At 60.5% G+C, this 226,324-nt stretch carries 228 protein-coding genes and 17 pseudogenes (2 of these 245 running past the window's edge); 88 read left to right on the forward strand and 157 right to left on the reverse strand.

Going from position 1 to position 226,324, the window contains the following annotated elements; translation table 11 throughout:
- The 5 genes from N4R57_14130 to N4R57_14150 form a co-directional block, all read right to left on the reverse strand.
- Positions 1-284: the start of a M3 family metallopeptidase gene (locus N4R57_14130; GenBank protein UYV36161.1), read on the reverse strand. Its footprint begins 1,732 nt before the window's first position; 284 of the gene's 2,016 nt are visible here — the first part of the coding sequence; it begins with the start codon at positions 282-284; its stop codon lies beyond the left edge, outside the window.
- Positions 285-628: 344 nt separating this feature from the next.
- The gene (moeB, locus tag N4R57_14135) at positions 629-1,678 is read right to left on the reverse strand and encodes a molybdopterin-synthase adenylyltransferase MoeB (protein ID UYV36162.1); all 1,050 of its coding nucleotides are present in this window, start codon (positions 1,676-1,678) and stop codon (positions 629-631) included.
- Positions 1,679-1,683: 5 nt separating this feature from the next.
- The gene (gene dut / locus N4R57_14140; protein ID UYV36163.1) at positions 1,684-2,139 is read right to left on the reverse strand and encodes a dUTP diphosphatase; all 456 of its coding nucleotides are present in this window, start codon (positions 2,137-2,139) and stop codon (positions 1,684-1,686) included.
- A gap of 28 nt (positions 2,140-2,167) precedes the next feature.
- A complete protein-coding gene (gene coaBC / locus N4R57_14145; GenBank protein UYV36164.1) occupies positions 2,168-3,373 on the reverse strand; it encodes a bifunctional phosphopantothenoylcysteine decarboxylase/phosphopantothenate--cysteine ligase CoaBC in 1,206 nt (401 codons plus the stop codon).
- A 61-nt stretch (positions 3,374-3,434) separates the two neighbouring features.
- Complete coding sequence (locus N4R57_14150) at positions 3,435-4,232, reverse strand: ChaN family lipoprotein (GenBank protein UYV36165.1); 798 nt, start codon at positions 4,230-4,232, stop codon at positions 3,435-3,437.
- A gap of 54 nt (positions 4,233-4,286) precedes the next feature.
- Here N4R57_14150 and cobU point away from each other — a divergent pair, with 54 nt between their 5' ends.
- The 4 genes and pseudogenes from cobU to N4R57_14170 all read left to right on the forward strand — a co-directional run bounded on the left by cobU (position 4,287) and on the right by N4R57_14170 (position 8,037).
- The gene (cobU, locus tag N4R57_14155) at positions 4,287-4,808 is read left to right on the forward strand and encodes a bifunctional adenosylcobinamide kinase/adenosylcobinamide-phosphate guanylyltransferase (protein ID UYV36166.1); all 522 of its coding nucleotides are present in this window, start codon (positions 4,287-4,289) and stop codon (positions 4,806-4,808) included.
- Positions 4,805-5,377 carry a histidine phosphatase family protein gene (locus tag N4R57_14160; GenBank protein ID UYV36167.1) on the forward strand — a complete coding sequence of 191 codons (573 nt, stop codon included), beginning with the start codon at positions 4,805-4,807 and terminating at the stop codon, positions 5,375-5,377. Before cobU ends, N4R57_14160 begins: the two co-directional genes overlap by 4 nt.
- 59 nt (positions 5,378-5,436) lie before the next feature.
- Positions 5,437-6,303 carry a glutathione S-transferase gene (locus N4R57_14165; protein UYV36168.1) on the forward strand — a complete coding sequence of 289 codons (867 nt, stop codon included), beginning with the start codon at positions 5,437-5,439 and terminating at the stop codon, positions 6,301-6,303.
- Between the two features lie 220 nt (positions 6,304-6,523).
- Positions 6,524-8,037 (forward strand): annotated as a pseudogene (locus N4R57_14170) (YifB family Mg chelatase-like AAA ATPase).
- On the opposite strand, the gene N4R57_14175 reads toward N4R57_14170, so the two are convergent.
- The 4 genes and pseudogenes from N4R57_14175 to rsmI all read right to left on the reverse strand — a co-directional run bounded on the left by N4R57_14175 (position 8,003) and on the right by rsmI (position 11,216).
- On the reverse strand, positions 8,003-8,914 hold the full coding sequence (locus N4R57_14175; protein UYV36169.1) for an alpha/beta hydrolase: 912 nt from the start codon (positions 8,912-8,914) through the stop codon (positions 8,003-8,005). The pseudogene N4R57_14170 and the gene N4R57_14175 overlap by 35 nt on opposite strands.
- Positions 8,911-9,846 (reverse strand): glutathione synthase, encoded by a 936-nt coding sequence (gene gshB, locus N4R57_14180; GenBank protein UYV39585.1) that lies wholly within the window; start codon positions 9,844-9,846, stop codon positions 8,911-8,913. The genes N4R57_14175 and gshB overlap by 4 nt, the downstream gene beginning before the upstream one ends.
- Before the next feature lie 94 nt (positions 9,847-9,940).
- Positions 9,941-10,369 (reverse strand): YraN family protein, encoded by a 429-nt coding sequence (locus N4R57_14185; GenBank protein UYV36170.1) that lies wholly within the window; start codon positions 10,367-10,369, stop codon positions 9,941-9,943.
- Positions 10,366-11,216: pseudogene (gene rsmI / locus N4R57_14190) on the reverse strand (16S rRNA (cytidine(1402)-2'-O)-methyltransferase). The gene N4R57_14185 and the pseudogene rsmI overlap by 4 nt, the downstream one beginning before the upstream one ends.
- Positions 11,217-11,359: 143 nt before the next feature.
- Here rsmI and N4R57_14195 point away from each other — a divergent pair.
- Together N4R57_14195 and N4R57_14200 are read left to right on the forward strand one after the other, a co-directional pair.
- Positions 11,360-12,553: a penicillin-binding protein activator gene (locus tag N4R57_14195; protein ID UYV36171.1), complete on the forward strand. Its 1,194-nt coding sequence runs from the start codon at positions 11,360-11,362 to the stop codon at positions 12,551-12,553.
- A gap of 104 nt (positions 12,554-12,657) precedes the next feature.
- A pseudogene (locus N4R57_14200) lies at positions 12,658-15,386 on the forward strand ([protein-PII] uridylyltransferase).
- 55 nt (positions 15,387-15,441) lie between these two features.
- On the opposite strand, the gene N4R57_14205 reads toward N4R57_14200, so the two are convergent.
- On the reverse strand, positions 15,442-15,999 hold the full coding sequence (locus N4R57_14205; protein UYV36172.1) for a hypothetical protein: 558 nt from the start codon (positions 15,997-15,999) through the stop codon (positions 15,442-15,444).
- A gap of 78 nt (positions 16,000-16,077) precedes the next feature.
- Between N4R57_14205 and N4R57_14210 the strand changes: the two genes are divergently transcribed.
- Positions 16,078-16,653 (forward strand): Crp/Fnr family transcriptional regulator, encoded by a 576-nt coding sequence (locus N4R57_14210; GenBank protein ID UYV36173.1) that lies wholly within the window; start codon positions 16,078-16,080, stop codon positions 16,651-16,653.
- A gap of 152 nt (positions 16,654-16,805) precedes the next feature.
- On the opposite strand, the gene N4R57_14215 is transcribed toward N4R57_14210, so the two are convergent.
- Positions 16,806-17,696, reverse strand: coding sequence for an AraC family transcriptional regulator (locus N4R57_14215; protein UYV36174.1), 891 nt, complete (start codon positions 17,694-17,696; stop codon positions 16,806-16,808).
- Between the two features lie 161 nt (positions 17,697-17,857).
- On the opposite strand from N4R57_14215, the gene N4R57_14220 reads away from it, so the two are divergent.
- Positions 17,858-18,811, forward strand: a complete 954-nt coding sequence (locus N4R57_14220; GenBank protein ID UYV36175.1) for an SDR family oxidoreductase — start codon at positions 17,858-17,860, stop codon at positions 18,809-18,811.
- A 395-nt stretch (positions 18,812-19,206) separates the two neighbouring features.
- On the opposite strand, the gene N4R57_14225 is transcribed toward N4R57_14220, so the two are convergent.
- The gene (locus tag N4R57_14225) at positions 19,207-19,389 is read right to left on the reverse strand and encodes a hypothetical protein (protein ID UYV36176.1); all 183 of its coding nucleotides are present in this window, start codon (positions 19,387-19,389) and stop codon (positions 19,207-19,209) included.
- Positions 19,390-19,440: 51 nt separating this feature from the next.
- Entirely contained in the window at positions 19,441-19,656 is a 216-nt protein-coding gene (locus N4R57_14230) for a tautomerase family protein (protein UYV36177.1), read from the reverse strand.
- Between the two features lie 149 nt (positions 19,657-19,805).
- On the opposite strand from N4R57_14230, the gene N4R57_14235 reads away from it, so the two are divergent.
- Positions 19,806-20,525, forward strand: coding sequence for a helix-turn-helix transcriptional regulator (locus N4R57_14235; GenBank protein ID UYV36178.1), 720 nt, complete (start codon positions 19,806-19,808; stop codon positions 20,523-20,525).
- A gap of 235 nt (positions 20,526-20,760) precedes the next feature.
- Entirely contained in the window at positions 20,761-22,302 is a 1,542-nt protein-coding gene (gene murJ, locus N4R57_14240; GenBank protein UYV36179.1) for a murein biosynthesis integral membrane protein MurJ, read from the forward strand.
- A gap of 344 nt (positions 22,303-22,646) precedes the next feature.
- Here murJ and N4R57_14245 read toward each other — a convergent pair whose 3' ends face one another.
- Positions 22,647-23,333 (reverse strand): rhomboid family intramembrane serine protease, encoded by a 687-nt coding sequence (locus tag N4R57_14245; protein UYV36180.1) that lies wholly within the window; start codon positions 23,331-23,333, stop codon positions 22,647-22,649.
- A gap of 128 nt (positions 23,334-23,461) precedes the next feature.
- Here N4R57_14245 and trpS point away from each other — a divergent pair, with 128 nt between their 5' ends.
- From trpS to N4R57_14310, 13 genes and pseudogenes are all read left to right on the forward strand, one after another.
- A complete protein-coding gene (gene trpS / locus N4R57_14250) occupies positions 23,462-24,421 on the forward strand; it encodes a tryptophan--tRNA ligase (GenBank protein UYV36181.1) in 960 nt (319 codons plus the stop codon).
- Positions 24,422-24,685: 264 nt separating this feature from the next.
- The gene (locus N4R57_14255; protein ID UYV36182.1) at positions 24,686-25,555 is read left to right on the forward strand and encodes a branched-chain amino acid aminotransferase; all 870 of its coding nucleotides are present in this window, start codon (positions 24,686-24,688) and stop codon (positions 25,553-25,555) included.
- Between the two features lie 78 nt (positions 25,556-25,633).
- On the forward strand, positions 25,634-26,089 hold the full coding sequence (locus N4R57_14260) for a universal stress protein (protein ID UYV36183.1): 456 nt from the start codon (positions 25,634-25,636) through the stop codon (positions 26,087-26,089).
- 113 nt (positions 26,090-26,202) lie between these two features.
- Positions 26,203-26,766: a NifU family protein gene (locus N4R57_14265; protein UYV36184.1), complete on the forward strand. Its 564-nt coding sequence runs from the start codon at positions 26,203-26,205 to the stop codon at positions 26,764-26,766.
- Entirely contained in the window at positions 26,756-27,442 is a 687-nt protein-coding gene (gene tsaB, locus N4R57_14270; GenBank protein ID UYV36185.1) for a tRNA (adenosine(37)-N6)-threonylcarbamoyltransferase complex dimerization subunit type 1 TsaB, read from the forward strand. Before N4R57_14265 ends, tsaB begins: the two co-directional genes overlap by 11 nt.
- Complete coding sequence (locus N4R57_14275; GenBank protein UYV36186.1) at positions 27,432-27,848, forward strand: GNAT family N-acetyltransferase; 417 nt, start codon at positions 27,432-27,434, stop codon at positions 27,846-27,848. Before tsaB ends, N4R57_14275 begins: the two co-directional genes overlap by 11 nt.
- A 128-nt stretch (positions 27,849-27,976) precedes the next feature.
- The gene (locus N4R57_14280; protein UYV36187.1) at positions 27,977-28,966 is read left to right on the forward strand and encodes a BMP family ABC transporter substrate-binding protein; all 990 of its coding nucleotides are present in this window, start codon (positions 27,977-27,979) and stop codon (positions 28,964-28,966) included.
- A gap of 8 nt (positions 28,967-28,974) precedes the next feature.
- Positions 28,975-30,567, forward strand: coding sequence for an ABC transporter ATP-binding protein (locus tag N4R57_14285; protein ID UYV36188.1), 1,593 nt, complete (start codon positions 28,975-28,977; stop codon positions 30,565-30,567).
- Positions 30,567-31,664: an ABC transporter permease gene (locus N4R57_14290; GenBank protein ID UYV36189.1), complete on the forward strand. Its 1,098-nt coding sequence runs from the start codon at positions 30,567-30,569 to the stop codon at positions 31,662-31,664. The genes N4R57_14285 and N4R57_14290 overlap by 1 nt, the downstream gene beginning before the upstream one ends.
- Positions 31,664-32,458 (forward strand): ABC transporter permease, encoded by a 795-nt coding sequence (locus tag N4R57_14295; protein UYV36190.1) that lies wholly within the window; start codon positions 31,664-31,666, stop codon positions 32,456-32,458. The genes N4R57_14290 and N4R57_14295 overlap by 1 nt, the downstream gene beginning before the upstream one ends.
- Positions 32,341-32,721: pseudogene (locus tag N4R57_14300) on the forward strand (ABC transporter permease). Before N4R57_14295 ends, N4R57_14300 begins: the two are co-directional and overlap by 118 nt.
- A gap of 105 nt (positions 32,722-32,826) precedes the next feature.
- On the forward strand, positions 32,827-33,750 hold the full coding sequence (locus tag N4R57_14305) for a sulfite exporter TauE/SafE family protein (protein UYV36191.1): 924 nt from the start codon (positions 32,827-32,829) through the stop codon (positions 33,748-33,750).
- A complete protein-coding gene (locus tag N4R57_14310) occupies positions 33,750-34,517 on the forward strand; it encodes a TIGR02186 family protein (protein UYV36192.1) in 768 nt (255 codons plus the stop codon). Before N4R57_14305 ends, N4R57_14310 begins: the two co-directional genes overlap by 1 nt.
- 2 nt (positions 34,518-34,519) lie before the next feature.
- Here N4R57_14310 and N4R57_14315 read toward each other — a convergent pair.
- The 5 genes and pseudogenes from N4R57_14315 to N4R57_14335 all read right to left on the reverse strand — a co-directional run bounded on the left by N4R57_14315 (position 34,520) and on the right by N4R57_14335 (position 40,223).
- Positions 34,520-36,045 (reverse strand): annotated as a pseudogene (locus tag N4R57_14315) (AAA family ATPase).
- A gap of 284 nt (positions 36,046-36,329) precedes the next feature.
- A complete protein-coding gene (locus tag N4R57_14320) occupies positions 36,330-37,022 on the reverse strand; it encodes a LuxR family transcriptional regulator (protein ID UYV39586.1) in 693 nt (230 codons plus the stop codon).
- Positions 36,994-37,203: a hypothetical protein gene (locus tag N4R57_14325; protein ID UYV36193.1), complete on the reverse strand. Its 210-nt coding sequence runs from the start codon at positions 37,201-37,203 to the stop codon at positions 36,994-36,996. Before N4R57_14325 ends, N4R57_14320 begins: the two co-directional genes overlap by 29 nt.
- Before the next feature lie 206 nt (positions 37,204-37,409).
- Positions 37,410-38,702 (reverse strand): crotonyl-CoA carboxylase/reductase, encoded by a 1,293-nt coding sequence (gene ccrA, locus N4R57_14330; GenBank protein ID UYV36194.1) that lies wholly within the window; start codon positions 38,700-38,702, stop codon positions 37,410-37,412.
- Positions 38,703-38,843: 141 nt separating this feature from the next.
- Positions 38,844-40,223, reverse strand: a complete 1,380-nt coding sequence (locus tag N4R57_14335; protein ID UYV36195.1) for a 1-acyl-sn-glycerol-3-phosphate acyltransferase — start codon at positions 40,221-40,223, stop codon at positions 38,844-38,846.
- Between the two features lie 159 nt (positions 40,224-40,382).
- Here N4R57_14335 and N4R57_14340 point away from each other — a divergent pair, with 159 nt between their 5' ends.
- The gene (locus N4R57_14340) at positions 40,383-42,362 is read left to right on the forward strand and encodes a protein meaA (protein UYV36196.1); all 1,980 of its coding nucleotides are present in this window, start codon (positions 40,383-40,385) and stop codon (positions 42,360-42,362) included.
- Between the two features lie 70 nt (positions 42,363-42,432).
- Complete coding sequence (gene deoD / locus N4R57_14345; protein UYV36197.1) at positions 42,433-43,137, forward strand: purine-nucleoside phosphorylase; 705 nt, start codon at positions 42,433-42,435, stop codon at positions 43,135-43,137.
- Here the strand turns inward: deoD and N4R57_14350 are convergent.
- Positions 43,117-43,992, reverse strand: coding sequence for a LysR family transcriptional regulator (locus N4R57_14350; GenBank protein ID UYV36198.1), 876 nt, complete (start codon positions 43,990-43,992; stop codon positions 43,117-43,119). The genes deoD and N4R57_14350 overlap by 21 nt on opposite strands.
- Positions 43,993-44,091: 99 nt before the next feature.
- Between N4R57_14350 and N4R57_14355 the strand changes: the two genes are divergently transcribed.
- Positions 44,092-45,417, forward strand: coding sequence for an aminotransferase class I/II-fold pyridoxal phosphate-dependent enzyme (locus tag N4R57_14355; protein UYV36199.1), 1,326 nt, complete (start codon positions 44,092-44,094; stop codon positions 45,415-45,417).
- A gap of 135 nt (positions 45,418-45,552) precedes the next feature.
- On the opposite strand, the gene N4R57_14360 is transcribed toward N4R57_14355, so the two are convergent.
- The 14 genes and pseudogenes from N4R57_14360 to N4R57_14425 all read right to left on the reverse strand — a co-directional run bounded on the left by N4R57_14360 (position 45,553) and on the right by N4R57_14425 (position 59,162).
- Complete coding sequence (locus N4R57_14360; GenBank protein UYV36200.1) at positions 45,553-46,395, reverse strand: DUF1989 domain-containing protein; 843 nt, start codon at positions 46,393-46,395, stop codon at positions 45,553-45,555.
- Positions 46,396-46,754: 359 nt separating this feature from the next.
- Positions 46,755-47,933, reverse strand: coding sequence for a type III PLP-dependent enzyme (locus N4R57_14365; GenBank protein ID UYV39587.1), 1,179 nt, complete (start codon positions 47,931-47,933; stop codon positions 46,755-46,757).
- Between the two features lie 513 nt (positions 47,934-48,446).
- Positions 48,447-50,093 (reverse strand): FAD-binding dehydrogenase, encoded by a 1,647-nt coding sequence (locus tag N4R57_14370; GenBank protein ID UYV36201.1) that lies wholly within the window; start codon positions 50,091-50,093, stop codon positions 48,447-48,449.
- 559 nt (positions 50,094-50,652) lie between these two features.
- Positions 50,653-51,354 carry a cell envelope integrity protein CreD gene (locus tag N4R57_14375; protein UYV36202.1) on the reverse strand — a complete coding sequence of 234 codons (702 nt, stop codon included), beginning with the start codon at positions 51,352-51,354 and terminating at the stop codon, positions 50,653-50,655.
- Positions 51,351-52,079, reverse strand: a complete 729-nt coding sequence (locus N4R57_14380; protein UYV36203.1) for a cell envelope integrity protein CreD — start codon at positions 52,077-52,079, stop codon at positions 51,351-51,353. Before N4R57_14380 ends, N4R57_14375 begins: the two co-directional genes overlap by 4 nt.
- Positions 52,080-52,221: 142 nt before the next feature.
- Positions 52,222-52,509 carry a hypothetical protein gene (locus N4R57_14385; protein ID UYV36204.1) on the reverse strand — a complete coding sequence of 96 codons (288 nt, stop codon included), beginning with the start codon at positions 52,507-52,509 and terminating at the stop codon, positions 52,222-52,224.
- The gene (locus N4R57_14390) at positions 52,509-53,291 is read right to left on the reverse strand and encodes a succinate dehydrogenase iron-sulfur subunit (GenBank protein UYV36205.1); all 783 of its coding nucleotides are present in this window, start codon (positions 53,289-53,291) and stop codon (positions 52,509-52,511) included. Before N4R57_14390 ends, N4R57_14385 begins: the two co-directional genes overlap by 1 nt.
- 16 nt (positions 53,292-53,307) lie before the next feature.
- Entirely contained in the window at positions 53,308-53,628 is a 321-nt protein-coding gene (locus N4R57_14395) for a succinate dehydrogenase (protein UYV36206.1), read from the reverse strand.
- Positions 53,628-55,432, reverse strand: a pseudogene (gene sdhA / locus N4R57_14400) (succinate dehydrogenase flavoprotein subunit). Before sdhA ends, N4R57_14395 begins: the two are co-directional and overlap by 1 nt.
- Before the next feature lie 12 nt (positions 55,433-55,444).
- Positions 55,445-55,816, reverse strand: coding sequence for a succinate dehydrogenase, hydrophobic membrane anchor protein (sdhD, locus tag N4R57_14405; protein ID UYV36207.1), 372 nt, complete (start codon positions 55,814-55,816; stop codon positions 55,445-55,447).
- A gap of 11 nt (positions 55,817-55,827) precedes the next feature.
- Entirely contained in the window at positions 55,828-56,211 is a 384-nt protein-coding gene (sdhC, locus tag N4R57_14410) for a succinate dehydrogenase, cytochrome b556 subunit (protein UYV36208.1), read from the reverse strand.
- Between the two features lie 443 nt (positions 56,212-56,654).
- Positions 56,655-57,698, reverse strand: a complete 1,044-nt coding sequence (locus tag N4R57_14415; GenBank protein UYV36209.1) for a MaoC family dehydratase — start codon at positions 57,696-57,698, stop codon at positions 56,655-56,657.
- A gap of 29 nt (positions 57,699-57,727) precedes the next feature.
- Positions 57,728-58,273 (reverse strand): NnrU family protein, encoded by a 546-nt coding sequence (locus N4R57_14420; GenBank protein ID UYV36210.1) that lies wholly within the window; start codon positions 58,271-58,273, stop codon positions 57,728-57,730.
- Between the two features lie 49 nt (positions 58,274-58,322).
- Positions 58,323-59,162, reverse strand: a complete 840-nt coding sequence (locus tag N4R57_14425) for a CoA ester lyase (GenBank protein ID UYV36211.1) — start codon at positions 59,160-59,162, stop codon at positions 58,323-58,325.
- 357 nt (positions 59,163-59,519) lie between these two features.
- Here N4R57_14425 and N4R57_14430 point away from each other — a divergent pair, with 357 nt between their 5' ends.
- A complete protein-coding gene (locus N4R57_14430; protein ID UYV36212.1) occupies positions 59,520-59,843 on the forward strand; it encodes a hypothetical protein in 324 nt (107 codons plus the stop codon).
- Positions 59,844-60,302: 459 nt separating this feature from the next.
- On the opposite strand, the gene N4R57_14435 is transcribed toward N4R57_14430, so the two are convergent.
- Positions 60,303-61,058 (reverse strand): sulfite exporter TauE/SafE family protein, encoded by a 756-nt coding sequence (locus N4R57_14435; GenBank protein UYV36213.1) that lies wholly within the window; start codon positions 61,056-61,058, stop codon positions 60,303-60,305.
- Positions 61,059-61,219: 161 nt separating this feature from the next.
- On the opposite strand from N4R57_14435, the gene mdh reads away from it, so the two are divergent.
- From mdh to N4R57_14490, 11 genes are all read left to right on the forward strand, one after another.
- A complete protein-coding gene (mdh, locus tag N4R57_14440) occupies positions 61,220-62,182 on the forward strand; it encodes a malate dehydrogenase (GenBank protein UYV36214.1) in 963 nt (320 codons plus the stop codon).
- Between the two features lie 245 nt (positions 62,183-62,427).
- Positions 62,428-64,008 (forward strand): hypothetical protein, encoded by a 1,581-nt coding sequence (locus tag N4R57_14445; protein UYV36215.1) that lies wholly within the window; start codon positions 62,428-62,430, stop codon positions 64,006-64,008.
- 276 nt (positions 64,009-64,284) lie between these two features.
- On the forward strand, positions 64,285-65,478 hold the full coding sequence (sucC, locus tag N4R57_14450) for an ADP-forming succinate--CoA ligase subunit beta (protein UYV36216.1): 1,194 nt from the start codon (positions 64,285-64,287) through the stop codon (positions 65,476-65,478).
- A 5-nt stretch (positions 65,479-65,483) separates the two neighbouring features.
- Positions 65,484-65,810 (forward strand): hypothetical protein, encoded by a 327-nt coding sequence (locus N4R57_14455; protein UYV36217.1) that lies wholly within the window; start codon positions 65,484-65,486, stop codon positions 65,808-65,810.
- 12 nt (positions 65,811-65,822) lie between these two features.
- The gene (gene sucD / locus N4R57_14460; GenBank protein ID UYV36218.1) at positions 65,823-66,704 is read left to right on the forward strand and encodes a succinate--CoA ligase subunit alpha; all 882 of its coding nucleotides are present in this window, start codon (positions 65,823-65,825) and stop codon (positions 66,702-66,704) included.
- A 26-nt stretch (positions 66,705-66,730) separates the two neighbouring features.
- Positions 66,731-67,189, forward strand: coding sequence for a DUF805 domain-containing protein (locus N4R57_14465; GenBank protein UYV36219.1), 459 nt, complete (start codon positions 66,731-66,733; stop codon positions 67,187-67,189).
- A gap of 33 nt (positions 67,190-67,222) precedes the next feature.
- Positions 67,223-70,183 carry a 2-oxoglutarate dehydrogenase E1 component gene (locus N4R57_14470; GenBank protein UYV36220.1) on the forward strand — a complete coding sequence of 987 codons (2,961 nt, stop codon included), beginning with the start codon at positions 67,223-67,225 and terminating at the stop codon, positions 70,181-70,183.
- A 12-nt stretch (positions 70,184-70,195) separates the two neighbouring features.
- On the forward strand, positions 70,196-71,719 hold the full coding sequence (gene odhB / locus N4R57_14475) for a 2-oxoglutarate dehydrogenase complex dihydrolipoyllysine-residue succinyltransferase (GenBank protein ID UYV36221.1): 1,524 nt from the start codon (positions 70,196-70,198) through the stop codon (positions 71,717-71,719).
- Positions 71,720-71,825: 106 nt separating this feature from the next.
- Positions 71,826-72,845, forward strand: coding sequence for a glycosyltransferase family 2 protein (locus N4R57_14480; protein UYV36222.1), 1,020 nt, complete (start codon positions 71,826-71,828; stop codon positions 72,843-72,845).
- 3 nt (positions 72,846-72,848) lie between these two features.
- The gene (lpdA, locus tag N4R57_14485; protein ID UYV36223.1) at positions 72,849-74,237 is read left to right on the forward strand and encodes a dihydrolipoyl dehydrogenase; all 1,389 of its coding nucleotides are present in this window, start codon (positions 72,849-72,851) and stop codon (positions 74,235-74,237) included.
- Positions 74,238-74,249: 12 nt separating this feature from the next.
- Positions 74,250-74,861: a hypothetical protein gene (locus N4R57_14490; GenBank protein UYV36224.1), complete on the forward strand. Its 612-nt coding sequence runs from the start codon at positions 74,250-74,252 to the stop codon at positions 74,859-74,861.
- A gap of 135 nt (positions 74,862-74,996) precedes the next feature.
- Here the strand turns inward: N4R57_14490 and N4R57_14495 are convergent, their stop codons facing one another.
- The 4 genes and pseudogenes from N4R57_14495 to N4R57_14510 all read right to left on the reverse strand — a co-directional run bounded on the left by N4R57_14495 (position 74,997) and on the right by N4R57_14510 (position 77,899).
- Complete coding sequence (locus N4R57_14495; GenBank protein UYV36225.1) at positions 74,997-75,599, reverse strand: pyridoxamine 5'-phosphate oxidase family protein; 603 nt, start codon at positions 75,597-75,599, stop codon at positions 74,997-74,999.
- The gene (locus tag N4R57_14500; protein UYV36226.1) at positions 75,586-76,323 is read right to left on the reverse strand and encodes a 1-acyl-sn-glycerol-3-phosphate acyltransferase; all 738 of its coding nucleotides are present in this window, start codon (positions 76,321-76,323) and stop codon (positions 75,586-75,588) included. The genes N4R57_14495 and N4R57_14500 overlap by 14 nt, the downstream gene beginning before the upstream one ends.
- Positions 76,323-77,190, reverse strand: a pseudogene (locus N4R57_14505) (cell division protein FtsX). The gene N4R57_14500 and the pseudogene N4R57_14505 overlap by 1 nt, the downstream one beginning before the upstream one ends.
- Positions 77,191-77,222: 32 nt before the next feature.
- Positions 77,223-77,899, reverse strand: a pseudogene (locus N4R57_14510) (ATP-binding cassette domain-containing protein).
- 169 nt (positions 77,900-78,068) lie between these two features.
- Between N4R57_14510 and N4R57_14515 the strand changes: the two are divergent.
- On the forward strand, positions 78,069-79,076 hold the full coding sequence (locus tag N4R57_14515) for a zinc-ribbon domain-containing protein (protein ID UYV36227.1): 1,008 nt from the start codon (positions 78,069-78,071) through the stop codon (positions 79,074-79,076).
- A gap of 148 nt (positions 79,077-79,224) precedes the next feature.
- On the opposite strand, the pseudogene N4R57_14520 reads toward N4R57_14515, so the two are convergent.
- The 5 genes and pseudogenes from N4R57_14520 to argH all read right to left on the reverse strand — a co-directional run bounded on the left by N4R57_14520 (position 79,225) and on the right by argH (position 85,147).
- Positions 79,225-81,937, reverse strand: a pseudogene (locus tag N4R57_14520) (TIGR02302 family protein).
- Positions 81,938-81,983: 46 nt separating this feature from the next.
- Entirely contained in the window at positions 81,984-83,249 is a 1,266-nt protein-coding gene (lysA, locus tag N4R57_14525; protein ID UYV36228.1) for a diaminopimelate decarboxylase, read from the reverse strand.
- 82 nt (positions 83,250-83,331) lie between these two features.
- Positions 83,332-83,514, reverse strand: coding sequence for a hypothetical protein (locus tag N4R57_14530; GenBank protein ID UYV36229.1), 183 nt, complete (start codon positions 83,512-83,514; stop codon positions 83,332-83,334).
- On the reverse strand, positions 83,514-83,759 hold the full coding sequence (locus N4R57_14535; protein UYV36230.1) for a hypothetical protein: 246 nt from the start codon (positions 83,757-83,759) through the stop codon (positions 83,514-83,516). The genes N4R57_14530 and N4R57_14535 overlap by 1 nt, the downstream gene beginning before the upstream one ends.
- The gene (gene argH / locus N4R57_14540) at positions 83,756-85,147 is read right to left on the reverse strand and encodes an argininosuccinate lyase (protein UYV36231.1); all 1,392 of its coding nucleotides are present in this window, start codon (positions 85,145-85,147) and stop codon (positions 83,756-83,758) included. The genes N4R57_14535 and argH overlap by 4 nt, the downstream gene beginning before the upstream one ends.
- A gap of 41 nt (positions 85,148-85,188) precedes the next feature.
- Here argH and N4R57_14545 point away from each other — a divergent pair, with 41 nt between their 5' ends.
- The 5 genes from N4R57_14545 (at position 85,189) to N4R57_14565 (ending at position 88,150) form a co-directional block, all read left to right on the forward strand.
- Positions 85,189-85,785: a TlpA family protein disulfide reductase gene (locus N4R57_14545; protein UYV36232.1), complete on the forward strand. Its 597-nt coding sequence runs from the start codon at positions 85,189-85,191 to the stop codon at positions 85,783-85,785.
- A 23-nt stretch (positions 85,786-85,808) separates the two neighbouring features.
- The gene (locus N4R57_14550; protein UYV36233.1) at positions 85,809-86,219 is read left to right on the forward strand and encodes a hypothetical protein; all 411 of its coding nucleotides are present in this window, start codon (positions 85,809-85,811) and stop codon (positions 86,217-86,219) included.
- Between the two features lie 31 nt (positions 86,220-86,250).
- The gene (locus N4R57_14555) at positions 86,251-86,688 is read left to right on the forward strand and encodes a GNAT family N-acetyltransferase (protein ID UYV36234.1); all 438 of its coding nucleotides are present in this window, start codon (positions 86,251-86,253) and stop codon (positions 86,686-86,688) included.
- 99 nt (positions 86,689-86,787) lie between these two features.
- Positions 86,788-87,219, forward strand: coding sequence for a hypothetical protein (locus N4R57_14560; GenBank protein ID UYV36235.1), 432 nt, complete (start codon positions 86,788-86,790; stop codon positions 87,217-87,219).
- The gene (locus N4R57_14565; protein UYV36236.1) at positions 87,212-88,150 is read left to right on the forward strand and encodes a sterol desaturase family protein; all 939 of its coding nucleotides are present in this window, start codon (positions 87,212-87,214) and stop codon (positions 88,148-88,150) included. Before N4R57_14560 ends, N4R57_14565 begins: the two co-directional genes overlap by 8 nt.
- A gap of 22 nt (positions 88,151-88,172) precedes the next feature.
- Here the strand turns inward: N4R57_14565 and N4R57_14570 are convergent, their stop codons facing one another.
- Positions 88,173-89,732: a trimethylamine methyltransferase family protein gene (locus N4R57_14570; protein ID UYV36237.1), complete on the reverse strand. Its 1,560-nt coding sequence runs from the start codon at positions 89,730-89,732 to the stop codon at positions 88,173-88,175.
- A gap of 231 nt (positions 89,733-89,963) precedes the next feature.
- On the opposite strand from N4R57_14570, the gene N4R57_14575 reads away from it, so the two are divergent.
- The 3 genes from N4R57_14575 to N4R57_14585 all read left to right on the forward strand — a co-directional run bounded on the left by N4R57_14575 (position 89,964) and on the right by N4R57_14585 (position 92,447).
- Positions 89,964-90,620 (forward strand): TetR/AcrR family transcriptional regulator, encoded by a 657-nt coding sequence (locus N4R57_14575; GenBank protein ID UYV36238.1) that lies wholly within the window; start codon positions 89,964-89,966, stop codon positions 90,618-90,620.
- A gap of 90 nt (positions 90,621-90,710) precedes the next feature.
- Entirely contained in the window at positions 90,711-91,802 is a 1,092-nt protein-coding gene (locus tag N4R57_14580) for a Xaa-Pro peptidase family protein (protein ID UYV36239.1), read from the forward strand.
- A 162-nt stretch (positions 91,803-91,964) separates the two neighbouring features.
- Entirely contained in the window at positions 91,965-92,447 is a 483-nt protein-coding gene (locus N4R57_14585; protein ID UYV36240.1) for a GAF domain-containing protein, read from the forward strand.
- 139 nt (positions 92,448-92,586) lie between these two features.
- Here the strand turns inward: N4R57_14585 and N4R57_14590 are convergent, their stop codons facing one another.
- The 13 genes from N4R57_14590 to N4R57_14650 form a co-directional block, all read right to left on the reverse strand.
- Entirely contained in the window at positions 92,587-93,486 is a 900-nt protein-coding gene (locus N4R57_14590) for a branched-chain amino acid ABC transporter permease (GenBank protein ID UYV36241.1), read from the reverse strand.
- 130 nt (positions 93,487-93,616) lie between these two features.
- Complete coding sequence (locus N4R57_14595; protein UYV36242.1) at positions 93,617-94,483, reverse strand: branched-chain amino acid ABC transporter permease; 867 nt, start codon at positions 94,481-94,483, stop codon at positions 93,617-93,619.
- Positions 94,483-95,667, reverse strand: a complete 1,185-nt coding sequence (locus tag N4R57_14600; protein ID UYV36243.1) for an ABC transporter substrate-binding protein — start codon at positions 95,665-95,667, stop codon at positions 94,483-94,485. Before N4R57_14600 ends, N4R57_14595 begins: the two co-directional genes overlap by 1 nt.
- A gap of 14 nt (positions 95,668-95,681) precedes the next feature.
- A complete protein-coding gene (locus tag N4R57_14605; protein ID UYV36244.1) occupies positions 95,682-96,392 on the reverse strand; it encodes an ABC transporter ATP-binding protein in 711 nt (236 codons plus the stop codon).
- Positions 96,389-97,159 (reverse strand): ABC transporter ATP-binding protein, encoded by a 771-nt coding sequence (locus N4R57_14610; GenBank protein ID UYV36245.1) that lies wholly within the window; start codon positions 97,157-97,159, stop codon positions 96,389-96,391. The genes N4R57_14605 and N4R57_14610 overlap by 4 nt, the downstream gene beginning before the upstream one ends.
- 267 nt (positions 97,160-97,426) lie before the next feature.
- Positions 97,427-98,650 carry an amidohydrolase family protein gene (locus N4R57_14615; GenBank protein ID UYV36246.1) on the reverse strand — a complete coding sequence of 408 codons (1,224 nt, stop codon included), beginning with the start codon at positions 98,648-98,650 and terminating at the stop codon, positions 97,427-97,429.
- A gap of 30 nt (positions 98,651-98,680) precedes the next feature.
- Positions 98,681-99,337: a TetR/AcrR family transcriptional regulator gene (locus N4R57_14620; protein ID UYV36247.1), complete on the reverse strand. Its 657-nt coding sequence runs from the start codon at positions 99,335-99,337 to the stop codon at positions 98,681-98,683.
- Between the two features lie 163 nt (positions 99,338-99,500).
- On the reverse strand, positions 99,501-100,379 hold the full coding sequence (locus tag N4R57_14625) for an ABC transporter permease (GenBank protein ID UYV36248.1): 879 nt from the start codon (positions 100,377-100,379) through the stop codon (positions 99,501-99,503).
- A gap of 172 nt (positions 100,380-100,551) precedes the next feature.
- Positions 100,552-101,601 (reverse strand): extracellular solute-binding protein, encoded by a 1,050-nt coding sequence (locus tag N4R57_14630; GenBank protein ID UYV36249.1) that lies wholly within the window; start codon positions 101,599-101,601, stop codon positions 100,552-100,554.
- Positions 101,598-102,731 (reverse strand): ABC transporter ATP-binding protein, encoded by a 1,134-nt coding sequence (locus N4R57_14635; protein UYV36250.1) that lies wholly within the window; start codon positions 102,729-102,731, stop codon positions 101,598-101,600. The genes N4R57_14630 and N4R57_14635 overlap by 4 nt, the downstream gene beginning before the upstream one ends.
- Positions 102,731-103,555 (reverse strand): ABC transporter permease, encoded by an 825-nt coding sequence (locus tag N4R57_14640; GenBank protein UYV36251.1) that lies wholly within the window; start codon positions 103,553-103,555, stop codon positions 102,731-102,733. Before N4R57_14640 ends, N4R57_14635 begins: the two co-directional genes overlap by 1 nt.
- The gene (locus tag N4R57_14645; protein UYV36252.1) at positions 103,552-104,799 is read right to left on the reverse strand and encodes an amidohydrolase family protein; all 1,248 of its coding nucleotides are present in this window, start codon (positions 104,797-104,799) and stop codon (positions 103,552-103,554) included. Before N4R57_14645 ends, N4R57_14640 begins: the two co-directional genes overlap by 4 nt.
- Before the next feature lie 66 nt (positions 104,800-104,865).
- Positions 104,866-106,137, reverse strand: a complete 1,272-nt coding sequence (locus N4R57_14650) for an amidohydrolase family protein (GenBank protein ID UYV36253.1) — start codon at positions 106,135-106,137, stop codon at positions 104,866-104,868.
- A 375-nt stretch (positions 106,138-106,512) separates the two neighbouring features.
- Between N4R57_14650 and N4R57_14655 the strand changes: the two genes are divergently transcribed.
- Both N4R57_14655 and N4R57_14660 read left to right on the forward strand, forming a co-directional pair.
- Positions 106,513-107,544 (forward strand): GTP-binding protein, encoded by a 1,032-nt coding sequence (locus N4R57_14655; GenBank protein ID UYV36254.1) that lies wholly within the window; start codon positions 106,513-106,515, stop codon positions 107,542-107,544.
- A gap of 109 nt (positions 107,545-107,653) precedes the next feature.
- The gene (locus N4R57_14660; GenBank protein UYV36255.1) at positions 107,654-108,871 is read left to right on the forward strand and encodes a Xaa-Pro peptidase family protein; all 1,218 of its coding nucleotides are present in this window, start codon (positions 107,654-107,656) and stop codon (positions 108,869-108,871) included.
- A gap of 164 nt (positions 108,872-109,035) precedes the next feature.
- On the opposite strand, the gene N4R57_14665 is transcribed toward N4R57_14660, so the two are convergent.
- Both N4R57_14665 and N4R57_14670 read right to left on the reverse strand, forming a co-directional pair.
- Entirely contained in the window at positions 109,036-109,740 is a 705-nt protein-coding gene (locus N4R57_14665) for an HAD family hydrolase (protein UYV39588.1), read from the reverse strand.
- A gap of 46 nt (positions 109,741-109,786) precedes the next feature.
- Entirely contained in the window at positions 109,787-110,071 is a 285-nt protein-coding gene (locus N4R57_14670) for a DUF3572 domain-containing protein (protein ID UYV36256.1), read from the reverse strand.
- Between the two features lie 86 nt (positions 110,072-110,157).
- Between N4R57_14670 and N4R57_14675 the strand changes: the two genes are divergently transcribed.
- Positions 110,158-111,561 carry a diguanylate cyclase gene (locus tag N4R57_14675; GenBank protein ID UYV36257.1) on the forward strand — a complete coding sequence of 468 codons (1,404 nt, stop codon included), beginning with the start codon at positions 110,158-110,160 and terminating at the stop codon, positions 111,559-111,561.
- 166 nt (positions 111,562-111,727) lie between these two features.
- Here N4R57_14675 and N4R57_14680 read toward each other — a convergent pair whose 3' ends face one another.
- The 4 genes from N4R57_14680 to N4R57_14695 all read right to left on the reverse strand — a co-directional run bounded on the left by N4R57_14680 (position 111,728) and on the right by N4R57_14695 (position 113,870).
- Complete coding sequence (locus N4R57_14680) at positions 111,728-112,240, reverse strand: periplasmic heavy metal sensor (GenBank protein UYV36258.1); 513 nt, start codon at positions 112,238-112,240, stop codon at positions 111,728-111,730.
- Entirely contained in the window at positions 112,237-112,638 is a 402-nt protein-coding gene (locus N4R57_14685) for a hypothetical protein (GenBank protein UYV36259.1), read from the reverse strand. Before N4R57_14685 ends, N4R57_14680 begins: the two co-directional genes overlap by 4 nt.
- A complete protein-coding gene (locus N4R57_14690) occupies positions 112,631-113,221 on the reverse strand; it encodes an RNA polymerase sigma factor (protein UYV36260.1) in 591 nt (196 codons plus the stop codon). The genes N4R57_14685 and N4R57_14690 overlap by 8 nt, the downstream gene beginning before the upstream one ends.
- Before the next feature lie 106 nt (positions 113,222-113,327).
- Positions 113,328-113,870, reverse strand: a complete 543-nt coding sequence (locus N4R57_14695; protein UYV36261.1) for an EF-hand domain-containing protein — start codon at positions 113,868-113,870, stop codon at positions 113,328-113,330.
- A 229-nt stretch (positions 113,871-114,099) separates the two neighbouring features.
- On the opposite strand from N4R57_14695, the gene N4R57_14700 reads away from it, so the two are divergent.
- Together N4R57_14700 and N4R57_14705 are read left to right on the forward strand one after the other, a co-directional pair.
- Entirely contained in the window at positions 114,100-114,540 is a 441-nt protein-coding gene (locus tag N4R57_14700) for a DUF983 domain-containing protein (GenBank protein UYV36262.1), read from the forward strand.
- Positions 114,541-114,554: 14 nt separating this feature from the next.
- Positions 114,555-115,304: an NUDIX hydrolase gene (locus N4R57_14705; protein ID UYV36263.1), complete on the forward strand. Its 750-nt coding sequence runs from the start codon at positions 114,555-114,557 to the stop codon at positions 115,302-115,304.
- 43 nt (positions 115,305-115,347) lie between these two features.
- Here the strand turns inward: N4R57_14705 and N4R57_14710 are convergent, their stop codons facing one another.
- Genes N4R57_14710 through N4R57_14720 form a run of 3 tightly spaced genes read right to left on the reverse strand, consistent with a single transcriptional unit; the run spans position 115,348 to position 117,359 of the window.
- A complete protein-coding gene (locus tag N4R57_14710; protein UYV36264.1) occupies positions 115,348-116,247 on the reverse strand; it encodes a DMT family transporter in 900 nt (299 codons plus the stop codon).
- Positions 116,248-116,266: 19 nt separating this feature from the next.
- Complete coding sequence (locus N4R57_14715; GenBank protein ID UYV36265.1) at positions 116,267-117,163, reverse strand: fatty acid desaturase; 897 nt, start codon at positions 117,161-117,163, stop codon at positions 116,267-116,269.
- Positions 117,156-117,359 carry a DUF2061 domain-containing protein gene (locus tag N4R57_14720; GenBank protein ID UYV36266.1) on the reverse strand — a complete coding sequence of 68 codons (204 nt, stop codon included), beginning with the start codon at positions 117,357-117,359 and terminating at the stop codon, positions 117,156-117,158. Before N4R57_14720 ends, N4R57_14715 begins: the two co-directional genes overlap by 8 nt.
- Before the next feature lie 111 nt (positions 117,360-117,470).
- Here N4R57_14720 and N4R57_14725 point away from each other — a divergent pair, with 111 nt between their 5' ends.
- Positions 117,471-118,334 carry a helix-turn-helix domain-containing protein gene (locus N4R57_14725; protein UYV36267.1) on the forward strand — a complete coding sequence of 288 codons (864 nt, stop codon included), beginning with the start codon at positions 117,471-117,473 and terminating at the stop codon, positions 118,332-118,334.
- Between the two features lie 27 nt (positions 118,335-118,361).
- Here N4R57_14725 and N4R57_14730 read toward each other — a convergent pair whose 3' ends face one another.
- From N4R57_14730 to N4R57_14785, 12 genes are all read right to left on the reverse strand, one after another.
- On the reverse strand, positions 118,362-119,117 hold the full coding sequence (locus N4R57_14730) for an SDR family oxidoreductase (GenBank protein ID UYV36268.1): 756 nt from the start codon (positions 119,115-119,117) through the stop codon (positions 118,362-118,364).
- Positions 119,114-120,589 carry a carnitine 3-dehydrogenase gene (locus tag N4R57_14735; protein UYV36269.1) on the reverse strand — a complete coding sequence of 492 codons (1,476 nt, stop codon included), beginning with the start codon at positions 120,587-120,589 and terminating at the stop codon, positions 119,114-119,116. Before N4R57_14735 ends, N4R57_14730 begins: the two co-directional genes overlap by 4 nt.
- Entirely contained in the window at positions 120,586-121,155 is a 570-nt protein-coding gene (locus tag N4R57_14740; protein ID UYV36270.1) for a lipocalin family protein, read from the reverse strand. The genes N4R57_14735 and N4R57_14740 overlap by 4 nt, the downstream gene beginning before the upstream one ends.
- On the reverse strand, positions 121,152-121,547 hold the full coding sequence (locus N4R57_14745) for a hypothetical protein (GenBank protein ID UYV36271.1): 396 nt from the start codon (positions 121,545-121,547) through the stop codon (positions 121,152-121,154). Before N4R57_14745 ends, N4R57_14740 begins: the two co-directional genes overlap by 4 nt.
- 19 nt (positions 121,548-121,566) lie before the next feature.
- Positions 121,567-122,481: a 3-keto-5-aminohexanoate cleavage protein gene (locus N4R57_14750; protein UYV36272.1), complete on the reverse strand. Its 915-nt coding sequence runs from the start codon at positions 122,479-122,481 to the stop codon at positions 121,567-121,569.
- A 114-nt stretch (positions 122,482-122,595) separates the two neighbouring features.
- Positions 122,596-123,417, reverse strand: a complete 822-nt coding sequence (locus N4R57_14755) for a lysophospholipid acyltransferase family protein (GenBank protein ID UYV39589.1) — start codon at positions 123,415-123,417, stop codon at positions 122,596-122,598.
- Between the two features lie 149 nt (positions 123,418-123,566).
- On the reverse strand, positions 123,567-123,845 hold the full coding sequence (locus N4R57_14760) for an HPr family phosphocarrier protein (GenBank protein ID UYV36273.1): 279 nt from the start codon (positions 123,843-123,845) through the stop codon (positions 123,567-123,569).
- Between the two features lie 5 nt (positions 123,846-123,850).
- Complete coding sequence (locus N4R57_14765) at positions 123,851-124,246, reverse strand: PTS fructose transporter subunit IIA (GenBank protein ID UYV36274.1); 396 nt, start codon at positions 124,244-124,246, stop codon at positions 123,851-123,853.
- Positions 124,247-124,285: 39 nt separating this feature from the next.
- Positions 124,286-125,185 (reverse strand): RNase adapter RapZ, encoded by a 900-nt coding sequence (gene rapZ / locus N4R57_14770; GenBank protein UYV36275.1) that lies wholly within the window; start codon positions 125,183-125,185, stop codon positions 124,286-124,288.
- 22 nt (positions 125,186-125,207) lie between these two features.
- The gene (locus N4R57_14775; protein ID UYV39590.1) at positions 125,208-125,591 is read right to left on the reverse strand and encodes an HPr kinase/phosphatase C-terminal domain-containing protein; all 384 of its coding nucleotides are present in this window, start codon (positions 125,589-125,591) and stop codon (positions 125,208-125,210) included.
- Positions 125,491-127,365 carry a sensor histidine kinase gene (locus tag N4R57_14780; GenBank protein UYV36276.1) on the reverse strand — a complete coding sequence of 625 codons (1,875 nt, stop codon included), beginning with the start codon at positions 127,363-127,365 and terminating at the stop codon, positions 125,491-125,493. The genes N4R57_14775 and N4R57_14780 overlap by 101 nt, the downstream gene beginning before the upstream one ends.
- Positions 127,366-127,421: 56 nt before the next feature.
- Positions 127,422-128,123 (reverse strand): response regulator transcription factor, encoded by a 702-nt coding sequence (locus N4R57_14785; protein UYV36277.1) that lies wholly within the window; start codon positions 128,121-128,123, stop codon positions 127,422-127,424.
- A gap of 370 nt (positions 128,124-128,493) precedes the next feature.
- On the opposite strand from N4R57_14785, the gene N4R57_14790 reads away from it, so the two are divergent.
- Together N4R57_14790 and N4R57_14795 are read left to right on the forward strand one after the other, a co-directional pair.
- The gene (locus N4R57_14790; protein ID UYV36278.1) at positions 128,494-130,092 is read left to right on the forward strand and encodes a phosphoenolpyruvate carboxykinase; all 1,599 of its coding nucleotides are present in this window, start codon (positions 128,494-128,496) and stop codon (positions 130,090-130,092) included.
- A gap of 500 nt (positions 130,093-130,592) precedes the next feature.
- The gene (locus N4R57_14795; protein ID UYV36279.1) at positions 130,593-131,591 is read left to right on the forward strand and encodes a hypothetical protein; all 999 of its coding nucleotides are present in this window, start codon (positions 130,593-130,595) and stop codon (positions 131,589-131,591) included.
- A 136-nt stretch (positions 131,592-131,727) separates the two neighbouring features.
- Here N4R57_14795 and N4R57_14800 read toward each other — a convergent pair whose 3' ends face one another.
- Positions 131,728-132,774, reverse strand: coding sequence for an aldo/keto reductase (locus N4R57_14800; GenBank protein UYV36280.1), 1,047 nt, complete (start codon positions 132,772-132,774; stop codon positions 131,728-131,730).
- Positions 132,775-132,951: 177 nt separating this feature from the next.
- Between N4R57_14800 and N4R57_14805 the strand changes: the two genes are divergently transcribed.
- The 4 genes from N4R57_14805 (at position 132,952) to N4R57_14820 (ending at position 136,740) form a co-directional block, all read left to right on the forward strand.
- Positions 132,952-134,184: an MFS transporter gene (locus tag N4R57_14805; protein ID UYV36281.1), complete on the forward strand. Its 1,233-nt coding sequence runs from the start codon at positions 132,952-132,954 to the stop codon at positions 134,182-134,184.
- An 84-nt stretch (positions 134,185-134,268) separates the two neighbouring features.
- Entirely contained in the window at positions 134,269-135,981 is a 1,713-nt protein-coding gene (gene metG, locus N4R57_14810) for a methionine--tRNA ligase (GenBank protein ID UYV36282.1), read from the forward strand.
- A 27-nt stretch (positions 135,982-136,008) separates the two neighbouring features.
- Positions 136,009-136,401: a 5-carboxymethyl-2-hydroxymuconate Delta-isomerase gene (locus tag N4R57_14815; protein ID UYV36283.1), complete on the forward strand. Its 393-nt coding sequence runs from the start codon at positions 136,009-136,011 to the stop codon at positions 136,399-136,401.
- Positions 136,402-136,425: 24 nt separating this feature from the next.
- Positions 136,426-136,740, forward strand: coding sequence for a cupin domain-containing protein (locus tag N4R57_14820; GenBank protein ID UYV36284.1), 315 nt, complete (start codon positions 136,426-136,428; stop codon positions 136,738-136,740).
- A 207-nt stretch (positions 136,741-136,947) separates the two neighbouring features.
- On the opposite strand, the gene N4R57_14825 is transcribed toward N4R57_14820, so the two are convergent.
- Positions 136,948-137,739 (reverse strand): inositol monophosphatase, encoded by a 792-nt coding sequence (locus N4R57_14825; GenBank protein ID UYV36285.1) that lies wholly within the window; start codon positions 137,737-137,739, stop codon positions 136,948-136,950.
- 278 nt (positions 137,740-138,017) lie between these two features.
- Between N4R57_14825 and N4R57_14830 the strand changes: the two genes are divergently transcribed.
- Entirely contained in the window at positions 138,018-138,731 is a 714-nt protein-coding gene (locus N4R57_14830; protein UYV36286.1) for a hypothetical protein, read from the forward strand.
- Between the two features lie 21 nt (positions 138,732-138,752).
- On the opposite strand, the gene N4R57_14835 is transcribed toward N4R57_14830, so the two are convergent.
- Positions 138,753-139,664 carry a LysR family transcriptional regulator gene (locus N4R57_14835; protein ID UYV36287.1) on the reverse strand — a complete coding sequence of 304 codons (912 nt, stop codon included), beginning with the start codon at positions 139,662-139,664 and terminating at the stop codon, positions 138,753-138,755.
- Positions 139,665-139,805: 141 nt separating this feature from the next.
- On the opposite strand from N4R57_14835, the gene metF reads away from it, so the two are divergent.
- Positions 139,806-140,669, forward strand: a complete 864-nt coding sequence (gene metF, locus N4R57_14840) for a methylenetetrahydrofolate reductase [NAD(P)H] (GenBank protein ID UYV36288.1) — start codon at positions 139,806-139,808, stop codon at positions 140,667-140,669.
- Between the two features lie 73 nt (positions 140,670-140,742).
- Complete coding sequence (locus N4R57_14845; GenBank protein UYV36289.1) at positions 140,743-141,234, forward strand: PaaI family thioesterase; 492 nt, start codon at positions 140,743-140,745, stop codon at positions 141,232-141,234.
- A gap of 305 nt (positions 141,235-141,539) precedes the next feature.
- Here N4R57_14845 and N4R57_14850 read toward each other — a convergent pair whose 3' ends face one another.
- The 6 genes from N4R57_14850 to N4R57_14875 form a co-directional block, all read right to left on the reverse strand.
- The gene (locus N4R57_14850) at positions 141,540-142,739 is read right to left on the reverse strand and encodes a beta-lactamase family protein (protein ID UYV36290.1); all 1,200 of its coding nucleotides are present in this window, start codon (positions 142,737-142,739) and stop codon (positions 141,540-141,542) included.
- Positions 142,736-143,461, reverse strand: a complete 726-nt coding sequence (locus N4R57_14855) for an ABC transporter ATP-binding protein (GenBank protein ID UYV36291.1) — start codon at positions 143,459-143,461, stop codon at positions 142,736-142,738. Before N4R57_14855 ends, N4R57_14850 begins: the two co-directional genes overlap by 4 nt.
- Entirely contained in the window at positions 143,461-144,219 is a 759-nt protein-coding gene (locus N4R57_14860) for an ABC transporter ATP-binding protein (GenBank protein UYV36292.1), read from the reverse strand. Before N4R57_14860 ends, N4R57_14855 begins: the two co-directional genes overlap by 1 nt.
- Positions 144,216-145,508 (reverse strand): branched-chain amino acid ABC transporter permease, encoded by a 1,293-nt coding sequence (locus N4R57_14865; GenBank protein ID UYV36293.1) that lies wholly within the window; start codon positions 145,506-145,508, stop codon positions 144,216-144,218. The genes N4R57_14860 and N4R57_14865 overlap by 4 nt, the downstream gene beginning before the upstream one ends.
- A complete protein-coding gene (locus N4R57_14870) occupies positions 145,505-146,461 on the reverse strand; it encodes a branched-chain amino acid ABC transporter permease (GenBank protein UYV36294.1) in 957 nt (318 codons plus the stop codon). The genes N4R57_14865 and N4R57_14870 overlap by 4 nt, the downstream gene beginning before the upstream one ends.
- A 103-nt stretch (positions 146,462-146,564) precedes the next feature.
- The gene (locus N4R57_14875) at positions 146,565-147,806 is read right to left on the reverse strand and encodes a branched-chain amino acid ABC transporter substrate-binding protein (protein UYV36295.1); all 1,242 of its coding nucleotides are present in this window, start codon (positions 147,804-147,806) and stop codon (positions 146,565-146,567) included.
- A gap of 642 nt (positions 147,807-148,448) precedes the next feature.
- Here N4R57_14875 and N4R57_14880 point away from each other — a divergent pair.
- From N4R57_14880 to N4R57_14900, 5 genes are all read left to right on the forward strand, one after another.
- On the forward strand, positions 148,449-148,949 hold the full coding sequence (locus N4R57_14880; GenBank protein UYV36296.1) for a YbjN domain-containing protein: 501 nt from the start codon (positions 148,449-148,451) through the stop codon (positions 148,947-148,949).
- A gap of 37 nt (positions 148,950-148,986) precedes the next feature.
- Entirely contained in the window at positions 148,987-149,814 is an 828-nt protein-coding gene (proC, locus tag N4R57_14885; protein ID UYV36297.1) for a pyrroline-5-carboxylate reductase, read from the forward strand.
- Complete coding sequence (locus tag N4R57_14890; GenBank protein UYV36298.1) at positions 149,807-150,148, forward strand: tRNA-binding protein; 342 nt, start codon at positions 149,807-149,809, stop codon at positions 150,146-150,148. Before proC ends, N4R57_14890 begins: the two co-directional genes overlap by 8 nt.
- On the forward strand, positions 150,145-151,095 hold the full coding sequence (locus N4R57_14895) for a D-glycerate dehydrogenase (GenBank protein UYV36299.1): 951 nt from the start codon (positions 150,145-150,147) through the stop codon (positions 151,093-151,095). The genes N4R57_14890 and N4R57_14895 overlap by 4 nt, the downstream gene beginning before the upstream one ends.
- Positions 151,096-151,162: 67 nt before the next feature.
- A complete protein-coding gene (locus N4R57_14900; GenBank protein ID UYV36300.1) occupies positions 151,163-152,284 on the forward strand; it encodes a beta-ketoacyl-ACP synthase III in 1,122 nt (373 codons plus the stop codon).
- A 93-nt stretch (positions 152,285-152,377) separates the two neighbouring features.
- On the opposite strand, the gene N4R57_14905 is transcribed toward N4R57_14900, so the two are convergent.
- From N4R57_14905 to N4R57_14915, 3 genes are all read right to left on the reverse strand, one after another.
- Positions 152,378-153,148 (reverse strand): fumarylacetoacetate hydrolase family protein, encoded by a 771-nt coding sequence (locus tag N4R57_14905; GenBank protein ID UYV36301.1) that lies wholly within the window; start codon positions 153,146-153,148, stop codon positions 152,378-152,380.
- An 11-nt stretch (positions 153,149-153,159) separates the two neighbouring features.
- Positions 153,160-154,320, reverse strand: coding sequence for a benzoate/H(+) symporter BenE family transporter (locus N4R57_14910; GenBank protein UYV36302.1), 1,161 nt, complete (start codon positions 154,318-154,320; stop codon positions 153,160-153,162).
- Between the two features lie 100 nt (positions 154,321-154,420).
- Positions 154,421-155,017: a thymidine kinase gene (locus N4R57_14915; GenBank protein UYV36303.1), complete on the reverse strand. Its 597-nt coding sequence runs from the start codon at positions 155,015-155,017 to the stop codon at positions 154,421-154,423.
- 306 nt (positions 155,018-155,323) lie between these two features.
- Between N4R57_14915 and N4R57_14920 the strand changes: the two genes are divergently transcribed.
- The 3 genes from N4R57_14920 to N4R57_14930 are packed head-to-tail and all read left to right on the forward strand — an operon-like array spanning position 155,324 to position 156,668.
- Positions 155,324-155,782 (forward strand): hypothetical protein, encoded by a 459-nt coding sequence (locus N4R57_14920; GenBank protein UYV36304.1) that lies wholly within the window; start codon positions 155,324-155,326, stop codon positions 155,780-155,782.
- 32 nt (positions 155,783-155,814) lie between these two features.
- Positions 155,815-156,243, forward strand: coding sequence for a hypothetical protein (locus N4R57_14925; protein UYV36305.1), 429 nt, complete (start codon positions 155,815-155,817; stop codon positions 156,241-156,243).
- Positions 156,244-156,275: 32 nt separating this feature from the next.
- On the forward strand, positions 156,276-156,668 hold the full coding sequence (locus tag N4R57_14930) for a LuxR C-terminal-related transcriptional regulator (GenBank protein ID UYV36306.1): 393 nt from the start codon (positions 156,276-156,278) through the stop codon (positions 156,666-156,668).
- Between the two features lie 404 nt (positions 156,669-157,072).
- Here N4R57_14930 and N4R57_14935 read toward each other — a convergent pair whose 3' ends face one another.
- The 12 genes and pseudogenes from N4R57_14935 to ruvC all read right to left on the reverse strand — a co-directional run bounded on the left by N4R57_14935 (position 157,073) and on the right by ruvC (position 167,894).
- A complete protein-coding gene (locus N4R57_14935; GenBank protein ID UYV36307.1) occupies positions 157,073-158,029 on the reverse strand; it encodes a LysR family transcriptional regulator in 957 nt (318 codons plus the stop codon).
- Positions 158,026-158,703: a DUF1028 domain-containing protein gene (locus N4R57_14940; GenBank protein UYV36308.1), complete on the reverse strand. Its 678-nt coding sequence runs from the start codon at positions 158,701-158,703 to the stop codon at positions 158,026-158,028. The genes N4R57_14935 and N4R57_14940 overlap by 4 nt, the downstream gene beginning before the upstream one ends.
- A gap of 306 nt (positions 158,704-159,009) precedes the next feature.
- The gene (locus N4R57_14945; protein ID UYV36309.1) at positions 159,010-159,426 is read right to left on the reverse strand and encodes a RidA family protein; all 417 of its coding nucleotides are present in this window, start codon (positions 159,424-159,426) and stop codon (positions 159,010-159,012) included.
- Between the two features lie 40 nt (positions 159,427-159,466).
- Positions 159,467-160,642 (reverse strand): LysR substrate-binding domain-containing protein, encoded by a 1,176-nt coding sequence (locus N4R57_14950; protein ID UYV36310.1) that lies wholly within the window; start codon positions 160,640-160,642, stop codon positions 159,467-159,469.
- 5 nt (positions 160,643-160,647) lie between these two features.
- Complete coding sequence (locus tag N4R57_14955; protein ID UYV39591.1) at positions 160,648-161,784, reverse strand: Rieske 2Fe-2S domain-containing protein; 1,137 nt, start codon at positions 161,782-161,784, stop codon at positions 160,648-160,650.
- A 17-nt stretch (positions 161,785-161,801) separates the two neighbouring features.
- Positions 161,802-163,060: pseudogene (locus N4R57_14960) on the reverse strand (NAD(P)/FAD-dependent oxidoreductase).
- A gap of 90 nt (positions 163,061-163,150) precedes the next feature.
- Positions 163,151-163,681: an RNA 2',3'-cyclic phosphodiesterase gene (gene thpR, locus N4R57_14965; protein ID UYV36311.1), complete on the reverse strand. Its 531-nt coding sequence runs from the start codon at positions 163,679-163,681 to the stop codon at positions 163,151-163,153.
- A gap of 199 nt (positions 163,682-163,880) precedes the next feature.
- On the reverse strand, positions 163,881-164,519 hold the full coding sequence (locus tag N4R57_14970) for a hypothetical protein (protein UYV36312.1): 639 nt from the start codon (positions 164,517-164,519) through the stop codon (positions 163,881-163,883).
- A gap of 32 nt (positions 164,520-164,551) precedes the next feature.
- Positions 164,552-165,409 (reverse strand): hypothetical protein, encoded by an 858-nt coding sequence (locus N4R57_14975; GenBank protein ID UYV36313.1) that lies wholly within the window; start codon positions 165,407-165,409, stop codon positions 164,552-164,554.
- 263 nt (positions 165,410-165,672) lie between these two features.
- Positions 165,673-166,716 (reverse strand): Holliday junction branch migration DNA helicase RuvB, encoded by a 1,044-nt coding sequence (gene ruvB / locus N4R57_14980; protein ID UYV36314.1) that lies wholly within the window; start codon positions 166,714-166,716, stop codon positions 165,673-165,675.
- A 3-nt stretch (positions 166,717-166,719) separates the two neighbouring features.
- Positions 166,720-167,391, reverse strand: coding sequence for a Holliday junction branch migration protein RuvA (gene ruvA / locus N4R57_14985; GenBank protein ID UYV36315.1), 672 nt, complete (start codon positions 167,389-167,391; stop codon positions 166,720-166,722).
- A complete protein-coding gene (gene ruvC / locus N4R57_14990; GenBank protein UYV36316.1) occupies positions 167,388-167,894 on the reverse strand; it encodes a crossover junction endodeoxyribonuclease RuvC in 507 nt (168 codons plus the stop codon). The genes ruvA and ruvC overlap by 4 nt, the downstream gene beginning before the upstream one ends.
- 321 nt (positions 167,895-168,215) lie before the next feature.
- Between ruvC and N4R57_14995 the strand changes: the two genes are divergently transcribed.
- Positions 168,216-168,422: a DUF1127 domain-containing protein gene (locus N4R57_14995; protein ID UYV36317.1), complete on the forward strand. Its 207-nt coding sequence runs from the start codon at positions 168,216-168,218 to the stop codon at positions 168,420-168,422.
- Between the two features lie 101 nt (positions 168,423-168,523).
- Here N4R57_14995 and N4R57_15000 read toward each other — a convergent pair whose 3' ends face one another.
- From N4R57_15000 to N4R57_15010, 3 genes are all read right to left on the reverse strand, one after another.
- Entirely contained in the window at positions 168,524-168,868 is a 345-nt protein-coding gene (locus N4R57_15000; GenBank protein ID UYV36318.1) for a hypothetical protein, read from the reverse strand.
- Between the two features lie 108 nt (positions 168,869-168,976).
- Positions 168,977-169,843, reverse strand: a complete 867-nt coding sequence (locus N4R57_15005; protein ID UYV36319.1) for a 50S ribosomal protein L11 methyltransferase — start codon at positions 169,841-169,843, stop codon at positions 168,977-168,979.
- A gap of 66 nt (positions 169,844-169,909) precedes the next feature.
- On the reverse strand, positions 169,910-171,145 hold the full coding sequence (locus N4R57_15010; GenBank protein ID UYV36320.1) for an MFS transporter: 1,236 nt from the start codon (positions 171,143-171,145) through the stop codon (positions 169,910-169,912).
- A 112-nt stretch (positions 171,146-171,257) separates the two neighbouring features.
- Here N4R57_15010 and N4R57_15015 point away from each other — a divergent pair, with 112 nt between their 5' ends.
- Entirely contained in the window at positions 171,258-172,319 is a 1,062-nt protein-coding gene (locus tag N4R57_15015) for a YeeE/YedE family protein (GenBank protein UYV36321.1), read from the forward strand.
- Positions 172,320-172,322: 3 nt separating this feature from the next.
- On the opposite strand, the gene N4R57_15020 is transcribed toward N4R57_15015, so the two are convergent.
- A complete protein-coding gene (locus N4R57_15020) occupies positions 172,323-174,512 on the reverse strand; it encodes a primosomal protein N' (GenBank protein UYV36322.1) in 2,190 nt (729 codons plus the stop codon).
- Between the two features lie 88 nt (positions 174,513-174,600).
- On the opposite strand from N4R57_15020, the gene fsa reads away from it, so the two are divergent.
- Genes fsa through N4R57_15040 form a run of 4 tightly spaced genes read left to right on the forward strand, consistent with a single transcriptional unit; the run spans position 174,601 to position 177,641 of the window.
- Positions 174,601-175,254, forward strand: coding sequence for a fructose-6-phosphate aldolase (gene fsa / locus N4R57_15025; protein UYV36323.1), 654 nt, complete (start codon positions 174,601-174,603; stop codon positions 175,252-175,254).
- Between the two features lie 39 nt (positions 175,255-175,293).
- Positions 175,294-176,001, forward strand: a complete 708-nt coding sequence (locus N4R57_15030; protein ID UYV36324.1) for a DUF484 family protein — start codon at positions 175,294-175,296, stop codon at positions 175,999-176,001.
- The gene (locus N4R57_15035) at positions 175,998-176,921 is read left to right on the forward strand and encodes a tyrosine recombinase XerC (GenBank protein ID UYV36325.1); all 924 of its coding nucleotides are present in this window, start codon (positions 175,998-176,000) and stop codon (positions 176,919-176,921) included. The genes N4R57_15030 and N4R57_15035 overlap by 4 nt, the downstream gene beginning before the upstream one ends.
- A 15-nt stretch (positions 176,922-176,936) precedes the next feature.
- Entirely contained in the window at positions 176,937-177,641 is a 705-nt protein-coding gene (locus tag N4R57_15040) for a CDP-alcohol phosphatidyltransferase family protein (GenBank protein UYV36326.1), read from the forward strand.
- Between the two features lie 123 nt (positions 177,642-177,764).
- On the opposite strand, the gene N4R57_15045 is transcribed toward N4R57_15040, so the two are convergent.
- The 3 genes from N4R57_15045 to ileS all read right to left on the reverse strand — a co-directional run bounded on the left by N4R57_15045 (position 177,765) and on the right by ileS (position 182,059).
- Positions 177,765-178,169 carry a methylated-DNA--[protein]-cysteine S-methyltransferase gene (locus N4R57_15045; GenBank protein ID UYV39592.1) on the reverse strand — a complete coding sequence of 135 codons (405 nt, stop codon included), beginning with the start codon at positions 178,167-178,169 and terminating at the stop codon, positions 177,765-177,767.
- Positions 178,170-178,636: 467 nt separating this feature from the next.
- Entirely contained in the window at positions 178,637-179,002 is a 366-nt protein-coding gene (locus N4R57_15050) for a bleomycin resistance protein (GenBank protein UYV36327.1), read from the reverse strand.
- 90 nt (positions 179,003-179,092) lie between these two features.
- A complete protein-coding gene (ileS, locus tag N4R57_15055) occupies positions 179,093-182,059 on the reverse strand; it encodes an isoleucine--tRNA ligase (GenBank protein UYV36328.1) in 2,967 nt (988 codons plus the stop codon).
- A gap of 255 nt (positions 182,060-182,314) precedes the next feature.
- Here ileS and N4R57_15060 point away from each other — a divergent pair.
- Positions 182,315-182,721: pseudogene (locus N4R57_15060) on the forward strand (group III truncated hemoglobin).
- On the opposite strand, the gene N4R57_15065 reads toward N4R57_15060, so the two are convergent.
- From N4R57_15065 to N4R57_15090, 6 genes are all read right to left on the reverse strand, one after another.
- The gene (locus N4R57_15065; protein ID UYV36329.1) at positions 182,718-183,959 is read right to left on the reverse strand and encodes a hypothetical protein; all 1,242 of its coding nucleotides are present in this window, start codon (positions 183,957-183,959) and stop codon (positions 182,718-182,720) included. The pseudogene N4R57_15060 and the gene N4R57_15065 sit on opposite strands and share 4 nt — an antisense overlap.
- A 100-nt stretch (positions 183,960-184,059) precedes the next feature.
- Positions 184,060-184,539: a DUF2269 domain-containing protein gene (locus tag N4R57_15070; protein ID UYV36330.1), complete on the reverse strand. Its 480-nt coding sequence runs from the start codon at positions 184,537-184,539 to the stop codon at positions 184,060-184,062.
- On the reverse strand, positions 184,539-185,837 hold the full coding sequence (locus N4R57_15075) for an SDR family oxidoreductase (protein ID UYV36331.1): 1,299 nt from the start codon (positions 185,835-185,837) through the stop codon (positions 184,539-184,541). Before N4R57_15075 ends, N4R57_15070 begins: the two co-directional genes overlap by 1 nt.
- A complete protein-coding gene (locus N4R57_15080) occupies positions 185,834-186,823 on the reverse strand; it encodes a YcjF family protein (protein ID UYV36332.1) in 990 nt (329 codons plus the stop codon). The genes N4R57_15075 and N4R57_15080 overlap by 4 nt, the downstream gene beginning before the upstream one ends.
- Complete coding sequence (locus tag N4R57_15085; GenBank protein UYV36333.1) at positions 186,820-187,257, reverse strand: GNAT family N-acetyltransferase; 438 nt, start codon at positions 187,255-187,257, stop codon at positions 186,820-186,822. The genes N4R57_15080 and N4R57_15085 overlap by 4 nt, the downstream gene beginning before the upstream one ends.
- Positions 187,257-188,672, reverse strand: a complete 1,416-nt coding sequence (locus N4R57_15090) for a YcjX family protein (protein UYV36334.1) — start codon at positions 188,670-188,672, stop codon at positions 187,257-187,259. The genes N4R57_15085 and N4R57_15090 overlap by 1 nt, the downstream gene beginning before the upstream one ends.
- Before the next feature lie 100 nt (positions 188,673-188,772).
- Between N4R57_15090 and truA the strand changes: the two genes are divergently transcribed.
- Entirely contained in the window at positions 188,773-189,546 is a 774-nt protein-coding gene (gene truA, locus N4R57_15095; protein UYV36335.1) for a tRNA pseudouridine(38-40) synthase TruA, read from the forward strand.
- Between the two features lie 281 nt (positions 189,547-189,827).
- On the opposite strand, the pseudogene N4R57_15100 reads toward truA, so the two are convergent.
- Positions 189,828-190,327, reverse strand: a pseudogene (locus N4R57_15100) (Lrp/AsnC family transcriptional regulator).
- A 200-nt stretch (positions 190,328-190,527) separates the two neighbouring features.
- On the opposite strand from N4R57_15100, the gene trxB reads away from it, so the two are divergent.
- The 3 genes from trxB to N4R57_15115 all read left to right on the forward strand — a co-directional run bounded on the left by trxB (position 190,528) and on the right by N4R57_15115 (position 194,041).
- Positions 190,528-191,469 (forward strand): thioredoxin-disulfide reductase, encoded by a 942-nt coding sequence (gene trxB / locus N4R57_15105; GenBank protein UYV36336.1) that lies wholly within the window; start codon positions 190,528-190,530, stop codon positions 191,467-191,469.
- Positions 191,470-191,475: 6 nt separating this feature from the next.
- Positions 191,476-191,808, forward strand: a complete 333-nt coding sequence (locus N4R57_15110; protein UYV36337.1) for a ribonuclease E inhibitor RraB — start codon at positions 191,476-191,478, stop codon at positions 191,806-191,808.
- 157 nt (positions 191,809-191,965) lie between these two features.
- Positions 191,966-194,041, forward strand: a complete 2,076-nt coding sequence (locus N4R57_15115; protein UYV36338.1) for a bifunctional sulfate adenylyltransferase/adenylylsulfate kinase — start codon at positions 191,966-191,968, stop codon at positions 194,039-194,041.
- A gap of 139 nt (positions 194,042-194,180) precedes the next feature.
- On the opposite strand, the gene N4R57_15120 is transcribed toward N4R57_15115, so the two are convergent.
- Together N4R57_15120 and N4R57_15125 are read right to left on the reverse strand one after the other, a co-directional pair.
- Positions 194,181-194,408: a DUF1150 domain-containing protein gene (locus tag N4R57_15120; GenBank protein ID UYV36339.1), complete on the reverse strand. Its 228-nt coding sequence runs from the start codon at positions 194,406-194,408 to the stop codon at positions 194,181-194,183.
- Positions 194,409-194,411: 3 nt separating this feature from the next.
- A complete protein-coding gene (locus N4R57_15125) occupies positions 194,412-194,825 on the reverse strand; it encodes an Hsp20 family protein (GenBank protein ID UYV36340.1) in 414 nt (137 codons plus the stop codon).
- A gap of 169 nt (positions 194,826-194,994) precedes the next feature.
- On the opposite strand from N4R57_15125, the gene N4R57_15130 reads away from it, so the two are divergent.
- A complete protein-coding gene (locus N4R57_15130; GenBank protein UYV36341.1) occupies positions 194,995-195,219 on the forward strand; it encodes a DUF465 domain-containing protein in 225 nt (74 codons plus the stop codon).
- Positions 195,220-195,273: 54 nt separating this feature from the next.
- Here N4R57_15130 and N4R57_15135 read toward each other — a convergent pair whose 3' ends face one another.
- The gene (locus tag N4R57_15135) at positions 195,274-196,359 is read right to left on the reverse strand and encodes a DUF4375 domain-containing protein (protein UYV36342.1); all 1,086 of its coding nucleotides are present in this window, start codon (positions 196,357-196,359) and stop codon (positions 195,274-195,276) included.
- A 78-nt stretch (positions 196,360-196,437) separates the two neighbouring features.
- Between N4R57_15135 and purE the strand changes: the two genes are divergently transcribed.
- Together purE and N4R57_15145 are read left to right on the forward strand one after the other, a co-directional pair.
- Positions 196,438-196,926, forward strand: coding sequence for a 5-(carboxyamino)imidazole ribonucleotide mutase (gene purE / locus N4R57_15140; protein ID UYV36343.1), 489 nt, complete (start codon positions 196,438-196,440; stop codon positions 196,924-196,926).
- Positions 196,919-197,989: a 5-(carboxyamino)imidazole ribonucleotide synthase gene (locus N4R57_15145; protein ID UYV36344.1), complete on the forward strand. Its 1,071-nt coding sequence runs from the start codon at positions 196,919-196,921 to the stop codon at positions 197,987-197,989. The genes purE and N4R57_15145 overlap by 8 nt, the downstream gene beginning before the upstream one ends.
- 294 nt (positions 197,990-198,283) lie before the next feature.
- Here the strand turns inward: N4R57_15145 and N4R57_15150 are convergent, their stop codons facing one another.
- From N4R57_15150 to N4R57_15195, 10 genes and pseudogenes are all read right to left on the reverse strand, one after another.
- Complete coding sequence (locus tag N4R57_15150) at positions 198,284-199,033, reverse strand: amino acid ABC transporter ATP-binding protein (protein UYV39593.1); 750 nt, start codon at positions 199,031-199,033, stop codon at positions 198,284-198,286.
- 55 nt (positions 199,034-199,088) lie between these two features.
- Positions 199,089-199,748: pseudogene (locus N4R57_15155) on the reverse strand (amino acid ABC transporter permease).
- A gap of 1,429 nt (positions 199,749-201,177) precedes the next feature.
- Positions 201,178-202,881 (reverse strand): ABC transporter permease subunit, encoded by a 1,704-nt coding sequence (locus N4R57_15160; protein ID UYV36345.1) that lies wholly within the window; start codon positions 202,879-202,881, stop codon positions 201,178-201,180.
- 124 nt (positions 202,882-203,005) lie between these two features.
- Entirely contained in the window at positions 203,006-204,025 is a 1,020-nt protein-coding gene (locus tag N4R57_15165) for an amino acid ABC transporter substrate-binding protein (protein ID UYV36346.1), read from the reverse strand.
- 228 nt (positions 204,026-204,253) lie between these two features.
- Positions 204,254-204,967 carry an ATPase gene (locus N4R57_15170; protein ID UYV36347.1) on the reverse strand — a complete coding sequence of 238 codons (714 nt, stop codon included), beginning with the start codon at positions 204,965-204,967 and terminating at the stop codon, positions 204,254-204,256.
- Complete coding sequence (locus N4R57_15175) at positions 204,964-205,650, reverse strand: HAD-IA family hydrolase (protein UYV36348.1); 687 nt, start codon at positions 205,648-205,650, stop codon at positions 204,964-204,966. Before N4R57_15175 ends, N4R57_15170 begins: the two co-directional genes overlap by 4 nt.
- Positions 205,647-206,695, reverse strand: a pseudogene (locus tag N4R57_15180) (RluA family pseudouridine synthase). Before N4R57_15180 ends, N4R57_15175 begins: the two are co-directional and overlap by 4 nt.
- Positions 206,692-207,072, reverse strand: a complete 381-nt coding sequence (crcB, locus tag N4R57_15185) for a fluoride efflux transporter CrcB (protein UYV36349.1) — start codon at positions 207,070-207,072, stop codon at positions 206,692-206,694. The pseudogene N4R57_15180 and the gene crcB overlap by 4 nt, the downstream one beginning before the upstream one ends.
- 184 nt (positions 207,073-207,256) lie before the next feature.
- Entirely contained in the window at positions 207,257-208,570 is a 1,314-nt protein-coding gene (locus N4R57_15190; protein UYV36350.1) for a replication-associated recombination protein A, read from the reverse strand.
- Positions 208,571-208,674: 104 nt separating this feature from the next.
- Positions 208,675-210,063 (reverse strand): trypsin-like peptidase domain-containing protein, encoded by a 1,389-nt coding sequence (locus N4R57_15195; GenBank protein ID UYV36351.1) that lies wholly within the window; start codon positions 210,061-210,063, stop codon positions 208,675-208,677.
- Positions 210,064-210,196: 133 nt separating this feature from the next.
- On the opposite strand from N4R57_15195, the gene N4R57_15200 reads away from it, so the two are divergent.
- Together N4R57_15200 and N4R57_15205 are read left to right on the forward strand one after the other, a co-directional pair.
- A complete protein-coding gene (locus tag N4R57_15200; GenBank protein ID UYV36352.1) occupies positions 210,197-210,400 on the forward strand; it encodes a hypothetical protein in 204 nt (67 codons plus the stop codon).
- Between the two features lie 12 nt (positions 210,401-210,412).
- Positions 210,413-210,868: a host attachment family protein gene (locus N4R57_15205; protein UYV36353.1), complete on the forward strand. Its 456-nt coding sequence runs from the start codon at positions 210,413-210,415 to the stop codon at positions 210,866-210,868.
- Between the two features lie 104 nt (positions 210,869-210,972).
- Here N4R57_15205 and N4R57_15210 read toward each other — a convergent pair whose 3' ends face one another.
- The 11 genes and pseudogenes from N4R57_15210 to N4R57_15260 all read right to left on the reverse strand — a co-directional run bounded on the left by N4R57_15210 (position 210,973) and on the right by N4R57_15260 (position 218,076).
- Positions 210,973-211,344 (reverse strand): DUF1304 domain-containing protein, encoded by a 372-nt coding sequence (locus N4R57_15210; protein ID UYV36354.1) that lies wholly within the window; start codon positions 211,342-211,344, stop codon positions 210,973-210,975.
- 121 nt (positions 211,345-211,465) lie between these two features.
- Complete coding sequence (rplQ, locus tag N4R57_15215) at positions 211,466-211,894, reverse strand: 50S ribosomal protein L17 (GenBank protein ID UYV36355.1); 429 nt, start codon at positions 211,892-211,894, stop codon at positions 211,466-211,468.
- Positions 211,895-212,062: 168 nt separating this feature from the next.
- On the reverse strand, positions 212,063-213,079 hold the full coding sequence (locus N4R57_15220; protein ID UYV36356.1) for a DNA-directed RNA polymerase subunit alpha: 1,017 nt from the start codon (positions 213,077-213,079) through the stop codon (positions 212,063-212,065).
- Positions 213,080-213,193: 114 nt separating this feature from the next.
- Positions 213,194-213,583, reverse strand: a complete 390-nt coding sequence (gene rpsK / locus N4R57_15225; protein ID UYV36357.1) for a 30S ribosomal protein S11 — start codon at positions 213,581-213,583, stop codon at positions 213,194-213,196.
- 15 nt (positions 213,584-213,598) lie between these two features.
- A pseudogene (gene rpsM, locus N4R57_15230) lies at positions 213,599-213,966 on the reverse strand (30S ribosomal protein S13).
- A gap of 282 nt (positions 213,967-214,248) precedes the next feature.
- On the reverse strand, positions 214,249-214,386 hold the full coding sequence (locus N4R57_15235) for a hypothetical protein (GenBank protein UYV36358.1): 138 nt from the start codon (positions 214,384-214,386) through the stop codon (positions 214,249-214,251).
- Positions 214,387-214,395: 9 nt separating this feature from the next.
- Positions 214,396-214,773, reverse strand: coding sequence for a hypothetical protein (locus N4R57_15240; protein UYV36359.1), 378 nt, complete (start codon positions 214,771-214,773; stop codon positions 214,396-214,398).
- Complete coding sequence (locus N4R57_15245) at positions 214,770-215,354, reverse strand: adenylate kinase (protein UYV36360.1); 585 nt, start codon at positions 215,352-215,354, stop codon at positions 214,770-214,772. The genes N4R57_15240 and N4R57_15245 overlap by 4 nt, the downstream gene beginning before the upstream one ends.
- The gene (gene secY, locus N4R57_15250) at positions 215,351-216,712 is read right to left on the reverse strand and encodes a preprotein translocase subunit SecY (GenBank protein UYV36361.1); all 1,362 of its coding nucleotides are present in this window, start codon (positions 216,710-216,712) and stop codon (positions 215,351-215,353) included. The genes N4R57_15245 and secY overlap by 4 nt, the downstream gene beginning before the upstream one ends.
- A 108-nt stretch (positions 216,713-216,820) precedes the next feature.
- On the reverse strand, positions 216,821-217,294 hold the full coding sequence (rplO, locus tag N4R57_15255) for a 50S ribosomal protein L15 (protein UYV36362.1): 474 nt from the start codon (positions 217,292-217,294) through the stop codon (positions 216,821-216,823).
- Between the two features lie 143 nt (positions 217,295-217,437).
- On the reverse strand, positions 217,438-218,076 hold the full coding sequence (locus N4R57_15260; GenBank protein ID UYV36363.1) for a MarC family protein: 639 nt from the start codon (positions 218,074-218,076) through the stop codon (positions 217,438-217,440).
- A 360-nt stretch (positions 218,077-218,436) separates the two neighbouring features.
- On the opposite strand from N4R57_15260, the gene N4R57_15265 reads away from it, so the two are divergent.
- Entirely contained in the window at positions 218,437-218,928 is a 492-nt protein-coding gene (locus N4R57_15265) for a hypothetical protein (GenBank protein ID UYV36364.1), read from the forward strand.
- A gap of 73 nt (positions 218,929-219,001) precedes the next feature.
- Here the strand turns inward: N4R57_15265 and rpmD are convergent, their stop codons facing one another.
- The 12 genes and pseudogenes from rpmD to N4R57_15325 form a co-directional block, all read right to left on the reverse strand.
- Positions 219,002-219,190, reverse strand: coding sequence for a 50S ribosomal protein L30 (gene rpmD, locus N4R57_15270; protein ID UYV36365.1), 189 nt, complete (start codon positions 219,188-219,190; stop codon positions 219,002-219,004).
- A 12-nt stretch (positions 219,191-219,202) separates the two neighbouring features.
- A pseudogene (gene rpsE, locus N4R57_15275) lies at positions 219,203-219,777 on the reverse strand (30S ribosomal protein S5).
- Between the two features lie 186 nt (positions 219,778-219,963).
- Positions 219,964-220,323: a 50S ribosomal protein L18 gene (gene rplR / locus N4R57_15280; protein UYV36366.1), complete on the reverse strand. Its 360-nt coding sequence runs from the start codon at positions 220,321-220,323 to the stop codon at positions 219,964-219,966.
- A gap of 11 nt (positions 220,324-220,334) precedes the next feature.
- Positions 220,335-220,868 (reverse strand): 50S ribosomal protein L6, encoded by a 534-nt coding sequence (gene rplF / locus N4R57_15285; GenBank protein ID UYV36367.1) that lies wholly within the window; start codon positions 220,866-220,868, stop codon positions 220,335-220,337.
- Positions 220,869-220,879: 11 nt separating this feature from the next.
- Positions 220,880-221,272 carry a 30S ribosomal protein S8 gene (gene rpsH / locus N4R57_15290; GenBank protein ID UYV36368.1) on the reverse strand — a complete coding sequence of 131 codons (393 nt, stop codon included), beginning with the start codon at positions 221,270-221,272 and terminating at the stop codon, positions 220,880-220,882.
- Between the two features lie 12 nt (positions 221,273-221,284).
- The gene (rpsN, locus tag N4R57_15295; GenBank protein UYV36369.1) at positions 221,285-221,590 is read right to left on the reverse strand and encodes a 30S ribosomal protein S14; all 306 of its coding nucleotides are present in this window, start codon (positions 221,588-221,590) and stop codon (positions 221,285-221,287) included.
- A 20-nt stretch (positions 221,591-221,610) separates the two neighbouring features.
- Complete coding sequence (gene rplE / locus N4R57_15300; protein UYV36370.1) at positions 221,611-222,174, reverse strand: 50S ribosomal protein L5; 564 nt, start codon at positions 222,172-222,174, stop codon at positions 221,611-221,613.
- Positions 222,167-222,478, reverse strand: coding sequence for a 50S ribosomal protein L24 (gene rplX / locus N4R57_15305; GenBank protein UYV36371.1), 312 nt, complete (start codon positions 222,476-222,478; stop codon positions 222,167-222,169). The genes rplE and rplX overlap by 8 nt, the downstream gene beginning before the upstream one ends.
- Position 222,479: 1 nt before the next feature.
- A complete protein-coding gene (gene rplN, locus N4R57_15310; protein ID UYV36372.1) occupies positions 222,480-222,848 on the reverse strand; it encodes a 50S ribosomal protein L14 in 369 nt (122 codons plus the stop codon).
- Positions 222,849-222,927: 79 nt separating this feature from the next.
- Positions 222,928-223,158 (reverse strand): 30S ribosomal protein S17, encoded by a 231-nt coding sequence (gene rpsQ / locus N4R57_15315; protein UYV36373.1) that lies wholly within the window; start codon positions 223,156-223,158, stop codon positions 222,928-222,930.
- Between the two features lie 13 nt (positions 223,159-223,171).
- Entirely contained in the window at positions 223,172-223,381 is a 210-nt protein-coding gene (gene rpmC / locus N4R57_15320; protein UYV36374.1) for a 50S ribosomal protein L29, read from the reverse strand.
- 143 nt (positions 223,382-223,524) lie between these two features.
- Positions 223,525-223,740 carry a ubiquinone biosynthesis methyltransferase UbiE gene (locus N4R57_15325; GenBank protein UYV36375.1) on the reverse strand — a complete coding sequence of 72 codons (216 nt, stop codon included), beginning with the start codon at positions 223,738-223,740 and terminating at the stop codon, positions 223,525-223,527.
- A gap of 73 nt (positions 223,741-223,813) precedes the next feature.
- Between N4R57_15325 and N4R57_15330 the strand changes: the two are divergent.
- A pseudogene (locus N4R57_15330) lies at positions 223,814-224,432 on the forward strand (2OG-Fe(II) oxygenase family protein).
- Positions 224,433-224,731: 299 nt separating this feature from the next.
- Here the strand turns inward: N4R57_15330 and rplP are convergent.
- The 4 genes in view from rplP to rpsS are tightly spaced (at most 13 nt apart) and all read right to left on the reverse strand, a layout consistent with a single transcriptional unit that may run on beyond the window.
- Complete coding sequence (rplP, locus tag N4R57_15335) at positions 224,732-225,145, reverse strand: 50S ribosomal protein L16 (protein UYV36376.1); 414 nt, start codon at positions 225,143-225,145, stop codon at positions 224,732-224,734.
- 13 nt (positions 225,146-225,158) lie between these two features.
- Positions 225,159-225,866 (reverse strand): 30S ribosomal protein S3, encoded by a 708-nt coding sequence (gene rpsC / locus N4R57_15340; protein ID UYV36377.1) that lies wholly within the window; start codon positions 225,864-225,866, stop codon positions 225,159-225,161.
- Complete coding sequence (gene rplV, locus N4R57_15345) at positions 225,866-226,246, reverse strand: 50S ribosomal protein L22 (GenBank protein ID UYV36378.1); 381 nt, start codon at positions 226,244-226,246, stop codon at positions 225,866-225,868. The genes rpsC and rplV overlap by 1 nt, the downstream gene beginning before the upstream one ends.
- A gap of 3 nt (positions 226,247-226,249) precedes the next feature.
- Positions 226,250-226,324: the final stretch of a 30S ribosomal protein S19 gene (rpsS, locus tag N4R57_15350; protein UYV36379.1), read on the reverse strand. Its footprint extends 204 nt past the window's final position; 75 of the gene's 279 nt are visible here — the last part of the coding sequence; its start codon lies beyond the right edge, outside the window — the gene reads right to left on this strand; it ends in the stop codon at positions 226,250-226,252.

Genomic DNA, 226,324 nt, shown 5'->3' on the forward strand with positions numbered 1-226,324 from the left:
GGCGAAAAGTCGCGCTGCAACGCCTCGCGCTCCGGGTTGCTGTCCGCCCCGGCCACGGTGAAAAACACTGACAGAACCTTGTCGAGCGCCTCGCCCGCCGCCTCCAACGCGCCAATCACATTTTCAAACCCCGGCTCCGATGTATCCGCTGCAATCGCCGCGATCTCGGCCTCATGCGCCGCCAATGCCTCTTTCAAAGCGGGCGCAAAATCGTCATCCGAAATCGCATCAAACGGGGCCAGCCCGAATTGCGTGGTCCATTCCTGCAAAAGGGGGTTCGTCATCGCTCATCTCCTCGGTTGCGCAAAGGCGCGCTTCTTTCGCGTCACGTTAAGTCTGAGCGCAGCCAGTTGCAATTCGATCCGCGCGTTTGTTCGCATGTCTTCATCTGACCCCAAATATCCCCGCCGGAGGCTCCCGTCCCAACCAAACGCTCCTCGGCCCATGGTGCAATCACGCAACAACGCACGCTCCATTAACCAAATTCGGCGCCCCCGGACCCATCCCCCCGGCAGCCGGGAGTCAGCCGGATGTCAGCCGGGAGTCACCCCCCCAAAAGCCACCGCAGAGCGTGATTAACAAACCTTGCCAAATCGTGAACATCGCGGCGAAAACCTTAACAGAAAGGTTAACGCGCCGCGCCGCAAACCGGGCAATCCGCGCGCCGTTTCACGCCGATCTTGCGGCTTTCCCCCCACAACCCGTCATAGATCAGCAACTCCCCGCGCAACACATGCCCGGCCCCGCTGATCACTTTGATCGCCTCCAGCGCCATCATCGTGCCGACCACGCCGGGCAGCGGTCCAACCACCCCCGCCTCGGCACAAGAGGGCGCCAATTCCGCCGCTGGCGCCTTGGGGAACACACATTGATAACAGGGCGCGTCCCGGGCCGGATCAAACACCGACAATTGCCCCTCCCATTGGGTAATTGCCCCCGAAATCAACGGCTTGCCCGTGGCGACTGCGGCGCGATTGACCAAATACCGCGTGTCAGAATTGTCCGTCCCGTCAAGGATCACATCATATTCGGCAAACAGCGCCTCGGCGATCTCCGTACTCAGCCGCCGCCCATAGGGGCGCACATCGACAAACGGGTTCACCCCCTTCATCGCCGCCATCGCCGATTGCACCTTGGGCAGGCCGATCGCGCCTTCGGAATGGATCACCTGCCTTTGCAGGTTGCTCGCATCAACCGTGTCGTCATCAATCACCCCGATCCTGCCCACGCCCGCTGCCGCCAGATACAGCAACACGGGCGAGCCTAAACCGCCGGCCCCGACCACCAACACCTTGCTTTCCTTAAGCTTTTTTTGCCCCGGCCCGCCCAGCTCCCGCAGCACGATATGACGCGCATAGCGCGGCAATTCGCCCGGCGCAAACGCCCCTGCCGTCACCGCAACCGGCACCTCGTCCTGTGGCACCACCGCCCGCGCCTTCAACCACGACAACCCCTTGGCATAGCTCAAAACCACCACGGCAAGCGCGCCCACAATGCCCCAAAGCACCGCGCTCTCCCCCGTCGCCATCCGCAGCCCATGCCCCTCCGGCAACAGCAGATGCAGCCCGAAAACCGCCGCCCACAACAGGGCAATCAGCACCCAGATCACAGCGCCCGACAGTCCGAACAACCGCCCCACGCCCCAGATCATCGCCGCAATGCCAAAAACCAGCAGCACCCGCGCTACCCCCGCCCGGTCGAGCCGAAGCCACCAGCGCCCCGCGCCGTCTCGCTCAACGCGTCAACCACCGCAAACGCCGCCTGCACCACCGGCGCGACCACCAATTGCGCCACCCGCTCGCCATGGCCAACCACAAAGGTCTCCGCCCCGGTATTCAACAGGATCACCCCAAGCTCACCGCGATAATCGCTGTCAATCGTCCCCGGCGCATTCACCAGCGTAATCCCGTGTTTCAACGCCAAACCCGAACGCGGCCTGACCTGCACTTCAAACCCTTGCGGAATCTCCATCCGCACCCCCGTCGAAATCAGCGCCCGCGCCCCCGGCGCAATGCGAACCTCTTGGCGATCCACAAAATTCGCCCGCACATCCGCCCCCGCAGATCCGCGCGTTTCATAAGACGGCAGCAACACCTCCCGGTCCGCCCCCGCAACCCAACTCAGCTTGATTTCAACCACGCCCCGCCCTTCATCTTGCTGAAAATACTCATTCCAACGCCGCCGCAATCGCCGCCGCCAGCCGCCGCGCGACCATATCCTTGCCCATCCGCGGCCACGCATCGACGCCACTTTCCGAGATCACATGCACCGCGTTTTCCGCGCCCCCCATGATCCCCGTCTCCGGCGACACATCATTCGCCACGATCCAGTCACACCCCTTGCGCGCCCGCTTCTTTGTGGCGTTGTCAATCACGTCATCGGTCTCCGCCGCAAAGCCTACAACCAGCCCCGGCCGCCCTTCGCCCATCCGGCTTACCGTTTTCAAAATGTCCGGGTTCTCGGCAAACTCCAGCACCGGCAACGCGCCATCCTGTTTCTTGATCTTCGAACCCGACGCGCTCTTCACCCGCCAATCCGCCACCGCCGCCGCGAACACCGCTGCCGCCACGGGCAAGGCCCCCTCGACCGCCGCCAACATCTCTGCCGCGCTTTGAACCTCAATGATCTCAACACCTTGCGGGCGCGCGGCCTCCGCCGGGCCGGTGACAAAAACCACCTCCGCCCCAAGCGCCGCCAAGGCGGTCGCAATCGCCGTGCCCTGCGCGCCAGAGGACCGGTTGGCGATATAGCGCACCGGATCAATCGGCTCATGGGTTGGCCCGCTCGTCACCAACACCCGCTTGCCCTTCAACGGCCCATCCGCCAGAACCCCGGCAATCGCCTCGACAATCTCCATCGGCTCGCTCATCCGGCCGGGGCCGAACTCGCCACAGGCCATGTTGCCCTCATTCGGGCCGACAAACCGCAGGCCATCGCCCTGCAATACCGCGATATTGCGCTGCGTGGCGGCATGCTCATACATCCGCACATTCATCGCCGGAGCCACCAAAACCGGCGTATCCGTTGCCATCAGCAACGTCGTGGCCAAATCATCCGCATGCCCGCCCGCCATCTTGGCCAGCAAATCCGCCGTCGCCGGGGCCACCACCACCAAATCCGCCACACGAGAGAGCTGGATATGCCCCATCTCGGCCTCGTCGGTCAGATCAAACAGATCGGTAAAGGCCTTCTCCCCGGCCAAGGCTGCAACGCTCAAAGGGGTCACAAACTCCTGCGCCGCCCGCGTCAAAACCGGCGTCACCGCCGCGCCGCGCTCGCGCAGGCGCCGGATCAGATCAAGACATTTGAACGCGGCAATCCCGCCCCCGATTATCAACAGGACACGCTTGCCCGCCAACCCCATGCTCTGCATTCCGGCTCTCCCCATGCGACTTGCGCCAAACTAAGCGGCAATCGCCACAATCACAATGGCTTCAACCTTTCTGAAACGCCGCGCAAGGGTCGTCGCGCTCTGCCTCGGGAAACCGCTCGCTCGCATCAAAACGCGCCGCATCGCCGCTGCCCTCCTCCAACAGCCCCAGCGCAAAAACCGTCACCTCCGGCGCGACTTTTTCAACCAGCCGGGGCACACCCCAGTCGCGCCGCGCATGGCCATTGCCGGTGATCACCACAACCGGCCCGCCGGTCTCGTGCAAGGCCTGCACCACGGCCCGCGCCAATGTGGCATCCCGCAGGCGCTGCAACGCGACCATCACAGGCAGCATCTCTGGCGGCATCGCCTCGCAATGGGCCAGATGCTGCTCTTGCTCGCGTGCGGCCTGCTCTGCCTCTGCCAGAGCGGTGTTCAAACCATAGGCCTCGGCCTCTGGTCCGAAGCTCTCCGCGATCCCCGCTTTCATTGCCGCCCGCGCCTCGCGCCTCGGCACCGCCGCGCCGTAAAACTTCGCCTCTCCCGAGGCTAGGAAAATCGGGTAATACATCGCAAAACCGGGCCAACCCGTGTCTTTCCAGCCCAGCGCCGCCTCCAACTTGCCAGCCTCCGACCGCAGCGAAGGCTTCGCCCTCTCGGCCTGTGATCTGGTCAGCATCTCGAACACCACCGCCTTCGGGGCAAGCGCCGCAACCAACTCTGCCTGACGCGCATGAATCGCTGCGTTATCATGGACTTCGCCCAAGATCACAACCTCTGCACCCGCCATGCCTTCGGGCAAATCCTGCGCCATTGCCGCGCCCGCGATCACGACCCAGATCATCACTATTAAGCGTCGCATGCTTTTCTCGCCTCCCGGCCTCTGCTACCCAGATGCGAAACTAGGGGCTGGATCATGGCAACACAATGCACACTCGTCCTCGGCGGTATCGCAAGCGGTAAATCGGCCCATGCCGAAACCCTGATGCACGCCACCGGCTTGCCGATGCTCTACCTCGCAACGGCCCAAGGTTTCGACAGCGAAATGCAGGCCAAAATCGCCCGCCACCAAGCCACCCGCGGCACCAATTGGCGCACCATCGAAGAACCGCTCGCCGCCGCTCAAATCCTGCGCGATGCGCCCGCCGACCACGCGCTGCTGTTTGATTGCGCCACCATGTGGCTGAGCAATCATATGCTGGCCGATCATGATCTTGAGGTCGAACAAGCCGCGCTCACCGACGCGGTTGCCGCCTGCCCGGCCCATCTTGTCATTGTCTCGAACGAGGTCGGGCTGTCCGGCGTGCCTGAAAACGCCCTCGCCCGGCGGTTTGCCAATGCCCAAGGGCGGCTGAACCAAGCGCTCGCGTCGCTGGCAAACCGCGTGATCCTCGTCACGGCGGGCCTGCCGCAAACGCTCAAAGGACGCACAGCATGAGACGCGTTTTCTGGGTCCGCCACGGGCCAACCCATGCCAAAACCATGGTCGGCTGGTCCGACCTGCCCGCCGATCTGTCTGACGTGGCACAAATTGCGCGGGTGTCAGGGTTTTTGCCGCGCGACGCGCCGGTGATTTCCTCGGATCTGTCGCGCGCGTCGGCCACCGCCGATGCCATTGCCGGACCGCGGCCGCGCCTGCCCCATGACTGCGGCTTTCGCGAAATGCACTTTGGCGAATGGGAGCTGAAACGCTTTAACGAGATCGAAGACCAAGCCCACGCCCGCGCCTTCTGGGAAAACCCCGGTGACATTCGCCCCCCCGGCGGCGAAAGCTGGCACGAGGTGAGCGCCCGCGTCGATAACGCCGTCGCCCGTCTGCTCGCCGTTGAACCGGCCCAAGACGTTGTGATCGTTGCGCATTTCGGGGTGATCCTGACCCAGCTGCAACAGGCGCTACAGCTTGACGCTTACGAGGCATTCTCGCACAAGATCGACAACCTTTCGGTCACTGAACTGCACTACGCAGATGGCGGCTGGTCCGCCGCACGCTTTAATCACCACCCGTGATTAGAGCCCCCGCAAATATTCATTTGGTGAATATTGCGCGCACCGCATAACCTCGTCTCATGAGTTATGATCTTTTCATCGGTGATCGCACCTTTTCCAGTTGGTCCATGCGTGGCTGGCTCATGCTGGAACAATTCAACCTGCCGTTTCGCACCCATATGGTCGGGCTTTATGATGGCACAATGGCCCAAGATCTCGCGGCGCTGGCACCGGCCCGCCTTGTGCCGGTATTGCGCGATGCCCAAGGGATCGTGATCGGCGACAGCCTCGCCATGGGCGAAACCTTGGCCGAGCGCCACCCCGAGGCCGGTCTCTGGCCTGCCGACCCTGCGGCGCGGGCTTTGGCACGCTGGATGGTGGCGGAATTGCACTCCGGCTTCTCCGGATTGCGCGGAGAGTGCCCGATGCAACTCTTGCACCAATATCAAGGGTTTGCCCCCTCCGATGCGGTCAAGACCGATTTGGAGAGACTGCAAACGCTCTGGTCACTGGCACGCGACCGCCACGGGGCGTCGGGGGGTTGGCTCTTTGGCGACTATTGCCTTGCAGATGCGTTCTATGCGCCGGTGGCGGCCCGGATCGCGGGCTATGACCTGCCGGTGGATGCGCCTGCCCAAGCCTATGTCGCCACCACGCTGGCCGACCCGGCGTTTCGCCGCTGGCGCTCATTGGGCCTCACCAAATCTTACGACCCGGTGCCATATGCCTTGCCGCTCACCACCCGCGACTGGCCCGGCCCGGTCCCGATCAGCGCCCATGCGGTCGCCACTGGCCTCTCGGTAAACGCCGATTGCCCCTATTCCGGCAAACCGGTGCGCGATTTTCTATCGCTTGATGGCCGCATCTTTGGGTTTTGCAATCCAACCTGTCGCGACAAAACGGTGAATGATCCGGGCGCGTGGCCCGCCTTTATGGCGTTGCTCTGATCTACAGGTGTTGCGCCGCGCGTTGCGCGTCGCCGGGGGGGCCTCGCTTCGCTCGGCCCTCGCATGTGGCCAGAGGGGTGATAAAAGCTCCGATGCTTTGCTTGGGGCGGATCGTGGAATGGGTATTTTTACCATTTAAGAAACGCGGGCGGGCGCGTTAACCTTTCTTCAACCATCTGAGGTCACTCTTAACCATGATTAACGATGGTTGGGAAATCACATGGTCGCTCGCGCCTATACAGTCGCCTTTGAAGGGGTCGAGGCCCGCGCCGTCGAAGTGCAATGCGCCGTCACCCCCGGACTGCCCGGCTTCTCAATTGTTGGTCTGCCCGACAAAGCGGTGAGCGAGGCGCGTGACCGGGTGCGCACTGCACTTTCCTCGCTGTCGATCGCGCTGCCGTCAAAGCGGATCACGGTCAATCTATCCCCTGCCGACCTGCCCAAAGAGGGCAGCCATTATGATTTACCCATCGCACTGGCGCTGCTCGCCGCGTTGGAAATCATTCCGGGCGACGCCGTGGAATCCATCACAGCGCTTAGGGAGTTATCGCTTGATGGCTCGCTTGTGCCCGTGCTTGGCGCGCTACCCGCCGCCATGTCAGCCGCTGAACAAAGCCGCACGCTTGTCTGCCCTGCCGCATCCGGCGCCGAGGCGGCTTGGGTCGGCGCGGCGCAAGTGCTGGCGCCCGCGTCACTGGCCGATGTGGTGCGCCATTTCACCGGACAATCCCCCCTTGCCCCGGCCGTTCCGGGCGAAGTTTCGCTCAGCCAGCACGCGCGCGATTTACGCGACGTGAAAGGCCAGGAACGCGCCAAACGCGCGCTAGAAATCGCCGCAGCAGGGCGCCACCACATGATCATGGTCGGCACGCCCGGGTCGGGAAAATCCATGCTCGCGGCGCGCATTCCCTCAATTTTACCGCCGCTCACCCCGGTCGAGGCGCTGGAAACCTCGATGATCCACTCGCTCTCCGGCTTGCTTGACGAGGGTGGCATTTCCCGCGCCCGCCCCTTTCGCGAGCCGCATCACACCGCCTCCATGGCCGCGATCGTCGGCGGAGGACGCAACGCAAAGCCCGGAGAAATCAGCCTCGCCCATAATGGCGTGCTGTTCATGGATGAATTTCCCGAATTCCCGCGCCCGGTTCTGGAAACCCTGCGCCAGCCGATCGAAACCGGAGAAGTGGTCATCTCCCGCGCCAATGCCCATGTCCGCTACCCCTGTAAGTTCATGCTGGTCGCGGCTGCAAACCCTTGTAAATGCGGCTATCTTCCCGACCCCGCCCGCGCCTGCGCCCGCGTTCCACAATGCGGTGAAGACTACCTCGGGCGGATCTCCGGCCCCCTGATGGACCGCTTTGATCTTCGCATCGAGGTACCGCCGGTGGCCTATACCGACCTTGACCTCCCCCCGCAGGCGAAGGGTCTGGCGACGTGGCCGCGCGCGTGGCGGCAGCGCGTCAGCTGCAAGAGGCGCGCTTTGCCAACACACCAGAGGCGCGGCTCAATTCCGACGCAGAAGGCGAACTGCTCGAAGAGATCGCCGCCCCGGACACCCAAGGCCGCGAGTTGCTTGTCAAAGTGGCCGAGCGGATGGGCCTTTCCGCGCGCGGCTATCACCGGGTGCTGCGCGTGGCGCGTACCATCGCTGATCTTGAGCGCTCCGCCGATGTGCGTTACCCGCATGTGGCCGAAGCGGTCAGCTTTCGCCTGATGACGATGAAAGAGAGCTGATCCACCCGGCCAAATCGTCAAGCGTCGCATTCGCCTCTGGCATCACCGGCTGAAACAGCGGCCAAACATGCGGCAGGTTGTGCGCCACGCTCTCGCGTACCTTGACGCCTTGCGCGCGCAACCGCTCGGCCATGCGCCGCGTGTCATCCAAAAGAATTTCGCTGTCCCCGACACAAAGCCAAACCGGACACGCCCCGGTGAACTCCGCCCAAAGCGGCGAGGCACGCGGATCGGTCGGATCCCCCCCGGCCATATACATCTCTTCCATATCGCGCGCGCGCCCGACGGGCAGCACAGCGTCGGCCCGAGCGTTCTCGGCAAAGGACGTACCGGAAAATGTCATATCGGTAAGCGGTGAAAATGCAAATATGCCAGCGGGTTGTGGCAATTCCAGACGGCAAATCTCGCCCAAAAGCGCCAGCGCCAATCCGCCACCCGCGCTATCCCCACCGATCACGATCCGCTCCGACGCGCCCGTCGCACAGAGCGCCTCATAAACCGCCAGCGCATCCTCGACCGCGGCTGGAAACGGGGCCTCGGGCGCCTTGCGATAATCCGGCAACCAAGCAACCCGCTTGGTCAGCTTTGACAGGCGCGCCAACATCGCCTTATGCGTCGCGGGCGACCCCATGACATAGCCGCCGCCGTGAAAATAAAGCAGCACCTGAGCATCCCCCGCACCCGGCCCCGTCACGCGCAAGCCGCCAACTCCGCCGAGCGTGGCCGCCTCATAACGCGCCCCCCGTGGCCCGTGAAAAAACAACCGCGCACTGCGCTCAAACCCGGCACGAAGATCGGCCGGATCATCCGCCCGCATCAATCGGCGCTTCTCCACCAACCGCAAGAACAGGTTGATCACCTGTGCCCGCAAGCTCATGCGCGTTTGGCCTCAATCACGGTCCAGATTTTCTCGGCAATGTTAACGTCGTCAAACCGCTCCAGCTCCTGAATGCCCGTCGGGGAGGTCACGTTAATTTCGGTCAGATAGTCACCAATCACGTCAATACCGACAAACACCTGACCCTTTTCGCGCAACAGCGGGCCAATCGCGGCGCAAATCTCCATGTCGCGTTCGCTCAACCCGATTTTTTCTGGCCGCCCGCCGACATGCATGTTCGACCGGGTCTCACCCGCCGCCGGCACCCGGTTGATCGCGCCAACCGGCTCACCATTCACCAAAATGACCCGCTTGTCGCCGTTGGAGACATCGGGCAAAAATTTCTGCGCAATCAACGGTTCACGGGAAAATCCGGTGAACAACTCATGCAACGACGACAGGTTGCGATCCGCCTCGGTCAACCGAAACACCCCGGCCCCGCCATTACCGTAAAGCGGTTTCAGAATGATATCGCCATGCTCGGCCTTAAAGGCGCGGATCGTGTCAAGATCACGGGCAATGGTTGTGGGCGGCGTCAGATCGGGAAAATCCAGAACCAAGAGCTTTTCCGGGTAATTACGTACCCAGAACGGGTCATTCACAACCAATGTATCGGGGTGAACCCGATCCAGCAAATGGGTCGTGGTTATATAAAACATATCAAACGGCGGATCTTGCCGAAGCCAAACCACGTCAAACTCGGAAAGATCAACGTCCTGCAATTCCCCCAGACTATAATGATCCCCCTTAACCCGGCGCACCTCCAACGGCCAACCGCGCGCCATCACCCGACCTTCGCGAAACGAAAGCTGCTCGGGCGTGTAATAAAACAACTCATGCCCGCGCGCCTGCGCCTCTTCGGCCAGCCGAAAACTGCTGTCGGCATTGATATCAATTGGCCCGATCGGGTCCATCTGGAATGCGATTTTCAATCGCTTGGCAGGGGCTGGTGTGGTGCTCATCGCGCGGCAATCCTCTGGAATTTGGCTGCCACTTACATGGCCCAAGCCCGCAGATTGTGCAATGTCAGAACCCGCCGAAGGCATTCTCCAGTATCCGGATCGCGCCAGTGCCATCAACCAACGCCGCATCAAACCGCATCTCGGTCAGCTGTCCCAAAGGCATAGAGCCAAGAAACTCTTCCGCCGCGCCGCAAATGCGCTCAATCTGGCGTGCACTCAAACTCTCTGCGGCGCGATCAAATGTCTTGCTCTGTTTGACTTCGACAAAAACCAACGCGTCACCAGTCCGCATTACAAGGTCGATTTCGCCGCGCTGACCGCGCCAACGTCGCCCCACCTCGCTAAATCCACGGCGCAAGTAGTCGCTTGCGACCTGCTCCTCCGCCGCGATCCCGGCACAATAGGCCCGCTTGCCGCGTCGCCTGCGCGACGCTGACATCGCAGCAGACACCGGCGAACCCCAAAACTCTTCAACTGCCACATGCGCCGTCATCCGTCGCCCTTCCTAGATTTCGACAATTCAAGCGCCCGTTGATACACATCGCGCCGCTTCAAGCCGGTTTTTGCCGCCACCTGATCCGCCGCATCCCGCACCGACACAGACCCAAGCAACCCCTCCAACTCCGAATCTAAATCAATTTCCCTAATATTTCCCGAATCCCCCAGCCGATCAGAAAAACAATCTCCCCCTTCAACCGTCTCTCGGTGGTCAAAGCGGCCAATTCCTCCAGACTCCCGGTCAGAATTTCCTCGAATTTTTTGGTCAATTCCCGACAAATCGCTGCCGGGCGCGCGCCGCCCAAGACCGCAACCGCATCCGCGACACAGGCGGCGATCCGATGGGGCGATTCGTAAAAAATCAGCGTTCCGGGCACCTCAGAGAGCGCCGCCAGCGCGGATTTTCGCTTGCCCGAGCTATTCGGAAGGAACCCGGCAAAAAAGAACCGGTCAGTCGGAAGCCCCGCCAGCGTCAACGCTGTGATCGCCGCCGACGCCCCCGGAGCCGAGGTGACTTTCACGTCTTCCTCGCGGGCGGCCCGCACCAGATCATAGCCCGGATCAGACACCATTGGCGTCCCCGCTTCGGACGCATAGACCACCGATTTGCCCTCGGCCAAAGACGCCAAAAGCCTTGTGCGCACCTTATCCCCGCTATGATCGTGGTAGGACACCAGCGGTCGCGCCCCCAACGGCACGCCGTGGATTTCCAGCAACCGGCGCATGCTGCGCGTGTCCTCGGCGGCAATCACATCCGCCGTCGTCAAAATATCCAACGCCCGCAAGGTGATGTCGCGCGCAGCACCAATCGGTGTTGCAACAAGGTAGAGTCCGGGGCTCAAATCCCCCCTTCGGGCGTATGTGACTTGCCGCTGTCGTAATTCACCCTAGACCCCGCATGTTGGACGTTTATTATTCCCGGCAACCTTCCGTCCCGGCCCCTCACCGGTACGGGCGAAAACCACGAGGGAGCGAGAGGTCGTCCATGTTTGCCGTTTTAACCAAAATCCGCAAGTCCGCCACCCGTCTGTTGGCGGCGGGCGCAATACTCGGATTGGCCGCCTGTCAGCCGATCTCGCTTGGCGGTGGTGGCCTTGCCTCTGGCGGTGGTCCCAACATTGATCCTTCAGCCCCCGTGCCCGTGGCGCTGCTTTTGCCTCGTGGGTCCAGCAGCCAAAGCGATGAATTCCTCGCCCAAAGCCTCGAAAACGCAGCCCGCTTGGCCATCGCCGACCTGAGCGGCGTTCAGATCGACCTGCGCGTCTATGCCACCGCAGGCAGCGCCGCTCAGGCGCAATCCGCCGCGTCTCAGGCGGTGGCCGATGGCGCGAAAATCATCCTTGGCCCGGTGTTTGGCGAAGCCGCCAACGCCGCCGGAGTCGCCGCCGCACCCAAAGGCATCAATGTCCTGTCGTTCTCCAACAACACGACCATCGCGGGCGGCAACGTGTATGTGCTTGGGCCGACCTTTGACAACACTGCCAGCCGCCTCGCCGGCTATGCCGCGCGTCAGGGCAAAGGGCGCATCCTCGTCGTGCATTCCCAGAACGTCGCGGGACAGCTTGGCAGCCAAGCCATTCAGCGCGCGATCTCGCGCAGTGGCGCAACACTGGCCGGCACCGTCGGTTATGAATTCTCCCAACAAGGCGTTGTCGCCGCCGTGCCCAAGATCAAATCCGCTGCCGCCTCGGGCAGCGCCAATGCGATCTTCCTGACGGCCAACACCGCAGGCGCCCTGCCCTTGTTCGCGCAAATGCTGCCCGAAGCCGGTCTTAGCACCGCGACCACGCAATACATCGGCCTGACCCGCTGGGACATCCCGGCGCAAACGCTTGATCTCCCCGGTGTTCAGGGCGGCTGGTTCGCCATGCCTGACCCCGGCAAAACCAACGCCTTCCGGTCGCGCTTCAACGCCGCCTACGGCACTGCGCCGCACCCGATTGCGGGCCTTGCCTATGACGGCATCGCGGCGATTGGCGCGCTGGTCAAATCCGGCAAATCCAACGCGCTCACCGGCGCGGCCCTGACACAGGGCGCAGGCTTCCAAGGGGCAACTGGCATTTTCCGCCTGCGCTCGGACGGCACAAATGAACGCGGGCTTGCCGTCGCCCAGATTCGCGACAGGAAGGTCGTCGTCATTGACCCAGCACCAAGCGGATTCGGCGGCGCCGGATTCTAATCCGGCCACCCCGACTTCCCAGCTTCTACCCGGACTTGCCCCCCAAGTCCGACCTGATTTGCGACCCGGACGAGATCTTCGACCGGGCCGCCATCAGTGCGGCCATCATCGACGCATGCGCCGCGGCCAAGGAGCAACCCGAAGACGACACCGCCCTGCGGGCGACCGTGGTCGATATCCTCTCTCCCGCGCGCGACGCCGGGATGGAGCGGATCGCCGCCGCCTTCACCGATGCGCCCTTCAAATCCCGCCCGACCATCCACGCCTATGCATGGCTGACCGATTGCCTCGTCGCCTGCACCTTCCACGTTGCCTCGACCGCCATGAACCCGCTGGCCAAAGCCACCCCGGCAGAGCGGCTCTCGCTCCTTGCGGTCGGCGGCTATGGCCGTGGTGACATGGCGCCCGGATCAGATGTCGACCTGCTCTTTCTGACACCCGACAAAAGCGGCTCCAAGCTCGGCGCCAAAGCCAACAGCAAAACGAACCCATGGGCCGAAAGCGTGATCGAATCCATGCTCTATATGCTGTGGGATCTGCACCTCAAGGTCGGCCACTCCAGCCGCACGGTCAAAGACTGCCTGCGCCTTGGGCGCGAGGATTACACCATCCGCACCGCTCTGCTGGAACAGCGCCATCTCGTCGGCAATGCCAAGCTTGCGACCGAACTGCGCAACACCCTGCGCAACACCTCTTCATCGGCTCAGAGCGCGACTTCACCGAAGCCAAGCTCGCCGAGCGTGACGCCCGCCACCTCAAACAGGGCGAGCGCTACGTCGTCGAACCCAATGTCAAAGAAGGCAAAGGCGGCTTGCGCGACCTGCAATCGCTCTACTGGATCGCCAAATATATCCATGACGTGCGTGACGTGCGCGACCTCGTGAAACTGAAATTCTTCACCACCGAAGAAATGAGCCAGTTTGAGAAAGCCGAAAGCTTCCTCTGGGCGGCGCGCTGCCACCTGCACATCGCCTCGGGGCGGCCCAACGAACAGCTCACCTTTGATATGCAGGTCCAAGTCGCCGAACGTATGGGCTATACCGACAAGGGCGGTCGCCGCGCGGTTGAACACTTCATGCAGGACTATTTCCGCCACGCCACCCGCGTCGGCGACCTGACCCGCATCTTCCTGACCAAACTTGAAGCGACCCACACCAAGGGCGAACCGCTGCTCGAGCGTCTGTTCAAACGCCGCCGCAAGCTGAAAGCCGGCTTTATGGTTGTGCATGGCCGTCTTGCGATCCAGAATCAAAAGACGTTCCTAGAGGATCCGCTCAACCTCTTGCGCCTGTTCGAAGAAGGCCTGCGCACCGGCATGTTGATCCACCCCGACGCCATGCGTCTGGTGACGGCCAATCTTGACAAGATCGACGACAAGATGCGCGCCAACAAGGAAGCCAACCGTATCTTCCTTGATCTTCTGCTCAAACATGGCAACCCGGAACGCGCCCTGCGCCGGATGAACGAACTCGGCGTGCTGGCCGCCTTCATCCCCGAATTCGCGCCGGTCGTGGCGATGATGCAATTCAACATGTATCACGCCTATACGGTTGACGAACACACCATCCAAGTGATCTCGCAATTCGAGAAAATCGAAGACGGCGCCTTGAAGGAAGAGCTGCCCGTTTCGTCCGAAATCATCAACAACGGCCTCAATCGCAAGGTGCTGATGGTCGCCATGCTCTGCCATGACATCGGCAAGGGGCGCGCCGTCGATCACTCCGTGCTTGGCGCGCAAATCTCGCGCAGCGTCGCCCCCCGGCTGGGGCTGTCCAAGGCCGATTGCGATACCGTCGAATGGCTGGTGCGCTATCACCTGCTGATGTCCGACATGGCGCAGAAACGCGACATCGCCGACCCGCGCACCGTGCGCGACTTTGCCAAGGCGGTCGGCTCGGTCAAACGGCTCGACCTGCTGTTGCTGCTGACCGTCTGCGATATTCGCGGCGTTGGCCCGACCACGTGGAACAACTGGAAAGCGGTGCTCTTGCGCGCGCTCTATCGCCAGACCCGTGTCGCGCTGGAAGACGGGATGGAGGCGCTCTCTCGCGAGGTGCGCGGCGCGGAGGCCAAAAAACTGCTGCGCGCCGCCCTGCCCGATTGGGACGCCGCCGATCTCAAACTCGAAACCGGACGGCACTATGCGCCCTATTGGCAGGGCATGCATGTCACCGCCCATGTGGTTTTTGCCAAACTGTTGCGCGGGCTTGGCAATGATGAAATCCGCATCGACCTGCACCCCGATGACGACCGCGACGCCACCCGCGCCTGTTTTGCCATGCCCGACCATCCCGGCATCTTCAGCCGCATGTGCGGCGCGCTCGCTCTGGTCGGGGCCAATATCGTTGACGCCCGCACTTTTACCTCCAAAGACGGCTTTGCAACCGCCGCCTTCTGGATCCAAGACGCCGATGGCCACCCCTACGAGGTGAACAAACTCAAACGCCTCGAAGCGATGATCCAAAAAACGCTCAGCGGTGAGGTCGTCACCGGCGACGCCATCAAAAGCCGCGAAAAGCTCAAGAAACGCGAACGCGCCTTTCGCGTGCCAACAACGATCGCCTTTGATAACGACGGGTCCGAGATTTACACCATCATCGAAGTCGACACCCGCGACCGCCCCGGCTTGCTCTATGATCTGACCCGCACCTTGGCCAACGCCAACGTCTACATCGCCTCTGCGGTGATCGCGACCTACGGCGAACAAGTGGTCGACAGCTTCTATGTCAAAGACGCTTTCGGGCTGAAATTCCACTCCGAAGCCAAACAGCGCTCGCTCGAGAAAAAGCTACGCGAGGCAATTGAAAAGGGTGTCGAACGAGCCCAAGGCTAAGGCGGGGTCGCGGCATTCAGGCCTTGCGACGCGGTAATGCGGGACAGGTTTGCCGTTACCTTGCCATCAACGAATGTCGGCTTTTACAGTGCCGCGCCCAGCTAAATCCGACGAGAAGAACCAGCACCACAGCCAAGGTTGTTGCAATAGACTTAAGAATTGTTGCTGTGCTGACGGCAACTACCAGAGGAACAGAAACCTCTGGCCAGCTCTGGATCATGGCCAGAATTCCAAGGTTTTCGGCATAGTCAAACAAAGCGCTTCCAACCGAAAGGATAACGCCAGCGTGGATCAGCCGTCTGTTTGGCACGCGTTGCCCAAACCACAGAAGCGTCGAAATCAGGGTGAGCGCGAGCAGTGCCGGATAGGCTGTGTCCAAAGCGATCTGTCGACCAATATAATACGCGCGGCCGTCCGCTCCCAAGGAGCCGAGAAGCGTGGCGGCCTCTATCGGTCCATAGCCGAACGGTCGCATGTCAAAGGGAACCTGCCCCGAAACCGCTTGGATATGGGCGAGCGTGACAGTTGTCATCAGCCAATAGAGAGAGGCAGCAATCAACCCCGAACCAACCGCAATAACTCCAGCATGTTTTGACAGACTTCTTTTCATCATTTTATAAACTCCTTGATCTGTGCCACACATGCCCTCCAACGCATTCACCTGCATTATCATTTGATAAGGGACGCCAAGATGGATCTCCGGACGTTTCTGATGCAGTCCCCTGACCTGTCGGACTGGGCCAACACCGACGCATTCGCATCTGCTTGGAAGCAAATTCGTTTGAACAAGGGCGCACAGCTGACGCAGCAGGAACACTCCCAAACAGATGAGTTCATTCTTTTGCAAGGGTGTTTGGCGAGCAGTATTTGTGACCAAGACGGCAAAGAAGTTTGCGTCGGGTTTTATGTGGGGCCATGCGTCATCACGCCCAACATAGCCAGAACGCGCAACGGGCTGTCGCTCGTATCTATCGTGGCGTTGACCGACACGCGGCTGGCACGCATCGAAAGTGATGAGCTTTCAGACAGGATGATCGCCTCTGAACCCGTTCGAAATTGGGCCAATGGTATCCTGCGGGACGCTTTAAGCCGGAAGGTGGATCGAGAGTGGTGCCTCGCGGCACTTGGTGGGGCTGAACGGCTCGCTTGGTTTCGCAAAGAATTCCCAGGTTACGAAGACATTTTTCCCCATACGCTGATTGCGTCCTTTTTGGGCGTCACTCCTGTCACAATGAGCCGCTTGCGAACCTCCGACAAAAATCTATAGGAAGCTGTGCTTCGGACAAGTCGCAGCATCTGTGCCTCCGGGCTCATAGCGGTTTTTCGCTGCGGTTGCGGATGTTGTTTGGTAAGATTTGCCACGCCGAGGGCAGCTTTGCGGGACGTAGCTGCCGTTTGATTTGCCTTCTTATAGGTCCGCTATGCCCTCCCCGTCGCAAGTTGTTGATCGTTGCTCCATTGCCGGGGTGACTGGCCGTACATCCTTTTGAACTCGCGGCTGAATTGAGATGCGCTTTGATATCCCACATCCCATGCCGCCTCGGACACGGTCTTTCCTTCCGCGATCTTCATGGCGGCGTTGTTCAGCCGCATGGATTTCACGAACTGGATCGGGGACATCGTCGTGGCTTCTTTGAAACGCCGATGGAAGACAGCGCGGCTCATGCCGACATGGTCGGCCATGTCGTCGATGGTGACCTGCTCGTTCAGATGGTTCGCGAGATAGTCGATCGTGCGCGCAATTTCGTTGCCGACTCCAAAGGACCGTTTTGCTGCGGCCCCGGCCTCGCCCTTGAGCACCGCGTAATACAACTCGCGCAGTCGCCCTGCTCCTAACACTTCCAGATCGACAGGAGCGTCGAGCAACTGCAAAAGTCGCAACAAAGCCTGCGTGAACCCCGCGTCCCAATACGCCAATGCCAAAGCAGACGGCGCTACGCCCAGAGACTGTTTGGTGCCACCGGCAGCCGTTTCGATATCCAGCGTGAGCGCGCGCATCATGCGTGGCTCCAAAGTGATCACAACACCAATGAGAGGGTTCTCTTCGGACGCTTGCGGCGTGCCCGCCTCGACCGGCAGGGTCATCGGGCAAAGCAGGTATTTGTCGCTGCCATAGACATGGTGGTTGCCATCCAGCACAGCTTCCTTTGTGCCACCGAGAATGGCCACCACCGTGGGCTCATAGACGGCAGGCACGCAGGGCATGGCCTCGGTTACCCGGAAAAGCTGGACGCCCTTCAACGCGGTATCGACAAGGCCTGCTTCGGGCAGATGGCGTTCAATCAGGGCTTTGATCAGGTCTTTGCTCATGTATCCAAGCTGGCAGAGAAATTTCCTGATTGCAATACGGTTGAGACGATTGGGCAAGTAATCGAGATGATATCGCCTGTTTCTGTATCCTGCGGGGGGCTATCTGTGCTTTCAAACAATGACATCCCAAACCGCCAGCCTGCGCTGGCAGGAGACAGAAAATGGCGGATACAACATTTGGACCCAAAGGCTGGACACCCGAACGCCTCGGCGACCTTTCGGGCAAAACCTACATCATCACTGGCGCCAACGCCGGTGCTGGCTTTCAGGCCGCACGGACGCTTCTGAAGAAGAACGCCAAGGTGGTGATGCTGAACCGCTCGCCCGAGAAATCCGAGGCAGCGATCGCGGACCTGAAACAGGAATTCGGCACAAAAGCCGACGTGAGCTATATCCGCATGGACCTATCCGTTCTGAACAGCGTGCGCGAGGCTGCCGTAGACGTTCTGAAGACGGTGCCCCGCATCGACGCGCTGATCAACAACGCCGCCATCGCGCAGGTACCGACGCGCAAGCTGACCGTCGACGGGTTCGAGAGCCAGCTTGGCACCAACCACTACGGTCATTTCCTGCTCAATGGTCTGCTCTTTGACCGCATCGCACAAAGCAAGGGCCGAATCGTGGTCGTGGCCAGCCTCGGCTACAACATGGGTCTCAAGACCATCAAGTTCGATGATATGAATTGGGATGAGGGCTACGGCGCAAACACCGCCTATTCGCAAAGCAAGCTGGCGCAGATGATGTTTGCCTACGAATTGCAGGACCGGCTGGCTGCTGCAGGGCGCAAAGATGTAGAGATCTATGTCTGTCATCCGGGTTCTTCGGCAACCTCGCTGATCACAACAAGTGGCAGCCGCACGATGCGTTTCATCTGGTGGCTGATGACCAAGACGCCAATGGTTCAGACGGCAGAACAGGGCTCGTACCCTGAGGTCATGTGCGCGACCGAAGAGGCTTTGACCGAGCAACGCGCCCTTTACGGCCCAACCGGTCGAATGGAAGCGGTCGGCCCTGTTGGCAAGGGCACGCTGAACGCTCATGCTCACGACAAAGCCGTCATGGCTCGGCTTTGGAATGAGTCAGAAACGGCCGTCGGGTTTGAGTGGCACCTCTGACCAGTTGAAAGAGGTCAGCTGCACGGCGCACCTGTTCGGGGAATGGACGTTGGTGCGCAGTGCAGCATCAGGTAGGTCTGGGCTCAAAGCCGCCGTTCGCTGCGGTCCCTTCAACTGTCTGCAATGGGCCGTTCGTGAACATCGACATCAAGAACGGAAAGCAGACCTTCGCCGCGATTCGAGCAGTGGTCCGCTTTGCGGACCTAGCGCGCTTTCGCAGTGCTTTCATCAATGGCAGCTTTCAGAATTCAGCGATAACGCGTAGAGTAAAATAGTTGCCCCAAAAACCGTAGAGATGTCCGTTGCGGACGCCTTTCGGCCTCTGGGGCTCAGGCCCTGTATACGTCCTAAGTTGTTCAAACCTCGGGAACTGGTGCACTGACCAAATGTCCTAACTAAGCCCTAATTGTTTCAGGAAACCAAATCCGTAAGGAGAAGGTCTTTTTCTTGGGCAAAATGGCCTTCGCCAATTTGTGTGCCTGTTCGGAACGCATCTTTCGACCAAAAAGCATATAGTAAGCCGTATCTATCGACCCATTCGGGTGGCGCTTGATGTCTGGAGTTTCATAATGTTGCATGGTTGTGGTCCTTCGATTTCCATTCATCTTTTCCGGGCGTGGGTTTTGTTCTCAACCCGCGGCCATTGCTTTGATGTCGTCAGAGCTCGGAGTATTTCCACCGATGCCCCAATGTCCGCTGCGGACTTCTTTGACGCGCACCCAAGTGACCGAGCGCATGGCTTCGCCTTCGATGTCGACCATCGCGTTGGTCACCTTTTGGATCATCTGGGCCTTTTGCTCTTCGTCGAAGACCCCTTCGATTACCTCGATATCTACTAGTGGCATGATCTATTCCTTTGCAGTTTGTTTCTCTGGCACGAGGTTCACACTCAAAGCGCAAGCCGTTCCAGTTCTGCAAATGTAGTAAACCCACTACACTTTCTGCAGTGGACGATATAACGCCCTAGTGCTTAATTCGGGTTGGAGGTGCCGCAATGTCAGGTTCAACTTATCCACGTTTTTGCCCCGTCGCGATGGCCGCCAGTATTTTGGAACCGCGATGGACCATGCTTTTACTTTGCGAAATGTGGTCTGGATCAACGCGTTTCAATGAAATTCAGCGTGGCGTTCCCGGGATGTCTCCGGGGCTGCTGTCCAAACGTCTTAAAGAAATGGAAGTGAAAGGCCTTGTCTCGCGAGCAGGTAACAGGCGTGGTAGCCATACTGAATACTTGACCACCCCGCTTGCAGACGAACTTGAACCTTTAATCAGGGGACTCGGCGAATGGGCGCATCGCAACATTGACTGTGAAGTCTCACTTCAGGATCTTAATGCGCGCCTACTGATGTGGAAGATCAGGAGCAAAATCGACCTTCTTGAAATGCCGAAGCGCAAAAGCATCATCCAGTTCATTCTTCAAAATCCAACGGAAGAAACGGCTAACTACTGGTTGGTGGCGAAACCGGGAGAGGAGACCGATCTTTGTTACACCGATCCCAAATTCGAGGTGGACCTGTTCGTCGTCGCCGAACTCCGGGCTCTGACTTCTGCATGGATGGGACACACGTCCTTCGCGGTGGAAATCGAGCAAGGTCACATCACTCTAACGGGGGACGATCTTATGGCGAGAACTCTCACGGAATGGCTTGTTCGCAGCAGCTTCTCAAAAGTAATCAAAGCCGACTTTCCCCATAAGATCAGGGGCGTCGTTTAAGTTTTCTTCGCATTCCCATACCCGAAAATCTTATAACCGCGACTTTCGCGGAGCTGCAGAAAATCTGCAACTTGGGCTCCTAGCTGCCCTTCGCTGCACGCCGCATGCGCGGAACGCTTTGGCCGCCAACCCCTCTCCCGAAATCCCACATTCCGCCGCCAATCGCGCCGCCCCCTCTTCCCCCGCCCTTGTCCGCCGCGCTAAGAAGAGCGCAAACCAAAGGCAGAGCATACCCATGAAACCCATCCGCCTCGTTGCCGGCTTCCTTACTGTCGGGGTCTGGACGCTGTTAAGCCGCGTGCTCGGGCTTGTCCGCGAGATCCTTCTGCTCGGCCTCATCGGTCCCGGCCCGGTGATGGATGCCTTCGTGGCCGCCTTCCGCCTGCCCAACATGTTTCGCCGGTTCTTTGCCGAAGGGGCGTTCAACGCGGCCTTCGTGCCGATGTTTTCCAAACGCTACGAAGCAGGCGAAGACGCCCAAGGGTTCGCGCAAGAGGCCTTCAACGGGCTGGCGCTCGCCGTGCTGGCGCTCACGGCTTTGGCGATGATCTTCATGCCTGCGTTCGTCTGGGCCACCGCCGAAGGGTACACCCAAGACGCGCGGTTTGACCTCACGGTTGGTTACGGGCGGGTGGTGTTCCCCTACATCGTGTTCATGTCGCTCTCGGCGTTGTTTTCCGGCGTGCTCAACGCCACCGGACGGTTCGCGGCGGCCGCCGCCGCGCCGGTGCTTTTGAACATCTTTGTGGTCACGGCCATGCTTGCTGCGCACGCCTTGGGACAGGAAGTCATAATCTGGCTGATCTGGACCGTGCCGATCGCCGGGATCGCCCAGCTTGCTTTGGTCTGGTCCGCCGCCGCGCGCGCCGGGGTGCGCATCCGTCCGGGACGCCCGCGTTGGACGCCCGACATGAAGCACCTGTTGGTCGTCGCCCTGCCTGCGGCGCTCAGCTCGGGGGTGATGCAGATCAACCTGCTGGTCGGTCAGCAAGTTGCCTCGCAAACCGAAAGCGCGGTCAGCTGGCTGTTTGCCGCCGACCGGCTCTATCAATTGCCGCTGGGCGTGGTCGGGATTGCGGTCGGCATCGTGCTGTTGCCCGACCTGTCGCGCCGTTTGCGAGATGGCGACGGCCCCGGCTCTCGCGAGGCGTTCTCGCGCGCGGGTGAGATTTCTCTGGCCCTGACAATCCCCAGCGCCGTGGCGTTGGTGGTGGTGCCGATGCCGCTGGTCTCGGTGCTGTTTGAACGCGGCGCACAAACCTCGGATGACAGCGCGGCAATTGCTCTGGCCTGCGCGGTCTACGGGCTGGGCCTGCCGGCCTTCGTGCTGCAAAAAGTGCTGCAACCGCTCTATTTCGCACGCGAAGACACCCGCACGCCGTTCCGCTTTGCCGTCTGGGCGATGGTCATCAACGCCGCGGTCGCGGTCGGACTGCATACCTACATCGGCTGGATCGCACCGGCCTTTGCCACGACGCTTGCGGGCTGGGCGATGGTTTGGATGCTGGCACGCGGCGCGCGGCCCATGGGCGACATGGCGCGGTTCGACAAACGCTTCAAACGCCGCACCTGGCGGATCATCCTCGCCTCGGCGGTGATGGGCGCGGTGCTCTGGGGCACGAACCTTCTGTTGGGCCCGCTCATCACGGCGGCGGGCTGGCGCTATCTCGCTCTGTTGCTTTTGGTCGGCGCGGGCGTGCTGAGCTATGCGCTCGCCGGACAAATGCTCGGCGCCTTCCACGTGCGAGAATTGCGCTCGGCCTTGCGTAGGGGATGAGGGGATTGCGCCGCCTTCGGCGTCAGCAGGTTTAAAAGGGTTGCGCCACCTTCGGCGTCAGCAGTTTCAAAAAGGATTGCGCCGCCTTCGGCGTCGCGGGGGGCCTCGCTTCGCTCGGCAATTGCGCAAGCGGCAGCGGTGGTGTGACCTCTCCCATCACAGCGCGTGCGGCCACGGATGGGATTTGGGTATTTTCACCAATAAAAAAACATCAGCGCACGCTCGATTAACTTAATGTCGCATTAAGAATTACTGCGTCAGGGGACAGCCGGATGTCAGCCGGGAGTCAGCCGGATGTCACCCCCTCTTTCGGGCCGTGCCAAAAGCGTTAACGCGACCGGAGGCTAGCGGTTTCTCAGCCGTTGCAAAACCCGGCTCCAACCGCCGGGACTCACCACAAAAGACAGCAAAAAACCGCAGACAAAGCCGCCCAGATCAGCCAGCCAATCGCTGCGCGCCCCGAACAGGATGCCGAACAAAAGCTGTATTCCCATCAGGAACCCGATCAGCACAAAGGCCCGCCATTGGTTTTCGCCGCTTTCCCCAAGCCGCAGCCAAAGCACGTAAGAAAACGCACCGATTAGCCCGTAAACACCTGGAAACGCGCCATATAAATAGCCAGGCTCATTCAACAAAAGCCCCCAGATCGCGGCACCGCCCATGCCCGACCCAAGAAACACCAGCGCCACCGCCCAGCCGGCAAAAACCTCGCCCACGAATTTGCCCAAGGCCAGCAACATGACCCCCGCCACGATCATATGCGTCAGGCTCGCATGCACGAACAGAAAGCTGACGAAACGCAGCAAATGTTCGCTCGGCCACAGGTTGCGCGCGCGCATCTGGTCGAAAATTCCACCACTGAAGCCGTAATCTTGCACCGCGCCCAAACGCCAGCCGATCGCTTCAGGCCCGCCAACAACCCCTTGAGCGCCAAGGGTAAACGCCAATTCAATCCCCAGCATGACGAGGAAAAACACCACCACAACCGGGCTGACCGGGTTGACGGCTCTCACTTTAGGATCACTGCTCATGTTGCCTCTCCTTGACGGGGCTTTCCCCCATGGGTAAGCCAGCCGCAGCAATAAATCCAGACGGAGTATCCGATGACCGAGATGGCCTTTACCCCCGTGTTTTCTCAGGGATTCAGCCATCAGGCGGATTGACCCTTGGCAATTACCTTGGCGCGCTGAAACGTTTTGCCGATGCGCAAGACAAGGGGATCGAGACGATCTATTGCATGGTCGACCTGCACGCCATCACCGTCTGGCAGGATCCCGCGGCGCTGCGTCGCCAAACGCGCGAGCTGGCGGCCGGCTTCATCGCCTCGGGCGTTGATCCGGAAAAATCCATTCTTTTCAACCAATCCCAAGTTGCGGAACACACACAGCTTGCTTGGATTTTCAACTGCGTTGCGCGCATGGGCTGGATGCAGCGCATGACACAATGGAAAGACAAGGCCGGTAAAAACCAGCAGAACGCCTCGCTCGGATTGCTGGCCTATCCGTCGTTGATGGCCGCTGACATCCTGATTTATCACGCCACCCATGTGCCGGTGGGCGAGGATCAGAAACAGCACCTCGAGCTGACGCGCGACATCGCGACCAAGTTCAACCACGACTATGGCGTTGATTTCTTTCCCATTACGGAACCGGTGATCGAAGGCGCGGCAACCCGCGTGATGTCGCTGCGTGACGGGTCAAAGAAAATGTCGAAATCCGATCCTTCGGATGCCAGCCGGATCAACATGACCGACGATTCCGACACGATCGCCAAGAAAATCCGCAAGGCCAAAACCGACCCCGAAGCTCTCCCCTCCGAAGCCAAAGGGCTCGAGGACCGCCCGGAAGCGCGAAACCTTGTTAACATTTATGCGGCACTGTCCGACCAAAGCGTTGATCAGGTGTTGCAGGAGATGGGCGGCAAGCAATTCTCGGAATTCAAACCCCTTCTGGCCGATCTTGCCGTTGATAAAATGGCACCGATTTCGGGCGAAATGTCGCGTTTGATGGGCGATGTCGACGAAATTGACCGCATCCTGAGCCGAGGCGCAGAACGCGCCCGCGAGATCGCCGCGCCAATTCTGAAGCGCACATATGAGATTGTCGGCATGGTTCGTTAAGCTTTGATTAACTTCTAGGGGGCGCTTGTTAACCGCTTAGCAAGCTTTGCACAGCGGCACGGTGAAACCGGCAAAGGGCGCCAATTGCCCTCTGCCCCTCCCCGACCGTTGTCCCCCTGAACGTGCCTGCCCGCATTGCCACAGCAATCGCCTGCCCTCACCTGTCAAATCGCCCTTTACGCCCCCGCCTGCCGGCCCTACTTTCGCGCCCAGAACACGCCGGACCGCGCCGGATTGAACGCGCCGGCCTGAAGGAGACACCGCATGGCAATTGGCAGCAAAATCCGCACCTATTTCAACGGCACTTGGCACGACGGGAACCCTGCGGTCATGCGCGCCGCCGATCATGGCGCATGGCTTGGCACAACCGTATTTGACGGCGCGCGCTTCTTTGATGGGCTGACCCCTGATCTTGATGCCCACTGCGCCCGGATCAACCGCTCGGCAGAGGCGCTGTTGCTCACGCCCACCGTCACAACCCAAGACATGATCGACATGGTGCATGATGGCCTGAGCCAATTCGACAAGAGCGAAGCCGTCTACATCCGCCCGATGTATTGGGGCATCGACGGCGATATGACCACAAGCGCGATTGCGCCGGACCCCGATGAAACCGGCTTTGCCATCAGCCTTGAAACCGTGCCGATGGCCCCGCCCGAGGCCTCTACCACGCTCACCCGCACGCGTTTTCGCCGTCCCGTCCTCGAAGACGCGGTGGTCGATGCCAAGGCAGGGTGCCTTTACCCCAATAATGCGCGGATGCTGCGCGAGGCCAAATCCAAGGGCTTTGGCAATGCTCTGGTGGCCGACGCGATGGGAAATGTCGCTGAAACCGCCACCGCGAATGTCTTTATGGTCAAAGACGGAGAGGTCTTTACCCCGATTGCCAACGGCACCTTCCTGTCGGGTATCACCCGCGCCCGCCATATCGCGAACCTTGCCGCTGACGGGGTGCAAGTCCATGAAACCGTTTTGAAATTCGATGACTTCCATGATGCCGATGAGGTCTTCCTGTCGGGCAATATGTCCAAGGTGACGCCGGTCACGGCGTTTGACGACACCCAATATCAGGTCGGCCCCGTAACCCGCCGGGTCCGCGAAATGTATTGGGATTGGGCTGCGTCAAATCGCTAGTCGGCATCCGGCAACTCACCTGTTGCCAGCGCCCGCCGCCTGCCCCATCATCACGCTACCAAGCTGAGGAGAGCTTAGATGCGCAAATTTCTGGTCGTGCTGGATGACAGCCGCGAATGCCTGAACGCTATGCGCTTTGCGACCATGCGCGCCGAGAATACCGGCGGCGGTGTCGAGGTGCTTGCCGTGATTCCGCCCGAAGAGTTCAACCACTGGATCGGCGTCGGTGATATCATGCGCGAAGAAGCCCGCGAGCGGATCGAGGCCCATTTCGAAGTCTTTGCAAAGTGGATGCGCGACCGCCACGGCATCGAGCCCGAACTGGTGATCCGCGAGGGCGAACCGATTGCCGAGATCCTTGAGCAGGTCAAAGAAGACCCGGATATCGGCGTTCTGGTTCTTGGCGCTGGCACTGACAAAAAAGGCCCCGGCCCGCTTGTGACCCAACTCACACGCAGCTCTGGCGTGTTGCCTGTTCCGATCACAATCGTACCGGGCGACTTGTCCAAGGACAGGCTCGAGGCCATCACCTGAGCGGTGTGCGCCCTCTCACATCCTCGTTCTCGACACAGATTAGAACACTTCTAAACATTGACATTCGCCCCGCCCGGACGCATATCTGAGCGTAGAGATAAGGAATGCGAACAATGTTCATTCAAACAGAATCCACGCCGAACCCGGCCACCCTGAAATTCCTGCCCGGTCAATCCGTGATGGGCAGCGGAACGGCTGATTTCCCTGCGCCTGTAGGCGCTGACACGTCGCCGCTGGCGGCGCGCGTCTTCGCCGTTGATGGCGTCAAGGGCGTGTTCCTTGGCAATGACTTCGTCACCGTGACCAAAGAAGAAGCGGTTGAGTGGGACCATGTGAAGCCCGCCATTCTGGGCGCGATCATGGAACATTTCCAATCCGGTCAGCCGGTCATGGCCGCAGGCATGGAAAGACCCGCCGACACCAGCCAAGAAGACGGCCCCGATGGCGAGATCATCACCCAAATCAAGACGTTGCTTGATACCCGCGTGCGCCCTGCTGTGGCGCAGGATGGTGGCGACATCACCTTCCACGGCTTTGACGAAGGCGTTGTCTATTTGCATATGCAAGGGGCTTGCGCCGGTTGCCCTTCTTCGACCCTGACTCTCAAGATGGGGATCGAGAACCTGCTGCGGCACTACATTCCCGAGGTGACCGAGGTGCGGCCAGTTGCCGTCTGACCATCCTATCGTTCTGGGCTTTGACACATCGGCCGCGCATTGCGCGGTCGCTTTGCTTCAAGGCCCCGAAACCCTCGCCCACCGGACCGAGGACATGACCCGCGGACAGGCAGAGCGCCTTATGCCGCTGCTGGAAGAAACCCTGCGCGACGCCGGTCTGGCGTGGCGGGACCTTGCGGCCATCGGGGTCGGCATCGGCCCCGGCAACTTTACCGGCATCCGCATTTCCGTCAGCGCCGCGCGTGGGCTGAGTCTCGGCCTCGGCATCCCCGCCATCGGCGTCAGCGGGCTCGAGGCGCTTACCCACGGGTACAGCAACGTCATCGCCTGTTGGCCCGCGCCCCGCGACAGCGCCTATGTGCAGGCCTTTGTTGCGGGCGGCGACCCAAGCCCCCGCCTCGTGCGCTCAGCGGATGACTTGCCGATCTATCCCGCTGGCGCTCTGCCTTCCCTCGTCGGACCGGGCGCAGAAACTGTTATGGCGTTGCGCCCCGAAAGCGTCACAGATCCGCTCTTTCCCTTGCCGGTTGCCATCGCGTCCATCGCGGCTGAGCGGCTCCAAGGCGTTGCAGCCAAAGACATCCCCGCCCCTGCCCCGCTCTACCTCAAACCGGCAGATGCGGCGCCGTCGTCCACGCCTCCGGTTGCGATGCTGTCCTCAAACCATGACGCCTGACGCCCTTGCCACTTTGCACGCTCGCGCTTTTGCGCGTCTGCGACCATGGTCAGCGCCCGAGTTCGCATCTCTGCTCACCTCGCCGCATGTGTTTCTTGTAACCCTGCCACATGCCTTCGCCCTTGGCCGCGCCGTCGCGGACGAGGCCGAACTTCTGACCATCGCCACCGACCCGGCGCATCAACGCTCCGGCATGGGAACCGCCTGCCTCAAAGCCTTTGAAACCGCCGCCGTTGATCGCGGCGCCGCGCAGTGTTTTCTCGAAGTCGATAGCGAGAATACCGCCGCGCTTGCCCTCTATCGGCGCTTTGGTTTCACTTCGACCGGTCGGCGTGCTGATTACTATAGCTTACCCAACGGAATGCGTGCGGATGCCATTCTAATGGCCAAGCCCTTGACCAGATGATCAAGTTTGCTGTTGACGCTGCCCTGCGACTCCGTCCTAAATCGAGCGTGATCAAACCCGATCTGCTAAATTGTGGGGCGAAGCGGGAGCAACCTGCCGCCTGAAACCTGACCAACTGGGAGAAACCAATGACCCTGATGCAAAAATTTCTGGGCGCTGCCGCGACTCTGGCCCTTTCCGCGGGTACCGCGCTGGCCGACCCCGCCTTGATCTTCGATCTCGGCGGCAAATTCGACAAATCCTTCAACGAAGCGGCCTTTGGCGGCGCAGAACGCTGGGCCAAAGAGACCGGCGGCAAGTTCCGCGAGATCGAGCTTCAGTCTGAAGCGCAGCGCGAACAGGCCCTCCGCCGTTTCGCCGAAGCTGGCAACAACCCGATCGTGATGACCGGTTTTGCCTTTGGCAACGTCCTTTCCGAAGTGGCGCCGGATTACCCAGACACCAAATTCGCCATCATCGACATGGTTGTCGATCTGCCCAACGTGCGCTCGGTTGTCTTTAACGAGCACGAAGGCTCCTACCTCGTTGGCATGATGGCCGCTCAAGCCTCCAAGACCGGCACCGTCGGCTTTATCGGCGGTATGGACATCCCGCTGATCCGCAAATTTGCCTGCGGCTACGTACAGGGCGTCAAAGCGGTCAACCCGGACGCGGTTGTGATCCAGAACATGACCGGCACCACCCCGGCCGCCTGGAACGACCCGGTCAAAGGCTCGGAGCTTACCAAAGCGCAAATCGGCCAGAAAGCTGACGTGGTTTATGCCGCAGCGGGCGGCACCGGCGTTGGCGTTCTGCAAACTGCCGCCGACGAAGGCATCCTTTCGGTCGGCGTTGACAGCAACCAGAACTACCTGCACCCCGGTAAGGTGCTGACATCCATGATGAAACGCGTGGACAACGCGGTTTACGACGCGATGAAAGCCGGTACCGATCTCAAAGTTGGCATCAACGTGATGGGCGTGGCCAATGGCGGCATCGACTATGCGCTTGATGAATACAACGAGCCGCTCATTACCGAAGAGATGAAAGCAGCCGTCGACGCCGCCAAAGCCAAGATCGCAAGCGGCGACCTGGTGGTGCATGACTACATGTCCGACAACACCTGCCCGGTCGAGTAACCTCGCAAATGCAGGCGGATGACACCAACGGGCGGCGGGAAACTGCCGCCCCGACTGACCAGCACCCAGCGCCCCACCCGGCGATTGAGCTGAAAGGCATTTCCAAAGCCTTTGGCCCGGTGCAAGCCAACAAAAACATCTCTATCCGGGTCATGCCCGGCACGATTCACGGAATCATCGGCGAAAACGGGGCCGGAAAATCCACCCTGATGTCGATCCTCTATGGCTTTTACAAAGCCGATTCTGGTGAAATTTTCATCAATGGCAAAAACACATCCATCCCCGATAGCCAGGCCGCGATTTCCGCTGGTATCGGCATGGTGTTCCAGCATTTCAAACTGGTGCGCAACTTTACCGTTCTCGAGAACATCATCCTTGGTGCCGAAGATGGCCGCCTTTTGCGCCCCTCATTGGCCAAGGCCCGCAAGTCCCTGATTGAGCTTGAAAAAGAATACGGCCTCAACGTCGATCCCGATGCGGTGATCGAAGACATCGGCGTTGGCAAGCAACAGCGCGTTGAAATTCTCAAAGCACTTTATCGTCAGGCCGAGATCCTCATTCTAGACGAACCAACCGGGGTTTTGACCCCAGCCGAAGCGGATCAGCTTTTCCGCATCCTCGCGCGGCTTAAAGAAGAAGGCAAAACCATCATTCTCATCACGCATAAGCTGCGTGAAATCATGGACATTACCGACACCGTCAGCGTGATGCGCCGTGGCGAAATGACCGCAACCGTCAAAACCGCCGAGACCAGCCCCGAGGAGCTCGCCGAGCTGATGGTCGGGCGCAAGGTGTTGTTACAGGTGGATAAAACCCCCGCAAAACCCGGCGCTCCGGTGCTTGAAATCGAACACCTCAATGTCTCTGACGAAAACGGCGTCGAGCGTCTTCAAGACGTCTCTCTCAATGTGCGTGCGGGTGAAATCCTTGGCATCGCTGGCGTTGCCGGCAACGGGCAGTCCGAATTGCTAGAAGTGCTCGGCGGGATGCGCCGCGGCACCGGCACCGTGCGCATGAATGGCGCTGAGATCGACCTGAGTGGCTTGAAATCAGACGGCAGGTCTCGTCGAGCAAGAGGAATCGCCCACGTCCCCGAAGACCGCCAGCGCGAAGGCCTGATCATGGAGTTCTCCGCTTGGGAAAACTCGGTTTTCGGCTATCATCACGATCCCGCCTATCAGGCCAACCCACTAATGATGAACAACTCCGCGCTCGTCGATGTCGCCCAAGACAAGATGAACCGTTTCGATGTGCGCCCTCCCAACCCGCGCCTTTCGGCCAAAAATTTCTCAGGCGGCAACCAACAGAAAATTGTCCTCGCCCGCGAAATCGAGCGTAACCCCGACCTGCTTCTCATCGGCCAACCCACGCGCGGTGTCGATATTGGCGCGATTGAATTCATTCACCAGCAAATCGTCGCCCTGCGCGACGCGGGCAAGGCGATCCTGCTTGTCTCTGTTGAGCTGGATGAAATCATGTCCCTCTCCGACCGGATCGCGGTGATGTTCGACGGGCGGATTATGGGTGAACGCCTTCCCCAGCATACGGATGAAAAAGAACTGGGCTTGCTCATGGCTGGCATCAACGAGGAGGCCGCCTGATGGAAAAAATGCCACGCTGGGCCGATGCCGTACTGGTGCCGTTGATTAGCTTACTGTTGGCGGCGATCCTATCAACCTTCGTGATCCTCGCGATCGGCGAAGACCCGATTGCAGCCTATAAGTTAATGATCGACGGCGCGTTGATGAGCAGCGCAGGTTGGGGCTACACGCTTTATTACGCGACAAACTTTATCTTCACAGGGCTTGCGGTCTCGGTCGCATTTCATGCCCGCCTATTCAACATCGGCGGCGAAGGACAGGCCATGCTGGGCGGATTGGGCGTCGCTCTTGTCTGCCTTTACATCCCTTGGCCGCATTGGAGTTTTGCACTTATCGGCTCAGCCGTTGGCGCGGCCGTTTTTGGTGCTCTCTGGGCGTTCATGCCCGGCTGGCTTCAGGCAAAACGCGGCAGCCACGTGGTCATCACCACCATCATGTTCAACTATATCGCCTTCTCGGTGTTGAACTATGTGCTGGTAAACTTGCTGCGGCCCATCGGCTCAATGGACCCCGCCACACCGAAATTCCCTCAAGCCACGCATCTGCCAACCTTTCGCGATATGTTCTCGACTTCGGAGACCATACTGTTTCGCGGCGCACCGGTGAATGTTTCATTTTTCCTTGCGGTTCTGGCCTGTATTCTGGTCTGGATACTGATCTGGCGCACGCGTCTGGGCTTTGAAATCCGTGCCTTTGGCCACTCCGACACCGGGGCCAATTATGCTGGCATCTCTGCGGTCAAGATCACCATCGTAACGATGCTGATCTCCGGCGCGCTGGCCGGCCTGATGGCTGTAAACACGACCCAAGGCGAGGCCGAGCGTCTGATCCTCAACTCAACCGAAGGCGCGGGCTTTATCGGCATCGCCGTGGCTCTTATGGGGCGCAACCATCCGCTGGGCGTGTTTATCGCGGCGATCCTCTTTGGCTTTCTTTATCAGGGCGGAGCCGAGCTTGCGCTTTGGACAAGCATTCCAATTCAGCTCATCATCGTGATACAGGCGCTTGTCATCCTCTTCACCGGAGCGCTCGACAATATGGTGCGCATGCCGCTCGAAAAGCTCTTCCTCGCGCTGCGCAAGAAGGAGGCCCGGTAATGGATTTCGCAACCCTCCTTCAGGTGCTCGACAGCACGATCCGCCTTGCAACGCCGCTGCTTCTGGCCTGTCTAGCCGGGCTCTACTCCGAGCGCGCCGGAGTGTTTGATATCGGCCTCGAAGGCAAAATGCTCATGGCTGCGTTTTTCTCTGCAGCGGTGGCGTATCACTATTCGGCAAACCCACTTTTCACTTATGAAACAACTGTCTGCGACCCAAGTGGTGGAAACTGCCAGACCTCGCTTGTTGGCTATCACTCCCCGCTCAGTCCCGTCTGGCTTGGGCTGATCGCTGGCATCCTATCCTCAATGTTGCTGTCTGCGATCCATGGGCTCGCATCAATTACATTTCGCGGAAATCAGCTCATCTCTGGAGTTGCGATCAACTTCCTCGCGTCCGGCATAACGGTTTTGATCGCGCAGGATTGGTTCAAGCAAGGCGGGCGCACACCGTCGCTGACCGAAGGCGCCCGATTTGAGCCGATTACCCTACCCCTCGCCGATAAACTCAACGATATTCCCGTGCTCGGCCCGATCTATTCCGAGCTAGTTTCGGGACACACGATCCTCGTTTACATCGCCTTTGCCGCTGTGCCTCTTACATGGTGGATCCTGTTCAGACCCGCTTTGGCCTGCGGCTTCGCGCCGTCGGTGAAAACCCCGAGTCGGTTGATACCGCCGGTGTTTCCGTCATCGGCCTTCGGTTCGCCGCCATTGCCATCGCTGGTATCCTCTGCGGAATCGCGGGTGCTTACCTCGCAACCGCCTTGCAGGCTGGTTTCGTTCGCGAAATGACGGCTGGGCGCGGATTTATCGCTCTCGCGGCGCTGATCTTTGCGAAATGGCGCCCTTGGTATGCGCTTTCGGCCACACTTCTGTTTGGTTTTCTCCAGGCGATCGCGGTTCGGTTCCAGAATATCGACCTTGGTGGCGTGGTGATTCCTGTCCAATTCATGGAAGCCCTGCCCTATATTCTCACCGTTGTGATTCTCGCGGGTTTTGTTGGCAAAGCGATCCCTCCACGCGCGGGTGGAGAGCCCTACGTGAAAGAGCGCTAGTCCCAGAAGGCTATTTCTGCCTGCTTGCAGCTGGTTTTCTGCACCAGCAACATTTTCTCCCGCTTCACGCTTGATTCCTCCCCTCGCGCGGCGCTACTTACAAACATGCAGATTTACCTCCCCATTGCCGAAGTCTCTGTGAACGCTTTTCTGCTGCTGGGACTTGGCGGGCTGGTTGGCGTTCTGTCTGGTATGTTTGGCGTTGGCGGCGGGTTTCTGATGACTCCGCTGCTTTTCTTTATCGGTATCCCCCCCGCCGTGGCTGTTGCCACCGAGGCGAATCAGATTGTCGCATCGTCATTTTCCGGCGTCCTTGCCCATCTCAGGCGAAAAACCGTCGATTTACGAATGGGTATGGTGTTGATGGTCGGCGGGCTTGCCGGGGCGGCTGTAGGGGTGTTGCTGTTCAACTACCTTCGCTCTCTTGGACAAGTCGATCTGCTGGTCAAACTATGCTACGTAGTGTTCCTTGGAATTATCGGCGGGTTGATGTTTTTCGAAAGCCTCAACGCCATCCGCCGCGCCAAGAAAGCCGGAACCGCTCCTGCAGCCAAACGGCGGCAGCGTGGTTGGGTCCACACCCTGCCTTTTAAAATGCGTTTTCGCACCTCTGGCCTCTATATCTCGGTCATTCCACCGCTCTTGGTCGGTGTCGCTGTTGGTATTCTGGCCGCGATTATGGGGGTTGGCGGTGGCTTCATCATGGTGCCCGCCATGATCTATATCCTCGGCATGCCAACCAAAGTTGTCGTTGGCACCTCGCTGCTTCAGATCATTTTCGTCACTGCATTCACCACCTTGCTACATGCAACGACCAATTACACAGTCGACATGGCGCTTGCCGTTCTGCTGCTGATTGGTGGGGTCATCGGGGCGCAGATTGGCACCCGCATCGGCGTAAAACTCAAGGCAGAGCAGCTTCGTATCTTGCTGGCTATGATGGTTCTTCTGGTCTGCGGCAAACTTGCGCTCGACCTTCTTTTGCAACCGGCCGAGCTTTATTCGCTCGGGAAATCCGGGGGCCATTGATGCAGCGGGTATTCGCCTCTCTTTTGCTGGTCCTCTTTGCCATTTCGCCGCTCAAGGCCGAAGAAGTGGTCTTAGGGTTGAGCCAGAATCGCGTGGCGATCACAGCAAACTTTGACGGCTCGGAAATCCTGATTTTTGGGGCAATCAAACGCGAAAAACCCGTACCTGCGGGTGACCCGATTGGCGTGATCATCACCGTCGAAGGACCGAGCCACCCCGTAACTGTCCGCCGCAAAGAGCATAAATACGGCATCTGGATCAACACCGACAAGGTCGAGATCGACAGTGCCCCCGCCTTCTACGCCGTGGCGACAAGTGGTCCCTTCAACGAAATCGTCAGCCACACTGAGGACCTGCGCCATCACCTATCAATCCCACGCGCCATCCGTTCGGTGGGCGCACCTGAAGGGGTGCTCGACGCTCCGGAGTTCAGCAAGGCCGTGATCCGTATCAGGCGAAAAAACAACCTCTACCAGCTGCTTGAAAACGCGGTCGACGTTCAATCGCAAACGCTGTTCAAAACCTCGATCGCCCTTCCATCGAACCTCACCGAAGGGGTGTATAAAACCCGCATCCTGTTGACCCGCGATGGCAATGTCATTTCGCAGTATGAAACACAAATCGACGTTCAGAAAGTCGGTCTGGAACGGTTTCTATTCAACCTGTCGCGTGAACAACCGCTGATCTATGGGCTCTTGTCTCTCGCGATTGCGATTATCGCGGGCTGGGGCGCGTCGGCTGTGTTTCAAGTGTTTCGCCGCAGCTAAGTTCAAGCGTCTTCCTGATCAAGCTCGAGCGGTGGTGGCGCCGCCACAAGGTCCTCTGTGGTCAGGGGATATTCTGGTTTTGACAGTCGGTTCCGCACGACCCAGAAAAGCCGCTCTTGCGCGCGTGTAATGGCCACATAGGCCAGCCGCTTCCAAAGCGGTTGTCCGGCTTCGACGCGCCCCATTCGAGCCGCGACAAACAGGTCCGGCGCAAAAACCTGCACGTTCTCCCATTGTGAGCCTTGCGCCTTGTGAATCGTCACCGCAGCCCCGTGCAGGAACGTCGCTCCCATGCCGGCGGCAAAGGGGATAAACGGCTCTTCTTCGTCTGGCTTCTCAATCTTAACGATGGAGGCCGCCGAGACTCTGGGGTCCGGCGCGCCCACAACGTGCAGCTTTGAAAATCCAGGCTTGCGCCCCGGTCCGAGATAAACGACCTGCGCCCCTTTGATCAGCCCTCGTGCCTCAAGATCAAGCCGACGCTTGCGGTGTTTGAGTGGCAGTTCGATCCCATCGCAGATCAACGGCTCACCCGACAAAAGCGCGTCCTCTGGCGCGCCATGAACACGCCGAAACGCATTGATCAGCCGGATGCGCGTCGCGTTGCGCCAAACAAGAACGGGGCTGCGTGCCATCAGGTCCACCTCAACCCGCTGCCCCCAAATCACGCGATCATCCTTTTTGGCTGTTTCTTCAACAAGCCCTTCGAAGTCTTGAAATCCGACCTCAGGATCAGAAAGCACATGGGCGAGATCGAGGATCGGGTTGCTCGCATCCTGCCGGTGTACCCGGCTAAGCTCAAGCTTGGCTGGTGCGTTCAAACGGTCGAATACCATCGTCCCGGACTGTTTGACCGGAGCCAACTGCGCCGGATCTCCAAACAACAAAAGAACGGGAAAAATCTCTTTTAGATCATCGAATTGCTTGTCATCAAGCATCGACGCCTCATCGACAAAACCGATGTCGAGCGGTTCATCTCGTCGCTTCCAACCCGTGATAAAATCTGATCCCCGCAACCCCGCGGCAGCCAAGGCGCCGGGATCGAGCGGTTCTGCTTGTAAAACGCCATCGCTCGTTCAAGCGCCACTTCGGTCAGGCCTTCGATCTCGGGCTTGTCCCCTTCGCCGGCAAGCCACGCGGCCATGCGCTCATATTCAGGGTCATACATCGGCGTATACAGGATGCGATGGATCGTGGTTGCCGGAACGCCCTGCATGCGCAAAACGCTCGCCGCTTTGTTGGTCGGGGCAAGGATCGCCATGGATCGACGCTCTTTGCGACGGCGGCTTTCATAATCGCCGCTAATGATCTCTACGCCGCTGTCTTCGAGGGCATCAAACAGTTTCGAAAGAAGCATGGTTTTGCCCGAACCTGCCTTGCCCATCACGGCCATGACCATCCCGCTTTGCTCTTTCGCAGGAACCATAGCGCCATCTTCCAGATCGACACCCTGCCCTCGCAGCGCCTCGGTTATCTGGTCAAACGCATCGGCTTGATCATGCGAAAAAGTGATGGGGGTGGACGACATGAAAAGACCCTATCCTCGCGGTGATCCAATCACAACGGGCGACCATCAGACACTGAGTTTTTCCTGCATTTGTGAGCCGAAACTATGCTCGAAGCAGCCTTGAGAAGCATTTGAGAAACCCGGTCGTTCCGCTTCCCCCTGAGCAGGGCCACCTCGTGGAAGCTCCACTATCCACCACTGGTCAGCTCCCGCTCATTCTCCGGGCATCCAAGGATGTCCGGTGCAGGTCCGATCCTTAATAGGAGTGTCTGGCGCCAGCCCTACAGCACCGCACGCCATATCATTTAGACAACGATAAGCCCGCGTGTCAGCGCCCGCGCCACTGCGTGTGTCGTATTCGACGCGCCAAGCTTTAGACGCGCGGATTCGATATAAACCCGAAGCGTATGTTCGGAAATCGACAGCGTGTCCGCGACTTGAGCGCGGCTGTATCCCATCGCCAGAAATGTCATCGCGTCGACTTCCCGCGGTGACAGGGTTTGTACCTGGGCCGGTGTCCGGTTCGGCTCAAAGTAAAGCGCCTTGTGATTGAAAAAGTGAGCGATCAGAATGAGCGAGCGGCAGTTCTTTTCAGTGAACTCGGCCCATGCCGCATCATCACAGCAATGCGAAACTGTAAACACCGCGAATTGGCCATTTGGCCCACGGATCGGAACAGAAAACCCCTGATTCCCGACGCCATAGGCAAGCGCATCTGCTAGAAAAGCCCGCGCCGCTTTGCTGCTCCAATCAAGGCGCTTCCAGTCAACGGGGTTAAACCGTTGATAACACCCCTGCACAACAGGATCGACGCGAAGGTATTCCTTTTCCAGATAGCGTTGCACCCATTCAGGCGAATAGGTTCCGCAGCCATATTGATCGCCTGCGCTACTGACCCAATGATAGATAAGGTGATCGACTTCAAAGTGATCTCTAACGCGCTCTGAAAACGACTGAAGCGCCTCCGGTTTAGTGGCGCGTTCCAAGCCTTCCAAGATTGCGTTCAAATTGCTTGCTTTCAGACTTCGCGTCAATGAGCTGGCCCTCCCCTGAGGACGCGATCTCGGCAGTGGCAACAAGCGCCGTTTCCTCCAACTGAATTGCCAAACTGGCAAGTCCATTGTTTTGAGCAAACGTTTTTAGATCCGCGAGAACGTCCAATATCCAGTCCTTTTTCATAACGAGTCTCGCTTTTAAAGAGTTAATGAAGGATTAACACAACCTTAGCAGTTTGAGGTTTTTTGGAAACTCACGCAATTATACTCCCCAAAAATAGCGAGGCGCTTAAATACAAGGCATTGTTTTTTTATGCCGGGTCCAGCAACGCGCAAACCCGCGAAACACTATTGTGAGTCGCGGGCTTCCATTGATGTTTTTAAATCCTGTTAGGATGCTTTTCCGGCTTCCAGGACTTCTTCAACCGTGCGTAGGCCGGTTTTTGGCGCTTGAACCAACACGGCCATATTGCCCGGCTTGTGTTCGTTCTTCATCATCTTGACATGCGCATCGGGGATTTCCGCCCAAGGGAAGACCTCGGACATGCAAGGATCAATTCGCCGCTCAACCATCAAGCGGTTGGCCGAAGCTGCTTGTTTGAGGTGGGCAAAGTGGCTGCCTTGAAGACGCTTTTGGTGCATCCACATATAGCGCACGTCAAAGGTACAGTTGAACCCGGATGTGCCGGCACAAATCACGACCATACCGCCCTTTTTACAAACCAGCGTAGACACCGGGAACGTCGCCTGACCGGGGTGTTCAAACACGATGTCGACATTGTTGCCCTTGCCGGTGATATCCCAGATCGCCTTGCCGAACTTGCGCGCCTCGGTGAACCATTGCTTGTATTCGTCCGAGTTCACCTCGGGAAGCGCACCCCAGCACTTGAAATCCTTGCGGTTGATCACGCCCTTGGCGCCAAGGTCCATCACAAATTCACGCTTGCTCTCATCCGAGATGACGCCAATTGCGTTGCCCCCTGCGGCGTTGATCAGCTGGATCGCAAACGACCCAAGACCACCCGACGCCCCCCAGACCAAAACATTCTGACCCGGCTTGAGTTCGTGTGGGTGATGGCCGAACAGCATCCGGTACGCGGTGGCCAGCGTCAGCGTATAACACGCGCTTTCTTCCCAGGTCAGATGCTTGGGGCGCGGCAAAAGTTGCTGCGCCTGCACACGGGTGAATTGCGCGAAGGATCCGTCATGGGTCTCATAACCCCAGATCCGCTGCGTCGGCGAAAACATCGGATCGCCGCCATTACATTCCTCGTCGTCGCCATCATCCTGGTTACAGTGGATGACAACCTCGTCGCCGACCTTCCAGGTTTTTACCTTGTCACCGACTTTCCAAACGATGCCCGACGCATCGGACCCGGCAATGTGATAAGGCTGTTTGTGGCTGTCAAAAGGCGAGATCGGAACGCCCAGACCAGCCCAGACACCGTTATAGTTAACGCCCGCAGCCATCACGAGAACCAGAACTTCGTGGCTGTCGATTTGCCATGTGTCAACGACTTCGACTTCAAACGACTTGTCCGGTTCGCCGTGGCGCTCGCGGCGGATCGCCCAAGCGTACATCTTGGGCGGCACAAAGCCGAGAGGCGGCAGTTCACCGATTTCGTACAGTTCTTTTTCAGGCGCGTCGTATGCCGCGATTCCGGTGTCGGTATCCAGTGCCATGATAAGCTCCCTAGTGGTCTTGCCGCGATGCAGAATCGCGGTGAATCACCAAGGAAATATTCTGAGCCGCGCAATAATGCAATGCCCGGAATGCATGTTTTGAAATTTTATAACCTTGCGACCGCAGAAAAATCGACCGAATTACGCCGCGCCTGCAAACAGATGGGCGATGGAGGCCGCGTAATACTGCATGATCGGGGCATCTTTGGGGGACACCGCAAACTTTCCGTCGTTGTCGACTGCAATGCGCCGACGGCGCAGGTTGCGAATTCCCACCTCAACCGCATAGCTTTGATCGCCGCGCGGGATGTGAACATGCGCATTGGGGAGTTTTGCCATAAGAGTATTAACAGCCTCTTCCAACTCCGCACGCGACAGCGGGGCGTCGGCCTGTAACAGCGCCGTGGCCACAAGCGGCACGGGGAGCACCGGCACTTCTTCTCCGATCCGTCGCATCAATTCTTCGGCCAAAGGCTGAACCATATCGTTGGTCGCGATGCTTTTCTGACCCGCCATGAACTCTTTGAGCGAGACCGGCGCGCCGAAGCTAACGGCGGCATAGCCAAAGCGGTGGTATTTTCCGCGCAGCCGCAACCAAAGCTGCTTCATTAGAAATTTCACGATCAGCGATATGCGTGCGCGGAAGCGCCGCTCGCCTGCTTGCCCCGCCGCGACAAGGATACGGTCCTCGAACACCCGGTCATAGTTGAGTGCGACAGGCACGAACACCACGTCGCGCGACGCGGTATCGAACCCCTCGACCACATATTTCAAAATACCCATGCGCGGCGCGCCCAATGCACCATCAAGCGAAAGCCCACCTTCGGGGAACACCGCTTGCATCACGCCACCATCCGTGGCCAGACGGACATAGCGCGCCAGCACCTTGCGATAGAGATCGCCGCGCGATTTGCGGCGGATAAAGTAAGCGCCCATCGCCTTGATCAACCGGCTAAGCGGCCAAACGCGCGCCCATTCGCCCACCGCATAGCTGAGCGCGCTACGTTTGGCGGCAAGATAGGTCACCAGCACATAATCCATGTTGGAGCGGTGGTTCATGACAAACACCACGGTGGCGTCCTCATCTACCGCGGCAAGGCGGCGTTCGGCATAATTGCCCAAGCGCACGCGGTAAAGCGCGGTGCTGATCAGCTTGGCCAGCCAAATCGCAAACCCGAAATAGAGCGTTGCGCTAAACGATGGCACGATCTCGCGCGCGTACCTCTGGGCCTGTTCAAAGGCCACGTTTTCGGGCACCCCTTCTTCGGCTGCATGCTGTGCGATCGCCTTGGAAACCTCGGGATCATAGATCAGCCGCTGGATCATATCGTGCCGCCGCGCCAGCTTGAACGGTTGGATCGGACGCTCAAGCTTCTCGTTGAGCCGCGCCACCACCCGCTCCATTCGGCGCCGAAAGAACCAGCGTACCGATGGCAGCATGACCTTTTCCAAGGCAGCATACCCGGCAAACAGCAGAATAAGGATCAGAAGCCAAAGCGGCATTTGCACAGTGGTGAACATATAGGCAGCGTGGCAGGGATATGCCCTTGCGTAAATAGCGCGTGGACAGAGCGCAAACAGGCCCATGCCGCAATGCAGCGAATTGACAGCGCCACAAAATTCCAAGTATCAACGCCCAAGCGCAACAATATTGCCCAAACTGATTCACGAGGCCCGCCCATGTCGCAGACGCAAAATGACCGCAAAGCCGACCGCCCTTGGCTTATCCGTACCTATGCCGGGCATTCCACGGCCAAAGCCTCTAACGCGCTTTACCGCTCCAACCTTGCCAAGGGGCAGACCGGCCTGTCGGTCGCTTTCGACCTGCCGACGCAGACAGGCTATGACAGCGATCATATCCTTGCCCGTGGCGAAGTCGGCAAGGTTGGCGTGCCGATCTGCCATTTGGGCGACATGCGCACGTTGTTTGACCAGATCCCGCTGGATCAGATGAACACCTCGATGACGATCAACGCCACCGCGCCTTGGCTCCTCGCTCTTTATGTGGCGGTGGCCGAAGAACAAGGCGCGGATATCACCAAGCTTCAGGGCACAGTACAAAACGATATCATTAAGGAATACCTAAGCCGGGGCACGTATGTCTGTCCGCCCAAGCCGTCGCTCAAGCTGATTGGGGATGTCGCCGAGTATTGCTATACCCATGTGCCCAAGTGGAACCCGATGAACGTCTGTTCCTATCACCTGCAGGAAGCGGGCGCGACGCCGGAACAGGAGCTGGCCTTTGCGCTGGCCACGGCGATTGCGGTTCTGGACGAGCTGAAGGGCAAGGTACCGGCAAGCGATTTCCCCGGTGTCGTGGCGCGGATTTCGTTCTTTGTGAATGCGGGCATCCGTTTCGTGACCGAGATGTGCAAGATGCGCGCCTTTGTTGATCTCTGGGACGAGATTTGCCTTGAGCGATATGGCGTCGAGGACCCAAAGCTGCGGCGGTTCCGTTACGGTGTGCAGGTCAATTCGCTCGGTCTGACCGAGCAGCAGCCGGAGAACAATGTTTACCGTATTCTGATCGAGATGCTGGCGGTGACTTTGTCCAAGAAAGCCCGCGCCCGCGCCGTGCAATTGCCCGCCTGGAACGAGGCGCTTGGCCTGCCGCGCCCGTGGGATCAGCAATGGTCGATGCGCATGCAACAGATCATGGCCTATGAGACCGATCTGCTTGAATACGAAGACCTTTTTGATGGCAACCCAGCGGTGGACGCCAAGGTTGAGGCGTTGAAAGACGGGGCGCGGCACGAGTTGGCCACGCTTGACGGGATGGGCGGGGCCGTGGCCTCGATCGAATATATGAAATCGCGGTTGGTGGATTCAAATGCCGAGCGTTTGAACCGCATCGAAGCGGGCGAAACCACCGTGGTCGGCGTGAACCGCTGGACCGAGGGCGAGCCCTCGCCGCTGATGACCGGCGATGGCGGGATCATGACCGTCGATCCGGCGATGGAGCAGGATCAGATTGACCGTCTCAACGAATGGCGCGAGGCGCGCGACGAACCTGCGGTGCAGGCAGCGTTGGCAGAATTGCGCGAGGCGGCGGCATTGGGGGCCAATGTGATGGGCCCGTCGATCAAGGCAGCCAAAGCGGGTGCGACAACCGGCGAGTGGGCCGCGCAGATGCGCGCTGTCTTCGGAGAATATCGAGGCCCGACAGGGGTTTCGCGGGGCGTTTCCAACAAGACCGAAGGCTTGGACGACATTCGCGAGGCCGTTGATGCGGTGTCGGATCGGCTGGGTCGACGACTTAAATTCGTGATCGGCAAGCCGGGGCTTGATGGCCATTCCAACGGCGCCGAGCAGATCGCCTTTCGGGCGCGTGACTGCGGGATGGACATTGAATACGAGGGAATCCGCCTGACTCCGGAAGAGATCGTCAATGCCGCGAAATCGCAGGATGCCCATGTGGTTGGCCTGTCTATTCTGAGCGGGTCGCACATGCCGCTGGTTGAGGATTTGATGGAACGGATGCGGGCCGAGGGGCTGGGCCATATTCCGGTTATCGTTGGCGGGATTATCCCGGATGACGACGCAAAGCGCCTTTTGGAACAAGGGGTTGCGCGGGTCTATACGCCCAAGGATTTCGAGCTGAACACGATCATGATGGATATCGTCACGCTGGCTGATCCCAAGGCGGCAGCCGCCGAATAAAAAGCCCAAGACAAGCGATTGCCCCTGCCCCGCGCCAGTGTATTCTGGCGCGAAGCAAGGGAGCGTGAGTATGACCATTCACATTGGGGCCAAGCCCGGAGAGATTGCCGAAACCGTTTTGATGCCGGGCGACCCTCTGCGCGCGAAATGGGCGGCCGAGACATTCCTGACGGACGTTAAATGCGTCAATGAAACAAGGGGGATGCTTGGGTTTACCGGGACGTGGAATGGCCACCGCGTCAGCATTCAGGGATCGGGCATGGGCATGCCGAGCCTGTCGATTTACGCCAATGAGCTGATCAAGGATTTCGGGGCGAAGACCCTGATCCGCATCGGCTCTTGTGGGGCGATGCAGGAGAGCGTGGGCATTCGCGATGTGATCGTGGCGATGACGGCGAGTTCGCTTTCGACCCCGTCGCGGGGGTTCTTCAAAGAGCTGAATTTTGCCCCTTGCGCCGATTTCGGATTGCTGCGCGGGGCAGTGGCGGCAGCCGAGGCCAGAGGGGTCACACCCCATGTCGGCGGGATCTATTCGGCGGATGTGTTTTATGACGAACGCCCTGATTTGAATGAACAAATGACGCGCCATGGGATTTTGGCCGTCGAGATGGAAGCAGCCGAGCTTTACACTGTTGCGGCGCGGTTCGGGGCGCGCGCGCTGGCGGTTTTGACCGTGTCGGACCATTTGCTGACCCATGAGGCATTGCCCGCCGAAGACCGCGAGCGCAGCTTTGGCGACATGGTTGAAATTGCGCTAACCGCTGCTTTCGCCTGAGAGCTGGGCACAAATCTTGTCGAGCGTTTCTGATCGCGGGCCGGGGCGGCGCTCTAGCGTGATGGCCTTGCCGGTTTCAAGCACGGGCGACAGAACCGCGACCAAGCGACCGGCGTCGAGGTGAGGTTGCACAAGGGGGCCATGCGCCATGAGCACCCCTGCCCCGTTGACCGCCTCCTGAACGGCGAGAGCATAGAGCGAAAACGCCGGCCCGGACAGGGAGAGACGGCGTTGCGGCGCGGCGTAAGCGAGCCAGTCTGACCAATCCTCGGCCCATGTGGCATCCCGCAGGCAGGCGTGATCTTCAAGGTCGGCGGGGGTGGTGATGGTGGCGGCGATTTGCGGGGCGCAAACCGGGAAAATGACATCCGGTTCAATGGCTTGCCCTTCATCATGACCCAAGAAGATCGACAGGTCAAACGGCTCGCGCATCAGGTTCGGCGGGGTTTCCAATGCGGTGATCGACAGGTCAAGATCTGGCATGGCGGTGCGCAGCGCGGGCAAGCGCGGAGAGAGCCAAAGCTGGGCAATTGCGGGCAAGGCGGCGATGTGCACCCGCTCTGGTCGGGCTGAGGCGCGCAGACCTTGCACGGCGCGTCCCATCTGGTCAAAGGCGCTCACCAGAGGGGCGAGGGTTTGTTTGCCAAGGCTTGTCAGGCTGAGCCCTTGGGCGTGACGCGCGAACAAAGCCGCCCCTGCCCAATCTTCGAGGGTTTTCACATGCTGGGCAACAGCACCGGGCGAAACGCCAAGCTCTTCTGCCGCTTTGGAAAAGCCGCCCAAACGCGCCGCCGCCTCGAAAGCGCGCAAGGCGTTGAGCGACGGGCCACGCGGGCGGGGTGGGTTAACGGCCATATCGAAGACTCAGTTTTTCTAGCCCTAATTTTCAGAAATACTGGTTTGCAAAGGGCAATTATTCAAGGTCTTTTCCGATTAACCAATGGAGTGACTGTCATGCAAAACCTTGTTCAACGCGGCTGGGTGCCAAAAACGACCGAAACGCTGGTTCAAACGGTCGCCGCCGATGTGTCAAACCAGACAAGTGACGCCATCGCCGCGCGGATCGAGGGCTTGGCAGTGGACAACAAGAGCATCCACGAAAAAGATTGCTTTAACCTTAATCCCGCGACCAACGTGATGAACCCACGCGCAGAAGCCTTGCTTTCCAGTGGGTTAGGCACGCGCCCCTCGCTGGGCTATCCCGGTGACAAATACGAAATGGGGCTGGAAGCGATTGAGGAAATCGAGGTGATCTGCGCCGAGCTTTGTGCCGAAGTATTTGACGCGAAATACGCCGAAATCCGGGTGCCATCCGGCGCGATTGCCAACCTTTATGGCTTTATGGCGCTGTGCAAGCCGGGCGACCAAATCATTGTTCCGCCTGGCAAAATTGGCGGACACGTGACGCATCACATGGCCGGGTGCGCCGGGCTTTATGGGTTGCAGATCCATGAGGCGCCGGTCGATGCCGATGGCTATTCGATTGACCTTGACGGGTTGGAGGCATTGGCGCGGCGGGTGAAGCCGGTGCTGATCACGGTTGGCGGTTCGCTCAACCTGTATGAGCATCCGGTGCGTAAGGTGCGTGAAATCGCAGATAAAACAGGGGCTTACGTGCTGTTTGACGCGGCGCATCAATGCGGGATGATCGCCGGGAAGGCGTGGTCGAACCCGCTGGCAGAGGGCGCGCATCTGATGACGATGAGCACCTACAAGAGCCTTGGCGGGCCGCCTTCGGGTTTGATCGTGACCAACGAGGCGGAGATCGCCAAGCGGCTGGATTCAATCGCTTTTCCGGGCATGACGGCGAATTTCGACGCGGCGAAATCGGCCGCTTTGGCGATGGCGATGCTGGATTGGAAGGACCACGGCGAAGCCTACGCGCGGGCGATGATCGACACGGCGCACGCCTTGGCCAAGGCGTTGAAAGACAACGGTATTGCGCTGTTCGAGGGGCGCGACGGGCCGACCCGAAGCCACCAGTTTGCGGTTCTGGCCGAGGGGTTTGGCGGCGGGCAAGCGGCGTCAAAGACCCTGCGAAAAGCCGGGTTTCTGGCCTGTGGCATCGGCCTTCCGATCAAGGAATTAGCGCATGATCTCAACGGGTTGCGAATTGGCACGCCAGAGCTTGTCCGGTGGGGGATGACGCCGTCTGACATGCCGGAATTGGGCGCGCGGATCGCGGCGGCTTTGAGGTCGAACAAGCCCGAAGAGCTGGCCGGGGAGACCGCAAAATATCGCGGGTTATTCAATCGTATACACTACGTTCACGGGGGTTAACCGGGGCAATCGGGGCGAAATCAAAACGTATGACTCCCGGCTGACATTCGGCTGACTTCCGGCTGCCGTTTAAGTGAACCGTTGGTTAACGCAAAATTGGTTAACGCAGCGTTTGGTAACCTTTTGAACCGCAGCCTAGCCTCCATGGCTACGGTCATAACCGTTGGGCGCGGGGGAGGTCCAGCCGGTGAGCGCCTCCGGGTCGGGGGCGAACACCTCGACCAGCAGCGGGAAGCAGGCGGCGGTATCGGACGAATGCTCGGCCGAGCAATCGCCGCCGGGACAGGCGGAGAGCGCGCCGAGCAGGTCAATCTCGGCAAAGAATTCGAGGTGGTCGCCGGGGCGCACCGGAGAAGCTTTCATAAAATATTGCCCGGTGTCGCGGGTGAAGCCGGTACACATGAAGACGTTGAGCACGTCATGCACATGCGGTTCGGCCTCGTGCAGACTCATGCCGGTTTCGGCGGCCAGAGCGCGGGTGAGGTTGGAGTGGCAGCAATGGTGATACTGCGTGCCGGCCAGAAGGTTGCCGGTGTAAGGGTCACAGCGCGTGCCGATCACGTCATGCACCGAGCCGCCGAAGGCGTCGATGCCATACCAGCCAAGCGTGTCGGTGGTGATGGTGGCCATGGGGCGCAGGGTTGGGAAGCTGCTCCACATCCGCTCGCCCGTGGTGAGGTGGGTGCCGTGAAGGGCGCGGGATTTGCCGGAGTAGAACCGCTCGCTGAGGTCATTGGCGTTCCAGAGGTTGAGGTCACCGACCTGTGGGCCATCGACCGAGGAGATGCGAAAGAAATGCCCGGCCGGGGCGCGGAAGGTTCTGGCATCGCGCGGAGGGACCAGCACCTCGGCCGTTTTGATCGCACCGGCGCGGGCGGCGGCGTAGAGCGCGAGATCGGGCTTGGGCAGCGTTTCATTGGGGTAGCAGATGACAGGTTTGACGGCGCGGCGTTGGGCGGCATCGGGTGGTGTTGGCATGGCGCGGCTCCTTGCGATTGGGCCAACAGTCCAACGAATTGCAGCCAAGCGCAACAGCAGGCATGCGCCGGCCATATGGCGGGCGCATGCCGGATCGTAGGCGATCCGGCGGGGAGCGCAATGGGTTGGCTGGGGAGGTCTGGACGGGAGAGGTGTGAACGGGGCATGCCCGACCTCGGGAGGGCCAGACAGACGAGCGCGACCGTTGTGATGCCGAATGCCATCGCCCCGAGCGCAGCGGTCGTCGTATGAATGCCCTCCCCGGGGGGAGGTCGGGCATGGCGCGGTCGCGCCGGGTGCTTCGCTTTTTCAGGGATGCACCCGGAGTCTTTCGCGCAATTACACCTCTCGTCAGATGCTCAGATCACCACCACATCCAGCGGCGGGAAGCCGTTGAAGCCGACGGAAGCATAGCTCGACGTGTAGGCGCCGCAATTGCGGATCAACACGCGGTCGCCGGAGCGCAGACCAAGGGGGAGATCGACCATCCGTTTCTCATAGAGCACATCGGCGCTGTCACAGGAGGGGCCAGCCATGATGCAGGGGCCGCGGCGTTCGGCGTCGCGCTCGGTCACGAATTGATAGCGGATCGCCTCGTCCATGGTTTCGGCGAGGCCCGAGAATTTGCCGATATCGAGGTAGACCCAGCGGTGCAATTCGTCCTCGGATTTGCGCGAGACCAGCAGCACCTCGGCGGCGATCATGCCCGCTTCGGCGACCAGCCCGCGGCCCGGTTCGGCCATGATGCGGGGCACGTCGCCGAAGCGTTCGTTGATGAGGGCGATGACGCGGGCGGCGTAGGGCGTGGGGGCTTCGATCGCCTCGCCGTAAAACGCCGGGAAGCCGCCGCCGATGTTGAGCAGCGAGAGGTCATGCCCCGCCGCGCGCGCCGCGTGCCAGAGGGCAGCGATTTGATCGAGGGTGGCGGCCCACATGCGCGCCTCGCGGGTTTGCGAGCCGACGTGGAAAGAGAAGCCCACCGGCGCGAGGCCCAATGCGCGGGCGCGGTCGAGCAGGGAAATCGCCTTGTCCCGGCCACAGCCGAATTTGCGCGAGAGCGGCCAGTCGGCCTCGGAGGCGTCAACGATCAGGCGGATATAAACCTCGGACCCCGGTGCGAATTCAGCTATCTTTTCAAGCTCTTGCTCGGCATCTGCCGCAAAGAGGCGAATGCCCGCGTGATAGGCGAATTCGATGTCGGAGGCGCGTTTGATGGTGTTGCCAAAAGAGATTTTCGACGGCTCGGCGCCTTGGCTGAGGCAGAGTTCAATCTCGGCGCGGCTGGCGGCGTCAAAGCCGGAGCCGAGGTTTACCAGCGTCTCGATGATCTCGCGCGCGGGGTTTGCCTTGACCGCGTAGTGGATGTGCGCCGGGCCGAGACCCGCCGCCAGAGCGGCGTATTGACGGGCCACCGCTTGGGTGTCGATCACCAGCGTCGGGCGATCAAAGCGGGCGGTTTGCAGGAAGGTTTCGACGCGCGAAACAGGCATAGCACGACGGGCGACCCCAAGGTCGGTTACGAAAGCGTTCATGGTCATCTCCAAAAGACAATGGCCTTGCATAGGCCGATCCGTTCAAAGGGAGACGTTACCGTCGCTGCGTAACCATAGGGGATGTGGCCCCTTGCGCCAGAGGCGCGTGCGTTGGCGTCTTGATCGCGCAATTGGGGCCAAACGCGATTCTGCGCAAGTGGTAAAATGCGCGGGCGGGTGGTTTTTTGCGTGCCCGGGTTTAACTCGCCTTATCTGTGCCCGGGCGGCGACAGTCATAGGGGGGCTTGCCCGTTGTTGTCACGGTTTGTGCGCCGCAGGCGACACACACATAGTGGCGTTCTGCGCCCTGCGCGCGCGGATCGCCACGGCGGCGGTCTTCGCGCCAGCGACAGTGGCGCGCGGCGGGATTGGCGTAGATCGCGATAAGAATGATGGCGATGACGACGCCAGCGAGGGCAAAAATCATGGCGTGATGAGGCGCGTATGGGCGCGAAATGTCAAGTTTCAGACGGGAGGGCGCATGGCCATGCCCCCGTCCCTTTCACATGATCGCAACCGTCAGGCGCTGCGCCCTGCCGCACGGCCCGAGAAGATACAGCCGCCGAGGAAGGTGCCTTCGAGCGCGTTGTAGCCGTGATAGCCGCCACCGCCGAAGCCCGAAACCTCGCCCGCGGCATAGAGCCCCTCGAACGGGGTGCCATCGGGGCGCAAGACGCGGGCGTCGATATCGGTGTGCAGCCCGCCCAGCGATTTGCGGGTCAGGATGTTGAGGCGCACGGCGATGAGCGGCCCCTTGGAGGGATCGAGGATGCGGTGTGGTTTGGCCACGCGCACGATCTTGTCCCCGAGGTAGTTGCGGGCCGAGCGGATCGCCATCACTTGCGCATCCTTGGAGAATTTATGCGCGATCTGGCTGTCGCGGGCCTCGATCTGGGCGCGGATGCGGGCCGGGTCGAGCGGCGCATCGGGGGTCAGCGCATTCATGCCTTTGATCAGCGTGTCGAGGTCATCAGAGATAACGAAATCCTCACCATGGCTTTTGAAGGCTTCGACCTCGGTCGTGGCGCCCTTCTTGAAGGTGCGCGCCTTGAGCACCTCCCAAAGCTTGCCAGACACGAAATCGGGGTTTTGTTCGGAACCGGAGAGGGCGAATTCCTTTTCGATGATCTTTTGCGTGAGGATGAACCAGCTGTGCTCGTGCCCCGTTTGCAGGATGCGTTTCAGGGTCGCCAACGTGTCAAAGCCCGGCAGGCAGGGCGCCTCCATCCGCTCGCCCAGAGCGTCGAACCACATGGAGGACGGGCCGGGCAGCACGCGGATGCCGTGGTTGGGCCAGATCGGATCCCAATTGGCGAGGCCTTCGGTATAGTGCCACATGCGGTCTTCGTTGATGGCCCCTGCCCCGGCGGCTTTGGCGGCTTCGGCCATTTGGCCGTCGACGTAATCAGGCACGCCGGCGACCATGCGTGCGGGCGCGGGGCCTAGCCGGTCGACCGGCCAGACTTTGCGCACCATGTCGTGGTTGCCGCCGATGCCGCCGCTGGCGACGATCACGTTCTCGGCGTGGTATTCAAAGGTGCCCGTCACCTCGCGGTTGGTCGAGGCCCCGCGCCGCGCGTGATCATGGGCGAGCATTTCGCCCTGCACGCCCGTGACGCGCCCGTTGGTGACAACGAAGCCGGTCACGCGGTGGCGGAAGGCAAAGCGCAGCGTGCCCGCCGCTTCGGCCGCGCGGGCGAGGTCGACAAAGGGCGCAACGATGCCTTCGCCCGCGCCCCATGTGATGTGAAAGCGCGGCACCGAATTGCCATGCCCATCAGCAAAGCCGCCGCCGCGTTCGGCCCAGCCCACAAGCGGGATCCAGCGCATGCCGATCGCGGCGAGATCATCGCGCATCGGCCCGGCGGCATAGTCGAGATAGGCCTCGGCCACTTGGCGAGGGTTATCATCCTCGGGACGATCAAAACCGGCGCTTCCCATCCAGTCGTTATGGGCCAGCGTGCGGCTGTCTTTGACGCCCATGCGGCGTTGCTCGGGCGTGTCGATCATGAAGAGGCCACCGAGGGACCAGAACGCCTGACCGCCGAGGCTTTGCTCGCCTTCCTGTTCGATCATCAGCACCTTGCGGCCCCGGTTGGTGGCGGCGTGGGCGGCGGCCAGCCCGGCAAGGCCGCCGCCTACGATGATGATGTCTGCGTCTGGCATGTTTGTCCCTCTTCCCCGTTTGAGACCGAGCGTAGGAGGTTTGGGGCGGGTCTGTCTATGTTGACGGTGGGTTAGTGGAAAGCCGGGCGGCGGCGGACCGGGGGGGGCGGTCTGGCGATGCATCCTCTCGGCAATGGGTGGCTTGCGGGTTTGATGCCGTGCATTGACGGCGCGCGCGGGGGCGACCCGACGGTATTATCGCATGTTTTAACTATGCCAAGTCCGAACACCTTCACCGTCGCGCCTGTCCTCAGCCAAATCGCCGCCGCGTTGGGGCGCGCCGGCGATGCACGGCGGCCTGCGGCCTTGTTCCCGTGCAAGGGCAGTAACGAAATGAGGCTTTCGGATGCGGCACCGGGCGCGAATAGCGGCCCTTTGGGCCGCCGCGCATCACTGCCGCGCTCCCACGCGGCGGCGATTGGCTGCTGTCATGTGCGCCATTCATCGTGGTCGGATTTGGCTGGCATAAATTGCCCCAATCAGTCGTTGCATCGCCACCGCGCGCGGCAGCCATGCGCGCTGGTCGGCGGCGGGGAGCTCACCCCCGCCGCCGGTTGGGTCAGCTTGCCGGACCGCTTGCCGTGGCCGGGGCCTGTGCGCGCGCCGGGCGGGTGAACCAGCGGCGGCGGGTGCGCCCCTCGCCATACCAATTGGCGTTGCGGGTGGCGAACATCGTGCCGGCGATGGCGCCAAAGGTCAGCACCGCCCCGGCCAGAAGCGCGTAATCAGCGCTGCGCAGGATCAGGTAGAGCACGCCGTAGAGCACGCCCTGCAACGCCGCGAGCAGCCATGTGCGCCGCCCCAAGCCCAGCGCGAGCGCCCCGAAGCCCGCGATCAGCGCCACCGTCGCGGCGGCAGAGATCAGATAGGCCAGCGCAAACCCCATCTGTTCGGCCAGTGCCAGCATCAGCAGGAAAAACGCCGATTGAGCCAGCCCGACAAGGATGTATTGCACCGGATGTGCGGGGCGCTTTGTCTGTCCTTCGATCAGGAAAATCGTAAGGAAGGTCAGGCCGATAAACAGCACGCCGTAATGCGCCGCGCGGTAGCTTTTTTGATAAAAATCATTGGGTTGATAGAGGCGCACGCCAAAGCTGGTATGGCGGCGGGCGTCGGCTTCGTGATCCTGACGGGCGATTTGGGCCACGGCGCGGGCAAGGTGGGGAATGGTCCATGAGGCGGTAAAACCGGCCTCGGACACCTCGCGCGTGTCGGGCAGGAAGGCGCCGATAAAGCTGGGATGCGGCCAGTCGCTTGTCATTGCAATCCGGCTTTCACGCCCTGCGGGGTGAGCGTGAGCGATTGCGCGCCGTTGATGGCGAGGCTGAGGTGATAGGTGCCATGCTTGCGTGGATCACCCGTCGCCGCTTCGATGCCTTGCATGTCACCTTGGGCGGCGCCGAGCGGTTCGAGCATCAGGGTCTTGCCCCCCGCTTTGAGCGTTGCCGCGCCGCGCAGGGCGCGGTTTGAGCTAACGTGGACGCGCAGGCGTGCTTGATCCCACAGCGCGATCTCTTCGCCGGTGAGGTGGTCGGCGAGTTGATCGACGGGAAAATCGAAGGCCAGCGCCAGATCGGCGCGGTAGACCGGCACGCGAAAAATGCCGCGGTGGCGCTCTTCTGTTTTGCTTGTGACGTCGGCGTCAAAGCGGTTGGGATAGAGGTAAACCGGCGCGCGGGCTTGCACGCGATCAACCTCGCGGATGACAAAGATCGGGTTGCCTTTGCCATCAAGCTTTTGCGCGCCGGTGGCCGGGTCGGTCAGCTCGTGTTTCTCGCGCACGGTGACGGTTTCCTGGACCGGCACGACCAGAACCGGGCCGCTAAGCTTTTGCCGCCCGCCCCACTCGTGACCGACGCTTTGCATTGTGGAGCGGTTATAGCCGGCGCGTTCGTTGATGATTTCCGAGACGAAAAAGGCGGGGATGAACATCAGAAGAGTTAAGAGCCCAACGATAAGGAAGCGGAGACCGGGGGAGTTACGCATATGCACTGTCCTTTTGCATTTTGAATTATGCAGACAGGATTAGCGGCGCGATTGCGCAAGGCTTTGAGGGGTGTTTCAGCAGATTTCGTGCAGGCGTGGCGGTGTAAGGGGTGGCGGTGCAGGCATGGTGGGGTCGCCGGGATCAGGCGTCGTCGGTGAGCCGTTTGATCAGATGGGCGCGGCGCTCTGCTTTGGTAAGGGTGCCCGCGCTATAGCCGTTGCCAAAGGCGGCTTGGGTCTCGGGAGAGGCATAGTCGCTTTCAAACACGCGCCCGAGCTGTTTAAGCATCTCGGCGACCTCCCACGAGAAGCCGCTTTCGCCCATGGCAACGCGATTGAGGTAATGCATCCGCGACGCGAGAGCGTGGCAGGTGGCGCGGAACTCTTCTTTGGATTTGAATTCCAGAGAGGGTTCCGCGGGGTCGCCCATCACACCACCCGATTGACCATCATCTGCTTGATCTCAGAGATCGCCTTGGCCGGGTTCAACCCTTTGGGGCAGGTCTTGGTGCAGTTCATGATGGTGTGGCAGCGATAGAGTTTGAACGGATCTTCCAGATCGTCCAAACGCTCGCCCGTGGCCTCATCGCGGCTGTCGATGATCCAGCGGTAGGCATGCAAGAGCGCCGCCGGGCCGAGGTATTTGTCCGAGTTCCACCAGTAGGACGGGCAGGACGTGGAGCAGGACGCGCACATCACGCATTCATAAAGACCATCGAGTTTCTTGCGGTCTTCAATCGACTGGCGCCATTCGCGTTGCGGGCGGTTGGTTTTGGTTTCGAGCCACGGCATGATGCTGGCGTGCTGGGCATAGAAATGCGTGAGGTCGGGGATCAGGTCCTTGACCACCGGCATATGCGGCAGCGGATAGATTTTGACCGTCTCGCCTTTGATCTCGTCCATGCCATAGATACAGGCCAGAGTGTTCAGCCCGTCGATGTTCATCGCGCAGGAACCACAGATCCCTTCGCGGCAGGAGCGGCGGAAGGTCAGCGTCGGGTCGACCTTGTCCTTGATATAGATGAGCCCGTCCAGAACCATCGGCCCGCAATCGTCGAGATCAACGAAGTAGGTGTCAACGCGTGGGTTCTGGCCGTCATCCGGGCTCCAGCGATAGATCTGGAACTTGCGCAGGTTGGTCGCGCCGGAGGGCTTGGGCCATGTCTTGCCCGTCACCATGCGGGAGTTCTTTGGAAGGGTCAGTTGAACCATGGGGTCGGTCCTCTGCTTAATTGAGGGCCAGCGAGATGCTGGCCTTTGTGATACATTGCAACGCTTCGGGGCGTTTGGCGATAGCGAGCGTCAGTTCGGTCACATCGGCGTGGGCGCCGGTGGCCGCGCTGCCTGCGATTTGCAGGATTTCCTGAGCGCTGGCGGCGTCGATGATACAGTCGGTGACCGGTGCTGCGTTCACGCCGGGGAATTTTTCGGCCACGACACCGTTCACGGCGGTTTTGGCGCGGCCACGCGCCATGTCATCGGCGGCCTGTTGGGCCACGTCGCATGCCGTGAGCGCCATAAGCGCGAGTGTTGCCAGAGCCAGACGCATCAGAATGTCCGCGCTTTGGGTGCGATTTTCTTCAGCGAAATACCGCCCTCTTTCTCGGTCGTGAGCGGGTCTTTAACCACGTCACGCTGGCTGAGGCTGACCTTGTTGCCGCTCACCCGTGCGATGGTGTGGACGCGCCAGTTTTCATCGTCACGCTTGGGGTAATCCTCGTGCGCGTGGGCGCCACGAGATTCCTTGCGTGCCTCGGCACCGACGATGGTGGCCAGCGCGTTGGGCATGAGGTTGGTCAGCTCAAGCGTTTCCATCAGATCGGAGTTCCAGACCAGCGAGGTGTCTGTGACTTGCAGGTCATCCAGCTTGGCCGCGACGACGCCCATCTTCTCGACCCCTTCTTTGAGGGATTTGTCGGTGCGGAACACGGCCGCGTCGGCCTGCATGGTTTTTTGCATCTCAAGGCGCAGTTCCGCCGTGGGCGTTGCGCCCTTGGCGTGGCGCAGCCCGTCAAAGCGGTCAAACGCGGCATCAACCGAAGCCTGATTCAGCGCCGGGTTGGCCGTGCTTGGGTCAACCACATCACCGGCGCGAATGGCGGCGGCGCGGCCAAAGACCACAAGGTCAATCAGCGAGTTGGACCCGAGGCGGTTGGCCCCGTGAACGCTGGCGCAGCCCGCCTCGCCCACGGCCATCAGGCCCGGCACAACGGCGTTGGGGTCTTTGGCAGTGGGGTTGAGGACTTCGCCCCAATAGTTGGTCGGGATACCGCCCATGTTGTAATGCACGGTGGGCAGAACCGGGATCGGCTCTTTCGTGACATCGACACCGGCGAAAATCTTGGCGCTTTCCGAGATGCCGGGAAGGCGTTCGGCCAACGCCTCGGACGGGAGGTGGGAGAGGTTGAGGTGGATGTGATCCCCGTCCTTGCCCACGCCGCGCCCTTCGCGGATTTCCATGGTCATCGAGCGCGACACGTAATCGCGCGGCGCGAGGTCTTTATACTGGGGCGCATAGCGCTCCATAAAGCGTTCGCCTTCGGAGTTGGTGAGATACCCCCCTCGCCGCGCGCGCCTTCGGTGATGAGACAGCCGGAGCCATAGATGCCGGTCGGGTGGAATTGCACGAACTCCATATCCTGAAGCGCGAGGCCGGCACGGGCGACCATGCCGCCGCCATCGCCGGTGCAGGTATGCGCCGAGGTGCAGGAGAAGAACGCCCGGCCATAACCGCCGGTGGCCAGCACGACCATCTTGGCGTTGAACACATGCATGGTGCCGTCGTCCAGCTTCCAGCAGACGACGCCTTGGCATTGGCCATCATCGGACATGATGAGGTCAATCGCGAAGTATTCGATATAGAACTCCGCGTTGTTTTTCAGGCTTTGACCGTAAAGCGTGTGCAGGATGGCGTGGCCGGTCCGGTCGGCGGCGGCGCAGGTGCGCTGCACCGCAGGGCCTTCGCCGAATTCGGTGGTGTGGCCGCCAAACGGGCGCTGATAGATCTTGCCCTCTTCGGTGCGCGAGAACGGCACGCCGTAGTGGTCGAGTTCATAGACCGCTTTGGGCGCTTCGCGGGCGAGGTATTCCATCGCATCCGTATCGCCGAGCCAGTCCGAGCCTTTGACCGTGTCATACATGTGCCACTGCCAGTGGTCCGGGCCCATGTTGGAGAGCGAGGCGGCGATGCCGCCCTGTGCCGCAACGGTGTGCGAGCGGGTCGGGAACACTTTGGTCACGCAGGCGGTGCGCAGCCCCTGTTCGGCCATACCCAAAGTCGCGCGCAAGCCAGCACCGCCAGCCCCGACAACAACCACGTCATAGTCATGTGTTTCGTATTCGTATTCGGCCATATCGAAAAATCCTCAGAGCGCCATCTTGGCAAGGGCGAAAAGCCCGGTGGCTGTGATGGTATAGGAAAGCCCGATCACCAGCATGATCAGCCCCTTGCGAAGCGATCCGTGCCAATAATCCTCGATCATCATCCGGGCACCGTTTTTGAAGTGCATCATGCTGACCAACAGCGTGAGCCCAGCAAGGATTGCCGGGAAGGGGCGGGCAAAGGTGGCCTGCACCGTTGCCTGATCCTGTCCGATGGCGCGGCCCAGAATGATGACCAGCGTCGGGATGAGAAAGGCCAGCGCAACGGCAGAGACCTGCATATGCCAGTGATGCTCGGTCCCGGTGTGCGAGGCGCCTTTGCCTTCGGCGCGTTTGCGGGCGGTAAGGTAACGCATGTGTTCTCTCCTTACACGATCAGAAGGGTGAGGATGGTCAGCACGACCGACCCGATGATGCAGGCCCAGCCGAGTTTTTCGGCGGTGCCGATTTCAAGCCCGTGACCGGCATCGTAATAAAGGTGCCGCAGCCCGGCGAGGTAGTGATACCACAGGCCAAGCACGCTGAGCGTGAGGACAAGATCGCCGAACCACGAGGTCAGCACCCCGTTGGCAAGGGCAAAAGAGCTTTCCGAGGTCGCCGCCGCCAGAAGCCACCAGACAACCAGCATAAACGACACCACAAGGGCGTTGCCGGTGATCCGGGTCAGGATCGAGCTCAGCATGGTGATCTGGAAGCGGTAAATCTGAAGGTGCGGGCTGAGCGGACGCTCTACTGGTTTTTCAGTGGCCATGGGAGTTCCCCCTGAATATCGTTGGCAGGCGCCCTTATAGGCGCAATCGCTGAAGCCTTTGATAACGGTTTCAAGCGCGGTGTCACGCATTCTTCGCACATGGATCGGGATTTTTCCGCGTATCGCGGCGTTATGTCCCCGGTTGTGATCACTGATATCGGTAGCGTGATCACAAAATCAGCCCCCTACCCCGCCAGATTGGTCTGTGGGTGGGTTTGGTGTTGCCGGTTTATGGGGCGCATCGAGTCGGGTCACGGGGTGGTTGCCGTTGAAATCCCTTGGAATTGAGTAAAACCGTTGGTTTATGTGATCACAAGTTGAAACATCGCCCCGCCATCCCTTTTGCAACGCTGCTTTTGTCGCCCGCCCCGTTTGCAATAACGGGCCGAGCGGGCGCCAAGGTTTCGGCTGATGGTTTCAACTGGCAAATACAACGCGCGAAACTAGAGCGGCATCAACGCCCAGTAGTCCAGATCAAGCAGCACGCCGGGCAGGTATTTGCCATCCTCGCCCTTCAACGCGCCGACCGAGCCATCCGAGGTTGCCACCAGCCGGAGCCGGATCGCACCGACGCCGGGGGCGGAAGTTTCGGCTTTGTCGAGCACTTCGGACCATGCCTTGACCGTGAGGCCAGAGAAACAGGGGTTTGCATGGGCGCCGCCGTTCAGGCCCACGATCATCTGTGCATTGGCGAGACCATTGAAGGACAGCGCCCGCGCCATCGAGATCACGTGGCCGCCATAGATCAGCCGCTGCCCGTCTGGGCGGAAGGTGGCGTCGAAATGCACCTTGGCCGTGTTTTGCCACAGGCGGGTGGCGATCATATGCTCGGCCTCTTCGATGGTGACGCCGTCGACGTGGTCGATCACCTCGCCGATGTCATAGTCGCCAAAGCGATGCGGCTCGCCCGAGAGGGTCGTGTTGTAGGCGGTAAAATCAAGCCCTGCAGGGATCGCAAGATCCTCTGCTGAGAGGGTCTTTTTCAGCTCGGGGATCACCGTTTCGGGCGCGGGTGCATCAAGGTCGGATTTGCGCACCATGACCCAGCGCACATAGTCCATCACCACTTCGTCGCGCTGGTTCAGCCCACGGGTGCGGACATAGACAACGCCGGATTTGCCGTTGGAATTCTGCTTCAGCCCAATGACTTCGGAAGTCGAGCGCAGGGTGTCGCCGGAATACACGGGCTTGAGCCAGCGGCCTTCGGCATAGCCGAGATTGGCCACAGCGTTGAGAGAAATGTCGGGCACGGTTTTGCCGAACACCACATGGAACGCGGCGAGATCGTCAATCGGGCTGCATGGCAGACCGCTGGCGCGGGCGAATTCATCGGATGAATACAGCGCGTGGCGCGCCGGGTAGAGCGCATGATAGAGCGCACGCTCGCCCCCCGAAACGGTGCGCGGAACGGCGTGTTCAATCACATCGCCAAGGGTGTAATCCTCAAAAAACCGGCCAGGATTGGTTTTGGCATTGGTTTTCGCCATGGGGTAAGTCTCCAGCAGTGTCAGTTGGGTCAGCCGAACGGGTTATAGCCGAGCCAGGAATGGATGAGAGCGATCACGCCAAACACGGCGACGGCGCCGACCGCTGCGCCGATTTCCTTGCCCATCGGTGCGGGCGGGGGCGGCGCGGGGCGCGGGTTGGCGCGGTTGAGCAAGATCACCTCGACCACCGCCCAAGCCAGAAGGCCACCGAACAGAACGAAGGATTCCACATCGCCATTCACCAGCAAATGCGCCACGGCCCAGAGTTTGAACGCGGTGAGTTGCGGGTTGCGCAGCCAACCCTTGGCGCGGGTTTTCATGCCGTCGGCGGCAAAGATATAGACCACGATCAGCATCAACAGGTTGTTGATCCCGGTCATCATCGGCGTGCGCCCCCAAAAGAACGCGCCATCGGCCATGCGGTAGCCGATGATCATCAAAACGATCGAGGCGACAATGGCCAGCGCCACCGGGCCTTTGCCTTTTTCGCCCATCGGTTCGCGGACACCGGGGGCAAGACGTTTGAAAAGATGCGCAGCACTCCAGAGGAGAACGCCGAGGATGAGAAGGATCATTGGGGGCTACCTTGTGATCTAGGGGCGAATGGTGGGGTGAAACCCCACCCTACATCGCGGCGATTGCGCTTGCCATGGCGAGGATTTTCTTGGCGGTTTCGACATGCAGGTTTTCGACGATCTTGCCATCGACCACGGCGACCCCCTGCCCTGTGCGCTCGACCTCGTCAAAGGCGTCGATCTGGCGGCGGGCGAGGTCGATTTCGGCCTCGGACGGGGAAAAGGCGGCGTTGGTTACCTCGACCTGGGCCGGGTGGATCAGGGTTTTGCCGTCAAAGCCCAGGTCGCGGCCCTGATCACATTCGAGCGCCAGCCCCTCGTCGTCCTTGAACTGGTTATAGACGCCATCGACCGCAACCACCCCATGGGCGCGCGCCGCCAGCAGCATCATCTGCAGCGAGGTCATCATCGGCAGCCGGTCGGCACGTGCGCGGCAGTTGAGTTCCTTGGCAAGGTCATTGGTGCCGGCGACAAAGCCCTGCACCTGCGGATGGGCGGCGATTTCCATCGCGTTCCAGATACCTTGGCAGGTTTCCATCATCGCCCAGATCGGCATATCGCCGACCAGCGCCGCGAGCGCGTCGATATCGGCGGCGCTATTGACCTTGGGCAAAAGCACGGCGTCGGCCTCCATCGCTGCCACGGCCTTGGCATCCTCGGCGCCCCATTCGGTATCGAGCGCGTTGATACGCACGATGCGGGCACGGTCGCCATAGCCGCCCTGTTTCAGGGCCGCGGCCAGCGTAGCGCGGGCGTCGACCTTGGCATCCGGGGTGACGGCGTCTTCGAGATCAAAGATGATCGCGTCCACGGCCAACCCACGGGCCTTGTCCAAGGCGCGCTCTTTTGAGCCGGGAATATAAAGAACGGAACGATAAGGGCGGGTCATGGCGAGTCTCTCCGGTGGTCTGCACGTGGTGTGCGGGGTAATATTCTTGCGCGGATGAAGCATTTTTTGCCGGTTTTGTTCAAGTCAAAAGCCGCTGCACCGCAGAATCTTTGCTTAATTCAGCGTATCGGACGCAGCGTTAACCTCGCTTTCATAGGGATTAGAGCAGGATTTGGTTGCGTCAAGGCCCAAGCATACCCCGACAAAGGGTCAAGGCATGGCGGGCAAAGCCCCGCCGGATCAGCCAGCAAGACGGAAGACATACAGCAGATCTTTGACGCGTAAAACTTCACGCCCGCCACAGGCCGGAAACCCGGCCCAGCGATGGCCGGGCCAGCACGACGAAAGGTTGATGCGATGAGATGCGTTACTGCGAAAGCCGCCCTGATGACCGGCGCAATGATGATCGTGGCCAGCGCCCTGCCCGCCAACGCCCAAAGCGCGCGCAACTGTGCGCCGCGCGACATGGTGGTCCGGCGGTTGGCCGAGAAATACAAGGAAACCCGCCAGTCGATGGGGCTTGGAGCGAATAACGCCGTGGTCGAGGTGTTCGCCTCTGCCGAAAGCGGCACATGGACGATCACGGTGACGATGCCCAATGGGGTGACGTGTCTGGTGGCCTCGGGGCAGGCGTTTGAGGCCTTGGCCGAAGCGCTGCCGGCAATGGGAAATGATGCTTGAGGGGTGGCTTTGCCGGTTTTAGCGGGCTGGTGAGAGTGTCGGTGGGAGGGAAGGCAGGCCCTGCGCGCAGGTTAGAGTGGGGGACAGGCAGGTTTGAGGCGCACCTTTGGTGCGACACACGCAGGTATAAGTGGGAGCCAGACTGGTTTTGAGGCGCACCTTCGGTGCGACACACGCAGGTATAAGTGGGGGCCAGACTGGTTTGAGGCGCACCTTCGGTGCGACACACGCAGGTATAAGTGGGGGCCAGACTGGTTTGAGGCGCACCTTCGGTGCGACACACGCAGGTATAAGTGGGGGCCAGCCCCCACACCCCCGGAGTATTTACAGCAAGATGAAGGGCTGGGCGGGGCGCTTTGAGATTGCGGTCTTGGCGGTGGTTTTTCGGGGGGCTTTCGGGTGGCACGTTTTGGGTGCTGTCGCGATGGTGGGTTTGGGCAGCGTTCACGAGCGAGGCGGTTAGGTGAGGCCGTCCCAGATGAGTTTGCTGCCGGTGATGGTGAGCAGCACGTAGGTCAGCGCGAAAAAGGCGCGCTCAGGGATTGCGTAATGCGCTTTGACGCCGAGCCAAGTGCCCAAGAGCGCGAAGGGGGCGAGCCAGAGGTCGATCAGGAGGGTTTCCAAAGTGAAGATGCCGAGCATGCCATAGGGCAAGGCTTTGAACACGTTGGTCGCCCAGAAGACAATCACGGTGGTGGCCTGAAATTCGGTCTTGGCGGGGCGTTTGGACAGCAGATAGACCGCCGCCGCAGGGCCGCCGGCGTGGGCGACAAAGCTGGTGAAGCCAGCAACCAGCCCGGCGAGCGCGCCGCCCCAGCGCGGCAGCGGGCGCGAGGCAATTGGCAAGCGCCCGGCGCGGGCCGCGATTTGCCACAGCACGAACAACACGGCGATGGCGCCGATCAGCAGACGCAAATGGTCGGGATCGGCGGCGCGATAAAACGCTGCGCCAAGCGCCACGCCGGGCAGCGCGCCGGACAGCAATATCCAAGCATCCCCCGTGTTCCACCGCTTCCAATAGGGTTTGAGCGTGGCGGCGTCGATCAGCATCAAAAGCGGCAGCATGATCCCGATCGCCTGCCCCGGTGCGATCACCAAAGCCAGAATCGCCGCCGAGGCAAAGGCCGCGCCAGAGCCGAAACCGCCCTTGGAAATGCCAGCAAAAACGACAGCGGGCGCCGCGATGGCCAAAAAGCTTGGATCTGGCGCAAACATGGGTTTGCCTTTTGTAAGTAACGGTTTCGTAAACGGTTTAGCGCTAATGCGGGGGCGCGCCTAGGGGGGAAGCGGCCCTGCTGCGCTGCGGCACTCTTGCGTGTGGCCGTCAGAAGCCTTAGGCCATGCGCGACAAAACAAACCAAGCGGAGACATTTCCCATGGCCAGACCTAAAATCGCGCTGATCGGCGCGGGTATGATTGGTGGCACCCTCGCCCATATGGCAGCGATGAAAGAACTGGGCGATATCGTCCTGTTCGACATTGCCGAAGGCATTCCCGAGGGCAAGGCTCTCGATATCGCGGAAAGCGGCCCGTCGGAAGGCTTTGACGCCGCGCTGAAAGGCACGCAGGATTACGCCGATATCGCGGGCGCAGACGTCTGCATCGTCACCGCCGGTGTGCCGCGCAAACCCGGCATGAGCCGCGATGACCTGCTTGGCATCAACCTTAAAGTCATGAAATCCGTCGGTGAGGGCATTGCCGCCCATGCGCCCGACGCTTTCGTCATCTGCATCACCAACCCGCTTGACGCGATGGTTTGGGCGCTGCGCGAATTTTCCGGTCTGCCGACCGAGAAGGTCTGTGGCATGGCCGGTGTGCTGGACAGCGCGCGCTATCGTCATTTCCTGTCGGAAGAGTTTGGCGTGTCGATGCGCGATGTCACCGCCTTTGTTCTGGGCGGGCATGGCGACACGATGGTGCCGCTGGCGCGTTATTCCACCGTTGGTGGCATCCCCCTGCCCGATCTGGTTGAGATGGGTTGGACCACGCAGGAGAAGATGGACAAGATCGAGCAGCGCACCCGTGATGGTGGCGCCGAGATCGTTGGCCTGCTGAAAACCGGGAGCGCCTATTACGCCCCCGCCACAAGCGCCATCGAAATGGCCGTGGCTTACCTCAAAGACCAGAAGCGCGTGCTGCCTTGCGCGGCCTATTGTGACAGCGAATACGGGCTGAACGGGCTGTATGTCGGCGTGCCGACCATCATCGGCGCGGGCGGTGTTGAGCGGGTCATCAACATCAAGCTCAACAAAGACGAGCAAGCGATGTTCGACAAATCGGTTGATGCGGTCAAAGGGCTTGTCAAAGCCTGTAAAGAGATCGACGGCACGCTGGCCTAAGCCAGTATTGCAGTGACATGAAAGGCACTGGTGCGCTTGCACCGGTGCCTTTTTTGTTGGGCGCTGGTTGAGGCCGGTGTTTGGCGCGCGATTAAGGGCAGCGGGTTTGAGACCTGTCCGGGTTTGACAGTGTAATTGGGCGGCACGGCCCGCCTTTGGGTTGCACCGCCCGCGCACAGCGGTCCATTGTTGAGGCGTTCGGGGCCAGCCCCCGCCGGATCGAGCGAAATGATGAGGTGTGCCAGATGATGTTGAAAACACTCAAACGGGCGGTGACGACGACGGCGCTTTGCACAGGGGTTTTAACGGGGATTGTAACGGGGCTGACGACCGGGCTTTTTGTCGGGTCTGGCGGCGCTGTGATGGCGCAAACTCAGACGCAGGCGCAGAGCGAGCTGGCGCTGCGCGGTTTGGAAGGGCAGATTGCCGCTCTGAAGGCGGCACCCGATACCAACCTGTTCGAGCTTGGTGCGCTGGAGGCATTGCGGGCGGTCGAAAAGTCGCTGCAAGCGCGGTATGAATACGGGCTAGGCGAAAGCATTTTGAACATTCCGCTGCTCCGGCTGAGCGCGGGCAGCGCGCGCAATCCGTTTGCGAAACCCGCCGGGCCGGACACGCTTTCGACGATTATGAAAACCTTCCTTGATGACATGGACGCGGTGCGCGCCACGCTTGAACGCGCAAAAGCGGATGGGGTGAAGCCCTTTACCCTCGTGCTTGACGACGTGTGGTTTGATGCCGACATGAACAGCCGCCGCGACCGTGGCGAAGGTGTGGTTGAAACGCTTGGGCCGATGCTTTTGGGCCGTCGCGCGGCGCGGGAATTGGCCAAATCCGGCGCGGGCCCGATGGAAGTGCGCTTTGACGACGCCGATCTCGCGTGGTTGGTGGCTTATAGCCATATGCTGTCGGGGGCGGGCAATGGCTTGCTTGCGTTTGATCCGTCGCCGGTGCTGGCCGATATGGCCGCAAAGCGCAAGATCCTCGACGCCGCGCCGCAACTGCCGGAGTATTACGATCAGGCCGAGGTGCAGGCCGATATCGCCACGCTCAAGGCCGAGCAGGCGCGCGTCAAGCAAGAGGCCGACGCGCTGCGCACCGAAATGAGGCCGCACAACAAGACGCTTCAGGAGCTGCGCAATGAGCGGCGCAAGCCCGAGAACCGCGACCTGCGTGCCGAGATCGACGCAAAGATCAAAGCCAAGACCGCCGCCATGGCCGACTATCGCACGCGCAGTCGCGAGCTTTCGCGCGCCCGCTCGTCGCTCAGACGCGAGTTGCGCGCCGCAGAGGGCAAGCTGACCAACACCGGCTCGAACCGGAATTCGGTGGCCGAGTTCCGCCCCGCCTTTGACGCGATCTATGTCACGCTCGCCGCGCTCAGACAGGAGCCGGACGCGGCGCGGATCAAGGCGATGATGACCCATTGGCGGGCTATGATTGCCGAAAACAAACGCTTTTGGGCGCTGGTTGCGCAAGAGACCGACAACGACCGCGAGTGGATTCCCAACGCCCAGCAGACTCAGGCGCTTGGGGTCGAGATTGACCCGCAAATGGCCGAGACATGGCAAGCCGTGCTGCAAGACGCCGAGGCGGTTCTGACCGGGCGCTTGCTTATCCCGCACCCGCTTTTGCCCAAGGGCTATGGGATCAGCCTTGCGCATTACGAGCAATTCCCGACGCGGCTTGATATTCTCGGCTTGATCCATGGGGTTGGGCTTTATGAGCACGCCGCCAAGGGGCCGCGGATTTCGGCGCAGAACTGGCAACGGTTCAACCGGATGACCAACGGGCGGGCCGGAATGTTCTCGCTTTTCTTTAACTAAGGCGGGCTTTTTTCGCGGGCAGCGGGCGGGGTTTATCCCCTGCCCGCCCACAGCCACAGGTGCTGGCGGATATGACGACAGGGTCTGTGGTGGGTGATTCTAGTTGAAATCGCAACGGCTGCGTGAATGCGCCGCATGTGATCACACGTTTTGAAGCTGTGATCACAAATAGTGAAAAATGACGCTAATTCCCGCGCGTTGCATGAAATCGCTTAGCTTTACATCAACCTTATGCAACTAGCTGGGGTTAAGTGTAGCAATCAAAGGGTATGCCCGATGAACATCCATGAATACCAGGCGAAGGCTTTGCTTCGCACCTATGGCGCGCCGGTCTCCGACGGTCGCGTTGTCACCCGTGCGGAAGACGCCAAAACCGCCGCAGGCGAGCTGGACGGTCCGCTCTGGGTTGTCAAAGCGCAAATTCATGCGGGCGGGCGCGGCAAAGGCAGCTTTAAAGAAGCAGACGCTGGCGAAAAAGGCGGTGTGCGCCTTGCCAAATCGGTTGAAGAAGCCGCCGAAGAAGCCAAGCGTATGCTGGGCCGCACCCTTGTCACCCATCAGACCGGACCGGTCGGCAAGCAAGTGAACCGCATCTATATCGAAGACGGTTCGGGCATCGAAACCGAGCTTTACCTCGCCCTGCTGGTCGATCGCCAGACCAGCCGCGTGTCGTTTGTCTGCTCGACCGAAGGCGGCATGGACATTGAAGAGGTTGCCGAGGCGACCCCCGAAAAGATCCTGTCGTTCAGCGTTGATCCCGCCACCGGCTATCAGGCATTCCACGGTCGCCGTATCGCCTTTTCGCTTGGCCTCAAGGGCGTGCAGATCAAGCAATGCGTCGCGCTGATGGGCAACCTCTATAAAGCCTTCCTTGAGAAGGACATGGAGATGCTGGAGATCAACCCGCTGATCGTGACCGACGAAGGCAACCTCAAGGTGCTGGACGCCAAGGTCAGCTTTGACGGCAACGCGATGTATCGCCACGCCGATGTGGCCGAGCTTCGCGATGTGACCGAAGAAGACCCCAAAGAGCTTGAGGCATCGAAATATGACCTCAACTATATCGCTCTGGACGGTGAAATCGGTTGTATGGTGAATGGCGCGGGTCTTGCCATGGCGACGATGGATATCATCAAGCTTTACGGTGCCGAGCCTGCCAACTTCCTCGATGTGGGCGGTGGCGCGACCAAGGAGAAGGTGACCGAAGCGTTCAAGATCATCACCTCGGACCCGCAGGTCAAAGGTATTCTGGTCAACATCTTCGGCGGCATCATGCGTTGTGATGTGATCGCCGAGGGCGTTGTCGCCGCCGTGAAAGAGGTCGGGCTCAAGGTTCCGCTGGTTGTGCGTCTGGAAGGCACCAACGTGGAAGAAGGCAAAGCGATCATCAACAATTCCGACGTTGATGTGATCGCGGCTGACGACCTCAAAGATGGCGCCGAGAAGATCGTGAAAGCGGTAAAAGGGTAACTGTTGTGTCTGTAAAGATTGATGACAATACCGTCCAGATTACAGAGTCCGATGTTCGAAATCGGTACATCCCTCTCCGCCACGTGATCCAGATGTTTCCACCTGATTGCCTTGGAGGCGACAACGGGTCGACCGACCCCGGCGCTTTGGTGACGATACATCTGGACGGCGTAAAGGAACCGGTTGTGACAGATCTTTACAAAACAAAGAAAACACCTCGCAAGACCGGAACAGTCCGGGAATTCTATGAACGCGGAAACGCGAAGGGTGGAAGCCATCTTTTCATTGAAAAGTTGGCTCCGCGTGAGTTTCGCATCACCGTTATAAGCTAAGGAGCACGCCAGATGGCAGTCCTAATCGACGAAAATACCAAGGTGATCTGTCAGGGCCTCACCGGCTCGCAGGGCACATTCCACACCGAGCAAGCCATCGCTTATGGCACCAAGATGGTCGGCGGCGTGACGCCGGGCAAAGGCGGGCAGACGCATCTTGAGCTGCCGGTCTTCAACTCGGTCCACGAGGCGAAACATGTGACCGAGGCGAATGCCTCTGTTATCTATGTGCCCCCGCCCTTCGCGGCGGACAGTATCCTTGAGGCGATCGACGCCGAGATGGAAGTGATCGTCTGCATCACCGAAGGCATCCCGGTTCTGGACATGATGAGGGTGCAGCGCGCGCTGGAAGGCTCCAAGAGCCGCCTGATCGGCCCGAACTGCCCCGGTGTCATCACGCCCGACGCCTGCAAGATCGGCATCATGCCCGGCCACATCCACCGTCGCGGCTCGTGCGGTGTTCTCAGCCGCTCTGGCACGCTGACCTATGAGGCGGTTAAGCAGACCACCGATCTGGGTCTGGGCCAGTCCACCGCCGTGGGCATCGGGGGCGATCCGATCAAAGGGACCGAGCATATCGACGTGCTGGAATGGTTCCTTGCGGATGATGAAACCCAGTCGATCATCATGATCGGTGAAATCGGTGGCTCGGCCGAAGAAGAAGCCGCGCAATTCCTTGCCGATGAGAAGAAAAAAGGCCGTTGGAAGCCGACGGCTGGCTTTATCGCCGGGCGCACCGCCCCTCCGGGCCGCCGGATGGGCCACGCGGGCGCGATTGTCGCCGGTGGCAAAGGTGGCGCCGAAGACAAGATCGAAGCCATGCGCTCCGCCGGGATCGTGGTGGCCGAAAGCCCTGCGGATCTGGGCAAATCGGTCATGGAAGCGATCGGGTAAACGTGCCTATCTAAGGGAGAGGAACCATGGATTTCCAAACCGCCATCAAAACCTGCCTGACCGAGAAATACGCCAATTTCTCGGGCCGGGCGAGCCGCTCGGAATACTGGTGGTTTCTGCTGGCGGTGGTGATTGGGGCCGTGGTTCTCTCTCTTCCGGGTATCTGGATACTCAGCACGGTTTATTCTCTTGCGCTTTTCCTGCCCGCTGCGGCGGCGGGCGCAAGGCGGCTTCAGGATACCGGCCGTCCGGGCTGGTATATCTTCATCCCCATGGGGCTGGGCATGATCGGACAGCTGTTTTTCAACGCGTCCGTCGACATCGGTCCTGACGGGATGCCGACCGAAATTCCAAGCATGACGACAAGCATGTTCATGGGGCTGTTTGGCCTCGTGCAACTTGTGCTCGTGGTCGTGTTCATCTGGTGGCTCACCCGCCCCTCCGAGCCACAAACCAACACCTATGGCCCCCCGCCTGCGGCCTAATACGCGGCGCGTTCATTTGGGAAGTAACCTACCATGACCGAGCAATCCTCTAATGACCAGTTCCACGCCTCTTCCTTTATGCAGGGGCATAACGCGGAATATCTGGAACAGATGTATGCGCGATACGCCAACGATCCGAATGCGGTTGACGAGTCGTGGCAGACGTTTTTTGCCCAGATGGGGGATGCCGAAACGGATGTGAAGGCCGAGGCCGCAGGGCCGTCATGGGCGCGCGCCGACTGGCCGCCGATGCCGAGCGACGAGCTGACCAGCGCGCTCACCGGGGAGTGGCCCGCCGCCCCCGACGAAGGCAAAGCCGCCGGTGACAAGATCAAGGCCAAGGCCGCCGAAAAGGGCATCAAGGTCAGCGACGAGGCGGTGAAACGCGCCGTTCTGGACAGTATCCGCGCGTTGATGATCATTCGCGCCTATCGCATTCGCGGCCATCTGGTGGCCGATCTTGACCCGCTGGGGATGCGCGCCAACACGCTCCACCCTGAGCTTGACCCCGCGTCCTATGGCTTTACCGAAGCCGATATGGACCGCCCGATTTTCATTGATCAGGTGCTTGGCCTTGATATCGCCAGCATGCGCCAGATCGTTGACATCGTGAAGCGCACTTATTGCGGCACTTTCGCGCTGCAATACATGCATATTTCCAACCCCGAGGAGGCCTCGTGGCTGAAAGAGCGTATCGAGGGGCTGGGCAAGGAAATCGCCTTTACCCGCGAGGGGCGCAAGGCGATCCTGAACAAGCTGGTCGAGGCCGAAGGCTTTGAGAAGTTCCTGCATGTGAAATACATGGGCACCAAGCGGTTCGGCCTTGATGGTGGCGAGGCGCTGATCCCGGCGATGGAGCAGATCATCAAGCGCGGCGGCAACCTCGGCGCCAAGGAAATCGTTATGGGCATGCCCCACCGCGGGCGTCTGTCGGTGCTGGCCAATGTGCTGGCCAAACCCTACCGCGCGATTTTCAACGAATTTCAGGGCGGTAGCTTTAAGCCCGAAGATGTCGATGGTTCGGGCGATGTGAAATACCACCTCGGCGCGTCGTCTGACCGTGAATTTGACGGCAACACCGTTCACCTGTCGCTGACCGCGAACCCCAGCCACCTTGAGGCGGTGAACCCGGTTGTGATTGGCAAGGTCCGCGCCAAGCAGGATCAGCTGAAAGACAGCGACCGCACCAAGGTGATCCCGGTGCTGCTGCACGGCGATGCGGCCTTTGCCGGTCAGGGTGTTGTGGCGGAATGCTTCGGTCTCTCGGGTCTCAAAGGGCACCGCACCGGCGGCACGATCCACATCATCGTCAACAACCAGATCGGCTTTACCACTGCGCCGCATTTCAGCCGCTCGTCGCCCTATCCGACCGATATTGCGCTGATGGTCGAAGCGCCGATCTTCCACGTGAACGGCGACGATCCCGAAGCGGTGGTGCATGCCGCCAAGGTTGCGACCGAGTTCCGCCAGAAGTTCCACAAGGACGTGGTGATCGACATCTTCTGCTATCGCCGGTTCGGCCATAACGAAGGCGACGAGCCGATGTTCACCAACCCGGTGATGTACAAGCGGATCAAGAAGCACAAGACCACGCTGTCGCTCTATACCGAGCGGCTGGTCAAGGACGGGCTGATCCCCGAGGGCGAGATCGAGGATATGAAAGCCGCGTTTCAGGCGCATCTGAATGATGAGTTCGAGGCCGGCAAGGATTACAAACCCAACAAGGCCGATTGGCTTGATGGCCGCTGGAGCCATCTCGACCGGCGCGATCAGGACGATTACGACCGTGGCGAAACCGCGATCAAGCCCGACACGATGGCCGAAGTCGGCCGCGCGCTGAGCACCGCGCCTGAGGGCTTCCCGCTGCACCGCACCGTGTCGCGGCTGTTGGATGCCAAGGCCGAGATGTTCGAGAGCGGCAAAGGCTTTGACTGGGCCACCGGCGAAGCCTTGGCCTTTGGCTCGCTGCTGTCCGAGGGATACCCCGTGCGCCTGTCGGGTCAGGATTCAACCCGCGGCACGTTCAGCCAACGCCACTCGGGCTTTATCGACCAAGAGACCGAGGAGCGCTATTATCCGCTGAACCATATCCGCGAGGGGCAGTCGCAATATGAGGTCATCGACTCGATGCTCAGCGAATATGCCGTGCTGGGCTTTGAATATGGCTTCTCGCTGGCGGAACCCAATGCGCTGACCCTTTGGGAAGCACAGTTCGGCGATTTCGCCAACGGCGCGCAGATCATGTTTGATCAGTTCATCTCCTCGGGCGAAAGCAAATGGCTGCGCATGTCGGGCCTTGTCTGCCTGCTGCCGCATGGCTTTGAGGGGCAAGGGCCAGAGCATTCCTCGGCCCGGTTGGAACGCTTCTTGCAGCAATGTGGCGGGGACAACTGGATCGTGGCCAATTGCACCACGCCGGCCAACTATTTCCACATCCTGCGCCGCCAGATCCACCGCTCGTTCCGCAAGCCGCTGATCCTGATGACGCCGAAATCGCTTTTGCGTCACAAGCTGGCGGTTTCGACCGCCGAGGATTTCACCACCGGGTCGAGCTTTCACCGGGTGCTTTGGGATGACGCGCAGCAGGGTCTGTCAGAGACCAAGCTCAAGGCCGACAAACAGGTCAAGCGCGTGGTGATGTGCTCGGGCAAGGTTTACTATGACCTGCTGGAAGAGCGCGACGCGCGCGGGATCGACGATATCTACCTGATGCGGATCGAGCAATTCTATCCCTTCCCGGCGCATTCTCTGCTGAACGAGCTTGAGCGGTTCAAAGGCGCCGAGATGATCTGGTGTCAGGAAGAACCCAAGAACCAGGGCGCGTGGAGCTTTATCGAGCCCAACATCGAATGGGTTCTGGGCCGCATCAAAGCCAAGCACACCCGCCCGACCTATATTGGCCGTCCGGCCAGCGCCTCGCCCGCGACAGGGCTGGCGGCGCAGCACAAGAAACAGCAACAGGCGCTCGTGAACGACGCGCTGACACTCAAGTAAGGAATAGACCCCATGGCAACCGAAGTTCGTGTCCCTACCTTGGGCGAAAGCGTAACCGAAGCCACCGTCGCCACCTGGTTCAAGAAACCCGGTGATGCGGTGGCCGTGGATGAAATGCTCTGTGAGCTGGAAACCGACAAGGTGACAGTCGAAGTCCCCTCGCCCGTGGCTGGCACATTGGGAGAGCTGGTCGCGGCAGAGGGCGACACCGTGGGTGTTGATGCCCTGCTCGCGATGATCTCTGAGGGCGGCGAAGCCAGCGCCGATGCGCCCGCCAAACCCGCCGAAAAAGCCGACGCCCCCGCCGCAAACAGCGGCAGCGGCAGCGGTGACAGCGTTGACGTGATGGTCCCCACCTTGGGCGAAAGTGTCACCGAAGCCACCGTGGCGACTTGGTTCAAGGCCGTTGGTGACAGTGTCGCGCAAGACGAAATGCTCTGTGAGCTTGAGACGGACAAGGTCTCTGTCGAAGTGCCCGCCCCGGCGGCTGGCGTTCTGGCCGAGATCACCGCGCCCGAAGGCACCACCGTTGACGCATCCGCCAAGCTCGCCGTGATCAGCGGCAGCGCCGATGGCACCGTCGCGCCCGCCCAGCGCCCCGCCGCAGCAGACAGCAGCAGCAGCGCCGACAGCAAAGACGTGGCCAACGCCCCCTCAGCCGAGAAGATGATGGCAGAGAAAGGCATTGATCCGTCTTCGGTCAAAGGCACAGGCCGCGACGGGCGCATCATGAAAGAAGACGTGATGAAAGCCGCAAGCGCCCCTGCCGCCGCCCCTGCATCGGCCCCTGCCCCCGCCGCCGCCGCACCGCGCGCGCCTGTGGCCGCCGATGACGCCGCCCGCGAGGAACGGGTCAAGATGACAAGGCTGAGGCAGACCATCGCCCGCCGCCTGAAAGAAGCGCAGAACACCGCCGCGATCCTGACCACCTATAACGAGGTCGACATGGGTCCGGTCATGGACCTGCGCAAAACCTATAAGGACGAGTTCGAAAAGAAACATGGCGTGCGCCTTGGTTTCATGTCGTTCTTTACCAAGGCCTGCGTGCATGCCCTGCGCGAAGTGCCCGAAGTCAACGCCGAGATTGACGGCACCGACATCGTTTACAAGAACTTCGTCCATATGGGCGTGGCTGCGGGCACACCGCAGGGTCTTGTCGTGCCGGTGATCCGCGATGTGGATCAGAAAAGCTTTGCCCAGATCGAGAAAGAGATCGGCGAAAAAGGCCGCCGCGCCCGTGATGGCAAGCTGTCGATGGCCGAGATGCAGGGCGGCACGTTCACGCTCTCCAATGGCGGTGTCTATGGCTCGCTGATGTCCTCGCCCATCCTGAACCCGCCGCAATCGGGTATCCTTGGCATGCACAAGATTCAGGACCGCCCGATGGTGGTAAACGGTGAAATCGTGATCCGTCCGATGATGTATCTCGCGCTCTCCTATGACCACCGGATCGTTGACGGCAAAGGCGCTGTGACCTTCCTTGTGCGCGTCAAGGAGGCGCTGGAAGATCCGCGTCGCTTGTTGATGGACCTGTAAGAGGCTATCATGCCCGCCCGTGCCAACGGGCGGGCGCTGCCCCTGACGCACGCGCCATGGGCAAAGACGCAATATCAGCGCGACTGCACAGAAGGCCCCCCGCCCGATGACCATGCCCCTCCCTCCCGTCGCTCTTGCCGCCGCGATGCGCAACGAGGGGCCGTATATTCTTGAATGGCTGGCCTATCATCAAGCGGTCGGATTTGGCTCGGTGCTGATCTGTTCCAACGATTGCACCGATGGCTCCGATGCCTTGCTCGACCGGCTGGGCGAGGCCGGAGAAATCAGCCATATCCACAACACCCCCGCCCCCGGCCAGTCGCCCCAAGACGCGGCGATGGAGCGCGTGTTTGCGGCCCTGCAAGAGAGCGAGGTCGAGTGGCTCTGCCATATCGACAGCGACGAATTCGTGCAGATCGCCCATGGCGCGGGGCATATCGACGACCTGATGCAGCACTGTGGCGGGGCCGATGTGATCGCCCTTGTCTGGCGGATGTTCGGCGACAACGGGCATGGGGTGCAAACCCTGCCGGTGCTGCCGAATTTCACCGCCTGCGAACCCGCGCCCGACCCCGAAACGACCAAGTTCAAATCGCTCTTTCGGTTTCGCAAATTCGGCCACGCCAATGATCACCGCCCCGTCGCCCCCAAGAGCGATGACATACGCGTGGTGAACGCCGCCGGAGTGCGCCTGCGCAACAACATCCGCGGCAACGACAAGCGCGCGCGCTATCATCCCACGGACCGCGCCATCGCCCCCGGTGCCGCCTGCATTAACCATTACGCCACCCGCGCGGCGGATGATTTTCTGATGAAAAACGACCGTGGCGACGGCCAAGGTGCGGCAGGGCGCAAATACCATCTGGGAAGCGCCTGGCACCGCCGCGCCAACCGCAACGAGGTGCAAGACCGCGCCATCCTGCGCCACTGGCCCGCGGTTGAGGCCGGATTGGCCCGCCTGCGCGCCCTGCCCGGCGTGGCCGAGGCCGAGCGCGCCAGCCTAAGCTGGCACCGCGCCCGCCACCGCGCCATTCTAACACCCGAGACACGTCGGCATTGGGGTCAGCCCGCCGATGCGCTAACCTCTGGGGCAAAGGCCCCGACACGAACCTTCAAGGAGAGCTAAGACATGGCAAGTTATGACGTGATCATCATCGGCGCAGGCCCCGGCGGCTATGTGTCCGCCATCCGCTGCGCGCAGTTGGGCCTTAAGACTGCAGTGGTCGAAGGCCGCGAGACGCTGGGCGGCACCTGTCTCAACATCGGCTGCATCCCGTCCAAGGCGATGCTGCATGCCACGCATATGCTGCATGAAGCCGAGCATAATTTCGCTGACATGGGCCTCAAAGGGAAGTCGCCCTCGGTCGATTGGAAACAGATGCTCGCCTATAAGGATGACGTGGTTGGCCAAAACACCGGTGGCATCGAATTCCTGTTCAAAAAGAACAAGATCGACTGGATCAAAGGCTGGGCCAGCATCCCCGAAGTGGGCAAGGTCAAGGTCGGCGACGACGTGCATGAGGCCAAGAACATCGTGGTCGCCTCCGGCTCTGAACCGGCCAGCATTCCGGGCGTTGAGATTGACGAGGACCGCATCGTCAGCTCGACCGGTGCGCTGACCCTGCCGAAAGTGCCCAAAAAGCTGGTCGTGATCGGCGCAGGCGTGATCGGGCTTGAGCTTGGCTCGGTTTATCAGCGGCTTGGCGCCGAGGTGACTGTTGTTGAATATATGGATGCGGTCTGTCCCGGTATGGACGCCGACGTACAGCGCACCTTCAAACGCATCCTTGAAAAACAGGGGCTGAACATCATCACAGGCGCTGCCGTGCAATCGGCCGAGGCGCTGAAATCCAAGGCCAAGGTCACCTATTCGCCCAAGAAGGGCGGCGATGACGTGACGATCGAGGCCGATTACGTTTTGGTCGCCACGGGCCGCAAACCCTATGCCGACGGGCTGGGGCTCGACGCGCTTGGCGTCGAGATGACGAAGCGCGGCCAGATCGCGACCGACGCGCAATGGGCCACCAACGTCAAAGGCATCTATGCCATCGGTGATGTGACCGAAGGCCCGATGCTGGCCCATAAGGCCGAAGACGAAGGCATGGCCGTCGCCGAAGTGCTGGCCGGCAAGCATGGCCACGTGAATTATGGCGTGATCCCCGGCGTGGTCTATACCACCCCTGAGGTCGCCACCGTCGGTCAGACCGAGGCCGAGGTGAAAGAGCAAGGCATCAAGCCGAAAGTCGGCAAGTTCATGTTCATGGGCAATGCGCGGGCCAAGGCGGTGCATCAGGGCGAAGGCTTTGTGAAGCTGATCGTGCATCCAGAAACCGACCGCATTCTTGGCGCGGCGATCATCGGCCCGGCGGCAGGCGACATGATCCATGAGCTGTGCGTGGCGATGGAATTCGGCGCAAGCGCGCAGGACGTGGCGCTGACCTGTCACGCGCATCCGACCTACTCCGAGGCCGTGCGCGAAGCCGCTTTGGCCTGTGGTGACGGGCCGATCCACAGCTAATGGGCTGGAGCCATGAGCCAAAGCCGCATTGATCCCTCTGCGTTAGAGCCCGACCCCGGGCTCTTTCGCGATGCCAATTTCAAACTGGCGGTGATTGCGCGGCTGATGGAGCGTGGCGGGTTGGAGTTCGGCCCCTACCCCGATTTTCTGCGCTGGCTCGAAGGGCCGCAATATGACTATGAAGCCCACGGCCATTTGCTGTCCGAAAAGGCGCGCGACTATTTCACCCGCTATCCGCTCAGCCCGCGCCAGCGCGGCCAGATCGAGGTGCTGGAGTTTGATGGCGGGCTTGATATCTATCCGTTCATCTTTCCGTTCTGGAGCGGCGAGTCGGATGATTTCGATATCCGCTCGCTGGTCGATCTGCAGCTTTTGCCGAACCTGCGCCGCTTTGGCGCGTTTTCAATGCTGCAAAGCGCCGACCTTGGCCCGGTAAAGGATCACCCGGCGCTGGAAGTGCTCACGCTCGGGCTGATCGGGCAAGAATGGGTGCGACTGTCGAGCCTGCTCACCCTGCCCCGGCTGACACATGTGACTGCGTTTCGACGTGATATCACAACCGCGCGCAACCGCCGTGTGCTTGCCACGCTCAAGTCGCGTGGCGTCACCGTACAACTCCACTGACGGGCTGCTTCTGTTGCAAAGGACGCGGAATTCGTCACGAATTCCGGCTGTTTTTTCGCCACGAAAAAAGCCAGGCGTGCCGCCCAAAAATCCTTCAAGGATTTTTATCCGAATTCTTTGAAAGAATTCGGCGCCCTACCAGAGCGTTCTTTGTGCCCGCTCGGGGAAAGCCTCGTCAAACGCTGCGCCGTCGATCTCGCCCTTCGTCGCATCCTCAAGCAATTCACCCAGGCTTGGCACTTGATCGCTATCATCACGCGACCAGACGCCAGAGCGCAGAAGCGATTTCGGGCATTGCGGGTAAACCTCGCCAATGTCGATCACGATCACCGATGCCGGATGCTTGCCTTTTTGCTCGAACCGCTGGCGCAATCCTTCGTCAACGCTCAAGAAGGCGGTGCCATTGACGCGCATCACCACGTTTTCCCCCGGCACAAGAAACATCACAGACACCCGCCCGTCACGCACGATGTTGCGCAACGTATCGAGCCGGTTATTGCCGCGCCAGTCGGGCATCAGCAGCGTTTTGGCGTTGAACACCTGCACCACCGGGCCGTTGTCGCCGCGCGGGCTGGCGTCGGTGCCCTCCTCGCTCACCGACGAGAGAATGCAAAACCGCGAGGCTTCGATCCATGTGGTATAAAGCGGCGTCAGCGCCGTGGTCACCTTGCGCGATGAGGCCTCGCTGACCTCGCCATAAAGCGCCTCGAGCGCTGCGATTGTCTCAATTTTCTGCAATGAACCCGGCCTCTTCCATCAGTGCGTTAGAGCGCGCTTCGACCGAGGTTTCCAACTCGGCCATGAACTCTTTCTGCGTCATTGATCCCGGCGCGATGGGGTCCAGAAACTCGACCACCGCCAGCCCCGGTTTGCGCAGCATCGTGCCCTTGGGCCAGAACAGCCCCGCATTGGTCGCCGCCGGAACGCAAGGTTGCTGCAGCTGGTCCGACAGCGCATAGGTGCCAATTTTATAGGGCTTGTGCTGCCCCGGACGCACCCGCGTGCCTTGGGGGTAGATCACCAGCTGGCCCGCCATCGCCGCGCCCGACCGCACATCGGCCACCATCTTCTTGATCGCCTGTCCCCGCTTGCCGCGATTGACGGGCACACAGCCCAGCCGATAGGCATAAAGCCCGATAATCGGCGTCCACAACAGCTCGCGTTTCATGATGAATTTGGGGATCGGCACCGCGTCAAAGATAACGAGAATATCAAGGAACGACTGGTGCTTGGCCGCGATCATCACCTCATCCGTTGGCACGTTGCCGCGCACTTCGGTGCGCAAGCCGATCAGCACCCGCGCCGTAAACAGCGCCCAGCGCGCATAAAGCTTGCAGGCCTGTCGCGCGCCAGCGCTCGACACCACCGCATAGGGCAGGAAAACGATGCCGAGGATCAACATCATGACCGCGTTTTGCACCACATAAAGGATCGAGACAAACCAGCGCCACGCCAAAACCATCAGCTGAGTCCTTTCAATGTTTTACGTGCCGCCGCACTCGTCGCGGCAAAGCCGACGACACCGGCAATCGGCGGAATGATCAACGGCCAAAGCCAATGCAGCCCCGACAGGCCAAGACCGGTCAAAAACCCGCCATCCCCCCGGCCGAGGGCAACAGCAGCATCGCCAGCATCCCCACCCCGGTGCCAAGCGCCGCGCCGCCAATCGCGCGCAGCGTGAAGCGGCGCACAAAGGCCTGCGCGATATAGGTATCACGCGCCCCGACAAGGCGCAGCACCGCAATAACCTGTGCATTCGCCGCCAGCGCCGCATTCGCCGCCAGCGTGATCATCGCCGCCATTACCGTAAAGATCAGCCCGATCGACAACCAGCCAAGCGCGCGCAACCGCGAGGCCGCGCTGACCAGCGGCTTGCGCCAACGGGTGTGATCGTCGAGCACCGCGCCCGGCACCTCGGCCGCAAGCCGCAGGCGCAGGCCGGCGGCGTCATAGCCGCTCGTGTCCTCGATCACCTCGATCAACTGCGGAATGGGCAGCGCATCAACCGGCACATCAGGGCCGAACCACGGCTCCAGCAACTTGCGCTGCTCCTCATCACTCAGCGCGCGAGACGAGGCGACACCGGGCGTGGTTTCCAACACCCGCAACGCCGCATCGGTCTGGGCCTGCATCTGATCCGCCGGGGCCGAGATGCGCAACGTCGCCGAGCGGGCAAGCTCATCCCCCACCGCGCCGCCAAGCGCCCCGAGGCCAGCGATAGAGCCAACGAAAAGACAGCGAGGAACGCCATCGCCGCCGCTGCAAACAACGTCAGCCGCGCGGTGAACCCGGTGGGCGGCACCACCCGGTCGGCCTGGGCGTCGCCCATGATCAGGTTGAGAATTTCCGAGGGATTAAACTTCACAAATCCGCCCCCGCAAAATGCAATTGCCGGTTGGAAATGCGCAAAACCCGCGCCTGAACATGGCTTTTCGCCGCCCGGATCAACCCAAGGTCATGGGTCGCGATCATGATCGTCTTGCCCATCCGGTTCAGCTCGATCAGCAGGCGCAACAGGCGCTGCGACATCTCCCAATCGACGTTGCCGGTCGGCTCATCCGCCAGAATAACATCGGGCGACATGATCACCGCCCGCGCCAGCGCGGCGCGTTGACGCTCGCCGCCTGACAGCTCGGGGGGCAGCGCGTCGGCTTTTTTCTGCAACCCGACCCAGCCGAGCAGCTCTTTCAAATTCGCCGTCTCATCCAGCGTTGCACGCCCCGCCACCGTCAGCGGCAGCGCGACGTTATCGGCCAGCGGCAGATGATCCAGAAACTGCACATCCTGATGCACCACCCCGATCCGCCGCCGAGTCAGCGCCACATCATCGCGGCTCATCTGGCGGACATCGGTGTCAAACAAGCGGGCATGGCCCGATGTCGGGATCAACGCGCCATAGCAAAGTTTCAGGAAAGTCGTCTTGCCCGCGCCCGACGGGCCGGTCAGAAAATGAAACGATCCCGGTTGCAGCTCAAGCGACACACCGCTCAAAAGCTCCCCCCGCCATAGCTGTAGGCCGCGTTTTCCAGCTCGATCAAGGCTTGGCCTCCCGCCATCATTCGGTTCTTTCTTGCCTCAGAGGCGAAAAAGTTGCAATCCGCTGCCCAGTTTTGACGTGCAATTTCTTTGCGCTTTGCCAAAGATACGTTACAACATATGGTATAAAAGAGCGGGATCAGACCGCCAATCAGGCAAAATAGGTGCGATATGCGGTTGATCTGTCCGAATTGCGGGGCACAATACGAAGTTCCAGAAGATGTGATCCCCGATGGTGGGCGTGACGTCCAATGCTCAAATTGCGGCGATACGTGGTTTCAAAAACACCCCAGTCAGGATCGCGAGCTTGCCGAAGAGCTGGATAATCCGCTCGACGATGCCCATTGGGACGATGGCAATGCTGCTCCAGCGGAGCCAGCGCCGGAACCAGAGCCCGCACCGGAGCCAGACCCTGCGCCCGAGCCGGAACTTGTGCCGGAGCCCGAGCCAGAACCCGCCGAAAACGTCGAGCCGCAAAACTATTTTGACGATACGCTCGATGATACACCCGACGATACGCTAGGTGATACCCTGGCAGACACCGAGGACGACGATTTTTTCAACGCCGCCCCCGCCGAACAGGCCCCCGCCCCGCGTGAGCTTGACGAAGAAGTCACCGGCATTCTGCGCGAGGAGGCCGAGCGTGAGCGGCAAGCGCGCGCGCTTGATACCGGAGGCAGTCTGGAAACCCAGCCCGACCTTGGCATCGACGAAGGTCTTGCCCCCGAAAGCCAGCGCGACCGCGAAGCCCGCGCCCGCATGGCCCGTATGCGTGGCCTGTCCCAAGAAGAAGCGCTTGGCGCGACGTCAGGGCTTGAGGCCAACGCCTCGCGCCGCGAACTTTTGCCGGACATCGAAGAGATCAACTCATCGCTGCGCAAAGACAGCGACCGCGTTGTCGCCGCCGAAGTTGACGCGCCTGTCACGCCCGCCGTTCAGGAACGCAAAGGGTTTTCGCGGGGGTTCCTTGCGATTGTGGTGATCTTTACGCTGCTCGTGCTGCTCTATGTCTATGCCGACACGCTGTCCGAGATGGTCCCGGCCCTAAGCGGTGTGCTTGATAGCTATGTCGACATGGTTAACAACCTGCGCGGCTGGCTCGACAGGCAGATGCTGGCGCTGATGGGCTGGCTTGACGGGCTGAGCGGTGACACTCCGGCGGCGGGTGGCGATAGCTAAGCCGGTTGCGGTTTAAGTATCTCACCCTTGCCTGCGCCGCCGCCTCGCGGGGGCGGAGCGCTCCCTTCAGCAGATTAACCAAGAGCTACACGGCGGCCTAGTCAGCGGCCACTCGCACAGCGCTCGGTGATCCGACAAGGCGGCCGCCTCAAAACCGGTCCAGCAACCGTTCGAGGTAATTGCGCTCGGGCTTGGGGCGCGATTGATCGCCGGTGCGGCGGCGGATTTCATCTAGCAGGTCACGGGCGCGGCGATAGACGTCTTCGCCTTGCAACATGTTCTGCTCTACCCCCGGCGCGCCGCGCATGTTGCGGCCCAGCGGGTCTTGCTGTTGGCCGCGACCGGCGAAATTCTCTGGCGTCTGGCCCTGTTGCCCCGGCTGGTTGCGCTGCCCTTGCTGGGCCAGCGCCTCGCCCAAGTTGCGCATGCCGTCGCGCAGCGCGTCCATCGCCTCGGCCTGTTTGTCGATCGCTTCGGCAAGGTCCTTCTGGCGCAGCGCCTCTTCGGCGCCGTCCATCGCCTTGCCCGCACGATCCAGCGCATCGCGTGCCGCGTCGCCTTCGGGTGTTCCGGTGCCGGGCAGGCCGCGCTGCTGCGATTCCAGCTGACGGCGCAAGGCCTCCTGCCGGTCGGCCAGCGATTGTCCCAGATTGCCGGGCGTGCCATCGCCCGCCTGTCCACCGGGTTGGCCGGGTTGGCCCTCGCCGGGTTGGCCGGGCTGTCCGCTATCGCCTTGCCCCTGCCCGTTGCCCTGCCCCTCGTGGCTCTGGCCGCGGCCCTGCCCGCCCGAGCGCCCCTCGTTGCCTTGGCTTTCGCCGGCATTGGCGCCGGGGTTGAACTGTTCCTGCAGATCGCGGAACGCCTGATCCGACAGGCCTTGCTGTTCGCGCAGCGTGTCACCCAACCCTTCCAGAGCCTGCTGACCGGGCGATTGCCCCTGTCCGCCCTGCCCTTCGGTGATGCGCATGTTTTCCATCATCTGCTGGAATTCTTCCAGCGCCTGCTGTGCTTCGGCCATGCGGCCCTGTTCCATCAGGTCCCTGAATATGGTCCATCATGCGCTGCAAATCCTGCTGCGTCATCTTGGTCGTATTCTTGTCCTGCTTGCCGTCGTTGGGCTTGTCCGTGCCGTCGCCGCGGTTCTTGCGCTCCTCGGCAAACTTGCGCTCAAGCTGGCGCATGTAATCATTCGTGGCGTCGCGCAATTCGTTCATCAATCGCGCGATTTCAGCGTCAGAGGCGCCGTTTTTCATCGCCTGATTGAGCCGCTCTTGCGCCTGTCGCATCCGCTCAAGCGCATCGGCGAGTGTGCCTTCTTCCAATTGCAGCGCCAGTTCCCAAAGCGCCTGTGCAATCTCGTCGCGGGTGTCGTCGGGCATGTCAAACCGGTTCGCCGCCTCAAGCCGCCGCAGGATAATCCGCAAGCGCAGGTAATCCGTCTCGCGTTTGAACACCCCGTCGGGGCGGTGCGACACCGCGCGGATCACCTGTGCAATCCGCCCGGCGTTGTCGCGGTTCCACAACAGATCACGGCGCAGTTCAATCACCGCCGCCGCCATCGGATCAAAGAAATGCCGCGCCGCGAGGGTCATCGCATGGGTCGGGCTTGCGCCTTCGTTACCGGCGGCATCCGTCGCCTTGAGCGTGACCTTGACCGGCAGGTTGGCCCATGGGTGCTCGCTGAAATTCTCGACCAGAACGTCTTGGAAATCATTGCGCCCGCGTGCGACGGGCAAGGGCAGATCGACGGTGATCATGTCACGCGGCTCTGGGTCAAGCACAAGCCCGTAGCGCCGCTCGATCGCGCCCAGATCAAGCGTGATCTCGGCGCGTCCCGACACGACCTCGTAATCATCGCTGGCGGCAAACGGCATGGTGAAGGCGCCAATCGCGCTTGTCTCGGCGGGGCCGGTGGCGTCAATGACCGGCGCCGCGTCGGCGATCATCGCCACGTCCCAGCTGCGCCCGCCTTCGCCCTCAATGCTCAGCTTGCCTGAGCGTTCCAGCGTCAGATCATGGCTCATCGTGTCCGTGATTGCGGGGGGCTGGCCGGGTTGACCGGGTTTACCGCCTGCGCCCGCCTCTGCTGTTTTCTCTGCTGGCGGCGGTGGCGGCGGCGTGGCCACATCCTGCACCAGCGTCAGCGCATCGGCGGGGCCGTAAAACCGCAGGGTGATCCGGCTGCCTGATGGCGCGTTCAAAACGTCGCCCTTCACGTCCGCCAGATATTGCACCGGCAAACCGGTATAGGACGGCGGTTCGATCCAGCCTTCCCAGCTTGGACCGGCCGCGGCGGCCACGGCTGCGCCGCCGCCGGGGGCCAGCTCCGTCACGCTCGCCACTTTCCAAAGCGAGCCGAACAGGAACGCCACCGCCAGCGCCAGAACCGCCATAAAACGCAGCCCGAAAGGATCCCGGCCAGACACCCGCAGATCGGGCGCAACGGGGCGCGCCGCATCTGCCCGCGCGCGCATCCGCGCCTGATGAGCCGCCCAAACCGCACGCGATGCTTCGTCATCCGCGCCCAGCACCTGAGAATCAAGCATCGCCTGAATCGGTCGCCCTGGCATCGTTGCATCCAGCCGATGCAGCGCCTCGTCACGCGCCGGCCAGCGGAACGCCATCGCCCCACGCAGCGCAAACCAAAGCGTCGCACCAATGCCCAGCGCCCCGCACAACCACACCACCCAAAGCGGCACGCTGTCCTGAAGGCCCAGCATCAAAGCGGCCATAATGACGAATAAAACCGACCAAAGCGGCCAAAACGCCCGCGTCACCCGTTCGGCCACAAGCCCGAGCCGCGTCAGGCCAAGCGGCCAGCGCAAACGGCTTAGTGCGGCATTGCGGGAGCGTGCGTCGATCGGCCTGCCTCCGGGGTTGAATGTGCCAGCCCCGGCGCGTCCTGCGTCAGAGCCATTGAGGGATGCTATCGCGTCCGAGCATGTCTTCCAAGGTGGGACGTGGCCGAATGACGGCGAATTGATCGCCGCGCACCAGAACTTCGGGGATCAGGGGGCGGGAATTGTATTCGCTCGACATCACCGCGCCATAGGCACCGGCGCTGCGAAACGCCACCAGATCGTCGTCTTTCAGAGCCGCCATATCGCGCGCCTTGGCAAAGGTATCGCCCGATTCACAGATCGGGCCGACGATGTCATAGCGCGCCGGTTCCACGCCCGCTGCGGGCTCGATCACGGGGATGATATCGTGATGCGCCTCATACATCGCCGGGCGGATCAGATCGTTCATCGCCGCGTCAAGGATCAGGAAATCGCGCCCCTCGCCTTCCTTCACATAGATGACCGAGCTGACCATGATCCCGGCGTTCCCGGCAACCAGCCGCCCCGGTTCAATCTCGATCTCACAGCCCAGATGTCCCAATGTTTCCTTGACCATAGCCCCATATTCCACGGGCAGCGGCGGCGCCTCGTTCGAGCGGGTATAAGGAATGCCAAGCCCGCCCCCAAGGTCGAGCCGCGTGATCGTATGGCCATCGCCGCGCAGCGTTTCGGTCAGCGCGGCCACCTTTTCATAGGCTTGGCGGAACGGTTCCAGATCGGTCAGCTGCGAGCCGATATGAACGTCGATCCCGACCACCTCCAAACCCTCCATCGCGGCGGCCTCGGCGTACACCGCGCGGGCCTTGGCGATGGGGATTCCGAATTTGTTCTCGCTCTTGCCGGTGGCGATCTTGGCGTGGGTCTTGGCGTCGACATCCGGGTTTACCCGCACGGTGATCGGCGCTTTCGTGCCCAATTCCAAGGCAACCTTGTTGAGCACGGCCATTTCCGGCTCGGATTCGACGTTGAACTGGCGAATGCCGCCCTCCAGCGCCATGCGCATTTCATCCGCCGTCTTGCCCACGCCAGAGAACACGATTCTCTCGCCCGGCACCCCGGCGGCGCGCGCGCGGGCGTATTCCCCGCCCGACACCACGTCCATCCCCGCGCCAAGGTCGCCCAACAGCTTGAGGATGGCGATATTCGACGCCGCCTTGACCGCATAGCAAACCAGATGGTCGGTGCCTTCCAGCGCCTCGTCAAACAGCCGGAAGTGGCGTTCCAGAGTGGCGGCGGAATAGCAATAGAACGGCGTGCCCACCGCTGCCGCAATCTCGGCTACGGGGACGTCTTCGGCGAACAGAGCGCCATCGCGATAGAGAAAATGATCCATATGCGCGGGTTAGCGCCTTATCCGGCGCGTTGCAATTGGACTTGTGAGATCATGTGCAGTCTTGTGCAGTCTTGCGCCGCGATCAGAGCGACAGGCCAAGCGACAGCGGACCATAACGCAGCCCCGCAGAGGTGCCCACATTCACCCCGCTCGGTGTGATCCCGATCGAGGTCGACACATGCGGGGTCACCGCTTCTTCGTCATGGCCACAGCCCGCGAGCGCCACGAGCCCGGTCAGCAAGCCCACGCGCGCGGCGCGGCGCATCACCACCCTGCCCGGCCTCGCGCTTGGCCAGAATAGGCACCCGAATTTTGGCCAACAGACCGGCCAAGCGAGCCATAGGCGACCTGCCCATTCACCACGCCCACCGCCACATCGCCCGAGATCGTCATGTTGATGCCACTCTGGTTGCGCGCCGTTGGTGTCACCGGCTCCCCGTCGACGCCGCAGCCGGCCAAGGGGGCGGCAAGGGCCGCGATCAAACCGGTGCGCAACAGCAAGCGTGTCATGACATATCCTTTCGCCAGCGGGCGATCTGGGCGCGCACCTGCGCCGGGGCGGTGCCGCCATACGAGGTGCGCGAAGCGACCGAGTTTTCAACGCTCAGCACCGAAAACACGTCTTCGGTGATCGCGTCGTTCACGCTCTTCATATCCTCAATCGTCAGATCCGGCAAATCACAGCCGCGTTGCTCGGCCAAGGCCACAAGGCTTCCGGTGACGTGATGGGCGTCGCGAAACGGCATGTTGATAGCACGCACGCACCAATCGGCAAGGTCGGTCGCCGTGGAAAACCCACTGCCCGCCGCCGCGGCCAAACTCTCGCGATTGGCGCTCATGTCCTTGACCATGCCCTCCATCGCGGCCAGCGCCAGCATCAGGTTGTCGGCGGCGTCAAACACCTGTTCCTTGTCTTCCTGCATGTCCTTGGAATAGGCCAGCGGCAGCCCCTTCATCACCGTCATCAAGGCCACATTCGCCCCGAAAATCCGCCCGATCTTGGCGCGGATCAATTCCGCCGCATCGGGGTTCTTCTTTTGCGGCATGATGCTGGAGCCGGTCGAAAACCGGTCCGACAGGGTGACAAAGCGGAATTGCGCCGAGGACCAGATCACCAATTCTTCTGCAAAGCGGCTGAGATGCATGGCGCAAATGCTGGCGCAGGACAGAAACTCCAGCGCGAAATCCCGATCCGACACTGCATCAAGCGAATTGGCGGCGGGCCGGTCAAAGCCCAGCGCCTCTGCCGTCATATCCCGATCAATCGGGAAGGATGTCCCGGCCAAAGCCGCAGCCCCCAGCGGGCTTTCGTTCATCCGCTTGCGCGCATCGGCAAAGCGCGAGCGGTCCCGGCCCAACATCTCGACATAGGCCATCATGTGATGGCCCCATGTCACCGGCTGGGCGGTTTGCAGATGGGTAAAGCCCGGCATCACCCAATCGGCCCCGGCCTCGGCCTGATCCAACAGCGCCGCGATCAGCGCCTCGATCCCGGCGATGGCCGCATCCATCTGGTCACGCACCCAAAGTTTAAAGTCGGTCGCCACTTGGTCGTTCCGGCTTCGCCCTGTGTGCAAGCGCCCCGCAGGCTCGCCGATGATCTCTTTCAGCCGCGCCTCGACATTCATGTGGATGTCTTCCAGAGCGGCGGAAAATTCAAATGTTCCGCCCTCGATCTCTGACAATACGGTGAGCAGGCCTTCCCTCATCGCCTGCGCATCGCTATCACTCACGATGCCTGTGGCGGCCAACATGGCGGCATGGGCACGAGACCCGGCGATGTCCTGTGCGGCCATCCGCTTGTCGAACCCGATCGAGGCGTTGATCGCCTCCATGATCGCGTCCGGCCCGGCGGCGAAACGGCCACCCCACATTGCGTTGCTGGTCTTGTTGGTCATGGTCTTTTTGGCCTCGAAGTCAGGATTGTTAAGGAAACATCATGTCGCGTTCTGCGCTGATCTATACCGCCCTCGCTGCAATCGCAATTGCTGTGGTCGCCCTTGTTGCTCTGCGTGACCCCGCCGCGCCGGTGCCAAAGACGCTTGAAAACGCCTCAACGCTTGAGGCGCTGCGCGAGGGGTCGATGAAAAAGCTCAATTTCCACGCGACGCCCAAACCGGCGGGAAGCGAGCCCTATACCACGGCGGATGGCGGCAAAGCCACGCTCGGTGATCACCAAGGGCGCTATGTGTTGGTTAATTTCTGGGCGACATGGTGCGCGCCTTGTCGCAAGGAAATGCCGGGGCTTGAGGCGCTGCAACAAGATCTGGGTGGCGAGAAGTTCGAGGTGGTGACCATCGCCACCGGGCGCAACCCGCCCGCCGCGATGAAGAAATTCTTTGACGAGATCGGCGTCACCGCCCTGCCGCTGCATGCCGACCCGAAACAGAAACTGGCGCGGCAAATGGGGGTGCTTGGCCTGCCTGTGACCGTGCTGCTTGATCCATCGGGGCATGAAATCGCCCGGCTCACCGGCGACGCGGAATGGGACAGCGACAGCGCCCGCGCGATTTTTGCCGCGCTGCTGGCCGAATGATCCCAAGGCGCAAGGCCCTGCGCATGTCGTGGGTCACGCGGCTTTACCGTGGCGTCTCAACGCTCTGCCTGATCGCCGGACTCACCGCCGGACTCACTGCTGGCCTCACCGCTGGCGGTGCCCACGCCCAAAGCGCTGAGGAGGCTGCGGCCAATGTCGCCTTCACCCGTCACAGCGCGCTGACGCTCACCCCCGCGTCCGAGAAAACCCTGCGCAGCATCCGCGAGACCCACCTCTCAACCGTCGCGTTCAACCGCTCGAATGCCTATCACACGGCGATTTTCTTTGACCCTATCAAGGGGCAGTTCCATTACTCCGGCGGTAAAAACGCGATGGACGCCTCCATCAAGCGGGCCAAAGAAAGCTGTGAGAGGTTTGCCGCCGTTCCCGCCAACTGCGTGCTGTTCGCCACCATCGGACCGGGCAAAAATTGAGCCGGCTGCGCCGCTGTGATAGCTTTCGCCCATGTCGTCGGTTGCTCTGACATATCACCTGCTTGACCCCGACACCGCCGCGCGGCTGCATGGCGCAGAGGTGTTTGATCACGCCGTCGACCCCGCACAGCTGACCCGGTTTGTATCGACGCCCGGTCACGAGCTTATCTTTGCCTGCCACGGGACGCGGGTGGTTGGTTTTGCGTCGGGCAGCGTGCTTTTGCACCCCGACAAGCCGGCGGTGTTCTTTTTGAACGAAGTCGCCGTGGCCGATGACATGCAACGCCGTGGCATCGCCACAGCCCTTTGCCAGCGGCTCTTGCAGCGCGCCCGCGATCAAGGCTGCCAAGGCGTCTGGCTCGCTACTGAACAGGACAACGCGGCCGCCCGCGCGCTCTATCGCGCGTTGAATGGCCGCGAGACGGGGGACATCGTGGTGTTCGATTGGGACGGCGCGATGGACGGCTGAGCGGGCGGATAGGCAGATCAAGCGCCGCGCTTTACGCCACTTCCCTTTTGACAGCCACGCCCTTCGTTGGGTTTAATCCGGCGGGGGAGGACGAGGGCAATGCCGCTTAGCATACTTTTACCCTTGGTGGTGGTTGGCATCGGCGGGATCACGATCCTGCTGCACCTGCTTGATCTGTCGCGCCCGCTGCATTTTGCCGATGAACAAGCCGCCCGCGCCGCGTGGGAGCGCGAGTTTCCCGACATCCCCGCCACCGGCGCGATCCTGTGCAAAACCCGCACCGCCGCTTTGATCGAAACCCGCGACGGCCCCGGCGTGGTCTGGGCGATGGGTGTCGACAGCGCGGCGCGCGCGCTGGATGGTGCGCGGGCGGCGCGTAAACCCAAGGGGCTGATGCTCTACCTGCCGGATTTCACCGCGCCGAAACTGTTCCTTGCCCTTGATCAGGACGAGGCCGACCTCTGGCTCTCGCGCCTGCCACCCTCCCAAGACCGAGACCAAAACCGAGACCAGGAGACCACCCATGCCTGACAAGATCAGCTATCCCGATGTGGTCGCCTTTGCCGTGCCGCTGTTTATCGTCGCCATCTTGGTTGAGCTTACCTATATCGTCGTCAAACATCGCGGCGGGCGGTATGAGACGCGCGACGCTTTGACCTCGCTCCTGATGGGCGCGGGCAATGTCGCCTCGGGCATCTTTCTGGGCTTTATCGCCTATGGGTTTTTCATGGTCCTGTGGAAGATCACCCCGCTCGATCTTGGCACCTCGGCTTGGGTCGTGCTGCTGTGCTTTGTGCTCGACGATCTGCGCTATTACTGGGTGCATCGGTTTGGTCATCGCATCCGCTGGGCCTGGGCCAGCCACGTCAACCACCACTCCTCCCAGCATTACAATCTGACCACCGCGCTGCGCCAGACGTGGACCGGCACGTTTACCATGTTGATGGTGATGCGCGCGCCGCTGATCCTGTTGGGGTTCCACCCGGCGATGGTGTTGTTTGTCGGCGGTTTGAACCTGATTTATCAATTCTGGATCCATACCGAGGCGATCGGGCGCATGCCCCGCTGGTTCGAGGCGGTGATGAACACGCCGTCACACCACCGCGTGCACCATGGCCGCAATGCGCGCTATCTTGATGCCAATTACGCCGGGGTCTTTATCGTCTGGGACAAGATGTTTGGCACGTTCGTTCCCGAACAAGACAGCGAAAAGGTCGATTTCGGCCTTGTGCATAACCTTGGCACCTTCAATCCGCTGCGCGTGGCGTTCCATGAATGGATTGGCGTGTTCCGCGACATTATCCAACCCGGTCTCACCCTGCGACAGCGGTTCGCCTATGCGTTCGCGCCGCCGGGGTGGAGCCATGACGGCAGCCGCGACATGACCGAAACGATCAAGGCCAAACATCTGGCCAAGCACCCTGAAAAACGCGGCTCGCCGGGGTTTGAGAACAGCCGCTAACGCGCCGCCGCCCACGCGTGCCTCAGAAATCGGTCGGCGCGCCGCCCTCTTCCTTGCGCCGCGCCACAAATGCGGCCAGCTCCTCGCGGATCGCGGCGTCCATTGGCGGCGCTTCGAACTCTGCGATGATGCTTTTATAGACCCCATGCGCGCGCTCGGCTGTCCACACCCCACCGGCCAGATCCCATGCCTCGAAATTGCGCCAATCGCTCAGGAACGGCTGGTAGAACGCGGTAGTGTAACGCTCCTGCGTGTGGTCCAGCCCAAAGAAATGCCCCTGTGCGCCCACCGAGCCGATCGCCTCAAGCGCAATGTCATCCGCTGTCGTCGCCCAGATTGACGGCTCCATATACCGCTGGATTTGCTGCAAAATCTCGCAATCCATGACAAATTTCTCCGGGCTCGCGATCAAGCCTCCTTCGAGCCAGCCAGCGGCGTGATAGACCATGTTGGTGCCCGACTGCACCGCCGCCCAGAGCGAATTTGACGTCTCCCATGTCGCCTGCGCATCCGGCACATTCGCGGCGCAGACCCCGCTAGAGCGCATCGGCAGCTTGTAATAGCGCGCCATCTGTCCGGTCATCTGGGTCGCACGCATATATTCCGGTGTGCCAAAGGCGGGCGCGCCGCTTTTCATGTCGACATTGCTGGTAAACGTCCCAATCGCACAGGCCGCGCCGGGCCGGATATATTGCGCCAAGGCAATCGCGATCAGCCCCTCGGCCAAGGATTGCGCCACCGCCCCCGCCATCGTCACCGGCGCCATGGCCCCGGCCAGCGTGAACGGCGTGACCACAAGCCCCTGATTGCGCCGCGCCATGCGCATCCAGCCATCCAGCATCGGCTCATCATGCTTGAGCGGCGAGGTCGAGTTGATGTTGGTATAGAGCTTTGGCGAGGCGTCGAACTCCTCGTGACTATGCCCGCCCGCGATGCGCACCATTTCCATCACATCCTCGACCCGCTCTTTCCCGAGCGAATAGGTATGCACCACCTTATCGCTCAGCGTCAGCTTGTCATAAAGCACGTCGAGATGGCGGACCGAGGCGTGGATATCCTGTGGTTCAACTGGATAGCCGCCGATGAAATGGATGCAGTTGAAATACTGCGACAGCTTGATCAGATCGGCGCACATTTCGCGTGTGCCAACCATCTTGCGCCCGGTTTCAAGCGTCCAATACGCGGGCGGAGAGCTGACATTGCCGAACAGGATATTCTTGCCCCCAACCGGCAGCGCACGGTCGGGATTGCGTGGCGTCATGGTCCATGTTTCCGGCGCTTTGGCCAGCATCTCCATGATGAACTCGCGGCCCAGCCGCACGTTGGTGCCGTCGATGATCGCCCCCGCCTCGCGGAAAATCTCAAGCGCTTCGGCGTTGAGGATTTCGATCCCGATCTCTTCGAGAATGCGCATCGCGCCTTCGTGGATCGCTTCGACTCCGGCCTCGTCCAATGGCTCGGTCGGGCGGTCGGCATTGAGCGGAATGCGCCACGGCATCTGTTCGATTGCTGACGCCCCGCGCCGTGCCGATTTACCCGCGCGCCCGCCGCTGCGCCGTCCACCTGCTGGTGTTCTCGCCATGCCCGTGCTCCTTGATGCAATACCTCGATCATTCGCCTTCGCGCGGCGGCGCGCCGTTCCATCTGCGACGTAACCTGTCGTTTTTGACAATTGCGCACACCGCACCCGGCGGCAGCGCCCCCGCGCGCCCGCCGCCGGTGTCCGCGCCTTTCGCCACCCGGCGATCCCGCGCAGGGATTGACACCGACCGATCGGTCTGCAACCATCCAATCAGAGAATTCGGAGAGCCCCATGGATGCTTCCTCGCAACCATCAGACAAACCGCGCAGAAAACCATCCGCCAAATCCCCCGATCAGCCCTCGGCGCGCGAGCGGCTGAAAAACGCCGCGATCACGCTGATTATCGAACGCGGTTTTGCCGGGGCGACCCTGACACCGATCCTGAACGAGGCGAAGCTGTCCAAGGGGGCGCTGTTCCACCACTTCTCTGGCCGGGACGAGCTGATGGCGGCGGCCTATATGCAGGTGCTCTCGGATCACATGGCGCATGAGCGGGTTCTGTCGCAGCGCCTGCTCGCACGCGAGATCACCCTCGAAGACCTGCTCACCGATATGGTCGCCAATGCCTTTTCGGACACCTATATCGTCACGCTGGAACTGGCCGTCGCCGTGCGCACCCACCCTGCCATTCTCGATACGGCGGACGGGTTCAAAGAGTGGACCGACTTTCGCGAGCATTTCTGGAGCAACCTGTTTGAGTTGCCCGGCTATGACGCCGACGCCGCCGCCGTGCATTGGGAAATGGTGAATTTCACCATGCGCGGCATCGGCGTGCGCCATTCCTTTGGCACCGAAAAACGCGCACCAAACGAGCTCGCCCGTGCTTTGATCACGGAGTATTTCAGCAACGCGACCCTGCGTGCGGAGGATGAGGCCAAGCATCTCTGACCCGAACCATCCCGACAAAAAATCCATAAATCCGAGACGGGCCTCTTGCCGCCGCCCGTGGCCGCCCCTCTCCCATCACAGGAGGTATCTATGAAATTCGACCCCATCGCCACGGACCCCACCGAAGAGGAATTCGCCGGCCGCATCGCAAAGGTTCAGGCCGAAATGGCCAAACAGGGTCTCGACTGGTATGTCGCCTACGAGCCGAAGAACGTCTATTACCTGACGAATTTCGCCAATTTCGTGCACGAGCGGCCCTTTATCCTGATGATCCCGGCCTCTGGCAAAATGGTATTCCTGTCGCCGCTGCTTGAAATCCCGCATATCAAAAACCGCGGCGTCGGTGACATGGAGCTGGTCAGCTATTTCGAGTTTCCGGCCCCCGAGGGCACCAATTGGTTCGACAAGATGCAAGAGGTGCTGAGCGGTGCCAAACGTGTCGGCGTCGAAAGCGTCTGTCAGTTGCAAATCTATGAGGCGATCAAGGCCGAGCGGGTGCGCAGCGACATCATCGACGACATCCGCATGATCAAAACCCCCTATGAGGTCGGGCGCATGGTCCACGCTGGCGGCATCGCCAATGCGGCGATGGCCGACCTTCTGGCACAGGCCAAACCGGGGCGGACGCTGGCCGAGGTTTCATCGGCGGGCAATGCGCTAATGTTCTCGAAGCTGCTTGCCGATTTCCCCAATATCAACCCGCAGGCCAACCACCTGACGGCGGTGTTCCACCCGGCCAGCTATTCGCATGACCCGCATAACTTTGGCGATCTGTCGATGGCCATGGCCGAAGGCGGGCCGCATGTTTCGATCATCAACGCGGTGATGAACGGCTATGGCACCGAGATCGAGCGCACGTTCTTCCTCGGCCATGTGCCCGAAGCGGCCAAGCGCCCCTATGAGGTGATGATGGAGGGGCGTTATATCGTCTTTGACATGGTCAAACCCGGCGTGCGCATGTCCGATGTCGACAAGGCGGTGAACGATCACTTCAAGGCCGCCGGATACGGCGACAACCTGTTGCACCGCGCCGGTCACGGCATGGGCGTCACCGCGCATGAGGCGCCGTTCCTCGCCGAGGGCGACACCCGCGTTTTGCAACCGGGAATGAGCTTTACGGTCGAGCCGGGGATCTATCTCGAAGGGGTGGAGGCTTCCGTCACTCCGACACGATCATCGTGACCGAAGACGGCAACAAGCAGGTGACCGGCGCGCCGGATTCGCTCGCCGATATGACCCTTCCGATCTAAACGAAACCGGCGGCGCAGCCTGTGCCGCCGGATCACTCCCCGGGTTACAGGGCCGCCTGCGCCCCGCCCGGACCATCCCAACAGGAGAACCGACATGACCGATCTCGCCGTCATTACCAAGGCCATCGCCGCCGCCGACCAACCCGATGCCGTCTTTCAGGGGCTCTGCGATTTCGCGGATGCGCTGGTCGGGGTGAAACTCTTCACCGTGCTCGCGATTGACGAACCCAACGCGCTTGTCCGCCGCGCGTGGTCCAACATGCCCGAGGCCTATCCCGTGCAAGGCACCAAGCCGATGCCGCCGGATGACCGTTTTGGCCAAAGCACCCGCAGCGGTGCGCCGATGGTCACCGACGGGCATGAGGACATGGTGAAAACCTTCTTCGATCACGAGCTGATTTCCAGCCTCGGCTGCGAAAGCTGTGTCAACCTGCCGATCATTGTCGCGGGCGAGGCGCTCGGCACGCTCAACCTGCTGCACGAGGCCGGTCACTGGACCCCCGAGCGGCTGCAAGCGGTCGACCAGTTGCGCGTGCCCGGCGCCGCCGCCTTCATGGTCGCGCGGTTGTTTGGCTAATACCCCTTTCGGCGCGGCTCAAACGGGGTCGCGCCAGCGCATAAAAATAAATCAGCGGGCAGCTATCTGCCCGCTGATTTTTTGTTTTACACCCGTGTCTGGACCCGTGTGTTAGCCGACAATCAAAGCAATCAAGCGATCAGATATTCGCCCGCGTCGTTGGCCGCGCCGGGATCAACCCTTCGGGCCGCAGCCGCATGATCACCACCAGAAGCGAGCCGACGAGGATCTCACGCAGTGCCGCCACCTTGACGCCCGAAAGATAGGGGATCACATCGCCGAAATACCGCGTGCCCTCAAGCACCGCGATCACCACAATCGCGCCCAACACGGCCCCGGACGGACGCCCCGTGCCCCCCGCCGTCACGGCGAGGAAGATGTAAATCGCGATCAACGGGCGAAACAGGTCCGGCGCGATATAGCTGAAGTAATGGCCATAAAGCGCACCGCCAAAGCCGATCACAGCCGAGCCCAGCGCGAAGGCCTGCACCTTCATCTTGCGCACCGGCTTGCCCGCCACAGCCGCAGCCGTTTCGTCATCGGCAAGCGCGCGCAACGCACGCCCCATCGGGCTCTTGCGCAGATTGGTCGTCAGCCACCAGATCGTGACCACCAGAACCACGATCAGCACCGCAAACAGCATGTTGAACTGCAACGGCGTCAGATCTCCGCGCCACGGGCCCGGAATGCCGGAAATCCCGTCGCTGCCATTGGTCAGCCACAGCTCGTTCGCCGCGATAAGCCGCACCAGCTCGCCAAAGCCCAGCGTCACAATCGCAAGGTAATCTCCCCTGAGATTGAGCGTCAGCCGCGCCAGCAAGGCCCCGATCGACCCGGCAATCACCATGGCGAGGATACAGGCCAGCCAGATCGGCAAGCCGCCGATTGACGACAAAGCCGAAGTATAGGCCCCCACCGCAAAGAACCCCGCGAGGCCAAGGTTGACCATCCCGCCAAGGCCCCAGATCACGTTCAGCCCCAGCGCAAGGATCGCATAGATCCCGGCGATGACGAGTGTGGCAAGGAGATAACTGACCATGGTTGCGTGCCTCTCTCAAAGCGTTTCGACGTATAGTAGGGTCACATCACCGAGGCGAAACACACAGCCCCGCCCGATGGTGTGGAGGTTCCGAAATCAGCCTGATGCCTCAAGCTGATCCCGAAACGCTTTAGTATGCGCGCTCGCCCAGAATTCCGCGCGGGCGGAAGCTCAGGACAATGACGATGAACAGGAAGCCAACAGCGGATTTATAGGCCGGCGACAACAGCAGGAGCGAGGCTTCCTCGCCAATGCCGACCACCATCGCGCCCAACACGGCCCCCGGAGTCGAGCCCAGCCCGCCCACAACCGCCGCCGCAAAGATCGGCAGGAAGAAGCGGAAGCCCAGCATCGGGTCAATCGAATTGCCAAGCCCAAGCAGCAAGCCGCCGGTGCCGACAATGCCCATGCCAAAGAACACGGCCAGACGCCCGATCTGGATGCTGTCGATGCCTTTCAGCTCGGCCAGCCCCGGATTGTCCGCCACGGCACGCATCGCCTTGCCAATGCGGGTGAACCGCAGCACGGCAAAGATCACCGCCATAATCCCCAGCGCGATCAACAGGTTGTTGATCTGCTGTGGCCCGATGCGCAGGTCCCAAAACCGCAGATCACGCACCAGCGGAAGATCATAGCCGCGCATGTCATTGCCAAAGATAAAGCGCACGACGTTTTCAAGCACCACGACCCCCGCAATCGAGGCAATCGCCGTGGTCAAAGCGCCGTGTTTGCGAAGTGGCCGCAAGGCCACCTCGTCAACGATAACGCCAATCACCGCGCTCACAAGAAAGGCGGCGACAACGGCAAGGAGGATCGGCCACCCCAGCCAGACATTCGCGGCATAGCCCGCAAACGCCCCGACGGTGGCCTGCGATGCAACCGAAAAGTTCGGAAATCGCAGGACCGAGAACATCGCGCTGAAGCCAACGGCAGGCACCGCCAACAAAGCACCATAAATGATGCCGTTCAGAAGAAACTGGGGAAGCAGATCAAGCATCAGAGGTCTATGCTCACCGGTTTTTTGTCTTTGATCTCTGAATAGAGCATCGTCATCTCGGTGACGTCGCCCTTGTCGTTGAACGTGCAGGCGCCCGAGGCCCCCTCATAGTTCACGCCTTCAGAGATATGTTTGAGCCCTTCCAGAGCCGACGACACTTTCATGCCCTCGCCTTGCGAAACATCGCGCAGGTGGTCGCGCACGGCCTCGCCGCTGGTCTCGCCCGCTTTGGCCATCGCCAGAAGCACGAGGTTCACGTGGTCATAACATTGCGCCGAATAGGGATCAGCGGCCTCAACCCCAAGGATCTCGCTCGCCCTTGCAAAGCCGGTGCTGCCCAGCGCCGGTGCCGGCGCGGTGGTGATCACCCCGTTGGTCACTTCGGCAGGGAGCGAGTCGATCACGCCTTGGTTGACGGCATAGCCCTGGGCCGAAATCGTGCCCTCATAGCTGGCCTGCCACAAATCGCGCAGCAACACGGTCGAGTCGGTGGCATAGCCGCCAAAGACGATCATGTCAGGCTTGTCGCGTAGCGCCGTATCCACTTCCGAGCGATAGGTCGCCTTGTCCGCCTCATAGATCATCGAAGAGAACTTGGCCCCGGCGGCCTCGAAAATGTTTTTGTAGGTCTCGATCGACACTTCGGCAAAGGGCGATTGCGGGCCCATCCAGACAACGCTCTTATAGCCCTTCTTGGACAGGTCGGTCGCCGCCACGGTGGTCTGAAGGATCGAGCCGGGCTGGGTGCGCACGACATAGCCTTTGTGCGGCAACAGCGTGATCGTGTCCGAACCAGAGGTGCAGAGCAGCATCGTCTTGCTCTCCCACGCCAGCGGCGCAACGGCGGTGGTGATCGACGAGGCCCAAGTCCCCATGATCGCCGAAACGCCATCCACATCAATCAGCTTGCGCGCGGCACGCACGGCGGCCTCGGGCGAGGTTTGCGTGTCGTCCGAGATGACTTCGATCTCGCGACCCAGCACACCACCGGCCTCGTTCACTTCCTTGACCACACCGATCATCACGTCGCGCATCGACGGACCATAGCTGCCCCCGACACCGGTCATCGGCGTCAGCGTGGCCAGCTTGATCGGCGCGCCAGAGGCCCGCAGGATCGCCGGGGTTGCAAGGGTGGCGGCCATACCGGCAAGTACGGCGCGTCTGTTGGGAATAAACTTCGTCATCGTCTAAGTCCTCCTTAATGACCGCCCAAAAAGGTGCGGCGGATGCTGGGATCGGCAGCCAGTTCTTTTGCTGGTCCTTCCGTGTGGTTCTGACCGGCGGCAAAAATATAGGCCCGGTCGGCCAGATCGAGCGCTTCAAGCGCATTCTGCTCCACCAACAGGACGGCCACGCCAGTGGCGGCGATCTCGCGGATGGTGGTGAAAAGTTCGCCCGCCGCCTTGGGCGACAGCCCGGCCGAGGGTTCATCAAGCAACAGCACCTTGGGTTCGACCATCATGGCAATCGCCATCGCCAACAGCTGTCGCTGTCCGCCCGACATGGTGCGCGCAAGGTCGCGGCGCTTGTCGTGCAGCACCGGAAAGCGTTCGAACAACTCCTCGATCCGCTTGTTCGGATCGGACTTGGCCACATAGCCGCCAATCTCAAGGTTCTCGCGGATGGTCATGGTCGGAAAGACGTTGGCTTCCTGCGGGACATAGGCGATACCCTCACGCGCAATCGCGCCGGGTTTCATGCCCAACAGCTCAAGCCCTGCGGCGCTGACCCGCCCGGTGGCGTATTTCAACTGTCCGGCCATCGCCTTGAGCAGGGTCGATTTGCCCGCGCCGTTCGGGCCAAGGATCGCAACGATCTCACCGGCTTCAACCGTCACAGAGATACTTTTGAGTATGGTGTCGCCCTTGGTGTAACCGGCGACAAGGTTTTCGACGATAACGGCGCTCATGTGCGTTTCCCCAGATATGCATCCTGCACCGCATGCGAAGAGATAACCTCCTCGAAGGTCCCTTCCATAAGGTCGGTGCCATTCGCCATGACGACGATGTGGTCGCAAAGCCGCGATATGATGTCCATGTCATGCTCGACGATCAAAAAGGTCAGCCCGTCCTCGGCAACCAACGCCTTGATCCGCTCGGCAATCTCGACCCCCAGCGTCGGGTTCACCCCGGCCACCGGCTCATCCAGCAGGATCAGCTTGGGCGCCCCCATCAAGGCGCGCCCGATCTCAAGCAGCTTCTTCTGACCGCCCGACAGATCGCCCGACATATTGTCGATCACATGGTCCAGCTTGACCCGCTTGGCGACGGCAATCGCGCGCTCTGCAAGCTCTTCCTCGCGGGCCTTGGCCGCGCGGGAATTGAACAGCGCCGGGAATACGCCCTCGCCCACTTGATCGACACCATGCAGCAGCAATGATTCAAATACGGTGAGCTGTTTGAACCCCCGCGCGATCTGGAACGTGCGCACAAGACCGCGCCGCGAAATCTGTTCGGGGCGCCATTTGGTCACGTCTTCCCCGTCAAAGGTAACGCGCCCGGCCTCGGCGGGGATGACCCCGGAAATACAGTTGAACATGGTGGTCTTACCGGCGCCATTCGGCCCGATCAGCCCGGTGATCTTGCCCGGCTCGACCGTAAAGGAGGCAGAGTCGATTGCCTTGAGACCGTAAAAGCTCCGCGTGAGCTCTGAAACCTCAAGAAGCGTTCCCGACATCGAATTCTCCCGTCCCGTCGCCCGGTGGCAATAACCGCCGGCTTGCGTCCTCTTCTTATATTAAGAGGATCGTTTTAGTCTTATTTACAAGGGCACGCTCGCACCGACCGATCGGTTTGTCAACGATTTAATTTTGCCAGTTCACAGCTTTTTTCCGCCGCGCCCAGACATGCCCCTTTTTACGTCATTCCCAGATCGCACAAGCGAGCTGGCGCGGGGACGGGCAAATCAAAACCTCCGATTTGCCCGCTCTGACCCCGCCGGGCCTCAGCCCTTGATCACCTCGCCGCCCTTCATGATCAGCGAAATATTCTCACCCTGCCCGCCCAAGAGCGACAGGTCCTCAAGCGGGTTGCCATCGACGAAAATCAGATCGCCAAACGCGCCCGGCTCAAGCGTGCCGACCTTGCCTTCCATACGCAACAGTTTGGCGGCAATCGTGGTCGTCGATGCGATCACCATCTCGGCCGGAAGAACCCGCCCGCGCAATTCAAACTCGCCCGACTGGTGCTTGTGCATCGGTCCCAACAGGTCGCTGCCATAGGCCATCGGCAAACCCGCCTCGGCCATGATCTCGAGCGATTTCAACCCGGCCAAACGCACATCATCCACCTTGGCAACCGACGCCGCAGGCAGCCCAAGCGACGGCCCTTCCGAGGACAGCTTTTCATAGGTGATCAGCGTCGGACAGGCGATACAGCCTGCCGCCGTCGCCGCGGCTGCGGTCTCGGGCGTGATCAGGTTACAATGCTCAAGCGACAGCACACCGTATTCCACGGCGCGGGCAATCGCCGCATCGGTATAAAGATGCGCCGAAACATAGGTGCCGACATTTGCGGCCTCTTCCACGATGGCGCGGATCTCATCAGCGGAATACTGAAGGAAATGGATCGGGTCCGTCGGCGAGGCCACGCCGCCGTTGGCCATGATCTTGATGAAATCGGCGCCGCCCTTGATCTGGGCGCGCGCGGCATAGCGCACGGCGTCAACGCCATCGGCGATCACCCCCATCGCGCCCAAAGGTGCGTTGGCAATCGACATCGCGGTTTCATCATACGGGCCGCGTTGGTCGCAATGGCCGCCGGTCTGTGACAGGGCTTTGCCGGGAATATTCAGGCGCGGCGTCTTGATCGGCGATTCTTCGGCGGCGGCACGCAAAACGCCCGTCGCCCCGCCCAGATCACGCAGCGTCGTGAAGCCGCGCATCAGCATCGCGTTCATGATGTTCAGCGAGCGCACCATGACCAACGCATCCGGCAACGCCGTATTCGCCTTGAGATCGGCCAGCGCCGCGTTGACATGCACATGCGCATCAATCAGCCCCGGCATGACATAGGCCTCACCGGCGTCAATTTCGTCGGCGCCCCCGGCGGCAAGCCCCGCCCCCAGCTCCTGCACCACGCCGTCAGCGATGCGGATATCAACCGCATCCTTGGGCTTGTCGGTTGTCCCGTCCACAATGCGGGCGTTTCGGATCACAATATCGGCCATGTCACTTTTCCTGTATTTAACGTGCGCGCTTCAGCAGGCGCTGCTTTCCCTGTCACCACTGCGCAGCAGCTGCGGCAGGATATGTTTCCACTGATCCAGCATTTCGCTGTAATAAGTGGGGTCGTCTCGGGTGATGGTTTGCGCGATCATCCCGCGGATCAAACACATCGTCATATTCAAAACCGTCGCCGCGCGCTGGCTTTCCAACCCGTGACCCTGTGCAAAGGCGTTCCAGATCGCATCGAGCCCCTCGTGGAACTCTTTGACCACCGGGATCAGGGCATCGTGAAACCCCTTGTTGATCCGCGCCTCGGGCAGGAATTCCATCGTCATGAAAAACAGCCCGTTCGACATGGTATCCCACAGGTAGTCTACGATCTCGCTGGCGTCCTCCTTGCCTTCGGGGATCTGCTCGGCAAAGGCGAACAGACGTTCGTTCACGCGGGTTAGATGGTGATCAATCGCATAAACAATCAGCTCCTCTCGCGAGGCGAAATAATGCGTCAGCGCCCCGCGTGAGACCCCGGCGCGTTTTGCCACCAAAGGCGTTGTTACGCGGGAAAACCCCTTTTCCACCATCAACTCGATTGTCGCATCACAGAGCTTTTGCACAGTCCTCTCGCGCCGCTGCGCCTGCGGCAAGGGTTGCTTCGGGGCTGTGGTTTCTGCGGAAACACCGTCACTCATAAATTATTCCTGACCTCTCTTGCGGCGCCGCCTTTCCGCGTCTCTCTCTTCCCTCGAAGGGGCCCTCCTGACCCCCGGTCGTCGGCGGCTCTGGCCTAGAACAGGGGCGCGGCGCGGTCCATGCCGCAAAGCCGCGCACCTCGCGCCCTGACAACGGGCTTGCTCACTCGCGGAAGCGCTGCCGTGCCATCCGCCCCGCCACGATGGTCAAAACCAAAGTGCTGAACATCAGGATAAAGGCGATCGCCGCCGAGAACGGCCAGTTGTTCAACTGGAACTGCCCATAGATCAGCGGTGACATCATCCTGAACTCGGGCCCGCCAAGCAGAACCGGCGTCGCATAAGCGTTCATCGCCAGAATGAAGGTCAGGATCGCACCCGCCATCGTTCCGGGAAGCGCCAGCGGCCAAAGCACGCGAAAGAACATCTTGTTGGGCGTCGCCCCAAGCGAGAACGCCGCCTCTTCTATGTTGCGCGCAATGCCTTCGATCACGCTTTGCAGGGTCAGCACCATATAAGGCAGGTTGACCGCGATGATCCCCAGAACCACCGCCGTTTCCGAGAACATGATCTCGGTCGGCCCATCCGTCAGGCCAAGAGACATCAGGCTCACACTCATGAACCCCTTACTGCCGAGCAAGGTCATCCACCCCGCCGCCCGCACGGCGTTGCCCACGAACAGCGGCACAACCACCCCGATGATCATCAGGTTCTTGAACCGCGATTGCGTCCGCGCCAGCACATAGGCCAGCGGAAATCCCAAGAGGATACAAATCACCGTGCACAACACCGAAACCCGGATCGTCGTCCAAAAGGTCTCAAGGTAGTAAGGCTCGGAGAAGAATTTGACATAGTTTTGCGGCGAAACCGCCGAGATCATCAATTGCGTCGGGTCGAATTTGTTCAGACTGTAGCGCGCCAAAAGCACCAGCGGCCCCAGAACCCCAAGCGCGACAACAAACGTCGCCGGCCCCACAAGAGAAGCCGCCGTCAGGGTTTCGCGGCGTTGCTTGGCATGTTCATTTTGCGTCAGGCTCGACATTCATTCATCCTTGGTCGCTTTCAACCCGTCGGTGCGACGGGTCGGCTTTGACTGATCCGCTTAAAGTCTTCTGCAGTCGTTCGTCTGCAGTTTGTTGTCGGGGCGAAACCACGTCACGCCCCGAGCATTGCTTGATCCGCGCCGCGCATGATTGGCGCGGCGCGGGCCATGGTCAGGCCTTGAACTTCATGTCCCACCAGTCTTTCATCTTGGAGTCATTCTCCAGGATGAAGCCGTAGTCGGGGCTTTTCAGATTGGCGACTTCTTCATCCGTGAACCCGATCTTGGCGTTCAAATCCGCGGGTACTTCGGCGTTGTCGACGGTCGGGTTGTAGCCCATGTCATGGGCAAAGGCCAACTGTGCGCTCGGCTCAAGCAGCGCGTCGAGATAGGCATAACCGCCGTCCATGTTCTTGCCGTTCTTGGGCAGGCAGAAACCGCTTTCGTAAGGGATCGCCCCTTCGGTCGGCGCGACCGACGCAACGGCGATGCCCTTGTCCTGCCACTGAACCGTGCGGGCTTTCCACATCACGCCAACCTTGAATTCGCCAGCGGCCAAGCCTTGGGCGAATGCCTCGTTGGTCGGATAGATCCGCGCCCCGGCCTCGCGCGAGGCGAGCAGCATCGGGTAACCCTTTTCAACATCCGTCACCGTGCCACCGGCGGCCAATGCGGCCGCAATCTGGGTATAGGTGTACTGAATGTCGATATAGGCCATCTGATCGCCCCACTTGGGGTCGAACACTTCGGCAAAGCTCTTGGGCGGGTTTTCCATATTGGGATCAAACACCACGACCAGCCCGGAATAGATCTGGGCGATACCGTACTCATGCTTGAACTGCGGCAGCACGTGATCGGCGTTCTTGAGCTTGGAATAGTCGATCTTCTCGGTGATGCCCTGCTGATAAAGCTGATACATGCTCGAGCCGTTCACCGCCTGAATGTCGGTCGATCCGCGCGGCAACATCCGCTCGGCGGCCATCTTGGCGCGACGTTCCGGGTCTCCGGCCTGATCCTGAATGACCTTGTAACCAGCCGCTTCAAGGATCGGCTTCTCGATGTTCTTGTTCAGCAGTTTGCCATAGTCGCCGCCCCATGTGCCCAGCACGATGGTCTTGTCAGCGGCCCGAAGCAGCGTTGGCGATGCCAGCACCGCGCCCCCTGCGGCCATTCCCGCAAGAACCTCGCGACGGCCCATCTTGGCGTTGATTTTCTTTGTCATGACTTGTCCTTCTCCTTGTTGGTCTTCGGCACCTGTTGACGGGCGCTCTGGTTTGGTTTCGGGTTAATATCCGGGGCGTATTTGTCCCCGGCAGGGAAAACCTTGGCATTGCTCCAGTTCACGAACGCCTTGTCCCCGACTTCGGGGATCGCGGCGCCGTCACGGTTGGACACCTGCGCAATCACAAGGTCCGTCGGGCTGAGCCGTATATGAAGGTCAATCAAACCGCCCATATAGGACACGATCTCGACCGTGCCGGGCACGCTGTTTTGCATCGCAGTTGTCGCCTCATGCGTGATTTCCAGCCGCTCGGGACGCAGCGCCATCAAGGCCTCGCCGCTCCCCGAAGAGCCACCGTCAAGCACCAGACCGCCCTTGGTGCGGAACTTGCCATCCGACAACACGCCTTCAAGGAAGCTGGAGCGCCCGACAAATCCCGCCACAAACCGGTTCGCCGGGTTTTCATAAAGATCCCGTTGCTTGCCGACCTGACGCACCTGACCTTCGCTCATCACCACCAGACGGTCGCCCATGATCAGGGCTTCCTCCTGATCGTGGGTCACGATCACGGCGGTGATGCCCAGACGCTGTTGCAGGGCGCGGATCTCGATGCGCACCTCATGGCGCAGCTTGGCATCAAGGTTCGACAACGGTTCGTCCAGCAACAGCACATCCGGCTGGAACACCAGCGCCCGCGCCAGAGCGACCCGCTGTTGCTGCCCGCCCGACATCTGCCGCGGATAGCGATCCGCCAGATGGTCAAGCTGTACAAGAGACAGCGATTCCATCACCTTGGGCTTGATCTCGGCCTTGGGAATGCCGCGCATTTCCAAGCCAAAGGCGACATTCTCGGCCACCGTCATATGCGGGAACAACGCATAGTTCTGGAACACCAGACCCGTGTTGCGCTTCCACGGCGGCAGGCCGGTGATGTCATTGCCGCCAATGCGGATGTTGCCTGCTGTCGGGTCGATAAAGCCCGCGATCATCCGCAAGGTCGTGGTTTTGCCACAGCCAGACGGCCCCAGCAGCACCATGAATTCACCTTCGTTGATATCCAGATTGACGTTTTGCGCGGCTTGGAAGTCGCCGTAATGCTTGGTCAATCCCTCTAGTTCTAGTCGTGCCATCACACCACCCGGCTAAGTTTTACAAATCGGTCAGTGACCAAGAGAGCGACCGTGATCACCACGATCTGCAGCACCGAAATCGCTGCGATCGACGGGTCGATCCGCCATTGCAGATACTGCAAAATCGCAATCGGTAGGGTTGTCTGCCCCGGTGCCACCAAAAACAGGCTCATCTCTAGGTTCCCGAACGAGGCCACGAACCCAAACAGCGCCCCTGCCACCACACCCGGCAGGATCGACGGAACCGTGATCCGGCGGAACGCGGTAAACCGGTTCGCCCCAAGGTTCAGCGCCGCCTCCTCCAACGTCCGGTCAAACCCGGCAAGAGAGGCAAGGATCAATCGCGTCGCCCATGGAATGACCAACAGCACATGGCCAAACACCAGACCCCAGAACGATCCCATCAACGGCAGGCCGGTCTTGATCTCGGTCTGCACCTGAAACACGAACAAAGCAAAGCCCAGCACGATCCCCGGCACGATCAACGGCATCAGCAACAGGTTGCTGATCACCCCTGAACCGGTGAACTTGTGCCGGCTGATCGCCAGCGCCGCAGGCAGCGCAACCATCAATCCGATCAGCGTCGCCAGAACCCCGACCTTGAGAGAGGTGAAGAAAGCGTCGATGAACCGCTCGTCCTGAATGGCCGTCTGATACCATTCCAGCGAATAGCCCTCGGGCGGGTAATTCGGGATGGATTGCTCATAAAACGAGAGCCATGTGACAAAGATTAGCGGCAGCGACAGATAGAGAAAGCCGATGAAGGCCACCGTGTTCAGCGTCCAGCGCCGCAGGCGCCGCGCTCCGATCCCCGCGCCGCTCATGCCGCCACTCCTAGGGTGTTCTTGTGGAAAGCCCCGCCCTTCATGATCATGGGCATATGCCGCCCCTGCCCTTCAAGCAGGGTAATATCCTCAACCGGGTCACCATCGACCAAGATCATGTCGGCCCATGCGCCCTCGGCAATGGTGCCAAGCTGCCCGGTGCGGCGCAGGATCTCGGCGCCGATGCTCGTGGCCGAGCGGATGATGTCAATCGCGGGCATCACCTCGCGGCGGATCGAAAACTCGCGGCTCTGATCTTCCATCAGCTCGCCCAGCAGGTCGGTGCCATAGCCAATCTTGACCCCCGCCGCGCGACAAATCTCAAGCGAGCGATAGCCACCATCCAGCACCATCTCGTTTTTCTCCAACATGCTGGCGGGCATGCCGTAATCGGCGGCGCGTTCCTTCATCGCCACATAGGCGATCAGGTTGGGCACGATAAAGGCCCCCTTTTCGGCCATCAATGCGGCGGCTTTGTCGTCGATCAGATTGCCATGCTCGATGGTGCGCACACCATGTTTGACGGCGCGATAGATCGCCTCGGCGGAATAGGCATGCGCCAACACATAGCGCCCGAAATTCTCGGCCTCTTCAACGGCGGCCTCGATCTCGGGGATCGAGAATTGCAAACTGTCCAGCGGATCATAGGGCGAGGCGACCCCGCCCGAGACCATGATCTTGACCTGATCGGCGCCTTGGCGCATCTGCTCGCGCACCACTTTGCGCACCTGATCCTCGCCATCGACCACGATGCGCAAAAACGCCATGCCGTTGCAGCACGGGCAATCATAGCCCGGATTGGTGCGCGACCGCCCGTCGCTGTGTCCGCCCGTCGGCCCGATCGACCGGCACGAGATAAACAGCCGCGGCCCCTCGATCAGCCCCTGCTCGATCGCGGTTTTCATGCCCCAATCGGTGCCGCCCGCGTCACGCGCGGTGGTAAAGCCACGGTCGATCATCCCTTTGAGCCGCACCGCCCCGCGGGCCGAAGCGAGCGTCATCGGCACGTCTTCCAACCGGCGGGTGTAAACCTCGCTGTGCATCGAATGGACGTGGCAATCAATCAGCCCCGGCATCAACGTCCGCCCGCCACAATCCACCACAGTGGCGCTGTCGGATGTGATCGGCACATCGCTGACTTCTTTGATGCGGTCTTTTTCCACCAACACTTCATAGCCTTCTCGCGGCGCATCAAAGGCGGGGTCGAGCAGTTTCAGGTTCTTGAACAAAAGGGGCGCGGTCATCGCTTGATCTCATCCTGACGGTGGGCATTACGGGCTCTAATTCGGGCGGCGGTTCGGCTCATCATGTCAATGCAGTGTATTCTTGAAGAAGCTGCCGTCCTTCATGATCACGGGAATATTGGCTCCCTGATCCCCCAGCAGCGACAGGTCTTTGAGCGGGTCATCCTCGACGACGATCAGATCGGCATAGGCACCGGGGCGCAGACAGCCCAACTCACCCTGACGCTGGATCACCTCGGCGCCGACCAAGGTGGCCGAGCGGATGATATCCATCGCCGGAAGAACCTCTGAGCGGATCACGAATTCGCGGCTCTGATCAATCCGCAGCTGGCCCAGCAGGTCCGAGCCATAGGCAACCGGCAGGCCCGCCGCCTTGCAGATTTCAAGCGAGCGCAGCCCGCCTTCGATCACGATGTCGTTCTTTTCCAGCATGTCGGCATCCATGCCGAAGCTCTCGGCGCGTTCCTTCATGGCGTAATAGGCAATCAGATTGGCGATCATATACATGCCTTTGTCCGCCATCGCTTTGGCCGCTTCCTCGTTGATGAGGTTGCCATGCTCGATGGTGCGCACACCGCCCTCGGCGGCGCGCAGGATCGCTTCGGGGGAATAGGCGTGGGCGCAGACATAGCGCCCGAACGCCGCCGCCTCTTCGGTCGCGGCCCGCACTTCGCTCATCGAAAACTGCAATGAATCGAGCGGATCATAAGGCGAGGCAACACCGCCCGACATCATGATCTTGATATGGTCACAGCCCTGGCGCATCTCTTCGCGCACCATCTTGCGCACCTCAGTCGCGCCATCGGCAATCGCCAGCCCAAAGGACAGCGCATCACAACAGGCACAGCGCAAATCCATCGACTTTGCATCGGTGCGCCGCCGCCCGTCACTATGTCCGCCCGTCGGCCCGATCCCGCGCCCGGCAATAAACAGACGCGGCCCCGCAAACAGCCCGTCGTCGATCCCCTGCCGCAAGCCCCAGTCCGATCCGCCGGTGTCGCGCACCGTCGTGAAGCCGCGGCTCAACATCGCCTTCGCCTCGACCATCGCATGCGCCGTCATCAAGGTCAGCGGCATCGATTCCAGCTTGGCCAGCGACACTTCGCTCAGCGTCAGATGCACATGCGAGTCGATCAGACCCGGCATCAAAACCCGGCCGCCACAATCGATTACATCGGCGTTTTCCGCCTTGATCGGGCGATCGGAAAATTCGACGATCCGATTGCCCTCAATCAACAGCTCCCACCCCTCCAGAAGCTCGTCCTGTTCGGGGTCAAGTATCCGCGCATTCTTGAAAATCATCTGACCAGAGGCTGTCTGCATCGCTGTTCCGATCATCCCTTCGGCTCTCGCTCCGGCCTAACGGGGTCTGCTGCGATGCGGCGAAAAACATCCTGTTTTCAGAATGTTACGCGCATGCCCTAAGCCTGCGCCCATCGCCACCTTACAGCCCCCGGACCGTCATGTTGTCGTTACACGTCGATCCTGCGTGGAAAAAACACGCCCTGTCAAATCCGAAATTAATTTTGCATACTTGCCTAATAAAAACAGACGTGTTTGTGTTTATCTGCTCAGATTCTCATCACAAAGGACGCTGGAAAGACCGGAAAACGCGCCCGAATCACTCCCGAACTGATTCGTTTTTGACCCACCCCAACGACTCGGCGCAGAGGGCTCTCCAAACGTCGACCATGACCAGCAAGGTGCCAATACATGCCGCAAGACAGCCGCCCTCCCCTCCCCGTCATTATCCTCACCGGATTTCTTGGCGCGGGCAAAACCACGCTCTTGCAACGCATCCTTTCGCAGAAAAACGGCCCCCGCTACGGCGTGTTGGTCAATGACTTTGGCGCCATCAATATCGACGCCGACCTGATCACGGAAACCGGGCGCGACGGGGTGGTCAGCCTCGAGAATGGCTGCATCTGCTGCACCATCCGCGATGATCTGGTCGCCGCACTGCACCAGATCCTCGAACAGCCCAACCGCCCCGAACGGCTGGTGATCGAAGCCAGCGGCGTGTCGCGGCCCCTGCAAATTGTCGAAGCCCTCGAAGACCCCGAGATCGAGCCGCAAACCCTGCTCGACGGGGTCTATTGCCTGATTGATTGCGGCGCGTTCCTTGATCTCGACTTTGCCTCGACCGAACTCGCCATGGATCAGGTCATGGGCTCCGACCTTGCCATTCTGAACAAAAGCGATCTGGCCGATGACGCCCAGATGGAACAGATCGAAACCGTGCTGCGCACCGCCCAGCCGCGGCTGAAAACCCTGCGCACCACCGGTGCGGTGGTGCCGAACGAACTGCTCGCCGGGCTGCCCGATCCGGTCGCCTCGGGCCTTGTCGATCACGATGAATGCGCCGATCCGTCCTGTGGCTGCCACGACCATCACCACGATCACCACCACGACCACGCACATGACCACACTCACGCGCATGACCATGACCACGATCACACCCATAACGAGGAATTCCGCTCGTGGTCATGGCAGGGCACGGGCCGCTTTGCCGCCTCTGATGTCAAATCCTTCATGGCCGCGCTGCCGCCGCAAATCCTGCGCGCCAAAGGTATCCTTGTCGGCCCCGAGGGCGAGCGCCTGCGCTGTGATCTCGTCGGCAAACGCCACAGCGTCAAACGCGAAGACGCCGCCGCGCCCGCGCTCTCGACCTTTGTTCTGATCGGCCGAAGCGAGGCGCTCGACCCTGACGCGCTCACCGCCGGTTTTGAGGCGATGAAGTGTTAAGCCACGCGCGCGCCGCCACCCATTTTCGCCTGTCTTGCCCACCCCGCCCGCATATCGCGGGTGCAAGGGCACAGGCATTCAACCAGACCCAACAACGGAGATAAATACTATGACGATTGGCATTGGTGGCTCAACGGTCCAAGAAGAACTCGCAAAGATGACGCCACTCTACACCGATGTGCCGCGCATCGGGGTTGATGATTACATCGCCCGCGTCAAACGCGCCCAAGAGATGATGCGCGAAAAAGGCATCGACGCGCTCTATCTCGATAGCTCGCCCAACCTGTTTTACTTCACCGGCATGTCCCTCAAACTGACCGAGCGTTTGCACGGCGCCATCATCCCGGTCGAAGGCGATGTCATCTATCTCTCGCCCAGCTTTGAAGAGCCGAAAACCCGCTCTCTCATGCTGTTCGGCGACGATGTGCGCGTCTGGGAAGAACACGAAGACCCGACCGCGCTGGTCGCCGATACCCTGCTCGGGATGGGCCTGCCCGGCAACACCATCGCCGTCGATCCGCTGACGCCGTTCTTTTCCTTTGACGGGTTCCGCCGTCACGGCAACCGCTTTGATTTCGTCAATGGCGACGCGATCACCGCCGCCTGCCGAATGGTCAAATCCGACGCCGAAATCGAACTGCTGCGCGCCGCCAACATGATCACGCTTGAGGTCCACAAAGCCGTGGCGCGTATCCTGCGCCCCGGCATCAAAGCCAGCGAGGCCGGTGAATTCGCGCTCGAAGCGCACCGCCGCCTTGGCGCGGTCTCGCCGGGGGGAAAGCCGCTCATTATGTTTGGCCCCGAAACCGCCTATCCTCACGGGGTCGGCTATGATCAAGAGCTGAAAGAGGGCGACATGGTCCTCGTTGACATCGGTGGTTTTGTTGGCGGCTACCGCTCGGACATGACCCGCACCTATGTCTTTGGCGACCCGACCCCGCGCCAGCGCGAAGTCTGGGAGATCGAGCAGACATCGCAACTCGCCGGTTTCAACGCCGCCGTGCTCGATGATCCGTGCGAAAACGTCGACAATGCCGCGCGCAAAGTCATCGGCGACGCGGGCTTCTCACCGGATTACGAAACGCCGGGCCTGCCGCATCGCACCGGCCACGGCATCGGCCTCGAGGTTCACGAAGCCACCTATATGGTGCGTGGCAACATGACCCCGATGCAGCCGGGGCTGTGCTTCTCGGTCGAGCCGACAATCTGTATCTACGGTGAATTCGGCATCCGGCTCGAAGATTGCGCCTATATGACGGCTGATGGCCCGAAATGGCTGACACCGCCGTCGCCGAGCATTGACGATCCGTTCGGCTACGAGGTCTAAGATCCGGCGCGCGGCCTTGCGGGCCGCGCGCCCCGTTAACCTTAACAGGCGTTAACCCCTCCCCGCCGCCCGGCAGCCGAGAGTCAGCCGGATGTCAGCCGGGAGTCACCCCCCTGATCCATGCGCTACGCTCATGTTAACCACTTTGGAAAACACCCCAAAGGTTAACGCGCTGTTAATAACTTCGGCGGGATATGGCCGATATCGGGCAGGACAAGATCGGCCAAATGGGCCAGATCATCGGCTTGGGCAAGCCCCGTCAGCACCCCGATCGTGCGCATTCCGGCGCGCCGTCCAGCGTCCAGATCATGGGTGCTGTCACCGACCATCGCGATGCGCTCAGGGGCCAGATTCATCGCCGCTGCAAAGGCCAAAAGCTGCCCCGGCGCGGGCTTACCGCCATAGCCGCTGTCGCAGCCCGCGATAAAATCGAACGCCTCCAGAATGCCCGCCTGCCCCAGATGCGCACGCGCCGGGGATTCGGCGTCATTTGTCGCCAGCCCGATGCGCAATCCCCGGCCCCGCAGCTCACTCAGAAGCGGCGCCAAGGGCACCGCTTGCGCCATCGGCGCGCTTGCCGCGCCGCTGTTCATCCGCGCCACGATTTCCGCCTCGGTTTTGCGCGACTGTAAGGGCACCAGCGCCTCGGCGATTTCTCCAACCGTGTGGGTGATCGCAATTGAATCCGGCGCGAAGCTCTTGGTTTTCAAGCGAAATCCAATCGCATCGCCCATGGTCTCGGCGTGGCCAAGGTCGTTGTCGGCCAGCTCCATAAGCAAGCCACAGGCCCAGTCCTCCCATGAGGCTGAAAACTCAAAAAGCGTGCCATCCTTGTCGAAAATCAGCCCGTCCAGATCGAGCATCTGCATCTGTGTCATTCTGCGTGCCTTGGGTGTTGGTTGCTGCCGCGTGGCGTTAGGTCCAATGCACCGCTTCCCCCCCCGGAAGAGCGGCCCGCGCCTGCATCGGCTGGTCATAGCTTACCCCGGCATTATCACAAAATGCCACCACCCAAGCGTCGTCCATCAGCAGAAAATCCAGCACCGAGCCAAGGAACTGCGGATCGCGCGCCCGCAGGCTCAATTCATCCGCCGCCGCGCCGGTCGACCCAAGGAAGATCGACAGCATTTCTTCGTCCCCCACAAGCCAGGCCAAAGCCGTTAGCGCCAGAGTTTCGGCAGAGTTTCGTGTTACAGACATTTTGAACGGTCCCGGAAAGGATTTATTAACTACTCTAGTAGCAAGATAGACGAACGTCGTGCCACATTCAAAAGGGGGTACCAACCGTGCCCGGTAAAATTTTGATCGTCGATCCTGTCTCGACCAACCGGATCGTGCTGAAAGTAAAGCTTTCGGTCGCCAACTTTTGCGTCGCCCAAGCTGCTTCCGGAGCAGAGGCGCTAACCATGGTGCGCAAGGAGTGCCCCGACCTTATCCTGTGTACGGATCAGCTTGCTGATATGACTGCGGAGACATTCGCGCTCCGCTTGCGGGCTGAACCTGCGGGCGCCTCCGTGCCCCTTGTTGTGGTTCCACCGGAAAACGCCCGCCCTGATCGCCATGCGCTGCTGTTGGCTGGCGCCGATGATATCCTGCCGCGGCCTTTGAATGATGCGCTTTTGCTGGCGCGGCTGCGCAGCCTTTTGCGTCTGCGTGAAACCTCGGACGAGCTGACCTTGCGCAAGGGCGTCAGCCGCGCACTTGGCATGAGCGAAGCGCCGGAGGGATTTGTCACCGCCCCACGGATCGCAGTTGTCGCCACCACCATGGAAGAATCGCTGAAATGGGCCCGCCGGCTCGAAACTCAGGTCAAAACCCGCGTTCTGTCTTGTTCAAGCAACGATGCGCTGCGCCAGTTGCTTAAAAACAAAACACCAGACGCGATTGTCATGGTGCTTGATCCGCAAAATGTTGAATTCGGCCTAAATTTGCTGGCCGATCTGCGCGCCAACCCTGAGACCCGCGATTGCAGCATCACGGCCCTGACCCATGACCATACGTGCGACGGGATCGCGGCTGACCATCTTGATCGTGGGGCAAATGACACTCTGCGAAGCGATCTCAACATCCGCGAAATGTCGCTGCGCATTGAACGACAGATTGCGCGCAAGCGCAGGCTCGAACGTCTGCGGGCGGATATGAAGGACGGGCTGCGCGCGGCGCTGATCGATCCGTTGACCGGGCTGAACAATCGCCGCTTTGCGATTCCGCATCTGGCCAGCATCGCCAACGCCTCGGCGCAGGGCGGTGGAGAATTCGCGACGATGGTGATTGATGTGGATCACTTCAAATTGATCAATGACCGGTTTGGTCATGCGTCGGGCGATGCCGTCCTTATCCGCTTGGGTGAGGTGTTGAAACAGGCCGTTCAAGAGCCCGGCTTTCTGGCCCGGATCGGCGGCGAGGAGTTCCTTGTCGTCTTGCCCAATACCGGGCGCGGTGCGGCGGAACTGGCTGCGCGGCGACTGTGTAAAATGATCGAAACAACGCCGTTTCCGATGCCGGGTCACAGCCACCCTTTGCAGGTCACAGTCAGCATCGGGGTCGCCATGAGCAGCGACATCCGCAACACATCGGGCACGCGCCCGCTCCATGAAATCGTGTTGGAAAATGCAGATCGCGCGCTCTATGGCTCAAAAGCCCATGGCCGCAACCGGGTGACACTATGTGATGATCGCTCCGCGGCATAACGAGGCATAAAATGGCACGCACAGGCGCCTGCCTAAAAACGGGCGTTTGGATTAACCAATTGTTAAGAAAAACCCCACGCCAAGGTTAACCACGATTAACCGCCAGCAGCCGGGGCCTTAACGGGGCGTTACCCCCGTTCAGACCCCACCTAAACCGCCGCGCCGCTCAATCGCCGTCTTTATCTTTGCTTTTGCGCTTCTTCTTCGGCTCCCGCTTGAGGACCTCTTTCAAGCGCTCGCTATAAGCAGCACGCTCTTCTACGCTCATCTCGTTCAACTGCGCCAGCAAGGCTTCGATACCAAGATTGGTCCGCCGAACCACCATCTGCATTTGCCGGTCAATCGCTTCGCGCACCGCCTCGGCGTCATACGGCTCGGCGGTCAGTGCGGCGATAAAACCCGCAAATTCCGCCTCGACACTGTCGCGCGACGGGCGCTCTGCTCGAAGGGTTTTGCGCACGCTCCGGCCAATCTCGCGGCGGTCTTCGTGCGACAGCGCAGCAGTAAGCGGCCCGCCCACTTGCGACGCGCGCGACGGCCTGCCGCGGTCATCGAACCGGTTCGACACCATCGCGCCGACAAACAATCCCGCCACCAAAAGGTTCACCGCAAGTGAAGAGATAAGCAAAATCCGCACGCTACGGCGCATGGCGGGGGCTTTGACAGCTGCATCGCTCATCCCGCGTCTCCTTCTGCAAAGGTGAACCCAAAGTCTGATGTGAGATCAAACACATAAGACGAAGCATCATTGTTCCCCAAGGCATTCGCCATGGCATCGCTAACCCCCAGATTGGGGCTAAAGCCGATCCAGACACCGGCAAGCGTGGCCGTGGCCAATCCGCCAAGAGCCGGCCAGCCCCCCAAGGCCGCCCACATCCCGGTGACGATGTTAAGCCGCCTGCCGCGATCCGGCACTGCGGATTCAGCTGCAGCAGCTTGCACCGCCAGCGCGTCGCCCATCACCCGCGCCATCAGCGCCTCCGAAGCCGCCTCCGGTGCCGCGCGGGCCGCGTCGAAAAACACGTCCAGCGCATCGTCCGAACGGCCGCCCGTTCCCGTGTGTTTCGTCTCATCCATGGCCATACCCCAGTTCCTCGCGCCGCCCGTCCAGAATGGCAGCCAACGCTCGTTTGCCCCGCGCGGTCAGGCTTTCAACCGCCTCGGTGCTGATTTCCATAATCGCCGCAATCTCGGAATTCCCCAACCCCTCGATGTGGCGCAATACCACCGCCTGCCGTTGCCGGTCAGGCAGCTCGGCCAGAGCCCCTTGCAGAGCCTCCTGCCGTTGTCGCGCCTCCAGCGTCTCTGCCGGGCCCAGCGCGTCATCTTCCGGTTCCGGCACGTCTTCCAGTGCGGGACCGCCTCGTTTGCGTTTGCGTAACCGGTCAGTGGCAAGATTGGCCACAACCCGATAAAGCCACGTCGTCACCTGCGCTTCGCCCTGCCGCCACTCTCCGGCGATTTTCCACAGGCGCATCATCGCATCCTGCGCCACGTCCTCGGCCTCATCCCGGTTGCCCAGCATGCGATAAGCATGGGCCATAACGATCGGCGTTAGCCGCGCAGTCAAAGCCAATGCCGCCTCTCGGTCGCCATTTGCAAAGAGCGTCAGCAGCGCTTCATTCGGCACATCGCCTAGGGTGTCGAGCGGCATATTCATCTTGTCCGTGGCGTATCCCGTTCCTGTCGGCCTTGCAACCTGGCCCGGAGCGGGCGTGGTGTGGGAGGGGCGGCAAGACGCCGCCCACCCCGCTGTTCGCTAACGATTAATCGGCTTTGCGCTCACCTTTGTGACCGTCTTTGTGGCCATGCTTACCGGGTTTGCCATGCTTGCCGTGCTTGCCGCGACGCTCTTTGAACTTCTTGGCCGCGTCTTGCATCTCTGCTTCGGTGATGTTGCCATCGCCATCGGCGTCGATGCGGCTGAACATGCGGTCCGCTTGGGTCTGCTGACCCGGCATCTCGTCAAAGCTCACTTCGCCATCATTGTTGGTGTCCAACCGCTTGAGCATTTTCTCGGCACGCTTGGCACGGCGCTCTTCTTTGCGCTTTTTGCCAGCCTCAAGCAGCTCTTCAGCCGACAGTTTTCCGTTGCCATCGGTGTCTGCGGCGTCAAACTTCGCCTTGGCGTGGGCTTCCATTTCGGCCTGCGTCAGGTTGCCGTCGCCATTGGCGTCGAGCTCAGAAAACTCTGGCATCATCGGGCCCATACCGCGCCCATGGCCTTGTTTGCCCTGCGCGGTTGCCATACCAGCCCCTGCAACAATACTGGCGGCCACGATACCTGCGATTACATATTCACGTTTCATACTCTGATCTCCATCATAGGTTTTCTAGGTCTTGCCCCTCTTGTGAGGCCGGGCATTCTCTCCCGTTTGCAAAGATACAAACGCAGCAGCTCAGCGTTTCCGTCGCGGTTTGAAAATATTTTTTGCAATTCAGTGCGAATTTTTGCGACATCGCGCCGCAACACGCTCGGAAAGGCTTTAATAATTGGGGCGATTAGCCCACCTTTGCCGGGAACACGCGAGGACAGACATGACCGATCAATCCATTTCACCGGTTGCACAGCAAGAACAAGAACGCCCTCTTTGGCCCGCATTGCGCAAAGGTTGGCGGCGGCGCTGTCCCAATTGCGGCTCGGGGCCGTTGCTGAAAAGCTATCTCAAGGTAAACGACGATTGCAGCGTTTGCCGCGAGGAATTCCACCATCATCGGGCTGATGACGGGCCTGCTTACCTAACCATTTTGGTGGTGGGGCACCTGATGGCGCCGCTTTTGCATTTCACGTTCGTGACGTGGCGTCCTGAGCCGCTGGTGCTTTTCACCATCTTCGCTATTGGCTGCGTGACACTCTCGCTATACCTTCTGCCCAGACTGAAAGGGGCGGTGATCGGGTTTCAATGGGCCCGACAGATGGGCGGGTTTGGCAAGGAGCACTCAAGCAAACCGGCCGCACCCCCGCCTCAGATTAATTGAGAAGGCAGGCCAGAATGAGCAGCGATACATCCGTCCCCCCAAGCGGGCGCACGATCGACAAGACCGCGATCCGCAATGCCGCAACCGTTATTGTATTGCGCGACCGGATGGACACCCCCAAGGTTCTGATGGGTCAACGCGGCGCCAAGGCGGCGTTTATGCCCAACAAATTCGTCTTTCCCGGTGGCGCGGTTGACCCGGATGATGCGGGCGTTCCGCTTGTGCGTCGCATGCCACAGGTGTGTCGCGACCGCCTGTTGGAAGAGGCCGAGCAGGGCCTCAGCCATGCTCTTGCCACCGCTGCCATTCGCGAGCTTTGGGAAGAAACCGGCCTGATCCTCGGGCAGCGCAACACATGGGATCGTAAACCGCCCAAGGACTGGGCCGGCTTTGCCGATCTTGGCTATGTGCCCGATGCGCATCCGCTGCAATTCGTCTTTCGTGCCATTACGCCGCCCGGCCGCCCGCGCCGGTTTGATGCGCGGTTCTTCCTTGTTGATGCCTCCGAAGTCGCCAATGATCTCGATGATTTTTCCTCGGCTCAGGATGAGCTGTCGCATCTGCAATGGATCCCGGTCAGCGAAGTGCGCGGCTTTGATCTGCCCTTCATTACCGAAGTTGTCCTTGCCGAAGTCGCCGCGCGGGTCCGCGACCACACGCCGCCGGAAAACGTGCCGTTCTTTAACAACACACAAGAGGCGAGCCTGTTTGAACGGCTCAAAGGGCGCGGGCCGTTGTCGGGCAAACCCATCGTTTACGACTGATCCCGCAAGGTGTCCCGCCCGCGCGGTCGCCTTTTGCTAAACGCTAGGCCAGCAAGACAAGCGCCAGAATGCTGATGGTTAAAAACCCGATGCCGCCTAGTTCTTTGCGGCTCAGGGTCTCGCCAAAGAACAGCACTGACGCCGCGATCGAAAAGATCACCTCGATCTGGCCCACGGCAAACACATAGGCCGCGTTTTGCAGCGTGAAGGCGATGAACCAGCAAAGCGAACCGCCAAGCCCGCTCAACCCCATCCAGACCGCGGTTCGGCGCGCTGCGATCACCCGTGCCACCTCGCCCTTTTCCCGCCATGCAAGCCATGCCGACAGGGCCAAGGTCTGCGCCGTTGTCACAATCGCCAGCGCCACAACCGCGCGCATAAACGGATCGTCCGAGGGCACCTCAAGCGTTGCGCCGCGATAGCACACCGCTGACACTGCGAAAAACGCCCCCGATAAAAGGCCCAATCCGGCGGCCCGGTTCATGACCCGTCGCGCAAATCCGCCTGTGCCATCCGCGCTGTCCGACAGGATCAAGACACCGACAAGGCCAAGCAGTATCGCCGCCATTCCCGCCACCGACACCCGGTCGCCCAACAGGACAAAGCCGACCAGCGCAGTTTGCATCACTTCGGTTTTCTTGAACGTGATGCCAACAGCAAAGTTACGGTGGGCAAACAACGCGACAACACACCATGTCGCCAAAATCTGCCCCAACCCGCCGACCATCGCAAACGCCCAGAACCGGCCGCCCAACACGGGCCAGCCCGCACCGCTCCACAGCAGAGAGCCAAGCGCGAGGCTGATCACGAAGGGCATCGAATAAAGGAACCGCGCAAGCGTCGCGCCGCCCGCGCTCAACGATGTGCCGCTTAGCGATTTTTGCAGCATAAAGCGCAGCGTCTGAAACGCCGCCGCCGCGATTGAGATCAGAATCCAGACCATAAGGCCCTATTGCACAGCCTTAGCGCCGCGAAAAGAGCGGATGCGGCACCGGGTCTTTGCCGCGCCAGAAATAGCGCCGGAAAACCTGTGCATAGGAGCGGTAATAGTAATCGTCATTTCGCGCCAGAAACGCCTCGCGCTCCTCTCGCGTCTTCTGGGGGAGCGCATACCATTCCAGCTTGGGATAGGCGTGATGCACCACATGCAGGTTGTTGTTGAGAAAAAGCAACGCCAATAGTCCGCGATCCTCGATCAACACGGTGCGCCCGTCGGCGGCCTCATGGGCGCGATGCTCAAGATAGGTGCGGATTTTCAGGATCGAATGCGCCGCATAGCTGGCCAGCAAGAAAGCCCAGACAGGCATCTGCCCAAGGGCGGCCATCCACCAGACCACCAGCCCAAGCGCCGGAAGATGCCAGAGCCAGCCATTCACCACCCTCCGCGCGCCCTTACGAGCAAGCCGCCAATCCGCGCGCATGAAAAACACCTGCCCGATCACCGGACCAATCAGCAAGCGCCCGAACAACGTGTTGTTCAGTCGAAGCACCGCCTTGGCCCACCGCGGCTGCACCGCCCAAACCTCTGGGTCTAGGTAATTCGTCTCCGGGTCGTCATAAGGATCGGTGATGTTTTCGTCCCGGTGATGCGCGATATGCGTGTCGCGAAAGCGGCGATACGGCACACAGAGCGACAGCGCCGGAAACACCAGCGCCTCGTTTAGCCACGCTTTGCGCGTTGGATGGCCATGTAGCGCCTCATGGGTTAGCGAGCTGTGCAGCGCCGCCGAAAGTGTGACCAACACCATGCCAAGCGGCAACCAAAACGCCGCGGCCCAAGTCGTCGCAACCGCCCAAGTGAGATACGTCAGCCCCAGCAAGCCCCACGTCGGCCATTCGACCTTGCCCCGCTCAGCCATGCCGCCCCCAGTGCACCCGCGCCCAAAGCCGCTCGTAAAACAGATAGCAGACAAACCCGATGCTGGTGTTCAACACCGCCATTGCCCCCCCCAGCGCCAGCGACCCGGTCATCACCAGCCCGACAAGGCACATGACAACCAGACCCAGAATGTTCCAGCATATGGCTTTAACAAGGCTTCGGGCGGGGCTTTCCATTCGCGGTCCTGCTTTTTTGCTATTGATTGCGAAAAAGATAGCCCCACGGCCAGAGATCGCCCATTCCGATAATGATTAACAAATCTCGCGTTTGGTGATATAATTCACCGCATGCCGACAAGAATCGACAAACGCATCCGTGCCGCTCAATTCCGCACCCGCCTTGAGCAGGCGATGACACGCGCCAAGGTCAATCAAAGCGCCCTTGCCCGCCGTATCGGGGTGGATCGGTCCACCGTTTCTCAGCTTCTCAAAGGCACCGGTGCGCGGCTGCCCAATGCACAGGTTGTCGGGGAATGCGCCGCCGCGCTTGGTGTGTCAGCCGATTGGCTTTTGTCGCTCTCGGACCGTCCCGAAACCGCCGCCAACCTTCTGGCCAATGCGCTTACCCTGACCGAAGCGCCGCGCGCTCTTGTGGATGAGCAGATTTTCGACTGGCACACCGAAGCCGCCGGCATGAAAATCCGCCACGTCCCGGCGACCCTGCCGGACATGCTGAAAACCCGCGAAATCCTTGAATGGGAATATTCCTTGCATCTGGGGCGCACCGCGACACAGGCGATTGGCGCGTCCGAGGACCGGCTGTCGTGGATGCGCGGCGCGCAATCGGATTATGAAATCGCCCTGCCCCTGCATGAGCTGACAAGCTTCGCCAAGGGCGAAGGGTATTATTCCGGCCTCGACGCCGCCCTGCGCCGTGCGCAGCTAAAGCGCCTCATCCTGCTTCATGAACAGCTCTACCCGCGTTTGCGGGTCTATTTGTTTGACGCGCGCCGGTTGTTTTCCGCGCCCATTACGATATTCGGGCCGATGCTCGGCGTGCTCTATCTTGGGCGCAACTACCTCGCCTTTCGTGACACAGAACGGGTGCAGGCCTTTACCGCACATTTCGATCAGCTCGTGCGCGAAGCCGAAGTCACAGCGAGGGAGCTTCCAGACCAAGCAAACGCGCTGTTGCGCACGATACCGGATTGATCGGCCGCTTGGATCGAAACCTCAAACTCAGGGCTTGGGGTCGGGGTTTTCCGTATGGCCATCAACTGCAATCACCTGCCCCGACACATAGCGCGCCGCATCAGAGCCAAGAAAAAATGCCATTTCCGCGATGTCACGGCTTTCTACGAAACTGCGCATCGAGGTGCCAGCAGCATAGCCCTCATACACCGCATCGCGGCTCATGCCCTTGGCAGCGGCCTCGCGGTGTAAAACCGCCTCCATCCGTGGCCCTTCAACCGCACCGGGACAGATCGCATTGGCGCGAATACCATGCGGGCCAAGCTCCATCGCGAGCGTTTTCATCAATCCGATAATGGCCCATTTCGCCGCCGCATAAGGCGCGCGGTTCGGATAACCGAATTGCCCCGCCGTTGAAGAGGTCAGCAGCATCGCGCCCTTGCCTGCTCGTTTCATCATCGGCGTGGCCAGCTTCGACGCCAGAAACGCGCCCTCAAGATTGACGCTTACACAGGCGCGCCACTCGCTCAACGCCACATCCTCGACCGGCGCGGTCGGTCCGGCGATGCCGGCATTGGCGCAGAGCACGTCAAGCCCGCCCCACTCCGCCTCTATCTGGGCAAACACCGTCGTCATCGCGGCCTCGTCCGCTGCATCGGCGACCGATACGCGCCATCCGCCGGGCAGATCATCCGGCGCCGCAATGTCCACAACCCAGACCTGCGCCCCCGCCGCATCGAACCGCTCGGCAATGGCGCGCCCGATCCCCGACCCGCCGGCCGTGATCAGAACCCGCTGGCTCACCTCGGTGCCCCAATCGCGCGCCCGGCGCCTTCGGGCATGGGCAATGCCGCATGCGCCTCCGCCACCTTGACCAATGCGGCTTCGACCTCTGGCGCGGGCGGTGCCGACCGGCGGGTTTTCAGATCGACATGCAGCAGCATATGCTCCCCCGTCGCGACAAGCCGATCGCCCTCGGACATCTCATGGAACAGGTGCATTTTCTTGCCCTTGCCCTCAAGAACATGCGTGCGAATGTCGATCACCGCACCGGCGTGCGCCTCGTCCACATGGCGGATGTGGCTCTCGGCGGTGAAGTAACTGCCGCCATTCGCGATATAGTCTGCGTCGCAACCGATCATCGTCATGAAACGGTCGGTCGCATCGGCAAAGGCCTCAAGATACCGGCTCTCGGTCATATGCCCGTTGTAATCGAGCCACTCCAACGGCACCGCCCGCCGCGCCGTCAGCACCGGACCCGACAGATCGGCCAGCTGGTCGACATGCTGCACCAGCCCCGCCGCGGCTTCGCTCTTGCGGTCATGCGCTTTTTGCAGCGCTCCCGCGCCCCAATCCTCACGCAGCAGGCTGCGCATGATCCCCACAAGGTTGGCGTCGCGAATCCGTTCCAACTCGCGGATCGAATGCATCCCCGATTGCACGTCCGACTGATCCGCAATCGCGTCGATCAACTCGTCCGTTAGCTCGGGCACATCCATCAATTTGGTCCACGGCCATTCAAGGCACGGTCCGAACTGGGCAATGAAATGGCGCATTCCGGCCTCGCCGCCCGCCACGCGATAGGTCTCAAACAACCCCATCTGCGCCCACCTCAGGCCAAAGCCGAAGCGGATCGCGTCGTCAATTTCCTCGGTCGTGGCGATGCCGTCCTTGATCAACCACAAGGCCTCGCGCCAGACCGCCTCAAGAAACCGATCCGCGATATGGGCGTCGATCTCTTTTTTCACATGCAGCGGATGCATCCCCACCGACGACAACAACGCCTTGGCCTTGTCGATCAACCCGGCGTCATTGGCCTCGGTCGTTACCAGCTCAACCAGCGGCAAAAGGTAAACCGGGTTGAACGGATGCGCCACGACCACCTGCCCGGGCCGCGCCAAGCCCGCTTGCAATTCCGACGGCTTATACCCCGAGGTGGACGAGCCGATCACCGCGCCTTCGGGAACATGCGTCATCAGTTCCGCATAGACTTTCTGTTTCAACTCAATGCGCTCGGGCACGCTTTCCTGCACCCAATCAGCCCCCTGAACGGCGTCTTCAATCGTTGAATGCAAGCTCAACGCGCCCTCCGGCGGCAAGGCGACATTGCCCAAGCCCGGCAGGGAACGGCGCGCGTTTTCCATCACTTCGGAAATCTTGCGCTCGGCCTCCGGGTCCGGGTCGAACACCCGCACCGTCCACCCGTTCAACGCAAACCGCGCGGCCCATCCGCCGCCGATCACGCCACCGCCAATGATTGCTGCAACCTTGCTCATTGCTCTGCCCTTTGCGCTTTGGACAGGTCATAGCCCATCCATTCCATGATATCGCTTGCCGCCTTGATCCGGTCCTGACCACCCGTGGCCTTGCGGTCCATGATCCAGCCGAACCGCCCGTTCGGCGTGCCAATCGCAACGGTGCGGTCGTCCGCATCCATCCACAAAACCCAAAGCGCGGCACCGCCAAACGCCTGACCGCCGGTTTCCTCGAACCGGCCCGGACCGGACGTGCGCAAATCGGCGGCAAAGGGCAAAAAGCTCGCCCGCTTGGCCGCATCAATCCCGAATTTTTGCGCCTTAAGGCGCACCCCCTGTGGCGTGCGCACTATGCGAAGCCCCGCCATGCCGCCTGCGGCATCTGTCGACAGATAGGGATCACCAATCCACGAGCGGCGCACCACCCATGCCCCGGCCAGCCGTTCAGGCGTTACGTTCACCTGACTTGAAATCGCCGCCGCCGGATCACGCAGTGGCGGCACGTCTGGTGCCGGCGCAACACAGCCAACAAGCCCGCCAATCATCACGAGAGAGATCGCAGCCCCAAACGCTCGGCCACGGATCATTTCCGGTTCAGCCAATCCACCGAATTGCCCGGCGGGCGGCAGCGATGGAACTTCAACGGCTCACCCTGTCCGCTCCACATCCAGATCATATCGCCCTCGCCCATGATCAGTCGGGACTCGCGATAAATGCTGCCTTCGCTTTGGCATTCAACTGCAAGCTTCACCGCCTGCATCCCCCGCAACTGGCGCACGTCCGCGATCCGGCAGGTGTTTTCATATCCGCGCAGCTCGCCTCCCAAAATGGCAATCGGCGCTGGCGTCACCTCGCCGATCTGGTCAACCCGGTTGCACCACGACTTGTCCCAGGACCAAAACCCCTCCCACCACTCGGCCGCAAACGCGCTGGCGGGGGTCAAGGCAAGCACCACTGCAAAAACTAATTTCCTTGGCATAATACACCTCACGTTACTGTCATGAACGCGCCGGCGCGCGCTTGGTCAATCCCAAATTCTGGCGCACCTCCTCGGGGCCAATCACCCGCGCGCCCATCCCTTCGACAATGCCCACCGCCCGCTCAACCAACTGTGCATTGGTGGCCAACACGCCCTTCTCAAGCCAGAGGTTATCCTCAAGCCCGACACGCACGTTGCCCCCGGCCAGAACGCTCGCCGCGACATAGGCCATCTGGTTGCGCCCCAACCCAAAAGCCGAAAAGCTCCAGTCGTCGGGCACATTGTTCACCATCGCCATGAAGGTGTTGAGATCATCGGGCGCGCCCCAAGGCACACCCATACACAATTGCACCAACGCAGGGCTGTCCAGAACCCCATCCTTGACCAATTGCTTGGCATACCACAAATGGCCGGTGTCAAACGCCTCGATCTCGGGCTTCACGCCAAGATGGGTCATCATCCGGCCCATCGCGGTCAACATGCCCGGGGTGTTCGTCATGACATAGTCGGCCTCGGCGAAATTCATCGTGCCGCAATCAAGCGTGCAAATCTCTGGAAGGCATTGCTTGATATGTTCGACCCGTTCGGCCGCGCCGATCATGTCGGTCCCGTCTTGCACAGGAAGCGGGCTTTCTGTCGGGCCGAAAATAATGTCGCCCCCCATCCCTGCGGTCAGGTTCAAAACCACATCAACCTCGGCTTCGCGAATGCGGTCCGTGACCTCGCGGTAGAGATCAAGCCGACGGCTCGGGGCACCGCTTTCCGGGTCGCGCACATGGCAATGCACCACCGCCGCCCCGGCACGGGCGGCATCAATTGCGCTGCTGGCGATCTCCTCGGGGCTGCGCGGCACATGTGGAGAACGGTCCTGCGTCCCGCCCGATCCGGTCACGGCACAGGTGATAAAAACGTCTCGGTTCATAGCAAGGGGCATGGCTTTTCCTCTAGATCAGTTGATCCGACATTGCCCGTGCATCATTCCTGCAAACCCGCCCGAAAGCGACACTCTTTTGAGCTTACTTGCCAAAAATTTTTGTCGCCCGCGCGCTCAATCCTTGAGCGACAGCGTATGCTCGCGCAGCCACGTCATAAACCCGCGCGGGTCGTCTTTGACCATGGCTGTTTTCTCATCGGGGATCGGATGGCCGACGACAGGCGATTGCGGCTTGTTACAGCTGTAGACGATCTCGTGCAGCAACAGCCCCTGTCGCAACGTCGCGGAGATACGGTTGGCAATTTGATACCAGCGCGAGTTTGAGCCCTTGAAATGCACCGGCACCACCTTTGCGCCCGAGCGGCGGATCATCTGCGCGGTGAAGACATTCCACTCCCGCTCGATCGCCGGGCCAAACATCGTGTCGGACGAGGCCACAACCCCGGAGGGGAACAGCGTCACCAGCCCGCCAGCCTTGAGATGCGCCATCGCCTGACGCCGCATTTCAACGAATTTCGCTTGGGCATTTTCCTCATAGGGAAACGGCACCGGGATCATATAGGATGAGGCGACCTCATCAATTCCGGTCAACAATGCGCGCGTCAGGATGCGGTAATCATTGCGAACGCGCCCGATCAGATCGGCCAAAATCATCCCATCAACAAGCCCATGCGGATGGTTCGCCACCACCACAACCGGCCCCTCTTTCGGGATGCGTGCCAGCTGCTCATCCGGGGTGCCAAGGTCAATGCCCATGACTTTGAGCGTCGCGGGCCAAAACGCTTGGCCGCGCGGCGCGCCCATCCGTTCAAACTTGCGCACCATGCGAATGATCGAAACTTTGCCGGTAACCCATTCAATCGCGCGGATCACCGTGCCTTGGATCGGGCTGTCAAACGAGTTGGCATAGGTCAGCGACCGGCGGTCATGCCGGATCGGGGCATCCTCTGCCCCGGCAACTGCACTGTCGACGACCCCGTCAACATCGGGGGCTCCGGTTGCATTGCTGTCCCGGTAACTGTCCTCCAACTGGGTTCAACTCCGCTTGTCACTCTGTTTGTCGCACTGTCGCCCGGTGGGCGCGTTTACATGTCCTCGCCGAAACGATCCGCCACCAGCGCCTCAATGGCAAACGCCAGCGCCTCGGCATCCGCTCCGAAGGTTTGCACGTCAATAGTGCTTCCTTTCGACGCTGCCAACATCAAAAGACCCATGATGCTGTCGCCGCTGGCGCTCACGCCATCGCGGCTGATCTCGGCAGAAGCGTCAAAGCCTTCCACAACCTCAACCAGTTTGGCCGACGCGCGGGCATGCAGGCCCTTCTCGTTCACGATGGTCAATTTACGAATTGTCGTCTCACTCATCGGATTTACGCCTCGGCACTAATGTTCTGACTGTCAATATATCTGCGACCTGCCTCTTTGGCCAAACGCACCGCGTCGGCCACGTTCAGATGGCGGGATTTCGCAAGCTTGATAAGCATGGGAAGGTTGGCACCATAGAGGATGCGCCGCTTTTCCTTGGCGCAGGCCTGAAGCGACAGGTTCGACGGTGATCCGCCGAACATATCGACAACCATCACGACACCATCGCCCTGATCCACGTTATCAGCCGCGCCGCAAATTTCGGATTGCTTCACGCCGCGGTCACAATCGGCGGATATGGCTACGCTGCGCACACCTTTTTGCACGCCTACGACGTGCTCCATCGCGGACAGGTATTCCTGTGCCAATCCGCCATGTGCGACGATCACGATTCCGATCAAGCAGGATCCCCTTGAAACATTCTTCCACCCCTCCCCGGCTCAACTTCGGGTGATTTCGCCCGACCGCCGTTCGAGTTCGCGGTGCCTAATTGACACCCGCCAGCCCGCTTCTGCAAGGGCTTTGGCAAGGTTTTCCGTCAATGTGACCGAACGATGTTGCCCGCCGGTGCAGCCAAAGCCGATCGACAAGTGTGTTTTTCCCTCGTCGGAATAGGCCGGCAGCAGCATTTCAACCAAACCGCGCACCTGCTCGAAAAACGCGTCATAGCGCGCGTCCTCGGCAACATAGGCCTGCACCCGTGCGTCGGTTCCGTTCAGCCCGCGCAGGGCCTCATCCCAATAAGGGTTACGCAAAAACCGGCAGTCGAACACCATGTCGATCGCCCTAGGCAACCCGCGTTTGTAAGAGAAAGAGTTTAACGAAACCGCAAGCCCCTGCCCCGCTTCCGGCGCGAACCAGCGTTCCACCTCGGCGCGCAATTCATGGGGCGTCATTTCGGACGTATCAACAAGGAAATCGGCCCGCGCCCGGATCGGCCCCAACAGGTCGAATTCGCGCGCGATCCCCTCGCCGGGGCTTTCTGCCGGGGCCATTGGGTGACGTCGCCGGGTTTCCGAGAACCGGCGCAACAAGACGCCCTCACGACAATCTAGGTAAAACAGCTCAAGCTGGCGGCCATATTCCTCGCCGAACCGGTCGATCGTCTCGATCAGGGCATTGGCCGAAAACTCGCGGTTGCGCGTGTCCACCCCCAATGCCAGCGGGCGGTCGTGTTGTGCCCCCTCTAACAACCCCGGCAACAGGCTAAGCGGCAAGTTGTCGATGGCCTCGAACCCAAGGTCTTCCAACGCCCGGATCGCGGTCGAGCGCCCGGCCCCGGACGGGCCGGTGACCATCACACAGCGCGGAACAGTCGCGGATCGGTCTAGCGGTGCCATGTCTACTCTGCTTTCGTTGCGGTTAGTCGGAACGTCCTGCCTTTAGATATTGCAGAATCGCCGCCGGAAAATGACCTGTCGCGCTATTGTGAAGAAGCGGCAAGGAAACCCCCAGCAGATTCTTGTGTCTTTTCGGGGGAAGACGCTCATTTTCGTCGTGATCCAGATCGACGACCAACGCCAAAGCGGTCGGCCCCGCCGTCGCCGCGTTCAGAATACCCACAAAGCGTGCTTCGATCAGACCTGCAATCTGGGCAGGCGCATCTGCGATCACCGCCTCTTCTTGCCGCTCAAGGATCACGCGATCATCCGCAACCAACCCCGCACCCAGCGCCATAAGCCGCAAAGCAAGGGCCGATTTCCCCGCCCCCGATGGGCCAAGGATCAGGACACCGCGCCCCGCAATCCCAACACAGCTTGCATGCACAATCGTTGGCTCGCCGCCCGCCGTTTTGGAGTGCTCCCCGACCACAGCGCCAGCCCCGAAGGCTCAGACAGGCAGGCAGGCCCACGACAAACCGTGCGCCCAGCGGATCAGAGGTGATATCGGCATCGGTCGGGCGGATGTTTTCGGCCCAGATCACGCCGTCATGCGCCTCGACAATCTGTTTCGAAATCGCCAGTCCAAGGCCGGAGTTGTTGCCAAACTGCCCTTCTGGCCGTTCGGAATAGAACCGCTTGAATACTTTTTGCAGGGCTTCATCGGGGATGCCCGGACCGGTGTCTTCGACCACGACAAGCACCCGGTTTTGCCGCTGCCGTGCCCAGACGCGGATCGCATCGCCATCTTCACAAAACGAAATCGCGTTGGTGATCAGGTTGACAAACACCTGCGCCAATCGCGCTTCCAGCCCGTCGATGACAATCGCATTCGCGGGCAAATCGCTGATAAAGTCGATCCCCTTTGATTTCGCGTCCTCGCCCAGAAATTCGCACAGGTTGCCCAGCATCTTGAGAAGGTCAAAGCTCTCCTGCTCTTCTTTCACAAGCTCGCTATCAAGGCGCGACGCGTTGGAGATATCGCTGACCAAACGGTCAAGCCGGCGCACATCGTGTTCGATCACATCCAACAATTTGCCGCGCTGCTCTTCTTTCTTGACCATACGTAGACTGCCCACCGCACTGCGCAGGCTGGCGAGCGGGTTCTTGATCTCATGCGCCACGTCGGCGGCGAATTGTTCGTTGCCATCAATCCGGTCATAAAGCGCGTTCACCATACCGCGCAGCGCCCCGGACAGGCGGCCGATTTCATCAGGCCGCGCCGTCAAATCCGGAATCCGAATGCGCCCGGTGGACTTCTGGCGGTTGTCCCGGTCGCGGCCAATCTCTGCCGCCGCGGCAAGGTCGCTGATCGGGTTGGCGATGGTCGAGGCCAGAACAAGGCTTAATCCAATCGAAACCAGCGTTCCGACAACGAACATCTGCAACACGCGCTCACGCTCAACCCGGACGAGGTAATCAATCTCACCCGATGTCGAGGCAAGAATAAGCACCCCGACCACGTTATCGCCTTGTTTCACTTGGGTCGACACGGTGTAAACGCGCCCTTCCCCCTCGCTTCCCGCGACAACCTGTGCGCCATCTTGCAGCGTGCTGGTCACCAATTGGCGCGCCTGATCTTCAACCGCAATCAGGGGTTTGGCGGGTTTCTCGCCGGTAAACAGGCCGGAAATCTTGGTCCAGAGCCACGACAACCCATCCGTCAGATAGGTTCGCCCGTCGGTTTTGCTATCGGACAATGGCGACGCAATCCCGCGCCCGCCCGCCGTGCCGACCAACTCACCAGAGGTGTCAAACAGAAAGACCTGCACCCCTTTGCGCATGTCCAGCCCGTCAAGCGTCGCCGTCACGTCGATCCCGTCACCAGCGGCAAGATTGACAGGCGCGGTGCCGCCCATCTGTGCCTCAAACACATCCGAGATCAGCTCAACTTCGCTGGCAAGCCCACGCACCCGTTGCAACGCCAATCCGTCCCGCGACGAATTGAGATACAAAATACCCGCCACAAGAATGTTGAGCGCAATCAGGTTGAAAGTGATGATCTTGCGCGCCAGAGGCGACGCGCGCAACGAGAACAATCCGCGCTTCTCTCTCGAAACGCGGACCTCATCGTCCACTGTACTGCCCGGAGCAACAAAATCGTCACCCAGAACAATATCACCGTCGTGTTCAGGCGCCATGTCGCGCACGTTGATCCTTTCGGCTAGAGCCTCAGGTAAAGCCTCAGGCGATCACCTTATTCTTCGTTATACCTGTAGCCGATACCATAGAGCGTCTCAATCGCAGAGAAATCGCCGTCCACGCTACGCATCTTTTTGCGCAACCGTTTGATGTGGCTGTCGATCGTGCGGTCATCAACATACACTTGGTCGTCATAGGCCACATCCATCAGCTGATCGCGCGACTTGACGAAGCCGGGACGCTGGGCAAGCGCTTGAAGCAAAAGGAATTCTGTCACGGTCAGCGACACATCCTTGCCCTTCCACGCAACCGCATGACGCAGCGGGTCCATCCGCAGATCGCCACGTTCCATCACCTTGGTTTCTTCGGTGTCCCCAACGATATCACCCGCCACGGCGTCTTGGCGACGCAACAGCGCACGGATCCGCTCGACCAAAAGACGCTGACTGAACGGTTTTTTGACATAATCGTCCGCGCCCATTCGCAGGCCCAGAACCTCGTCGATTTCGTCATCTTTAGACGTCAGAAAAATGACCGGCATGGTGGTTTTTTGGCGCAGACGCTGCAACAAATCCATCCCGTCCATACGCGGCATTTTAATATCCAGAACCGCCATATCGGGCAATTTCCGGTTAAACGCGTCAAGCGCCTGCTGACCGTCATGATATGTTTCGACCTCAAAACCCTCTGCCTCAAGGGTCATGGCCACGGATGTCAGGATATTCCGATCATCGTCCACAAGGGCGATTTTTGACATGTCTGAAGTCCTTTATACTGCTCATTATGCTTGTTTTTTCTGGCACAATTGCCGCTTTCCTTCCCACAATCAATCCCCAACTGCAGATCAGTAAAGGTTTCGCGGCAAATGTGGCGCGAAAATCGCTTAAGAATGACTAATTTGCCTCACTTTTCGTTTCATATCGGAAAAAATCTTATGAGAACCGGCGGATGATTGCGTTAATCCGAACTTGGTTGCGCTAACTGCGTCAAAGCTGCCTGTTCCCTGCCGTCACCCGCATGCTAAGAGGCCCACACCGGGCCCAGAAGGGGCCGGTTCAAAAGGCGAATTACGCCGACGAATAGAACTAATCCGCAAGATCAGCGGGCGCATCAGGAGCAAAAGTGACATGACATTTGGACGGGTAAACCCGAATTTCCGGCTCGAAGACCAGGGTATCAACGGTCTCGGCAATGTCTTTTACAACATCATGGAGCCCGATCTGATCGAGCATGCCGTCAAACGTAGCGAAGGACGTTTGGGCCGCGGGGGCACCTTCCTCGTCTCCACCGGAAAATTCACCGGCCGCTCGCCAAAAGACAAGCATGTGGTGAAAACCCCTTCGGTTGCCGACAGCATCTGGTGGGATAATAACGCCGAAATGTCGCCCGAAGGCTTTGACGCGCTTTACGCCGATATGCTCGCCCATATGAAAGGGCGTGACTATTTCGTTCAGGATCTCGTTGGCGGCTCTGATCCGGCCTATGCAATTAACGTCCGCATGGTGACCGAGCTGGCTTGGCACGGGCTGTTCATCCGCCACCTGCTGCGCCGCCCCGAACGCGCGGAGCTCGACGGATTTATGGCTGACTTCACCGTCATCAACTGCCCCAGCTTCCAAGCGGACCCGGCCAAGCACGGCTGCCGCTCTGAAACTGTGATCGCGATGAACTTCGACGCCAAGATCATCCTGATCGGTGGCACCGAATATGCTGGCGAGAACAAGAAATCGGTCTTCACCCTGCTGAATTATCTGCTGCCCGACCAAGGCATCATGCCGATGCACTGCTCGGCCAACCACGCCACCGGCAATCCGGTTGATACCGCCGTGTTCTTTGGCCTGTCCGGCACCGGCAAAACAACACTTAGCGCCGATCCCGCCCGCACGCTTATTGGCGATGACGAGCACGGCTGGTCCGATCGCGGCACCTTCAACTTCGAAGGTGGTTGCTATGCCAAGACCATCAACCTCTCTGCCGAGGCCGAGCCGGAAATCTACGCGACAACCGAAAAATTCGGCACCGTGATTGAAAACATGGTCTATGATGAAGAGACCCGCGAGCTTGATTTCGACGATGACAGCCTCACCGCAAACATGCGCTGCGCCTATCCGCTCGAATATATCTCCAACGCGTCGGACACCGCGCTTGGCGGCCATCCTAAGAATGTCATCATGCTGACATGCGATGCCTTTGGCGTGTTGCCTCCGATTGCCCGGCTCACCCCGGCGCAGGCGATGTATCACTTCCTGTCCGGTTTCACCTCCAAGGTCGCCGGAACCGAACGTGGCGTGACCGAGCCTGAGCCAACTTTCTCGACCTGTTTCGGCGCCCCCTTCATGCCGCGCCGTCCCGAGGTTTATGGCAACCTCTTGCGTGACAAGATCGCCAAGCACGGCGCGACCTGCTGGCTGGTCAACACCGGTTGGACCGGTGGCGCATATGGCACAGGCAGCCGCATGCCGATCAAGGCCACCCGCGCTCTGCTGACCGCCGCGCTTGACGGATCACTGAACGAGGCAACCTTCCGCAAGGACCCGAACTTTGGCTTTGACGTGCCCGTCACGGTGCCCGGTGTCGATGCAACCCTGCTCGATCCGCGCGCCACATGGGGCGACAAGGACGCCTATGATGCACAGGCCCAAAAGCTGGTCGAAATGTTCGCCGGCAACTTTGCCCAATACGTGCCTTACATCGACGACGATGTAAAAGCCGCCGCCATCGGCTGATCAAAGCTGACGTCAGCTTTGGCGCCAGCTTTGGCGTCCTGCACGACATAAAACCTCATCAAACCCGGCCGTCATTGGCCGGGTTTTTTGTGTTTTGATGAGGCGCGCACCCCGCCACCCCCCATGACATTTCCGCCGCCGCACCGTTGCCTGCGCAGTTCACGCAAATTGCGCGCAGTTTAAGCGCTGAAAGCCCGGCAATCTTTATCATTCGCTAAGGCACTTGGTTTAGGCCTTCGCGCCAAACCCAGCTGCAATGGACCTAAAGGCCGCTTTCAATGATCCCCTCCCCCTCCGACCCATGCTGGAGTCGCGCTTTGTTCAGCGACAGCAACCTCTCCGGCGCATCCCTTGCCACGCGTATCCTTGTGTCGCGTCTGCGCCGCGAGGGCCCTAACCTCGCCCGGAGATGCCAGCCAGCAAATCGGCGAGCTGCGCAGGTTCTTCGAAAAATCCGGCTTCGCCGTCAAAGACATCGCCCTCTTCTGAAAGGAATGAAAATGAAAAACGCCATGATGAGCGTCGCCGAGGCAACGCAATGTATCGAAAGCGGCGCGGTTCTCGTTATTGCCGGATCAGAAGCCGCATTGTCGCAACTGCCCGCCGGTAAATGGGTTGGCGGCACCTCCGTGTATTTCATGACCGCCACCGGCGGCCGCGTTGATCGCGAAAACGTCTTTGTCACCGAATTCGACGACGCCCGCGATGCGCGGGTTGTCATGTATGTCGGTCGTGACCTCGATCAACTGACAGCGAACCGGTTTGAAAACGGCCTGTCGATAATCCTGATCCCCGCGTTTTCCGAGGCACACGCCGACTTTGCCCTCAACGGCGCGTCTTTCCCCGGCCTGTTCGAACAACCCTTGATGGGCTGGATTTCCGGCATGCATCTTGATGACACCGCCGCGGACAGCCCCAAGGTCGTAGACGGCGCGACGGCCACCATCCACGCCGAAGGCGCCGCCGTATTGCACGTGGATATCGGTCAGGACATGATCGCCGATATCGACATCGTGAACCTGTTCGAGCAGGACCCAGACGCCGATGAACTCCAGTTCACCGAAGACGGGTTCAGCGCCAAGACCGCCATCATCAATGGCAAGGAAACCGATCTGCTCAGCTACATCTCGGAGAATGACATTGATACGGAAATGCCGCTGGTGGCGAATTATGCCGGTGCGATGATCAACGTGTCATTCCAATCACTCGATACTGAAAGCGGTGTTGCCTTCTACGCCCCGGTAGTCGCCGGCGTGACTTATCGACAGGCCAAAGCGCCCGCCAACTTTGCCCGGAAGTTCGCCCAACTCGCCACAGGCAATGGCACCGAGGAGCTGTCTTGCAACTGCATCCTCAACTATGTTTACGGCGAGTTGGAAGGCAAAAAGACCGCTGACTTCACCGGCCCCGCCACCTTTGGCGAAATTGCCTATATCCTGCTCAATCAAACGATGGTCAGGGTCAGCTTGCAGGCGGCAGCGAAAGCCGCGGTTGCGTAACACGGCCTTCGTGCGACTTTCATTGTTAAACCCCGGCCCCGCAACGGGACCGGGGTGCATTGATGCATCATATTCCGCTAGATTGGCGCAAGGTTAGAACCGCGCCGCCCCAGCTCAAGGGCCGGAAAACCCGCCCTTAACACGGCATCGGATGCGCCCGATGCGCCGCGTCGATCTCATCCAGAACATCCTCGCTCAACGTCAACTCGGACGCGCCCAGCGCAAGCTCAAGCTGCTCCATCGTTGTCGCCCCGAAGATCGGAATGGTGGGAAAAGGCCGCGTCAGCGTCCATGCCAACGCCATTTGCGCCGGGTCCAGCCCATGCCGCTTGGCAATCTCAAGATAAGCCCCGACCGCGCCGAACACCCGCTCTGTAACCCGCCCGCCAAGATTGGGCACAAGGCTCTTGCGCGACCCGTCCGGCACCGCGCCGCCCTGATACTTGCCGGTCAACAGCCCCGCCGCCAAGGGCGAAAACGCCAACAGCGTCACCTCTTCATTGTGGCTCAACTCGGCCAGATCAGTATCGAACAACCGGCACAACAGCGAATATTCGTTCTGGATCGCAGCCACCCGCGGCCCGCCCACGCGCTCGGACGCGGCCAGCCACTGTGCCGTGCCCCACGCGCTTTCGTTCGAGAGGCCAAAGGCCCGGATGCGCCCCTTTTCCACCTCGCGCTGCAACGCGCCCAGCGCTTCCTCCATATGCCGCAGTGTCGCTGCGCGGTCCTGATCCGACGGATCAAAGGTCCAGTTGCGCCGGAACATGTAAGAGCCGCGATTGGGCCAGTGAAACTGATACAAGTCGATCACATCGGTCTTGAGCCGCGTCAGGCTCCGCTCAACCGATGCTGCAATCGTTTCGGGCGAAATCGGCGGCGTTCCACCCTCTTTCACATCCGATCCCTCGCCCAGATGCTTGGTCGCCAGAACCACATCATCCCGCCGACCTGTCTTCGCAAACCACTCACCGATGATTTCCTCGGTCCGGCCAAGGGTTTCGGCGCTGACCGGATTGACGGGATACATCTCTGCCGTGTCGATAAAATCCACGCCCCGCTCCAACGCACGGTCAATCTGGGCATGCCCTTCCGCTTGCGTGTTCTGCGTGCCCCATGTCATCGACCCAAGACAGAGCGCGCTGACCTCGATCCCGGTCTGTCCCAGCTTTACTCGTTGCATCCTGCGTTTCCCTTTTGGTTGCCTGTCGCGTTGGGCGGCACAGTCGCACTCTGACATCCGGGCTTCAAGCCGATCCAGCCCATCCGACCACCCATCCACGCACAGCGATCAAAAAAACGACACCGCTTGGTCGCCTTCCCACTTGCAACCCAAACCGGGGCTGCGATGGTAGAGCCCATGCGACTGCTCATTTCCTTTGCGGCTCTCTTCTTGTCGGTGCTTCTATTGCAGCTCTCCTCGGGCGGCGTTGGACCCCTTGACGCTCTGTCGGGGCTCAAGCTCGGCTTTACCCGCGAACAGATCGGCCTTTTGGGCTCGGCGCATTTCCTTGGCTTCTTCATCGGCTGCTGGTGGGCGCCGCGCCTGATGGGCAGCATCGGCCACTCCCGCGCCTTTGCCGCCTTTACCTCGACCGGCGCGATTGGCCTCTTGGGGCATTACCTTGTGATCGACGCTTACGCTTGGGCGGCGATGCGCGTCGCCTCGGGTCTCTGCGTTGCTGGCTGCTATACGGTGATCGAGGCTTGGTTGCAGGCCAAAGTCACCAATGAAACCCGGGGCCGCACCATGAGCGTCTATCGCATGGTCGACATGTCCGGCTCGCTTGCGGCGCAGATGGTGATCTCGGTGCTCGCGCCCGCCTCCTATGTGTCCTACAACCTGCTGGCGCTGCTCTGCTGTGCCGCGCTCCTGCCCATCACGCTCAGCAAGACCAGCCAGCCCGAAACCCCCGACGCGCCGCGCCTGCACCCGATGCTGGCGGTCACCCGCTCGCCCCTCGCCGCCGCCGGCGCGGTTGTCGCCGCGCTCAGCTCGGCCTCCTTCCGGATGGTCGGCCCGGTCTACGGTCAGGAGGTCGGCCTCGCCACCGCGCAAATCGCGTGGTTCCTCGCCGCTTTCGTGCTGGGCGGTGCGTTGGCGCAATACCCTGTCGGCTGGCTCGCGGACAAATATGACCGCCGCTGGGTGCTGATCGGCATGTCCTTCGCTGCCGTGCTCAGCTGTGTCACCACCGCTCTGCTGACGGGTCTCTCGACCACCGGCATTATGATCAACGCCATGATTTTCGGGCTGACCACCTTCCCGATCTATTCGATCTCTGCCGCCCACGCCCATGATTTCGCCAGCAGCGACGAGCGGGTCGAGCTTTCTGCCGCGCTGATGTTCTGGTTCGCCGTCGGCGCCATCGCCGCGCCGCTCCTCGCCTCGCGCCTGATGGAGGCCTTCGGCCCCCCCGCCCTTTTTGCCATGATCGGCGTCGGCCATGTGGTGCTGATCGTCTTCGGACTCAGCCGGATGCGGGTGCGCGCCTCGCCTGCCACGCGCACCACCTATGTCTGGTCGCCGCGCACCTCGTTCCAAATCGGCCGCCTGTTCGGAAAATCCCGCGATACCGCGCGCAAAGACTAACCTGACAAGCACGCTCACCCCGCTGGCACTCCGCCGCGCGATGGTCTATTGCAAAACGCGAAACCTAAGGATTTGGGAAAGCTCATGGCCCGCCACCTCATCACCTCCGCCATCCCCTACATCAACGGGATCAAGCACCTCGGCAATCTCATCGGCTCGCAACTGCCCGCCGATCTTTTCGCGCGCTTCCAACGGGCGCGCGGCAACGAGGTGATGTTCCTCTGCGCGACCGATGAACACGGCACCCCGGCCGAGCTCGCCGCCGCCAAAGCGGGCAAACCGGTGGCCGAATACTGCGCCGAAATGCATGCCGTGCAAGCGAAAATTGCCGATGGATTCGGGCTCAGCTTTGATCACTTCGGGCGCTCTTCCTCCCCGCAAAACCACGCTCTGACCCAGCATTTCGCAGGGTGTCTGGCCGATGCCGGGTTGATCCGCGAAGTGAGCGAGAAACAGGTCTATTCGCACACCGACAAACGCTTCCTGCCTGATCGCTATATCGAAGGCACCTGCCCCAATTGCGGCTATGAAAACGCCCGTGGCGACCAATGCGAAAACTGCACCAAACAACTCGACCCGACCGACCTGATCAATCCGCGCTCGGCCATTTCGGGCAGCACCGATCTCGAAGTGCGCGAGACCAAACACCTCTACCTCAAGCAATCGCAAATGCGCGACAAGCTGAACGAGTGGATCGACTCCAAGTCCGACTGGCCGGTGCTCACCACCTCGATTGCGCGCAAATGGCTCAACGATGGCGACGGGCTACAGGATCGCGGCATCACCCGCGACCTCGACTGGGGCATTCCCGTCAAACGCGGCGCCGATGATTGGCCGGGGATGGAGGGCAAGGTCTTTTACGTCTGGTTTGACGCCCCCATCGAATACATCGCCTGCGCTCAGGAATGGGCCGACGCCGGAACCGGGCGCGATTGGGAGCGTTGGTGGCGCACCGACAAGGGCGCCGATGACGTGACCTATACCCAGTTCATGGGCAAGGATAACGTGCCTTTCCACACGCTGTCTTTCCCGGCGACGATCCTCGGCTCGGGCGAGCCGTGGAAGCTGGTCGATTACATCAAATCGTTCAACTACCTCAATTATGACGGCGGTCAGTTCTCCACCAGTCAGGGGCGCGGTATCTTCATGGATCAGGCGCTCGAAATCCTGCCCGCCGACTACTGGCGCTGGTGGCTGCTCAGCCACGCCCCCGAAAGCTCGGATGCCGAATTCACCTGGGAGAATTTCCAGGTCTCGGTGAACAAGGACCTCGCCGATGTGCTTGGCAATTTCGTCAGCCGCGTCACCAAGTTCTGCCGCTCGAAATTCGGCGAAACCGTCCCCTCCGGCGGCACTTACGGCGCCAAAGAAGAGGCGCTGATCACCGAACTCACCACCCGCATCCGCGCCTATGAAACCTTCATGGAAACCATGGACGTGCGCAAATCCGCGCAAGAGCTGCGCGCGATCTGGTCGGCCGGCAACGAATACCTCCAAGACGCCGCGCCTTGGGCCACCTTCAAGGAAGACCCCGAGCAGGCAGGCGCGCAAATCCGCCTCGCGCTCAACCTGATCCGCCTCTATGCGGTGCTGTCTTCGCCCTTCATCCCCGATGCCACAGCCAAGCTGCTCTCGGCGATGAACACGCTCGACACCGAATGGCCCGACGATGTCGCCGCCGCCCTCGCGGCCCTGCCCGAAGGCCACGCCTTTTCGGTCCCCGACAACCTCTTCTCGAAAATCACCGACGACCAGCGCGAAGACTGGGCCAGCCGCTTCGCCGGCACCCGAAGCTAAACGCCCCCGCAGCGAAGGAGCACAGACATGCCCCATTTCAGCATCGAGTATTCCGCCAATCTCGAAGAGATGGTCGACATCGCCGCCCTCTGTGACCACCTGCGCCGCGCGGCAATCGACACCGGCGTGTTCCCCATGCCCGGCGTGCGGGTGCGCGCGCATCGTGCCGCCCATGTCTCAATCGCCGATGGCGATCCGAAACACGCCTTCCTCGACCTCTCGATCCGCCTGCGTGGCGGCCGCCCGGCCGAGGCTAAAACCCGCGCCACCCAAGCGGTGTTCGACGCGCTGAAATCCTTTATGGAGCCCGCGCTCGCTCAGCACTCCATCGCGCTCTCCGTGGAAATGCGCGACATCGACCCCGCTCTTTCCCCCAAAACGGGCACCATCCGCGACCACCTGCCCCCCGCCAGCGACTGACCCCTAACTCAAGGACCAAACGCCATGTGTTCCTCAACATCCCAAGGCACCGCCACCGGCGACATCCTGATCGAAAACGACCGCGTCCGCATCACCCGCTGGTCCTTTGGCGCCAAGGGCGACAACACCGGCTGGCACCGTCACGAATATGACTATGTGGTGGTTCCCCAATTCGACGGCACGCTCGACATCGACCTGCCCGACGGCGAACACATGACGGCAGAATTGCAAAACGGCGTGCCCTACTTCCGTGAAATCGGTGTCGAGCATGACGTCAAAAGCGGCAATGATTTCCCCTGCGCCTTCATCGAAATCGAACTGCTCGACAAAAAGGGCTAACCCGCCTCCATATGGCCGAACAGAAGGCCGAATCTGGCCTCAAAAAACGCCCGCCCCTTCATCTGACTGGAAATATCCCGGGGGGTACGGGGGGCTGGCCCCCGTTTTAATCAGCGGGACGGGGGGCTGGCCCCCCATTTTTCCCTGCGATCAGGGGCGCTGCCCCCGGCTTCTACTACGGCGTGAAGGGCTCCCCCCACAAAACCGTCACGCCCCGCGAATAACCTTGGCAAGCGGCTCAAACATCGGCTCGTTGGCACAGATCACCTCGCCATCGCCCAGAATGTCGCCACCCTCCGTCAGCGGCTCGATCATGCCACCCGCTTCGCGCACGATCACAACGCCCGCCGCCATATCCCAGGCATTCAAACGCCGCTCCCAGAACCCGTCATAGCGCCCGGCCGCGACATAAGCCATGTCCAGCGCCGCCGACCCGAACCGCCGCACGCCCGCACAGGCCGGCAACAACCGGCCCAGATCTTTCAACGTCTCGGGCAAATCCGCGCGCCCGCCAAACGGCAGACCGGTCGCGAAAATGCTCTCAATCATCCGCCGGCGACCGGACACACGCAATCGGTTGGAATCGTTCAACCATGCGCCCTCGCCCTTTTCGGCATAAAACATCTCGTCCTTGGCCGGGTCATAAATCACCCCCGACACAACCTGCCCCTTATGCTCAAGCGCGATCGAAACCGCCCAATGCGGCAGCCCGTGCAAATAGTTGGTGGTCCCGTCCAGAGGATCAACAATCCAGCGCCGCGTCGGGTCATCACCCGGCTCTTCGCCGCCCTCTTCGGCCAACCAGCCATAGGTCGGGCGCGCCCCGCGCAGCTCGTCCTTGATAATCTGCTCCGAGCGCAGATCGGCCCGGCTCACAAAATCGCCCGCGCCCTTCATGCTGACCTGCAAGTTTTCAACCTCGCGGAAGTCCTTCACAAGGCTCCGACCCGCCTTGCGCGCCGCCTTCATCATGATGTTGAGATTTGCACTGCCTTGCATGGGCTGAGGCTCCTGACGCCGTATTCGAATATCAAGCCGCGCGTATAGCCTCTGCACACCCCCTTGCCAAGGCCAAGAAACAAGTGTTTGCACAGGCCCGCGCAACCCCATAGCCTTCTACGACAAGGCCGCCGGGGTAACTGCATGAAATTTTTCACTTTGCTTGCACTTCTGCTCGCCCAGCCGCTCTGCGCGGAAACGCCGCTCCCCCCGGCTTTCCCTTGGCGCTGCTAGACACCGCGCCAAAGGTCGCAAACGGCAGGGCGCACTGCACGCCATTGCAAAAATCCTTGCAAGCACAGGCTGACCTCGTGGTGCTCACCTATGCTTGCACCCTCCCCGCCACGACCAGCGCGCCTGGCTTCTTGATCGAAGTCACCGCCCATTTTGCGCAGAGAGATGGCACCTGGCAACGCATTGGCCTGCGTGCGCTCGACACGTTCAGCCCCTCGCCCATGTCCGGTTTCCCCACTTGGCAGGAGTATCAAACCCTCTCCCCCGCCCGCATCGCATTGGATATGGGCCCGACCCTCGCGGCGCTCTGGCCTGACATGCCGCGCGAAACCGCCGCGCATAATCTCTATGCTATCCTCGGGCTCAAGTTTTCGGACAGCCCCAGACTGCAAAACTGGATCGACGCGCGGCGCAGTGCTTTTGACGCGTTCAAAACCGCGCTTCTCCAACGTCGCGCTGAAAACAATGGCAGAGGCTTCGCCCTCACACTGCGCAACGACAAGGACACGCCGCTTGGCCACGCCATGCTGCGCCTTGGCCTGCAAACCTGTATCGTGACCCGCGCAGGCACGCTCGACCCCGTTGTGATGGAACCGGACACGCCGGAAATCGACTGTTCCTATGCCCATGTGGGCGGCGACAACCGCGCCGGGTTCTTGTGGTCCTCTACCCCGGAGCGCATCCCGCGCCTGCGGCTGAACCGGGTCTATTTCCTGCTTGATCTGGGCGGCGGTTGGTTTGCCTACCGCGAGACCTAGACCCGCGCGGCACTCAGCGCCTCATTCTTGACCGCGCTGCAACCGCACCGGAATTTCCCGCCCCAGCTTAAGGAAATGCGCCATATAGGGCTTGTCGGCGTCATCCGCACGAACCGCCGCGTAAAGCCGCTTGGTCAGCCCCTTTTCGGTGATTGGCCGGGTGACATAATCGCTGCTATAGCGCACCTCGCGCACCACCCAGTCAGGCAAAACCGCGACGCCCCGGTTCGACGCCACCAGCATCAGGATCACGGCCGTCAACTCCACTTGCCGCACCGATTTCGGCTCGACCTTGGCCGGGGTCAACAACTCGGTAAACACGTCCAAACGCGCGCGCTCCACCGGATAGGTGATCAACACCTGATCCCGCAGGTCATCTGCCGTGACGAACTCTTTCTGAGCCAACGGGTGGCTCGCCGCTGCCACAAACACCGGTTCGTAATCAAACAACGGGCGAAATTCGACGCCGGGCAGGTCTTCGGGATCGGATGAAATCACCACCTCCACATCTTCGCGCCCCAACGCAGGCAATGCATCAAACGCCAATCCGGGGCGAATATCGACATCAACATCGCCCCAGGCCTTGCGGAATTGCTCCAGAACCGGAAACAGCCATTCAAAACAGGCGTGGCATTCGATCGCGATATGCATCCGCCCCGCGCTGCCCTCGCGCAGGCCCTCGAATTCCGCCTCCAGCGCTTCGATCTCCGGCAGCACCTTCTCGGCAGTGCGCAACAGCCGCTGCCCGGCCGCGCTCAGCCTCAAGGGCTTGGACCGGCGCACAAAAAGCTCGACACCGGCTTGATCCTCGATCCCCTTGATCTGATGCGACAGGGCCGATTGCGTGATGTTCAACTGATCCGCCGCCCGCGCCAAACCGCCGGTCTCATGGATGGCGCGAATGGTGCGCAAATGGCGAAATTCAATATGCATCGGCCCCTCCAACACAGGTCCAAGATCTTCCTAAACGGGCTTAAAACTGAGCCGCCCTCATGTAAACCTTGAAAACTATGAATTTGCTTCAATATCGGTTCTGCCCCACAACCATGGAAACAGATCAAGCGAGATGCCCCGATGCTTCCTTCCATTTCATTCGAGTTTTTTCCGCCCCAAAACCTCGAAGGCTCGTTCCGCCTCTGGGACACGATTCATACGCTGGCGCCGCTGAACCCGCGCTTTGTGTCCGTGACCTACGGTGCCGGAGGGACAACGCGTGACCTCACCCGCGACGCGGTGCGCACACTGCACAAGGCCACCGGGCTAACCGTTGCGGCGCATCTGACCTGTGTTGACGCCACCCGCGCCGAAACGCTCGAGACCGCTGAAGAATACGCCGCCTCCGGCGTGACCGAAATCGTCGCGCTGCGCGGTGACCCGCCTAAAGGCTCCGGTGCGTTTCAGGCCCACCCCGAGGGCTTTGCCAACTCGGTCGAACTGATCGAAGCACTGGCAGACACCGGCAAATTCACCATGCGCGTCGGCGCCTATCCCGACACCCACCCCGAGGCCGACAATTTCGACGCCGACATCGCTTGGCTCAAAGCCAAGCTCGACGCCGGTGCGGACGAGGCGCTGACCCAGTTCTTCTTCGAGGCCGAAAGCTTCCTGCGCTTCCGTGACGCTTGCGTCAAAGCGGGCATCGACAAGCCGATCGTGCCGGGCATCCTGCCGATCGAAAACTGGAAAGGCGCGCGCAATTTCGCCTTCCGCTGTGGCACCTCGGTGCCGACATGGCTGGATGATGCCTTTGCCAAGGCCGCCCGCGACGGGCGCGAAGACCTGCTGGCCACGGCGCTCTGCACCGAACTCTGCTCGGACCTGATCGCCGAAGGCGTCGACAGCTTGCATTTCTACACGCTCAACCGCCCCGAACTCACCCGCGACGTGTGCCACGCGCTTGGCATCACCCCGACGGTGCAGCTCGAAAACGTGGCGTAACAAACCCCAAGCCCATCTGGACGGCCCCCCGGTGCCGTCCTAGCCTTTCCCCACGCGCAAAGGGGAGAGATTGATGAGCGAGCACCGAAAATACGCAGAGACCCCGGACGATCTCGTCTCTCTGGACGAGATCCTGAGCATGTCCGGCCTGGATTTCATGCAAGCCATAAAGGAAGGCCGCTATCCCGGTCCGCCCATCGGGCGCACCCTCGGCTTCTGGCCCAGCCACATCGAAGAAGGCAAAGCGGTCTTTTCTGGCACCCCCGAATTCGGCGTGATGAACCCGATCGGAACAGTCCACGGCGGCTGGTACGGCGCGATCCTCGACAGCTGCATGGCCTGCGCAATCCAGACCAAAGTGCCGAAAGGCTCCACCTACACAACGCTTGAATACAAGATCAACATCATCCGCCCGATCCCAATCGGCACCAAAGTTGATGCGATTGGAACAGTCCATCACGCCGGCCGCTCGACCGGAATTGCCGATGGTGAAATTCGCGGAGTTGACGATGGCAAACTCTATGCCACGGGCTCAACCACTTGCATCATTATGAAAATGAAATAGCAGGTTTTGCGCCGCACTTCGTGCGTCGCCAGGGGGGGCCTCGCTTCGCTCGGCCCGGCGATTTTGGCTTGCGGTGCGCCCTATGCTGGCAAGTTCGCGCCCGTGGCAGGCAATGGGAATTGGGTATTTGAGCCATTAAAGAAACAACGCGCATAGATTCCGGATGCGCGTTATTTCGCTCTGCAAATGCGCAAACGCTACCCCCCCACACACCCAGTAAATGCAAGGCGTAACGCCCCCCGTCAACCGCGGGGCGGGTGGGTGGGAGCGGATGGCGGGGGGCGTTTTTTTCAGTCGCGACCGATTCAGTCGATCAGCGCACCATGGACCAACGCTTTTAGCTCTGCGCGCGACGGATATGACGAAGACGGCACAAGCTGCGTGAAATACACCGCCGTCAAGTCTTCGACCGGGTCTGTCCAGAAATAGGTGCTGGCCATACCGCCCCACCCGAAATCCCCGACCGAACCGGCGCTGCGTGTTAAGCTAGGGCTTAGAACAACGCCGCCGCCAATGCCAAAGCCCATCCCGCTCATCGGCATTTCCGAGAAGGTCTCGGCCCCCATCGAGGCGATATCCCCCGGCAAGTGGTTCTGGCGCATAAATGCCAGGGTGCGCGCGCCGATCAGGCGCTCTTTGCCATGTGTACCGCCGCGCCGGATCATCTCGCCAAAGCGCATATAGTCATCCAGCGTCGAGCACAGACCACCACCGCCCGAGAAGCAACTGACCTTCTCTTGGCGAAACGCGCTTTCCTCTGCAGTTTCCAGCAAGGCGCAGGCGTCATCTTCGGTCTTGGTATAGCAATCCGCGAACCGGCTGATCTTGTCCTGTGGCACGCCAAAGAACGTGTCATCCATACCAAGCGGCTCAAACACCCGCTCGCGAAACACTTGATCCAGCGTTTGCCCGGTGATCACCTCGATCACTCGCCCGATGATGTCGATCCCGACGGAATATTCCCAACGCGTGCCCGGCTGAAAGGCCAGCGGCTGTGACGCCGCATATTGGCTTCTGTCTTGAAGAGCCCCGCTGCGGGGGCCGAAATCAACACGGGCCTTGGCATAAATCTGTGCCGCGAGCCCCGGATTGAAGCCATAGGTCATGCCCGACGTATGGGTGAGCAATTGCTGCAACGTCGGCGACGGGGCCGGCTCGACCTGATCTGCCTTTTTGGCACCGGGGATCAGCGCCTTCATGTCGCCAAACTCGGGTAAATACGCGCTGACCGGCGTGTCGAGGTAAACCTCGCCGCGTTCCAAAAGCATCCCGAACACCACCGATGTGACCACTTTGGTCATCGAATAGATGCGCACGATCGTATCACGCTCGTAAGGCAGGTTCTTGGCCACCGAGCGCAGTCCGTCACAGCTGCAATACGCCACCTCTCCGTGGCGTGCCAAAAGCACCGAAGAGCCGGTATAGCGCCCGCCCGTCCGGTTGGCCGCCATCCACGCGTCAATCCGCTTTAACCGCTCCGCGTCAAACCCAAGAGCCGCGCTCATACCTCAAGCCATTCCTTGCGCACGTCCTCATTTGCCATCAGCTCGTCGGGCGTGCCCTCAAATACCATCTGGCCGTGGCCCATCACGTAAACCCGTGTCGCCACGCGCAAAGCAATGGTCAGCTTCTGCTCAACCAAAAGGATCGACACACCGCGCGCGGCGATCATCTCCAGCATGTCACCGACTTGCTCAACAATCTTGGGGGCCAGCCCCTCGGTCGGCTCGTCAATCATCACGAAATCGGGGTCACCCATCAGCGCCCGACACACGGTCAGCATCTGCTTTTCCCCGCCCGACAGCACCGAAGCCTCGATATCCGCTCGCCTGCGCAGGTTTTCGAACTGGTCGAACATCATCTCCATCGACCAGCGCCCCTGCCCGTCCTTCTGACCGGGTTTCAGACCCAGCGTCAGGTTCTGGCGCGTGGTCAAACCGGGAAAGATGTCGCGGTTTTCCGGCACATAGCCCAAGCCCGCCTTGGCAATCTCATAGCTCGGCTTCCCGGCAAGCTCTTTACCGCGAAACTTGACCGAGCCCTTGGGGGAAACTTCGCCCATCACCGCCTTGCAGGTGGTCGAGCGGCCAACCCCGTTGCGCCCCAAAAGCGCGACGATCTCGCCTTCGCCGACGTTGAAATTCACCCCCTGAAGGATGTGGCTCTTGCCGTAATAGGCATGCAGGTCCGTGACCTCCAGCATAGGGCCGCTGTTTTCGTCCAGCATCACGCGTCCTCCAATGTCGTGCCGAGATAGGCTTCCTGCACCGCCTTGCTGGCGCGTACTTTTTCAGGCGTGTCGCTTTCGATGATCTCGCCGTAGACCAGCACGCTGATCCGGTCGGCAAGGTCGAAAATCACGCCCATGTCATGTTCCACCACGATCAGGGTCTTGTCCTCGGTCACCTTGCGGATCAGATCGACGATCAGATCGGTTTCCGAATGGCTCATCCCCGCGCATGGCTCGTCCAACATGATGATGTCGGCCCCGCCAGCAATGGTGATCCCGATCTCAAGCGCGCGTTGCTCGGCATATGCCAGCGCACCCGCCACCATATTGCGACGCGACGACAGGTTGATCTGTTCCAGAATGGCATCCGCCTTCTCGGTCAGATCACGCCGCCCGTTCACCATATGCCAGAAGCTGTATCTATAACCCATCGACCACATCAAGCCACAGCGCACGTTTTCAAACACCGTCATATTGTGGAAAATGTTGGTTATCTGAAAGCTACGCGACAGGCCCATTCGGTTGATCTGATAGGGTTTCATCCCGCTCACATCCTTGCCATGCAGATGCACGGACCCGCTCGTCGGCGTGTATTTCCCGGTGATCAGGTTGAACAGCGTCGATTTCCCGGCCCCGTTCGGCCCGATGATCGCGTGACGCTCGCCCTTGGCAATGGACAGATCCACGCCTTGGATAATTTTCGCCAAACCAAAGCTTTTCTCCAGCTTGCGAAGTTCAATGGCTGGTGCGCTCATGGCTGATTACTCCCCATATGCGTGGCGTTGTCCCAGGCTTCTTTGAGCCCCGGCGCAAGTTTTGCAACGGCCCATGCGCCGACAACAAAGATTGCAATCGCGGCAATCAAAGGCATCGCATCATGGCTGTTGAAGGTGATCCCAAAGAGCGACATTTCCTCGTCCCCCACGCCGGCATGGCGTGCATGGAACAGAATTTCCAACGTCGCCGCCAGCCCCAGAATGGTCGCCAACGCCGGGATCAGCATCTTGGCATAAGGCGCCGCCAACTGGCCCAATCGGCCCAGCTTGTAAGGCAGGATGTGCATCGCCAGCACCCCCGCCAAACCGCCGGGAAAGAACATCACCGTGGCCACGAACAGCATGCCGACATAAAGCGCCCAGATCTCGGTATAAAGGCTCAGAACCGTTTGCAACAACGTGAACACAACAGCGCCGATGATTGGCCCGACAAAGAACCCAACGCCGCCAAGGAAGGTGATCAACAGGATCGACCCGCTTGTCGTTAGGTTCAGGTTCTCTTCGGTCAGGATCTCAAAGTTGATGGCAAACAACGCCCCCGCGATCCCGCAAAAGAACCCCGATGCGCAAAAGCTCATCCACCGCACGTTGCGCTGTGAATAGCCAAGGAACTCGGCGCGTTCGTCGTTGTCGCGCACCGCGTTTGCAATCCGCCCGATGGGCGTGCGCGAGAAAAGGAACATGCCCAGCGCCGCAATCAGCAACCAGATGATCGTCAGGTAATAAACCTCGCTTTGCTGCGCGAAATCAAACCCGAACACCTCCGGCCCCATGGTCCGGTCGCCGCTGACGCCTTCCTCACCGCCGAAGAAGACGACGATGATGATCGAACAGGCGGCGATAAGCTCGCCAACACCAAGGCTGATCATGGCAAATACCGTGCCCGCCCGTCGCGTTGAAAACGACCCGATAAGAAAGGCAAAGAACAGGCCAGCCAACCCGCCAAAGATCGGCAGCAACGGCAGCGGAATCCACCATTCGGCATATTCCACCTTGTTCAGCAGGTGCATACAAAAGAACCCGCCAAGGCCCATGTAAACGGCATGGCCGAAACTCAGCATCCCGGCCTGACCAAGCAACATGTTATAGGCCAGCGCGAAAACAATGGTGATCGCCATCTGGTTCATCACCGTCAACGCCGAACGCGACGGAAAGATATACGGCAGCACGATCAGGAAAACGGCCGCGATAACCCAAGGCAACACCGAGTTCAAATTGATCAGACGGCGCGTGCCAGCAGTCAAAGGAGTGCTTGCAGGTGTGCTCATGATTCACGCTTTCCAAACAGGCCTTGCGGGCGCACCACAAGGACAATGACCATCAAGAGATAGGGAAGGATCGGCCCGATCTGCGGCAGGGTCAGCGTCCACAAATCCGCCCACGCGCTGTCCCAAACGGGCTCTGGCTTGTCAAAACCAACCGCCACCAGGATGTCTTCCATCCGCACATTATACGTCGCAGCAAATGTCTGGATCCAACCGATGATAAGCGACGCTACAAGCGCGCCCCAAAGGCTTCCCAAACCGCCGATCACGATTGTGACGAACACGATTGAGCCCAATTGAAAGGCCATCCCCGGAAACGTCCCGAGCGTTGGCCCCGCAATCACCCCGGCAAGACCCGCCATCGCCGTGCCCACACCGAACACGCCCATGAACACCAGCGGCACGTTATGCCCAAGGTTCTGCACGGTTTCGGGATAGGACAGAGCCGCCTGAATGGTCATGCCCACGCGGGTTTTCGTCAGGATATAGAGCAGCACAAGGAAAATGCCGATCGCCACGAAAATCATGAACACCTTATAAGCAGGGAAAGTATTGCCCGCGATTGCGAAGGCGGCAAAATCCAGCGCTTCGGGCGGGTTATAGGCCATCTGGCTCTTGCCCCAGAAGAACTGCACAACCTCTTCGATCAACAGCGCCAGCCCGAAGGTAAAGATCAACTCGGGCACATGCCCGTATTTGTGGACCCGCCTCAATCCGTATCGCTCGATAAGGGCGCCGATGACCCCGACCACGATAGGTGCAATCAGCAACCCCATCCAAAAGCCGGTATAAAGGCTAATCTGATAGGCGAAATAAGCGCCCAACATGTAAAAACTCGCATGGGCAAAGTTCAGCACACCCATCATCGAGAAAATCAGCGTCAGCCCGCTGCACAGCATGAAAAGCAACAGCCCTGTGACGAGCCCGTCCAGGATGTTGACGATAAAGAGCGACATCAGATTCGGCTCCCTGCCTTCGGTCTAAGGTTATTGTGGAGTATTGGTCGATTGGCCCCGGGCAAGACGTTGCCTCGCCCGGGGCTGAACAGCATCCCGTATCTTACGGGCGCTTCATTTTGCAGGTGGTCGGGCTATCCATCCCGGCCATCTCAACTGTTTTCTCGGTGAGAATACCGAAATCCGAGCCGTCATACCCAAAGGTGACACCTTCGTTGGTGTGAACGCCAACGTGAAGGTTCTGGATCGCCTGGTGGTCTTCGGCACGGATCTTGATCTTGGTGCCCCACATGCTGTCGAACTCCATACCTTCAAGCGCTTTGGCCACAGCCACAACGTCGGTCGCGGTGCCGGCTTGCTCGATCGCTTTGGCAAGGATCGCAACAGTGTTGCTGATCCGTGGCATGTCGATGTTGCCATCCGGGAAACGCTTCAGGAACCCGTTATAGTAAGCAACGGCTTCTTCGCTCGGCGGCGGGTTGACTTCACCTTCAGCGATCAGACGGATCGACCCTTTACCACCTTCACCAAAGGCGGCCGTGATGCCCGAACCCGCAGCATAGTAGGTGTAAATCGGGCCTTCAAAGCCGTTCTCGATGATTGCCTTACCAAGGCCAAGCATGTCCGAGCCCCAGTTGCCGGTGATCACCGCATCCGCGCCCGACGCGACGATCTTGCGCGCATAGGGGGTGAAGTCTTTGACCTTGCCAATCGGGTGCAATTCGTTGCCAACGATTTCGATCTCGGCGTTCTTTGCGCTCAGGTTTTTCACCGCAGCAGCTGCCACAGCCTTACCAAAGCTATAGTCCTGACCGATGATATAGACCTTCTTGATCGCCTCATTGGCGGCAATCACATCGGTCAATGCGTCCATCTTCATGTCCGCATTCGCATCAAGACGGAAGTGCCAGAAGTTGCACTTGTCATTGGTCAGCGCCGGATCAACCGCCGCATAGTTCAGGAACAGAACCTGACTGTCGGGGTTACGCTTGTTGTGCTTGTTGATCGCATCGGTCAGCGCGTTCGCCACGCCCGAGCTGTTGCCCTGAACGATGTAACGCACACCTTGGTCAATCGCGACCTGCAACTGGATCAGCGATTCTTTGGGGCTGATCTTGTTGTCAAACCCGATCACTTCCACCGTTTGGCCACCCAAAAGGCCGCCCTTGTCATTGATCAGCGCATCAGCGGCATAGTGGAACTGGTCCAAACCGTTGGTGCCCGTGGCCGCAAATGGCCCCGACAGCGGGTCGATAAAGCCGATTTTGATATCCGCCGCAAAGCCTGCGGTTGCCGCCATGCTGGCAACAACTGCGCTCAGAGCGAGTTTCTTAAGCGATTTCATATGGTTCTCCTCCCATTTTGAATCATTTTACTATGTGACAGGCTTAAGTGTGCCCGTTTTGGTCTTATTGCCCATGGCGTTCCTAACAGCAGGCCAAGCCTACGCCGTCCGGCGCGCGACCATGGTGTCTTGCAGAAAAGCTCCTGTTCCTCCCCTGTCGATCAAAGCCTGATCTCTCTGGCCTTCGCGATGCCGGGGTTTAACGCCCGGATCGTAAAGAACATTAAAGAAAGTGCTGCGCTTGTAACTCAAGGCTTTGTTTCCCCACAGCGCGATAACGTAGCGTCAGAAGCGTTTGACCTCCGCGTCAGAACCAAAACCAAACACCCTACCCCCCACTCTAACGTGGTTAGGCCAACTCGCAACTGAAAGAAGCAGATTGTGATGTGCTCTCGCCCCTGCCCGATTCCTAGGCAGCGTCGCACGCCCTTCTCTGCCCCTCCTTTGCCGCTTAAGTTTTGTGTCACTTTGCTAATAATCCACAAGTTCTTGCGGTTATCCCCAACAAATTGCTTTACAGGTCCATCTTCCCGGCCCACCATATCTCGTAGAGGAGCAGGTCACTGACCCACTCCCTAGAGCAGGCACCAAGCGTTTGGGACGCTGCCAGTCCCCAACGCAAACAACCAAAGAGGTGGCGTCATGGCATTATCCGAGCATTACATCGAAGAAGATCTTCACCCTATCGACATCGTCGAAAGCCTTGCGGCCCATTATGATTGGGATTTCGACCGCATCGCAGACGATCAGATCGCGATGGCGGTCGAAGGACAGTGGCGCACCTATTCCATCACGCTGGCTTGGTCGGGCTATGACGAAACCCTGCGCATGGTCTGCACCTTTGAAATGGAACCGCCCGAGGAAAAACTCCCCGCTCTTTACGAAGTGCTGAACGCCACCAACGATCAATGCTGGTCCGGCGCCTTCACCTATTGGGCGGAACAAAAGCTGATGGTCTATCGCTATGGCCTTCTGCTCGCCGGTGGCCAAATGGCCAGCCCGGATCAGATCAACACCTTGATCTCCGCCGCCGTGCATAACGCCGAACGCTACTATCCGGCGTTCCAGCTTGTCGTCTACGGCGACCGCTCTCCAAAAGACGCCCTACAGGTGGCCATTGCCGAGGCTTACGGACGCGCGTAACACTTCCCCCAAAGACACGTCAATGGGGGACCAGACAATGGAACTATCAGCGGATCTATCGGACATCGCGGCACGGGGGCTTGTCCTGCTGGGATGCGGCAAAATGGGTTCGGCCATGCTGGCGGGTTGGCTCGATGGCGGCCTGCCGGCCACATCCGTCCATGTGATTGATCCGCACCCGTCGGATTGGCTCATCTCCAGCGGCGTAAACCTCAACGGCGATCTGCCGCCCGATCCGGCCATCGTTCTGATCGCGGTCAAACCGCAGATGATGCAAGCCGCCCTGCCGGTGCTGACACCGCTCGGCAATGGCGCGACCCTGTTTCTCTCGGTTGCGGCGGGCACGCCGATTGCGCATTACGAATCCGTGCTGGGCGCTGAAACGCCGATCATTCGCGCCATGCCCAACACCCCCGCGGCCATCGCCCGCGGCATCACCGCGATCATCGGCAATGCGCATGCCCCCGCCACAGCCCTCGACCTTGCCGAAACGCTGCTCTCTGCCGTTGGAAAGGTCGTGCGCCTCGAAAGCGAAAGCCAGATGGATGCCGTGACCGGCCTCTCCGGCTCCGGTCCGGCTTATGTCTTTCACATGATCGAATGTATGGCCGCCGCCGGAGAGGCTCAGGGTCTCGCCCCCGATCTCGCCATGCAACTGGCCAAAGCCACCGTCGCCGGTGCCGGTGCGCTGGCACTGCAAGGCGATGACAGCCCAGAACAGCTGCGCATCAACGTCACCTCGCCCAATGGCACGACACAGGCCGGACTTGATGTGCTGATGGACGCCGACAGCGGCCTGCCGCCGCTGATCCGCGCCACCGTCGCCGCCGCCGCCGACCGCTCCCGCGAGCTCGCCAATGGCTGATAACATCACCTTCGACGATTTCCTAAAGGTGGAAATCCGCGCAGCAACCGTGATCCGCGCCGAACCCTACCCCGAGGCGCGAAAACCTGCTATCAAGCTCTGGCTCGACTTCGGCCCCGAGATCGGCGAACGCAAAAGTTCGGCGCAAATCACGGCCCACTACACGCCGGAAACCCTGATCGGGCGACAGGTCATGGCGGTGGTCAACTTTCCACCGCGCCAGATCGGCAAATTCATGTCCGAATGCCTCGTGCTCGGCGCTTCCGATGCCGACGGCGGCATCGTCCTTCTGAAACCGGACCAACAGGTCCCCAATGGCTCGAGAATGCATTGAGAACGCTGCTCATCACCCGCAATCACCCCGCGCCCGTGCTCGACGCCGCGCGCGCCTTCATGGATGTCACCGTCCGCGACAGCATCACCCCGCTCACCCCCGATGAACTGCGCGACGCGCTGCGCAGCTATGATGCGGTGCTGCCAACCTTGGGGGATATGTTCTCCGAACAGGTGTTCTATGATGTGCCCGAGCCGAAATGCAAACTCCTCGCCAATTTCGGGGTTGGCTATAACCATATCGACACCGTCGCCGCCAACCGGCGCGGCATTGCCGTCACCAACACCCCCGGCGCCGTGACCGACGCCACCGCCGACATCGCCATGGCGCTCATTCTGATGAGCGCGCGGCGTTTGGGCGAAGGCGAACGTATGGTGCGGGCGGGCGAATGGGTCGGCTGGAACCCGATGCAATTGCTCGGGCTTCACATCAGCGGCAAAACCGTTGGCATCATCGGCATGGGCAATATCGGTCAGGCCATCGCTCGGCGCTGTCACTTTGGTTTCGGCATGAAGGTGATCTATGCCAACCGCTCGGAAAAACGCATGGATTTCCCGGCTGAACAAATGCCCCAGCATGAGGTGGCCCGCCACGCCGATGTGGTCGTGGTCGCCGTGCCCGGCGGGCGCGAAACGCACCACCTGATCGGCGCGGGCTTCCTGTCGTCAATGAAACCCACCGCCCATTTCGTCAACATCTCGCGCGGCGACGTGGTCGACGAATCTGCCCTCATCAACGCCTTGCAGGAACAGCAAATCGCCGGTGCCGGCCTCGACGTGTTCGAACAAGAACCCCACGTCCCGCCGGAACTGATCGCGCTGGAAAATGTTGTGCTCCTGCCCCACCTCGGCACCGCCGCGCTTGATGTGCGCACCGATATGGGTCTCATGGCCGTCGACAACCTGCGTGCGTTTTTCGATGGAGTTAGCCCGCCGAACGTGGTTTGACGCGGCAGCCACTTGATTTCACCCGCGTTTCCGGGTGAACATCCATGACGTTTTTGGGGAGAAAACCATGTATCAGCCAGCCATCACAGGCACCGGGGTGTTCACCCCAGAGCTCGTCATCACCAACGAAGAACTCGTGGCCTCCTTCAACGCCTACGCCGAGAAGTTCAACGCCGACAACGCCGCTGCCATCGCCGCCGGCGAGGTAGAGGCCAAAGAGCCCTCCTCGACCGAATTCATCTTCAAAGCCTCCGGCATCGAGCAACGCTATGTGCTTGAAAAAGAAGGCATCCTCGACCCGAACCGCATGTATCCGCGTTTCCGCCAACGCTCGGATGACGAACACGGGATCATGACGGAAATCGCCATGGACGCCTGCCAAAAGGCGCTTGCTCAGGCTGGCGTTGTCGCCTCCGACATCGACCTCGTGATCTGTGCCGCCTCCAATATGGAGCGCGCCTATCCCGCCGTTGGCGTCGAAATTCAGAAAGCCATCGGCGCAGGCGGCTTTGCCTTTGACATGAACGTCGCCTGTTCTTCGGCCACCTTCGGCATTCAGGCCGCCGCCGACATGATCCGCGCCGGCAGCGTCAAGAAGGCGCTGATCGTGAACCCTGAAATCACCTCTGGCCACCTCGAATGGCGCGACCGCGATTGCCACTTTATCTTTGGCGATGTCTGCACCGCTGTGGTGATGGAGCGTGAAGAAGATGCGCACGGCCCGCATTGGCGCGTCCACTCCACCCGCTGCGCCACCGAGTTTTCCAGCAATATCCGCAATAACAACGGCTTCTTGCGCCGCAACCGCCCCGATGGCACCGCCGACCGGCGCGACATGCAATTCATGCAAAACGGTCGCAAAGTGTTCAAGGAAGTGGTGCCAATGGTCTCGGCCCATATCGCCGATCACATGGCCGACGAAGGGCTCGTGGCAAGCGATCTCAAACGCCTCTGGCTGCATCAGGCCAACAAGTCGATGAATGATTTCATTGGCCGCAAGGTGCTTGGCCGCGTGCCCGAGACCGAAGAACAGCCAAACATCCTTCAGGATTACGCCAACACGTCTTCTGCTGGCTCGATCATCGCCTTTTCCAAGCACTCCGACGATATGCAACCGGGTGAAAAGGGCTTCATCTGCTCCTTTGGCGCGGGCTATTCCGTGGGGTCAGTTCTGGTGGAACGGGTCTGACAGAGCCAACCAATCGTCAGCCCATGGTAGGGGGCTGACGATGGACTGGACGATGAACTGGCGGCCTGCGACCTTGGTTCCGATCCTCGGCGCTTACGTCACGCGCAAGTTCACCTGCCCCAACGTCGCGAACCGCGCCGCATAGTCCGCCCCGGCTTCGGCATAAACCAACCCGCTCAGCAGCCCGGTCGCCACCACATCACCCGCGCGCAACCCCTTGCCGCGACGGCGCAAATCATTGGCAAGCCACACCAAAACCTCCGCCGGATCGCCCAACGCATTGGCCCCGACCCCGCTCGCCTTTTCTTCGCCGTCCTGAAACACCGCGACCGTTTCACCGCGCAGGTCCATGCCCGGATCAAACGCCACCTCGGCCCCGCAGATCACTGCGCTGTTGAACGTCCCATCCGCCACCAGCCATTCCTTGGCCTCGCGAATGTCCCCCGGCAGGCGCTTGTTGACCCATTCAAACACCGGCATCACCGCGCCGACCGCCCCCAGAACCTCGGCGCGCGTATACGCCCCGTCGCGCGGCGGCAGGCTCTCTTTCATGCGAAACCCGACCTCGGCCTCCAGAATGCCCAAATCCCCCTCGGCCAAGCCTAAACCCGCGCCGCTCTCAAACACCGCATCCGCAAACACCGGCCCGGCAAAGGGCGCATCTACCCCCACGACCTCTTGCGCCAGTTTTGATGTCAGCCCGACTTTCCACCCCGCGACCAGCACGCCCATCGCCGCAACCATCGCGTCTTGCACCGCAAAGGCGTCATCCAAACTCTCCGGCCTGTCGCACGGATAATCCCGCAGCTTGCGCCCCTCGCGCCGCGCCTCAGCCAACACGCGTCCTAATGTTTGATGATCCATCCTCACTCCCTCTATCCTTTTGCGCGAAACCCCCACGCGATACAGCCAACAACAAGGCCCCAAACCGCCGCGCCCAGCCCGAAAAAGCTCACCCCCGACGCGGTCACAACAAAGGTCAGCGCCGCCGCCTCGCGCCCTTCGCTTGCCTGCAACGCGCCCGCCGCCGACCCTGCGAAAACGCTGATCAACGCCACCCCGGCCAGCGTCGCCAAAACATGCTCCGGCGCGATGGCGGTCAAGGCGGTAATCAACCCGGCAAACACACCCAGCACGCAATAAAATCCACCGGCCCACACCGCAGCCATATAGCGGCGCGCCGGGTCCGGGTGGGCATCTTCGCTGGCGCACATCGCCGCCGTGATCGCCGCCAAACACGTCGCTGGCGCGCCGAACGGCGCAGATAAAACGCTAAACCCGCCAACGCCTGAAAACATCGGCCCGGCAGGCGGGTGAAAGCCATTGATGCTCAAAATCGACATGCCCGGCACATTCTGTGTGGCCATCGTAACGACAAACAGCGGCAAACCAATCCCGACGATCGCGCCCAGCGAGAACACAGGCGCCACGAACACGGGTTGGCTCAACACCTGATCCGGCACCGGCAGGGCAAAATCATTCGCGGCGACGATCACAACGACCATCGCGACCACCGCTGCGGGTGTCGAAAACAACCGCGCAAACCGGCCCACCACGAACCACGTCACGATAATCGGCAAGACGTATTGCGGCACTTCTGCCACCGCCGCCACCGGCGCTGCGCAAATCGACAACAACACCCCTGCCAGCATTGCCTGCGTCACCGGCGCCGGAATCGCCGTGGCCAACCGCGCCAATGGCCGCCAGAACCCCGCAACCACAGTCAGCACACCGGCCACGATAAACCCCGCCACCGCGCCGCCAAACCCCGCCGCATCCGGTGCCGTCACCGCCAGCAGCGCCGCCCCCGGTGTCGACCATGCCACGCTGACCGGCATCTTCTGCCACAGGCTCAAAACGATCCCGGCCAAGCCCATTGCAACCGCCGCCGCCATCAATCCTGACGCGGCCTGCGCTGGCGAGGCCCCGACCTGAACAAGGCCCTGCAATACAATCGGAAAAGAGCTGAAGAAGCCGACAATCGCCACCACAAATCCGGTGGTCAGAGGCTGCAACGCGGCGCGCTTGCTGGTCATGTTTTCCGGTCCTATCGCGGTTCGATCCAGCGAGCCTAAACCGCTTCACGAGGCCATGAAACCCCGGAAACCCACCTCTCACCCGGCTTATGCAGACCGCTCAACCAGCACCCTGCGCCATCTCACCCACGGCCTCGCGCCAATGCCTTCGACACAGGCTCACATAGGTCTCATTGCCGCCGATCTGCACTTGCGCGCCGTCTTTCAAAACCCGCCCTTCACCGTCCATCCGCACCACCATCGTGGCCTTCTTGCCGCAATGACAAATCGTGCGCACCTCGCGCATTTCGTCCGACAAGGCCAGCAACGCCGCCGATCCGGGAAACAGCTCTCCGCGAAAATCCACCCGCAGCCCGTAACACATCACCGGCACGCCCAGATCATCAACCGCCCGCGCCAGTTGCCAGACCTGATCCTTGGTCAAAAATTGGGCTTCGTCGATGAAAACACAGGCAACCTGCCCCAGCGCCAAACGCCCCTGCAGTCGCTCAAAAAGATCATCCTTGGGCAAAAACGTCTCTGCCGCCTGCCCAATCCCGATCCGGCTGGCGATCCGCCCCTCGCCCGCGCGATCATCAAGCTTCGCAGTCAGCAGGAATGTCTCCATCCCCCGCTCACGATAGTTGTGCGACGCCTGCAAAAGCACGGTCGATTTGCCCGCGTTCATGGTGGAATAGTTGAAATAAAGCTTGGCCATAGCCACGGGTTTTACCCCGCCCCCTGCCGGATGCAAGAGGTGGCAAGGCCGGAAACCGCCAAAGACACAACGCATAAACGTGCAGGGCAGGCCACTGGGGATGGAGCTTGCACGAATATAAGCCTTGGACGAACCTCCCGGCCCTGCCCTCCACGCCGGCCTGGCACAGACGCGACATGAAAGCCCCAACGCAAGGTCAGGGCTTTTTCAACGATGACATCGCTTGTAAAACAGACTAATGGGAAAAGAGTTAACGATTTCCCCCGTAGTTTTTGAAAGGGGGAGGAAACAGGGGATGAACACGCTATGCCTGGTGTCGGCAGCTATCTGAAAAAGCACACAGAAGCCTTGGTCAAGGATGTCGGCATCGAACCGGCCTGCACTTTGACCGGCAAATCCAAAGCAACGCTGGGCCGGTATTATTCCGACAGCGAAGAGCACGCCGACCGCTTCATGCCGGTCGACGCGGTCGCCGCATTGGAAGAAGCCGCCAGCTTCCCCCATGTGACATCGGCCCTTGCCGATCTCAAAGGCATCACGCTCAGCTATGATGACCGGCACAAGAACTCCGACGAAAAAGGTGGCATCAACGCCGATGTCATCGCCCTCAGTCAGCGGTTTGCCATGTTGATGGCCGAATACCAGCAGTCCATCGAAGACGGCATCATCACCGTGAACGAAGCCAAGCGCCTGTTGAAAGAAACCGTTGCCCTGCAACAGGTTCTGATCGACATGAAACTGCACCTCGAAGAGGGTCCGGCCTGACTGGCCCCGGCCCCTCCCCGCCCCGGCGCGGCATGATCGAGGCGGAGGAATACACGCCCGAACTGCTGCGCAACTTCCTTGCCGATCTCGAAACCACGACCCACTCGCGTGAGGTCTGGGCGTTGCTCGTGGCCCTTGGCCGCGAGATCAACCTGCCCTACATCGACTTCATCTGCGCCAGTTCCTATGCCGACTTTCGCAAAACCCTGTTCATTCGCACCTCTTATGACTCGTCATGGCTGAATGCGGTCAATCAGGATCCGAACCTGCACAAATGGTCCTACTTCCGCAGCCATGCGTTGCACCACCTCACGCCCATCATGATCGGGATCGAGTTTATTGAGGAGTATTACCATATCCCCGCCCGCCGGGTTGAGGTCCTGCGCGAAGCCGCCGCGCGCGCATACGCTCGGGCTATTCCATTCCGCTGCGCCTGCACTCTCCGCCGCAGGCCGCGCTGATTACCTTTGCCGGAGATCACGCTCGCCGCGACATGATCGCCATCATCCGCGCCCACGGCTGGACCCTGACCACCGCCGCCATGGCCGCCCATCAACGCTATATGATGCATTTCTCCGCCGAATTCCCCGAGCGCAACAAAGTCAGCGCCAAGCAGCTGGAATTGCTCGAAAAAATCGGCCTCGGATTGCAGGATAAACAGATCGCGGCCGAGCTTGGCGTGTCGATTTCCGCTATCCGGCAGAGGATGCAAACCCTGATGGAGCGGACCGGCCTGACCGCCCGCGCCGAACTCGCTGCGCTGGCGATGAGCATGGGCGCATTGCCTGACCCGCTGCACGGCCCCGCTGCGGATACCTCTGAAATCCTGATCGAAATGGATTCAGCCGGTCATCGCCGCCGCAAGGCCCCCGATACCCAAAAGTAAGGCCCGGCAAAGTAAGGCCCGACAAAAAAATAAGGACGTCCCCGAAAGGACGCCCTCACTTGCTGGAAATCACGAATTAAAAATGCCTTTAACTGGGTCGTAGCAAGAACATTCGCCCAAATCACAAGGGCCGGGATTTCCGGCACTTAGGAAGCTTAAAAACACCGACGGGAAAACACCGGTGCGTGACGGACTTTCGCTATGGGGTTACAAAACCCAATCACAAACTCCCCTCGATAGGTGAAGTTTACTACGATTCCCTCGTCTCACATGTCGCGAATCCACGGTTTCGCCCCATGCCGGATTGCATTTTTCAGTAGGATTTTACATCTAGCCTGTAACTTCTTACAGGTTTTGAAGTTGGCGATGGGTTAGCGGCCCCCCTAAGTCGCTGTGCTCACGGCCTAAACCTTCGCGTTACCCCCACCCGGAGTCACGCAGGGAAGAACCCCCGGCACCACACCCTCACCCGGTAAATACGCCCGCGCATGATCGACAAAGGCGCGCACCGTCAATCCGGCCCCTTTTGCCATGACGATCCCCAATTGCATCGGCGCCACCGCCCCTTCAAGGGGCACAAATACCAACGGCTTGCCATCGGGCGCATTCGCGCTCACCGGGCGGATATTGGCAATGCCATAGCCGTATCCATTCGCCACCAACGAGCGCATCACCGCCATATCGCGCGTGCGCTCGGCAATCTTCGGCGCAGCACCTGAGCCGGCAAAAAACGACAGGAAATACTCCGCTGAATACGGCAATTCGAGCAATATCATCGGATGCGCGCGCAAATCTTCCACCGTCACGGCACTGCGCGTGGCCAGCGGATGCGCCTCGGCCAGCATCACAAACGGATGCAGCGGCAAGATCGGCACAAAATCGAGATCACCGGGAATATCCATGTCATAGCTCAGCGCCACGTCGATCTCAGCCCGCCGCAGCCGCTCGAAAATCGCCTGCTGATCCAGCTCGAACTGGCGAATATCCACCCCCGGATGCGCCTCCTCAAACCCGCGCCGCAAGCCCGGCACAATGATCTGCGCGAACGTCAGCAAACATCCCAACGCCAACGGCCCGCGCACCTCTCCGGCCACATCCTCTGCCATCCGGCCCAGAACCCGCGCCTCCCCCAACAGCTTCTCTGCCTGCCCCAACATCTGCGCCCCGGCCTGAGTCAAGGTCAGCCCCTTCGCCCGATGCCGCACAAACAGCGTCAGCCCCAACTGCCCCTCTAACTGCGTGATCGCGGCTGAAATTGTCGGCGACGACACCCGCACAACATCCGCCGCCCCCGCCACCGATCCCGCGCGCGCCACCGCCACGAAATACTCAAGCTGGCGAAGGGTGAACCGCTCCCTCATTCATCCCCCGGCACACCATAAGATGGCGCCGCCCTCGGATCGCGCGCGCGCTGCACATAATCCGCCATTTGCGGCTTATAGACATCCCACGCCGCCGAAACCGCCGCAATCGGACAGCCCTCCTCGATCCAGTCACAGCGTAAATCAACCAACGGCCACGGCTCGCGGTCCACCACCATGATGCCCGCCGAATGCACCGGCCCGGCCTCACCACCTGCCGCCAATCCGGCCTTGAGCGCGGTCATCAGCCGATCCCCAAGATGCCCCTCGGCCTCTTCAAAGGCCGCCGCCATTGCCGCCGGAACATCCTCATTGGCCAAAAGGTTCCCCCCCGCCGCCACATCGCGCCCCTCGGCCTGCGTCCAAAGCCCCAGCGCCTCCTGCCCCGAATGAACCGCCGTTCCCCCGGCCCCATCCACCGCCAGCACCTGACGAAATTCCATGAACCCACCGCGCCGCTGCACCTCGGCCACAGCCTCCGCCGCGCTCATCCCGCGCCCCATCACATCCAGCGCCATCGGCCCCAGCGTCGGATCGGTGATATTCTGGCTCGCCACCGCACCCACGCCTGCCTGCGCATGGCTGCACCGCGCCGCCACCGCCGGCGAAGACGACGAAATCGCCACCCCGAACATCCCTGTCTCGCCACACCGCGCCACCACTGAAAATGTCATGTCCCGAACCCTTCATCTGACTGGAAATATCCCGGGGGCGTGGGGGCTGGCCCCCACTCTAAACTGTGTGTGGGGGCTGGCCCCCACTTAAACCAGCGTGTGTCGCACCGAAGGTGCGCCTCAAACCTTTCTGGCCCCCACTCTAGCCTGTGTATGTCGCACCAAAGGTGCGCCTTTAACCTGCCTGGCCCCCACTTAATCCAGCGCGTGTCGCACCAAAGGTGCGCAACAAACCTGCCTGCCCCCACATCAAACCTGCGCGTCGCGCCAAACCGTCGCTTGATCCAACACCCCGCCACTCCCGTTTCAATCCGGGATAACCGCCGTTGCATCAATCTCAACCAACCACTCCGGCCGCGCCAGCGCCTGCACCACCAATCCCGTCGATACCGGATGCACTCCTTTGATATATTCGCCCATTACCCGGTAAACCGCCTCACGGTGGCGCACGTCCGTGATGTAAACCACCACCTTCACCAGATGCGCCATCTCGCCGCCCGCTTCCTCGATCAACTGGCGGATATTCTGCATCACCTTATGGGTCTGCTCGCCCGGATCATGGCTCTCGATATTCTGCGCATCCTCAAGGTTCTGCGGACATTGCCCCCGCATCCACACGGTGCGCCCCCCCCGCGTCACCACCGCCTGCGCCAGATCATTGTCCAAACTCTGCTCTGGATAGGTCTCGCGCGTGTTAAACGTCCTGATCCGCTCATGTGCCATAAGTCCATCCCTCGTAGGGCGGGGTTTCACCCCGCCACTGCTATCCATTCAAATTGAAATAATCGCGGCAGAACCAGACGAACTTCTCCGCCTGCGCGCTCAACACCGCGCCCTTCTTGGTGGCCAACATCACCCGGCTTGGCCGCGCCTCTGCCTTCAATGGCCGCGTCACCAACAAATGCCCGTCATAGCTCACCGTGCCCGCCGGGCGCGTCGCCAGCAAAGCAAAGCCCAAGCCCTGCCCGACCAACCCGCGCACCATCTCGAAACTTGAGGAGCGATAGGCAACCTTCGGCGACACCCCCGCGTCTTCAAGAACCGAGGTGAAGTAATCTCCCGTGGGTGTCGCCCCCAAAAGGATCATCGGATGCCCGGCCAAATCCTGTGGCGTAATCTCCGGCATGTCAGCCAGCGGATGCTCCTGCGACACCAAGACATAAGGCGCCAATTCGCTCAACGGCTCCGCCGCGATCCCCTCGGGCAACCCCGCGTCATAAAGCAACGCGACATCCGCCGCCCCGGACATCACCGCCTCCTGCACCCGCCGTTGATCCCCCTCGATCAACTCAACACCCACACCCGCGTCGCTTTCGGCCATGCGGCGGATCATGTCGGGCAACAGGATCGGCCCAAAGGTGTGATAACACCCCACCGACAGCTTGCGCCCCTCGGCCTTGCGCCCGGCGGCAACACTCACCGCTGCCTCGATCCGCGTCGCAGCCCCATACCCGCGCCGCGCATAAATCAACGGAGAGCCCGCCTCGGCGATGAAAATATCATCAACCTCGCCAAAGAACACATGATGCGTGCCAACCCGGTCGGCGGAAATCACATGGCAATCAAACCCCACCAGCGGGTCAACCACCCGCGGCGCGCCGGACGGCATATCGACCCAATCGGCGCAATCGAACTTATCCGCCAACTGGTCCTTGAACCGCCCCGCAAAGGCGTCCGAGATATAGGACTGATCGTCTTTCAACATGTTGACCGCGAACACACCGTTATCAATGATCTGCTGCGCCACCGGGCTCTGCGCATTGACACAGACCAACAGCGTCGGCCTCGGCGTATCCGCCGATACGCTCGACATCGCCGACACCGTGACGCCGCCGCGCCCGGCGGCACCATCGGTCGTGACCACATTCACCGTGCTCGCCGCATGGCTCATCCCGCCGATGAACTTGTCACGCAGCGCGGCGTCGGTGGGCAGGCTCATGTGTTTCATCCTTGATCGCGGACCTTGCTGTAAAGATACTGTGCAAAGTCATAATTCGGACGTTCAAGGTGGCTCAGGTGGCCCGGCCTTGCAAGGGCCGAGCTTAGCCCGCGAAACACTTTCTCGGTGCAGCCGCGATCTTCGACATTCACATCGTCCAGCAAGGCCTTCAGTGCGACGAAATTCTCATGCGCATCCGCGTCATCCTTGTAATCATCCGACATCCCCCCGCCAAAGCGGATATGCACCCGCCCCGGCGCCACCGGATGTAGCGAAAGATACCAGAAATACCCCGGCGTCAGCGTGATCAGCAACGACGGATAAATCGCCAGCAAAAACGTCGTGCGCCGCATGTCGCCTTGCAAGCGGTCGTTCTTGGGATGCGCCATGGCGATGCGCAGCTGATCGTCTTTCAGGATGGTGTGATAGTTGAACGCCGGCTCGCCCGGCGGGCACACCATCTCTTCCAGCTTGCTCAAGCCGCCGATCGTGCCCGCGTGGCAAACCGGCAGGTGGTAACTCTCCATGAAATTCTCGGCCAGAACCTTCCAGTTGGTGTCCCACTCGTGCTCTTCATAAAACGTCTCGGTGTAATTGGTCATGTCATAGCCGCTGACCAACCCCTCCACACCGGCCAGCTCCTCGGCCACCGGCGTCGCCTCAGGGTCCAGCGTGATGAACACCCAGCCCAACCATTCTTCGCAGCGCACAGTCGGAAGCTTGTAGCTCTCCTTGCAGAACCCCTCGTTCAGCCCCATCGCCGGCGCGCCCCGCAAAGTCCCGTCAAGGTTATAGGTCCAGCCGTGATACGGACAGGTCAGCGCCCTCACCTTGCCGCGCCCCTCAAGGATCGTGCTCATCCGGTGCAGGCACACATTCGACAGCGCCCGCAAATGTCCGTCGCGGCCCCGCAGCACCACCACCGGCTGATGCGCCAGCTCCGCGGTAATGTAATCTCCGGCCTCCGGCAGAGCATCGGCCCGCCCCACGCAATACCACGCACGCCCAAACACACCCGCGATCTCGCGCTCCATAAATTCCTGCGAGGTGTAAACCGACGGCGGCATCGCCTCGGCCCGCTCGAACGGCTGCGCCACATTCGCGGCCAGCTCGGCCAGTTCGGTTAGCGCGCCCTGCTTCATGTCATTCGCCATCTCGCTCACACCCCTTCATTTGGCCCGCGATACGCCGCATAGCCCCGCTGTATCCCGATTTGGTCGGCGATATATTTCGCATCATGCCACACCCCCCAAAGAAACGAAGACCCCCGCCGCGATTGCCACGGAAGCCCAAGGAAATAGACCCCCGCCTCGCGCGACACACCCCGCTGATGCTGCGGCCTGCCCTGCGCGTCAAACGTATCGACCTTAAGCCAACTGTAATCGACGCCATAACCGGTCGCCCAAATGATCGTCGAAACCCCCGCCGCGCGCAAATCCAACTGCGACAGCGGCTCCCGTACACAGTCCGGCTCCGCCCCGATCACCTTCGCCCCCGGCTCTTGCGGCAAATCCAGCCCGTTGCGGGTGACAAATGCATCCGCCTCTTCCAACACCGACAGGTAATTCGCGTCCCCCCCTCGATGTTGCCGCGCAGATCACCGGCAAAGCGCATCACCCCGGCCTCAAACCCCTCGCTCCGCCCGACTAGCGTGATCCCCTGTTCTGCCAAGGCGCGAAAATCCACCGTCTGCCCGCCCCGCGCGCCGCTGACCGCGATTGTCACATGCTCTGCCCCTTCTGGCGGCGTGGTCATGTCCCATTTGCCCAAAACGCCCAACCACCAGACAAAATCGCGCCCCCGATAACTGCGCGGAGGCCGGTCATGGGGCCCGACCGACAGGAACGTCTTGCGCCCCGCCCGGTTCAACTCATCGGCAATCTGCACCCCGGATGATCCCGCCCCCACCACCAGAACCGCCCCCTCGGATAGCTGTTCGGGGCTGCGATACTCTGCGGAATGAAGCTGCGCCACGCCCGCGCCCTCGGGCACCATCTGCGGGATCACCGGCTTTTGAAACGGCCCCGTCGCCGCCACGATCCGGCGCGCCTCGATCTCACCTTGCGATGTGACCACCCGAAACCCGTCGCGCCCGCTCAACCGCTCGGCAGTCAGCACCTCTACGCCACGGCGCAGCGGGGCTTTGATCATCTCGGCATAGGCCTCAAGATAGGCCGCAACCTCCTCCTTGCCCGGAAACCCGTCAGCATCACTGTCAAATTCCATCCCCGGAAACCGGTCATGCCAAGCCGGGCCATTCATCACCAGACTATCCCAGCGCCCGCTGCGCCACCGCTCGGCAACCCGCGCCCGCTCCAATACCAAATGCGGCACGCCCGCGCGCCCCAAATGCTCGCTCATGGCAATCCCGGCCTGTCCACCGCCCACCACAAGCGTATCTGTCACCTCTGCCGCCATCCCGCTTAACCCTCTGCTGCGCGCCTTCAAACTAGCCCGGAGCGGTATTAGGGGAAAGAAACTTATGAAACCGCTTTGATTAGCCAAAAGCTAATCAAAATCATATCCCGCCAACATGTCATATCGCGGCCCCTCGGGTCGCAATAGAGAGCGATAAAGCCCCAATCCCGCCGCCCGCGCCTCTGCTATCGACACGACCCCCAAACGCCCGGCCAGAACCGCTGCATCCCGCGGCCCGATCTCCCTGCCAAACCGGCTCAAGGTCACATGCGGGCGAAACCGCTCCCGCGCCAAATCCACCCCGGCCCCGCGACACGCCCCGCGCACCGCATAGCGCAACGCCACCAACTCTGGCGTCACCTCAACCGCTGCAAAGCAAAGCCGCGGCTTGCGCCCGCTTAACATATCCACGCCCGTCACCCGCAGCCGAGGCGCCTCAAGCCGCACGCCTTCCAACCCCTCATGCACCCGCTCAACAACAGTCCCGCTCACCTCCCCCAAAAACGCCAGCGTCAGATGCAAATACGCCCGCGGCACCACCCGGCCCGGCATGCCCTCCTGCAAAACCTCCAACGCGTCCAGCATCCCCTCGGACAGCCCCAAGGCCACAAACCCACGCATCGCCTGTCCTTTCATCTTGCTGTAAGTACTCCGGGGGTGTGGGGGCTGGCCCCCACTTTTACCAGCGTGTGTCGCACCGGAGGTGCGCTTCAAACCTGACCAAAGGCGCGCCTCAAATCTGGCTGGCCTCTCCGTAAACCGTGCCCGCCGACTGCCCGAGCCGCCTAGCCACGTGGGCGGGCGGCGTGAAAAGGCAGCTTTACCCGCGCTGCATCCGCGCAAACATCCGCAACGCATGCGCGGCTCCGTCCTGCGCCATGCCCGGCATCACCTTGTCATACCCGGCAGCAATCACACCCGCGATGTCAGGGCGCAAAATCACCTCGCCTCCCGGCGCGCGGGCCAATGGCGAGGCATCGCCAAACGCGCCCTCCCCCCATAGCAACATCACCTGAACCGCCTGCGCCAAGGCCACATCTTCTGCCGCCATCGCGGACAAAGCCTCGTCCATGCACAAAAACACGAACGCCGCCTTGATCTCGCCGCTCTCTTCAAAGCGGAAGAACCGGTATTGGTTCGCCCCCTGCGCCTTCAATCGCTCAACTGTCTCGGCAATTCTCGGCACCATCTTGTCCAACCCGTCGAGCGCCAAAAGCTCGTCCCAATCACGGGCAAAGAAAAACATCAGGTTGCTGCCCAACTCCGGGTCCGTCTCGGCCATCTGGTGCCCGGCAAGGGTAACCACCGCCTCGATCGCCCCCTTCATCACGCTCAAAGTGGCCTCATCCACCCCGAACACGACAGGCACGATCGGGCGCAGCCATCGCGCAAAGTAATACGAGCCATCGCTGCGTGTGAACAGCGCTTCAATCTGTTCCGGTGTCATCTCGGATGCCAAGTCCCGCTCTCCTTCGTCAGTCGTCTCAAGGGTCAACGCATGGCCATAATGGCGGCAATCGGGCTGGGCAAGCCCCCACCGGGATGCCCCCACATGATCGGCGGCATGCCCTCGCCCTTGGTCGCCACCAGCAACCGTCCGTCGCGCAGGTTAAGCGCAACAGCCGTGCGGGCCACGTTGGCGTTATGCGGCTGCCCGCCGGCACCGGTGATCCAGTCACCTTCTTGCGTCATACGGCTTGCCACCGCCAGCCGCGCCAGCGCCGTGCGATACGCGCCCCGGCCCATTAACGCTACGAACCTTGGCCGCATATCTGCCGCTTCCATCATCTTGAACGGGTGCTTGCCAACCCAAAAGGTCCAATCGTCCCACGCCGCCATGCCCGACGCCGCCACATCCGCGCGCAGCTCGCGCACCGGGCCCTTGCCGTCATAAACAAAGGTGACCTTACCCTCGCCCGCCTTCATCGACGGGATCGTAACGCGCACGGTCTCGCTGTCATAACTCACATCCGCCAGATCCGAACAGGTGCCAAACACCTCGGAAAACCGCACATCCCCCGGCGTTGCATGCAGCCAGACAAAATGCGCCGGACACCCGTTGCCGCCCTGCCCCACCGCGATCAAAAACAAATCCCCCAACCGCGCATGAATATAAGCAAGGTAAGGCTCGCTCGGCAGCGGCAACACCCGCCCGCCGATGGACACGGCTTTTTGCATGTTGGATAGCTCGACAATCGTCACCGGCCCCAAACGCGAATTGCTGTCCACCGTCTGGGCGCGCGCCAAGGGCGCCCCAGCCCCAAGACCCACAGTCGCAAAACTCACAGTCGCAAGCACCACAGACACAAGCACCAGAACGCGCTGTTTGAAACTTTCGGCAAACCGCATGGAACGCTCCCTCTCTGCACCCGCTTATGTACTGGCCTTTGTCGTGGCATCTGCACTGGCCGCCAAACTGGCGAATATCACCAGCCCGCAACCTGCCCCAGCCCGCCGCGCGGGGCAAGCCGGTTCACATTTTTGCGCAACAGCGTCAAAAGGTTAACGATTCGCGGCCTCGCTCAGGGCGCGTCAGGCGGCAGCCGGATGTCAGCCGAATGTCACCCCCCCATTTCGCCCGGATCTTACGGGGTTAACGCGGCGAACGCCCCCTATTTGCCGAACAGGTCGTTTTGCGGCTTTTTCGGGTCAGGTTTCGGCTCCGGCGCGGCCAGCCCAAGGTGGCTCCAGCCCTTCTGCCCAAGCATCCGACCGCGTGGCGTCCGCTGGATCAAGCCCTGTTGCAACAGGAACGGTTCGATCACCTCTTCAATCGCATCCCGCGACTCGCTCAGCGCCGCGGCGATGGTCTCGATCCCGACCGGCCCACCCTGATAATTCTCTGCAATCATAGTGAGATAGCGCCGGTCAGCTCCATCAAGCCCAAGGTGATCGACCCCCAGCCTCAAGAGCGCCGCATCAGCCAATTCGCGGGTGATCTTCCCGCCGCCTTCGACCACGGCGAAATCCACCACCCGGCGCAAGAGCCGCCCCGCGATCCGTGGCGTCCCGCGCGAGCGGCGCGCGATTTCCAGCGCGCCTTCGGTCTGTGTCTCCACACCCAGCTTGCGGGCATTGGCGCTAACAATCTGATGAAGCTCACTAATTTCGTAAAACTTAAGCCGCGTCGGAATACCGAACCGGTCGCGCAGCGGCGTTGTCAACAGCCCCAACCGCGTCGTTGCCCCGACCAGCGTGAAGGGCTGCAATTCAATCCGCACCGTCCGCGCCGCCGGCCCTTCTCCGATCACAAGATCAAGCTCGAAATCCTCCATCGCAGGATAAAGAACCTCTTCGACCGCCGGGTTAAGGCGATGAATTTCATCAATAAAAAGAACGTCATTGGCTTCCAGATTGGTCAGGATCGCGGCCAGGTCGCCTGCCTTGGCCAACACCGGCCCGCTGGTCATGCGAAACCCAACGCCCAATTCACGCGCAATGATCTGTGCCAGCGTGGTCTTCCCCAAGCCCGGAGGCCCGTGAAACAGGGTGTGATCCATCGCCTCTTCGCGCATCCGCGCAGACTGGATGAACACACTCAGGTTGGCGCGTGCTTCCTCCTGCCCAACGAACTCGTTCAGCATCTGGGGCCGCAATGCGCGGTCGGTGTCTTCGGGCAACGGATCGGCGCGCAATGTCGGGTCAGGCTGATCCATTCATTACCCCTTCGGCGCCAGCAATTTAAGGGCTTCGCGGATCAACACCGGCGTGTCGGCCCCCTCATGCTCTCCTGCGGCCTGCGCCACGGCACCCGCCGCTTCGCCCGGCGCATAGCCAAGGTTTGACAGCGCTGAAAGCGCCTCGGATTGCGCCGCCGCGCTGCTTGGCTGGCGCGGGGTCGGGGCGGTTTTGACCGGCTCGATCACCGCATCCGCATCGTCAATAACTGGCGCGGCGGGGGCATCATCCGCGCCGCCCATCGCCATCACGGCTGGTGCCTTGTCTTTCAACTCGTTTACGACGCGCTGCGCCGTCTTGGGGCCAATCCCCTTGGCGGCCTTCACAGCATTCCAATCGCCCAACGCGATCGCCCTGTTAACCCCTTCTGAACCAAGTGTGCCCAATATGGCCATCGACGCTTTGGCCCCGATTCCCTGAACACTCATCAAAAGCCGGTGCCATTCCTTTTCAACGAGCGAGGTAAAGCCGAACAACTGCAACAGGTCTTCGCGCACCAGCAATTCGGTGTAAAGCGCCACCGCCTCGCCCGGACCGGGCAACGCGGCCAATGTGCGCTCTGAGCAATAGACCAGATAGCCGATGCCCCTCACGTCGATCAGCACATGGTCTTCACCGCGATATTCTATCCGGCCCGAGATTTTGCCAATCATGTGCCCACCTTCCTCAATGCGGCCGCCACCGTGGCCCGCGATTTCGCATGATGCGCATGACAGATCGCAATGGCCAGCGCATCCGCCGCGTCAGGACTATCAAGAACGACACCCGGCAATTGCACCTTTACCATATGCGCAATCTGCGCCTTGTCTGCATGGCCAACGCCCACAACGGTCTTTTTGACGGTGTTGGGCGCATATTCCCCGACCTCAAGCCCCGCCTGCGCCGGAACCAGCATCGCGATCCCCCGCGCCTGCCCCAGCTTGAGCGTCGCCGCCCCGTCCTTGTTTACAAATGTCTGCTCCACCGCCGCCGTGTCCGGGCGAAACTGCTGCAAAACTGCGGTCAGTTGATCATGCAGCGACACCAGCCGCGCCGCCAAATCCGTTCCTTCCGAGCGACAGGTGCCATTGGCAACATGGCTCACCCGGCTACCCTCAACATCGATCACCCCCCAGCCGAGGAAGCGCAATCCGGGATCAATCCCTAAAACCCGCATGACTATCTCACTGCCCTGTTGCCTTTTTGAAGCACTAGCACGAAAGGGGAACATTTGCCAGCGACAATAGACACCCGAACTGAAAACGACTTGCGGCTGCACAGTTGCGACAAGACGTCGGAAAACGGCATTATCCACGGCCTGAAAACGACATTCCAGAAGTCGATTTCGACCATGTTTTTAAGGGGATTTTAGCGATCTGAACCTATGCAATTCCAGCATATGACCCATGCAATTTTAGCAGCTTGTTTTGTTAAATCGCCGCCCCTATCTGCGTCTCGAAAGTCACATACATCGAACGCAAACAAAAGGATCAAGGATATGGCTGCAATCGACACTCCCCGCGTACACTTCGCCTCTGGCACCAATGGCCGTATCGGTCGGTTCTTCAACAGCGTATTGGCCTCGGTCATCGCTTGGAACGATGCGCGCGTCACACGTAACGTCTTGTCGCAACTCTCCGATCGTGAGCTGGAAGACATCGGTCTCTGCCGCGGTGACATCGAAGACCTCGCCCACAAAGCCTGAGAGCTTACTCCCAAACATCATGAAAAAGCCGCGCCTCCAATCGGAAGCGCGGCTTTTTTTGTAACTTGGCCCGCTGGCGCGGCGCCCTTGGAATAAGTGTTCTAGCGTAGGATAGGCCGGATTTTGTCAGCCAACCATTGGCTGGCCGGGTCGACCTGCATGATCCATGCACCCGCCTGCTCCACCGCGGTGCCGCTGATCAGCTGCAACAGCCGATCATTGTAACCCTGTTCACCGAACTGGGCCAAAGCGATAGCCTTGAACAGCACAAAACCCGCCAGAAGATAAACTAATCCCCGGATCGGAAAGTTGATACCAGACTTGCGCCGCCGCACGACAATCATGCCATCGGGCCCCACCACCGGGCCATAGCCCTTAGAAGCACGGCGCCCCGATCGATCGATTTTGGTCAGACGTTTGTCAAATTGGCTCTTAGAACCAAACATAGCAGACTCCAGTGTATGCCCCCACTGGTTGCCAATAATATCAAATCGAAATGTGGCAACATTGGGGCAAGTCTTTAAATTAAGGCCAAAATCCGACGAAACCACCGGCTATTTTTCCAATGTTAGCGTCGTCCATTCACCAATCTCACGCCGTTTGACAAGATTGATACCAAACTGTGCATAATGCGCGATCACATCGTCGGCTTGTTCATTCAGGATACCGGAAAGAATCACCTTTCCTGCGTCCTGAAACCGTGTCGCCATATCCTCGGCCAGCGCGATCAATGGCCCTTTGAGGATATTGGCAAAGACCAGATCATAAGGGGCTTGCTCCTCAAGCTCTGCGTGATCGAAACCTGCTGCCTCAACACAGCGCACACGCTGCTCCAGCCCGTTGGCGCGAATATTCGCCTCGGCCACGTCCACGGCAACCTCGTCGATATCGCTGCACAAAACCGGCTCGGGCCAAAGCCGCGCCGCCGCCATCGCAAGCACTGCAGTGCCGCAACCGATATCGACCGCGTTGCGGGCATGAAACCCGGCTTCGGCCAATTCATCAAGCGCCAGTAAGCAGCCATGCGTCGTGCCGTGATGCCCAGTTCCGAACGCCATCGCCGCTTCGATCAGCAGCGGCTCAACCCCTGCCGGTACCGCTTCGGCATCATGTGCGCCATAAACAAAAAACCGCCCTGCATGCACCGGCGCCAGCTCGCGTTTCACTTTGGCCACCCAATCGGTTTCCGGCAGTTCCGAAACGGCAAACGGCTTGGCCTCGAACGCAACCGCTAAAACCGCCAGCCCCGCCTCATCCGGTTGATCGGTGAAATAGCCGCCCACTTCCCAAACGCCCGAGCCGTCTTCGACCTCGAACACGCCAACTCCCGTTGGCTCAGGGTCGAGCCGTTCCATCGCCTCGCCCAACGCTTGCGCTTGGGCTTTGTCGTTTAACGTGGTCAGGGCGGTAAAGGTTGTCATCGCAGTTCTCCAAAAACTCTGCTTGCCGCCTATGATGACGCCACCATCCGGTCAACTGGTAAACCGCTACTCGGCCGGCGCCGCCGCCGCAAACTTTGAGAAAACCGTCTCATTTCCCGGCTCCGGATGTCGAGGGATGAGCAACGCAAGCGCAAGTGAAACCCCAGCCATCATCGACGCAAGAATGAACACGCCCCCGGGAGACACAAGCCATAGATAGCCAAGCAACGCGGGCAAGAACACAGCCGCAATATGATTAATGGTGAAAGCAACAGCCGCGGTCGGCGCGATGTCACCCGGATCGGCGATCTTTTGAAAGTATGTTTTCAGCGCCAGAGCAAGCGCGAAAAACATATGATCAATCACATAGAGCGTCGCCGCCAAAACCACGCCCCAACCGAAGTAGTAAATCCCGCCATACGCCAGAAACACGCTCACCAAACCGATGTATTCGAACACAAGCGTATTGCGCTCACCAAATCGCGCCACCGCACGACCAAACAACGGGGCAAACAGAATGTTGATAACCAAATTGATCAGGAAGAGCGCTGTGACCTCATGCACTTCAAAACCAAATTTTTCGACCATCATGAAGCCGGCAAAGACAATAAATATCTGTCGCCGGGCGCCTGCCATGAACTGCAACGCATAATAGAGCCAATAGCGGCGCCGCAAAATCATCTGTTTGCGCTGCGGGTGCGGCGCTTCGAATTGCGGATAGGCAAACAGGCAGAACAACGCCAACAGCGTCGTCGTGCCGCCAGCCGTGAGGTAAACAAAGTTATAGCTCAGATCGAAACTCTGCCACGTTAAAACGATCAGCCCATACGCCACCAGCGTCGCCGCAGACCCGGCAGACAGCAGGAGGCCCAGCATCTGTGGCGCACGCTCTTTTGGTAGCCACTGTAACTGCAACGATTGGTTTACGGTTTCGTAATAATGAAAGCCAATACTGCTGAGCATAGTAATTGTCAGAATGCCCGCCATTGATGGAAACCATGCCGTCACCGCTGTTGCCACACCAAGAAGGACAAGCGATACGATCCCAAGCACCTGCTCGCGCACGAAGATGATAATCGCGATGACCCCAACAGCCAGAAAGCCGGGGATCTCGCGCACCGTATGCAGCCAGCCGTTGTCTGCCCCGTCGAATTTGCCAACTTCGATGATGAAGTTATTAAGCAGCGCCGACCACGTCGCAAAAGCAATCGGCATCGCTGCGGCCATCACAAAAAGCAATGTTATCGGACGCCGCCAAAACGGCAGGTCTCCGGCCTCGGAAAGTGGAATCGTTTTCAACATGCTTTCGAATACGTCTTTTTGCTGCGGATGCCCATAGGTCCTGATCTGGATCAAGGCCACACATTAAGATCCGTGCATATGAAGGGATGATGGATAGACCGGAACGCTGACAATGGACCTCATTGCACTTGTTGACCGCATTGGCGAAGGGCCGACTGCCGCCTTGTTTGGCTTGATCACTGGCGTGATCTTTGGCGTCGCGGCGCAACGGTCACGCTTTTGCTTGCGGGCCGCCACCGTTGAATTCGCGCGCGGCATGATGCAGGACAAGGTCGCCGTCTGGTTGTTGACGTTTTCGACCGCGCTGGTTTGGGTGCAATCTGCGCAACTGCTTGGGCTGATGCGCAGCGAAGAGGCCCGCATGATGGCAGTCCCAGGAAGCTGGTCGGGAGCGATCATTGGCGGATTGCTTTTCGGTGTCGGCATGGTTCTTGCGCGCGGCTGCTCGGGGCGGCTTTTGGTTCTGGCAGCAACCGGCAATTTGCGGTCCGTAGTATCTGGGTTGATTTTTGCGGTGGTCGCCCAGATGTCGCTTTCGGGTTGGCTGGCTCCGCTTCGCGACACTCTGGCAATGCTCTGGATAACACCGGGCGGGCAAAACGTTGATTTAATGACGTTTTTAGGTTTACCCAACTATGCTGGATTGCTCCTTGGAGTTGTCACAGCAATGGTGGCATTGGTGATCTCGGCGCGAAACAAGATTGGGTGGTCCCGGCTTTTCTTTGCTTCCGGGGTTGGGTTTGCGGTTGCAGTTGGCTGGGTCTTAACCTTCGCACTCAGCCAAGTTGCCTTTGATCCCGTGCCCGTTGAAAGCGCAACTTTTTCAGGCCCCTCCGCCAATACGCTGATGTATTTTCTCGATCGAAAGTCCGTGCTGGAGTTCGATATCGGGCTGGTCCCCGGCGTCGTTATTGGCTCTTTTCTGTCCGCTGTTCTTGCAAAGGAGTTTCATTTCAAGGGTTTTTCAGATGAATCGAACATGCGGCGTTCCATGACCGGCGCTGTGCTTATGGGCTTCGGTGCCATGTTGGCCGGTGGTTGCGCGATTGGTGCGGGGGTGACCGGCGGCTCGATCTTTGTCGGCACGGCTTGGCTCGCTTTATTTTGCATGTGGGTTGGCGCGGTGACCACTGATCTTCTGCTAGACCAACAAACTCTCGTGGCAACCCATTGAATTTCAATAAAAACTCTGCGGATCAATATCCACAACCAGCCGGGTGGTCTTGGCCGGTCTGACCAATCCAAGCCATTTGACGAGCGCCCCCTGAAGCGCAACCCCCTTGGGCGCCTTCACCAAAAGCCGGACCCTGTGGCGACCGCGAATGCGCGCAATAGGTGCCGGTGCCGGCCCGAAAACCTGCGCGCCGACCTGTCTCAACGGCCCGTCATTTCGCGCCAACTCGCTCCCCAAATCGAATACCTCCTGCACGTCTGGCGCAGACAGAATAATTGCAGCCATCCGCCCAAACGGCGGAACGCCTGCATGGCGTCGCTCCTCTGCCTCGGCGGCCCAGAACTTCTCCTCCTCCCCGCCAAGGATAGCGCGGATCACAGGATGCTCTGGCTGATAGGTCTGTAGAATAGCCTCACCAGGTTTGTCAGCACGCCCAGCGCGCCCGGACACCTGGCGCATTAATTGGAACGTTCGCTCTGCTGCGCGCAAGTCGGACCCTTGAAGCCCAAGGTCGGCATCAATCACGCCAACAAGCGTAAGCAACGGAAAATTATGGCCTTTTGCCACTAATTGCGTTCCAACTATTATGTCTGCCTCACCCTCGGCAATGCTGGCGATCCGCTCCTTCAGCGCACGTGCCGATCCAAACAAGTCCGATGAAAGGGTCGCGATGCGCGCGTCAGGAAAGAGCGCGACCGCTTCTTCGGTCATCCGCTCGACCCCGGGACCCACCGCAGCCATCTGCCCCTCTTTCCCGCAGGAGGGGCAGGCCTCTGGAAGCGGTTTGCTCTCTCCGCACTGGTGACACACCAGCCTTTTCAAAAAACGATGTTCCACCATTCGTGCGTCGCAATGATCGCAGCCAACCTGTTGCCCGCACGCCCGGCATAACGTGATCGGCGCAAAGCCCCGTCGGTTAAGAAAGAGCAACGATTGCTCGCCCTTTTCGATCCGTGCCTGTACCGCCTGCGCTAGTTCAGGCGAAATCCAGCGGGTTGAAGGCAGTTGAACACCTCGCATGTCAATTGTTCGCATTTTGGGCAAAACGGCGTCGCCGAAACGCGATGTCAGGGTCAGTTTTTCATACTTGCCCGCTTCGGCGTTTGCCCAGCTCTCAAGGCTCGGCGTGGCCGAGGCCAAAACAACCCTACCGCCCCCCAATGCGGCCCGAAGAACAGCCATGTCGCGGGCATTGTAAAGCACGCTATCTTCTTGTTTATATGAGGTATCATGCTCCTCATCGACGACAATTAGGCCAAGATCCATAAACGGTAGAAACAAGGCAGAACGCGCACCAACGACCACTTGTGCCCCGCCTTGGCCAACCATTTTCCAAGTGCGGCGCCGCTCTGTCATGGTCACACCCGAGTGCCATTCGGCCGGGCGTGCACCGAAACGGGCCTCGACGCGCGCGACAAATTCGGCGCTAAGAGCGATTTCCGGCAGTAAAACCAGCGCCTGTTTGCGATGGCGAAGACACTCTGCGACAGCCTCAAGGTAAACTTCGGTTTTGCCAGACCCCGTCACCCCCCGCAGAAGCGTCGTACCGTACACATTCTGACGAATCTGCGCACCGAGCGTCTCCGCCGCGCGCGCTTGATCCTCCGTCAATTCTTTGCCTGCCAATTCGGGATCGAGATAGGGAAACGGGACGTCGCGAGGCGAATCCTCTTCGAAAACAACCCCTTGCTTCACCAACCCCTTAACAACCGAGGTAGACGCCCCCGCCATTTCGCTTAACTCTTTGAGCGTAAACGACAAGCCGCCGTATTCATTCAAGGCCCGGATCACACGCCGACGGGCATCGGTCATCCGATCCGGGTCGGCATTTCCGGGGCGGTACACTTTGCGCATCGACGGTGGGTCTGTGAGGCCCGGAGCGCGCGTCGCGAGCCGGAGCATGGCCGAAAGCGGTGTTAGGGTGTAATCCGCAGCGCGTTCAAGAAACGCCTGCATTTCGGCCTGCATGGGGGCCAAGTCGAGCACTTTGTTCACCGGACGGATCCGCGCACGATCAAAATCGCCTTTCCCGGCGCCCCAGACCACCCCTAGCACCTTGCGAGGACCGAGAGGCACCTCGACGTAGGCACCGAGATGGCAGCCGCCCGGAGGCGCCTTGTAATCAAGAAACCGATCGAGCGGCTGCGTGGTGAGCACCGCAACCAGATCGCCCTCAAAGAAAAAGTCTTTCACGTTGGCACCGGCATTGGGGGTTTCGAGACTGCTTTCTATCGGGTAAACCAGCCGCTGACAAAACCATTCCTACAAAAGGATATTCGAGATGAAATTCTTTGTTGATACTGCCGAAGTAGATGCGATTGCCGAATTGAATGATCTGGGCATGGTGGATGGTGTTACAACCAACCCGTCGCTGATTATGAAGTCGGGCCGCGATATTATTGAAGTTACAAAAGAAATTGCCAACCTCGTTGATGGGCCGGTTAGCGCCGAAGTGGTCGCCACCGAAGCCAGTGAAATGATCGCTGAGGGGCGCAAGTTGGCCAAGATCGCACCAAATATCGCGGTTAAAGTGCCGCTCACTTGGGATGGTTTGAAAGCCTGCAAAGCACTGACATCAGACGGAAATATGGTAAACGTAACGCTGTGCTTCAGCGTGAACCAAGCCATTCTGGCGGCCAAGGCGGGGGCGACCTTCATTTCGCCCTTCATCGGTCGTTTGGATGATATCAACCTTGATGGCATGGAGCTGATCGAGGACATGCGGACGGTTTATGACAACTACGGTTTTGAGACTGAAATCCTTGCCGCGTCGATCCGCAGCGTGAACCATATGGCCGATTGTGCGCGGATTGGTGCCGACGTTGTGACCGCGCCGCCGGGTGTTATCAAGGCGATGGTGAGCCACCCGCTGACTGATAAGGGGCTAGAGGCCTTTTTGAAAGATTGGGAAAAAACAGGGCAGAAAATCCTGTAACCCGTGATATAACGCCGCAAAACACTTAACGAGGCACCTATGAGCAGCACGCCCCGTATGGACGATACTGTCCGCGAAAAAATCATCTCGGATCCAGAAGTCATTCTGGAAGATCAAGACCTTATGCGCGCATTGATCGCCGCGAACGAGCGTTCGATGGGCGGCAATATTGTTGATTTGCGTGGCATCGCCATGGAGCGTCTTGAGGCGCGGCTTGACCGGTTGGAAGACACCCATCGCAGCGTGATTGCCGCCGCTTACGAGAACCTTGCCGGGACAAATCAAGTGCATCGCGCGATCTTGCGGATGCTCGATCCGGTGGAGTTTGAGGGGTTCTTGAAGGACCTTGGCGGCGAAGTGGCCGAGATTCTGCGGGTTGATTGCGTCAAGCTTGTGCTTGAGTCGGTGCAGACCGACGAAGAGGCCGCCATCAAACGGCTCGGCTCGGTCCTGACGGTGGCGGAACCCGGCTTTATCGACGGGTACGTCACGGGCGAGCGTGGCGCGCCGATGCGTCAGGTCACCTTGCGCCAAATTGATGAGGGCGACGCGCAAATGTTTGGCGACAAAGCGGGGTGGGTCCGCTCGGAGGCGTGTTTGAAACTCGACTTTGGCGAGGGCCGCCTGCCGGGCATGTTGGTTATGGGCTCGGAAGATCCGCATATGTTCACCCCACAACAAGGCACTGATCTTCTTGCCTTTTTCGCTGGCGTCTTTGAAAGAGCAATGCGCCGCTGGCTGTCATGAGCCTGATCTCCCCAGCTGCCAGTGACGCGATGCACAGCTGGCTCGCGGGGCAAAAGGCGCTTAAAGGCGCATCGCAAAACACGATTGATGCCTATGCCCGCGATGTGGGCGATTTTCTCTCCTTTATCACGCTGCACAAGGGTGAGGCGCAGGGGCTAGGGCCGCTGATGCGCCTGACGGTGCCGGATATGCGCGCGTGGATGGTTTACACGCGCAATAGCGGGGTCGGCCCGCGGACATTGGCAAGAAAACTGTCGGCGGTAAAAAGTTTCTTTCGCTGGTTGAGCGAGCGCGAGGGCGCGGAGATCAGTGCGGTTCTCGCAGCGCGGTCGCCAAAGTATCAACGCAAGTTACCCCGCCCATTGGCCGAAGATGCCGCACGAAAAATGATCGAGGCTGTAGAGTTTCAACATGAAAGCCAATGGGTTGCCGCGCGAGATACAGCGGTCATGACGCTCCTTTACGGTTGTGGCTTGCGGATTTCCGAAGCTTTGGGTCTGAACGGTGAGGACGCACCTTTGCCAGATGTTCTGAGGATCATAGGCAAAGGCGGTAAAGAAAGGGTTATCCCGGTGATCGGCGCGGCGCGGGACGCTGTGGCGGCGTATGTGCGGCTTGTTCCCTGGCCGATGGAGGCGGATCAACCCTTGTTCCGGGGCGTGCGCGGTGGCAGGCTTGCACCACGGGCTGTGCAGAAAGTTATGGAACGCGCACGAGCGCAGCTGGGCTTGCCTGCGAGCGCCACGCCGCATGCAATGCGCCATTCCTTTGCCACGCATTTATTAAGTGCTGGCGGGGACTTGCGTAGCATTCAGGAACTGCTTGGGCATGCATCGCTGTCCACCACGCAGGCCTATACCGCGGTCGATGAGGCGCGGTTGATGGAGGTTTACGACAAGGCCCATCCGAAGGCGGGTTAAAGGTTAGGATTAACGATGAATTTGCATTTAAAGGCGCTGAGCGTCCATTTATTAACGGCGACGGGCGCGGTGTTTGCCATGCTGGCGATGTTGGCGGCGGTGGATGCCAAATGGGACCTGATGTTTTTGTGGCTTGTGGTGGCCTTTGCCGTGGACGGCGTTGATGGCCCGCTGGCGCGAAAATATGATGTAAAACAGAACGCTGGCGAGTTTGACGGGGTCTTGCTGGACCTGATTATCGACTATCTGACCTATGTGTTTATCCCGGCGTTTGCGTTGTTCAAATCGGGGTTGTTCGAAGGCTGGACCGGCTGGTTTGTGATTATTGTCATCACCTTTACCAGCGCGATGTATTTTGCCGATACTCGCATGAAAACAAAGGATAATTCCTTCTCGGGCTTTCCCGGGTGTTGGAACATGGTGGCGATCGTCGTTTTCGCGCTGACGCCGAATTTCTGGGTGATTCTTGTTCTGGTGACAGCGCTGGCGGTTGCGATGTTTCTGCCGTTGAAGTTTGTACATCCGGTGCGCACGGAACGCTGGAGAAACGTAACGTTACCAATGGCTTTGGCTTGGACCTTCTTTGCGGGATGGGCCGCTTGGGTCGACTTTCACCCCCAGAGTTGGGCGAGTTGGGGGTTGATCCTGACCAGCGTGTATTTGCTGTTTGCGGGCATCGCGCAGCAGGTCATTTATGAACGCGGCGCGCGGCCGGGTTAACGACGGTTTTCAGAGGTCTGAGGGGGGTGACATCCGGCTGACATTCGGCTGCCTCCCGGCTGCCGTGTGACGCCGGTTTTGCTTAACGCTATTTTAAATAATGCAGCGTACGTTGGGGCAAGGTCAGATTAACAGGCTTGCCGCACCTTCATGGCGCAAAAGCCAGACTTTTGTCTCGACGCCGCCGCGACCCGAGAAGCCGGTGAGCTTGCCCCCTGCCCCCATGACCCGATGGCAGGGAATGATCAGCGGGATCGGGTTGGCGCCGCAGGCCCGCCCTACGGCTTGGGGCATGGCAGAGAGTTGTTTGGCGATGTCGCCATAGGTGAGCGTGTCGCCAAGCGGGATGGCAGAGATGGCGTCACAAATGGCGCGTTGGAAATCGGTGCCGTAGATGCGGAGCGGCAGGTCGAAGGCTGTGCGGGTGCCGGCGAAATATTCGGCGACCTGATCGCGGGCGCGAAGAAGCAGTGGCGTTTCGTCGGTGCCAAATGGTGTGGTGTCGCTCACCCATTCAGCGCGGATGATGGCGCTGGCTTGGTCGGTCTGGGCTGGCTGGGTGTTAGTGTGCTGGATGCTTGATTTCTGGCTGCCGGATTTCTGGGTGCCGGATTGCTGGGGGCCGGATTGCTTGGTGCCGGACTGCTTGGAGCGGGCGCTCTGGATACTGGTTCGCTTAGCGTTGGTGGCCTTGGCGCTGGTGTTTTCTGCGCTGGTGTACTCTGCTCTGAAGTTCTCTGTGCTGGTGTCTTTGCTGCCGGTTTCTTCGCTGCCCGTCTGCTCTGCGTCGGTCCTCTCGGTTCCGGTCTCTTCTGTTCTGGTGTCCTTGGCGCGAGCGGTTGCAGCCTTGGCGCGTCCGGTTTCTCTGTGGACGTTTCCAATGCTGGCGTATTCTGCACTGGAATTTTCAGCACTGGCGCGTTCGGTGATGACCTCCTCGGTCAGGGTAAAGGGGCCGGTTGGGGTTTGAATGGTGAGCTGCGGCATGGGTGTTTTCAGACCTGCCGCGCGACAAACCATTGTGTGCCGCATGGCGTGCGAAAACCGCCGCGCCTGTCGCCGTCGCCCTTTTCCATCATCGGCTGAATTTCTTCTGCGCCGAGGGAAAGCGCCTTGGCAAAGGCAGCATCGGGATCAGGCAGATAGATATGCACCAATGCGCCGGTGCCGTTCGGGTTGCCGCCCATCATCAGGACCGTATCACCGATACGGCATTCGGCATGCATGATGCGCGCACCATCGTGAATGACGCGCAGCTCTTGGGCATCAAAGACTGCGGCGCAGAAATCGAGCACGGCGCGCGGGTCGGGCACGATCAGGTAGGGCGCAAGCGATGTGTAGCCGTCGGGTTTGTAGGACATATGCGACAGAGTGCCCCAATTCGACGACGTTGGAAAGAGGGGGTGGTTCCCCCCCCTCTTGCCTAGCTCAATCGCGCGAGTGCAGTTGCCCTATTGCAGCGCCGCATCGCAGCGCCCGCAAACGCCCGCGTGGGAGTGGCTGCCGACGTCGGGCAGGATTTTCCAGCACCGCTGGCACTTTTCGCCATCGGCCTTTTCGAACACCACGCCGACCCCTTCGATTTCCGGCAGGCGGAAGGCCTCGGACGGGAGGGGATCATCGGTGAGCGAAATCGCGGAGGTGATGCAAATATCCTCGAACGGGACGGTTTTGAGGGCGGCGAGCATGTCAGGATTGCGGACATGGACCATCGGCGCGGCCTCGAGCGAGGCACCGATCACCTTGTCGGCGCGCTGCACTTCCAACGCGGCGGTGACGACGCGGCGGGCTTTGCGCACCTCGGCCCATTTCGCGGCCAAGGGTTCATCCAACCAGTCGGCGGGCGTTTCGGGGATGTCTTGGAGGTGGACCGAGTTGCCCGCACCGGGGAAGCGCGAAAGCCAGACGTCTTCCATTGTGAAGACGAGGATCGGGGCCAGCCATGTGGTGAGGCGATGGAACAAGAGGTCCAAAACCGTGCGGGCCGCATGGGCGCGCGGGCTTTCACCGTCGCAGTAGAGCACGTCCTTGCGGATGTCGAAGTAGAAGGCCGAGAGGTCAACGGTGCAGAAGTTGAACACCGCCGAAAACACGCCTTGGAAATCGAAGGCGCGGTAGCCGGAGCGGACCTTGTGGTCGAGTTCCGCCATGCGGTGCAGCATCAGGCGTTCAAGCTCGGGCATATCGGCGGGGGCGACGCGTTGGGACTCATCGAACTGGGCTAGCGAGCCGAGCATGAAGCGCATGGTGTTGCGCAGGCGACGATAGCTGTCGGCGACGCCTTTGAGGATTTCCGGCCCGATGCGTTGGTCGGCGGTATAGTCGGTTTGCGCAACCCAGAGGCGCAGAACGTCGGCGCCGTATTGTTTGACCACTTCCTCGGGCACGATGGTGTTGCCGAGAGATTTGGACATCTTGATGCCCTTCTCGTCCAGCGTGAAGCCATGGGTCACCACGTTGCGATATGGCGCGCGACCAAGGGTGCCGCAGGCTTGCAAGAGCGAGGAATGGAACCAGCCGCGGTGTTGGTCGGTGCCTTCCATATAGACATCGGCGATGCCGTCGGGGGTGCCATCGGCGCGGTCGCGCAGCACGAAAGCGTGGGTTGAGCCGGAATCGAACCAGACGTCGAGCACATCGAAGACCTGCTCCCACTCGTCGGGATTATAATCTGCGCCGAGGAAGCGTTGTTTGGCCCCGTCGGCATACCATGCGTCCGCGCCTTCGGCCTCGAACGCGTCAACGATGCGTTGGTTGACGGCGTCGTCGCGCAGCAGGAAGCCATCATCGGTGGGCAGGACGCCTTTGCGGATGAAACAGGTGAGCGGCACGCCCCATGCGCGTTGGCGCGAGAGCACCCAATCGGGGCGCGTTTCGATCATCGCGTGAAGGCGGTTGCGCCCGGTTTGCGGCGTGAATTTCACCAAGTCGTCGATGGATTTGAGCGCGCGTTCGCGGATGGTTTTGCCGTGTTCGTCGTTGCCCCCAGCCGGTTTGTCGATGGCGGCGAACCATTGCGGCGTGTTGCGATAGATCACCGGCGCTTTGGAGCGCCAAGAGTGCGGATAGGAGTGTTTGATCTTGCCACGGGCAAGCAAGCCGCCAACTTCGGCCAGTTTCGAGATCACGGCGGCATTGGCGTCGCCCTCCCAATCGCCCTTTTTGGGCTTGTCGCGCAGGATTTTCTTGCCGCCAAAGAACGGCAGATCGGCGCGGAAGGAGCCATCGTCCATCACGTTATAGGTGATGACGTCTTCAAGTTCGCCCCTGTCCCGAAAGAATTCGAATTCCTCCATTCCGTGGGAGGGAGCGCAATGGACAAAGCCGGTACCTTCTTCGTCAGTGACGAATTCAGCTGGGAGGAATTTTCGCGGTTCATCCCATTCGATGTGATAATCCAACCCTGCTTCTAACAAAGCATCCGCGTTCAATGGGTGTTTGAGGGAGAGGCTCGCCAGTTCATCAGCGGAAACATCGCGGACGCGTTTATACATGCCCTCTTCGAGGCGCGCGCGTTTCATCACGTCGGCGGCGAGTTTGTCGGCCAAGAGGAAGCGTTCGCCAACCGAGGCCCAGCATTCTTCGGGCGTATCGGTGACCTCGTAGAGGCCATAGGCGAAGTTTTCACCGTAGACGACGGCCTTGTTGGAGGGGATGGTCCAAGGGGTCGTGGTCCAGATGACGACGGATGCGCCGACAAGGTCTTCAGGCCAAACCTGAAGCTCGCTGCGTTCGCCGACTATCTCGTCAGCCACCTCAAACTTCACCCAGATCGTGAAGCTGTCCTTGTCGTGGTATTCGACCTCGGCTTCGGCCAATGCGGTTTCTTCAACCGGGGACCACATCACCGGTTTGGAGCCTTGGTAAAGCGTGCCGTTCATCAGGAATTTCTGGAACTCGGCGGCGATCACGGCTTCGGCGTGGTAGGCCATGGTGAGGTAGGGGTCGGCCCAATTGCCGGTGATGCCGAGGCGTTTGAATTCGTCGCGCTGGATATCGACCCAACCTTCGGCGAATTTGCGGCATTCCTGACGGAAGTCGATGATCGGCACATCGTCTTTGTCCTGCCCTTTCAGGCGGTATTGCTCTTCGATTTTCCACTCGATCGGCAAGCCGTGGCAATCCCAACCCGGCACATAGCGCGCGTCGTGGCCCATCATTTGGTGCGAGCGCACGATCATGTCCTTGATCGTTTTGTTCAGCGCGTGACCGATATGGAGGTGGCCGTTGGCATAGGGGGGACCGTCATGCAGGGTGAACGGCGTGCGCCCGGTTTTTTCGCGCAGGCGGTCATAGATGCCGATCTGGTCCCATTGGGCGAGCCATTCGGGTTCGCGTTTGGGCAGGCCCGCGCGCATCGGGAAATCGGTTTGCGGCAGGTTCAGCGTGGCTTTGTAGTCGGCGGTTTGATCGGTCATTGGCCCGTATCTTTCCTGAAAATCTGAGAGGTGGTTTGCGAGAGCGGCGCGGAGTTTCAAACGCCTTTGCCCGGCGGCTCTTTTGGATCAGAGCGCCGGGGATATAATTCGGATAATAGTCTCGAAACCAGTCATGTTGCTGCGGGTTATAGGGCGGCTTGGCCGGAGCGTCCAGAGGCGTGATGCGCGGCGCTTTGGCGTCTTTTGCACAGCGCGGCAAGCAGGTAAGGCTGTGGGCGAAAAGAGGAGAGTGATATGGCGGGTTTGCCAGCGAAATTCGATGTGACGCGCCCCGAGATCGAGCGGGTCGTGGCGGCATTTTATGCGCGTGTCCGCGTGCATCCGGCGTTGGGGCCGGTTTTCGCGAGCCATATCAGCGACTGGCCGCCGCATGAGGCCAAGATCGCGCGATTCTGGGCCAATGCGATTCTGCACGAGCGCAGTTATGACGGGAACCCGCTGGCGGTGCATCGCGCGGCGGGGAATGTGCGCCCCGGCATGTTTGAGACATGGCTGGGCCTGTTCGATCAGGTTCTGGCGCAGGAATTGCGCCCGGATCAGGCGCGGGCGTGGTCGGCGCTGGCCCATCGGATCGGCCGATCCCTGCGCGCCGGGGTGGTGGAAAAGACGCAGGGACCGGGGGCGTTCCGATTTTGCGTTAATTCGCGCCGAGCGATTTCTGGAACAGCGGCGCGACCGAAGGGTAGCTGGTGCGCCCGAATACATGGCGCGGCATCATGCCGATATAGAAATCCTTGCGCAGAAGGGAATCCGTCACGACGGGACGCGTCAGCGGGTAGTAGGCCAGATGCGTCACATCAACGGGCAGCACCACGAAGTCGCGTTCGATGGTGAGGTCTTTGATGCTGCGCGGTTCAAAGTTGATCGTAACCAGCATTGGCCGCTCTTCTCGGATCATCTGTAGGGGCGATTTCGAGAAGTCTTTGACGAGGCTTTCAGCCTTGTCCTTGGGCACCGGGATTTCACCGGTGAGAAGGTTTTGCAGGGCGGGCGCGCGATAGCTGACTTTGATCTCACGCTTGAGAACAAGGAAGGGGTTTTGCAAATCACCGCGTTTGCGCAATTCCTCGGAGAAGCTGCGCAGCTCGTCTCCTTTACAGGTATGGACGGGGATTTTGACCGTGATGTCGCTCAGCTTGCGGGTGATGCGGAAGCGGCCTGAGACCTTGTAGGCCTGACTTTTGCGCCCAGCTTTGGCCAGTTTGCCGGTGGGACGGAAGGCCTCGGCGTTGAGGTCGTATTTGCCGCCTTCGATTGCCACCATCCCTTTGAGAGGTTTGTCGGCTTTCGGCGCGGTCATCTCGCCCGGTTGGGTCAGGCGCTTGTAGGCGTCGTCGCGTTCGAATTCATTGGCCAGCGCGCGCATATCCTTGCAGGTTTCAAAGGCCTGGCGGGTCAGGCTGTTGAAGAGAATGCGGGACTGGACGCTATCCTGCCCGGCGAGAACCGCGATCAGGTCGGTTTTGGCGGTTTTCGCGCTAGGGACGCGGAAATCGGCGAGCAGCGGGTCGGTGACGGGGGTGCTTTCGGCGATCAGCCGGCGCATGAGGTCGTAACGCTGTGCGGTTCGGCCAAGCAGGTTGCGCGATTTTTCCGACATGTCGGCCGCGGTTTTGGTGCTGTCGCAGTCAATGCCCGCGAAGGGCACGGTGCAGAAATCACCATCAAAATTGTCGTTGATCGTGCTGCGTAGCGTCGTGGCGAACCCATCGGCCAGTTTGTTGGCGCTGTCGAGGTCGCGCGTTTGGAGCGCCTCTCCGATGGCGGTTTGCGCCTCGAGTCCGGCGCGCGACAGCTCTTTGGCAGCGTCTTCGGGGTTTTTGCATGCCGCGAGGAGGGCAAACACGGAGACGAGGGCGAGCGAACGCGAAAATTTCATGGAATTTCCTTGGGTTGAAGAATTTGGCGCACCGTATCGGGCGTGATGGTGAGCCGCAAGAGCGATGGGGCAGCTCGACGTGGCGTCGGGGTTTTGCGGTTCAAAAGAGCGCGATGTCGGGGCGTGTCAGCATCAGCCACAGGATCGCGAGCACCGCCGCAAAGGCCGGGATGCCGCAGGCGAACCAGATGCGAAACAGGCGGTGATAGCGCGGCGGGAGCGGTGTTGCGGTCTGTGCTGCTGTGCGGGCAAGGCCGCGCAATTGGATCTGGATCCAGACCACCGGGAGCCAGAATGCGCCGGTGAGGATATAGAGCGCGATGGAGAGGAGAAGCCAGCCTTCGGTGAGGCTCCAGCCCAGTTCATGGGCGAGCCAGAGGCCGCTGACGGGTTGCGCGATCACGGCGGTTGCGGTGAAGAGCGTATCGGCCAGCACGACCACGCCCGCGGTATGGGCGATCAGGCGGGCATCATGGGTGCGGTGGGCCATAAGCATGAAGAATGCGATCCCGGCGCCGGTGCCAAGCAGGACGGTGGCGCCGATAACATGGGCCCAGCGCAGGATGTCGAGCAGCTCCATCAGCGGCTGTCCAGCAGGGGGATGGCGACGAGGGCGAGCATCATCCCCGGCAGGATTTTCAGGAGCGGGCCGAGCGGATCGACCCAAAGCGCGGGGGTGAAGAGCGTGCCGAGGGCGAGGTACGCGAGGCTGACTGCCACCATGCCCAGCGCGGCGCGTTGGGCGGTGGGGCGCCAGAGCAAGGCGGCGGCAAGGGCGAGGTCGACCACGCTCCACCCCGCGACGGAAAGCTGTGCCGCCCAAGTGGGCCAGCCTTGGGCCGTGAGGAGCGACGCCGCCGCGCCGAGGCGGGCAAAGCCGATGAGGCCGGACAGCGCCCAGAACAGCGCCAGCGTGGCAATCACGAAGGGCATGGCGAGGCGCATTCGCGCGGCGAGCCTGTCTTCGGCGCGGGCCGGCGTGCTGGCGAGCGTGTCGTGCAACGCGCGGATGGGCGGGCCGCCGACAGATTGCCAAGGGGCCGGATCGCCAAGCACCCCATCCGCGAGGGTCGTGACGGCCGTGCTGCGCAGGGGCGAGCGCCACCCGAGATGGCCCAGCACATCGGCGGCGCGGCTGGTCAGCGCCACGGCCCAGCGCGGTGCCGTGAGCCTTGCGCGGGCCGGGGCAACGCCGAGCCATGCGCGCAGTTCAGAGGTGAGCGTGGCGAGGCTTTGAGGGTGGTCTTCGACCAGATCGGCCACCGTTCCGGCGGGGATTTTACCGTCGATACATGCGGCAACGGCACGAGAAAGGTCAGCCATGCCAATGGTTTGGATCGGCGTATCGGGCATGGCGAGGGGTTGCAGCACTGGCGTGACCGCCAACATCCGCAACAGGGCCGTGCCGCCGTAAGCCGTATCGCAGAGCACGAGGCCGGGGCGCAGAATCCAATGCGCGCCCCCTGCCCCGATGATCGCCGCGTCCCCCGCCGCCTTGGAGCGAAAGAAATGCGTTGAGGCCTCCGGCGACACCCCGGCGGCAGAGATCTGGATGAGGCCCGTGCCACGGGTGGCGCAGGCCTCGGCCAGAGCGGCGATGGCGGCGGCATGCACTGCCGCGAGATTATCGGCGGGGCCGTCCTGTAACGCGCCAGCCGCGTTCACAACGATATCGACGTTTTGCAGGCAGGGCAGCCAATCACCCGGCACCGTCATATGGGTGAGGTCGCGAAACACCCAGTCGAGGCCGGGAAACGCGCGCCGCGCGGTGGCGACAGAGCGGCCAAGGCCGGTGACATGGTGGCCCGCATCAAGCAGGTGACGCGTGAGGGCCGCGCCGATCATGCCATAGGCCCCGATGACGAGAACGCGGCTCACTTGCCACCGCCGAACAGGCCCGCGAGGGCGCGGCTGACGAGGCGCGAGACCGAGGGGCGTTTGCCGGTTGAGAACGGCACCGGACGGCAGACTTCGATCGCGGCAACGCCGACGCGGGCGGTGAGCGCACCGTTGACCACGCCTTCGCCAAAGCGGCGCGAGAGTTTGCCAAGGAGGCCGCCCCCCGCGATGCTTCCGATCATGTCATCGCCCACGGCCACGGCCCCGGTGGCGACAAGGTGGGTCAGCACGGCGCGGGTCAACCGCCAGCTGCCCAGCGTGCCGGAACGCCCGCCATAGATCTCGGCCACACGCCGGATCATCCGCAAATTGGCGGTGAGCGCGGTGAACACATCGGCCAGCGCCAAGGGCACGAGGGCGGTGACGGTGGCGACTTGGCGTGCGGCGGCTTCGACCTCTTTCGTGGCGGCCGCATCGAGCGGCGTCATCAGCTCGGTTTCGGCCAGCGACAGCAGCGTGGCGGCGTCAAACTGCTCGGGGGCGCGGTGTTTCAAGCGTTCGCGCCCAAGGGTCAGCGCCTCGCGTCCGGCATAGAGCCGGTCGAGGCGCGCGACCACCTCTTTGGCGGCGCCAAGGTCATCTGTCAGCAACGCCTCGGCGGCGGCACGGTGCAGCCCGTCCATCCGCTTGAGCCGCGAAAACGCGGCCAGCTCGCGCAGGGCGATGACGGCGAGCACAAACAGGAAGGCAATGGCAAGCGCGCCGATGAGATAGCCAAGGATCGGCGAGCGGTCGATTAGCCCCCAAGCGAAATCCCACGCGGCAACAGAGACGGCGGCGAGCAACAACGCACCGAGCAAGCCCCAGAACCATTTGGCAAGCCGTGACGGGCGGGCCGTGGCAAGCGCCGCAACGCTTTGCATGGCGCGGCCTTCGGGCAGGCCGGTATCGGGAACAGGCGGCGCTTCGGCGGGGCTTTTTGCGTCGCTGCCTTCGAGGTCGATCAGGACGGGGCCATTGGTCATTGGGCGTTCCTTTGCCAGATCAGGCGCATGTCGGGTTGGCCATCGTCATTGCCTTGGCCAAAGCTGAACGCGGTCGGGTAAAACCCGTGGGCGGCATAGAATTGGCGGGCCGCTTCATTGTCCTGTGCGGTCCAGAGTTCGAGCCGGGGAGAGGTGCGTTTGGCGTGGCCAAGGAGATGCGAGCCGACGCCTTGGCGCCGGGCCTTGGGATGGGTGTAAAGCGCGTGGATACGCGCGCCGTCGCGGGCCAGAAAGCCGCGCGGGCCAAGCCGGCCCGGCACTTGGGTGATTTGTCCACGCCGCACAAGCCGCGCCAGTGTTGCAAGGTCGCCAAGGCGGTCGCGCCGCGTGCTGCGTGGGACGGCGGACCACAGGATGCGTGCCAATCGCGGCACATGCCAGAGGCGAGCGCGGCGCGGTGGTTTGGGTTGCATCACAGCTTGTCCCCCAAAAGAAACTGCGCCGCACGATCAAGCCGGATATGCGGTGGCCCCTCGCCCGGCTTAAGGGTCAAAGGCGCAGGCGCAAACCGCATGACGGAATAATCCCCGGTCAGCCATTTTTCCGCCCCGTCACGCGCCGGGCCAAGCAGTTTCGAGGGATCCTCGGGCAGGTTGCCGGGATGGAACGCCGCCTGTTTGCCGGTGTCGAGCAATGTGCCCCGCACGAGGTCAAGGTTACGACCTTCATGGGTGCGGGTTTCCTCGACCGTGGCGCGCAGCGAGGCGAGCGCCATGGCATGCGTATCGGCACCAGCGAAATCGGCGCGGTCAGTTGCATCGCGCACCAGCGCGCGCATGATCGCGGTCAGTTGATCGTGTTGCGTGTGATGCAAATGATCGGCCTTGGTCGCGGCAAAGAGGATTTTTTCGACCCGCTTGCCCATAAGCAGGCGCGACAGGAAAGCGTTACGACCGGGGCGGAACGCGCCAAGAATATCGGCCAGACCGGCGCGCATATCCTCGACCGCTTGCGGGCCGTTGTGAATGGCGCCGAGCGCGTCGACCAGCACGACCTGCCGGTCAATCCGCGCGAAATGATCGCGAAAGAAAGGTTTGACGACGCGGGCCTTATAGGCCTCGAACCGCCGCTCCATCTCGCGCCAGAGCGAGCGGCGCGGCGTGGTTTGCGGCTGGGGGAGCGGCGCAAAGGTCAGCACCGGGCTTCCGGCAAGGTCACCGGGCAAAAGAAAGCGCCCCGGTGTGCAATCATAGAAGCCAGCATCGCGGGCGGCGGTCAGGTACGCGGTATAGCTTTGGGTGAGCGCCTGCGCCGTGGGCTCGTCCAGATTGGCCGTGGCATCGGTTTGATGGGCCAACGCAAGGTAGTCGGCGGCTTGCGTGCGCGGTGCGATACGGGCGAGGATGTCCGCGCTCCACGAAGCAAAGCTCTTGTCCATCAGTCCGAGATCAAGCAGCCATTCGCCGGGATAATCAACGATATCAAGATGCACCGTGCGCGGACCCGAGAGGCCAGAAAGCAGCCCCGTGGGGCGCACTCTGAGCGACAGGCGCAATTCGGAAATAGCGCGAGTGCTGTCGGGCCAATGCGGCGCGGCGGCAGTGAGCGCGGCGAGATGGGTTTCAAAATCGAACCGCGGCACGGTGTCGTCGGGTTGGGGTTGCAGAAAGGCCGCTTCGATCCGCCCTTCGCTGGCAGCCAGAAGGCCGGGCATACGCCCGCGATCCATCAGGTTGGCGATGAGCGAGGTGATGAACACCGTCTTGCCAGAGCGCGCCAGACCGGTCACGCCAAGACGGATCACAGGTTCAAAAAACGCCCCCGATACGGTGTCGCCCACGGTTTCGAACCCGCGTGAAATACTGTCTGCCAGCGCAGAAATGACCACTCACGGCACCCTTTTTACCCGCCCTGCGCCATAGATAATCACAGCCGCGCCGCTGCGCCACCCCTTGCCCTGCCCCGCGCCCACGCGATATGGGGCGGACATGCCGCGTTATGCTCTGAAAATCGAATATCATGGTGCGCCGTTCGCCGGATGGCAGCGGCAAGCCGATCAGCCCTCGGTCCAAGGCGCGATTGAAGCGGCGCTGGGAAAGATCGAAGCCGGGCAGCATAGCATTGCGGCCGCCGGGCGCACGGATGCTGGCGTGCACGCGCTTGCACAGGTGGCCCATTGCGATCTTGCCAAATCGTGGGAGCCGTTCCGGCTCTGCGAGGCACTGAACTATCACCTGAAGCCCGCGCCGGTGGCGATTGTGCAAGCAGGTGAAGTGTCCGAGGACTGGCACGCGCGGTTTTCGGCCCGCGAGCGGCGCTATCTCTTTCGCCTGCTCGTGCGACGCGCGCCAGCGACCCACGACAAAGGGCTGGTCTGGCAGGTCAAGAACCCGCTTTCGCTTGCCGCGATGCAAGCCGGAGCGCAACATCTGATCGGGCTGCACGATTTCACCACCTTCCGCTCGACCATGTGTCAGGCGAAGAGCCCGCTAAAAACACTGGACGAGATCAGGATCGAAGAGCACCCCGCCGCCGGAGGGACCGAGTTTCGCTTCTATCTGAGAGCGCGCTCTTTCCTGCATAACCAAGTGCGCTCTATCGTTGGCACATTAGAACGCGTCGGCGCGGACGCCTGGGCCGCCGATGACGTCAAAATCGCTCTCGACGCCGCCACCCGCGACGCCTGCGGGCCGGTCTGCCCACCCGAAGGGCTCTACCTTGCGGGTGTGGGTTATCCGGATAACCCCTTCGCGCCTTTTTAGAAAAGCAAGGCTGGGGGGCCAGCCCCCCAGACCCCCCGGGATATTTTTAGTCAGATGAAGTAACCTGATTTTAACCTTAACGCACCAAGCTTTTGATGCGGCACAGGCGGGGACGCCGATGGCCGTGTCAGGTGAAGGCCCCTCGTTGCTGAAACGGGGGCTGGACCAATTGGGAGCTGTCTTCATCTGACCGGAAATATCCCGGGGGTTTGGGGGCAGCGCCCCCAAGGCCTGCGTGGCCTGAACGCGTTCCAACCTGTGCGCGCAGGCGCACCTTTGGGTCAGGCGGACCGCGAGAGGCGGTCTTCGAGGACTTCGAAGGGCACGCCGGGGTCGTCTTTCGCGCCGCGGATGACGAGGGATGTTTTGACCGAAGCCACGTTTTCGGCGGCGGTCAGCTCCTCGGTCAGGAAGGTTTGAAAGGTCGAGAGGTCCGGGGCAACGCATTTCAGGATGAAATCCACCTCGCCGTTGAGCATGTGGCATTCGCGTACAAGCGGCCAGCCGCGGCAGCGTTCTTCGAAAGCGGAGAGATCGACTTCGGCCTGGCTGAGCAATCCGACCATAGCGAAGACCTGTACTTCGAAGCCCAGTTCGCGCGGGTCGACCTCGGCGTGATAGCCGCGGATGAAGCCTTGTTCCTCAAGCGTGCGCACCCGGCGCAGGCAGGGGGCGCGGAAATGCCCACGCGTTTGGCCAGTTCGACATTGGTCATGCGCCCGTCGGCCTGAAGCTCGGCGAGAATTTTGCGGTCGATCGGATCGAGACGGGACCCGGACATGGTTACCACTCCCCTGCGGATTTTCGGATGTTATAGCACCACTGTTTGTGCGCGCAATAATATTTCGCCCATGCGCAATTTCCTTAACGCAAATAAAAATCCGACGACAAAGCCGTGGCCTGACGCGGGAAAGGGTTTTATGTCGCCCGGTGCATCGCTATATCGCTTTGACACGAGATTCCAAGGCTGGGGGCCAAGACATGGGCGAGACAAGGCACACACGCGTATTGATCATCGGATCCGGGCCTGCGGGGTATACGGCGGCGGTCTATGCCAGCCGTGCGATGTTGGAGCCGGTCCTTGTTCAGGGGCTTGAGCCCGGTGGCCAGTTGACCACCACCACCGAGGTTGAGAATTACCCCGGCTTCACCGAAGTGCAGGGCCCCGATCTGATGGTCAAGATGGAAGAGCACGCCCGCGCCATGGGCACCGAGATCATCGGCGACATCATCACCAGCCTCGAGCTGTCCGAACGTCCGTTTAAGGCGCATGGAGACAGCGGCACGACCTATACCGCCGATGCGATCATTCTGGCCACCGGCGCACGGGCCAAGTGGCTGGGGCTGGAGAGCGAAGAGGCCTTTAAGGGATTTGGCGTCAGCGCCTGTGCCACCTGTGACGGGTTCTTTTACCGTGGGCAGGAGATTGTCGTAGTCGGCGGCGGCAACACCGCCGTTGAAGAGGCGCTGTTCCTGACCAATTTCGCCAGCAAGGTGACATTGGTTCACCGCCGTGACGAATTGCGCGCCGAGAAAATCCTGATCGACAGGCTGGAAAAGAACCCCAAGATCGAGCCGCTGTGGTTTCACACGCTTGAAGAGGTTGTCGGCGAGGACAACCCCAAGGGTGTGACCGGCGTGAAGGTCAAACACGTCGAAACCGGCGCGATCACCGAGATTGACGCCAAGGGTGTGTTCATTGCCATCGGCCACGCCCCTGCCAACGAGTTGGTCAAGGATGTGTTGGAAACCCACATGGGTGGCTATGTCGTGACCAAGCCGGACAGCACCGAAACCAGCATTCCGGGCGTCTTTGCCGCCGGCGATCTGACCGATCACAAGTATCGTCAGGCCGTGACCAGCGCCGGGATGGGCTGTATGGCCGCGCTTGAAGCCGAGCGCTTTCTGGCCGAGCAGGAGTGACGCCCGATGGGCCATGATTTCGCGGCCCAGCAAGCCGAGACGGTTGCGACTTACAAAGAGTTGCAGGCCGAGCACGGTTTGCCGGATGTGGCCGACATCGACTATTTCTTTGTCGCTGATGCCGATGGAGCGGATTGGAACAAGCTGGCGGATCGGCTGGCGCAGTTGGAGTTTGACTGTGCCATCATCGAGGCCGAGGCGGGTGATCCGCCCTACCTTGTGGCCACCCTGCCCGATCAGGCCGTATCGGCCAGCGGCATATGGTTTGGCGAGGAGATTGCCACGCGGGCGGCGCTTGAGCTTGGGTTTTCACCGGATGGTTGGGGGCTGGAAGGCTAGGCCTTTTTAGCCCGCCACAGCACCGACAGCGCGGGGCGTCACCCGTTGCAGCTTGGTCACAGGCTGAATTTGCACAGCATTTTTCGGAGTTTATTCTTTCTTTTGCCAATCCTCCGTGCAATGCGTTCATTCGTGAACACACTTTGAGCCCGGACCCGTGACCCAAGTCGAGACCAAAACCAGCCCGTCAGAGGAAGATCAGATCTTCCGGCTTCTGCGCCAGCTTGATCTGGCGCCGGAGGCGTCGCAGCGTGCGTCTGCGGCGGCACTTGGGATATCTCTGGGCCGGTTCAACGCCTTACTGCGTGCAGCCACCGAGGCCGGTTTTATCAAGGTCAGTGAACGCGCCGGGCCGGACAAGCGCCAGCGCTTTGCCTATGCTCTGACCGCGCGGGGCGCGACCGAAAAAGTGCGGCTCACCGATCAGTTTCTTGCCCGGAAATTCGCGGAGTATAATGCGCTCCATGCCGAATTGACCGGGACCAGCCTATCCCTTTCCCCTATCAAACACAGGACAGAACTCGTGCAGAACAATCTTGCCCCTATCCCCGAACTTTATGTCAGCTATGAGAGCGCCCAGAAGCTTAAAGTTGAGGCCGGAGAGCTTATCAGCCACGACCTCACGCCGCGCCAGATCTGCGATCTGGAGCTGTTGATGAACGGCGGGTTCAACCCGTTGAAAGGATTCCTGTCGGAAGCGGATTACAACGGTGTTGTCGACAACATGCGGCTGGCGGATGGCACGCTTTGGCCGATGCCGATCACCTTGGATGTGAGCGAAGAGTTTGCCGAGAAAATGGAGCTTGGGCAGGATATTGCGCTGCGCGATCAGGAGGGTGTGATCCTTGCCACGATGACGGTGACCGACCGTTGGGTGCCCAACAAGGCGCATGAGGCCGAGAAGGTGTTCGGCGCGGATGACGACGCGCATCCGGCGGTGAATTACCTGCATAACGTCGCTGGCAAAGTGTATCTGGGCGGGCCGATTGTGGGCATCCAGCAGCCTGTGCACTACGATTTCCGCGCCCGCCGCGACACGCCTAACGAGCTGCGTGCCTATTTCCGCAAGCTGGGCTGGCGCAAGGTGGTGGCGTTTCAGACGCGCAACCCGCTGCACCGCGCGCATCAGGAGCTGACTTTTCGCGCAGCCAAGGAAGCGCAGGCGAACCTGTTGATCCATCCGGTTGTTGGCCTGACCAAACCGGGCGATGTGGACCATTTTACGCGTGTGCGTTGTTACGAGGCGGTGCAGGATAAATATCCGGCGTCAACCACGACGATGTCGCTGCTGAACCTTGCCATGCGCATGGCCGGCCCGCGTGAGGCGGTGTGGCACGGTTTGATCCGCGCCAACCACGGTTGCACCCATTTCATCGTTGGCCGGGACCACGCCGGGCCGGGCAAGAACTCGGCCGGGGAAGATTTCTATGGCCCCTATGACGCGCAGGATCTGTTCCGCGAATACGAGAGCGAGATCGGGCTGGAAATGGTTGATTTCAAGCACATGGTCTATGTGCAGGAGCGCGCCCAATACGAGCCCGCGGACGAGATTGACGACAAGGACAACGTCACGATTTTGAATATTTCGGGCACCGAGCTTCGTCGTCGTTTGCGCGAGGGGCTGGAAATTCCTGAATGGTTCAGCTTTCCCGAGGTGGTTGAACAGTTGCGCCGCCGGTATCCGCCGCGCAGCCAGCAGGGGTTCTCGGTGTTTTTCACCGGCTATTCGGGGTCGGGGAAATCGACCATTGCCAACGCTTTGATGACCAAGCTGATGGAAATGGGCGGGCGTCCTGTGACGCTTCTGGACGGGGATATTGTGCGCAAGAACCTGTCGAGCGAGCTGGGCTTTTCCAAGGAGCACCGCGATTTGAACATCCGGCGGATCGGCTATGTTGCCAGCGAGATCACCAAGAACGGCGGGATCGCGATCTGTGCGCCGATTGCGCCCTATGCCACGACACGCCGCGCGGTGCGCGAGGAAATCGAGCAATACGGTGCCTTTGTCGAGGTGCATGTCGCGACCAGCATCGAGGAATGTGAACGGCGCGACCGCAAGGGGCTTTATAAGCTGGCGCGGGAAGGGAAGATCAAGGAATTCACAGGAATTTCGGACCCTTACGACATTCCCGAGCATCCCGAGTTGCGCGTTGAGACCGAGAATGTCGATGTGGACAACTGCGCCCATCAGGTCATTTTGAAGCTTGAATCGATGGGGCTGATCGCGGTGTAAGCTCCGCGAAGGTTGCAGAGAAAAGAAGCGCCGGGGTCAGCGATGGCCCCGGCGTTTTTTGTTTGGAAGTTTGGCGTGGGCGCCTGCTTGGCCCCGGATCAAACCCGGAGTGCGGCGTTCAGAACGCCGGCCTGAAAGTTTAGTGGACCGTCACGGGTGCGAGGTCATGCTGACGCGCCAGCGAGAAGGCCAAGGCGCGATCATGCACGAGGGCCAGCTGCGCACCGTCGGCGCGGTGCACGGAATAGACGCTGTCGAGGTCGGGCACTTCGGCCTGCACCTCTTGTGGTAGGTCCTTTACCGCGACTTTGCGCACATAGACGATGTTCGCAGGCGTATCTGTTTCAAAATCATACTTGGCGTGCATGGTTTACCCCTTCCTGATGTTGACTGTTTGAACCACTTGTTCCGGCACGGCACGGGTGAGATCGACGTGCAGCAACCCGTTTTCCATCACCGCTTCGCCGACTTCGACCCCATCGGCCAACACGAAGCTGCGCTGAAACTGGCGGGCGGCGATGCCACGGTGCAGGAAAATGCGCCCTTCGCTGTCGTCGGATTGGCGGCCACGAATGACCAATTGCCGGTCCTCGATCGTGATCGAAAGGTCGCCTTCGGCAAAACCGGCCACGGCCAGCGTGATGCGATAGGAGGTATCCGAAGTCTGTTCGATATTGAAAGGCGGGTAGCCTTCGTTACCGGATTTGGCGTTCCGCTCGAGCAAACGCTCGAGCTGTTCGAAGCCAAGAAGATAGGGGTGTGACCCCAAGGTAAGTTTTGTCATTCGACACGGGCCCTTATCAAAGGTTCAAGCGACTCATGTTATTTGCGGCCCCGTTTTGGCAACCGCGTGTGTTAAATATGGGAGCGCTATGCGGATCGTGCAAGGGCTTTGCGAAATACCGCGAAAACAGTATCTTGGGGGACGCCTCGGGGAAGGGAATCACTCTGGCATGAATGCGCCGTCCGATCTTTCGATGAAAAACGATGATGTATTGCGCGTGGAGCTTGAAGTGTTCCGCCGCGAACATCGTGACCTTGACGAGGCGATCCGTGCGCTGGAGGACAAGAGCACGGCGGATCAGCTGACGATTAAGCGGCTGAAAAAGCAGAAGCTGAAGCTGAAGGATAAGATCGCGATTATCGAGGATCGGCTGACGCCGGATATCATCGCCTGAGCTTCACCTGAGTTTCGCCTGAGAGGCACCTGGGAGGCACCTAAGTCAGCTAGGTCACTCGGGAAAGAGGCCGTTTTCACGGGCGATACGGTGCATCAATGCGTTCATCACGCCATCGTCGGCAAAGGCTGTGAGACGTTCGAGCGCGGTGTCTTTGGCCGGGGAGAAGTGACGCATTTGCGCCCGCCGCTGTGGTGTTGCGCGCGGATAGGGGGTGGCATATTCGGCCATGCCACGGCGAATGGCCGCCGCGTGATCAGCCAGCCCGTGGCGCGCGAGGGTTTCGGCGAGTTGCGGCGCAAGGGTGCCCGACGAGTTGAAGAAATACTGGTGCACCGAACCATTGAACGCCTCGCCCAGAAACATATGCAGCAGGATCAGGTCGCGTTGCGGTTGGGCGGTACGTTCAAGCACGGCGTCGGCCGTGGCGGGCGTGGACCAATCGGTCAGGCAGGGAAACACCTGTGACATGAGGTATTCCATGCGAATGTCATCACTGGTATCGCGACGCATCGCTTCGTAATGGGCCAGAAGCGCGGGATCGGCGCGGACCAGTTCCAGCGCGCGGTCGATCGGTTTCGGCTGTGCCGCGTTATAGCGTCGGGAGATGACGCGAAGGGCCTCGCGCAGCACCGGGTTGGTGATCTTGCCGGTGCCATCCGTCCATTGGGCGCGGCGTTTGGCCGGGGTCGTATTCCAGACCGGATAGGCGTTTTTCGCCGCTTTGAGGGCCGCGGATTGGTCTGACAGACCCTGACGGGCGGTGGTGTCGATAAGCAGGTCAATGATCGCGGAAACCGAGAGCGTCGTTGCCGCAATCATGGAATCGCCACGGTCAACAAAGGCCACGTCCAGAAGAGCGAGCAGGCGCATGTCACGGGTGTCTGGTGGCAGGGTGTGGACTGCTTCGAGGACGGCTTGGCGGTATTCCTTGCCGGTCGGCTCGAACAGGTTTTGAGCCGCGAGCGCAGACCAGTCGATCAGCCAGTATTCCGCAAAGTGCAATTCGCGGGCCTCAAGGCGTAGGGCTTCGGCCAAGGGATAGCGGAACGTCGCGCCGGATAGGCACGGATCGGCCCGCCCTGCCCCGGCAAACCCGATGGTTGTGAGACAGGCAAGCAGCGCCAGCACTTTGAACATGGAAATCGCCTCGCAAACCGACTTGTCACAAACCCACGAAAAGCTATAGTGCCGCCTTCCTGACCAGAGGGCAACACAATGACACACCCCAAGATCGGCATCATCATGGGAAGCCAGTCTGACTGGCCGACGATGAAGGCAGCGGCGGATATTCTCGACGAATTGGGGGTGGCCTATGAGACCAAGATCGTCTCGGCGCATCGCACGCCCGACCGGCTTTGGGAGTATGGCAAGAGCGCGGTCGAGCGGGGGCTGCATGTGATCATTGCGGGGGCTGGCGGGGCGGCGCATTTGCCGGGTATGATGGCGAGCAAGACACGCGTTCCCGTGGTTGGCGTGCCGGTGCAGACCAAGGCGCTGAGCGGGGTTGATAGCCTTTATTCCATCGTGCAGATGCCCAAGGGGTTTCCGGTAGCGACAATGGCCATTGGAGCCGCTGGGGCGGCCAATGCGGGGCTGATGGCGGCCGGTATTTTGGCGGTGTCTGATCCGGCGCTGGCGGCGCGGCTGGATGCGTGGCGCGAGGCGCTGAGTGCGTCGATCCCGGAGGAGCCGGTTGATGAGTGACATGCTCCCTCTTGGGTCGGTGATCGGGATATTGGGCGGCGGTCAGCTGGGCCGGATGCTCAGCGTGGCCGCGGCGCGACTTGGGTATCGCTGTCATATATTCGAGCCGGGCGCAGGCGCCCCGGCGGGCCATGTGGCCGAAACAGTGACGCGCGCGCCCTATGAGGACGAAGCGGCGCTGACAGCGTTTGCCGGGGCCGTGGATGTCATAACTTATGAGTTCGAGAACGTGCCGACGTCGGCGCTGGACCTTCTGGAAAGCCTGAAACCGATCCGTCCGGGACGCGAGGCGTTGCGTATCAGTCAGGACAGGATCATCGAAAAGGACTTTCTGAGCGGTCTGGGCCTGAAGGTCGCCCCCTACCGCGCGGTCAATTCCGAGGCGGATCTGACGGCTGCGATCGCCGAGATCGGAGCGCCCGCGATCCTGAAAACCTGCCGGTTTGGCTATGACGGGAAGGGGCAAGCCCGCTTGTCATCGCCCGAGGAGGCCCCAGATGCGTGGGCCGCGATGCAGGGCGCGCCAAGCGTGTTGGAAGGGTTCGTAGATTTCAGCCACGAGGTGTCCGTGATCGCGGCCCGCAGTGTCAGCGGCGAAGTCGCCTGTTTTGATCCCGGCGAGAACATCCATCGAGAGGGGATTTTACGCACAACAACCGTCCCTGCCCGCCTTGCCCCGTCACAGCGCAGCGATGCGGTGCTGATCGCGGCCAATATTCTGAATGCGCTGGATTATGTCGGCGTGCTGGGCGTGGAATTGTTTGTAACGCGCCAAGGGTTGATCGTGAACGAGATAGCGCCGCGCGTGCATAATTCCGGCCATTGGACCCAAGCGGGATGCGCCGTTGATCAGTTCGAGCAACATATCCGCGCGATCACTGGCTGGCCTCTGGGCGACGGACAGCGGTTTGCCGATGTGGTGATGGAAAACCTGATTGGCGACGATATGGACCGCCTGCCGGAACTGGCACGAAGCGCACACACGCAGGTGCATCTCTATGGCAAGGAAGATGTGAAGCCGGGCCGCAAGATGGGGCATGTGAACCGGATTGTGACGGGTTAGGAGCTTTAACCCGAGAAGGAGGTAGCCCCCCACACACAGGGTAAAGTGGGGGCCAGCCCCCACACGCAGGTTTTAGTGGGGGCCAGCCCCCACACCCCGGAGTATTTACCGCAAGATGAAGGGGCGGAAAATGTCTTCATCTTGCTGTAAATACTCATGCCCATTGCGTAAAAGGCGGCGCTGTCACCGAGCGGTGGAGCCTGCCACGCTAGGCACAAAGATAAAACGGCGAGGCCGTTCGTCGCCTCGCCGTTTTCAGAATAAAAGCGCGCGGAAGCGCACATTTGGGTTGGGTCAGTGCCCGAGGATCTGGCTCAGGAACAGCTTGGTGCGCTCGCTTTGCGGGTTGTTAAAGAACTCTTCGGGTTCATTTTGTTCCACGATTTGCCCGGCATCCATAAAGATCACGCGGTTGGCGACCTGACGGGCGAAGCCCATTTCGTGGGTCACGCAGAGCATGGTCATACCTTCTTCGGCGAGCTCGATCATCGTGTCGAGCACTTCTTTAATCATTTCGGGGTCAAGCGCCGAGGTGGGTTCGTCGAACAGCATGATGCGCGGCATCATGCAGAGCGAGCGGGCGATGGCCACACGTTGTTGCTGGCCACCGGAAAGCTGGCCGGGGTATTTGTCGGCTTGTTCCGGGATTTTCACCTTTTCAAGGAAATGCATCGCGCGCTCTTCGGCTTCGCGTTTGGGTGTTTTGCGCACCCAGATCGGGGCGAGCGTGCAATTCTCAAGGATGGTCAGATGCGGGAAGAGGTTGAAGTGCTGGAACACCATGCCGACTTCGGAGCGGATCTTGTCGATGTTCTTGAGGTCGTTCGACAGTTCGGTGCCATCGACCACGATCTTGCCCTGCTGGTGTTCTTCCAGCGCATTGAGGCAGCGGATCAGCGTCGATTTGCCCGAACCCGACGGCCCCGCGATAACAATCCGTTCGCCGCGATTGACGGTCAGGTTGATGTCGCGCAGCACGTGGAAGGTGCCGTACCACTTGTTCATGTTGTTGATTTCGATGGCGACTTCGTCGCTCACCTGCATCTTGGTGCGGTCGATTTCACGTTCGGTTGCGATTTGAGACATATACGAGCCCTCCTTAGCGATGGCCGGTGTGGAGCTTGCGCTCGAGATACATGGAATAGCGGGACATGGAGAAACAGAAGACGAAGAACATCAGTCCGATGAAGCCGTAGATCTCCCAGACGATCCCGTTCCATGCCGCGTCGGCACGGATCGAGTTGGAGAGACCCAAGGGATCAAGCAGGCCGATGATCGACACCAGAACCGTATCTTTGAACAGCCCGATAAAGGTGCTGACGATGCCGGGGATCGAGATTTTCAACGCTTGCGGCATGATCACGAGGCGCTGCGACTGCCAGTAGTTGAGGCCGAGGCTATCGGCGCCCTCATATTGGCCCGTGGGCAGAGCCGCGAGGCCGCCACGGATCACTTCGGCCATATAGGCAGAGGCGAACAGCGTGGCCATGATGATCACCCGCAGGATGATGTCGAAATTCGTGCCCGGCGGCAGGAAGATGTTCAGCAGGGTCGACGCCACGAACAGCAGCGTAATCAGCGGAACGCCCCGGATGAATTCGATAAACCCGACGCAGAGCGATTTCAGCAGCGGCAGGTCCGATTGCCGGCCCAGCGCCAGAAGAATGCCCAGCGGCAGCGACATGGCGATCGCCACAACCCCGATGGTGAGCGAGAGCATCATGCCACCGAAATCCCGGCTTTGCACAGGCTCAAGCCCGATCCGCGCGATATCGGCATAGGTGCCATCAATCGTCGTTTCGGTGAAAAGCACCTCGCCTTCGATTTTAAGGGTTTCTTCCAGCGCGGCCAGATCCTCGGCCGGGATGTCGAGCCCTTCTTCGTCGATCCGGGTTTTGAGGCTGTTGAGGCCGTTCTCGGTTTTGACCTGAGAGACGCTATCGGGGAGAGCGGCACGCGCGGTGGCGGCCTCTTCCTTGAGGACGGGGAGCTTCTCTTGCAGCTCTGGCAGGGTTTCGACCCGGCGTTTGAGCGAGAGCAGGTTAGAAAGCCGCGTATCAACAACGCCTTTGTCGCTGCGCAACCCAAGAACGATGTCGCGGGTTGGTTTCACTTCGGCAATCAGCGCGCGATAGCCCAGTTCCGAGCCATCCGCCATCAGACCACCGCTTTCGAGAAGCTTGGTGATGTCGCCTTCGGCCTTGGTGATCTTGCCCGGCAAACCTTGGAACGTGGATTGCAGGCGTTTGAGGGCTTTTTCCGCTGCGGCCTTTTCGTCCGCGTCCGTGAGGGCGGCAAAGGCGGCTTCATCGGCTTTGATCTCGGCTTCGAGTTCCGGGATCTCGGCTTTGTAGTCCTCGATTGCGACGCGCAGTTGCATCACCTTGGCCTTGGCGATGATCTTGTCTTCGAGCGGCTTCGCTTTGGCCAGACCAGCAGCGATTTCAGCATCGAGGCGGTCGGCCTCGGCTTGGTAGGTGGCGATGTCGGCGTCGATCTGCTCAAGGCGGCTATCGGTGCGGGCGGTGCCCACGGCCGTGTTGATCATGCCGGAAATACCGCCAACGCCCCAGACGAACCAGGCCACGATAAAGACGGTTGAAACGATCAGCGCCACAAGAGACGAGGTCGCGCGTTCCGCAAACACATAGACGAAATACGCCAGCACGACCCCAAGGATCACCAGCAGCGGCACCCAGACCGGACCGCCCCAGAGCATCCAAGGGAACAGCACCGGGAAAACCGCCGTGAACCACAGCAATTGGCGTGGCACCTTGTCGGAGAACAGCACCGGCCCCATGGCCACGGCCAGAAGCAGGAAAGCCAAAATCGGGCGCCAGTAGAGATCCGCCGGGTAGAAGCCAAAGAACAGCTGCACCCAACGATCCCGGATCACCCCCCAGCACGCGCCGGAGAAGTGCCCTTCGCGACCGAGTTCCAGAAGGATACCGCGGCATTCATTCAGGGATGCGGCGTTCCAAGTCGGCGAGATCATCCAAGGCAGAGCCGTTGCCAGCACATAGGCGATGAACAGCCCCGAGGCGATGGTGAGCACGGTATTGAAGGCACCCGAGAACAGGTTCGAGCGCATCCAGCCGATCACGCCAGCGGACGACACCGGTGGATCGCGTTCGGGTAGCATGGTGTCGCGCACATAGGCGACAGTTTCAGCGTGTATATCGCTCATCTTACCGCTCCACCAATTTCATTCTGTTATTATACCAATTCATCACGGCCGAAATGCTCAGGCTGATGGCGAGATAAATCAGCATCCCCAGAAGCACGGTTTCAAGCTCGCGGCCCGTTTGGTTGAGCGTGATGCCCATCAACGTGCCGGTGATGTCCATATAGCCGACCGCAATCGCCAGAGAGCTGTTCTTGGTCAGGTTCAGGTAGTTCGAGATCAAGGGCGGGATAATCACCCTGAGCGCCTGTGGCAGCACCACAAGCGACATGATCCGGTTGGGACGCAGACCCAGCGCAGCGGCGGCTTCGGATTGGCCATGGCTGATCGCGAGGATACCCGCGCGCACGATTTCCGCGATAAAGGCCGCGGTATAGAGCGACAGGGCAATCCAGAGCGCAATCAGCGAGTTGCGCAGGTGCGTGCCGCCTTCGAAGCGCGGGATGCCTTTTTCGCTGATCGCGGGCAATTCCACCTCGATCGCTTTGCCTTCGGTGAAGGTTGTGGGCAGCACGGAGAGCGGCAGGGCCTGACATTTCACGCGGGCCTTTTCGATCAGGCCGGTGTTGGTTTCGATTGTCGTGCGCGCCTTTTCAACATCGCCTTCGCCGGACTCGATAATGGCGCGAGCCTTGTCGATACCTTTTTGAAGGTGGGTGGAGTTGTTGATGAAGCAGCGATCTTTCAGCTCGACGATGGTGCTGTCGGTGCGGCTTGCTGCGACGGTCACGAGGTCACATTTGCCAACGGCCATCGCATCGAGCGAGGCGCTCGGGCTGAAATACTGCCGACGGCGCATTTGGACGTCGTTGGCCTCGAGAAACCGCAATCCGTTAAGCGAACCGGCGTCCCCGCCAGCGTGGCAATAAGAGATGCGGCCCTTTTCGGTGGCGAATTCTTCGAGCGTGCCGACGCCTTGGATGCCGGCGCCGATGAAGGCTTGTTCACGGTTCGAGGTCACGGCAGTGATCGCAAAGAAGGCGATCAGGAAGGGCACGATGGCCACACCGAGCGAGGCAAGGAAGGTTTTCGGGCGGTCGCCGGTGGCTTCTTGGATCTTGTCGGCGCGGCGACGCAGGAAACGGATGCCGAGCACCGAGACGATAACCACAAGGATCAGCACCCAGAAATAGTTGGCCGGAACCAGACGCGGGATAAACACGCCCTGATTGGAGAATGCCGTTGAGCCGAACAGAGACATCGAGGTTTCGGCATCCGGCCCGCGAAAGGAGCGCGGTTTGGGCAGGCTTTCGATCAGGATCGCCATGATAAACACGATCCAGAGCAGCACAGGCACATTGCGGAAGATTTCCACATAGACCGCCATAAGCCGCGAGACGAGCCAGTTTTTAGACAGACGCAGCACGCCGATGAGCACACCCAGAATGGTGGCGGCGATACAGCCAAGGACCGCAACCAGCAATGTATTCAACACGCCGGTCACGGCGGCGCGGAAATGCGAATGCTGGTTATTATAGTCGATCAGGCGCTGGTTGATGTCATAGCCCGCGGGTTCGCTTAGGAAGCGGAACGAGGGTTCCTTGCCAAGGTCAGCGAGGTTTTGCGCGGTGTTCGAGATCAGCCAGCCGATCAGGACGAGGAAACCGATCAGCGCGACCACCTGAATGGTCATGGAACGGTAACGGGTGTCGTAGATCAGCTGCGATAGCCGAAAGCCCTCACGCGGAGGATCGGTGAGCGTTGTCATGAATGACGTCCCTGTCTGTTGTCCGGGCGATTGTTACGGCAGGGTTGGCCCCGCTCGTTAAACCCGGTTCTTTCGTTGGGAGTGGAAAAGGGCGCGGAGATTTCCGCGCCCTTGCCCTTAGATCTTAGCGGAACGGCGGTGCGTAGATCAGGCCGCCATCGGTCCACTGTGCGTTCAGACCACGCGACAGGCCGATCGGGGTTGCTTCGCCGATGTTCTTTTCGAACACTTCGCCGTAGTTACCACCCGCCATAACGGCGTTTTTGGCCCAGTCAGCCGAGAGGCCGAGCATTTCGCCGAGGTTGCCTTCGGTGCCGAGCAGACGGTTGATTTCCGGGTTCGGACCAGCCGATGCCGACATATCGCCGATGTTGGCCGACGTAATGCCGAGCTCTTCTGCTGCGACGAGCGCGTTCAGAGTCCAGCGCACCACGTCACCCCATTCGTCGTCGCCGTGGCGAACGAGCGGGCCGAGCGGCTCTTTCGAGATGATTTCGGGCAGAACAACGTGGTCGCCCGGGTTCTCGAAGGTTGCGCGGGTCGCGGCAAGACCGGAGGCGTCTGTGGTGTAGACGTCACAGGCACCGGCGAGGTACTGCTGCTGCGCTTCGGCGTTGGTTTCGATCGGAACCGGCTCATAGCTGATGTTGTTGGAGCGGAAGAAATCCGCCAAGTTCAGCTCGGTCGTGGTGCCGGTCTGGATGCAGACGGTCGAGCCGTCGAGCTCTTTTGCCGAGCCAACACCGAGATCTTTGCTCACCATGAAGCCTTGGCCGTCATAGTAGTTCACGCCAACGAAGGTGAACTTGAGGTCCACATCGCGCGAGAAGGTCCAAGTGGTGTTCCGGGCCAGCATGTCAACTTCGCCCGACGCAAGCGCGGTGAAGCGGGTTTTACCGGTTGTCGGCACAAATTCGACCGCTTTGGGATCACCCAGAACGGCGGCGGCAACAGCGCGGCACACAGCGACGTCAAAGCCGTTCCATTCGCCATTGGCGTCTGGTGCAGCAAAGCCGACGAGGCCGGTGGTCACACCGCAGTTCAGCTTGCCACGGGCTTTCACGTCATCGAGCGTGCCAGCCGCAGCAGCCCCGGCAGCAAGGCCGGCCACTGTAAGTGCGCCAAGAAATACGGTTTTTTTCATGTTTACCTCTTCCTGATTGTCCGTCGTTTCGCCGACGGATTTGTCCGGCTGTCCCAGCCGGATACGATTTTTGAAAGGTTGCTCCCCCTTCAATGCACCCAAGTTTGGTCGGAATCATCGCAAAACGTCAAGCGATTCATCACGGGAAAGAATGTTTGCGAACCGGGGTTTCCGGCTTTTTGGTTATTTCGCAGGCGTTGACGTTTGGGAAGCTTCTGAGCAGCGCCCTTATGCGTCTGCCACGAGGCGGAACAATGTGGCCGCGTGGAGAAATGCCGAACGCTTGGTGGCAGCCAGCGCGGTGGCTTCGTCATCTGCGCCCCATTGCTCTTCTTGCCAAGTTTCATCAAGGCGCGACAGGGTCCATATCTCTTCGATCGGGCGGACCTGTTGCGCGGCGGCAAGGCCAAGCACGAAAGAGCCGCTGAGCGAAACGAGGTCATGGAATGCGGTCAACTCAAAGACGCTCATCGAAGTGGTGATGTCAGAAATCCGGGTCAGTGAGGTGGCAGATTGGGGCTGATGCACAATGCCGGTAATTGGTTTTAATTCAATACCTTGAGCGTTACGCGCCCAGTCGAGCAGCGGCGTCCAGAGGTCGTTTTGCCGGGCAACCAGTTCAGCCGGAAATTCGGCGCGGTAGCACAGAAGGTCGCTATCGCCATAGCCCGCAATCATCGCCGCCACTTCGCCATGTTGCACAGCGACCTTGTCGATGGCCGCATTGGCCGAGCGGGTGAAGGGCATGCGCGCCGGATCAATCGCCTTGTCGAGCGCGTTCCACTCTTCGGCGATCTTTTGAGCGAGCGGTTCGCAGGGCACCACAAGCGGTTGTTTGGCCGGGGTTTTGACCGCGCGGCCATCAAGGTGGACGGTGAACCCCTGCCCTTCGGGCACGACGCTGGCTTCTTTCCAGAACCGTTTGGCTTTCCATTCACTCATGAATGATTCTCCTGTTCCTGCTCCAATACGCGATCAATCGCGCCGGGAAGCGCGGCAAAATCGTCGATGATGATGTCTGCGTCAAGGCGCGCAACCGGGTGGTAACCCCAAGACACGCCGATCGCGCCGACGCGGGCGGCGCGCGCCATGTCCATGTCAAAGCTGGTGTCGCCAATCATCACCGCGCGGCCAGGCGCAACGCCCGCATCCGACAGGGCCGTGTGCAGCATCGAGGGATGCGGCTTGGAGGGGTGAAAATCGGCCACCTGCTCGGAGATGAACCAGCCCTGAAGCTCGTGATTTTCGATCAGCGCATCGAGGCCGCGTTTGGATTTTCCCGTGGCAACAGCGAGCAACGTCCAAGGGTCGGCGCGCAGCGTTTCCAGAACCGCGCGGGCGCCGGGAAAGAGCGGGCTGCTGGCCGGGCCTTTTTCAACGCGCAGGGCGTGGTAGGCCGCCTTGTAGCCATCCACCATCGCAGCGCGGTGATGGGCATGTTCATCGGGCACGAGGAGCGCGAACGCCTGTTCCAGCGAGAGGCCGACAATCGCGCGCACAGCCGCGCGGGTCGGATGCGGCAGGCCGACGTTGTCATGCGCCCGCTGCATCGAGGCAAAGATGTCGGCCTCGCTATCGACGAGCGTGCCATCGACATCGAAGACGACGAGACGCAAGTCGCTCATGTGAGGGACTCAAACGGATCTTCGGCGGCGAGATCGGGGGTCCAGCCGAGGGTGTCGAATGTGTGCTCCATATGCTCGGGCAAGGGCGCATCAACCGTGATGATCTCACGCGTGACCGGGTGTTCAAAGCGCATGGTGCGAGCGTGGAGGTGCAGTTTGGACGAAATGATGCCGCCCAGTTCAGCGCCCCAGCCATCGCCGGGGTTGTCCTGACCCGAGCCGCCATATTTGCCGTCGCCGATGATCGGGTGTCCGATCTCGGCCATATGGGCGCGCAATTGGTGGGTGCGGCCGGTGATAGGCTCCATCGCGACCCAAGCCGCGCGGCTGGCGACGCGGTAGAGCGTGGCGTATTGGGTGATCGCGCGTTTGGCGCCATAGGTGCTTTCGACATCGCGGGGATGAACGCAGTGCATCTTCTCTCCCTCGCCCTTGGCACCGTGGCCGGGGGCTTTGACGAGACCGTATTTGATTTCACCGAGGTAGGGCGTGGGCACGCCGGCGACCACTGCCCAATAGATCTTGCGGGTTTCGCGGTGGCGGATTGCCTTGGTCAGGGCTGCCGCCATTTGGCGGGTGCGCGCCAGCAGAAGGACGCCGGAGGTGTCCTTGTCGAGCCGGTGAACGAGGCGGGGTTTCTCTTCAAACCCGAAACGCAGGGCTTCGGAGAGACCATCAACGTGGCGGGTTTGTTTGGAGCCGCCTTGGGACGGCAGGCCGGGGGTTTGTTGATCGCGATGATGTGGTCGTCGCGCCAAAGCACCGCCGCCTGCATCATCTTGGTGTCCGCCGCAGAGACATGCACCGCGCGGGCCTGTGCATTGGCCAGTTCGCCGGGTTCGGGCAGCGGGGGGATGCGCACCTCTTGCCCTTCTTCGACGCGGGTGGAGGTTTTCACCCGCCCGCCGTCAACGCGCAGTTCGCCCTTGCGGCACATCTTTTCGATGCGCCCTTGGGGCAGATGCGGAAAGCGGCGGCGCAGCCAGCGGTCAAGGCGCTGATCGCCCTCGCCTGCTTCGACAGTAACGGTTTGAACCCGGCTCATGCGTAGACCCCGCGTGTAAGGATGAGCGCCAGCGCGATGGCGGCGAGTGAGAGAAGGACGGATGCGGCGACATAAAGCCCCGCGAGCGCCAGATCGCCACGTTCATAGAGCGTGAGCGCATCGAGCGAAAAGGCCGAGAACGTGGTGAAGCCCCCCAGCAGCCCGGTCATCAGGAAGGGCGCGTAGCGCAAGCTTGCGTCCTTATGCGCCAGCGCCACGACCAGCACCCCCATCAGGAACGAGCCGATCACGTTGACCGCAAGCGTGCCCCAAGGAAAGCCCGGCCCCATAAGGCGCATGGCCCCTACCGAAGTGAGATAGCGGGCAGAAGCGCCGAGCGCGCCGCCAAGGGCGACCTGAAGAAGGGGTGTAAACATGGGCGGTCTGTCTCAGGAGGGGCGCGGTTTGTCAAGCTGGCAAGGGGAATGGCGGTTCGGGGACTATGGCGGTGTCAGGGGGAGTGGCGCGGGTAGGATGCGGCGGGCCAGCGCCCCGCATCGCGGCAATATGTGGGGGGCCAGCCCCCCGCACCCCCGGGATATTTCCGGTCAGATGAAGGGGTCAGTTGCCCCGGTCGAGGCGTTTTTTGGTGAACCAGTCGAGCCGCTTTTTGAGTTCGCGTTCAAAGCCGCGTTCCACGGGTTGATAGAGAACCGGGCGTTTCATGCCGTCAGGGAAGTAGTTTTGCCCGGAGAAGCCATCTTCGGCGTCGTGGTCATAGGCGTAGCCGGTGCCGTAGCCTTCGTCCTTCATCAGCTTGGTCGGCGCGTTGAGGATATGTTTGGGGGGCGGTTCGGAGCCGGTTTTCTTGGCCGCGGCCATTGCGCCTTTGTAGGCGACATATGTGGCGTTGGATTTGGGGGCGAGCGCGAGGTAGGTGACGGCCTGCGCCAGTGCCAGTTCGCCCTCGGGAGAGCCGAGGCGTTCGTAGGTTTCCCAAGCGTGCAAGCAATGGGTTTGGGCCTGCGGATCGGCGAGGCCGATGTCTTCGACCGCCATGCGGGTGATGCGGCGGGCGAGGAAGCGCGGGTCTTCGCCGCCCGCCAGCATGCGGGCGAACCAATAGAGCGCCGCGTCGGGGTCAGAGCCGCGCACGGATTTATGCAGGGCGGAAATGAGGTTATAGTGTTCCTCGCCGCCCTTGTCATATTTGGCGGCGCGGCGCATCAGCCGGGTGGTGAGCGCATCGGTGTCGAGCTTGCCTTTGGGCGTCCATGCGGCGACCTGTTCGATCAGGTTCAGCAGCGCGCGGCCATCGCCATCGGCCATTTCCAGAAGCGCCTCACGCGCGGGGCCATCGAGGGGCAGCCCGGTTTCAAGCTCTTGTTCGGCGCGTTGGGCGAGGCGTTCAAGCGCCGCGAGGTCAAGGCGTTTGAGGGTGAGCACCTGTGAGCGCGACAAAAGCGCGGCGTTGAGTTCAAAGCTGGGGTTTTCGGTGGTGGCGCCGACCAGCAGTATGGTGCCGTCTTCCATATGCGGCAGGAAGCCGTCTTGCTGGGCTTTGTTGAAGCGATGGATTTCGTCAACGAAGAGCAATGTCCCCTGCCCGTTGGCGCGACGGTGTTTGGCGGCCTCGAACACTTTGCGCAGGTCGGGAACGCCGGTGAAAATCGCGCTGATCTGAACGAAATGCAGGTCGGTTTCATCGGCCAAAAGCCGGGCGATTGTGGTTTTACCAACGCCCGGCGGCCCCCACAGGACGAGCGAGGACAGGGAGCCAGAGGCCAGCATCACGCCAAGCGGACCTTCGGGGCCGAGCACGTGATCCTGCCCGATCACCTCGACCAAGGCACGTGGGCGCAGGCGGTCGGCCAAGGGGCGCGGGCCTTTGGCGGGTTGGTCAGATGCGGTGGAGGTGTCGAACAGGTCGGGCATAGGTTGGGCATTCCGGAATGGCGCGAGACCGTCTTAGCGCGTTCGGGCGGTGGGGGGAATTGGATTTGGGGCGGGATGCTGACAGCGGGCTGTCAGCATCTGGTCTACAGGCGAAACCGCAGCACCCGCCGTTGATTGCCGCGCTGCACATCGAGAATGAGCCAGCGCTTGGCGTCACGCAGCAGCGTTGCGGCTTGGGCGGTGTCAGTCAACGGCACCTCGTTGATGGCGCGCAGCACATCACCACGCGCCAGACCGGCACGCGGACCAGCCGGGCCGGGATCGGTGACGACGACCCCCGTGGTGGAGAGCGGCAGGCCGAATTCGGCGAGGACGGCGGGGTTGATGTTGGAAAGCTCCAACTGCGGAATGGCGGCGCGCGCTGTGGTGAGCAAAAGCGCACGCGCGGGCGTGTCGGGGGCGGCGATCAGGTTCACCTCAACCTCGTGCGCTTTGCCATCGCGCACACGCGTGATCGAAACGGATTTGCCGAGCCCCGCAACCGTCATGCGAAAGACCATTTCATCGGGGGTATTCACCGTCTGCCCGTTCACTGCCGTTATCACATCACCGGGGCGGAACCCGGCCGCGAGAAAGGGGCTGACCTCATGCAGGTCAGAAATCACGATCCCCTGAGGCGAGGCGAGGCCGAGGCTTTCTGCGATGGCGGGGTCGACCGGTTGGCCGTTCATGCCGGCCCAGGGACGATTGAAGCGGGTTTCACCCGAGCGGGCCTGTTCGACAAAGCGTTGCACTAGGGTTGAAGGGATCGCAAAGCCGATGCCGTTGGAGCCGCCGGAGCGGGTGAGGATGCGGGTGTTGATACCGATCAGAGCGCCGTTCACGTCAATCAGGGCACCGCCGGAGTTGCCGGGATTGATGGCGGCGTCGGTCTGGATGAAGTAACCACGCGCCGAGCCAGTGGCGGTGCCGGAACGCGCAAGGCCCGAGACGATGCCGGAAGTTACCGTTTGGCCGATGCCGAAAGGGTTGCCGATGGCGAGCACCAATTCACCGACCTGCACCGTTTCGCTATCGCGCAGGGGGAGAAAGGGCAGCTTTGGCGCGTCTTGGATTTGCAGGATGGCGAGGTCGCTATCCTGATCCGCCAATAGGATGCGGGCGTCATATTCGCGCCGATCATTCAGCACGACGCGAATATCGGTCGCCTGCCCGACAACATGGTAGTTTGACACCACAATACCGGTTTCAGAGAGGATCACGCCCGAGCCGAGGCTGTTCTGCACTTGCGGGCGGGGTTTGCCAAAGCCTTGGAAGAAGTCCTGAAAGAACGGGTCATTGGCAAAGGGGCTGGTGTCGCGCACCTGAACCACGCGTTTGGCGTAGATATTCACCACCGCCGGGGCGGCCTGTTTCACGAGCGGCGCGAAGCCGAGGGCGATTTCGGTTTGTGAGGTTGGCACGCGCGTGTCGGCAAGGACGGGACCGGTCGGAGCGGCGAGCGCGAGGCAGAGGAGAATGTGACGGATCATGAGGGCACCCTTTGATGATGGGTCGAATATGATCGTGGGCTTGCTGTGTTTCAAGCCGCTCTGGAAGCCGCGCTGGAACCTGTGAGCGGGCTTGGGCGTTGATCCTGTGTATGGCATTGCAAAGGAGGCTATCATGGCAGACCGACAGCGATCACAGGACGGCAAGCGCGAGACCGAGGAGTATATCGACAGCGCAGAGACCCCGTCGCATCAGGGGCGTTCAGGTGGCAATCTGGAACGGCAAGTCGGCACCCGAGATTTGCTCAAACGCGCCGAGCAGGACCGGCCCGGGGTGACGCGCGTTCGCAAGTCCGAAGAAAAGCAGAACGACAGCTAGGGAGGTTGAGACATGGCAAAGATTAGAAATGGCACATGGATCGTTGTGACCGACAGCGAGAAGGCGCTTTTTATGCGCAACCTGACAGACCATCAGGATCCTCATCTAGAGGTGACTGACAAGGACAAGCAGGAGAACCCGTCTGATCGTGAGCAATCGGCCAACCGGCCGGGGCGGATGCAGGACAACGGTGTTCAGCAGCGTTCGGCGATGGATGACACGGATTGGCATGAACTCGCCAAGGAGCGGTTCGCGGCTGATCTTGCGCAGAAGCTGTATGGCATGGCGCATAAAGGGAGCTTTGAGCGGCTTATACTTGTGGCGTCGCCTCAGGTTTTGGGCGATTTGCGGCGCGAGCTGCATCAGGAAGTCGCCAACAAAGTGGTGGCCGAGATACCGAAAACGCTCACCAATCATCCGGTGGAAGAGATTGAAGCCTTGGTTAAGAAAGAACTGGATGCGGCTTGATCCGGTCGCGCCTGACGGGCTTTGGTGCGGAAGGACGGGGGGCTTGCTATGGCCCTCCCCGTCCTTTCGGAATGTCCGTCAAGGGCGGTGAAGACCCGTTAGCTTCACGCCAGCCAAACAGCCAGCAGCGCCAGTGCTGCGGGCACCGCCTGAACATACAGAATGCGGCGCGACGCGGTGGCGGCTCCGAAGAGACCCGCCACGAGGACGAAGAGCAGGAAGCAGGTGGCGACGTTGCGCGCCCACAGCGGATCAGAGATCAGCAAAGACCAGATCAGACCAGCGGCGAGAAAGCCATTATAGAGCCCCTGATTGGCGGCCATCGCCTTGGTCGGGGCAAAGAGGTCACGCGGAAATTCGCGGAACACTTTGGGGCCTTTGCTTTCCCAGGCCATCATCTCGAACCACGCGATATAGAGGTGAAGCACAGCGATCAGCGCGACGAGGATCGTGGCAGCGAGAGAGACAAGAGTCATTGGGTGTTTCCTTGGGTTGGACGTGTCGGGCAAGCGTAGCGTGGTGCACGGGGCCTTACAAAGAAAAACCCCCGCCGGTTTGGGCAAGGGTTTCTAATTCTTTTAGGTCCAGTGCGAGAAATTAATCTTCGACCAGCTCCGCATCCGCTTCTGCTTCAACGCGGGCCTTGTCGGCGGCGCCTTTGGCGGCGGGGTCGCGGTCAACCAGTTCGATGATCGCCATGGGCGCCATATCACCGTAACGGAAGCCGGCTTTGAGAACACGGGTGTAACCACCGGCGCGTTCTTTATAGCGCGGTCCGAGAATTTCGAACAGCTTGGCAACGTCTTTGTCTTGCTTGAGCTGGGCTGCGGCCTGACGACGGGCGTGAAGATCGCCACGTTTGCCGAGCGTGATCAGCTTGTCCATGATGCGCTTGAGCTCTTTGGCCTTGGGCAGGGTCGTTTTGATCTGCTCATGCTCGATCAGCGAGCCAGCCATATTGGAAAAGAGCGCCTTGCGGTGCTCGTGGGTGCGGTTGAGGCGACGATAGCCTTTTGCGTGACGCATGTTTCTTACTCCTAATGTGCCCGTCTACCAGGCGTGTTTTGCTTTGTCTGGCCAGCGATGCGTGTCACCGGCTCTCCTTGGGGCGAATTGCCCGGGTCTTGGTGCCCGCGCTTTGCGGCGCGGGGTGGGTGGGCGGGAGCGCCGCAAAGCGCGTCCCGTCCTTCATTCTCAGAACGCGTCTTCGAATTTCTTGGCCAGATCTTCGATGTTGTCTGGCGGCCAGTCTTCGACGTCCATACCGAGATGCAGACCCATGCCCGAGAGCACTTCCTTGATCTCGTTGAGCGACTTGCGGCCGAAGTTCGGGGTGCGGAGCATCTCGGCTTCGGTTTTCTGGATCAGGTCGCCGATATAAACGATGTTGTCGTTCTTGAGGCAGTTTGCCGAACGAACAGACAGTTCCAACTCGTCCACTTTCTTGAGCAGCAGCGGGTTGAATTCGAGACCATCGTCTTCTTCCTGACGGCCAGCGGCTTCGGGCTCGTCGAAGTTGACGAAGATGCCGAGCTGGTCCTGAAGGATGCGCGCGGCGAAGGCCAGAGCATCGTCAGGGGTGATCGAACCGTCGGTGTCGATTTTCAAGGTCAGCTTGTCATAGTCGAGAACCTGCCCCTCACGCGTCGGCTGCACGTCATAGGAGACGCGTTTAACCGGCGAGTAGATCGCATCGATCGGCATCAGGCCGATGGGCGCGTCTTCGGGTTTGTTTTTCTCGGCGGCGACATAGCCTTTGCCGGTGTTAACCGTCAGTTCCATGTAGAGATCCGCGCCCTCATCGAGGTGGCAGATTACATGTTCGCGGTTGAGGATCTCGATGCCCGCGCTGTCGGCGATATCACCAGCAGTGACAACACCCGGCCCCTTGGCATTGACCGAAAGGCGCTTGGGCCCTTCGACTTCCATGCGCACGGAGACACCTTTGAGGTTCAAAACGATGTCGGTCACGTCTTCACGCACGCCGGCAACGCTGGAGAATTCGTGCAGCACGTTGTCGATTTGCACGCTTGTGATCGCGGCACCCTGTAGCGAGCTCATCAGAACCCGGCGCAGCGCGTTGCCCAGCGTGAGACCAAAGCCGCGCTCAAGCGGTTCGGCCACGATGGTTGCCTGACGAGTCGGGTCATTGCCCGGTTTCACGTCAAGCTGCGTGGGCTTGATCAGTTCCTGCCAATTCTTATGGATCATGCGTCCCTCCATTCTTGTCTTCGTCCCCATGTCCAAAGGACAAAGACGCCCGAGGTTTCTAAAAGCGCAAATGAGGCCCGCGAAAGTCTGCGGACCCCATCAATTCGTAAATACTTAGACCCGGCGGCGTTTCGGCGGGCGGCAGCCGTTGTGGGCCATCGGGGTCACATCACGGATCGAGGTGATGTTGAAACCAACAGCCGCCAGCGCGCGCAGCGCCGACTCACGGCCCGAACCGGGGCCCTGCACTTCGACTTCGAGCGTTTTCACGCCGTGTTCCTGCGCCTTGCGGCCCGCGTCTTCTGCGGCCATCTGAGCGGCGTAGGGTGTCGATTTCCGCGAGCCTTTGAAACCCATGGTGCCAGCCGACGACCAAGAGATCGCATTGCCTTGCACGTCCGAGATCAGGATCTTGGTGTTGTTGAACGAAGAGTTCACATGAGCAACGCCTGCGGCGATGTTCTTGGAGACCTTACGCTTGGTGCGTTTTGTATCGCGTGCCATTCTCTGAGCCCTCCCTTATTTCTTCTTGCCGGCAATGGCCTTTGCGGGGCCTTTGCGGGTGCGTGCGTTTGTGTGGGTCCGCTGACCGCGCACGGGAAGGTTCCGACGGTGACGCAGGCCGCGGTAGCAGCCAAGGTCCATCAGGCGTTTGATGTTCATCTGCACTTCGCGGCGCAGGTCACCTTCGACGTCGTAGTTGGCGTCGATGTGTTCGCGGATGGCGAGAACTTCGGCGTCCGAAAGCTCGTTCACACGACGGGTCGAATCGATGCTGACGGCTTCACAGATAGCTTTAGCCGAAGTATGGCCAATTCCGGTGATATAGGTAAGGGCGATCGGGACCGCTTGTGGGTCGGGATGTTTACGCCGGCAATACGTGCCACGTTGACTTTCCTTTCGTTGCGGTTCCGTAGCTCCGGAACCTTTTTCACAACGTAAGCCCGAGGCGATTTCCGCTTCGGGCCGCAGCTGAATTCGAGGTGATAGATCCGTCCGGGCGCGACCCGTAAGAATCATGTTCTCTTGCGAGATAGGGCTGGTTATGGGGATTTGATAGGGGCGTCAAGAGACAAGTCGCGCAAGCCCATCAGAACCCTGTGCCGCAGCCACGCCAACACAGGGGCGATTGAGGGCCGACGAGCGGCCTGTTTGCTCGGCATCCGTGCCTAGCTTGGATAATACATCATGCCATTGCCGCGTGTCACCGCGATGGTCAAAACCACCAGCAGCCCCAGCACGATGGCCGTCGGAGGCAGAGAGCCCTGCGCCGAGGCGCTTGCGCTCGCCGGGTCACTGCTTTGCATGCTTAGCAATCATCCCCCCGTGCAGCGGTAGAACAGGACCGGGGAGAGACCGCCGCTTGTCTGGTGGGCTTTGACGTTACCGTCACCTTGGGGGACGAGGATAAAGTCAGCCGTCCAACGGGTTGTCGCGCTGGCGCATTTGCTGGTGATCCTCAACTCGCGTCCCGCGGCCAGATCGGCGAGCACCGGGTTGGGAAAGTCACAGCCGAAGAAGTGGCTGTTGATGCCGCGATCCTGAAGGTAGATCACATCGCGTTCTTCGATCACCCCGTCATCCGCGCCACAAAGGCCAGGTTGAGAAAGGTAGAAGGTTTCAGCCGCAGCGCCAAGCGGAAGCGCCACCAGCAACAGGGCGCTTGCCAAGAGGGCGGCGGTGCGGCGCATCATGCGCCGCCGTCAAGAACGCCTGCAATCGCGGTTTGGACATCTGCGATGGCGCCCAGCCCGTCAACACCCTTGAGCTGTCCCTTGGCGTAGTAATAGCCAATCAGCGGCGAGGTCTTCTTGTAGTATTCCATCAAGCGGATCTTGAGGCTTTCGGCATTGTCATCGGCGCGGGCGGTGCCGCCGGCGGCGACGGCTTCCTTGGCGCGGTTGACGATACGGTCGACGAGGACCTCGTCATTGACCTGAAGCTCGATCACCACATCAAGGGTTTCGCCGCACTCTTTGAGGAGTTCGGCCAGAGCGTCGGCCTGTGCCAGCGTGCGGGGGAAGCCATCAAAGATGAAACCACCCTTCTTGTCACCTTCGAGCTTTTCACGGATCAGGCCGATCACGATCTCATCGGTGACGAGCTCTCCGCGGTCCATCACCTCTGCGACGCGCTTGCCCATTTCGGTGCCGCTGCTCTTGGCCTCGCGCAGCATGTCGCCTGTCGAGAGCTGGATCATGTCGCGCGTTGCAACGAGGTGTTGCGCTTGCGTGCCTTTACCGGCCCCGGGTGGTCCAAGCAGAATGATGTTCATCGGCGCACGGGTCCTTTCCGCTTGCGCCGCCGTCCTTTGCCGGACAGCTGCGACTTTTCAATCAAGCCTTCGTATTGATGCGCAAGCAGGTGGCTTTGCACTTGCTGGATCGTGTCCATTGTCACCGAGACCACAATCAGCACCGAGGTGCCGCCGAAGTAAAACGGGATGGAGAACTGGTTGCGCAGAATTTCCGGCAGCAGACAGACAGCGGCGAGATAGGCCGCGCCAAGCACGAGGATGCGGTTGACGACATACTCAAGATACTCGGCTGTTTTCTTGCCCGGACGGATGCCGGGAACAAAGCCGTTCTGGTTCTTGAGGTTGTCGGCCACATCATCGGGTTTGAAGCTGACGTTGAAGGTATAGAAATAGGCGAAGAACACGATCATCAGCACGAAGAACAGCAGATAGAGCGGCTGTCCCGGACCGAAATAGGCGAGGATCGTCGACATGATCGGGCCGGTTTGATTGCCCGAGAAAGTGCTGATCGTGACCGGCAGCAGCAACAGGGAGCTGGCGAAGATCGCCGGGATAACGCCCGCTGGGTTCACCTTGACCGGGAGGTGGGAGTTGCCACCGTCATAGACCTTCATACCGACCTGACGGCGCGGGTATTGAATGTGGATCTTCCTCAGCGCGCGTTCCATGAAGACCACGAAGGCAATCACCACGACCACCATCACGATCACACCGATGATAACAGCGGGGCTAATGATGCCGGAGCGGCCTTGACTAAAGAACTGGGCCATTGCGGCGGGCACTTCGGCGATGATGCCGACGAAGATGATGAGCGAGATACCGTTGCCGATGCCGCGTGCGGTGATTTGCTCGCCCAGCCACATCAGGAACATGGTGCCGCCCACGAGGGTAATCATGGTCGACGCAACAAAGAAGAAGCCCGGATCGGTGGCGAGATCGCCTGCCTCAAGGCTTTTGGCAAGGCCGTAGGATTGTAGCGTCGCCAGAAAGACAGTGCCGTAGCGCGTCCACTGGTTCATCTTCTTGCGGCCTTGTTCGCCCTCTTTTTTCATCTGTTCCAGCGCGGGGACCATGGAGGCCAACAGCTGAACGATGATCGAGGCCGAGATATAAGGCATGATCCCGAGGGCGAAGATGCCCATACGGCCAAGGGCGCCGCCGGTGAACATGGTCAGGATGCCACCGATCCCCTGCCCTGCGCCTTCCATGAAGTCGCGCAGCGCCTGACCATCAATCCCCGGAACGGGAATGAAGGTGCCAAGGCGATAGACGATCAGAAGGCCCAGCGTGAACAGGATGCGATTGCGCAGGTCGGTGGCTTTACCCAGGGCCGACCAGCTTGTGTTGGCGGCCATTTGTTCGGCGGCAGATGCCATGCGAGGTCTCTTTCATGCATGCGCCGCCAAGGTCGGTTTCCCGGCCCGGCGGCGCGTTTTTGGAAAACTGGAGGTTATGTAAGCCCGGGATCGCCCGGGAACAACCTCTTATTCAGCTGCTGTCGCAGCCGTTACCTTGAGCGAGCCGCCAGCTTTTTCCACGGCCTCGATGGCCGATTTGGATGCGCCGGTCACTTCGAGGGTCAATTTCGCAGAAATATCGCCCTTGGCGAGGACGCGAACACCGTCGAGTTTGCGGCGCACGAGGCCGGATTCGACCAGCACGTCTTCGGTGATGGCGTTTTTGGCGTCCAGTTTCTTCTCATCAACGAATTTCTGGATCAGACCAAGGTTGATGACGGCAAATTTCTTGCGGTTCGGCTTGTTGAAGCCACGCTTTGGCAGACGTTGGTAGAGCGGCATTTGGCCGCCTTCGTAGCCATTGATCGCCACACCCGAACGGGATTTCTGACCTTTGATACCACGGCCAGCGGTTTTACCCATGCCGGAGCCCGGACCACGGCCAACGCGCTTGCGTTTCTTGGTTGCGCCGTCGTTGTCGCGCAGTTCATTGAGTTTCATATCGCTTCTCCTATTGCCGGAAGTGACCCATGAAGCGAAGGGGCCAGACGCGGCGTTTCTTGGTTGGTTGATTCCGTGGCCCCGCAAGGCCACCGTGGGCGTATAGACGCTTGGGCTTAGTCTTGCAAGTGCGTGATGGCGCGTCACCCGCCGAGCGAGATCATTCCCACGACTTCCAGCCCGTTGACCACCGAATCCACCGCCACAGCGGCGAGGATCATGCCCATGACGCGGCTGATCACGTTAGAGCCCGTGCTGCCGATGACGCGTTTGACCTGTGAGGCAAGCAAGAGCAACACGAGGGTGATCATCAGGACCACCATCAAGAGCGCGCCTGTGACCATCTGATCGGGGATCGAATGGCTTTTGTTGTCAGTCAGGATCACCACGGCGAGCATCGCGCCGGGAGAGGCAATGGAAGGCATCGCCAGCGGAAACACTGCGCCTGACATGTGATCTTTCTCTGCGGCTTCGATTTCGCGGCTGGCTTTGGGGTCACCAAAGATCATGGTGAGCGCGAACAGGAAGAGAATGATGCCGCCTGCGATCTGGAACGAACCGAGGCGCAGGCCTATCGCTTCGATCACGATCTGCCCACCGATCAAGAACAGGAGCAACACAAAGGTCGCCACCACAACACCGCGAAAGGCGATCTTCCAATGCAGGTGATTTGGCACCCGCTGGGTTGCAAAATAGAACACAGGCAGCGTGCCGATCGGGTCGATGACCACGAACAACGTGATAAACTCTCTGAAGAGAGTGATGGGGTCGAGCTCTGGCATGTTGCGTTTCCGGGTGAGGCTGTTTTGTCATGGCATATTGCGGCGAAAGCCACAAACGAATGGTGGCGTTGTTCGATGAAACAGCGAGGGAATCTATGCACATAGTCAGTTTCTTGCCGATCACCTGCGCGTTTTGAGTGAGGGCCAAGGCCGGGCGTGCGCGGCTTGCCCCTTGCGCCAAATCACCATCCGGCGGAGACTTGGACGATGTTCCTGCGCTGCTTCCTCGCCCCTGCCCGTCTTGCGGTTGCCACTTTGGCGGTGCCCTCGCCACGCGAGGCGCTGGCGTTGGAGCAGTCGTTGGAGTGCCCGGTGATTGGCAGGGTGCCAATTCAACCGAGTGTCAGGGGAGCCGGATAAATGGCGCGCCCAGATACCCATGTTTACGTTCAATCCAGCAAGGTCTTTGTTGTCTTTCTTATGGTCGTGATCGCGATTGCGGCCTGTGCTGTGATTGCGCGTGCGATTGATCGCTTGGCGTTTGCGCCGTTTTACGAATGGGTGGGGTTGCTGCTCATTGGAGTGCTGCTGTTGCTCGGCGTTGAAAGGCTCTATCGCTACTATTTTTTACCGCAGATCAGCCTATTGGCCGAAAAGATGGTGGTGCGGCGGTTCTGGCTGCCCGCGATAACATGGGATTACGCCGATACAGCGCGGTGGGCGTTGGAGTACCAACCTTTGCAAAAGGACGCGCGCCGGCTTTTCGACAAGGAGCCACGGGTGATTGAATGGCTTGCGCGCACTGACAGAAACGGCGTGACGCGCCGGGTGGTATTGCCAAAGTTAGCGGGGGAGAACCGAGCCCTGTTAGAAGACTTGTCAGCCCGGAGCCAGTTGCCGGTGATGCAATAGAAAACGCCCCCGATCCTGCGATCGAGGGCGCTTTGAAAATCTCGCGTCGAACGGGGGTTAACCCGTCAACCGCTCAACCTTTTTCTTCGATGATCTCAACCATATGCGGGATCGAGTTGACCATGCCACGCACCGAAGGTGTATCTTCGAGTTCGCGGGTCTTGTGCATCTTGTTGAGGCCCAGACCGATCAGCGTTTGACGCTGTTTGGCGGGGCGGCGGATCGGCGAGCCGATCTGTTTTACAACGATGGTTTTAGCCATGAGTCTCGCTCCTTATGCGTCGGCGGCTTCGTCAGCCGCGGGGGCTTCGGATTTGCTGCCGAGAATGTCAGCGACTTTTTTGCCGCGACGTTGAGCCACCATGCGCGGGCTGCTTTCTTTTTGCAGGCCGTCAATCGTGGCGCGGATCATGTTGTAGGGGTTCTGCGAGCCGATCGACTTCGACACCACGTCCTTGATGCCGAGCATCTCGAACACGGCACGCATCGGACCACCGGCGATGATCCCGGTCCCTTCAGGGGCGGTCCGCATCACGACTTTACCGGCGCCGTGGCGGCCTTCCATGTCGTGGTGCAGGGTGCGGCCTTCGCGCAGCGGCACGCGGATCATTTGACGCTTGGCTTGCTCGGTGGCTTTACGAATGGCCTCGGGACCTCTTTCGCTTTACCTTTGCCAAAGCCGACGCGGCCCTTTTGGTCACCAACAACCACGAGAGCGGCGAAGCCAAAACGCTTACCACCTTTCACGGTTTTGCTGACGCGGTTGATCGCGACCAGACGGTCGGCAAATTCCGGTGTTTCTTCGCGACGTGGGCCACGGCCCCGGCGTTCATTACGTTGTTCTGCCATCAGGCAATCCTTTCAAGGGTGGCGCATAGAGCGGCGCCGATTGGTCCAATCGAAGTGAGCGGGAACGCTCCCCGATCATCGAGGCGGGAAACCCCGCCTTCGCGTTTTCATATTAGGGTGCGTGCAAGCACACACCCTTTGGTGTTTCGCCATGTGAGGTGCGCGCATGCACGCACCGCCACAGGGTTAAACTTTCAGCCCACCTTCACGCGCGGCGTCGGCGAGAGCCTTGACCTTGCCGTGAAACAGGAAGCCACCGCGGTCGAAATAGGCCTCTGCAACGCCCGCCTTTTTGGCGCGCTCTGCAATGGCCGTGCCGACCTTGGTTGCTGCTTCGACGTTGTTCTTGCCAACCACACCGAGGTCTTTCTCGAGCGAGGAGGCAGACGCGAGGGTTACACCCTGCACATCGTCGATCAGCTGGCAGCTGATGTTTTTGTTCGAACGGTGAACCGACAGGCGTACCTTGCCCGAATTCACCTTGCGAAGTTTGTTCCGGACGCGCAGGCGGCGCTTGAGGAACAGTGTCCGTTTGCTGTTTGCCATTTTGCTGGTCCTTACTTCTTCTTGCCTTCCTTGCGGAAGATATACTCGTCTTTGTACTTGATGCCTTTGCCTTTGTAGGGCTCGGGCTTGCGCCATTCGCGGATATTGGCCGCGACCTGGCCGACGAGTTGTGCGTCAGTGCCTTCAACGATGATCTGGGTCTGCTTAGGGCAGGTAACGGTCACGCCAGCAGGCACGTTGAAGTCAACATCATGGCTGAGGCCAAGGTTGAGCTTGAGCGTGTTGCCCTGAATTTGTGCCCGGTAACCAACGCCGTTGATTTCAAGTTCTTTCTTGAAACCTTCGGTGCAGCCTTGAACCATGTTTGCCACCATTGTGCGGCTCATGCCCCACTGTTGGCGGGCACGCTTGGATTTGCCACGGGGCGTGATTGTCACGGCATTTTCTTCTACCGCGAGGCTCACATCATCGGACGCAGTGAAAGACTGAGTGTCTTTCGGGCCCTTGATTTCGATGGTCTGGCCGGAGACAGCGGCGCTGACGCCCGACGGCAGATCGACTGGTTTCTTACCAATACGAGACATTGTCGCTCTCCTTAGAAGACGGTGCAGAGCACTTCGCCGCCAACATTGGCAGCCCGTGCGCTTGCGTCCGACATCACACCCTTGGATGTGCTGACAATCGACACACCGAGGCCCTGACGGACCGACGGAACATCCTTGACGCCCATGTAAACGCGACGGCCGGGTTTGGAGACCCGCTTGAGTTCGCGAATGACAGGGGTGCCATCAAAATATTTCAGGCTGATTTCGAGGGTCGGGTGACCGTCTGCATCAGAACCGGATTCGTAACCGCGGATGTAGCCTTCGTCGGCCAGCACATCCAGAACCCAAGCGCGAAGTTTCGACGCCGGAGTGGAAACGGTTGATTTACCACGCATCTGCGAGTTGCGGATACGGGTGAGCATATCGCCGATAGGATCGTTCATACTATCTCTCCCTTACCAGCTTGATTTGACCATGCCGGGGATCTGCCCCGACGAACCAAGCTCGCGCAATGCGATCCGGCTGATCTTGAGCTTACGGTAGTAAGCGTGCGGACGGCCGGTGAGCTGGCAACGATTGTGAAGGCGGGTTGCCGAGCTGTTGCGCGGCAGTTTCGCCAGCTTCAGGGAGGCGCGGAAGCGCTCTTCCATCGGCTTTTCCTGATCGTTGATAATTGCTTTGAGCTCGGCACGCTTGGCGGCGTATTTTTCCACCAGTTTTTGGCGTTTTGCTTCCCGAGCGACCATGGATTTCTTAGCCATTCTCTAATTCCTCCCGCGGATCAGCTGTTGAAGGGCATGTTGAAAGCTTTCAACAGGCTCTTGGCTTCCGCGTCGGTTTTCGCGGTGGTGGCGATCACGATGTCCATACCCCAGGGTTCGTCAACTTTATCAAAGTCGATTTCCGGGAAGACGATGTGCTCTTTGAGGCCCATGGCATAGTTGCCACGCCCATCGAAGCTTTTGCCGGACACGCCGCGGAAGTCGCGGACGCGGGGCATTGCGATGGTGATGAGCCGGTCGAGGAATTCATACATACGGTCGCCGCGCAGCGTGACCTTGGCGCCCATCGGCATGCCTTCGCGAACGCGGAAGCCGGCGATGGAGTTCTTGGCCACGGTCATCAGCGCCTTTTGACCAGCGATCAGCGTCAGATCCTCAACAGCCGATTTGGCTTTCTTGGAGTCTTTCACTGCTGCGCGGCCACAGCCGATGTTCAGCACGATTTTTTCAAGACGCGGGATCATCATGTCGTTGGCGTAGCTGAATTCTTCTTTCAGCTCGGCACGAATGGTGTCTTTGAACGCGGCCTTGAGACGCGGGGTATAGGTTGCAGCATCAAGCATCGATCACGTCCCCCGTGGTTTTGGCAAAACGCACTTTCTTGTCGCCTTCAACCTTGAAGCCAACGCGCGTCGGTTTGCCGTTCTTATCGAGAAGCGCCAGGTTGGACAGCGCGATCGGCATGGCCTTGGGCAGGCGGCCGCCTTGGCTTGTCTGGCTCTGACGGGTGTGACGGATGGCCATGTTGATGCCATCGACGATTGCTTTACCGGCAGTCGGGTTGATGGAAGAGATCGTACCTTCCTTGCCCTTGTCCTTGCCGGTCAGCACGACGACCTTGTCGCCTTTTTTGAGTTTCGCAGCCATATCACAGCACCTCCGGTGCGAGCGAAATGATCTTCATGAAGTTCTTCGACCGCAGCTCACGAACAACCGGCCCAAAGATACGGGTGCCGATCGGCTCGTTGTTGTTGTTGAGGATGACGGCGGCGTTGCGATCAAAACGGATCACGGTGCCGTCTTCACGGAACACTTCCTTGGCGGTGCGCACGACGACGGCTTTACGCACGTCACCTTTCTTCACGCGACCGCGTGGGATGGCTTCCTTCACGGATACTACGATAACGTCACCGACGCTTGCGTATTTCCGCTTGGAACCACCCAGAACCTTGATGCACTGAACTCGGCGAGCGCCGGAGTTGTCAGCAACATCCAGATTGGTCTGCATCTGGATCATGTGGTTTCTCCCGACCTATGGGGGGCCGATCCGTGGCCGTTTCCCCAGGGTTTCGTAAATGCCAAAAGGCTCTGGTGGCTTAGGCCTCCAGAACCTCCCAACGTTTCGTTTTCGACTTCGGTGCGCATTCGATGATGCGGACTTTGTCACCGACTTTGAAAACATTCTTTTCATCGTGCGCCCGGTATTTCTTGGACTTACGAATGGTTTTCTTCAGAACCGGGTGCGTGAAGCGGCGTTCGACCGACACGGTTACGGTTTGTGCGTTGGCGTCGCTGGTCACGGTGCCTGTGAGAATTCGCTTGGGCATCTGTCAGGCTCCCTTATTCAGCGGTTGTTGCCGCGTCAGCGGCTTTTTGGTTGAGAATGGTCAACACGCGCGCGGTGTCACGTTTGACGACACGCATACGTGCGGTGTTTTCCAGCGCGCCGGTGGCTTGCTGAAACCGCAGGTTGAAGCTCTCTTTTTTCAAGTTGGCCAGCTCTTCACGGAGCTGATCCGGCGTTTTATCACGCAGATCGTTAGCGTTCATGCCATATTTCCTTTTTCAACATCACTGGAGGGCCGCTTGTTGCGTGACCCTGATTCCAGTGGAGTCCATGGGTAGAAGACCGCCCTATAAGCGGGATTCGCAGGTGTGGCAACCCCTATTGGGGTTAAAAGCGGGTCGGCGCCTCAGGAATTCAAATAGCCAGCCATGAGAGAGACAAACGCCCCGACGTGAACCACCATGATGGCCCGGTCTTTCCACATGACGCCAACCGCGAACCAAAGGAAAATCCCGATGAAAAAGGCAAACACGTTCCACGGCACGATATTGAGCCCGGTCAGGCCATATCCGACGAGCTGAATGGCGGTGGCCACCCATTTTACGATATCGACAGTTTTCATGTGCGTCTTTCCTTGCAATGTCAGGCCGGATAGCATCAGTCGCGGTGCTAGGAAAGCTAATTAGAGAGAGACTATGGCCGATATTAAATCCCTCTTCGTGACCCGCCTGTATCATGCCCCCCTGTCCGAGCTTGGCAAACCGGTTGACGCAGGCGAGCTTGAAGCATCGTGCTGGGCCATTGCCGAGGATGACGAGGCCGGGCAGCAGTGGTGCGATGATAACGGCTATCCGGGGTATACGTCTTATGCGTCTTTGACCGACCTGCCCTGGCGGTTTCCGGTGTTTAAGGAGTTGAAGAAGTGCCTCGACAAGCATGTGAAGGCATTTGCCACACCTTGAGTTTGATCTGGACGGGCGCAAGCTGGTGCTGGAGGATTTGTGGATCAATGTCCTGCCGGAAGGCGGCACGCATTCGTCACATATCCACCCGCATTCCGTGATTTCCGGCACAACCTATGTCGCGATGCCTGATGGTGCTTCTGCGTTAAAGCTGGAGGACCCGCGGTCGGCGCGGATGATGGCCTCCCCTGCCCGTCTAAAGGACGCACGCGAAGAGTTGCGGACGTTTGTTTACGTGGCCCCGAAGGTGGGGGATGTGTTGCTGTGGGAAAGCTGGCTCAGGCATGAGGTGCCAATGAATGGCTCCGAAGACGAGCGAGTTTCAGTGAGTTTTAATTACAAATGGTCATGACATGACCATTTGAGCGCGGTGTAGCGATTTTCGAAGAAAATCTGCGGGCCGCGCACCGTTGCCGTTAAGCGATTAGGGCAGCGCCCGACCCGAGGTGGGCGTGAAGCGCCCGCCCATGGGGCGGGTCGGGCGCTGCCCGGCCTTGAGGCCGGGCGGGACAGTTGCCAGATGCAAAGTAAAAACCCCCGCGCGATCACTCGCACGGGGGCTTCTTTTTTTCTACCGGGGCGCGGCCCGGACAAAATCTTCGATTTTGCCTATACCGCGCTGGCCAGAAAACGCATTCGCGTTTTCGACCTTTACCAGTCTTCCCGAACTACGACGCGGGTCTTGATCGGCAATTTCATCGCCGCAAGACGCAGCGCTTCGCGGGCGATGTCTTCGTCGACGCCGTCGATTTCGAACATCACACGACCCGGCTTGACCTTGCAGGCCCAGAAATCCACGGAACCTTTACCCTTACCCATCCGAACTTCGGTGGGTTTGGAGGTGACCGGGGTATCCGGGAAAATGCGGATCCAGACACGGCCCTGACGTTTCATGTGACGGGTCATCGCGCGGCGGGCCGCTTCGATTTGCCGTGCAGTCACACGCTCGGGCTGGGTGGCTTTGAGACCGAAAGAGCCGAAGTTCAGATCGGAACCGCCTTTGGCGAGCCCCTTGATCCGGCCTTTGTGCATCTTACGGAACTTAGTACGCTTTGGTTGAAGCATTTTCTATCCCTCCTCAGCGACGGCCACCGGCGCCACGTGGGGCCGGACCATCCTGAAGTTCTTGTGCCTTGCGGTCACGCGCTTGCGGGTCATGCTCCATGATCTCGCCTTTGAAGATCCAGACCTTGATCCCGATGATGCCGTAGGCCGTCATCGCTTCGCCGGCGGCGTAGTCGATGTCGGCGCGCAGCGTGTGCAACGGAACGCGACCTTCGCGATACCATTCGGTCCGGGCGATTTCGGCACCGCCAAGGCGGCCCGCAACGTTAACCCGGATGCCGAGGGCACCCATACGCATGGCGTTTTGGACACCACGTTTCATCGCACGGCGGAAGCTGACCCGGCGCTCAAGCTGTTGGGCGATATTCTCGGCCACCAGCTGGGCGTCAAGCTCGGGCTTGCGCACTTCGACGATGTTGAGGTGCAATTCGCTGTCAGTCATGGCGGCGAGCTTCTTGCGCAGCACTTCGATGTCTGCACCTTTCTTGCCGATGATGACACCCGGACGCGCAGTGTGGATCGTCACGCGGCACTTTTTGTGCGGACGTTCGATGATCACACGGGCCACGCCGGCCTGCTTGCACTCTTCTTTGATGAAATCGCGCATGGCGATGTCTTCGAGCAGAAGATCACCGTAATCCTTGGTATTCGCGAACCAGCGGCTGTCCCAGGTGCGGTTGACCTGAAGGCGCATGCCAATCGGATTGACTTTCTGACCCATTAGGCTTGCTCCTCAACTTGACGCACCAGGATGGTGAGTTCCGAGAACGGTTTCAAGATCTTGCCAAACCGGCCACGGGCCCGAGGGCGTCCGCGCTTCATGGTCAGGTTCTTGCCCACATATGCTTCGGCGACGACCAGTTCATCGACGTCGAGGTTGTGGTTGTTCTCGGCATTGGCGATGGCGGACTGAAGGCATTTCTTCACGTCCTGCGCGATCCGCTTTTTCGAGAAGGTCAGGTCCGTCAGGGCCTTGTCCACCTTCTTGCCACGGATCATCTGTGCCACCAGGTTCAGTTTCTGCGGGGATGTACGAAGCATGCGGGTTTTCGCCATTGCTTCGTTATCAGCCACGCGGCGGGGATTCTTATCCTTGCTCATGACTTACTTCCGCTTCGCTTTTTTGTCGGCTGCGTGACCATAATAGGTGCGGGTCGGGGAGTATTCACCGAACTTTTG

The sequence above is a fragment of the Rhodobacteraceae bacterium D3-12 genome (assembly GCA_025916135.1).
In the GTDB taxonomy this organism is placed as follows: domain Bacteria; phylum Pseudomonadota; class Alphaproteobacteria; order Rhodobacterales; family Rhodobacteraceae; genus JAKGBX01.

Coding starts and splice junctions, on each gene's coding strand:
- N4R57_14905 (UYV36301.1), bottom strand. CDS start 153,148: ATGGATCATCAAACATTAGGACGCGTGTTGGCTGAGGCGCGGCGCGAG.
- N4R57_14350 (UYV36198.1), bottom strand. CDS start 43,992: ATGGCCGTTAACCCACCCCGCCCGCGTGGCCCGTCGCTCAACGCCTTG.
- lysA (UYV36228.1), bottom strand. CDS start 83,249: ATGGATCATTTTCTCTATCGCGATGGCGCTCTGTTCGCCGAAGACGTC.
- N4R57_15145 (UYV36344.1), top strand. CDS start 196,919: ATGAGTGACATGCTCCCTCTTGGGTCGGTGATCGGGATATTGGGCGGC.
- mdh (UYV36214.1), top strand. CDS start 61,220: ATGGCCAGACCTAAAATCGCGCTGATCGGCGCGGGTATGATTGGTGGC.
- N4R57_14390 (UYV36205.1), bottom strand. CDS start 53,291: ATGGTTCAACTGACCCTTCCAAAGAACTCCCGCATGGTGACGGGCAAG.
- N4R57_15165 (UYV36346.1), bottom strand. CDS start 204,025: ATGAAAAAAACCGTATTTCTTGGCGCACTTACAGTGGCCGGCCTTGCT.
- N4R57_15035 (UYV36325.1), top strand. CDS start 175,998: ATGAGCCTGATCTCCCCAGCTGCCAGTGACGCGATGCACAGCTGGCTC.
- N4R57_15125 (UYV36340.1), bottom strand. CDS start 194,825: ATGACAAAACTTACCTTGGGGTCACACCCCTATCTTCTTGGCTTCGAA.
- N4R57_14225 (UYV36176.1), bottom strand. CDS start 19,389: ATGCAACATTATGAAACTCCAGACATCAAGCGCCACCCGAATGGGTCG.
- N4R57_14615 (UYV36246.1), bottom strand. CDS start 98,650: ATGGCCGATATTGTGATCCGAAACGCCCGCATTGTGGACGGGACAACC.
- N4R57_14865 (UYV36293.1), bottom strand. CDS start 145,508: ATGAGCACACCTGCAAGCACTCCTTTGACTGCTGGCACGCGCCGTCTG.
- fsa (UYV36323.1), top strand. CDS start 174,601: ATGAAATTCTTTGTTGATACTGCCGAAGTAGATGCGATTGCCGAATTG.
- N4R57_14365 (UYV39587.1), bottom strand. CDS start 47,933: ATGACCATGAACGCTTTCGTAACCGACCTTGGGGTCGCCCGTCGTGCT.
- N4R57_14695 (UYV36261.1), bottom strand. CDS start 113,870: ATGAAACGTGAATATGTAATCGCAGGTATCGTGGCCGCCAGTATTGTT.
- N4R57_14680 (UYV36258.1), bottom strand. CDS start 112,240: ATGAGCGATGCAGCTGTCAAAGCCCCCGCCATGCGCCGTAGCGTGCGG.
- rplO (UYV36362.1), bottom strand. CDS start 217,294: ATGAAACTCAATGAACTGCGCGACAACGACGGCGCAACCAAGAAACGC.
- N4R57_14265 (UYV36184.1), top strand. CDS start 26,203: ATGTTCATTCAAACAGAATCCACGCCGAACCCGGCCACCCTGAAATTC.
- N4R57_15235 (UYV36358.1), bottom strand. CDS start 214,386: ATGCAAAGCAGTGACCCGGCGAGCGCAAGCGCCTCGGCGCAGGGCTCT.
- N4R57_14700 (UYV36262.1), top strand. CDS start 114,100: ATGACCGATCAATCCATTTCACCGGTTGCACAGCAAGAACAAGAACGC.
- N4R57_15065 (UYV36329.1), bottom strand. CDS start 183,959: ATGAAATTTTCGCGTTCGCTCGCCCTCGTCTCCGTGTTTGCCCTCCTC.
- ruvC (UYV36316.1), bottom strand. CDS start 167,894: ATGCGGGTTTTAGGGATTGATCCCGGATTGCGCTTCCTCGGCTGGGGG.
- N4R57_14500 (UYV36226.1), bottom strand. CDS start 76,323: ATGGTTTTGGCGTGGCGCTGGTTTGTCTCGATCCTTTATGTGGTGCAA.
- N4R57_14395 (UYV36206.1), bottom strand. CDS start 53,628: ATGCGTCTGGCTCTGGCAACACTCGCGCTTATGGCGCTCACGGCATGC.
- rpsN (UYV36369.1), bottom strand. CDS start 221,590: ATGGCTAAGAAATCCATGGTCGCTCGGGAAGCAAAACGCCAAAAACTG.
- N4R57_14175 (UYV36169.1), bottom strand. CDS start 8,914: ATGAGCTTGCGGGCACAGGTGATCAACCTGTTCTTGCGGTTGGTGGAG.
- N4R57_15170 (UYV36347.1), bottom strand. CDS start 204,967: ATGAGTGAATGGAAAGCCAAACGGTTCTGGAAAGAAGCCAGCGTCGTG.
- N4R57_15080 (UYV36332.1), bottom strand. CDS start 186,823: ATGACCAATGGCCCCGTCCTGATCGACCTCGAAGGCAGCGACGCAAAA.
- N4R57_14470 (UYV36220.1), top strand. CDS start 67,223: ATGACCGAGCAATCCTCTAATGACCAGTTCCACGCCTCTTCCTTTATG.
- N4R57_14490 (UYV36224.1), top strand. CDS start 74,250: ATGAGCCAAAGCCGCATTGATCCCTCTGCGTTAGAGCCCGACCCCGGG.
- N4R57_14165 (UYV36168.1), top strand. CDS start 5,437: ATGAGTTATGATCTTTTCATCGGTGATCGCACCTTTTCCAGTTGGTCC.
- odhB (UYV36221.1), top strand. CDS start 70,196: ATGGCAACCGAAGTTCGTGTCCCTACCTTGGGCGAAAGCGTAACCGAA.
- N4R57_15000 (UYV36318.1), bottom strand. CDS start 168,868: ATGTTTGGTTCTAAGAGCCAATTTGACAAACGTCTGACCAAAATCGAT.
- cobU (UYV36166.1), top strand. CDS start 4,287: ATGGCAACACAATGCACACTCGTCCTCGGCGGTATCGCAAGCGGTAAA.
- N4R57_14815 (UYV36283.1), top strand. CDS start 136,009: ATGCCCCATTTCAGCATCGAGTATTCCGCCAATCTCGAAGAGATGGTC.
- crcB (UYV36349.1), bottom strand. CDS start 207,072: ATGTTTACACCCCTTCTTCAGGTCGCCCTTGGCGGCGCGCTCGGCGCT.
- rplP (UYV36376.1), bottom strand. CDS start 225,145: ATGCTTCAACCAAAGCGTACTAAGTTCCGTAAGATGCACAAAGGCCGG.
- N4R57_14705 (UYV36263.1), top strand. CDS start 114,555: ATGAGCAGCGATACATCCGTCCCCCCAAGCGGGCGCACGATCGACAAG.
- N4R57_14605 (UYV36244.1), bottom strand. CDS start 96,392: ATGAGCGCCGTTATCGTCGAAAACCTTGTCGCCGGTTACACCAAGGGC.
- N4R57_14220 (UYV36175.1), top strand. CDS start 17,858: ATGGCGGATACAACATTTGGACCCAAAGGCTGGACACCCGAACGCCTC.
- rapZ (UYV36275.1), bottom strand. CDS start 125,185: ATGGCACCGCTAGACCGATCCGCGACTGTTCCGCGCTGTGTGATGGTC.
- purE (UYV36343.1), top strand. CDS start 196,438: ATGACACACCCCAAGATCGGCATCATCATGGGAAGCCAGTCTGACTGG.
- N4R57_14870 (UYV36294.1), bottom strand. CDS start 146,461: ATGTCGCTCTTTATCGTCAACATCCTGGACGGGCTCGTCACAGGGCTG.
- N4R57_14415 (UYV36209.1), bottom strand. CDS start 57,698: ATGGCGAAAACCAATGCCAAAACCAATCCTGGCCGGTTTTTTGAGGAT.
- N4R57_14610 (UYV36245.1), bottom strand. CDS start 97,159: ATGTCGGGAACGCTTCTTGAGGTTTCAGAGCTCACGCGGAGCTTTTAC.
- N4R57_14795 (UYV36279.1), top strand. CDS start 130,593: ATGAAAAACGCCATGATGAGCGTCGCCGAGGCAACGCAATGTATCGAA.
- N4R57_14650 (UYV36253.1), bottom strand. CDS start 106,137: ATGATCGGAACAGCGATGCAGACAGCCTCTGGTCAGATGATTTTCAAG.
- N4R57_14295 (UYV36190.1), top strand. CDS start 31,664: ATGGATTTCGCAACCCTCCTTCAGGTGCTCGACAGCACGATCCGCCTT.
- N4R57_14690 (UYV36260.1), bottom strand. CDS start 113,221: ATGAATATGCCGCTCGACACCCTAGGCGATGTGCCGAATGAAGCGCTG.
- lpdA (UYV36223.1), top strand. CDS start 72,849: ATGGCAAGTTATGACGTGATCATCATCGGCGCAGGCCCCGGCGGCTAT.
- N4R57_14560 (UYV36235.1), top strand. CDS start 86,788: ATGCCGCTTAGCATACTTTTACCCTTGGTGGTGGTTGGCATCGGCGGG.
- N4R57_14735 (UYV36269.1), bottom strand. CDS start 120,589: ATGAGCAAGGTTGCAGCAATCATTGGCGGTGGCGTGATCGGCGGCGGA.
- N4R57_14845 (UYV36289.1), top strand. CDS start 140,743: ATGAGCGAGCACCGAAAATACGCAGAGACCCCGGACGATCTCGTCTCT.
- N4R57_14685 (UYV36259.1), bottom strand. CDS start 112,638: ATGGATGAGACGAAACACACGGGAACGGGCGGCCGTTCGGACGATGCG.
- N4R57_15175 (UYV36348.1), bottom strand. CDS start 205,650: ATGAGCGACTTGCGTCTCGTCGTCTTCGATGTCGATGGCACGCTCGTC.
- N4R57_14640 (UYV36251.1), bottom strand. CDS start 103,555: ATGAGCGGCGCGGGGATCGGAGCGCGGCGCCTGCGGCGCTGGACGCTG.
- rplQ (UYV36355.1), bottom strand. CDS start 211,894: ATGCGTCACGCAAAAGGCTATCGTCGCCTCAACCGCACCCACGAGCAC.
- N4R57_14820 (UYV36284.1), top strand. CDS start 136,426: ATGTGTTCCTCAACATCCCAAGGCACCGCCACCGGCGACATCCTGATC.
- N4R57_14785 (UYV36277.1), bottom strand. CDS start 128,123: ATGTCAAAAATCGCCCTTGTGGACGATGATCGGAATATCCTGACATCC.
- N4R57_14370 (UYV36201.1), bottom strand. CDS start 50,093: ATGCCAGACGCAGACATCATCATCGTAGGCGGCGGCCTTGCCGGGCTG.
- N4R57_14205 (UYV36172.1), bottom strand. CDS start 15,999: ATGATGAAAAGAAGTCTGTCAAAACATGCTGGAGTTATTGCGGTTGGT.
- N4R57_14435 (UYV36213.1), bottom strand. CDS start 61,058: ATGTTTGCGCCAGATCCAAGCTTTTTGGCCATCGCGGCGCCCGCTGTC.
- N4R57_14645 (UYV36252.1), bottom strand. CDS start 104,799: ATGACCGCGCCCCTTTTGTTCAAGAACCTGAAACTGCTCGACCCCGCC.
- N4R57_14305 (UYV36191.1), top strand. CDS start 32,827: ATGCAGATTTACCTCCCCATTGCCGAAGTCTCTGTGAACGCTTTTCTG.
- ccrA (UYV36194.1), bottom strand. CDS start 38,702: ATGGCACTGGATACCGACACCGGAATCGCGGCATACGACGCGCCTGAA.
- N4R57_14930 (UYV36306.1), top strand. CDS start 156,276: ATGATCGCCATCATCCGCGCCCACGGCTGGACCCTGACCACCGCCGCC.
- N4R57_14720 (UYV36266.1), bottom strand. CDS start 117,359: ATGGAAAGCCCCGCCCGAAGCCTTGTTAAAGCCATATGCTGGAACATT.
- sdhC (UYV36208.1), bottom strand. CDS start 56,211: ATGGCCACTGAAAAACCAGTAGAGCGTCCGCTCAGCCCGCACCTTCAG.
- N4R57_15190 (UYV36350.1), bottom strand. CDS start 208,570: ATGCCCGACCTGTTCGACACCTCCACCGCATCTGACCAACCCGCCAAA.
- N4R57_14430 (UYV36212.1), top strand. CDS start 59,520: ATGAGATGCGTTACTGCGAAAGCCGCCCTGATGACCGGCGCAATGATG.
- N4R57_15240 (UYV36359.1), bottom strand. CDS start 214,773: ATGATGCGCCGCACCGCCGCCCTCTTGGCAAGCGCCCTGTTGCTGGTG.
- N4R57_14875 (UYV36295.1), bottom strand. CDS start 147,806: ATGAAATCGCTTAAGAAACTCGCTCTGAGCGCAGTTGTTGCCAGCATG.
- N4R57_14375 (UYV36202.1), bottom strand. CDS start 51,354: ATGACAAGCGACTGGCCGCATCCCAGCTTTATCGGCGCCTTCCTGCCC.
- sucC (UYV36216.1), top strand. CDS start 64,285: ATGAACATCCATGAATACCAGGCGAAGGCTTTGCTTCGCACCTATGGC.
- N4R57_15015 (UYV36321.1), top strand. CDS start 171,258: ATGGACCTCATTGCACTTGTTGACCGCATTGGCGAAGGGCCGACTGCC.
- N4R57_15200 (UYV36352.1), top strand. CDS start 210,197: ATGGCAGACCGACAGCGATCACAGGACGGCAAGCGCGAGACCGAGGAG.
- N4R57_14275 (UYV36186.1), top strand. CDS start 27,432: ATGACGCCTGACGCCCTTGCCACTTTGCACGCTCGCGCTTTTGCGCGT.
- rpsK (UYV36357.1), bottom strand. CDS start 213,583: ATGGCACGCGATACAAAACGCACCAAGCGTAAGGTCTCCAAGAACATC.
- N4R57_14800 (UYV36280.1), bottom strand. CDS start 132,774: ATGCAACGAGTAAAGCTGGGACAGACCGGGATCGAGGTCAGCGCGCTC.
- N4R57_15005 (UYV36319.1), bottom strand. CDS start 169,843: ATGACAACCTTTACCGCCCTGACCACGTTAAACGACAAAGCCCAAGCG.
- murJ (UYV36179.1), top strand. CDS start 20,761: ATGAAACCCATCCGCCTCGTTGCCGGCTTCCTTACTGTCGGGGTCTGG.
- N4R57_14580 (UYV36239.1), top strand. CDS start 90,711: ATGAAATTCGACCCCATCGCCACGGACCCCACCGAAGAGGAATTCGCC.
- N4R57_14745 (UYV36271.1), bottom strand. CDS start 121,547: ATGCCAAGGAAATTAGTTTTTGCAGTGGTGCTTGCCTTGACCCCCGCC.
- rplR (UYV36366.1), bottom strand. CDS start 220,323: ATGGCAAACAGCAAACGGACACTGTTCCTCAAGCGCCGCCTGCGCGTC.
- N4R57_14355 (UYV36199.1), top strand. CDS start 44,092: ATGCAAAACCTTGTTCAACGCGGCTGGGTGCCAAAAACGACCGAAACG.
- rpsH (UYV36368.1), bottom strand. CDS start 221,272: ATGAACGATCCTATCGGCGATATGCTCACCCGTATCCGCAACTCGCAG.
- N4R57_14670 (UYV36256.1), bottom strand. CDS start 110,071: ATGTCTGTAACACGAAACTCTGCCGAAACTCTGGCGCTAACGGCTTTG.
- argH (UYV36231.1), bottom strand. CDS start 85,147: ATGACCAACAAGACCAGCAACGCAATGTGGGGTGGCCGTTTCGCCGCC.
- N4R57_14285 (UYV36188.1), top strand. CDS start 28,975: ATGCAGGCGGATGACACCAACGGGCGGCGGGAAACTGCCGCCCCGACT.
- N4R57_14835 (UYV36287.1), bottom strand. CDS start 139,664: ATGCATATTGAATTTCGCCATTTGCGCACCATTCGCGCCATCCATGAG.
- N4R57_14600 (UYV36243.1), bottom strand. CDS start 95,667: ATGACGAAGTTTATTCCCAACAGACGCGCCGTACTTGCCGGTATGGCC.
- N4R57_14880 (UYV36296.1), top strand. CDS start 148,449: ATGGCATTATCCGAGCATTACATCGAAGAAGATCTTCACCCTATCGAC.
- N4R57_14825 (UYV36285.1), bottom strand. CDS start 137,739: ATGCAAGGCAGTGCAAATCTCAACATCATGATGAAGGCGGCGCGCAAG.
- N4R57_14550 (UYV36233.1), top strand. CDS start 85,809: ATGTCGTGGGTCACGCGGCTTTACCGTGGCGTCTCAACGCTCTGCCTG.
- N4R57_14710 (UYV36264.1), bottom strand. CDS start 116,247: ATGGTCTGGATTCTGATCTCAATCGCGGCGGCGGCGTTTCAGACGCTG.
- N4R57_14425 (UYV36211.1), bottom strand. CDS start 59,162: ATGACCCGCCCTTATCGTTCCGTTCTTTATATTCCCGGCTCAAAAGAG.
- N4R57_14480 (UYV36222.1), top strand. CDS start 71,826: ATGACCATGCCCCTCCCTCCCGTCGCTCTTGCCGCCGCGATGCGCAAC.
- N4R57_14420 (UYV36210.1), bottom strand. CDS start 58,273: ATGATCCTTCTCATCCTCGGCGTTCTCCTCTGGAGTGCTGCGCATCTT.
- N4R57_14850 (UYV36290.1), bottom strand. CDS start 142,739: ATGAGCGCGGCTCTTGGGTTTGACGCGGAGCGGTTAAAGCGGATTGAC.
- N4R57_14555 (UYV36234.1), top strand. CDS start 86,251: ATGTCGTCGGTTGCTCTGACATATCACCTGCTTGACCCCGACACCGCC.
- N4R57_14280 (UYV36187.1), top strand. CDS start 27,977: ATGACCCTGATGCAAAAATTTCTGGGCGCTGCCGCGACTCTGGCCCTT.
- N4R57_14255 (UYV36182.1), top strand. CDS start 24,686: ATGGCAATTGGCAGCAAAATCCGCACCTATTTCAACGGCACTTGGCAC.
- thpR (UYV36311.1), bottom strand. CDS start 163,681: ATGCGTGGGTTTGTGGCCTTGGGGCTGTCCGAGGGGATGCTGGACGCG.
- N4R57_15245 (UYV36360.1), bottom strand. CDS start 215,354: ATGAACATCATTCTGCTTGGACCACCCGGGGCCGGTAAAGGCACGCAA.
- N4R57_15160 (UYV36345.1), bottom strand. CDS start 202,881: ATGACAACGCTCACCGATCCTCCGCGTGAGGGCTTTCGGCTATCGCAG.
- N4R57_15040 (UYV36326.1), top strand. CDS start 176,937: ATGAATTTGCATTTAAAGGCGCTGAGCGTCCATTTATTAACGGCGACG.
- N4R57_14790 (UYV36278.1), top strand. CDS start 128,494: ATGACATTTGGACGGGTAAACCCGAATTTCCGGCTCGAAGACCAGGGT.
- N4R57_14335 (UYV36195.1), bottom strand. CDS start 40,223: ATGTTCACCACTGTGCAAATGCCGCTTTGGCTTCTGATCCTTATTCTG.
- N4R57_14635 (UYV36250.1), bottom strand. CDS start 102,731: ATGGCACGACTAGAACTAGAGGGATTGACCAAGCATTACGGCGACTTC.
- N4R57_14445 (UYV36215.1), top strand. CDS start 62,428: ATGATGTTGAAAACACTCAAACGGGCGGTGACGACGACGGCGCTTTGC.
- N4R57_14725 (UYV36267.1), top strand. CDS start 117,471: ATGCCGACAAGAATCGACAAACGCATCCGTGCCGCTCAATTCCGCACC.
- N4R57_15120 (UYV36339.1), bottom strand. CDS start 194,408: ATGCACGCCAAGTATGATTTTGAAACAGATACGCCTGCGAACATCGTC.
- N4R57_14760 (UYV36273.1), bottom strand. CDS start 123,845: ATGAGTGAGACGACAATTCGTAAATTGACCATCGTGAACGAGAAGGGC.
- ruvA (UYV36315.1), bottom strand. CDS start 167,391: ATGATTGGCAAAATCTCGGGCCGGATAGAATATCGCGGTGAAGACCAT.
- N4R57_14530 (UYV36229.1), bottom strand. CDS start 83,514: ATGCGCCGCGCCGCGCGCGTGGGCTTGCTGACCGGGCTCGTGGCGCTC.
- rplF (UYV36367.1), bottom strand. CDS start 220,868: ATGTCTCGTATTGGTAAGAAACCAGTCGATCTGCCGTCGGGCGTCAGC.
- N4R57_15085 (UYV36333.1), bottom strand. CDS start 187,257: ATGCAACCCAAACCACCGCGCCGCGCTCGCCTCTGGCATGTGCCGCGA.
- ileS (UYV36328.1), bottom strand. CDS start 182,059: ATGACCGATCAAACCGCCGACTACAAAGCCACGCTGAACCTGCCGCAA.
- N4R57_14995 (UYV36317.1), top strand. CDS start 168,216: ATGGCTGCAATCGACACTCCCCGCGTACACTTCGCCTCTGGCACCAAT.
- N4R57_14595 (UYV36242.1), bottom strand. CDS start 94,483: ATGCTTGATCTGCTTCCCCAGTTTCTTCTGAACGGCATCATTTATGGT.
- N4R57_14340 (UYV36196.1), top strand. CDS start 40,383: ATGTCGCAGACGCAAAATGACCGCAAAGCCGACCGCCCTTGGCTTATC.
- N4R57_14230 (UYV36177.1), bottom strand. CDS start 19,656: ATGCCACTAGTAGATATCGAGGTAATCGAAGGGGTCTTCGACGAAGAG.
- N4R57_14260 (UYV36183.1), top strand. CDS start 25,634: ATGCGCAAATTTCTGGTCGTGCTGGATGACAGCCGCGAATGCCTGAAC.
- N4R57_14805 (UYV36281.1), top strand. CDS start 132,952: ATGCGACTGCTCATTTCCTTTGCGGCTCTCTTCTTGTCGGTGCTTCTA.
- N4R57_14910 (UYV36302.1), bottom strand. CDS start 154,320: ATGACCAGCAAGCGCGCCGCGTTGCAGCCTCTGACCACCGGATTTGTG.
- rplV (UYV36378.1), bottom strand. CDS start 226,246: ATGAGCAAGGATAAGAATCCCCGCCGCGTGGCTGATAACGAAGCAATG.
- coaBC (UYV36164.1), bottom strand. CDS start 3,373: ATGCAGAGCATGGGGTTGGCGGGCAAGCGTGTCCTGTTGATAATCGGG.
- rplE (UYV36370.1), bottom strand. CDS start 222,174: ATGCTTGATGCTGCAACCTATACCCCGCGTCTCAAGGCCGCGTTCAAA.
- N4R57_14975 (UYV36313.1), bottom strand. CDS start 165,409: ATGCGGTTTGCCGAAAGTTTCAAACAGCGCGTTCTGGTGCTTGTGTCT.
- N4R57_14780 (UYV36276.1), bottom strand. CDS start 127,365: ATGGCGCCTGAACACGACGGTGATATTGTTCTGGGTGACGATTTTGTT.
- rpmC (UYV36374.1), bottom strand. CDS start 223,381: ATGAACGCTAACGATCTGCGTGATAAAACGCCGGATCAGCTCCGTGAA.
- N4R57_14215 (UYV36174.1), bottom strand. CDS start 17,696: ATGAGCAAAGACCTGATCAAAGCCCTGATTGAACGCCATCTGCCCGAA.
- N4R57_14955 (UYV39591.1), bottom strand. CDS start 161,784: ATGAAGCAGGGCGCGCTAACCGAACTGGCCGAGCTGGCCGCGAATGTG.
- N4R57_15030 (UYV36324.1), top strand. CDS start 175,294: ATGAGCAGCACGCCCCGTATGGACGATACTGTCCGCGAAAAAATCATC.
- rpsC (UYV36377.1), bottom strand. CDS start 225,866: ATGGGTCAGAAAGTCAATCCGATTGGCATGCGCCTTCAGGTCAACCGC.
- rplN (UYV36372.1), bottom strand. CDS start 222,848: ATGATCCAGATGCAGACCAATCTGGATGTTGCTGACAACTCCGGCGCT.
- N4R57_14890 (UYV36298.1), top strand. CDS start 149,807: ATGGCTGATAACATCACCTTCGACGATTTCCTAAAGGTGGAAATCCGC.
- N4R57_14660 (UYV36255.1), top strand. CDS start 107,654: ATGACGATTGGCATTGGTGGCTCAACGGTCCAAGAAGAACTCGCAAAG.
- N4R57_14740 (UYV36270.1), bottom strand. CDS start 121,155: ATGATCCGTGGCCGAGCGTTTGGGGCTGCGATCTCTCTCGTGATGATT.
- N4R57_14655 (UYV36254.1), top strand. CDS start 106,513: ATGCCGCAAGACAGCCGCCCTCCCCTCCCCGTCATTATCCTCACCGGA.
- N4R57_15070 (UYV36330.1), bottom strand. CDS start 184,539: ATGGAGCTGCTCGACATCCTGCGCTGGGCCCATGTTATCGGCGCCACC.
- N4R57_14935 (UYV36307.1), bottom strand. CDS start 158,029: ATGAGGGAGCGGTTCACCCTTCGCCAGCTTGAGTATTTCGTGGCGGTG.
- N4R57_14245 (UYV36180.1), bottom strand. CDS start 23,333: ATGAGCAGTGATCCTAAAGTGAGAGCCGTCAACCCGGTCAGCCCGGTT.
- N4R57_14570 (UYV36237.1), bottom strand. CDS start 89,732: ATGGCGAGAACACCAGCAGGTGGACGGCGCAGCGGCGGGCGCGCGGGT.
- N4R57_14545 (UYV36232.1), top strand. CDS start 85,189: ATGTCGCGTTCTGCGCTGATCTATACCGCCCTCGCTGCAATCGCAATT.
- N4R57_14310 (UYV36192.1), top strand. CDS start 33,750: ATGCAGCGGGTATTCGCCTCTCTTTTGCTGGTCCTCTTTGCCATTTCG.
- N4R57_14715 (UYV36265.1), bottom strand. CDS start 117,163: ATGGCTGAGCGGGGCAAGGTCGAATGGCCGACGTGGGGCTTGCTGGGG.
- N4R57_14620 (UYV36247.1), bottom strand. CDS start 99,337: ATGAGTGACGGTGTTTCCGCAGAAACCACAGCCCCGAAGCAACCCTTG.
- N4R57_15130 (UYV36341.1), top strand. CDS start 194,995: ATGAATGCGCCGTCCGATCTTTCGATGAAAAACGATGATGTATTGCGC.
- N4R57_15135 (UYV36342.1), bottom strand. CDS start 196,359: ATGTTCAAAGTGCTGGCGCTGCTTGCCTGTCTCACAACCATCGGGTTT.
- N4R57_14940 (UYV36308.1), bottom strand. CDS start 158,703: ATGACATTTTCAGTGGTGGCGCGGTGTGGCGAGACAGGGATGTTCGGG.
- N4R57_14380 (UYV36203.1), bottom strand. CDS start 52,079: ATGCGTAACTCCCCCGGTCTCCGCTTCCTTATCGTTGGGCTCTTAACT.
- N4R57_14195 (UYV36171.1), top strand. CDS start 11,360: ATGTTTGCCGTTTTAACCAAAATCCGCAAGTCCGCCACCCGTCTGTTG.
- N4R57_14625 (UYV36248.1), bottom strand. CDS start 100,379: ATGTCGAGCCTGACGCAAAATGAACATGCCAAGCAACGCCGCGAAACC.
- N4R57_14150 (UYV36165.1), bottom strand. CDS start 4,232: ATGCGACGCTTAATAGTGATGATCTGGGTCGTGATCGCGGGCGCGGCA.
- N4R57_14565 (UYV36236.1), top strand. CDS start 87,212: ATGCCTGACAAGATCAGCTATCCCGATGTGGTCGCCTTTGCCGTGCCG.
- N4R57_14515 (UYV36227.1), top strand. CDS start 78,069: ATGCGGTTGATCTGTCCGAATTGCGGGGCACAATACGAAGTTCCAGAA.
- N4R57_15050 (UYV36327.1), bottom strand. CDS start 179,002: ATGTCCTACAAACCCGACGGCTACACATCGCTTGCGCCCTACCTGATC.
- truA (UYV36335.1), top strand. CDS start 188,773: ATGCCGCGTTATGCTCTGAAAATCGAATATCATGGTGCGCCGTTCGCC.
- N4R57_14185 (UYV36170.1), bottom strand. CDS start 10,369: ATGACGGCGCATGTGGCAGTTGAAGAGTTTTGGGGTTCGCCGGTGTCT.
- sucD (UYV36218.1), top strand. CDS start 65,823: ATGGCAGTCCTAATCGACGAAAATACCAAGGTGATCTGTCAGGGCCTC.
- N4R57_15325 (UYV36375.1), bottom strand. CDS start 223,740: ATGAAAACTGTCGATATCGTAAAATGGGTGGCCACCGCCATTCAGCTC.
- metF (UYV36288.1), top strand. CDS start 139,806: ATGCTTCCTTCCATTTCATTCGAGTTTTTTCCGCCCCAAAACCTCGAA.
- N4R57_15220 (UYV36356.1), bottom strand. CDS start 213,079: ATGATCCATAAGAATTGGCAGGAACTGATCAAGCCCACGCAGCTTGAC.
- N4R57_14950 (UYV36310.1), bottom strand. CDS start 160,642: ATGAGCCTGCCCACCGACGCCGCGCTGCGTGACAAGTTCATCGGCGGG.
- N4R57_15210 (UYV36354.1), bottom strand. CDS start 211,344: ATGACTCTTGTCTCTCTCGCTGCCACGATCCTCGTCGCGCTGATCGCT.
- secY (UYV36361.1), bottom strand. CDS start 216,712: ATGGCATCTGCCGCCGAACAAATGGCCGCCAACACAAGCTGGTCGGCC.
- N4R57_15195 (UYV36351.1), bottom strand. CDS start 210,063: ATGATCCGTCACATTCTCCTCTGCCTCGCGCTCGCCGCTCCGACCGGT.
- N4R57_14945 (UYV36309.1), bottom strand. CDS start 159,426: ATGGCACATGAGCGGATCAGGACGTTTAACACGCGCGAGACCTATCCA.
- rpsQ (UYV36373.1), bottom strand. CDS start 223,158: ATGCCCAAGCGAATTCTCACAGGCACCGTGACCAGCGACGCCAACGCA.
- N4R57_15150 (UYV39593.1), bottom strand. CDS start 199,033: ATGCAGGTGAGCGACGAAGTCGCCATCGAAATCAACAACATGAACAAG.
- N4R57_14575 (UYV36238.1), top strand. CDS start 89,964: ATGGATGCTTCCTCGCAACCATCAGACAAACCGCGCAGAAAACCATCC.
- N4R57_14915 (UYV36303.1), bottom strand. CDS start 155,017: ATGGCCAAGCTTTATTTCAACTATTCCACCATGAACGCGGGCAAATCG.
- N4R57_14665 (UYV39588.1), bottom strand. CDS start 109,740: ATGCAGATGCTCGATCTGGACGGGCTGATTTTCGACAAGGATGGCACG.
- N4R57_14860 (UYV36292.1), bottom strand. CDS start 144,219: ATGAGCGCACCAGCCATTGAACTTCGCAAGCTGGAGAAAAGCTTTGGT.
- N4R57_14900 (UYV36300.1), top strand. CDS start 151,163: ATGTATCAGCCAGCCATCACAGGCACCGGGGTGTTCACCCCAGAGCTC.
- N4R57_14920 (UYV36304.1), top strand. CDS start 155,324: ATGCCTGGTGTCGGCAGCTATCTGAAAAAGCACACAGAAGCCTTGGTC.
- N4R57_15205 (UYV36353.1), top strand. CDS start 210,413: ATGGCAAAGATTAGAAATGGCACATGGATCGTTGTGACCGACAGCGAG.
- N4R57_14590 (UYV36241.1), bottom strand. CDS start 93,486: ATGGTCAGTTATCTCCTTGCCACACTCGTCATCGCCGGGATCTATGCG.
- N4R57_14210 (UYV36173.1), top strand. CDS start 16,078: ATGGATCTCCGGACGTTTCTGATGCAGTCCCCTGACCTGTCGGACTGG.
- N4R57_14385 (UYV36204.1), bottom strand. CDS start 52,509: ATGGGCGACCCCGCGGAACCCTCTCTGGAATTCAAATCCAAAGAAGAG.
- N4R57_14360 (UYV36200.1), bottom strand. CDS start 46,395: ATGCCAACACCACCCGATGCCGCCCAACGCCGCGCCGTCAAACCTGTC.
- N4R57_14160 (UYV36167.1), top strand. CDS start 4,805: ATGAGACGCGTTTTCTGGGTCCGCCACGGGCCAACCCATGCCAAAACC.
- trxB (UYV36336.1), top strand. CDS start 190,528: ATGGGCGAGACAAGGCACACACGCGTATTGATCATCGGATCCGGGCCT.
- N4R57_15260 (UYV36363.1), bottom strand. CDS start 218,076: ATGCCAGAGCTCGACCCCATCACTCTCTTCAGAGAGTTTATCACGTTG.
- N4R57_14585 (UYV36240.1), top strand. CDS start 91,965: ATGACCGATCTCGCCGTCATTACCAAGGCCATCGCCGCCGCCGACCAA.
- N4R57_15265 (UYV36364.1), top strand. CDS start 218,437: ATGGCGCGCCCAGATACCCATGTTTACGTTCAATCCAGCAAGGTCTTT.
- N4R57_14535 (UYV36230.1), bottom strand. CDS start 83,759: ATGACACGCTTGCTGTTGCGCACCGGTTTGATCGCGGCCCTTGCCGCC.
- sdhD (UYV36207.1), bottom strand. CDS start 55,816: ATGCGTTACCTTACCGCCCGCAAACGCGCCGAAGGCAAAGGCGCCTCG.
- N4R57_14925 (UYV36305.1), top strand. CDS start 155,815: ATGATCGAGGCGGAGGAATACACGCCCGAACTGCTGCGCAACTTCCTT.
- rpmD (UYV36365.1), bottom strand. CDS start 219,190: ATGGCTAAAACCATCGTTGTAAAACAGATCGGCTCGCCGATCCGCCGC.
- N4R57_14290 (UYV36189.1), top strand. CDS start 30,567: ATGGAAAAAATGCCACGCTGGGCCGATGCCGTACTGGTGCCGTTGATT.
- N4R57_14750 (UYV36272.1), bottom strand. CDS start 122,481: ATGCCCCTTGCTATGAACCGAGACGTTTTTATCACCTGTGCCGTGACC.
- N4R57_14465 (UYV36219.1), top strand. CDS start 66,731: ATGGATTTCCAAACCGCCATCAAAACCTGCCTGACCGAGAAATACGCC.
- N4R57_14325 (UYV36193.1), bottom strand. CDS start 37,203: ATGAAAAAGGACTGGATATTGGACGTTCTCGCGGATCTAAAAACGTTT.
- proC (UYV36297.1), top strand. CDS start 148,987: ATGGAACTATCAGCGGATCTATCGGACATCGCGGCACGGGGGCTTGTC.
- metG (UYV36282.1), top strand. CDS start 134,269: ATGGCCCGCCACCTCATCACCTCCGCCATCCCCTACATCAACGGGATC.
- N4R57_15010 (UYV36320.1), bottom strand. CDS start 171,145: ATGTTGAAAACGATTCCACTTTCCGAGGCCGGAGACCTGCCGTTTTGG.
- N4R57_15110 (UYV36337.1), top strand. CDS start 191,476: ATGGGCCATGATTTCGCGGCCCAGCAAGCCGAGACGGTTGCGACTTAC.
- deoD (UYV36197.1), top strand. CDS start 42,433: ATGACCATTCACATTGGGGCCAAGCCCGGAGAGATTGCCGAAACCGTT.
- N4R57_14630 (UYV36249.1), bottom strand. CDS start 101,601: ATGACAAAGAAAATCAACGCCAAGATGGGCCGTCGCGAGGTTCTTGCG.
- ruvB (UYV36314.1), bottom strand. CDS start 166,716: ATGGATCAGCCTGACCCGACATTGCGCGCCGATCCGTTGCCCGAAGAC.
- N4R57_14855 (UYV36291.1), bottom strand. CDS start 143,461: ATGCTGGACGAAAACAGCGGCCCTATGCTGGAGGTCACGGACCTGCAT.
- rplX (UYV36371.1), bottom strand. CDS start 222,478: ATGGCTGCGAAACTCAAAAAAGGCGACAAGGTCGTCGTGCTGACCGGC.
- N4R57_14235 (UYV36178.1), top strand. CDS start 19,806: ATGTCAGGTTCAACTTATCCACGTTTTTGCCCCGTCGCGATGGCCGCC.